Genomic DNA, 230686 nt, shown 5'->3' on the forward strand with positions numbered 1-230686 from the left:
GGCAAGCGCAAGGAGATGGCGTCGCGTATTCAGCCCATCTTTCAGGATCCCTACTCGTCGCTCAACCCGCGACGCACCGTCGCGGATATTGTGGAGGTGGCGTTGCGTCTGCACGGTATCGGCACGCCCGATGAGCGCAAAGCGCGCGTCCGGGAAATGCTGGACGTGGTCGGCATGCCCGCCCGGACGCACAGCCAGTATCCCGGCCAGCTTTCCGGCGGCCAGCGCCAGCGGGTGGCGATCGCCCGGGCGCTGATTATGCGCCCCGACATTCTGATCTGCGACGAGCCGACGTCTGCGCTGGATGTGTCCGTCCAGGCGCAGATCCTCAATCTGCTGCTGGCGCTTAAACAGGAGTTCGGCCTGACCTACCTGCTTATCAGCCACAACCTGTCGGTGGTGGAGCATCTGGTGGACCACGTGGCGGTAATGCAGAGAGGGTCGATTGTCGAACAGGGCACGCGCGAGCAGATTTTCCACGCGCCGCGGCATCCTTATACCAAATCGCTGTTGGCGTCGGTGCTGACGCCTGAGCCGGGGCTGGGCATTCCGGATATCGAGGCGCAGTAACCGCAACGAACGCATAACGCGCCGACAGGCAGCCGTTCCGCCGGGGCCCTGCCGTCGGCACTGAATATCGGATAACAGAGGACAGAGTAACGATGACGCGTGAAAAGAGTATCCAGGCAACCGTGGATTATTTTACTTCCGGCGAATTTACCCAAACCCTGGCGCGCCGGGTGGCATACCGCACGGAGAGCCAGAATGCCGACAGCGGGCCCGTTCTGCTGTCCTACCTGACGGATGAGATGATACCCGCGTTGCAGGCGTTGGGGTTCGACTATCTGATCGTGGAGAACCCGGTCGGCGGCAAAGGCCCCTTTTTGCTGGCGCGGCGCATGGAGCCTGAAGCCGCGCTGACGCTGCTGACCTACGGCCACGGCGACGTGGTGCGCGGCTATGACGACCAGTGGCGGGAGGGGCTATCGCCGTGGGAGCTGGTACAGGACGGCAACCGCTGGTATGGGCGCGGCACCGCCGACAACAAAGGGCAGCACACCATTAACCTGGCGGCGCTGGAGCAGGTGCTGAAGGCGCGCAACGGCCATCTTGGCTACAACGTGAAAATCATTCTGGAGATGGGGGAAGAGGACGGCTCGCCGGGGCTGAACGAGGTTTGCGCGCAATACCGCGACTGGCTGAGCGCCGATCTGTTTATCGCCTCGGACGGGCCGCGAATATCCGCCGCCCGTCCGACCCTGTTTCTGGGATCGCGCGGGGTGTTCAATTTTGAACTGCGGGTGGAGGCGCGCGAAGGGGCGCACCATTCCGGCAACTGGGGCGGTCTGTTGAGCAACCCCGGCATCCGTCTGGCCCATGCCCTTGCCGGCATGGTGGACGCCCGCGGCCGTATTCTGGTGCCGGGGCTGCGGCCGCCGGCGATATCCGCGACCATGCGTCATATTCTTGCGGATATCGAACTGGGCGGCGGAGCGACGGACCCGGCTATCGATCCCGGATGGGGAGAGCCGGGGCTGACGGCGGCGGAGAAACTTTATGGCTGGAATACGCTGGACGTGCTGGCGTTCGTCACCGGTAATCCGCACAAGCCCGCCCACGCCATTCCGCCGCGGGCCAATGCGCATTGCCATATGCGCTACGTGGTGGGCAGCGACGCGGCGAACTTCGGCCGCCATATCCGCCGTCATCTGGATGACAACGGATTCGCCGACGTGGAGATGGTTAACGCCGTCAGCCATTACGCCGCCACCCGGCTCGATCCCAATGATTTGTGGGTGGAATGGGGGAAGGAGTCGATAACCCGCACGTCCGGCGTCAGCGCCGCGGTGCTGCCGAACTTCGGCGGCGGGTTGCCGAACGCCTGCTTCTCGGAAACGCTGGGCCTGCCGACGCTGTGGGTGCCGCACTCCTATCCGGCCTGTTCGCAGCACGCGCCCAATGAGCATATTCTGGCGGATACGACGCTGGAAGCCCTTAAAATCATGACCGGTTTGCTGTGGGATCTGGCCGAACAGGGCGCGGATATCGTCCGCCAGCGTTCACAGCTACAGAAATCTCAATCGGCGGAAACGGTATAAGCGCAGGAGGGCCGATGCACAGCAACGAAATTCGTTACTTTATGGCGGTGGCCAATAGCGGCTCGCTGAGCGCCGCCAGCCAGCAGCTATTTGTTGCCGTTTCAGCCATCAGCAGGCAGATCCAGCGGCTGGAGGCCCGGCTGGGCGTCCCCTTGTTCGAGCGCCATGCCCGGGGCATGATACTGAATGACGCCGGGCATATTCTGGAAAATCACGTGCGGCGCAGCGTGGCGGATATGGAGCTGGCGATCGCCGAAATAGAAGGGCTGCAATCGGCGCGCCAGACCACCATCCGCGTGGTCTGCACCGACGGCATCGGCTTTAATCTGCTGCCGACCCTGATGGCGCAGTTCAGACAGCGGCATGCGGCGGTCAACTTTGTGCTGACGGTGGGCAGCGCCAGACAGGTGCCCGAGCTGGTTCGCAACGGCGAATGCGATGTGGCGCTGAAGTTCAGCCTGGCGCCGGAGCACGGCGTTCAGGTTATCGCCTCTTTTTCCGCGCCCTTTATGGCGGTGATGAAAGCGGATCACCCGCTGGCGTCAAGGGATTTTCAGCTCGACGACCTGAATACCTACCCCATCGTGCTGCCCGACCAGGCGGCCACGGTGCGCCAGCTCTTTGATCTTTCATGCCGGATGAACGGCGTTTTCATCGATCCGGTATTCACCAGCAATCATTTCTCCACCCTGTACGCCTTTTTGCTCGATACGCCGGACGCTATCGTCATATGCAGCCATTTTTCCGTGCTGTACAGCGCCCGCCGCGACGGTTTGCAGGTGAAGTCGATCAATATGGCGCAGCTGGGCCAGCGCACCCTGCAGATCCAGGCCGAGGTCGGCAAGGCGACCACCGCGGCGCTGAAAGATTTTGTCGAGTTTTTACGTGATGAGCTGACGATACAGGATGCGCAGTTTCGCCGGGAGTATGCGGTTTTAGGGTGACGCGGCCCGGCATTGCGCGCCGGGCGAATAACGCCGGGAGGTCAGCGCTGCGCGGGGCAAGGCCTGGCCAGGGTGACGATCAGCATGCCGGCGATAATGGCGGTAACGCCAATAATCAGCCCCGGGGTTAATGCCTCATTCAGCAATAGAATCGAGATCATCAGCCCGACAACCGGCACGCCCAGCATGGAGGACGCCATGCTGGTGCTGGAGATCCACTGGCTGGCGGTATTGACGGCGCAGAAACAGAAAGCGGTGGCGAGCGGGCCGACGAACAGCGATATTTCCCACAGGCGCAGCGAGTTATCCCCGGTGTACGGCCCTTCTTTATACCAGGCGATGATAATCAGCGGCACGGCGGCGATCAGCATCTGCCACGGCGCCAGATGGTAGGCGCTGGACGCGCCGCGGTGGTGGCGCAGATGCAGGATGCAGATGGCCCAGCAGAATGAGGCGATCAGCAGCAGGGCATTGGCGTGCAGCGCGTCGCTGTCCGCCCAGTCCAGCGTCAGCGGGTTAAACAGCATGGCGACCCCGGCAATTCCCAGCAGCGAGCCGACCAGCTCCTGACGGGTTACGCGTTGTCTGAAGAGCAGAATGGCGCCCGGCAGAACCCATAATGGCGTGGTGTAGGCCAGAATGGCGGAACGACCGGCGGGGATCGCCACCATGGCGATGGCGCCCAGCGCGGTGAACGTCAGCATCTGGAGCAGACCGACGCTGAATAGCAGGGGGATATCGCGGCGTTGCGGCAGCTTCAGCGTACCGGTGACGATCTGGATAAGGAACAGGCAGAGTCCGCCCAGCGTGAAACGCAGCGCGGAGAACCACAGCGGCGTAATATGGTCCAGTCCGAGCTTCATGACCGGCCAGTTGGCGCCCCAAATCAGGATCGCCAGCAAAAGCAGCATAATTCCCCCGGCCTGGCGCAGCGATAATGCGCCGGCCGATTTATCTTTCAGCCAGACTATTTTCTTATTTCTTAATGAGGGAAAAATCATTTTATATTTTCTTTTCGGACAATGACTGGATAAATACAGTTTATTATTTTTCTGACGGAAAATTTTTCCCTTATTAATGGCGATATTTTTGTTGCCAGGGCGATTTTTCCCATTGAGTGGTAATTAACAGGAAAGGTTTTCTTTTATGCGTAAACTGGATAAAACCGATATCAGCATTCTCAATAAGCTACAGGAAAATGCCAAAGTCACCCATGCTGAATTGGCGAAAGCGGTCAATCTTTCCACCACGCCCTGTTTTAACCGGGTGAAAGCGCTGGAGGAGCTCGGGCTTATCCGCCAGCAGGTCACGCTGCTTTCGCCGCAGCGGCTTGGGCTGCACGTAAACGTGTTTATCCACGTCAGCCTCGATCGCCAGGTGGAAGAGGTGCTGCAACGCTTTGAACAGGCCATCGCCGAGCGTCCGGAAGTGATGGAGTGCTATCTGATGACCGGGGACGCGGACTATCTTCTGCGGGTGTTGGTTAAAAATATCAATGAGATAGAGAGTTTTATCCTCAACCATCTGACCCGGATCCCCGGGGTGGCCAATATCCGATCCAGCTTTGCGCTCAAGCAGGTGCGCTATAAGACCACCCTGCCTCTGCCGCCGGAGGGGATGGTGCTGCCGTAGTGGTTAATTTTATTTTGTTATTTGGCGGTTTTTTTAATTTAAATGGTGTGTTTTGTTGGTTTTGTGAAATTTAAAGGATAAATTTTAATAAATTTAGCAATTTAAATTCATCCGTTTATGGGTAATATGGTGGCTATGGGATGACGGTATTTCTCAATGGAATATTGAAAACCTGCGGCTACCATTCCTTATTATTTAGCGGAGCGTTATTATGAATCTGGAGAAATTTCCACGTTATCCATTAACTTTTGGCCCTTCCCCGATCACGCCGATGAAAAGACTCAGCGAATATTTAGGGGGAGAGGTGGAAATATATGCCAAGCGCGAAGATTGTAATAGCGGTCTGGCGTTTGGCGGCAATAAAACCCGTAAACTGGAATACCTTATTCCCGAGGCCTTGGAACAGGGATGCGATACGCTGGTTTCCATCGGCGGCATTCAATCGAACCAGACGCGTCAGGTCGCCGCCGTTGCCGCTCATCTGGGAATGAAATGTATTCTGGTGCAGGAAAACTGGGTAAATTACGCCGACGCGGTGTATGACCGGGTGGGTAATATCGAGCTGTCGCGCATTATGGGCGCGGATGTCCGCCTGGATGCCGCCGGTTTTGATATCGGCATCCGGGAAAGCTGGAAAAACGCCATGGAAGAGGCGTCGCAGAATGGCGGCAAACCGTACCCGATCCCGGCCGGCTGTTCCGAACACCCTTACGGCGGTCTGGGCTTCGTCGGTTTCGCCGAGGAAGTTCGCCAGCAGGAAAAAGAGCTGGGCTTCAAGTTTGACTACATCGTGGTCTGTTCCGTCACCGGCAGCACCCAGGCCGGCATGGTGGTCGGGTTTGCCGCCGACGGCCGCTCCCGCAACGTCATCGGTATCGATGCGTCGGCAAAACCGGAAAAAACCAAGGCGCAGATCCTGCGTATTGCGCAGAACACGGCAAATCTGGTGGAGCTGGGCCGGGAGATCACCGAAGAAGACGTGGTGCTGGATACCCGCTACGGCGGGCCGGAATACGGTCTGCCGAGCGAGGGCACGCTGGAAGCCATTCGCTTGTGCGCCCGTCTGGAAGGGGTGATGACCGATCCGGTGTATGAAGGCAAATCCATGCAGGGGATGATCGGTATGATCCGCAACGGTGAATTCCCCAAAGGCTCGAAAGTGCTCTACGCCCATCTGGGCGGCGCCCCGGCGCTGAGCGCCTACAGCTATATTTTCCGTAATGGCTGACGGACAGTATTGTGCCCGCCGGTGGGTTCTGGATAGCCAGGTAGCCTTACGGTCGTCATCCTCGCGAAAGCGGGGATCTCAGCAACACCGAGCCGCCGGCGCAAGCAGATCCCCGCCTAGTTCCGCGGGGATGACGGAGGTGATTGCCGCGGGGATGACCACTGGTGGTATATAGGTCATGACGGTTTGATCCGTTAGGATTTTGTCGTCAACCTGCGTGTATTTCCACTTCAGAACGTCAGCTGGGTGGTGGAAAGCACTTCCCGCAGCCCGATAAAGGAGCGGATCTGGCGCACGCCGGGCAGAAAAAGCAGCTGTTCGGCGTGCAGCCGGTTAAAGCTCTGATTATCTTTAGTCCGGATCTTCAAAATATAATCGAACTCGCCGGTGACCACATGGCACTCCATACAGCCGCTGATCTGCTGCACCGACGCTTCGAAATCCTCAAACGAGCTTGGCGTCGAGCGATCCAGCACCACCCCGATTAATACCACCAGACCGGCGTTAAGCGCCTGCGGGTCAAGCAGCGCCACCACCTGTTTAATCAAGCCGATCTGTTTCAGCCGTTCAACGCGGCGCAGACAGGCCGGCGGGCTGAGATTGACTTTTTCCGCCAGCGCCACGTTGGATAGCGAGGCGTCCGCCTGCAAAAGGCGCAGGATGGCCGTATCGAAGCGATCCAGCTCATAGGATTTCTTCTCCTCCGCGGGAGGGGTGACGATGGGGGATTTGGCTTTCATGGCGGGTTTCCTCAGGGCGCCTGGTAACGCATTAGGATAATAATTGCGCCATTAAGGTATTTTTGGCAATTAAATAAGGGAAAGATCGCTCACGGCCGATGAAAAATTATAAAAACCTGTCTTGATAAGCAATGAAAACTAGCGGCCGGCGGCCTGCCGTTATAAACCACATGTAACATAAGGTTATATTATAGCTGTTTATGTTATTTCGCGCTTTTTCGCCCCGCTGCTAGCCTACAATCAATATGTTAACTGGTTAGGGGCAGGGAATGAAGAATCGTATCGTGGCATTGACGTTGCTGGCGGGTCTGGCTTCCGTTTCCGGAATGGCGCAGGCGGATAAGCTGGATGATATTCAAAAGGCGGGCGTGGTTAAAATTGCGGTATTCGACAGCAATCCGCCGTTCGGTTTCGTTGATCCGCAAAGCAAAAAGCTGGTGGGTTATGATGTTGATATCGCCGAAGAAATCGGTAAGGCGCTGGGGGTGAAGGTGGAACTGCGCGCCACTAACCCGGCGAACCGTATTCCGCTGTTAAGCTCCAAAAAGGTGGACCTGATCGCCGCAAACTTCACCATTACCGATGAACGCGCCAAGCAGGTAAACTTCAGTATTCCTTATTTCGCCACCGGACAAAAATTCATCGCCCGCAAAGGCGTGCTGAAAACCCCGGAAGACATTAAAGCGCTGCGTATCGGCGCGGATAAAGGCACGGTACAGGAAATCACCCTGCGCGAGCATTATCCCACCGCCAAAGTGATCTCTTACGACGATACGCCGCTGGCGTTCGCCGCGCTGCGCAACGGTAATGTGCAGGCCATCACCCAGGATGATGCCAAACTTGTCGGCCTGCTGGCCAACGTACCGGATGCCCAGAAAGCCGAGTTCGAAATTTCGCCTTTCAGCATCACCAAAGAGTACCAGGGCGTGGGTATTCCCAAAGGTGAAGAACGTTTGACGGAGAAGGTCAACGAAACCCTGCTGAACCTGGAAAAACAGGGCGCGGCGAAAACGATCTATGACCGCTGGTTCGGACCGGAGACGAAATCGTCCCAGCCGCGCGGCGACTTTACTTTCGCCCCCCTGGATCAACAGCCAAAAGCCTGATTAACGCCATAATTTGCACTTATACCCATGCAGCGGGTATAACAGGATTTTGGCAGGCTATTCTCCCGGCCCTCTGCTTTGCAGGGGGCGTTGTTGTTTATGAAAAGCGGCGTTTATGAACATTAGTGACCTATGAAACTGACCGACACGATACTGCAATACGTCGAAGCCTGGCTGCTGGCTCCCCAATACCTCGGCTGGCTGTGGCAGGGTTTTCTGGTCACGTTATGGATTTCCCTCTGTACGATCATCCTGGCGACGTCGCTGGGCTTCCTGCTGGCGGCGGCGCGTGACAGTCAACTGCGCCTGCTGCGCTGGCCCGTTATGGCTTACAGCTCGCTATTCCGTAATACGCCGTTGCTGATACAGCTTTTTTTCTGGTACTTCGGCGCCGGTCAGCTATTTCCCTCGGAGATGATGCAGTGGCTTAATATGCCGCACGTCATCACGCTGCTGGGAATGGGCGTGGTGTGGCCCTCGTTCGAGTTTCTCGCCGGACTGTTCGGCCTGACGCTCTATTCCAGCGCGTTTATCGCCGAAGAAATCCGCGCCGGTATCGGCGGCGTGGCGCGCGGACAAAAGTACGCGGCGCTGGCGCTGGGATTAACGGGATGGCAATCCATGCGCTATATCGTATTGCCGCAGGCCTTGAAAATCGCCCTGCCGCCGCTGCTGGGCCAGTATATGAACGTTATCAAGAACTCATCGTTGGCGATGGCTATCGGCGTGGCCGAACTCTCTTATGCGTCCCGTCAGGTGGAAACCGAAACCCTGCGCACTTTTCAGGCGTTCGGGGTGGCGACGTTCCTGTATATCGCGGTGATTGCGCTGATGGAAGGCTGGGGTATGTGGCGTCAGCAACGTAGCCAGGCCGGGGAGCGCTGAAAATGGATTTCACCATTATTTACGACAACTTCAGCTACCTTATGTGGGGCCAGTTTCCGGACGGCCCGCTGGGCGGCGCGGCGCTGACGCTGGTGATTAGCCTGCTGGCGGGGATTGCCTCCGCCGTGCTGGGAACCCTCCTCGGGGTGGCGCTGGCGATGTCCCGCGGCTGGTGCGCGGCGCTGCTGGCGATGGTTCTCGGCTTTTTCCGCGCCATCCCGGTCATCATGCTGATTTTCTGGACCTACTTCCTGCTGCCCATTCTGTTCGGCGTCGAGATCCCTGAAATTACCACCGTGGTCTGCGCCCTGGCGCTGATTGCGTCGGCTTATCTGGCGCATGGGGTGAAGGCGGGGATCGTGGCGATTGGCCGCGGTCAGTGGCAGGCCGGGTTATCTCTGGGCTTCAATCGCTGGCGGGTGCTGTGGCATATTGTTTTGCCGCAGGCGCTGAGGATGATGGTGCCGTCCTTTATCAACCAGTGGGTTTCGCTGATTAAGGATACTTCGCTGGCGTACATCGTCGGGGTGGGCGAACTGACATTTTTAGCCACCCAGGTGAACAATCGCAGCATGGTTTATCCCATGGAGGTTTTCCTGTTCGTCGCGCTGGTCTATTTTGTTTTTTGCCTGTCGCTGGAGCTGCTGGCGAACGGGCTTAACAAGCGTTTCAGCCGCCAGGAAAAGCCGCTAAAACGCTCATGGCTATGGCGGCGCAGCCGGCCGGCCTGATGCTTCGGACGACAATATCCGCCATCTTATGGAATGAAAAAAACGGCGAATCAGCGTTAATGCGCGCAATTTTGTTATAGGATACCCGAAAACCATTATCCCCTCTTTGGAACGCTGACAATGAATAAATCACAATCGGGCCATGCCGCCGAGCAAGGCCTGCTGGAGCGCGTGTTTAAACTGAAACAGCACGGCACCACCGCGCGGACGGAAACGATAGCGGGCTTCACCACCTTTTTGACCATGGTGTACATCGTGTTCGTCAACCCGCAGATTTTGGGCGTGGCGGGCATGGATACCAGCGCCGTTTTCGTCACCACCTGTTTGATCGCCGCGTTCGGCAGCATCCTGATGGGGTTGTTGGCGAACCTGCCCGTGGCGCTGGCGCCGGCCATGGGGCTGAACGCCTTTTTCGCTTTTGTCGTCGTCGGGGCGATGGGGCTTTCATGGCAGGTCGCCATGGGCGCGATTTTCTGGGGCGCAATCGGTTTCCTGTTGCTGACCATTTTCCAGATCCGCTACTGGATGATTGCCAATATTCCGCTGAGCCTGCGGCTGGGCATCGCCAGCGGTATCGGGCTGTTTATCGCCATGATGGGGTTGAAGAACGCCGGCATTATCGTTTCCAATCCAGAGACGCTGGTCGCGGTGGGGGATTTGACCTCACACGGCGTTTTGCTGGGCGCGCTGGGCTTCTTCATTATCGCGGCTCTCGCCTCACGGCATATCCACGCCGCGGTGCTGATTTCAATTGTGGTGACCACCTCGATCGGCTTGCTGCTCGGCGACGTCAAGTTTAGCGGCGTTTTCTCCATGCCGCCGAGCGTCACCACCGTGGTCGGTCAGGTTGATTTGGCGGGAGCCTTGAATCTGGGGCTTTCCGGGGTGATTTTTTCCTTTATGCTGGTCAACCTGTTCGACTCTTCCGGGACCCTGATTGGGGTAACGGACAAGGCCGGTCTGGTCGATTCCCGCGGCAAATTCCCCCGCATGAAGCAGGCGCTGTATGTGGATAGCGTCAGCTCCGTCGCCGGGGCTTTTCTCGGTACCTCGTCGGTTACCGCCTATATCGAAAGTTCTTCCGGCGTCTCCGTCGGCGGGCGCACCGGCCTGACCGCGGTGATTGTCGGCCTGTTATTCCTGCTGGTTATTTTCCTGTCGCCGCTGGCGGGGATGGTGCCCGCTTACGCCGCCGCAGGCGCGCTGATCTACGTTGGCGTGCTAATGACGTCAAGCCTGGCGCGGGTTAAATGGGATGATTTGACCGAAGCCGTCCCGGCCTTTATTACCGCGGTGATGATGCCGTTCAGCTTCTCGATCACCGAAGGGATCGCGCTGGGCTTTATTTCTTACTGCGTGATGAAGCTGGCGACGGGACGCTGGCGCGAAATCAGCCCCTGCGTGATTGTGGTGGCGCTGCTGTTCCTGTTGAAAATCGTTTTTATCGACGCGCACTGATCTTTGAGTGAACCGGGGGGGGGGGGCGACCGTCCCCCCTGCTACTGCGATATCGCGGATGGCGCTTTTTCCGCGCTATGGCTGGTCAGTTTCATATAACGCGGCGGCGGCCGCTGTTGCCGCCCGATTTCCCCGGTTTTCTTCATGCCCGACCCCGTAGCGTATGTCCACATCACCAGCCGGTTAAGCGCCGGGACGTGCGCGCATGCCCAGGCGAGATAATCATCGATATCGCTCATGACTTCAACGGCTGGAAAGCAGTCGGAGCGCAGGCGTCCCGATGCCGGGTGGAGCCTGAGACTTTCCGCCCGGCACCCGTTCGACCGTGGAATTTTCATCAGCGACTGGCGAATCGTGCCCAGCTGAGTGGCGGCCTCCAGGGGGTCTAGTTGCGCCTCGATCCAGGCTTTTTCCGCCGCGGTCGGCGTTGGGGTATGGGGCGATGTGTTGATATTGACTATCTCGATATCCATACCGACGTCGCCTTCTTCGCTCATCAGAATGGCGATGGTATTGCCGGCGTAGCCCAGGCTGAAATTAGGCAGGTTGGGATCGGCGAAATAGGGACGTCCGTCCGCAGAGGCAAGCAGCGTGGGCAGCTGCGGATAGCCGAGAAAATAGCACATCATCTCAGCCAGCAGCGCCCGGCTTTTCAGATAACGCTCGCGGCGTTTGGCGGAAAAACCTTGCGTTGATGCAATAAGCTCGTCCGGCAGTCTTTGTAGATCGGGAAGCGTTTCCGTGCTGGTCCACCTGACGAAATGACAGGTCATGGGTTCACTCCGTGAGGACGATGAAGAATCTAAGCCATGTTTACAGGTATTATAGATGCATATTATCAGACTAAAATATGAACTAAAGAAAAATAAATGGATAAATCGGCGATTATTATCCATTTATCACAACTTTCTTCCAGGATGCTATTTTTTATCGAAAAATGGCATATGGATGATTACAGTAAACGAATGTCCCCATTGCCCCGCGCCGAGCGCAACTGCTTTTCAAGGACTCGCCGCTGCAAGTCGTCTGACGTCACCAGCCGCAGAGCCGCGGTAGGACACACGCGCACGCAGGAAGGACCGGCGGCGACACCGGCGCACAAATCGCATTTGTGCGCTTCACTTCTCAGCGTCGTATGCGTTTCGCCCTCCTGGCCGCTTTCCCTGCTGACCACATTAATCGCGCCAAAAGGGCAGGCAATCACACAGCTTTTGCAGCCGATGCAACGTGACTGGATAACCTGAATGCCGTTGCGATCGCGCACCAGCGCGTCTTGCGGGCAGACGGCGGCGCAGGGCGCGTTCTCACACTGATGACAGAGCACGGGTACGCTGACGCTGGCGTTTTTTATCACTTTTAAGCGCGGGAAAAAGTGCGTGGATCGCATTTTGGCGCTGTCGCCGCCGGCGTGGGCCACCGCGCATGCTATTTCGCAGGTCCGGCAGCCGATGCACTTCTGCGCATCGGCGATAACGAATTGATTCATCACGGCGTTTCCTCCGGAGATGCGTCGACATCGGCCGTCGGCGATATTGCCGGGGCCGCAGACGTAGCGGATGTTAATCTCATCATTTCCAGCATCCCCATGGCGGCTTTGCGGCCGTCGGCGATCGCCGTCACCACCAGATCGGCGCCGCGTACGGCGTCGCCGCCGGCGAAAATCTGCGGATGGTTGGTCTGGCAGGGGAAGCGGCCGCCGGCCGGCGCGGTAATATGTCCCCATCTGTCCAGGCTGACGTTCGCCTCTTCAAGCCAGGGCATGCTGTGGGCCTGAAAGCCGAAGGCGATAATGACGGCATCCGCGGGTTGCACAAATTCAGAGCCGGGGATGGGACGGGGGCGACGGCGTCCGCTGGCATCGGGGGTGCCCAGCTCCGTACGCACCAGCTTGATGCCGATCACCTCCCCCTGCTCATTCAGGCAAATTTCCTGCGGCTGTACGTTGAACATAAAATCAACGCCTTCCTCGCGGGAGTTTTTTACCTCTTTTTTCGAACCCGGCATATTGGCCTCATCGCGGCGATAGGCGCAGGTAACCGATACCGCCCCCTGGCGGATCGAGGTGCGCAGACAGTCCATCGCCGTGTCTCCGCCCCCCAGCACCACGACTTTTTTGCCCGCCATTGAAATATAGGGCTCGTCTTCCAGCTCGGGTAATCCCATCACGCGTTTGGTGTTGGCAATCAGAAAAGGCAGCGCAGCGAATACCCCCGGCGCGTCTTCGTTTTCCAGACCGGCTTTCATCGGACGATAGGTTCCCACCCCGACAAAGACGCTGTCGAACTCCTGCAGGATGTGAGTCAGGGAGATATCCTTGCCCACTTCGGCATTCAGGCGAAATTCAATGCCCATCTCGCTGAAGATCTCCCGGCGGCGGGCTAAAACCTGTTTATCCAGCTTGAAAGGCGGGATGCCGAACGTCAGCAGCCCGCCAATTTCAGGGTGGCGATCGAACACCACGGCCTGAACGCCGTTGCGCGTCAGCACGTCGGCACAGGCCAGTCCGGCCGGGCCGGCGCCGATAATGGCGGCCCGTTTGCCGCTTGGCCTGACGCGGCTCATATCGGGGGTCCATCCCATTTCCAGCGCGGTGTCGGTGATGTAGCGCTCAATGTTGCCGACGGTGACCGCGCCGTACTCCTTGCCCAGCGTACAGGCGCCCTCGCATAAGCGATCCTGCGGGCATACCCGGCCGCAGATTTCCGGCAGGCTGCTGGTCCGGTGCGACAATTCAACCGCGTCCAGAATCCGTCCCTGTTTGGCCAGGCTCAGCAACTCGGGAATATTGTTATGCAGCGGGCAGGTCCACTCGCAGATGGAGTGTTTGCCGCAGGAGAGGCAGCGGTCGGCCTGATCCTGCGTCTGTTGGGGCGTAAAGCCGTGGTAAATTTCGTCAAATGTGGTTTTGCGCCGCGGCAGCGGCTTTTTCTCGGCGTCGAGACGCGGCCAGTTTTTTCGTTTACGCAGCGGATTGCTGTCGGCGGCTTTAAGCGCCGGGGCGGCGTGTTGCCAGGGAGAGGCGGAGCGGAACGCCATGCTTTGCTGTTTTTCCCGGCGGCGGCTTTCCAGCGTTTGTTCGCTGATTAAGCGCAGCGCCTGGGTCGGGCAGGCTTCAACGCAGGCTTGCCCTTGCGGCCTGCCCGCGCACAGATCGCATTTATGCGCCATCGCGGCGTCATTGGCCGCGTCCGTCACCACGGACACGGCGCCAAACGGGCAGGCCAGTACGCAGTTTTTACAACCGATGCATTTTTCTTTGATGATTTGAATACTGTCGTCGTGCTGCACCAGCGCCTGGGTGGGGCAGGCGCTGGCGCAGGGCGCATCTTCACAATGGTGGCAGGTGACCGCGGAGCGCAGGCCTGGCGTATTGAACGCTTTTATTCTGGGCTGGAACATCCCGGCGCTGGTTGGATATTGATCGTTGTTATGTGAAATAACGCAGGCGATTTCGCAAGCGCGGCAACCAATGCAATCCTGAGAATTTGCAATAACGAATCTATTCATAACTTCCTCTTCCGACTCCATTTACCTGTAAAGAACACAGAGGCGGCTCAGCCCAACGCAGCCGGACAGGCTTGTCGTTGCGACGCAGTTATCCATCGAATGTAAGCGGTTGCTTAGATCCGCATCGATAGCCTCTGATTTTTGGCGTTCGATTTTTTATCTGGTCACCCAGAAAATGGTTTGGAAGGGGTTGGTATGGATCTCGTCAGGAGAAAATACAACTATCCCCATTTTACTCTTACTCCAATTAATTTGGGGGATATCCCCCATTTATTGCTTCTCATCCTAATGATTCCGGTGGGCTGTTACTTTGATGTAGGACATGTAACCAGTCGGTTAATGCAAAATAACGCAGTGAAAAATATTGAATCGATTCAGTTGGTTGTGTTTTTACATTCAAGTAACAGCCATGCCAGGTATCATCTTGTTTTTATCCGATTTATCGGTTTGATTGAGCACGATATTGCGCCGTACGGCAGGCGCAAGGGATCAGATTACCGTCAGCGTGACGTCAATATTGTTGCGGGTGGCATTCGAGTAGGGGCAAACAACGTGGGCTTTCTTCACCAATTCTTCAGCCTTGGCTTTATCAAAGCCCGGAACGGAGATTTTCAGCTCGACTTCAATACCGAAGCCGGTGGCGATCTTGCCGATACCGACGCTGCCTTCGATTGACGTGTCGGAAGGGAGTGAGACTTTCTCACTTGAGGCCACGCTCTTCAGCGCGCCAAGAAAACAGGCGGAGTAACCCGCGGCAAACAGCTGTTCGGGGTTTGTCCCCTCACCGCCGTTGCCGCCCAGCTCTTTGGGCACATCCAGCTTGACGTCAAGATGGTTGTCTGAGGAAACCGCACGGCCGTCACGCCCACCGGTAGCTTTAGCATGCGCAACATAGAGAACTTTTTCGATAGACATAATTTTTTCCTGTGGTTTACGAGAACACCATTAAGCATAGACCATGACGGCGCGCTATGTGGCGTGGGGTAGGAAGGCAAAGCGCAGGTCCTTGATAAGACTTATCTATCGGGTAACGCCGCAGGGGGCGGCGCCCGGCGATCACTTATCCTGATGGGCCGCCTGCGCCGCCAATATCGTCGCTATATTTTCTTCTATCCAGTCGGCCAGGATCTTGACGCGCTCGCTGGCCTCTCTGCCCAGCGGGGTCAGGCTGTATTCGACGTGCGGCGGTACGACGGGATAGGCGATGCGCAGGATAAAACCATCGTTTTCCAGCCATTGCAGCGTTTGCGCCAGCATACGCTCGCTGACGCCGTCAATTCTGCGCCGCAACTGGCTGAAACGGAGCGTTCCATCCAGCAATGCGACTAAAATCAGTACCCCCCAGCGGCTGGTGATATGGTTAAGGATCTGGCGGGACGGGCATTTTTCGGCGAAAAGATTTCCCTGCAACGGCATAGCCGCTGAAGAGGCGACTGGTGATATTTTTTCCGACACTATACTTACCTTTATGTGCGTACTTACTAAAAGTTTGCTTTGCCGCTATTATGCCAGTCGGTGTCAATCAAAGAAAGGAGCTTATTATGATTGCTGTTACAGGCGCATCCGGCCAATTGGGCCGTTTGGTTATTGAACAACTGTTGGATAAGGTTGCGGCGCAGGAAATTGTGGCGCTGGTAAGGGACGTCGCCAAAGTCGCCGATTTAACCGCACGCGGCGTACAGGTGAAGGCGGCGGATTATACGCGGCCGGAGACGCTGCTTTCCGCGCTGCAAGGCGTGGATAAGGTCTTGCTGATATCATCCAGCGAGGTGGGTCAGCGGGCGGCGCAGCATCGCAACGTTATCGAGGCGGCGCAACAGGCGCAGGTTAAACTGCTGGCCTATACCAGCATTCTGCACGCGGATACCTCGCCGCTTGCCTTGGCTGCCGAACACAAGGAAACGGAAGCGGCGTTAAAAGCGTCGGGTTTACCTTATGTGGTGCTGCGCAACGGCTGGTATACCGAAAACTATGCGGCCAGCATACCGGCGGCGTTGCAGCACGGCGTGTTTATCGGCAGCGCCGGCGAGGGAAAAATCTCCTCGGCCACCCGCGCTGACTATGCCGCGGCCGCCGCGGCGGTGCTGACTCAGGACAATCAGGCCGGCAAGGTTTACGAACTGGCGGGGGATGAGTCCTATACTCTGGCCGATCTGGCGGCCGAAGTCAGCCTTCAGTCGGGTAAGAGCATTGGTTACCGGAACCTGCCGCAAGCGGAATATAGCGCGGCGTTAGCGGCGGCGGGGATACCCGCGGCGTTCGCGGATATCATTGCCGATTCGGACGTGGGCGCCTCGAAAGGCGGTTTATTTGATGACGGTCATCAGCTGAGCCGCCTGATCGGCCGTCCCACCACGCCGCTGGCGACCGTGGTGAAAGGGGCTATCCAATAGGCCGGATAGCGGTCTGGCTGGCATAAGCGCGTCGGGCTTTGCCAGCCTTCAACGTCGCCGCAGTAATGGGAATCTTGTTTCCATATAGTGAAAATATCCGGCACGATACCGTGACGTTCTTATCCCTGCCTGAAACGCACGCTATTAGCCCCTTACCGCGTTTTTGTCTTCAGCATCGGCTTCAATCCGGTTAAACAACATGTTCAGCAGCAATGCCGCCAGACATGAGGCGCTGATGCCGGAGTGCAACAAGGTGCGGACCCAGTTCGGGAACTGATCGTAAAACGTCGGCATCACGATCGGGATCATGCCGAAGGCAATGGCCGTTGCCACCACGACCAGATTCATATTGTCCTTATAGTCGACCCTGGCCAGCGTGCGGATACCGCTGGCTGCCACGGAGCCAAACAGCACCACCCCGGCGCCGCCCAGCACCGGCAACGGAATACAGGCCATCACCGTCCCCAGTATCGGCAGTACGCCCAGCAGCACCAGGATCGCGCCGCCGGCGCTGACCACAAAACGGCTTTTGACGCCGGTGAGCGCCACCAGCCCGATATTCTGGGCGAACGAGCTTTGCGGGAACGAGTTGAATACCGGCGACAATGCGCTGGAAAGCATATCGGCACGCAACCCGTTGGCGATACGACGGGTATCCACCGGTGAACCGACAATTTCGCCCACGGCGATCAGCCCGGCGGTGGTTTCCGTTAATAGCACCAGCACAATCAGCAGCATTGAGAGAATGGCGCTCAGTTCGAAGATCGGCCAGCCGAAGGCAAAGGGTTCCGGTATCGCCAGCCAGGCTCCGTCGCCCACGGCAGAAAAATTCACTTTGCCCGCCAGCGCCGCCGCCACACAGCCCACGGCCATCGCCAACAGTACCGACAGGCGCTTCAGGGCTGGCGATCCCACTTTATTCAGCAACAGGATCACCGCCAGCGTAAAGGCCGCCAGCCCGATATTACCGGGCGAGCCCCAGTCAGGCGCTTTGGCATTCCCGCCCATTATCCAGCGAACGGTCACCGGCATCAGCGACAGACCTATTACCGTCACCACCGTACCGGTTACCACCGGGGGGAAGAAGCGGATGATCTGCGAAAAGAAAGGGACGATCAGTAAACCAATCAGCGAAGCCGCAATCACCGCGCCAAACACCGCCGGTAATCCGCCACCGCCGTTCACAATGGTGACCATCGTTGCCACGCCGGCAAAGGAAACCCCTTGCACCAGCGGCAAGCGTGAGCCAAACCAGGGTGCGCCCAGCGTTTGCAATAGCGTGGCCAATCCGCTGACAAACAGGGCCGCTGTAACCAACATGCCGATTTGCGGTGCGCTCAGCCCGGCAGCCGAACCGATAATCAGCGGCGGCGTAATAATGCCGCCATACATCGTCAAAATATGCTGTAAACCGTAGGTAACTGTTTTACCCAGCGGCAACTGTTCATCTTCCGGACGGCCCGCTGCCGCGCCCCTCTTTTGCGATAGATCCATAGTTTCTCCCGCTAACTGGGTAATTAAGATTTTATTTATCGGACGTGGATGTTCGCCGGTTACTTAACTTGCCGCGTGGCGCGGCCTGAGCTTAACTGCCGCGATATGTCGAATAAGAATACGGACTGACCAGCAGCGGCAGATGGTAATGCTGCTGCGCATCGTCAATAACGAAGTCAATGATCGCCGTAACGTAAAGGGTTTGGCGCCGGCTTTGCGCAAAATACCCGCCCAGATCGGCGCACAGGCGGTAGTGCCCGTTGCTCAGACCATCGGGCGTCAGATCGCGCACGCGGCCATCGGCATCGGTGCGGCTTTCCGCCGCCACCTGCCACTGTCGGCTGTTCTGCCGCTCCAGCCAAACGCGTACCCCGGCGGCCGGCTTGCCCAGAGAGGTATCGAGAATATGGGTGCTGATATTACTCATCGTTTAATAGCTCCTTAAAACGCAGCAACACGATTTCTCGCAATTGCTCAGTGGTTTCCTGCTGTTCCTGCTCCGGGGTATTCTGCAACCGGCGCGCCAACTCACGCAGGATGGTTTGCCCGTCACGCCCGGCCGCGCGGATCAGAAACACCTGACCAAAACGCGCCTCATAACGTCTATTACCTTCCTGTAAGGCTTGCGTCAATGCGGCATCTTGCGCATTCACCGCCGCCTGCTCACGTTGGGAAAACGTCGCCTCCTGCCCCTGTCCTTCGGCTCGCTCGCCGATGCGCGGATGCTGAGCCAGCGCCGTCGCCACTTCAGCCGGGCGCCAGCGAAGCGATGCCTGCCGGCCAAAGAGCACCGCGGCATCCACGCTGACGAATGGTCGAGCGGCGACGACGGCGTCGATCCATGGTGTAATATCCACGCAGGGGCGCAGTAAACGTGCCGCCTCATGCGCCGGCAATTGATTAAACTGTTGCAACCTCATGCGTCTTCCTCCAATGCCGCCACCCGTCTTTTTTGCCACTCATATAAATATAAAAAGGCGTCGCTGATAACAAAGCTGTGAAACAAAAGATTCTTTTATTTCTTTATTGCAACCAATGTGCCAAATAGTCAGAGCGGGGTGAATCTGCATGAACTCCTTAATATTTGCACCTTGGTGGGCATTTTTCGTTGTCTGGGAAAGGTGGAGGGAAGGCCGTAAAGGACAAAGAAATGCACTAACTTGGTGCTTGAGCACTCAAAAGGCGCTTCGCCATCGTTTTTTACCAGAGGAACAGGACTGAATGATGAAAAGTAAATATTGATCGTCCGGCGGTGCTGGCTGAGGGCAACGCCGCGTCAGTTTGAAAAGGTAACGAAAGCGACGGTTGCCTAACGGCGCTTAACCCGGGTAGGGATGGTGTTCCGCCCAATGCGCAAGCTGGTATGCAAATTGCTTTATTTAGCCATTAAAAAAGGAGAAAAATATGAAAGCACTTATCATCGGCGGCGGCATCGGCGGGCTATGCGCGGCTATCGCATTACGGCGCTGCGGTATTGAAACCGAAGTCTTTGAAGCGGTTAAAGAGATCAAACCGGTCGGCGCGGCGCTATCAATCTGGCCTAACGGGGTGAAGTGCCTTAACTACCTGGGCATGAAAGAGCAGGTGCGCCAACTGGGGGGGCCAATGCACTACATGGCCTATAATGATTACCGGAAAGGCCGGACGTTGACCCGCTTTAGCCTGAATCCGCTGGTGGAAAGCGTGGGCGAACGGCCTTACCCGGTGTCTCGGGCGGCGTTGCAGACTATGCTGCTGGAAACCTATGGTCGCGATAAGGTGCAATTCGGCAAGCGTGTGAGCGGCGTTGAAGATACCGCCGACGGCGTTACCGCCTGGTTTGAAGACGGCTGCCGGGTGAACGCCGATTTTCTGGTGGCGGCCGACGGCACCCATTCGGCGATCCGCCCTTATGTGCTGAGTCAACAGGTGGAGCGCCGCTATGCAGGTTATGTCAACTGGAACGGGCTGGTCGCTATCGATGAAACCATCGCGCCGGCCAATCAGTGGACGACGTTTGTGGGCGAAGGTAAACGTGTTTCGCTGATGCCGATTGCCGGCAACCGTTTTTATTTTTTCTTCGATGTACCGCTGCCGAAAGGATTACCGGAAGATCGCAGTACAGTGCGCGACGATTTACAGCGTTACTTCGCCGGTTGGGCCGAACCGGTACAAAAACTGATTTCCGCGATTAATCCTGAAACCACCAACCGGATAGAAATCCACGATATTGAACCGTTCAAGCAGCTGGTGCGCGGACGCGTGGCGCTGCTGGGCGACGCCGGCCACAGCACCACGCCGGATATCGGCCAGGGTGGCTGTGCGGCGATGGAGGATGCGGTGGTATTGGCGATAGCCTTACAAACCAACTCGCTGGGTATTACCGATGCTCTGCAACGCTACCAGGAAAAACGCAGCGATCGGGTAAGGGATTTGGTGTTGAAAGCGCGTAAACGCTGCGACGTTACCCACGGTAAAGAGATGAGCATCACCCAGGCGTGGTATGAAGAGCTGAAAACCGAAACCGGTGAAGGCATTATCGCCGGTATGCGGGAAACCATCCTGGGCGGACCTTTGGCATAAACGCCGGGTTTACGGCAAAGAGCGCTCGCGTAAGCCTGATACTCCTCAGGCCGGCGAGGCGCCATTGCGGGACATGGTCTGGCGCCCATAGCACGCGATAATTTCCCCGGCCACCGCCACGGCTATCTCCGCCGGCAGTTTGCCCTTGACATCCGGCAGGCCCAGCGGGCAACGCATGGAAGCCAGGGCATCGTCGCTGATGCCGCGCTGTCCGAGCTTATAATCGAAGCGCTTACGTTTGGTCAACGAGCCGATCAGGCCGAAGTAGGCGGCATCGTTCCGCCGCAGAATGCGCTCCGCCAGCGCCAGATCGAGCGGATGATCATGGGTCATCACAATGTAATAACTCCCCGGCGGACAGGCGTCCACTTCATCCAGTGGATCCTCACTGACGATTTTGTCTATTCCCTCGGGAATGGCGGCCGGGAACTGCTCCGGACGGTTGTCAATCCAACGCACGCGCAGCGGCAGCGTGGCGAGGATCCGCGTCAGCGCGCGGCCGACATGGCCGGCGCCGAACAGCGCGACGAGCGGGCGCGGCGGAATTAACGGTTCGAACAGTACGCTGGTTGCGCCGCCGCAGCACTGGCCCAGTCGGGCTGCCAGCGGAAAACGCTCCAGCCGCAGGGTAGCGTCCCCTTTTTTCAGCATGTTGCGGGCGATTTCCAGCGCCTGAAATTCCAGGTTTCCGCCGCCGATGGTATCGACCGCCCGTTCGGCGGTTACCAGCATTTTGCTGCCGCGGTTACGCGGCGTAGAGCCCTGTTCGTCCACCAGCGTGACCAGGACGCAGGGCGCGCCGCGCTGCCGCAGCGCGGCCAGCTCGTCAATCCACGCATCCATCATTACCGCCCTCCAACGCCATTTCCGTCGTATCGTTATGCATTAACATCTGCTGTACTCCCCACAATACGCTTTCCGGCGTGGCTGGCGCGTTGATAGCGGGCTGGACGCGGTAATCCGCCAGACTGGCGACCGCGTCTTTAATGGCGCACCAGACGGAAATACCCAGCATGAACGGCGGCTCCCCCACCGCTTTGGAATGAAACACGGTATCCTCGGGATTTTTGCGGTTTTCCAACAGCGTCACCCGCAGGTCGGCGGGGATATCGCCGATTGCCGGGATCTTGTAACTGGCCGGGCCGTTGGTCAGTAGTTTGCCTTGCCGATCCCACACCAGTTCTTCGCAGGTCAGCCAGCCCATGCCTTGCACGAAGCCTCCTTCGATCTGACCGATATCGATCGCCGGATTAAGCGAAGCGCCCACGTCGTGCAGGATGTCGGCCCGCAGCAGTTTGTATTCGCCGGTCAGGGTATCGATCAGCACTTCGGCGCAGGCGGCGCCGTAGGCGAAGTAATAAAATGGGTGACCGGCCGCCTTGTCGCGATCGTAGAAAATCTTCGGCGTTCGGTAATAGCCGGTACTGGACAGCGATACCTGATTGAAATACGCCTGCTCCACCACCTGTTCAAAACTGAAATAGCGCTCGCCCACGCGCACCTGGCCGTTGCGGAACTCAATCCGAGAGGCGCTTACCCCATGCTGTTCCGCCAGCATGTCGATCAACCGCTGTTTGATGATCAACGCCGCATTTTGCGCCGCTTTGCCGTTGAGATCGGTGCCGGAGGAGGCGGCGGTCGGCGAGGTGTTCGGCACTTTGCCGGTGTCGGTGGCGGTAATTTGGATACGCCCAATATCCACCTGGAACACCTCGGCGACAATCTGCGCCACTTTGGTGTTCAGCCCCTGGCCCATTTCGGTACCGCCATGATTGAGCTGGATACTGCCGTCGGTGTAGATCAGCACCAGCGCTCCCGCCTGGTTTAGGAAACTGGAGGTAAACGAAATTCCGAATTTCACCGGCGTCAACGCCAGCCCTTTTTTCAGCACCGGGTTTTGCGCGTTAAACGCCCGAATGGCGGCGCGGCGCTGGCGATACCTGGCGCTGTGTTCCAACTGCGCTGTGATCTCGTGCAGCAGATTTTGCTCCACCGGCTGCTGATAATGGGTGACGTTGCGCGTTTCTTTACCGTAATAATTGGTTTTGCGCACCGCCAGCGGATCGTATGCCAGATAGCGGGCGATATGGTCCATGATCTGTTCTATCGCCATCATGCCTTGCGGGCCGCCAAAGCCCCGGTAGGCGGTATTCGAGGCGATGTGGGTTTTGCAGCGATGGCCGGTAATCAGCACGTCCTGCAAGAAATAGGCGTTATCCGCATGAAACATGGCGCGATCGACAATCGAGCCGGACAGGTCGAGCGAATAGCCGCAGTTGCCGGCCAGATCGATTTTTACCCCGTGCAACAGCCCGTTGTCGTCAAACCCCACGTCATAGCGGATATAAAACGGGTGGCGTTTGCCGGTCATGACCATATCATCATGGCGGTTCAGGCGCATTTTCGCCGGCCGTCCGGTAAGACGGGCGGCCAGCGCGCACAGGCATGCCGGCCCGGCGGCCTGCGTTTCCTTACCGCCGAAACCGCCGCCCATCCTGCGCATATCGACGACGACTCTATGCATCGGGATCGCCAACACCGAGGCCACCAGCTTCTGTATTTCCGTGGGATTCTGGGTTGAGCAGTAGACCATCATGCCGCCGTCTTCCGTCGGCGTCACCGAGGAGATCTGGGTCTCCAGATAAAAATGCTCCTGGCCGCCAACGTGCAACTCGCCTTGAATGCGGTGCGGCGCGGTGGCCAGGGCGCCATCGGCATCACCGCGTTGGTGGCGGTGGCACTCTTGCACCACATAGCCCTCGCGCAACGATTCGGCCACATCCAGCTTCACCGGCAGATTTTGATACGTTACCCGTATCGCTTGCGCCGCGCGCCAGGCCGTTTCGGGGTCTTCCGCCGCCACCACGGCAATCACCTGTCCGGCATATTCCACCCGATCTTTCGCCAGCAGCGGATCGCCGTGAGTCAACGGGGCGATATCCAGTTCGCCCGGCACATCCTGCCAGGTGAACGCCCGCACCACTCCGGGGAAGTCATGGCAGGCGGAAACGTCGACCCGGGTTAAACGCGCATGCGCGCGATCGCTCAGTTTCGCGGCCAGATGCAGTTGGTTAGGAAACTCCAGCCGATCATCAATATACTGCGCCTCGCCGCTGACGTGTTTATCCGCGCTTTCATGCTTGCGGCTGCGGCCGACGCCGCTGGTTAACGGTTGACGAAAGCGCTCGGCCAATTGCGCCTGGGTAGACGTAATATGTGTGGAATTACTCATAGACGGTCACCTCGATCGCCGACAGCGGCGCCGTCAGCGCCATAAAATAACGGCGCAACAGGTTTTGCGCCACCAACAGTCGATAGGCGCCGCTGGCGCGGAAATCGCTCAACGGCGTGTAGTCTTGCGCCAGCGCCTGCGCGGCCGACTCGATGGCGGCGCGTTGCCACGGCCTGCCGATTAATGCCTGTTCGCAAGCCGACGCCCGCTTGGGCGTGGCGGCCATGCCGCCGAACGCAATGTACGCCTGGCGCACCAGCCCCTGCTCGATAACCAGATTAAAGGCGCCGCATACGGCGGAAATATCGTCCTCCAGGCGCTTGGAGACTTTCCAGGCACGGAACGCCGGCGGCGCGCTGGCCGGCAGCACAATACGCTCGATAAACTCCCCCGGCTGTAATGCGGTCTGCCGGTAATCAAGAAAGAACTTGCTCAGCGGCAGTTCACGCCGGGCCTCTCCCCGGCGTAATACCAACGCGGCATCCAGAGCCAGCAACAACGGTGCGCTATCGCCAATCGGCGAGGCGTTGGCAATATTGCCCCCCAGCGTGCCCTGATTGCGGATCTGCCGGGAAGCGAAACGCGCCAGCAGTTCACCAAACGCCGGATGATAATCGGCCAGCACGGGGTAAACGTCGCTCAATGCCGCGCCGGCGCCGATCTCCAGCCGTTCCCCGCGGGTGATTTGTTTCAGCTCCGGCACCTGGCCGATGGCAATCATCAGCGGTAAGTCCTGATGCCGTTGCGTCACCTCCAGCGCCAGATCGGTTCCGCCGGCCAGTAGGCGCGCCTGCGGGTTTTGCCGGTACATCGCCGCCAGTTCATCAATGTTCTGCGGCACCAGGCAGCGTTTTCCCGCCGCCTGCAATGATGCGGCCGGCGGGATGCGGCGCAAGCGCCGCAACGTTTGCGCCTGTTGCCGATCGAACTCATCGACCGGACGCTGTTCGCACGCCTGCCGCGCCGCCGCCATAATGGGCCGGTAGCCGGTGCAACGGCACAGGTTACCCGCTAGCGCCTGCAATATTTCCCCGCGTGGGTAATCATCACCGCTCTTTTGCAGGCAGAATATCGACATCACCACCCCCGGCGTACAGAAGCCGCATTGCGATCCGTGGCAATCCACCATGGCCTGCTGCACGCTGTGCAACTTACCGTTTTGCCGCAAATCTTCGACGGTAATCAGCTGTTTGCCATGCAGTTCGCTGACAAACGTCAGGCATGCATTGATGCTGCGGTAGCGCAACCTGTCGCCGTCCGGCTCCGCCAGCGCCACGGTACAGGCGCCGCAATCCCCGGAGGCGCAACCTTCCTTGGTGCCGCAGCGGCCTAAATTCCGGCGCAGGTAGTTCAAGACCGTGGTGTTGGGATCGATATCCGCTTCGTTTTTTAACGTCTGGTTCAATAGAAACTGGATCATGCCGCCTCCCTGCCCGCGCCGGATTGATACACCACTTTACCGTCGACATAGGTGCGATAAATGTTGCGATCGTCCCCCAGCGTCATCAGTACGAACAATTGATCGGCCAGTTGGCGGCTGTTTGCATGGCGCAGTGTCTGCAAGGCGGAAACCGCCGGATCCAGCACCACAAAGTCCGCTTCTTTGCCAACCGTAAAGTTGCCGATATTGGCTTCCAGCCCCAGGGCGCGCGCGCCGCCAAGCGTGGCATGATAGAACGCCTCGCCGGCGGAGAGTCGATAATGCTGCAACTGTCCCACTTTGTAGGCCTCCCCCAGCGTTTGCAGCATATTGAAGGTGGTGCCGGCCCCCACATCGGTACCTATCCCCACGTTTACCTGTTTCTGCCAGGCTTTTTGCATATTGAACAAGCCGCTGCCCAGAAATAGATTGGAGGTCGGGCAGAAAGCAATCGCGGAATGGGTATCATGCAGGCAGTTCCATTCTTCCTCATCCAGGTGCAGACAGTGGGCAAATACGCTTTTGCGGCCGGTCAGCCCATACTGGTGGTAGACATCCAGATAACCGCTGTTTTCCGGGAACAGTTCTTTTACCCACGCCACTTCATCCGGGGTTTCGCTCAGATGCGTATGCAGGTAGACGTCGGGGAATTCCTTGTGCAGGCGCTGTACCTGCGCCAGCAGTTCCGGAGTGCTGGTCGGCGCAAAACGCGGGGTGATGGCATAACCCAGGCGCTGCTTGCCATGCCAGCGCAAAATCAGTTCGCGCGTTTGCCGATAGCTTTGCATCGGGGTTTCCAGCAGAGCTTCCGGCGCGTGGCGATCCATCATCACCTTGCCGGCAATCAGACGCATGTTCAGCCTTGCCGCTTGTTCAAACAGCGCCTCTACGGACTGTGGATGAACGGTGCCGAATACCAGCGCCGTCGTTGTGCCGTTACTCAGGAGTTGTTGTAGGAAAAACGCCGACATCCGCTCGGCATGCTGCTCGCAGCAATATTGGCTTTCCGTCGGAAAAGTATATTGCTGGAGCCACGACAACAGTTGCTCGCCGTAGGCGCCGATCATCTCGGTCTGCGGGTAATGGATGTGCGTGTCGATAAAGCCCGGCACGATCAACTTGTCGCGGTAATCCGTCACCTCAACGCCGGCGTGCAGCCTTGCCTCGCCCTCCCGCCAACTGCCGTACCACACAATGGTGCCGCCATTGAGCAGCATCAGCCCGTCGGGGATGTGCCGAATATGTTGTTCCAGTTGCTGTGGTTGAGCCACACAGGCGGCAATATCGAAAAAATTGCCGCGAATAGCCGTAGTAAATGACATGTTCATTACCGTATTTCCTCTATCCCAAACCGCACTCGTTTTCTCTGTGCTGACGCGACCCTGCCGGCGGCTTTTATCTATCGAGCGCAGCTGTTAATCAAAATTTAGCAATTTACATACCAGAATATTTTTTTGTTTTAAAAACAAAAAGATAAAAACAGAAAAGCAACAATCAAAAAACCAGTCGATAACATGAAAATAAGCAAACGGTTGCTTATATTGATGAGGTAATAGGATGCACCAATACTGTGCGTATGCATGAAATGAAGAAACCCACAACGGCGCCTAAAGGCTCCCCGGGAAATAATGAAGCATTGCTTTATAAGTTTATTTTGATAGCAATGTGTTGTTTTTTTTAAGGTTTTATGTTGCGTGAAAATTGATCTGAGGTGGGTGTGACCATCTGGTGGGCGATAGTCCATCGCGCCATCGCCCGCCACGATCGCCAAAAAATATAACTCGCCTTTCTGCGGCGCGATCCGTTTGCGTGACGCCGCGGCTTGGGCTAAATTTATCGCATCGACTGAGTGGCAACTAGGGTTCCGAACGGCACGCTGACGCCGTTGTCTGGTCCGAGCGTTGTAGAGACCGCGGTTTTGGCCGCGGCTGCACCCGAGGGAGAAAAGCCCAGAGGAGGAGACGTCGAGTCTTCCCCATGGCTTTTTGAACCGGAGCGCTTATGTCCTTTCTCACTTTAATGCTGGTTGTCGTAGCCGCATTTATCCACGCCACCTGGAATCTGCTCGCCAAGCGCGCCGCCTCGGCCGGCGCCGCTTTCGTTTTTGTCTACAGCTGCGCCGCCTGCCTTTTTTATATGCCCTGGGTGGTCTGGCTGTTTGCCACCGGTACGTTGCGATGGGATCTCTCCGTCATCGCCTGCGTCGTCCTGAGCGGCGCGCTGCATTTGGCGTACAGCCTGTTCTTGCAGCGCGGATACCAGGTCGCCGATCTCTCGGTTATCTATCCCGTCGCCCGCGGCAGCGCGCCGATGATGTCCACGGTCGGGGCATTCCTGCTATTTGACGAACAGCTGAGCGTATCGGGCGTCGCCGGGCTTGGCGCCATCGTGATCGGCATCCTGTTGATCTCCAGTCAGGGAAATCTTGCCCGCTTTCTCCAGCCTGCCGCGCAGAAAGGCGTACGCTGGGGCGCCGCGACGGGATCGATGATTACCGGCTACACCGTCGTTGACGCATACGGCGTCAAAATCCTGGGGATTCACCCGGTCATCCTGGACTGGTGTTCGCAGGTCGTTCGCCTGGTGATGCTGCTGCCCTGGCTAACCGCTCATCGCCACGAGGTTATCGGTCTTATGCGCGGCAAATGGGCTCTCGCCATCGCGGTCGGCATCCTTTCGCCCCTCTCCTATATCCTGGTGCTGATGGCGCTGCGGCTGGGCGCGCCGCTTAGCGTGGTCGCCCCGGCGCGTGAAATGTCGATGATGGTCGGCGCGCTGTTCGCCATGTTTATCCTGCGCGAGCCGGTGGGGATTTGGCGTCTGGCGGGCTGTCTGGTGCTGGTCGCCGGCGTGGTGCTGCTGGCCCGGCATCCCGATTTTTAACGGCGGGCCGCAATGTGCTTTTCCCCCGCGTCCGGCCTGGCTTAGTGTCTGTTCAAGCGTTTTTCCAGCCGGCGCGTAATACGGGAAATCGGGTAGCAGTAGAAGAAAAACAGCAGCAGCAGCGTAAAGTACACCAGAATGGTGAAGTCGATGCGCGACACGGTATTGCTGGCGATGGTGGCCATATCCACCACGTCATGCACTCCCACCAGCGAAGCCAGCGAGGTGCTCATGGTGATGCTGGCATACACATTCATCCAGGGCGGCAGCATACGGCGCACACACTGCGGCAGAATGATGTAGCGAAAAATCTGGCTGCGGCGGAAGGCCATCGACTGCGCGGTTTCCCACTGCGCGCTGGGAATGGACTGTACCGCGCCGCGAAAAATTTCCGCAATGATGGCGCTGGCCGGCAGGCCGAGCCCGATGACCACCTTAATCCAGTCGGGAAAAGGGATATACCAGTGCAGGAAAACGATTTCGAAGGGAAACACATAGGTGGTGAAGTAAATCAATACCAGCACCGGCGCGTTACGAAAGGCCTGCACCCAGAGATGCGTCGCCGCGCGCAGCAGACGCGAGGGAGCCAGCGACAGGCCGCCCACCACCAGCCCTAGCAGCGTGCCCAGCAGCATGGCCGACGCGCTAATCCCGATATTGACCCCCAGCCCCCGAAACAGCGCCGGCAGCCAGAGCCACAGCTGCGTTACGGCAAGCGGCGCGCTGTCGGTGGCCGCCCAGAACAGGTTCACCGCCACGATCGCCAGCAGCGTGATAACCCAGAAATCGGACAATACCGCGCCAATGACCGGTCGGTTTTTATACGGGACCCTTTTTATCACGACATCATTGCCCATAGCCCGGCATCCTCAGGTGATTCTCCAGCCATCTACCGGCCACGCTGACCAGCCAGGTCAGCACGGCGAAATAGATCAGAATAAGCAGGATCAGCTCCAGTACGTTGTCGCGCTGCGACCAGATCATGATGGACTGATAGGTCACATCACCCACGGCGATGGCCGACGCTATCGCCGTCATCTTGACCAGGTCCACCAGATTATTGATCAGCGACGGGAGAGCGAAACGCACCGCCAGCGGCAGCTGCACGTACCAGAAAATCTGCCGCCGGCTGAACGCCATCGAACGGGAGGCCTCCAGCGTAATCGACGGCACCGCCTCAACGCCGGCGCGCAGCGCTTCGGCATGGAACACCGCCTTGTGCAGGGATACCACCAGTACCACCCAGGCCAGCGGTGAAATCGGACTGCCGCCCTCCAGATGCTGGCTGATCAGCATATTGAGCACCAGGAACGCAAAATAGAGCTGCACCAGCGTCGGCGTATTGCGGATCAGTTCAACAAAGGCGCCGACCGGCGCGGCCACCCAGCGCCGCGGACTGGTCAGCAGCGCGGTAATAATCACCCCCGCCAGCAGGCTGCACGGGATCGTCAGCAAACAGAGCTCAAGGGAAACCCCCATGCCGCTGAGAAACGCCGCCCGGTCGACCGGGTCCAGCACGAATGAATAGTTCAGACCCAGAGGTTTGAAAAACTCCACCAGCCCGGTCAGGAAAGAGTCCGTCATCATCGCCCTCCCGACGGCGTTACGGCCGCCGCTATCATGATGTTATTCCCTCTTTCTCGCCGCTCAGGAAGCCGCTTCAGCGGCGCCGCCTGTGCCATCTCTGCGCGGCCGTCAGCCCTTGTCGCCGAGTTTGGCGTGCAGTTCCTGCAATATGGGATTGGGCGGAACGATGCCCAGCCGTTTTTCCGTCTCGATAAGCCAGCCGCTGTGGTGCCATGACTGTACGACTCGGTCGACGGCGGCGATAGTGTCGGTCTCGCCCTTGCGCGTCCACACCACCGAGTCCGATGACAGGATCTCTCCGGGGATGGCGACGTGGTAGTCCGCCCACTCGCCGCCCTTGCGCACCAGCGGATGTATCAGGGTGGAGTCATGCACCGCCGCCACGCACTGGTTTCCCTTCAGGGCCAGCAGTGAATCGGACGAACTCTTGAAGCCCTTGACCTGTGCGCCGTAGTCCGCGGTCAGCGGGCGGGCGAAATTGCTGCCCTGGGAAAGGCAGACGGGTTTGCCGCGCAGATCCTCCCAGCGGGAGATGCCGCTGTTGCGCAGCGTCAGAGCCGCGCCGCCCACACGGTAGTAGGGAGTCGGCGCGTAGCCCAGAACCTCGGCGCGTTCCTTGGTCAGATCCATGGAGGCGATCAGCAGATCCACCTTGCCGGAGAGCAGAAACTGAGCGCGGGTGGCGGTCTGCACCTGCACCAGTTCCGTCTCGACCCCCAGCCCCTCGGCCAGCTTGCGCGCCAACTCCGGGTTCCAGCCGATTAATTTCCGGGTTGCGGGGTCAATCGAACCGAAATCCCCGCCGTTGACCAGAACGCCAATGGTAACCTTGCCGCGGGATTTTATTTTGTCCAGCGTGGCGTCGGCCTGCGCCATGTTCGGTAATAGCGCCGCCATTACGAGAGGCATAAACCATTTGCGCCACGCGGTCCGGCGCTGATATTTATTATTATTCATCGAGTATTTCCATCATCATGATAAAACGAAGAAAAGATAGTTAACTTATCCCCGCTCGCTGTGAAATTATTATTTTTGCTATAGATTGCCAATATATTTATACCAACCAGCTTTCAGGGGGCAGGAAAAAATCGACGAAAAAATAAAAAGGTATTTGCGTCTAGGGTAATTAGCGCTTCTGCTTTAACGCCAGCGCCTGATCTTCTTCATTCAGTCTGACCCCCGTGGTCAGACGTTTATAATAAGAGTGGCTGGTGTTCAACGCGCCGATAGGATTATGCGCCAGCACCCGGTCTTTGACGATCAGGTAGGTGACCGGCGCCACGGAGTGTTTAATAAATAATGAGTCATGACCGACGCACAGCCCGCTAATGACGTTTAAATCCGTTTTTTCCTTATTGCATAATTCCGCCTGCATAAGCGGATTACACATGGCTTCATACTGACCGGGCTGAATTTTATCCTGATCGTCGATACCGACATTGCACTTATCCTGCGCGCCGACTTTGCACAGCACGCCAAACGCCTGCAGGCCGTTGGCGCGCAGGATGTCGGCGAAGATGCGGTTCTCGCGGATCAGGCCGGCGCAGGAGGCGATGCCGATTTTCCGCGCCCCAATCTTTTTGGCGAAAACGATAATCTCCTCCACCCGCGTCAACTGGCCGTAATACTGCCCTTCCACCTGGGCGGAGGCGTGCATAATCTTCGCCACCTGCTCATCGTCCGCGTACCTGGCCAGGCTAACCTGCAGCAGGTCGTCACTCTCCGGCGCCGTGGTCAGACACTTCCTGGGGAATTCGCTATCCTGACTCTGACAATTAAGGAAATTACATTCCGTACAGCTAAATTTATTGGCCACCACACAACCCCATAACCTATAGCGTAAGCTTCCCTACAAAATAAAGGGTGAACGCCGGGGTTGGAAACTGATGATTCCGTCTATCGATAGTATAAATATGACAATCAGGCGATAACGCCGGATATTCAATCGCGGGCGGGGCGCTGAAAATCAGCAAATGTTATGTCGTAATACGGAATTAAATATATAAAATAATGCTATTGAAAAATTACGCTTTAATTATCTGATATTGTCGTTTGACGGCTCTTTTTATTTGTGCGGAAAATAACAATTCCGTTTACCATTTAGCTAATAATTAATGACATTAAAATAACATTAATTTATCGCCACGCCGCCCGAAAGATTACCGCTCCGATGTTCAATTCACGTAATTAAGGAAACCCGATGTCCATATCCTCCTCTGACCGGCCTCTGCCGCAGTCGCTCACTCCCCGGCAGCTGCGCGACGCGCTCGATGCCGCCACGGAAATTGCCCTGATCGACGTCCGGGAGCATGGGTTATATACCCGCGGCCATCTGCTGCTGGCCGCAAATGCGCCGCTGTGGCGACTGGGGCTGCTGATTGGCGATCTGGTGCCGCGTCGCGCAACGCGCATCGTGCTGATTGACGAAGACGGTTCCCTGCTGGAAGAGGCCGCCCGCCGCCTTGAGCGTCTCGGCTACGGCAATCTGGCGCTGCTGAGCGGCGGAACCCGGGCCTGGCAGGCCGCCGGGCTGGAAATCTTTATTGATGAGAACGTGCCCAGCAAAGCGCTGGGCGAAGTCATTGAGGTAGAGGCTCATACGCCGAACATTTCGGTGGAGGAGCTGCGCCGACGCCAGGCGAACGGCGAAAAGCTGGTGATCGTCGATGGGCGCACGCCGGAAGAGTTCGCCAATTTCAGCCTGCCGGGCGCCCACAATATTCCCAATGGCGAACTGCCTTACCGTATCCGGGAACTGGCGCCCGATGCGCAATCGCTGGTGGTGGTGAACTGCGCCGGACGCACGCGCAGCATTGTCGGCGCGCAGACGCTGATCGACGGCGGCCTGCCCAATCCGGTCGTCGCCTTGACCAACGGCACCATGGCCTGGCTGCTGGCGGACCTGCCGCTGGAGCAGGGGCGGCGGACCGCGCTGCCGCAGCCGGGCGCCGAAAACCTGAGCGCCGCCCGCGAACAGGCGCGCCGACTGACGCAACGGGCCGGGATCGCGACTATCGACGCGTCGGCGCTGGCCGCTTTGCGCGCCGATGCCGAACGTACGCTGTATCAATTTGATACCCGCACGCACGACGAATATCAGGCCGGCCATCTGCCCGGTTTCCGCTGGGCGCCGGGCGGTCAGCTGGTTCAGGCGACCGATCGTTTCGCCGCGGCGCGCGGCGCGCGCATTGTGCTGGCGGACTGGGACGGCGTTCGCGCCCATCATACCGCCGCGTGGCTGCGGCGGCTGGGCGGGTTTGAGATCTTTCTCTATGAACCCGGTGCGGATGACGAGCGGGAACAGGGGCCGTCAACGCCGCACGTCCTGCGCGATAGCGCGTTGCCGCCGGCAACGGAAATTGCACCCCGGCAGCTCAGCCAGCTGCTGGAGCGGCAGGCGGCGCAGGTTATTGACGTGGATGATAGTCTGCGCTTTATTCGCCGGCATATCGCCGGCGCGCGCTTTATCGCCCCGCATCGCCTGACGGAATGGCTGCCGAAGCTGGCCGCGGCGGACGATGGGCGCCAGTGGGTGCTGACCTCTAATGACGGCGTGCTGGCCGGCCTGATCGCCGGCGAACTACAGCGCTACGCCATCAGCGCCGCGGCGCTGGCGGGCGGCAATCAGGCGTGGTTCGCCGCCGGTTTGCCGGTGGAAAGCGGCGATGAAAATATTCTCACCGCCGAGGAAGACCGGCAGCACAACGGCTATAGCGTCAGCGATCCGGCGCGGCGCGATCGGCTGTTCCGGGACTATCTGGACTGGGAAATCGGCCTGGTGCGGCAGTTGGAGCGACCGGGCGGCGAGCTGCGCTTTAACCTGCCGTGATCGGCGTATTACGGCGTTTCGCCGTCAGCCAGACGAAACGCCGTATCAATATCCTGCGCCAGATCCCGCCAGTCCTCCAGCCCCACATGCAGCCTCACCACCGGCAGTTCCGTCGCGCCGGCGTCGCGCCAGGCGGCGTGTTCGGCCAGGCGGGAAGGCTCGGCAATCAGCGCCAGACTTTCATAGCCGCCCCAGGAGGCGCCAATGGCGAACAGCGTCAGCGCATCCACAAAGTCGGCGGCGAATTGCGCGTCGGCGCGGCGAAAGGCGAACGACAGCAGCCCGTTGGCGCCGCTGAAATCCCGCCGCCAGAGCGGATGGCCGGGGTCTTCAGGCAGCGCCGGATAAAACACCCGGCTGACCTCCGGGTGCTGTTGCAGATGTGCGGCGATACGCAGCGCGTTGCTCTGATGCTGGCGCAAACGCACCCCCAGCGTCCGTATGCCGCGCAGCGTCAAATACGCATCATCCGCGCCCACCGTCAGCCCCAGCGCATCCCAGGCGGCGCCGATGCGCGCCGCCAGTTCCGGTCCGTCGACCGTAACCACGCCCTGCATCACGTCCGAATGGCCCGCCAGATATTTGGTGGCGGCCTGTAGCGTAATATGGGCGCCGTGGCGCAGCGGCTGGAAGAAATAGCCGCTGCTCCAGGTATTATCGGCCACCACCAGCACGCCGTGCTCACGCGCCAGCGCCGCGATAGCCGGAAAATCCGTCACCTCGAACAGCAGCGAGCCCGGCGATTCCAGATAGAGCAGGCGCGTATTGGGGCGGATCAGCGCGGACAGGTCGTCGCGCTGCGGCGAAAAATAGTCCAGCGTCACGCCGTAGCGGGCCAGCAACGTACGATCGAGCTGCCGTACCGGCGAATAGACGCTATCGGCGACCAGCACATGATCTCCCGGTTGGCACAGGGCGATAAAAACCAGGGCGATCGCCGACAGGCCGGACGGCGTCAGCCAGGAACGATAGCCGCCCTCCAGCTGCGTGACCGCCTCTTCCAGCGCCTGATGGGTATCCAGCCCGTGACGGCCATAGCCGGCGATTCGCTCCCCGTCACGGCGGCGCTGATAATATTGCGCCATCGTCCCGACGCTATCGAACCGCACGGTGCTGGTACGCACCACCGGGACATTGACCGGCCCGGCGCCGGGAGAGGCGAGAGTGGGCGCGCCGCCGTGAACCAGCTGCGTATCCGCCCGCCATTGTGTCTTTGGTTTCATCTGCTTGCTATGCCCGATTTTCAGAGGGTTTCATCTGCGTGGCGTTGTAGTTGGTCACCTTGCCGGTTTGCGGATCGATAGCCACCCGCCGCACCAGCGTTTCCAGCGGCTGGCCGTACAGGTGTAAATGGCGGATCGGCCGCTCGCCGGCGACATGAATGCTGTGGATATCGTCCGGCAGGAAAGCGAGCGGCTCGCCGGGCCGCACCACCACTTCCCGCACCAGTTGCAGATCGGCCCGATCGGGCTGGCTGCCGTCATCCAGACGCTGGTAAATCCGATTCAGCTCATCGCCCTCGACGGCGGCGATCGCCGCCCAGGTGGTGTGGTTATGGGGCAGAGTGCTCTTGCCGGGCAACAGCGAATTGAGGTAGAGCGCCAGATCGTCATCGCCATCCTCGCTGTTCAGCCGGTAACGGGTTGACGTTTCCACCGTTTCCGACGGCGGGGGGAAATCCTCGAGGCCGAATAGCTCATGCTGGGCGGCGAGCTGCGCCAGACGATGAGCCACTCGATCGACAATAACCCGCGACAGTTCCCCCTGCGCCAGAATAGCGCGGATATCGGTCAGCGCGGCGGTGACCGCCTGCTGGCGCTGTATTACTTTTGTTTCTGCAGATGCCATGGTCTTGCTCCTGTCGTTATAATTAGCTGAAAGGTAAAGCGATAAAGCCTGCCGGCCGCTAGGGTTTGGCCAGCCACACCTCCGCCAGATTGCCCTCCACGCCGTCGGCGGTGACCGAGTGGTCGTGCACCCGGCGGTTATAGATGGTGATAAATTCGGGCGACACCAGGCTGACGTCCGGCAATTCCTGCCCGACAATCTGCTGGAAGCGTTGGAATTGCTGCACGCGCCGCGCCGGATCGTTCTCCGTCTGCGCCGTTTCCAGCAACCGATCCACCTCGGGATTGTGATAGTGCGAGGCGTTTGAGAACGGCACCCCTTTGCGGAAGTTTTTCGACCAGTAAATACGCTGTACGCCGACGGTCGGATCGAACAGATTGCTGTGTCCGTTAACGGTAAAGGCGAAATCGCGGTTGGTATAAACCCGGCGCACAAAGGTGGACAGGTCCTGGGAGCGCAGCGTGACGCCGATACCGATTTTGGCCAGCGACGAACGCAGGTATTCCGCCGTTTTGCGCAGATCTTCCGCTATCGGGTTATAGTCGAGGGCCACTTTGAAACGAACCCCGTCGGCGCCGCGCCGGTAGCCCGCCTCGTCCAGCAGCGCGTTAGCCCGTTCGATATCAAAGGCATAGGGGGACGGAGAGGCGTCGTGGTACTCGGTGATGCCGGGGGCAATCGGCGAGGTGCTGACTTTGCCCAGGCCAAAGTAGGCCACCTGCAAAACGATATCGCGATTGATGGCGTGCGCCACCGCCTGCCTGACGCGCAGATCGCGGAAATGCTCATCGTCCAGATTGAACTGCAAAGACGACACGTTATAGGAATAGCTATTGCCTTTGGTTTCAAACCCCAGCTGCGGCAACGCCTTCAGCCGCGCCATATCGCTTAGCGCCACCGGAGAACGGTAGCCCAGATCGGCGGCGTTGGTTTCAAACGCCAGCGAACGCGCGGCGGCGTCCGGGATAAACTTCACCACCAGTTGATCGAGGTAAGGCCGCCCAGGCTGCCAGTAATGGGGGTTACGCTTATACAGTACATGGCTGCCGCGCACCCACTGGTCGAACACATAGGGCCCGGTGCCTATCGGCGCGCCGTTGTGCGGATTGGTCAGCGGATCTTGGCCCTCGTACAGGTGACGCGGGACAATGGGCGACTCCGCCGCCGCAAACGCCTTGATCAAATAGGGCGCGGGCTTCGACAGCACAATCACCGCCGTGTGGGGATCTGGCGTCTCGATGGCGGTGACATTGGCAAAGGTACTTGAGCCGCGTGGGTGTACTTTTTTCAGCAGATCGATGGACCAGGCGACGTCGGCCGAGGTGAAATCCCGACCGTCGTGCCATTTCACCCCCTGGCGCAGATGAAACGTATAGCGCGTGCCGTCCGGACTGATTTCCCAGGCGGTCGCCAGCTGCGGCTGCGGGTTCAGGTCGTAATCGTAGCTGAGCAGCCCTTCGGTTACCTTGGCGCTGACGCTCAGCGCCGGCGTCGCCACCGTGGTCAGCGCCACCAGCGCCGGGGGCTCATAGTTAATCACCAGCGTCAGCGTGCCGCCGCGCTGCGGTTGAACATCGGCTGCCTGCCCGGTACCGGTCAGCAGTAGTAAAAACGTCGCGGCCATCACTGGCCGCAGCCCCGCTAAACGCAACATAAAAGCTCCTGTGCTGATTAATCCTGAACGGTATGGCCGTACAGCGTACGGGCGGCGTCAGGCGTCACTAATTCATTGTCGATATCCTGGCGCAAGGCGGCCCGATCGCGGGTTGACGGTTCGCCCAGCCCGCCGCCGCCGGGCGTTTCCACCACCAGGCGTTCACCGGGCGGAATAATTTGCTGCCCTTTGCCCGACAGCGCCTGCCCCGATCCCAGGCTGACCCGCCCGCCGGCGCCGTTGCGCCCGCCTTCCGCCCCGCGCGCCGGAAAGGCGATGCGATCCCAGGCCGCCCCCAGCGCCATCGGCGCTCCGCCGCCGTGGGATAGCTCAATCACCTGTCCCAGGCCGCCGCGAAACTGTCCGGCGCCGCCGGAATCCGGGCGGTACTCTTTGCGCCAGAACACCACCGGGCTGATGGATTCAAGGATCTCCACCGAGACGTTACGCACCCCGCTGGGAAACGAGGTGGTGGAGAGGCCGTCGATGCCCGGCCGGGCGCCGGTGCCGCCGGTGGAAAAGCTGGTGATGGAAAAGCGGGGTTGCCGCAGAAAGCCGCCGGCGTCGAAACCGGGCAGGACATGGCCGCCGGACAGTTGGATATTCCACAGGCAGGAAGCGCCTTCGGCGGGAACCGCGTTGGGTTTCGCCTGGCGCAGGCAGCCAAAGATCACATCCGGCAGCATCTGGCCGACGATATGGCGCGAGGTCACCGCGGCGGGATAAGGCGCGTTGAGTATCGATCCCTCCGGCGCCTTGACGGTTATCACCTCCAGCGAACCGGCGTTGTTGGGCACCTCGGAGCCGATAAGACAGCGCACGCCGAATGAGCTGTAGGCGTCGGTATAGGCCTTGACCACGTTGATCCCTTTGGCGACAAACGGCGAGGTGCCGTCAAAATCGATCTCGATGCCCTGTTCGCCAAGGGTCAGCGCCGCGCGCAGCAGGATCGGCGCGTCATAGCCGTCAATCCACATCTCCGACTGCCAGCGCCCCGCCGGCCACCGGCGCACGGCGGCCAGCATCGCCTCGCGGGAATGGGTGAGAATATGTTCCCCCACCGCGTGCAGATCGCTCAGCGAGAATTCATCCAGCATGGCGGTGAGCCGGCGCCCGCCCACCTCGTTACAGGCCACCAGCGCCAGAATATCCCCTTCCACCTGCTCGGGTTCGCGCACGTTGGCTTTAATAATCCGCAGTACCGTGTTATCCAGCCTGCCGGCCTGGATAAAGCGCAAAATCGGCAGGAACAGGCCTTCATGGTAGATCTGGTGGCCGTCGGGCCCCGGTCCCAGCCCGCCGATGTCCACCACGTGCAGCGTGGAGGCGAACAGCGCCACGCTTTGCCCCTGATGGAAGACCGGCGTTACCATGGTGATGTCGTACAAATGGCCGGTGCCTTTCCACGGATCGTTGGTCAGGAACACGTCGCCCGGCGCCATATCGGACAGCGGAAACTGGCGCAGAAAGTGTTTTACCGACTCGGCCATGGAGTTGACGTGCCCCGGCGTACCGGTGACCGCCTGGGCGATCATCCGGCCGTCCGGCAGAAATACGCCGGCGGACAGATCGCCCGCTTCGCGGGTCGAGGTGCCGAACGCCGTGCGGATCAGCGTCTGCGCCTGCTCTTCCACCACGGCGATCAGGCGATTCCATATCACCTGATACTGGATCGTGCTCAGACTCATGGCTGCGCTCCTCCGGTTTGCTCTTCTTCCAGCAACAGATGCCCCTCGGCCGTCAGCCAGGCGACAAAGCCGCCCTCCACCACGGTGGTGGTTTCCGCTTCGGCGATCAGGGCGGGTCCGCGAACGGCCGTCCGCGGCGGCAGATCGCGGCGGGCAAAGACCGGCGCCTGAAGACGCGCGGACTGATTCGCCAGCAGTACCTCACGCCGTTCGCCGCTCTCGTCCGGGGTCAGCACGCTATGCGGCCTCGTCTCCGGGCGCCCTGCGACCGGGGCGTTCAGCGTACTGACCGTGACCGTCCAACTGATGGCCTCCACCGCCACGTGATCCAGGCTGCGGCCGTACAGCCGGCGATAGACGGCGGTAAAGCGCCGTTGCAGCTCATCGACCGTCGCCGCCGTCAGCGCGCCTTGCGGCAGCTCGACCGGAACTTCATGCCCCTGACCGGCATAGCGCAGGTAGACGATGCGCCGCAGGGATAACGGCGCGCCGTCGCCGCTGGCCTGGCGGACGATGCCGCGCGCCTGCTCTTCCAGATCGCGCAACAGGGTCTCCACCGCCTGATGGTCGAGCCGCGCCAGCCGCTGGTAGAAGCTGCGCACCGCCTGATAGGCAATCGGCGCCGACAAAAAGCCGAGCGCCGAACCCACCCCGGCGGAATGCGGGATCACCACGCGCCTGATCCCCAGCTTGCGCGCCAGCCGGGCGGCGTGCAGCGGCGCGGCGCCGCCAAAAGCCACCAGGGTGTAGTTTTCCACCTGCTTGCCCAGCTCGGTGGCGTGTACCCGCGCCGCATTGGCCATGTTTTCCGCCACGATTTCCGTTACCGCCAGCGCCGCGAGATCGGTGTTCAGCGACAGCGGCTCACCAATTTGCTGTGCGATCGCCTGAGCGGCCAGTTGGGGATTGAGGGTGATTTTGCCCTGCGCGAAGGTGGCGGGATCGATAATGCCGAGCCGCACATTGGCATCGGTAATGGTGACCTGCGTGCCGCCCAGCTGGTAGCTTACCGGGCCGGGCTGCGAGCCGGCGCTGTCGGGGCCGACCTGCACCCGGCCCAGGGTATCGATACGGGCGATCGATCCGCCGCCCGCGCCGATCTCCACCATTTCGATCACCGGGATCCTCACCGGCAGGCCGGATCCCTTCTGGTAGCGGTGCACCCGGCCGAATTCGAAACTGCGGGAAATCTGCGGCTGGTAGTCGTCGATAAAACAAATTTTGGCGGTGGTGCCGCCCATATCGAACGACAGCACCTGCGGCGTCTGTAGCTGTTCGCCGGTCAAGCGGGCCAGGATGGCGCCGCCGGCCGGGCCGGACTCCACCAGCCTCACCGGCTGGTCGATGCCGGTCGCCAGCGTGGTGATCCCGCCGCCGGAGGTCATTAAAAACAGCGGGGCGTTCAGCCCCTTGGCGGACAGAATCCGCTCCAGCCGCGTCAGATAGCCCGCCACCAGCGGCTGTACGTAGGCATTGGCGCAGGCGGTGGACAGGCGTTCATATTCGCGGATTTCCGGGCAGACATCGCTGGAAAGGGTGATCGCCAGGTCCGGCAACCACTGACGCAGGATGTCTGCCGTGCGCCGCTCATGTACGGGATTGGTGAAACTCTGCAAATAGACGATGGCGACGCTATCGATCTCTTCGTGCTTTAGCGTCTGCGCCAGCTGGTGCACCGCCGCTTCATCCAGCGGCGTCAGGATATGGCCCCGGGCGTCGATCCGCTCGGCGATGCCGAAACGCCAGCGCCTTGCCACCAGCGGACTCGGTTTATGCAAAAAGATATCGTACTGGGCAAACCGGTCTTCAAGACCGATTTCCACCAGATCGCGGAATCCCTGCGTGGTAATCAGCGCGGTGCGCGCGCCTTTGCGTTCTATCAGCGCATTGGTCGCCAGGGTGGTGCCGAGAATAACCAGCCCGACATCCGCCAGCTCGCGGCCGGCGCGCCGCAATACTTCCTGCGTGCCGTCCAGCACTCCGCTTTCAGGAGAGCTCGTCGTGGTCAGCACTTTGGTGGTAAACGATGAATCGCCATCCAGCAGCACGACATCGGTAAAGGTACCGCCGACATCCACCGCCAGCCGGGGTTTATTACTTACGTCCGGTACAGACATGCAAATTCCTTAACGTCGCCATAGCCCGGTGGATTTCAGAGATGCCGGCGCAGCACGTCGGCCAGCCGGGCAATCCCCGTGCGGATCTGCTCGTCGCTCTCCAGGGCAAAACAGAGGCGCAGCCAGTTTTTCGCCGCTTCGCCGTCCACCGCCCAGTCGGGACCGGGATTAAACGCCACGCCGACGGCGGCGGCCGGTTCCACCAGGGCGCGGGTGTCCACGCCCTCGGGTAGGGCCAGCCACAGAAAAATCCCGCCTTTCGGCAGCCACAGCCTGACGCTGTCGCCCAGTTCCTGTTGCACCGCCGACGCCAGCACTGCCAGTTTGCGCGCCAGGGTGTCGCGCAGGCGCGTAAGGTGGGCATCAAAATGGGTGGAAAAATACTCGGCGACGATGATCTGATCGAGGGCGCCGGTGCCGCCGTCCGTTTTCAGCGACACCAGCTGGCGCAGAATAGCCGGAACCGCGCTGAGATAAGCCACGCGCACCGCCGGCGCCAGCGTTTTGGAAAAGGAGCCGATGTGGATCACCTGCTGCGGACTCAGCGCATACAGCGCCGGCGGCGCTTCATTCCCCTGCCAGACGATGTCGGCGTAGCATTCGTCTTCAACGATCAGGGTACGGTAGCGCGCGGCCAGCTCCAGCAACCGGTGGCGGCGCTCCAGCCCGAGGATCGCCCCGGTAGGATTCTGCACGGTCGGGATGGTGTAGATAAACTTCGGCGTCACGCCGCTTTGCGCCAGCTCCGCGAGGATGGTCGCCAGCGCATCGATGCGTATCCCTTCGTCATCCAGCGGAATAGCGACGATATTCACCTGGCGGCCGCGCAGTTTCCGCAACGCCCCGGCGTAAGAGAAGGCTTCCACCAGCACGGTGTCTCCCGGCTCCAGCAGCAGGTTGTTCACCAGATCGAGCGCCGGCCCGGAACCGGAGGTGATCAGAATATCGTCGATATCCGCCGTAATGCCGCGCGTCGCCAGCTTGCGGCCGACAAAACGGCGCAGATTCTCATTCCCCTGCGGCCCGTGGCCCTGATTGTAAATCGCCAGACTGCGCCCCTCGCGCAGAATCGCTTGCTGCGCCGCCTCGGCCAGCGCTTCCAGCGGGATCAGTTCCGGCGCGTTGTGTCCGGCATCAAAGGTAAAGTCCGCCAGGCCCCGCCACACTGGCGTGGGAGCGGGCAGACCGGCGCGAAACAGCGGAAGGGCATCGAACGGTGTGGCACTCATTATCTCATTCCTGAATAACGGCGAATCCCTATTCTCGTAACAATCGATTTCCCCTCACAAATAAATATAAAAGCTATGGAATTGCGCGTGATGAATAAAGTAAATTCCAGCCGCCTGTAGCCCGAAAGCCGGTGGGTATATTTGATTTAAGACTAATAAAAGGCGGATTAAGTATTTAGCTTTTAACTCTATTTTGCTTTTAATGGCTCTGCTTATATACGGGAGAGTGCTTTATGGTGTCTGTGCCTATACCTGTCCGGGACGTACCGCAGGCGAACGCCGCCCGGACCCTGGTGCGAATTAATGACGTCCATTTGACGCTGGGCGACACCCCGGTGCTGCAGGGCATCGATCTACAGGTTTCCCAGGGGGAAGCCCTGACCATCATCGGCCCTTCGGGCTCGGGAAAGTCATCGATCCTGCGCTGTATCAACGGCTTGGTGACGCCGCACCGGGGAGAGATTTTCATCGGGGATACCGGCGTGCATCAGTTGAAAAATGAGAGCGAGCGCATCGCATTGCGTAAACGCATTGGCTTTGTTTTCCAGCAATACAATCTGTTCCCGCATCTTACGGTGCTGGAAAACCTGATGATTGCCCCCATTCGTATTCTGCGTCAGCCCAGAGAGCGGGTGAAAGCCCGAGCCATGGCGCTGCTGGCGCGCGTGCGGCTGGAAAACAAAGCCCATAGCTATCCCGGCGAGCTTTCCGGCGGCCAGCAGCAACGGGTGGCCATTGCGCGTACCCTGGCGATGGACCCGGAACTGGTGCTGTTCGACGAGGTGACGTCGGCGCTGGACCCGGAAACCGTAGGCGAGGTGCTGGCGGTGATCCGCGAGCTGATCGGCGAAGGCATGACCAGCATCCTGGTCACCCATGAAATGCGCTTCGCCCAGGAGGTCAGCGATCGCGTGGTATTTACCGAGCACGGCCGTATCGTTGAGCAGGGCACGCCGGAACAGGTATTCCGCCATCCGCAGAATCTGCGCACGCATACTTTTATCAATGCGTTGCGCAACTGAGGAGCGTTGTGCCAAACACACCAACCCGGTAACCGTTCATATAGACATCCAGGGAGGCCATTACCACTCTTCCTTCCATAGCCGGTCTGCACTATCGTGCTCTTTATCGCTTCTCGGCTTGATATCCAGTTCTAAATTCAACGCCGAGAGGATCTTAAAGAAGGTCTCCAGCTTGGTTGAATCCGGATGCTGTTCGAAGCTGGATACCGTGTCCTGGCGGATGCCGACCTTGCCGGCCACCTTTCCCTGAGAGAGCTTTTGCGTGACTCTGACATCTTTCATATAGGCGCTAAGCTGCCGGGTGTTTGTCACTTTCATAGTGGTTCGTACCGGTTTAAGCAGGTAAAAACATAATTACACGCTATAGCCGTTAAATCAATATTTACCCGCTTAAGGCGTTAAATATAATATTACCGGTTTTAGCCGGTAAGGTGGTTTTTATCCGCCCCGCTTATTACCCCGATCGCGCCGAGCGCTTTCCCCATCTCAGCGTAAATGCGGATAGCCCGCCCGTTCAGCGGCGGCGGCGCGCTGCGCCAGCAGCTGGTAGTCCTGCGGGTCGGGTACGTTGAAGCCTTGCAACTGTAGCGCGGCAAGCAGCGGGGCGGCTCCGCTGTCGGATGACAAGTCGACGAAGGCGCGTTGCAGGCTGGCCAGCGCGGCGGGCGGCAGCGAGGCCGATGCCACCAGTAAAGGCATCGGGGCGGGAGCGGTGTGGTCGATTACCCGAACTTTTTCCATCAGCTCAGGCGCATCGTGCGCCAGCAGATCAAAGGCATAGCTGTCCACCGGGCCGATATCGGCCAGGCCGTTGGCGATGGCTTCCACCACGCGGCGCGGGGTAATCAGCGGGCCGACCGTCTGGCGATATAACCTTTTCCCGCCCGGTTGCCGGTAGGGCAGCAGGTGAAAGCGCAGGGCATGGTAGCCGGAGTACGACTCGCGGTTGGTAAAGGCCAGCCGCCGGCCGAAGGTCTCCGGCAATTGCCGATAGGGCGCGTTACGCGCGACGATCAAACGGCTGCGATAGCTGCCGGGGCCGTCGGCCAGCGAATGCAGCGGAACCGGTACGGCGACCGCCACGACCGGAAACAGCCCGAGCGCAAACGGCAGGCCGCACATAAATACGCCCGCCAGATCCGGGCGCTGCCACAGCCCCTCCAGCGGCGCCGGCGCGGGGTAGTCAATCACCTCCCCCTCGACGGAGGCGCGGCGATAGACCTCCCGTAGCAGCCTTTTCCAGCCGGTTGCCGCTGCGGGCGTGACCGAGTACATCCGTCCGTTGGCGATCATGCGTAGCGCAACGTCTGGCCGATTCCCAGCCTGCCCGCTTTTTCCAGCATCGCATGGCCGAGGGCGATATCGCTCAGCGACAGGCCGCGATGCCAGAACAGGATGGTTTCATCGTCGTTTTCGCGTCCAGGTTTAACGCCGGCGACGATCTGCCCGAGTTCGGCATGCAGCGTCTCTGCGCTCAGTTTACCGGCTTCAACGTGGGCGCGCAGAGAACCAAACATGCCGCCCTTGCACTGGCCCCAGTCGTCGACCACCATTTTATCCATGATGTCGGTCAGCGAGAGCTCCACCGCGCTCATGGTGCCGTAAGGCACCACCAGCGCGCCGGGCTTGATCCAGGCGGTTTTCAGCATGGGCGCCGGTTTTTCCAGCCGTGAAGCTTCGACGACGATATCCGCGTCGCGCACGCAGCTTTCCCAGTCGGCGGTGACGATAATCTTTTTGCCCAAATCCTGTTCCAGCCGTTTAGCAAAGGCGTTACGGCTTTCCGGACGGCGCGAGTGGATGCGGATTTCATCGAAGTCGTACAGGCTGTCCAGCAGGCGTACGTTCCAGTAGGCGGTGCCGCGCGCGCCGATATGGCCGAGTACCTTGCTGTCGCGGCGCGCCAGATGGCGGGCGCCCAGCGCGGTGATCGCCCCGGTGCGCATATCGGTAATCGCCGAGGCATCGACGATGGCCACCGGCATACCGGTGCGCGGATTGAACAAATTAAGCATCGCCATTTCGGACGGCAGACCTGATTGGTAGTTATTCACGTAGTCGCCCACCACCTTCACCCCCGCCAGATTGAGCGGCGCGATATAGCCGCGCAGCACGTTGAAGTGGCCGTTAAACGCCGGATCGGGGATCAGGTGCACGCGGGGTTCGATAACGGTTTGATGCCGTCCCTGCGCCAGCAGGCCGGCGTCGACGGCGGCGAGAATTTCACTGTCGGTCATCGCCAGTTGCTGAATGTCCGGTCCGTTGAGATAGGTAATATTGACAGGCTGGGTCATGGAATTCCCTTAATCCGGCGCTCAGGCCGCAAGCAGTGTTTGCTGATAGGTAAAAAGCTGTTGACGATTTAGCTCCCCCAGCACCCGCTGCTGGTCGTCGCTAATCCGCACCCCTGGCGCGTCGTGGGCCAGCATCAGCGCCAGCGCCTCTTTCAGATTCGCCCGGATGCCGACCGACAGCGGATAGCGGCTCTGTTCACAGGGGGTCATCGCCTTCTCCACCGGCGTCAGCGCCAGCAGCTTTAATGCCGCGTCGCTGCCGATAAACGCGGCAACGAACGCATCGGCCGGCTTGCTGAGGATGGCGGCGGGCGTATCGTACTGGCACAGCGTGCCGTGGCGCATAATGGCGATGCGGTCGCCCATTTTTATCGCTTCGTCAAGATCGTGGGTCACGATCACCACGGTCTTTTTAACCCGTTGCAGGATCTGCTTGAATTCCTGCTGCAGGCGCCCGCGAATCAGCGGGTCGATGGCGCCGAAGGGCTCGTCCATCAGCATCACCGGCGGATCGGCCGCCAGCGCCCGGGCTACGCCGACGCGCTGGCGTTGTCCGCCCGACAGCTCCGCCGGATAGCGGCCGCGATCTGTCGACGGATTGAGGCCGACCAGATGCAACAGCTCATCAATGCGGGCGTCGGTTTTACGGCGATCCCAGCCGAGCAGCCGCGGCACCGTGGCGATATTGTCGGCGACGTTCATATGCGGGAACAGGCCGACATTCTGAATGACATAGCCGATATGGCGGCGCAGCAGTACCGGATCGACGGTGGTAATGTCCGCGCCGTTAACCCAAACGCGGCCCCGGGTGGCGTCTTCCAGACGGTTAATCAGGCGCATGGTGGTGGTTTTTCCGCAGCCCGACGGGCCGATCAGCGCGGTGGTTGAGCCTTCCGGGATATCAAGGGTCAGATTATCCAGCGCTTTCTGCGTTGTTCCGGGATAAATCTTGGTGATATTTTCAAGCTTAATCATCGGCTTACCCTTTGGGAACATGTTTGAACCAGGTCTTTTCCACCGCGGCGAACAGCAGTTCGGCGCCGATGGCCAACAGAATGATGGGGATCGCGCCGACCAGCAGCCGCGACATATCCATAATGGCGATGCCGGTGGTGACGAAATCGCCCAGCCCGCCGCCGCCGATAAAGGAGGCCAGCGCCGCGCCGCCGATCACCTGTACGGCGGCGGTGCGCACGCCGGCCAGAATGCCCGGCGCCGCCAGCGGCAGGATCACCCGGCGGGTGGTTTGCGCCGGCGTCAGCCCCATCCCCCGCGCCGCGGAAAGGGTGTCTTTATCCACCGACTGAATGCTGGTGCAGGTATTGAGCAGGATCGGCGGCAGGGCGAGGATCACCAGCGCCACCACCGACGGCAGCAGGCCGATGCCTAAAAACGGCAGCGCCGCCGCCAGGATCGCCAGGCTGGGAATGGTTCTCAGCGTACTGGCGATACTGGTCGCGATAAAGGTGGCGCGCGGCGAAGCCGCCACCGTCACCCCGATCGGAATGGCCAGCAGCAGCGAAAAAAACAGCGCCAGTCCGCACATCAGCAAATGCTGACGCAGCGCGGTGAAAAACTGATCCGGATTCGCCGCAATCCATTGCCAGGCGTCGTAGAAAATCATGCGTTCGCTTCCGTACTCGGGGCCAGACGGCGACGGCGCGCCAGGCGCCGTTGCAGCAGCAGAAACAGCGCGTCGACGCCGATGGCCAGCAGCGAGGTCAGGGCGCCGCCAATCAGAATTTTTTCCGGGTAGCGCTGGTCCAGCCCGGCGAAAATAATGGCGCCCAGCCCGCCGGCATTGATATAGGCGGCGACGGTGGCGATGCCGATAAGCGTGGTGGTGGCGATACGCAGCCCGGTGATAATAAACGGCAGCGCCAGCGGCAGTTCGATCTCCCACAGCATGCGCCGGTAGCCGTAACCCATGCCGCGCGCCGCGTCCAGCACCTCGGGGGCGATGGCGTGAAAGCCGGTGGCGATATTGCGCACCAGAATCATCAGGGCGTAAGCGGTAAGGCCGACAATCGCCGGCAGCGTGCCGATCCCCAGCCACGGAATAAGCAGCGCAAACAGCGCCAGGCTGGGAATGGAAAACAGCATGCCGGTGAGGGTCAGCACCAGCGCATAGGTTTTCGGCCGGCGGGCGCTCCAGACGCCCAAGATCATGGCGATGACGAAAGCGCAGCCGATCGAGACGCCGACCAGAAACAGATGCTGCAATAAGGCGAGGCCGATATCGTCAAGGTGTCTGGGCGCCCAGCGCATCACGCAATCTCCAGCAGCTGTTCGCCCGCGGCCAGCCAGTCGGCGGCGCTGACGGCCGCGGCGAGATTCTCGATATCGCCGGCGGTGGAGCGATCCTCATCCAGTCCGGCGACCAGACCGCGCACCCTGGCATGGATAGCCGCGCTGCCGCGACCTAGCGTTATTTCCGTCGCGCCGCGCAAATCGACCGCCTGCGCCGCCACCATCAATTCGATGGCCACCAGATAGCGCAGGCTTTCCACCAGGCGCAGCATTTTCCTGACCGTCGCCATGGACTGCGAGGCGTAATCCTCCACCCTATCGGCGACCGGTACGGTAATGGCGGACAGCGGACTGGCGTGATGAACAATGTCGCTGGTCAGCGCGGAAATGGTTTTTTGCAGCGTGGCAAAGCCGGTTTGCCCGCGGTGCGGGGTGAGGAAACGCGGCAATCCGCTGGCGTCGGCGGACATCAGCTTCATTATGCGTTCCGCCGCGCAGGCGGCCTGGCGCGCCAACGCCAGCGCCAGCCCGTCAAAGGCCAGCGTCAGATGGGTGGCGTCAAAATTGGCGTTGGCCAACACCAGATCGGCCTCGGCGATCAGCGCCGGATTATCGTCGGCGCTATTCAGCTCCAGCTCGGTGGCTTGCCTGGCGTGGTGGAAGGCCTGATAAACGCTGGCCAGCACCGAGGCGGCGCAGCGGAAGCTGAGCGGATCCTGCAACAGGCGGGCGTCGCCGGGTTGCAATAAGCTTCCTTCCGCCAGCAGCGACAGCAGATGAGCGGCGCACTGCGCGCCGCCCGGCAGCCTGCGGATACGGCTGGCCCAGGGCGACAGCGGGGAAACATTGGCGCGAAACGCTTCGAACGATAGCGCGATGGCGCCGGCCTGCGCGTTAATCAGCCGGGCGATATCGGCCAGCGCCAATGCGGCGATGCCGACGCAGGCGGCGTTCGAAGAGACCAGCGCCAGCCCGTCCTTACCCGTCAGCGAGGGCAGCGCGAACCCCGCGTCGTTCGCCAGCGCCTGAATGTCGGCCACCTCTCCCCGATACTCGGCCTGACCCTCGCCCGCCAGCGTCCGGCCGATATGCGCCAGCGGCGCCAGATCGGCCTCGCCGATCGAGCCGGTCAGCGGCACCAGCGGATGCACGCCAAGATTCAACAGGCTGAGCAGTGCCTGCGCGCTCGGCGGGGAGATGCCGGAATAGCCGGCGGCGATGCCGGCCAGGCGCGCCAGCATCATCGCCCGGACCTGATCGCGGCCGGCGGTCGCGCCGACCCCCACCGCCCGGGCCAGCGGAATGCGCCGCTGTATCTGATGCAGGCGGGCGATATCCTGCCGGCCGTCGGCGCTGTTCAGCACCGCGGTATCCACGCCCGCGCCGAGACCGGTGGTTACGCCGTAGATACGATCGCCGGCGGCGATCCGCCGGTAAAGAAAGGCGAAGCCTTCCGCAATGCGCCGTTGCGCCGCCGGGCTGAATGCCACCGGCCGATTTCCTCTGGCGACTTCGACCAGCGTCGCCAGAGTTAACGCCGTATCGTTACCGAGATTAACTGTCATTGCCGCGTTTAACCGGTTGTTTAAGATTTGATAATGCCTTTTTCCCGCAGGAACGCCTGTGCGACGTCGGCGGGTTCTTCTTTGTCTTTCTCTACCGCGGCGTTGAGTCTCTGCATGGTGGCGTTATCCAGCAGCGCGCTGACCTTATTAAGCACCGCTTCCGCCTGCGGCTGGGCTTTGAGCGCCTGCTCGCGCACCACCGGGGCGACGAAATAGGGCGGGAAGAGATGCCGGTCGTCGGTTAGCGGCACATATTGCCCTTCGGCTATTTGCCAGTCGGTGGCGAAGCCGTTGGCCACGTCAATCTGCCCCGCAGCCAGCGCGTCATAGCGCAGGCCGACTTTGGCGAACTGGCGGAATGATTTGAATTTTATGCCGTAAACCTGCTCCAGCCCTTTCAGGCCGTCCTGCCGATCGCCGAATTCGGCGCCCGCGCCAATGGTCAGCTGCGGCGCGGCCTTGGCGAGATCGGAGAGCGTTTTCAACTGGTATTTTTCAGCCGTGGCCTTGCTGACCAGCAGCGCATAGCCGTTATTCAATTTTGCCGGGGCGAGCCAGGCGAGCTGGTATTTTTCGGCGTAGGTGCTTTTTACCTGCTGATAGACCTTATCCGCGTCGGATGACAGCTCCCCTTTAACCACCGCGCTGAGCGCCGTTCCTGTGTACTCGGGGTACATATCAATATCGCCTTTCAGCAACGCGGCGTGGGCAATCAGCGTTCCTCCCAGGTTGATTTTGCGCTGCACCGGAATGCCCGCCTGCTCCAGCGCCGAGGCGTAGATCTCCGCCAGAATATATTGCTCGGTGAAGTTTTTGCTGCCGACGATAAAATCAGCGGCCTGAACCGCCGGTGCGACGGCGCTGAATCCGGCGATAAATAACAGAGCCTGTTTGATGGTTGTGCGCATTGTTTTCCCCAGCGTGGATGTCTGTTTCCGCTTACGAATAGACATGTATATACAAGAATGGCGGCAAAAATCCAATCGCTTAACTATCGATTGGTTGAGTATGACAGAGTAATAATGATGCTGCTGATGCAGCCAATTCCGGCAGTAGAGCAAAAAAACCATCCCGGTGAAATTCGTTTTCGATATAAGTTATAGCACTAATGACGAGGTATGGGGTTTACCGGTAACCCGATGACGCCGTTTCCCGTCGGGGGCAACATCCCGATTAAATACATATTTCATATAGTGGTAAAAATTTCCCATAAGAACATGCCGTGATATTCTGGACGGCCTGAATGGATTGAGAAATCCGACAATGGCGCCTAACTGACCCGCAGGTGATCGCTTGAGCTTATTTGAATGTCTTTCCGGATGCGCCCATCTACTGGCGGTTATCGCCTTGCTTCTGGCTAATCTCTTTCCGGATTCTCCCTGGCTGGCGATAGCCATGGGCGCCACGGTGCTGGCCACTTTGCTGCGTTTTACCGCCCTGTCGCGGCTTGCTCAGGGATTTTTCCTGGGCGCGATAGCGGCCTTTGGCTGGGTGGCCTGGCGTTATCCTTTGCACCAGCCCGCCATGATTCAGGCGCTGGCTCAGGGGGCGGCCTTCTCGTGTCTGCTGATCGTTCTGGGCTTGCTGCGTTACCCGGTAAGCCGTTCGGGAACCGTGCGCGAGGCCGCCGGCTACCTGCTGTCGTTTCCCGCCAGCCGCCGCTATGTGGCGGTTAACGCGGGCAGCCATTTTCTGAGCCTGCTGTTTAACGTCGGCATCATTCCGCTTATCGCCGATCAGCTGGGCAACGGCCGAAATAAACCGGACGAGGATGAACGGCGAATTATGCTGCTGGCGGGTATGCGCGGCGCGGTTCTGATGACCATCTGGTCGCCCATGGGGTTGGGGTTCGCCATTGTCACTACCGCGCTGACGGCGCTGAACTCGATGTATTTCGTCGCCGCCGCCTTTGCGTCGGCGCTGCTGATTATGGCCGTCACCTGTTTCTGGGCGATGCGCTGCGAGGGCGTCGAGGCCGACGTTCCTTCCCCCGCGCGGGCGGCAGCGGGATCCCCGCGCACCCTGCTCGGCGTGCTGCTCGCCTGCGCGCTGCTGCTGGCCGGGGTGATCGGTATCCATATCTGGCTGCAATGGTCTTTCGTGGTTGCAACGGTATTGGTGCTTCCCCTGTTCGCGCTGGGCTGGCTATGTCTGGAGCGCTCGGCGCCCGGTACGGATCTGGTGCAGGATGCCCGCCACATCTTCAGGAATATCGGCTCCATGCGCATGGAAAGCGCGATTTTCCTTTCGGCCAATGTCATTGGCGCGGCTATCTCGCTGACCATCCAGCAACAGCCCGGATGGCAGGCGTTACAGTCGGCTCACTTCCCGGCGCTGGCGGTGCTGCTGGCTTGTCTGCTGATTGTCCCGCTGGCCGGCGCGCTGTTTATTCCCCACTCGATCTTCGTGGTGCTGCTGGCGCAGATATTCGGCGCCAGCGAACTGGGGCTAACGCACCCGATGGCGCTGGCGCTGGCCCTGACGCTGGGCTGGGCGATGGCGATTTCCGTCTCTCCCATCAGCGCGATGTCTTTGCTTACCGGCTCGCTGTGCGGGGTCAGGCCGCAAAAAGTCGGCCTACAGTGGAACCGCGGCTTTGTGGGGCTGATGTTCGTCGTTTCCGCCGCCATTATTGGCGTGGCCTATTGGTATGGCTGGTAAATACGCCGTCCACTGCCGTCACTTATCTTGAGGAGCATGTTTATGCAATTTTTCGATGCCGCGGCGACGGCCAAACTCCTTCCTTACGACCGTTTGGCGGACGCGCTGGACCTGATGGCCCGACAGGCCCTGAGCGGACAGGCGCTGGCGCCGGTGCGCCAGAGCGTACCCGCTCAGAACGGCGGCGTGCTGCTGCTGATGCCGGCCTCCGACGCGCGGCATCTGTGCGTGAAACTGCTTACCGTGCATGCGGGCAACCCCGATCGCGGCCTGCCGGCGATTCAGGGGGAACTGGTGCTGATGCGCGCCGATACCGGCGAACGCCTGCTGTCGCTGGATGCGCCGACGGTCACCGCCCGGCGCACGGCGGCGCTCTCCCTGCTGGGCGCGCGCAAACTGGCTCATCCGGATGCCGATAGCCTGCTGCTGATCGGCTCCGGCGTGCAGGCGAAAGAACATATTCAGGCTTTTGCCCGGCAGTGGCCGTTGCGCCGGGTGCGTATTTTATCCAGGCGTCTGCCGCGCGCCGCGGCTCTGGCGGACTATGCGCGCGAGCATTTAGGGCTGGATGCGCAAGCGATTGAGGCGGTGGACCAACGTGAGGCGCAGGCCGGACTGATCGTCGCGGCGACCACCAGCCGTACGCCGGTGCTGTCGGTATCGGTGTCGGACGACAGCACCATTATCGCCGTCGGCGCCTATCAGCCGGAGATGGCGGAGATCGCGCCGGCGGTGGTGCATAGCTGCGACCTGTTCGTCGATACGCTGGAAGGCGCTCGGGAAGAGGCGGGCGATTTGATGCAGGCCGGGGTGGAGTGGAGCCGCGTGCAGCCGATCGGCGGCATCCTGAACCCACGTCCCCGTCAGGGCCGCCCGGTGATGTTCAAAACCGTAGGGAGCGCGCTATGGGATCTGGCCGCCGCGAAACTGGCGGCGGAAATGGCCGGCCTGGCCTGATCCCTGCCGTCAGCGCCTGGAATAGGGATTTTTCACGCCGCCCATGCCTTATTGGTGGATGGTGCTGACCCACAGCACTTCGGCGTCTTCTTCGCTCAGGCTGATCACCCGGTGCCCCATACGGCTGTCGATGTACCAATTATCCCCGGAGGCCAGATCCACCGGCTCATAGAATTCGGTGAACAGACGGACCTGGCCGCTCAGCACATAGACGAACTCCTCGCCGGTGTGACGGCTCCAGTCGTCGAATTCGTTGAATGCGCGTGCGACGATCTTCGAACGAAACGGCACCATCACTTTGTTGGAAAGGTCGTTGCACAACAGCATATGGTGGTAGTAGGGCGTATCGTGCGGCATCCCCGCCCCCGCGCGCGTAATGCAGCGCCGCCCCGCGCCCATCGGCGCCCGCCGTATGGCGAACAGTTCGCTCAGGTCGATGCCGAATCCGTCAGCCAGCTTGATTAGTGCGTCGTAAGTCGGCGACATCTGCTCGTTTTCGATTTTGGACAGGGTGGAGCGGGCCAGCCCGCAGGCCCGGCTGGCCTGCTCCAGCGTCCATCCTTTACTGGTCCGCAGACCGCGGATGCGCTGGCCCAAAGCCGTTTCGGCAGATGGTTTGTCAATTCCAGTATTCATTTCATTATCCTATAAGTGCACCAATCTATGTGGCTGAGTGCGCTAAAAGTCAACTTTTCGCCCCAAAACGGGGCAAACCGTCGTTGCCGATTAAATCAGAAATTCATTTCCTTACCCAGGCGTTTGTGCACCATCCGCTCTTATTTTTCCATTATTCCCAGATAAATCATAGCCGATGGCGTTAGTAAGGCTGATAGCTATTACTCCTAAATGGATTCATGGCATGAAGTTTGCTTTTCTTTGTGTGCCTTATAGGAAACTTTTTTCATTATGATAAATCATTGGCGTTGATATGCCAAAGCGATCTCTAAGCGAGTATTTTATGAGTCAAACAGCTATCCAGGTCCAATCCTTACTGTCACAGCTCGGCGTTGCGCCGGATCTTATTACCGACGGCGATCTGCCGGTACGCTCCCCCATCGACGGCTCCATCATTGCGCAGGTTCGTCGCGCCACGCCGGACGAACTGCGGGACGGCGTGGCGCGCGCCGTTGAGGCGTTCAAAACGTGGCGCGACGTCCCTGCGCCGCGTCGCGGCGAGCTGATCCGCCTGCTCGGCGATGAGCTGCGCGCCGGGAAGGAGGCGTTGGGCAGCCTGATCTCGCTGGAAGCGGGCAAGATCCTCACCGAGGGCCGGGGCGAAGTGCAGGAGATGATCGATATCTGCGATTTCGCCGTGGGCCTGTCCCGACAGCTGTACGGCCTGACCATCGCCTCCGAGCGTCCCGGCCACCGCATGATGGAAACCTGGCATCCGCTGGGCGTGGTGGGGGTGATCAGCGCTTTCAACTTCCCGACCGCGGTGTGGTCGTGGAATTTCGCGCTGGCCGTGGTATGCGGCGATCCGGTGGTCTGGAAACCCTCTGAAAAGACGCCTTTGACCGCGCTGGCCTGCCAGGCGATGTTCGAGCGGGCCGCCAGGCGTTTTGGCGAGGCGCCGGAAGGGTTGAGCCTGGTGCTGCCGGGGCTGCGCGACGTCGGCGAGGCGCTGACGGACCATCCCGACGTGGCGCTGATCTCCGCCACCGGCAGCACCCGCATGGGGCGCGAGGTCGGTCCGCGCGTGGCGGCCCGCTTCGGCCGCAGCCTGCTTGAGCTGGGCGGCAACAATGCGGTGATCGTTACGCCCTCCGCCGACCTCGACCTGGCGGTGCGCGGCATTCTCTTCGCCGCCGTGGGAACCGCCGGGCAGCGCTGCACCAGCACCCGCCGGCTGATCGTGCATGCCGACATCCGCGACGAACTGGTGACGCGGCTCAAAAATGCCTATGCGAAGCTGCCCATCGGTAATCCGCTGCGACAGGAGACGCTGATCGGCCCGCTCATCGACCGCGCGGCGTTCGACGGCATGCAGTCGGCCATCCAGGCGGCGCGCGCGGAAGGCGGCGAGGTCTTCGGCGGGGAGCGCGTACTGCAGGCGGAGTTCCCGGATGCCTACTACGTCCGGCCGGCGATTATCGAGATGCCGGCGCAGACGGACTCCGTACGCCGCGAAACCTTCGCCCCCATCCTGTACGTACTGAGCTACGACGACTACGCCGACGCGCTGGCGCTGCAAAACGCGGTTTCCCAGGGACTCTCCTCCGCGCTTTTCACCAACGATCTGCGCGAGGCAGAGACCTTCGTGTCCGCCGGCGGTTCGGACTGCGGTATCGCCAATGTGAATATCGGCACCTCCGGGGCGGAGATCGGCGGCGCTTTCGGCGGCGAGAAGGAGACCGGAGGCGGCCGTGAATCGGGCTCGGACGCCTGGCGCAACTATATGCGCAGGGCGACGAATACGGTCAATTACTCCCGTGAGTTACCGCTGGCCCAGGGCGTGCGCTTCGATATTTAAGCGCGAGCCGCTGCGCCGCCGGATAGTCATCTGCCAACCTATATAAGGAAGTTTGCCATGTCATTTTCCACCATTCGCCGCACCACCATCGGGCTGACCGTCGCCGCGCTTGCCTTGGCCTGCGCGCCCGGCTGGGCCCAGTCCACGCTGAAAATCGCCGTAGCCGGCCCGATGACCGGCGCCAACGCCAGCTTCGGCGAACAACTGCGCCGCGGGGCGGCGGCGGCCGTTGAAGACATCAACCAGGCCGGCGGCGTCAACGGCAAAAAACTGGAGCTGGTGGTGGCCGATGACGCCTGCGATCCCAAACAGGCGGTGTCGGTCGCCTCCAGGCTGGCCGAGCGGGATAAAGTCGTCGGCGTGGTCGGCCATTTCTGCTCGTCCAGCACCATTCCGGCCTCCGACACCTATGCCGAAGCCGACGTGCTGATGGTGACGCCCGGCTCCACCAACCCTTTGGTCACCACCCGCAAGCTGCCCAATGTCATGCGGGTATGCGGACGTGACGATCAGCAGGGGGATATCGCCGGCGATTACATCGTGCGGGAGCTCAAGGCGGCGCGCGTGGCCATCGTCCACGACAAGGATACCTACGGCAAAGGTCTGGCCGATGCGACCAAGGCGCGGCTGAACGCTTTGGGCGTCAGGGAAGTGCTTTATGAAGGACTGAGCCGCGGCGAAAAGGATTTCAACTCGCTGGTCACCAAGATCAAAGGCGCCAATGTGGACGTGGTCTATTTCGGCGGCCTGACGGCCGAAGGCGGCGCGCTGCTGCGCCAGCTGCGCGAACAGGGGGTGAAGGCGGTGTTTATGGGCGGCGACGGCCTGGCGGATAAGGCGTTGCTCACCTCCGCGGGCGGCGGCGCCAACGTGAACGGCATGCTCATCACCTTCGGCGACGATCCGCGCGAAAAGCCGGAGGGACAGGCCGTGGTGCAAAAGCTCCGGCAGGTGGGCTATGAGCCGGAAGGCTTCACCCTCTATTCCTACGCCGGGGTGCAAACCGTCGCCGCCGCGCTCAAGGGGGCCCAGAGCACCAGCGGCGCCGAGTTGGCCGACTGGTTGAAAAAGAATCAGGTGCAGACCGTGCTGGGAACCAAATCCTGGGACGCCAACGGCGACCTGAACAGCGCCGACTACGTGGTTTACCAGTGGAAGGCCGACGGGAGCTATTCGAAGATTGCCGGCAATGCCCCGTAGCGCGTAGTTCCAGGCTGCTCAGCCGTTCTGGGAGGCTCTTGGGCCTCCCGCCCACAGCGAGAGTTATTCAATGGATTTGCATATTTTTCTCCAGCAGTTAGTCAATGGCCTGGTCCTTGGCGCTATTTACGGTCTGATCGCCGTCGGCTATACGATGGTGTACGGCGTGATCGGCATGATCAATTTCGCCCATGGCGACGTGTATATGGTTTCGGCCTACGTCACCGCCATCGCCCTGAGCCTGTGCGCCTATTTCGGCATCAGTTCGGTACTGCCGATGCTGCTGATCACGCTGGCGGCGGTGGTGCTGGTCACCGGCACCTATGGCTGGGTGATCGAACGGGTGGCCTACCGGCCGCTGCAGCAGTCCACCCGGCTTGCGCCCCTGATCTCGGCCATCGGCGTGTCGCTGTTCCTTCAGTCCTATGTGCAGCTGTCCCAGGGGCCGAACCTGCAAGGCATTCCGACGATACTGAAGGGGGCGTTCGTCCTGCAGCTGGGGTCCGAGCCCGGCAATTCCGTACAGATCACCTATCCGCAGACGCTGATTATTCTGGTCTCCGCCGCCAGCATGACGCTCCTGACCTGGATTATCGCCAAAACCCCGCTGGGACGCTCCTGCCGCGCGACCCAGCAGGATCCGCGGATGGCCGTACTGCTGGGCATCAACACCCGCTACATCATTTCCCTGGTATTCGTCATCGGCGCGGTGATGGCCGCCATCGCCGGCCTGCTGGTCACCCTCAACTACGGCTCCTTCGATTTCTCGATAGGTTTCGTCATCGGTATCAAGGCCTTTACCGCCGCGGTGCTGGGCGGCATCGGTTCGCTGCCCGGCGCGCTGCTCGGCGGCTTACTGCTGGGCCTGCTGGAGTCGGTTTTCGCCGGATTCGTCAGCTCCGATTACAAGGACGTATTCGCCTTTTCGGTACTTATCATCGTGCTGGTATTCAAGCCCAGCGGTCTGTTCGGTAAACCCGCCGTGGAGAAAGTATGACTCTATCTTCTGCTTCCCATTCCGCCAGGCCCGCCGTTACGGCGCGTGCTTTCGCGCTCGACCTGGCGGCCACCTTCGTGATTTCGATGGTGGTATTCGGCCCGATAACCGGGTTGCGGCTGAGCGGCTTCGACTTTATTCCGGACTGGCACCGGCCGCTGATCCTGTCCGCGATAGTGACGGCGGGTCGCGGGTTATTTCGTGCGCTGTGGCTTTCGCCGCTGGGGCGCGCCTGGCTGCAACGCAAAAAGGACAAATCCATGCGGGTCCGCACCGTTCCCGCTTCCCGGCGTCAGCATCTGGTACTGATACTGCTGACGGTCATCGTTCTCGCCGTGGCGCCCTTCCTGATGGAGAACAGCTCTTATCTGGTCAAGGCGATTATTCTGGCGCTGATCTACGTGTTGCTGGGGCTGGGGCTGAATATCGTGGTGGGGCTGGCGGGACTGCTGGATCTGGGCTACGTCGGGTTTTACGCCCTGGGCGCTTACCTGCTGGCGCTGGGACACCAGTTTTTCGGGCTGGATTTCTGGACGGCGCTGGTGCTGTCTCCCATTGCGGCAGCCATCCTGGGCGGCCTGCTGGCCTTTCCGGTACTGCGAACGCACGGCGACTATCTGGCGATCGTGACCCTGGGATTCGGCGAAATCATCCGCCTGGTGCTCACCAACTGGGTGGACGTCACCGGCGGCCCAAACGGGATCCAGGCGCCGGCTCCCACGCTGTTCGGCATGGAGTTCTTCCGCGTGGCCAGGGACGGCGGCGTGCCGTTCCACGAAGTCATGGGGCTCCCCTATAACCCCAACACGCGCTATCTGTTTATCTACATGGTGCTGGTCGCGGTGGTCGCGCTGATGGTGTTCGTGGTGGATCGTCTGCGCCGCATGCCGATGGGGCAAGCCTGGGAGGCGCTGCGCGAAGACGAGGTCGCCTGTCGCTCGCTGGGGATTAACCACGTCACGGTCAAGCTGTCGGCTTTTATCATCGGGGCGATGACCGGCGGCATCGCCGGCGTGTTCTTCGCCAGCTACCAGGGATTCGTCAATCCCAGCTCTTTCACCTTTTTCGAGTCGGCGCTGATTCTGGCGATTATCGTGCTGGGCGGCCTGGGGTCCATTACCGGCGTGATTATCGCGGCCTTCGCCCTCACGCTGGCGCCGGAACTGCTGCGCGACTTCGCCGACTACCGCATCCTGCTCTTCGGCCTGCTGATGGTGTTGATGATGATCTGGCGGCCTCGCGGCCTGATCGCCACCCGTCGTCCGGTGATTGAACTTCCGCGAGGTTGAATATGGAACCTGCCTATCTTCTCGAAGTGTCCGGTCTGGGGATGCAGTTTGGCGGCATCAAGGCCCTGACCGATGTGAATTTCAACGTCCGCCGCAACGCGATCACCGCGCTTATCGGACCAAACGGCGCCGGCAAGACCACCGTCTTCAACTGCGTCACCGGCTTCTATCGCCCCACCGACGGCCAGATTTGGCTATCGACGCCGCGCGGCATCAGCGAAGTCGGCGCCTTGATGCGTTCCATCCTGGGCGGCACGCACAGCGTGGCCCGCGCCGGTATCGCCCGCACCTTCCAGAACATCCGTTTATTCAAGGAAATGACGGTGCTGGAAAACCTGGTGGTGGCTCAGCATCAGCAGCGCAATCACAACCTGCTGGCGGGGATACTGAGCACCCCCGGCTACCGCAACGCCGAAAAGCGGGCCATCGCCACGGCCTGCGAATGGCTGGAGCGCGTTGGTCTGCTCGACAGCGCCGGCCGGCTGGCAGGCGAACTGCCCTACGGTCATCAGCGCCGGCTGGAAATCGCGCGCGCCATGTGCACCAACCCGACGCTGATTTGTCTGGACGAACCGGCCGCGGGATTAAACCCGCGCGAGACCGCGGAGCTGGCGGCGCTGATTCGCCGACTGCGCGATGAGCACGGCGTCACCGTCCTGCTGATCGAACACGATATGGAGCTGGTGATGAACATCTGCGACCACATCGTGGTGCTCAGCTACGGACGGGTAATCGATCAGGGCAAGCCCGATCACGTCGCCAATTCGCCGGTGGTGATCGAGGCCTACCTCGGCGCGCCGGCCGAAGATCTTCAGCGGGAGGAACCATGATGAGCGCTCCGTTGCTGGACATTCGCGGCCTGGACTCCGGCTACGGGCCGGTGCAGGCGCTGCGCAATATTTCGCTGCAGGTAAACGAAGGGGAAATCGTGGCGTTGATCGGCGCCAACGGCGCGGGCAAATCCACCCTGCTGATGACGATTTTCGGCCAGCCCAGGGCGCGCGGCGGCCAGATCTTTTTCGCCGGTCGGGAGATCACCGCTCTGCCGTCGTATCAGGTGGCGCGCCTGGGGTTGGCCCAGGTGCCGGAAGGGCGGCGCATTTTCCCGGCGATGACGGTGGAAGAGAACCTGCTGATGGGAACGGTTGCCGTGGGCATGCGCCATTACGCGCAGGATCTCAAGGCGATGTTCGAACTGTTTCCCCGCTTGCAGGAACGCCGTTATCAGAGCGCCGGCACCATGTCCGGCGGCGAACAGCAGATGCTGGCGATTGCCCGCGCCCTGATGGGGCGCCCGCGCATGATTCTGCTGGACGAACCCTCTCTGGGGCTGGCGCCGCTGATCATCGCCGACGTCTTTCGCGCCCTTAAGCGCATCGCCGCGGCGGGCAGCACCATTTTTCTGGTCGAGCAAAACGCCAATCAGGCGCTCTCGCTGGCGGATAGGGGCTACGTGCTGGTCAACGGCGCCATTTGTCTGGAAGGCAGCGGACGGGCGCTGCTCAACAATCCCGATGTACGTAAGGCTTATTTAAGCGGCCATTAACCGATTTTCACCGTTGGCATTTTTGAGAGGGTTAGAACCATGTTTGATAAAGCGACGTCTATGCAAAGCGATCCCCTTTCCTTCGGCTTGTGGGAAGCCTCCGCGCCGCCGGCTCCGCAGACCGCTGCGCTTACTACGCATCTGGATGTGGATATCGCGGTGATTGGCGCGGGATATACGGGATTGTCCACCGCGCTGCACTGCGCCAAAGGCGGCGCCGTCGTTGCGGTGCTGGAAGCCAAAGGCATCGGTTACGGCGGCTCGGGGCGCAACGTCGGGCTGGTCAACGCCGGTATGTGGGTGATGCCGGAAATCCTTACCCGCACGCTGGGGGCGCATTATGGCGGCCGTCTTCTGAACCTGCTGGGCGACGCGCCCGATCTGGTTTATGAACTTATCAAAAACTATGACATTGAATGCGAGGCCGTGCACAACGGCACGATACACTGCGCCGTGGGCTCGCGGGGGCTGCGGGAGATTCGGGAACGCTGCCGCCAATGGGCCGATCGGGGCGCGCCGGTGGAAGTGCTCGACGCCGAGGAAACGGCGCGCCGAACCGGCACCCGCGCCTATGCCGGTTCGCTGTTCGACCGCCGCACCGGCACCGTCCAGCCGCTGGGCTATGTGCGCGGTCTGGCCCAGGCGGCGCTGCGCGAAGGGGCGCAGATCTATACCGCAACCCCGGTCACGCAAATACATGACGCGGGTACGCACTGGGAGCTGCGCACCTCCGGCAGCGGTACGGTCAGCGCGCGCAAGGTGGTGGTGGCCACCGAATCCTATACCCTTGAAGAGAGCCCATGGGGCCAGCTGTGCAATGAACTGGTCTACCTTCCCTACTTCAACTTCGCCACCCGGCCCCTGACGGCCGAACAGCAGCGCGAGATCCTGCCCAATCGTGAAGGCGCGTGGGACACCAGGACGGTGCTCTCCTCCTTCCGTTTCGACCAGCAGGGCCGTCTGGTATTCGGCAGCGTGGGCGCGCTGCGCGGCCACGGCCTTAGCGTGCATCACCAGTGGGGGCGCCGCGCGCTGACCAAGCTATATCCGCAGTTGCAGGATATCCCTTTCGAGTACGAATGGTACGGCGAGATCGGCATGACGAACGACAACCTGCCGCGTCTGCACAAACTGGCGCGCGACACCTACACCTTCTGCGGTTACAACGGCCGCGGCATCGCTCCCGGCACCACGCTCGGCCGGGAAATGGCCAGGCTGGTGCTGGAGCAGGCCGGCGAACAGGATATGCCGCTGCCGGTTACCACCACGGCATCGGCATCGCTGCGCGGCATCAGAAACCAGATGTACGAACAGGGCGCTTCCCTGGTGCATTTTATGGATGCCCGTTTCTAACCGATGCGGCGCCTTTGCCCGTTTGAGCTCGCCGGCGGCGTTCGACCGCCGCCGGCATGACTTCTTTTGCCAGGATTCAGCCATGATTTCTTTCGCCAGAAATTTCATCAGCCCGTCAGGTTCGCCGATCCGCGAACTGTTTCCCTACCTTAACCGGCCCGGCATGATCTCCTTCGCCGGCGGCTATCCTTCTCCCGAGCTGTTCGATGCCGAAGGCCTGGGACAGGCCGCCGCGCAGGCGTTGCAGGATAGGGTAAGCAGCCTGCAGTATGGCGCGACGGAAGGCTCTCCCGCGTTGCGCGGCGGCATTGCCGAATTGCTCGCGACGCGCGGCATACGCAGTTCTGCGGCGGAGATTCTGGTGACCACCGGATCGCAGCAGGCTTTCGATCTGCTGATCCGCGTGCTGATCGAACCTGGCGATAGCGTATTGATCGAGACGCCCGCCTATCCCGCCGCCATCCAGGCCCTGCGGCTGGCCGGCGCCAACCTGCTGTCCGTCCCCACGGACGAACAGGGTCTGGATGTGGCGGCGCTGGAAGCCCGGCTGCGGGAAAATCCGCAAGAGGCGCCGAAACTGCTCTATCTGGTTCCCTCGTTCTCCAATCCGTCGGGATCGCTGTTGTCGCTGGCGCGGCGGCGTAAACTCGTCGAACTGGCCCGCCGGCACGGCTTCCTGATCGTGGAGGACGACCCGTATGGCGAACTGCGTTTCAGCGACGACGCCTTGCCCACGCTGTATGAGATAGCCCGGCAGACTCAGGAAGAGGACGCGCCGGTGGTATATCTCTCCAGCCTGTCGAAAACGGTTTCCCCCGGACTGCGTATCGGCTGGATGGTCGCCTCGCCGGAGCTGTACCGCCGGTGCGCCATCGCCAAGCAAACCGCGGACTTGTGCACCTCGACGCTGGCGCAGTCCGTCGCGGTCGCTTATCTCCAGTCGGGCCGCTATGCGGCAGGCGTGGCGCGCGCCTCGCAGGAATATCACGCCCGCATGTCCGCGCTGGTGGACGCGCTGCGCGGCAGGCTCGGAACGCGCCTGCGCCTGACGCCGCCCCAGGGCGGCATGTTTCTGTGGGTAGAGAACGTCGCGCACGTCGACGCGGAAGCGCTGTTCCACGCCGGCGTGCGCCGGGGCGTGCTCTATGTGCCCGGCAAGGCCTTCTACCCGGATGCCCGCCCGACCGGCGCCATGCGCCTGTCCTTCGCCGCGCCCAAAATCCCGGATATCATCGAAGGCGTGAATCGCCTCGCCCAGGCTTATGAGGAGGTTGCCGGCGGATAATCAGGCGGGGTGTTGATCGGTTTATGAATCCGGCTGGCATCATCAAATTGCAATAAAGTGTCATCGTATGGGGAGTGAATGGTTTCGGTTTGGGACCTTTGTCTGTCGACGGCGTTGATACGTTTTGCGCTGGGAGCGGTATTAACCGAGGAAAATTACATCAACTCATTGCAGGTTATGCTGTAATTCACCAGCCTTACCCGGCGACCGTTAATCTCCTCCGTCACCGGCGATTCTGGTTCTTTTCGCATGCCGCAACGCCGCATGACTTTTTCTGAAGCGACATTATTGTCGTAACACCGGGCGTTAATCCGTTGTAGCCCGAGTCGGCTGAAACCATAGCGAAGTACTTCTAGCACCGCCTCGGTACAATAACCTTTTCCCCAGTATGCCGCGCCCAGCCAGTAACCCAGATAAGGCGTCTCATTTTCGGGCAATCTTAGATTGACGACGCCAATTAAGTTCATTGACGATCGCAATATTATCGCCAGGGTGATGGCTCGCTCCGTCTGCATGGCATTTATCGCGCGATTGAGTTAACGCTCTGTTCGCGGCTAAAGGGCGACGTGAAGCTGGCGGTCCATACAGCAACGCGGGGATCGCCAGCCTGTTGCTGTATCGCAGGCGCATCCTCAAGTACCAGCGGACGCAATATTAGCCTGTCAGTGGATAAGGTTGGAGCGATCATGGCAAATAATAGTGGCCGTCTGTTTGCCACGACAGGATATCGGTTATCTGGCGGAAAGACGAGGCGACCTCAAAGCGCCGTCTTAATATGTTACGGATTTTACACATGGCGATTCTCTTTGTCGGTCGGTTTGATTAAATGGACCGTCTTATGCACGATCTCCTCCTGAATTCTGCTGCGCCAACCAGTTTTTGCCCGCCGCCGTAAGTCGATACCTTTGTCGACTACTTCTGGGTTTGTCCGGAACCGTCATTTCTATAAATCCGCCCGTTAGCGCCGGGAGAAGATAGGTATTGCGGAAGTGATCTTCATGCTTCAATCCCAGCGCGCCCTGAATGTCCGACCGCTTCATTTCCCCTTGCATTACCGTCAGTAATCGCAATACTTCCCCGGTAACTTCCCCGGTAACTGTTTTTGCCAGTGGTCGCTGGATAACCACGCGGAACTGGTTAGCCGCTACATCGTCGAGAAGATCGGTGGCCGGCCAATCCTGCAATGCACGGGGAATCCCGGTGCCCAGGCCGCGGTAGGGCAGGATATGTACGGCATGCTCGGTCAGCGTGGGGTTACGCCGGTTAGTGGCCCCGCGACGAATGGCCTCGGTGCTCAGGCTGTCGGGCAGATGGCCGGGACTGATGATTTCCACCCGATCGGCGAATACCATCAGGCGAATAGAAGCGCTGGTGAAATAGTCGCGGTGAATCAGCGCATTGACCAATAACTCTTCCAGCGTCTGTTCCGGAATTTCCAGTTTCCCTAGCGTATTGAAGCCTCGTCCGGCCTGTACATGACGCAGGTTACGGCGGATAAAGGCGAAGCTGCGCTGGTATTGCTCCAGCAATGTGCCGCCGATGTCTTCGCTGTCCAGGTAGCGGGTATCGTGCAGCGCTGTGCCGGGGAAAGCGACGGCTTTGACTTCGAAAGCAGGCCGCCAACGCTGCGGTTGGTGGCCGAATAACATCAGTCCGGTCAGGTTCAATTCGCGTCCATCGCTCAGACTGAGGTTTTGCAGCAATTGTTCCAGCGGCCGGTCAGCCAACTCGACATCCTGACCGTAACGGCGATTGAAATAGTCATGGAAAGCCTTGTCATCAATATCTGCCGACGACGTACCGGCTATCGGCACCACATCTGCATGGACCAAGCCGGCGAGTTGGAACATACGCTGCATCTCTTCGCGGGCGCACATGCTGCGAGGCGGCATTGCTTAGCAACTGATTCAGACGTCGCACGGCGCCAGCATCTAACCCCACCACCGAACCATCATCCGCTACGCCGATAAACAACCGGCCGCCGCCACTGTTGGAAAAAGCTGCCAACTCAGCGGCCATACTATCGGCATTAGTGGCGTCGCGTTTGAACTGGTGGCGGCTGTCTTCGCCGAGAGCCAGTTGGTGCAGGAGTTCGGCTTCGGTCATTGGTAACATTATCCTCATTCGGTGAACAATTCGCTGGTGTTGCAAATTGCCCGGTGGATGTTGAAATCAGAAAAATGATCTTGTCCAGCAACAATAATTGATTCGATAGACAACGGAAATAATGGCGGACAGATTGTAGAAATCCACCGCCTGGAACCCTCTTCGTTTGCCTCCTGCACCTGCAAGTAGCGCAATGCTACTTCGCCATCCAGTACGAATGCCAGCTTGTACTTGACGGCGGCAAGCCGTGAACCGGTGACGACCATCTCCTTGGCGCGCCCGCATGACGTAGAGCCGGAAGTGCTCCATGATGAAGGAAACCACCTGCTCAATGTTGACCGAGTGCAATTCCTGATATCTGTACGGCGCGCGTCCTAGACGCCGGCGCGCTTCATAATGTCCACAGCCTCTGGGGAGACGTCATGTCCCCGAACTTCGTATATATCTCTTGTTTTGCAGGCAGAGCTCCTTTCTGTCTGCATCCCCCGATATTGATACCCAACTAGTTCCTGCATCACGTTAACAATTCGGTTTTAGAGATATTTGCACTCTTTTATGTCTCACATACTATAGAGGAGTATATGTTGACATGTAATATATACTCACCTATAGTATGTGGAGTCAAAAATGATGAGGTAAGAAATGCCCAGTACTCCGCAAGAGAAAAAAAAGGTTCTCACCCGGGTTCGCCGTATTCGCGGTCAGATTGATGCCCTGGAAAGAGCGCTTGAAAATGGTGCTGAATGCCGTTCCGTTCTCCAGCAGATAGCCGCCGTCCGCGGTGCGGCTAACGGACTGATGGCGGAGGTTCTCGAGAGCCACATACGTGAAACCTTTGACCAGAATGACAGCTACAGCCACGAAGTCAGTAAATCGGTTGACGATACGATTGAACTGGTTCGTGCCTATCTTAAATAGCTGAGACCATTACCACATTGAGGAAAAATTACACATGAAATCACGTGCCGCCGTTGCATTTGCACCGGGGAAGCCCCTGGAAATTGTTGAAATTGATGTTGCACCACCAAAAAAAGGCGAGGTGCTGATTAAAAACACCCACACTGGTGTCTGCCATACCGATGCATTTACCCTCTCCGGTAATGACCCAGAGGGTGTTTTCCCTGTTGTGCTTGGGCACGAAGGGGCCGGAGTCGTTGTTGAAGTGGGGGAAGGTGTTACCAGCGTTAAGCCGGGTGACCATGTTATTCCTCTTTACACCGCCGAATGCGGAGAGTGTGAGTTCTGTCAGTCCGGGAAAACCAACCTCTGCGTATCGGTTCGTGAGACTCAGGGTAAAGGTCTGATGCCTGACGGTACAACCCGTTTTTCTTACAATGGCCAGCCACTTTACCACTACATGGGATGCTCAACCTTCAGTGAATACACCGTAGTGGCCGAGGTTTCTCTGGCAAAAATTAACCCGGCGGCAAACCATGAGCATGTCTGTCTACTGGGATGTGGGGTGACTACCGGTATTGGCGCCGTCCACAACACGGCAAAAGTGCAGCCGGGTGATTCTGTTGCCATTTTTGGTCTTGGCGCGATTGGCCTGGCTGCAGTCCAGGGGGCCCGTCAGGCAAAAGCGGGACGTATCATCGCTATCGATACCAACCCGACAAAATTTAACCTGGCCCGACAGTTCGGCGCCACCGACTGCATTAATCCGAACGACCATGACAAACCGATTAAGGATGTTCTTCTGGATATCAACAAGTGGGGTATTGATCATACCTTTGAATGTATCGGTAACGTTAACGTCATGCGTGCAGCACTGGAAAGTGCCCACCGGGGCTGGGGTCAGTCAGTGGTTATCGGCGTGGCGGGTGCCGGGCAGGAGATTTCCACCCGTCCTTTCCAACTGGTAACCGGCAGGGTATGGAAAGGTTCCGCTTTTGGTGGAGTAAAAGGCCGCACGCAGCTGCCCGGCATGGTTGAGGATGCAATGAAAGGCGACATCGAGCTTGAGCCGTTTGTGACCCATACGATGGCGCTAGATGAAATTAATGAGGCCTTTGAGCTGATGCACGAAGGTAAATCCATCCGGACGGTGATTCATTACTGAGTTCCACCGGGTTTTGAAGAGACCAAAACAGAAGGAAGTTAATTATGGCAACACCTGTAATTTCTGGCGACGGCATTTTTTCTCATGTATTCATCGGCGCGTCGAATGTCGAAAAATCCGCCGCGTTTTACGATGCCGTTCTGGGTACTCTTGGCATCAAAAATCTCGGGCCTTTTGGCAATGGCTGGGTGCTCTATGGTCGCGAAAAGCCGGCATTCATTATTGCGCGACCAGGAAACGGTGAAGTGCCTTCAGGCAATGGTGTGACTATCGGCTTCGCTGCAGCAAGTCAGGAAGAAGTTGACGCTTTCCATGCCGCAGGTCTTGCTCATGGTGGTACTGACGAAGGGCAGCCAGGGCCGCGCGGCCATTTGCCCGGCGCCTATGCTGCCTACCTGCGTGATCCGGCAGGTAACAAAATCACGGCCTACACGTTCATCTGACGTCTGGATAACCAGATACCTCCCCTGACCTCGGTCAGGGGAATTAACCATGAGACAATGGCTGATGGAACTCATTGAAAAACATGCCAGCTTTGGTGGCTGGCAAAACGTGTACCGGCATTATTCACAATCCCTCAGTTGTGACATAAATGTTAGCGTTTATCTCCCCCCCAAAGCAGAAACAGAAAAATTGCCGGTGCTGTACTGGCTCTCAGGGCTGACCTGTACTGAGCAGAATGTCATCACGAAATCTGGTATGCAGCGTTATGCGGCCCGGCACAACATCATCGTCGTTGCCCCGGATACCAGTCCCCGGGGTAATAATGTCGCGGATGCCGATAGCTACGATCTTGGCCAGGGTGCCGGTTTTTATCTTAACGCCACGGAGCTGCCGTGGAAGACACATTACAGGATGTATGACTATATTCTGAGTGAGCTTCCGGATGCAGTCATGAACCATTTTCCGACAACGAAAAGGAAATCTATATCCGGTCATTCCATGGGGGGATTAGGCGCACTGGTTCTTGCTCTGCGTAATCCCGGTGAATATGTGAGTGTATCAGCATTTTCCCCGATCGTATCACCCTCTCAGGTGCCGTGGGGACAACAGGCCTTTTCCGCCTATCTGGGAGAAAACAGAAAAGCGTGGGAAGACTATGATCCTGTTAGCCTCATTTTACAGGGTAAACGAGTTTCGGAAATTCTTATAGATCAGGGACTGAACGACGCTTTTTATGAAGAGCAGTTGCGAACCAAAAGTCTTGAGAGAATATGCAATGAGATGAATATTAATGCGACGATCCGTTATCACAATGGTTATGATCACAGCTATTATTTCATTTCCACCTTTATTGGTGAACACATTGCCTATCATGCCAACAGACTAAGGCTGATCGGGTGATTTGATTTCCTTCCACAGATATGGTTCATGCTCAGGCCTGTACAGTGTACAGGCTCAATACCAGCGACCTTTCCCCTCTGATCCGGCAAACGTATGGGGATCAGTCAGGCGTGGCGCACCATCGTGTTGCTTTGCCCGGACGAAAGCATCACGAAATTATTGCCGGGTAAGATCAAAAATGATGACGGACACGGCCATGGACACAAAAATCCCTGGCTCTCGATGGAAGCGAATAAACATCAATAGAACAAAAAATCCCGCATAACAAGGAACTATGCGGGATCAGTGGAAGTAAGTGGACGCTTACAGACTCAGCGTTACGCGATGCAGAAAGTGGCGTTGTGGTTTATCCGTTTGATTTATGATGATGTTTGTTGGTGCGTTTTTGTGAGATGGGCACATTTATGGACACAAAAAATGAATCATGAATAATCTATTGAATCTCATAGTTTTTCAGATTCCGATGAGTGTTTTTCAGCGAATAAACAGTCGCGCCAGACAGTGACCATCAGCTTGATGCGACAAATATCGCTTGTCAGCTGGGCGAATTGACGTAGTCGCCATTCGGCGTGGCAATTACCGTGATTCGCGCTGATGGCAAGTTAGCCTTCTCACCAAGACAGGAAGCATCCCCTGCGCTTCACCCCTATCTGACCATTATGTGGATGGATTATGGTGACGCGCATGGTGGAGGCTTCCTTTAGAATCAAACGCCAAGCCGTTGCAACTGAGTGGTTCTTGGTGGCAGCCCGCGAGGGATAAAACCTTCCTTGCGTAACCAGGAAAGCCACGGCTTGAGATCGGATGGTGAGAAGCGAGCTTTACGCTCGTGCCAGTTTTCACGCATGTCCGTAATGATCTGCTCATCTGTAGGCTGGACGCTGTCGATCAGGAAATCGTTCCAGACGGCGAACAGCGTGGCGATGATTTCAACCTCTTCGGTTTTTTTGTCGGCCAGCGCGTAGATCAGGCGATCAAACTCAGCCTTCTGCTCAGACGACATCAGTTTTTCGGCCTTTGCTGATGGCTCTGTCAATGCCGACAGGCAGCGGTATTCCGTCTTTTTTCTGCCGCTTGCCAAAGTCTTTTCATTGACCACGAACCAACCCTTGTTTTGACCTTGTCGCTCGAAATCATAAATCCAGATATCCAGTGGACCGGCGGCTTCACGCTCAGGTTTCAGATCCAGTTCTAGACCGATATGCGCTTGCGCTAGATACATCACCTTGGCGGCAGCCGTTCGACCGAAATATTGGGCGTTGGCGAGTTTGTTGATCGCATAACATCCAATGGAGGTGCGGTAGGTCGTCAGGTCAATTACTTGGTCTTTTGAAAGCAACTCTGGTTGGTTTTTTTCCTCTGTGTTGCTTTGCAATTGGGCGTGCATCAGAGCATTCAGCAATTTATCTTGTTTGCTGACTGTGGTGTCAATCTGTTGATCCAGTTCATCACAAAGCGCCATTAGTTCATTGATTTTGGCGACGATGCGATTTTGCTCGGCAATAGGAGGAAGCGGAACAGGAAGAAGACTTATTGTCTCCCTACTCACGTTCTTCATGGAACTGCTGGTTCCAGATGCATTTCCCATATAGTAGGTGCGTGAATATGGAACACCGTTAACCATGTTAACAAACGCCTTATTTACGCTATTGCTCAGCCTAAATCTGACGATCTTGTCGCTCATCATCAGGTGAGGTGGAGTTTCTTCAACGACTACGCTTCGCGCAACGAGTTCATCCGTATTCGCTCGTGATATGAGGAAATCGCCACACTTGACTTCGCACTCCATCCTTGGGGCCAGCGACGCTGGAAGTGCCTTATTCTCGTGCGGATTGAATTTTCCCCAAGAGACGGCACTGACTTTAAGAACGCCCCACTCTTGGTCTTTGCGCATTTCCGGGAGACACTGAGGACTCCATCCCGAATCACTCGACAAGGCGAGATAGCCTAGCCGGCTCCATTCCCACCCTTGCGGTAAAACATAAGGCTTTTCTTCCTCTGTTACCGATTGTAATCGCTTAGGCTTCTTGATCTTTCCTGTCTCCACTAGTCGTTGCTTCTCGACTTCGATTTCTTTCAGCAGTTCGCTGGCAGGCTGGTCGTTTGGGTTCTGTGGAACGAGTTTGCCCATGACCCCCAGTTGCAGGATGGCCTTGCGCAGTTCGGCGACGTTTTCCTTGACGGTATAGAGCTCGCCGAAGTGTTTGGCGAGGAAGGCTCGGGCGTGTCGGTGTTGATCGGGTTCGGTGATGTTCAGTAACTGCCTGATGGCGGCGGCATGGACGGTCAGGCGCTTTTCCTGCTGTGCGACGCGCAGTTTTTCCAGTTCGTCGCAGCGGGCCATCAGTTCGTCTATTTTGGCGACAATGCGGTGTTGCTCCGATTTTGGAGGCAAAGGTAATTCCAATTTCGTAAACAGCGGCGTTGGCACACGTTTCTGGCCTGCTGAACCTGTCATTCTTGCCGCCATTTTAGAAATGAATTTTGGATTTTTTAAAAAGAAGAGGAGATATCGTGGATCAACTGCGTGAAAGGCGTTGCGAAAAATATGAAGTTCGGTTGTTCCCGCGCCAATTCCATTGGGAAGATTAGAAAATACGCAGGATTTTGCATTTTCAAAGCATGGAGTGATCTTGGCCATCCCAACATCACCGTTTGTGAAATGTGTATAGCCTTTTTTAATCTTACTCCATGGACGCTCGTAAAAGGAATGAAATTCCGAGTAACCCTCTTGGATTAGCGGCATGGGCACAAACCCAGCCAACATAGCATCATCTGCGTTGTTGCGAGGGTTGATAAGGCCGATGTTTCCCAATCTCACCCACTCCCACCCCTGCGGCAACGCATAAGGCTTTTCTCCCTCTGTCACTGGCGGCAATGGCTTGGGCTTCCTGATCTTGCCTTCCTTCACCATCCGCTGCTTTTCGGCTTCGATCTCTTTCAGCAGCTCGCTGGCAGGCTGGTCGCTTGGGTCTTGCGGCACCAGCCTGCCCTGCATGGCCAACGTCAGGATCAGTTCGCGTAGCTTTTTGATGCCGTCGGGCGCGGCGAAGGCGGTATCGAAGTGCTTTTCCAACAGTTCGGCGGTGTGCTTATTCATGCTCGCCTCCCAGTTCGCGCTCGATCTGTTCGATGCTGGGCAGGCTGCTTTGCAGGGTTTCCGGCAGTGCGCGTGTAAGTTCGAAGCTGGACACGCCGATGGGTTTTTCCATGCCGCGCAGGGCGTATTCGGCCAGCACGCGGTTGGATTTCTGGCACAGGATCAGGCCGATGGTGGGCTTGTCGGTTTCGTGGCGCAGCTTGTCGTCCACGACATTGCAGTAGAAATTCATCTTGCCGGCATACTCAGGCTTGAAGTCGCCGCGTTTGAGGTCGATGACCACGTAGCAACGCAGTTTAAGGTGATAGAACAGCAGATCGATGTAGAAATCGTCTCCGCCAAGATCAAGATGGAACTGCCGCCCGACGAAGGCGAAGCCCTGTCCCAATTCCAGCAGGAATTTTTCCAGATGGCCGATCAGGCCGGTTTCCAGCTCGCGCTCATGAAAGCCTGCTTCCAGCGTCAGGAAGTCAAATAGGTAAGGGTCCTTGAGAGTTTGCTGCACAAGGTCGGAATCCGAAGGGGGTAGGCGTAGCGCGAAGTTACTAGCGGCCTTGCCCTGCCGCTGATGCGCGTCGGTTTCGATCTGCATCAACAGGATGTTTCGGCTCCAGCCGTTCTCAATGGCGGCGCGCATGTACCACTGGCGCGTGGCCGGATCCTTGACTTTGGCGATTAGCTCGGCATGGTGGCCCCAGGGCAAGGACAGCAGAAGATCGGTTGGGAATATGGGGGTGGCATCTGCTGGTGGAACCGGATCTTCGCAGCTTTGTGCCACAGCCTGTGGCCCTTTTCCCTTGGTGGCGATCCGTGCCACGGCTTGTGGCACTTTCTCGGCGCTCTCGACGCAGGTGGCTAGATGCGGATACTCGCGGTAGAAGGCCAGCATGCGCTTGATGTTACGTTCCGAAAAGCCTTTTTCTTCCGGCAATTCGTTATGCAGGTCTTTCGCCAGCCGGGGGATGACGGCGGCGCCCCAGCCTTCTTGTTTCTGGCGTTGGTCGATCAGAGCGCCGATGTCCCAGTACAGGCGGAGCAGTTCAGCGTTGACCGCCAGCATGGCTCGTACCTGGGCATGACGGACTCGTTGCTTGATGTCGGTTAGCAATGCGGGGTAGTTGGCTGGCAAGTGTGCGTTCATGACTGTTCCCCGCTGGTGGCCTTGAGCGCGGCCAGCAGTTGGTTTTTCAGCGCCTGTTGAGCGGTCTGCAACTGGCGGGTGATGTCTTGATATTCGGCCATAAGCTCATCAGGGTCGCCGAGTTTGACGTCGACTTGGCACGGATTCTTGCTGTCCAGGTTGTAATTGCGGGCGGCAAGTTCTTTTGCTGAAATCTTCCAGGCATGCTCGGTAGTCTTGCGTCCCTTACGCTGCGGGCCGCCCCACCAGGCTTTCTCGCGCTCGAATTCCTCGATGGTCAGCGGCTTGGAACGGGAATAGCTTTTGTAGCCTTCCGGGTAGGGGTGCTCGAAGAACCATACATCTTGCGTGGGCCCACCTTTCTCAAAGAACAAGATGTTGGTGGCGATGCTGGTGTAGGGAGCGAACACCCCCTTTGGAAGGCGAACAACGGTGTGCAGGTTGAAGTCTTCCAGCAGCTCGCGCTTGAGGGTGGTTTTTACCCCCTCTCCAAACAGGAAGCCGTCCGGTAACACCACGGCGGCTCGGCTTGTGTCGTGCTTGAGCAGATGCATGATCAGCGCCATGAACAGGTCGGCGGTTTCGCGGGTCTGGTGCTTGGCGAGGAAGTTCTTCTCGATGCCGTCTTCTTCCATACCGCCGAACGGAGGATTGGTGATGATAACGTCCACCCGGTCGCGCGGGCCGTAGTCCTTGAAGGGGCGGGCCAGGGTGTTGTCGTGGCGAATGCGGGAAGGCACGTCGATACCGTGCAGCATCATGTTGGTCATCGCCAGCATGTGCGGCAGGGGTTTCTTCTCGACGCCATGGATGTTCTCTTGCAGCAGTCGGTTGTCTTCCGGTGTCTTGACCTGCTTCTGGAGATGCTCGATGGTGCAGGTCAGGAAGCCGCCCGTGCCGCAAGCCGGGTCGAGGATGCTTTCGCCAAGTTTCGGGTCGAGGATATCGACCATAAACTGTGTGACCGCTCGTGGGGTATAGTACTCACCGGCATTGCCGGCCGATTGCAGATCGGCGAGGATTTTCTCGTAGATGTCGTTGAACAGGTGTCTATCGCTGGACTTGTTGAAATCCACGTCCTCTTCGATGGTGTTGATCACCTGGCGCAGCAGCGTGCCGGATTTCATGTAGTTGTAGGCATCCTCGAACACCGAGCCGATCACCCGACCCTGCGCGGAGACGCCCGCCTTGTAGGCAAGCTGCTTCAAGGCGGGAAAGAGGTCGTTGTTAACGAAATCGATCAGTTCTTCGCCGGTCATGCCTTCCGGATCCTTGGCCCAATTGCTCCAGCGAAAACGGCTTTGCAGCGGCGAGCGGTAGCTGGACTGAGTCAGTTCCCACTCCTGTTCCTTGTCGTCGAAAATCTTTAAAAACAACAACCAGCAGATCTGGCTGATGCGCTGGGCGTCACCATCGACGCCGACATCTTTGCGCATAATGTCTTGGATAGCTTTGATTAGAGTTGCAAGTGACATGGATACTTCCTAGTTCTAGTTCTGATTCAGGCGCGATAGAGTTCTTGTTCAAGCTCGCTGATGGCCTGTTGGTATTGAATTTTGCCGCCAAAGGCACGCACCAGTTCGAGCGGCGTACCCAAGCTGTTGAATGGGGCGATGGCGAGGATCTGTGTTTCCTCAATGGTGGCCACGCCTTCATCGGCATATTTGTCGAGCAGGGCTTCGAGTACCTTCTGCGCCTGCTCGCCATACTTGGCGAAATAATGGCGCTTTTTGACTTGCTCAGCGCGTTCTTTGCGCGTGAGCGGGGGTTGATCCCAAGCCACATGGCATAGTAAATCAAAGGGATCGAAATCCTTGCCGGATTGCTTGTCCACCTCTTCGGCCAACGCTTCGAAAAAGATCCCCTGGTTGGCCAGTTCGTCGATGATGGTTTGTTTCTTCTCGGCCTTGCTCCAGTGGCGCAGGAAATCGTCGAGCGAGGCGAATTCTTTGGCTAAGGTATTGCGGGTGTAGTCCTTCAAGGACTCGGTGATCAGCTTGCCGTTGGCGTCGAAGTACTGAACCCGTTCGGCCACCACCTTCACTTCGACATTGGCGACAATATAGCGGCGCACCCCACCGCCGCCTTCGCCTGGGAGAGGTTCAGCGACACCACCGGATGGCGTCGGGTTGTCGTCCGGCATTGGGTAGGGGAAGTCTTCGTCAGTGGAACCCTCCTCATCCTCTTCTTCAGGGGGAAGCGGTGAGTCGGCGGGGCCTGGCTCATAAATCTGCACGGGATCGCCGTCAAAGGTTGGGTCGGCAAAAAGCTCGGTCGCTTTCTTGAAATCGAGGATGGTGAACCAATATTTATCGAAATCCTCGTTAATGCGAGTACCCCGGCCGATGATCTGCTTGAACTCGGTCATCGACTGGATGCGTTGATCCAGCACGATAAGTTTGCAGGTCTGGGCATCGACGCCTGTGGTCATCAACTTGGAGGTAGTGGCGATGACCGGGTATTTGCTTTCCGGGAAGATGAAGTTGTCCAGCTCCATCTTTCCTTCTTCATTATCGCCGGTGATGCGCACGACGTAGCGATGATTCTGCGCGACCAGGTCGGCGTTTTCATTGACCAAGGCCTGGCGCATGCGTTCGGCATGGTCGATGTTGTCGCAGAAAACGATGGTCTTGTCGAAGCGGTTACTGGCTTTCAGGTACTCGCTGATTTTGCGTGCCACCAGTTGTGTCCGTTGTTCCAGCACTAGCGTGCGATCGAAGTCACGCTGGTTGTAGATGCGGTCTTCGATCTCGTTACCGTGTTTGTCGAGCATGCCTTTGTCGGGACGCCAGCCGGCCAGGTCTTTGTCGAAATCGATGCGTACCACTTTGTAGGGGGCGAGGAAGCCATCATCAATGCCCTGACGTAGCGAATATGTGTAGATGGGATCGCCGAAATAGTTGATGTTGGAAACTTCCTTGGTTTCCTTCGGCGTGGCGGTCAGGCCGATCTGGGTGGCGGAATGAAAATACTCCAGGATTTCACGCCAGGCGGAGTCCGCTGAGGCACTGCCCCGGTGGCATTCGTCGATGACGATTAGATCGAAGAATTCCGGACTGAACTGCTTATAGATGTTCTTTTCTTCTTCATGACCGGTCACGGCTTGGTAAAGCGACAGGTAGATCTCATAAGACTTGTTGGCTTGCCGTTTATGGATTTTGGTCATCGCTGCACCGAACGGCTTGAAGTCGTTGGTCATGGTCTGATCGATCAGGATGTTGCGATCGGCCAGGAATAGGATGCGTTTCTTGGCTCGCGACCTCCACTGGCGCCAGATGATCTGGAAAGCGGTATAGGTTTTGCCGGTACCCGTGGCCATCACCAGCAGGATGCGTTTTTGTCCCTTGGCAATCGCCTCGATGGTTTTGTTGATGGCGAGCAATTGGTAGTAGCGAGGTGTCTTGTTGCTGCCGTCGCTATAGTAGTCTTGGGCAACCAGCGTTTGTTGCTGCGTGTCCAGCCCCTGATGTTCTGTCCACCATTGCCACAGGGTCTCGGCGCTGGGGAATTCATCCAGGCTCAGTTCGCGTTCGATGATGCCATCTTTCGCGATCTTGTTGTGGAACAGGAAGCCGTCGCCATTGCTGCTGAACACGAAAGGTACTTGCAGCATTTCAGCGTAGCCGAGGGCCTGTTGCATGCCCGCGCCGATGGCATGCTTGTTGTCCTTGGCTTCGATGATGGCGATGGGTAGGTTTGGCTTGTGGAATAACACATAGTCGGCGCGTTTGTGCTGGCCACGAGTATGTAGTTTGCCGCGCACGATGATACGCCCCTTGGTCAGCAGGAATTCTTCGCGTACTTGGGTCAGGACGTCCCATCCGGCCTTTTCCAGAGCCGGCGTGATGAATTTTGTGCAGATGTCGCGTTCGCTGAGCGCCTGCTTATTCATAGGATGTTATTTCTTCCATGCTGGTTTCCCCTTACGCCTTATATTTGGCACCTTACGGCCACAAAGTTCAGCCAGTCCTGTCAGTGACTTGGGTTGTTTGTCGTGGATCCTGCGCCGCAGACGGCGGTTGTTGTTCGAGAGCACTACGGCCAGCAATGCCAGAGAGGGCAAACAAACGATTGGCGTCTCTCGCTCCCCTGCGTGGGCGGTCTGTTCGGCCGTCGACAATGCAACGCTTCATGATCACGAGTCCAATGACATGTTGGCCAATGATTGTATCAGCGTGTGTTCATCGCCGTCGATCAGAAATGCCCGGCAAGGCGCGACAGTCTTGTAATTTCCCAGCTCACGATGTATGCTCATTTTCTATACAATCCATATCCCAACAACATCCCACGTTGCCACGACCTTCCAGGCAACGCACAGGCCAAACCTGTGTGGTCGACGCCCAACCCGCTAACGCTACCGGCAGCGCGGGTGGCCGCTCCGGCGGTGGTAGCGACCTTTTTTTCCTGCGCCATCATGGCTGCATCTCTGTTTTTCTCTTAGCGTGTTTACGGCTTTCGTCAGCCCGAAATCGTGCGTCCTGTTTTATCTCAATGCTGCGTTATCTCTGACGCACGCCCTGCTTTTACCAATCGTTCGGAACTGGCGCAGCCTGTGGGCGTGGCCTTTTATTGCCTCAGCTTAGTTTATCCATGAGGCAGCAACGTCACTTCGTCCGCAGCGCGGCTCGAAGTGACGTTGCCCCGGCCGCCGCGCCAGCGCTTGTGCTGTCTCGCTTTCTGACGCGACCTGTCATCTGACGCCCTGTTGGCTGCGTCAACATTTATCAACCATTCAACTAAGGAGGACTGAACCGATACCTGAAGGCAGGCTTTCAGCCTGGGGAACGTTCCTGCTAACGCAGGCGGTTGCACTGAGTGCATAACCGGTTCCCGTGATACCCAAACCCCAGACACTCCGGCGCACAGGTATTGTTCAGCACGGCATAGGTTCGCCCTGTGCCGCAGGCAACCTCGCGCCGAAGACTGAGGTAAACGCTATGTCACAGTTAACTCGTGAGATGCAGAAACTGGCCCGGCGGGCCGCTGGTAGTTACAAAACCGTTCACGATCGGCTGAAAATGGCCGAGCGGATCGGCCGTCATCTGCTGTCGCTGAATATTCAGGTACGCTCGGTACAGCATCTGAAAGCGAAACATATTGAGAGTTACATCGCCGACCGTCTTACGCAGGGAATATCGCTGCGTACGTTGCACAATGAGATGGCGGCGGTGCGAGTTATTCTGCGTGAGGCCGGGCGGGAAATACTGGCGGGATCCGAACGGATTAGCAATAAAGCGCTGGGATTAGGTGGTGCCAGCCGGAGCGGCACGCGCGCCGCCATTACCCCGGAGCATTATCAGGTCGTTCTGACCACCCTGCGGCAAAAAGATGCCGGCGTAGCCGTCACGCTGCAACTGGCCCGGCTAATGGGCCTGCGCTCGCAGGAGGCGGTGCAGTGCTCGCAGTCGCTATCCTATTGGGCCGCGGCGCTGGCCAGGGGCGACGAACGTCTGCCGGTTGTCTACGGCACCAAAGGCGGGCGTCCGCGCCAGACCATGGTGTTGAACCGTGAGGCCGTGACGCAGGTTGTCCGTGAAGCGTTAGCAATTGCCGCTACGCGTAACGGCCGCCTGATTGACAAACCCGACCTGAAAACCGCCATGAATCGATGGCATTACCAAACCACTTCGGCCGGTCTGAAAGGACAATATTCCCCGCACAGTCTGCGTTATGCCTGGGCTCAGGATGCCATTCGCCATTACCGGCAGCAGGGCTTCAGCCGCAGGGAAGCCTATGCGCTGACATCAATGGATTTAGGCCATGGAGACGGACGCGGGCGCTACATCCGGCAGGTGTACGGGCAGGAGGTGGCGCAATGACGGGTAAGTTTGTTACTGAGATAACCCATAGCGCTTGTTATCGCTGGCCTGCCGTTCTTTCTGCGTTAAATATCCGCGTTCCGGCCCACCATCGACACGGTCCTTGCCCGATTTGTGGCGGTAAAGACCGTTTTCGTTTCGATGACCTTGAAGGCCGGGGCACCTGGTTCTGCAATCAGTGCCGGGCCGGTGACGGTCTGGATCTGGTGGCGAAAGTGCATCAGTGCTCCCTGACGGAGGCGGCAAAGCTGGTCGCCTCGGTGGAAGACAGGCAGGCAATATCGCCAGCCAGGGGAAAAGCGCAATCTTCACCGCCAGATATCAGCGAGAAGGTTTCAGCGTTGCTGTCCCGCTGTGCCTGTGGTGAGTCGCCTTATTTGCAGGCTAAGGGGTATCAACGAAGTGAGCACGTACTGACAGAGGGCGCACCAGTGCATATTGCCGATGCCGTTTTTGGGCCGGGTTCGCTGGTGTTAACGCTTCGGGATAGCGAAGGTGATGTGACCGGCGCGCAGCTTATCAGTCCCGCAGGCGATAAACGTCTGCTGCCCGGTTCGCGGCTAAAAGGCTGTTTTATTGCTTTGCCTGCCGGTGAAGATCATTCTGACATCGCCATCGCCGAAGGTTACGCTACGGCGCTGGCGGTTCAGTCTCTGACAGGAGCTGCAACCTATGCAGCCTTGTCGGCGAATAACCTGCTGCATGTCGCCCGATCCTTACGTGAAAAAAATCCTCATGCCCGCCTTATCCTGGCTGGCGATAACGACAATGGCACAGGTGAAAATACCGGCCGGAAACAGGCCGAATATGCCGCCCGACAGGTGAACGGTTTTGCCGTATTGCCGCCCGGCGATATCGCCGCCGACTGGGACGATTATCTGCGTCATAACGGCCGTGACGTTGCCCGGCGCACTTTTTACCGCCAGCTTTCTTCCATGGAGATGCCCATTATGACTCCCGATGACCATGAGCTCGTCTTTACCTCCACGCTGCCGCTGCGCCGGGGCTCTGAGGGCTACGATGCCCGGCAGGATTACCTGATTAAGGGGCATCTCGCCGGTCATTCGCTATGCAGCATCTACGGGGCCAGCGGGTCGTATAAATCGTTTCTGGCGGTATCCTGGGCCTGCCATATCGCCACCGGTAAACCGTGGGCCAACCGGCTGGTCAATCAGGGCGCAGTGATTTATGTGGTGGGTGAAGGCGGTATCGGCGTGCCGCGGCGGATCCGCGCCTGGGAGCAGACGCTGAACGGCAGCAGCCCTGTTGATACCCTGTTTCGGGTCGATTGTCCGGTATTTCCGGCCAGTAGCGAGAGTGTAAAGCAGGTAATACAGGCGGCGAATGACGTTAAACGAGAGACCGGGATGCCGGTCCGGTTGATTATTCTCGATACGCTGGCCCGCTGCTTTGGCGGTTCAGATGAGAACACGGCTAAGGATATGGGCGCATTTATTCAGGGGTGCGATGCCATCAAGGCCGCTACGCAGGCATCGGTGTTGATCGTTCATCATTCCGGCAAAGATCTGGAGCGGGGCGCGCGCGGCTCCAGCGCGTTTCAGGCCGCGCTGGATGCGGAGTTCAACGTCCGGCGGGAAAGTAACGGCAATGCGCTGGTATTGAGCTGTACCAAAATGAAAGATGCCGAACCGCCCGCGCCGGCGGCTTACGACCTGACGCCGGTTACGGTCTATGTTGATGAGGACGGCGAGCCGGTTGATTCGCTGGTGCTGAACGACCAGCCGAGGGAACTCCGGGACGGAACCGATGCTTACCCGGAGTTGGCCGGTATCCCCCATCTGACCGTCAATCACATCGCTGTCTGGCAGGCTCTTAAGGCGCGCGAAGTCTGTACCCGATCGCAGTTGCGCGACGATCTGCGCGTAAAAGGGATGAATGTGGATAAAAAGTTTACCCGCTGGCTGCTCAAGCTGGAGAAAGACGGCCTGATTGAGCTGGAGGGAGAAACGATCCGCCTTGCCGGGTATCTGGGGGAATAAACGGGAACATGGTGGTACTGATGGGGGGATCCGGCCCAAAAAAACCGGATCCCCCCACTTCCCGCCTGTATACGACGCCCAGGTGGGGGGAATCGCTCAATGCTGCGCTATGACTAGCCTGAGCAGGGATATGTCTGTTTTCAGTGGGGGCAAAAGTGTGGCGCTGGCGGGTCAAAGGAAAATGGGGGAAATCACGCCTGACGAGGCCGTTCAGCCCGGCTTTTCACCAGCGCCAGAATTTCTGGTTTCTCCTCAGGCGACAGAGCCTGAAATACCAGTATCAGTTCGGCTAGTTCATTATCGGCGGTGTAAAAATAGGCTAACGGTACGCCCAGCACGTCCGCCAGCAGTTGAATCGTCTCGGTGTTGGCTTCATGCACGCCTCTTTCGTAACGATTGATGCGGGGGCTAGCGACAAATTCATCGATCCCGGCCTCAATGCCGAGCTGTTTTTGCGATAGCCCTTTCGCCAGACGCGCCTGCTTAAGCCGCTGACAGAAAATGTCGTGATAATTGGGTTTGCTCTTCATGGCTACGAGAATCGTAGTTTTTGCTTGAGCGTGATACTACGAATAACGTAGTATTGAGTTGTGCATGTTCCTTTTACGACGAAAGGTTAGGGGGTCACATGAAAAACGACTGGCATCAGGCAGATATTATCGCCGCCTTGCGCAAACAGGGCACAACAATGGCTGCGCTTTCCCGCTCCGCCGGATTGAGTTCATCCACGCTGGCAAATGTGCTGACACGCCCGTGGCCGAAAGGCGAATGGTTAATCGCTGACGCTTTGGGCATTCATCCTGCCGAGATCTGGCCGAGCCGTTACTACGATGGGGTGGGGAAACTCATCGACCGAAAGGTGAAAATCAGAGGGAAGCGGCCTGAGTAACGCGATCGCATTACTTTGTTCATTGGCTATCGAGCGAAGCAAGTAGCCTGGTTTGTTGCGCGGCAGGCAGTTCGGAGAATTTCAGGATCATCTTAGCCAGATTATCGTCGTCCGCGTAGAAGTACGCCAGCGGGACATGTAACGCCTGCGCCAGACGGCTGGCTGTCATTATATTGGCTTCGTGGACGCCTTTCTCGTAGCGGTTAATGCGCGCGCTGGCAACGAACTCATCAATGCCGGCGGCGATACCCAGCCCTTTCTGGGATAGCCCCCGCAACTGCCGGGCATCCTTTAAACGTTTGCTGAAAATATCGCTGCGTGATCGAGGTGTGTTCATAACTACGATAGTCGTAGTTATGAGGAGTTGCAGATACTACGAACATCGTAGTTTTTCTTTGATGATCACTATCACTGAGGTATGAATAAACTACATGTAGTGTTTTTAAATTAAAAAATGATCAACATGTTGATTTTTTCTGTTCTGTGGTGGTAATTTATACAGTGTCATGAATACTTATTAAGGAGGTGATCCATGACCGGTAAAAATCAGCATGTTATCAAACGTGAAGACGGATGGGCTGTACGGGGAGAGAATAATACCCGTGATACTTCGCATCATCGTACGCAGCAAGAAGCTTTTGAAGCCGCGCGCGGTATTGCGAAAAATCAAGCGAGTGAGGTCTTCATCCATGGTGAAAATGGAAAAATCCGTGAGCGTAATACTTATGGAAAAGATCCCTTTCCGCCAAAGGGCTAATCGCTTATCTATACCTAATCAAAGCCCTCTGTATTGAGGGCTTTTGAAAGGTCAAGGATTACTAATCTGTATCCGCTTTATACGCCTTCCCAAACCGGCCGATAATCACCTTGCGGCCTTCTTCAATCTGCGCATCGACAAAATCCGCCCATGCCTGAAGCATTTCCCGGCGCTGTCCGAGATATTCCGCGCGGTTGTAGACGCCGCGCACGCCTGAAATCTTGTGAGCCAGAGATTTTTCCACCCAATCAGAGTTGTAGCCCTGTTCGTGCAGTAATGTGCTGGCCGTGCGGCGGAAATCATGGATAACGAAATCCCGAACGTCGAGATTCAGCGTGCGCACGGCGGTATTTAAGGTGGTTTTGGAAATAGGGTGGCGATAGTCGTTGCGGCTGGGGAAAACATAGGGTGAGTCGCCAGCCAAAAATTTAAGTTCTTCAAACATTGCCAATGCCTGGCCGGAGAGCGGGACGATATGTGGATTATCCATTTTCATGCGTTCGGCAGGGATGCGCCATTCGGCGGTAACGAAATTGATTTCATCCCATGTCGCTTCAATAAGCTCGCTTTTACGCACCATGCACAAAATCAGCAGATGCAACGCTAACTTATGTCGCCGGTTCATGCCCGAGGTATAAATGCCGCGCAGCAGTATGCCGATCTCTTGTGGCGTCAGCGCCACGTCACGGCTGGTAGCCTGCGCAATATAACGAGCCTCAATGGCCGCGGCGGGATTGTTAAAGATGATGCCGCGCGAGATGGCATAGGCCAGCATACGTTTCAGCACGTTGCGGGTGAGCAGGGCGACGTGGTCCGAACCACGCAGTTTGATGCGATCGATCACCGTCTGTACGTCGGCGGTGGTAAGCGCTTCAAGCTGGATGTGCCCGATAACCGGGATAATGTCTTTATTGATAACTCGGACAAGGTTGCGCGGCTGACGGGTGGTTTTTTCGATAATGTCGGTCAGCCAGCGTTTGGCGAAGGCTTCGACGGTGGTCGGCTCTTTCTGTTTGGCTTTCTCTTCCTTGTGCCGGGCTGACGCCATGGGCAATCATCGAGCGGCATTTTTCACGCCAGAGGCGCGCTTCCGCCAGCGAGAAAGCGGGGTATTCGCCCAGGGTTGCTTTCTGCGACTTGCCATTGAAACGGTAGCGCAAGCGCCAGACCTTGCGGCCCGTGGGCAGTACCTCTATGACCAGCCCGCCGTTGTCGGCAACCTGATATGCCCGACTTTTTGCTGACAGACTTCTGATTTTTGTATCTGAAAGCGCCATATGTACCTCTTTAACGTGTCCATATGTGATGATGGTATCTTTATGTTATGTATGGTTTTTTAGAGTAAAACATGCCTGATGTGTCCATGGTTAGCGAAGTTTGATTGTTTTTTGTACTGCTTCGTGTGTCCATAATACGCAATTTTTTGCTCAAAAAACAACCATGGACACAAGGGAAAAATGACGATGGACACGGCCATGGACACAAAAATCCCTGGCTCTCGATGGAAGCGAATAAACATCAATAGAACAAAAAATCCCGCATAACAAGGAACTATGCGGGATCAGTGGAAGTAAGTGGACGCTTACAGACTCAGCGTTACTTGCCGATGCAGAAGCTGGAAAAAATCCGTCCCAGCAGGTCATCGGAGGTGAATTCGCCGGTGATTTCGCTCAATGCCTGTTGCGCCAGGCGCAGTTCCTCTGCCAATAGCTCTCCGGCGTAAGCGCTCACTAACTGTTCTTTGCCCTGAATCAGATGTTGCGCCGCCTGTTCCAGCGCTTGCAGGTGGCGACGGCGGGCCAGGAAGCCGCCCTCTGTGCTGCTGGTGAATCCCATGCTTTGCTTGAGATGCTCGCGCAATGTCTCTATGCCTTCTCCGGTGCGCGCCGAGAGGCGAATAAGTGAGTAATCACTTACATTTTCAAGCCCCATCGGTTCGCCGGTGATGTCGGCTTTATTGCGCACCACGGTAATCGGCAGGGTTTTGGGTAAGCGGGCCATAAACTCAGGCCAGATGGCCGCGGGCTCCACGGCTTGAGTGGTGGTGCCGTCGACCATAAACAGCACGCGGTCGGCCTGTTCTATTTCCTGCCAGGCGCGTTCGATGCCGATGCGTTCAACCTCGTCATTGGCGTCGCGCAGGCCCGCGGTATCAATGATATGCAGCGGCATTCCGTCGATATGGATATGTTCGCGCAGCACGTCGCGGGTGGTGCCGGCGATATCGGTGACGATCGCCGCTTCCCGCCCGGCCAACGCGTTTAGCAGGCTGGATTTTCCGGCGTTGGGCCGTCCGGCGATCACCACCTTCATGCCTTCGCGCAGCAGGCTGCCCTGATGGGCTTCGACGCGCACCGCGTCCAGGTCGGCCATCACATTGTCGAGCTGCCCTTCAATTTTCCCGTCGGAGAGAAAATCAATTTCCTCATCTGGAAAATCAATCGCCGCCTCAACGTAGATTCTCAGGTGAGTGAGCGCTTCCACCAGATGGTTGATGCGGGCGGAAAACGCCCCCTGCAGCGAATTAAGCGCCGAGCGGGCCGCCTGTTCGGAGCTGGCGTCAATCAGGTCGGCGATGGCTTCCGCCTGCGCCAGGTCGAGTTTGTCGTTCAGGAAGGCGCGTTCGGAAAACTCGCCGGGGCGCGCGATACGCACCTCCGGCAGGGCCAGAATACGTTGCAGCAGCAAATCGAGAATCACCGGGCCGCCGTGCCCCTGCAGCTCCAGCACGTCTTCGCCGGTGAAGGAGTTGGGGCCGGGAAACCACAGGGCGATGCCCTGATCGAGAGGCGTGCCGTCGCTATCGCGAAAGGGCAGATAGTCCGCGTGGCGCGGCCGGGGCAGTTTGCCCAGCACGGCTTGCGCCACGGCAGACGCCGCCCGGCCGGATACGCGTAAAATACCTACCCCGCCGCGTCCCGGTGGCGTGGCTTGGGCTACGATGGTGTCGGTATTGCTCATGGTCGTCTCTGTCTCTCAGGTTATAAAAAAAGGCGGTCATTGACCGCCTTATTCTCAATGATTGTCCATCACCGGGGTTATTTTTTCTCGCGGCTGTGCAAGCCGCGTTTTTCCAGACCACGGTAAATCAACTGCTGCTGAATGATGGTCACCAGGTTGCTGACGATATAGTACAGCACCAGACCCGACGGGAACCACAGGAAGAACACGGTGAAAATCACCGGCATATAAGTCATGATCTTCTGCTGCATCGGGTCGGTGACGGTGGTCGGCGACATCTTCTGGATAAAGAACATCGTCACGCCCATCAGGATCGGCAAAATGTAGTACGGGTCTTGCGCCGACAGGTCGTGGATCCACAGGGCGAACGGCGCATGACGCAGTTCGACGGAGCCCATCAGCATGTAGTACAGCGCCAGGAAGATCGGCATCTGAATCAGCAGCGGGAAGCAGCCGCCCAGCGGGTTTACCTTCTCCGACTTGTACAGCGCCATCATTTCCTGACTCATGCGCTGTTTGTCGTCGCCGATACGCTCGCGCATCGCCGTCAGCTTCGGCTGCAGCATGCGCATTTTCGCCATCGAGGTGTACTGCGCCTTGGTCAGCGGGTACATGATACCGCGCACGATAAAGGTGATGGCGATAATGGAGAAGCCCCAGTTGCCGATAAAGCCGTGCAGGAATTTCAACAGCTTGAACAGCGGCTGAGAAATAAACCACAGCCAGCCGTAATCAACGGTCAGGTCCAGATGCGGCGCGACGGCGGCCATCTTGTCCTGAATTTCCGGGCCGACCCACAGGGTGGCGTTCAGGTTCTGCTGGCTGCCCGGTGTAACAACAACCGGCGCGCCTTTAAAGCCAATCGCCGCCTGCCCGTTGCCGAGATTGCTGGTATAGAAGGTGTTGGCCCCCGCGGTAGTGGGGATCCAGGCGGTGGCGAAGTACTGTTGCAGCATGGCTACCCAGCCGCCGTTGGTGGTGATGTTCAGGTTTTCATCCGTGATATCGCCGAAGCTGTATTTCTTGTACTTGTCTTCGCTGGAGGAGAACGCCGCGCCGCGATAGGTGTGCAGCGCAAAGTTGCTGCTGCCGGTATCGCGGTGCTTGGGCAACTCGACGGACTGTTTCAACTGGCCGAACAGGGTCAGCTCCAGCGGCTGCGCGCTGGCGTTATTGATGTTGTATTCAACGTTCAGCGCGTAGTCGCCGCGTTTCAGGACAAACGTTTTGGTGTAGGTGACGCCGTCAGCCGCGGTATAGGTCAGCGGAATGCGTAATTCGTATTGACCCTCGGCCAGCTCGAAGTGATCCTGAGTGACGGTATACAATGGACGCGGACCGTTAACCGGGTTGTCCGGGCCGTTTTTGCCGGTCAGACCGCTTTGCGCCTGATAGACAAACTCGGGCGAGGTTTCCAGCAGCAGGAAGGGGTTATCGGAACCCAGCGTATCCGGGTAAGCCAGCAGGTGCGCTTGCTCGATGTCGCCGCCGCGGGTATTGATGGTCAGAGACAGCACGTCGGTTTTAACCGTGATCGGTTGACCCTGACCGCTGGCGGGTACGCCCTGGTTGGTAGCATCACCGGAGGCTGCATTCGTCGCCTGCTGTATGGCCTGCGTGGTCACTGGCGGATTTTTGTCCGTTTCCCAGGCCTGCCAGATCATAAAGGTTACGAATAGCAGAGCGATGAGAAGAAGATTGCGTTGCGAATCCATCGTTAATGTTCTCTGTTATTGTCGGTTTTTGGCGGTACGGGATCATCACCACCAGGGTTCAAAGGGTGGCATTTTAATACGCGTTTAAGCGTCAACCAACTGCCTTTTATCATGCCGAACCTGCGTATTGCCTCAATACCGTATTGTGAACACGTCGGCCGGAACCGGCAATGTGGTCCAAGTAACGGACTGATAACGAGTTGATAACCGCGTATCAACCCGATCAGCAGGCGGGAGCCAAACGACAGTGCCGACGCCATAATTTTTCCAACGCTTCCGTCAACGTTCGGTTATCCAGTTCAGACACCCCTTTTTTGGCAATCACCACAAAATCCATTGCGGGCAATGAATGTTGATGCAGGCGAAAGCTTTCGCGCGTCAGGCGTTTAATCCGATTGCGTTCATGAGCACGTTTAACATGCTTTTTGGCGACGGTAAGACCGATGCGGGGATGCCCCAGCGTGTTCAGGCGGCCGAGAATAGTAATTTGCGGCGTGCCAGCCCGTTGCGGCTGCTGGAAGACGAAAGTGAAATGGCTGGGAGTTAACAAGCGTAACTCCCTGGGAAAAGCGAGCTTAACCACTCGGTGGGTTAGCTTTTATTACTTGGAAACGGACAGACGAGTACGGCCTTTCGCACGACGGCGGGCCAGAACCAGACGACCATTTTTGGTGGCCATACGAGCACGGAAACCATGGCTACGGTTACGCTTCAATACGGACGGTTGGAAAGTGCGTTTCATGGCGATTTCTACCTAAACTTGGATAATTAACGGTTTATCCCAGCTTGCGCGGGGAACAAACACAACTTCACAGTAAACGCGTTTGGCTACTCGGCGTGAAAATGACCGACGCCTCAATCGCATATAACAATCATATATAACTGAAAGAGGCGGGATTGTAATAATTGTACAGTCCTGAGTCAATTAACATCACGCGCTACGTGCCAGCCATGCCGATTATTTTTGGATTTCTGTCTGGCCGAGCACAGAAAACAGGCGTGGACGCGCGGGCAGGGAATTATACGGACTCTGTGATAAAGCGCAAGGATCCTGCGACGATCCTGCGGGCGCCGCCGGCAAATAACAAAAGATAAGCGGCAACAGATAATACATTAGCAAAACCAATATATTTTATGGCCGACTCCGCCCGGCGATAAAAATTAAAAACCTTATATTTCAATCGATAAATACCTATACCGTCCCTTTCCCGCCGCCATTCCCCGGCTGATCAAAAAACCCTCATATCGATAGCATTTTTTTTGCTTTGTGCCGGCGATCGTTTGTCTCTATACCTGCGATTATCTTTCGTTCACGTAAAAAAGCAGAGTCGACCATGACAAACAGGGCACTGAGTTTTGTTGGTATCCCCGGCCGTAGCGAGAAACCGCGCCGCGTTGGGTTAACGCTGGCGCGCGATCTGGGGCTGGGTTACGCCGAAGCGGAAAGCTGGATGGAGGCGGTGGGAGAATTTATCGATTATATAAAGATCCGTCATCTATTCGTGCTGCTGATGCGCGACGATCCGCGCGATCTGGTGGTGCGCAAGATCCAGCTTTATCGCCACCATGCCATTGACGTTAATCCCGGCGGGATCGTGTTCGAAATGGCGTGGCTGGATAACGCCGCGCAACCGCTATTCCACCGGCTGGCGCAACTGGGGTTTACGGCGGTGGAGTGCTCGGAAAACATTATTACGCTCACCCTGCAACAGAAGCTGGATGCTATCAGCCAGGCGCGCGCCGCCGGGCTGAAAGTCTTGTTTGAGGTGGGGGAGAAATACCCGACGGATGCCTTTGATGTGCAACAGGCCGCCACGGAAATACTGGCCATGCGCGATGCGGGCTGCGAGCTCTGCATTCTTGAACGTTCGCAGATCGAACAGTGCCTGGGGCCTGACGCCGCCAATCCGCAAGCGGAACGTTTGATCCGGCTCGTCGAGCTGGTCGGACTGGAAAACATCGTGTTTGAAGCCGAATCGACCCTTCACCAGCAGTGGCTGTTCCAGACGTTCGGCGCCGAAGTCAACCTTGGCCCCAACCTTGATAAAGACGTGATCCCCAAACTGGAACCGACCCGGCGCACGCTCAGCCGGGAAGGGGGTTATGGCTATCTGTTCGATAAAATCGCCCAGCGCGAACGGCAGCGGTAATCGCGGATTAAAACGGATCACGAGGAAAAATGATGGCAATAACGCTTGTCTCTCTGCCCGCCGGGGAACTGCGCCGCTGGTTGGATAACGGCGATGAACTGGCGGTACTGGACGTCCGCGAGGAGGGCGAATTTGGCGGCGGTCATCTTCTGCGTTCAACGAATCTGCCGCTGAGCCGGCTGGAAAACCAGCTGGCGCGGCTAGTGCCGCGCAAGGGCGTGCCGCTGGTGCTGGTGGATGACAATAATGGCCTGGCGGAGCAGGCGGCGGAAAAGCTGATGGCCTACGGCTATCGGACGCTTTACCGCCTGACGGACGGGGTCGCGGGCTGGCGACAGGCCGGATGGCAATTGGTTCGCGGCAACTATGTGTTCAGTAAGGCGTTCGGCGAATACGTCGAGCACGTTCTGGCGACCCCCAGCATCAGCGCGCAGCGGCTACGGGAAAAAATATCGGCGGGCGAGGATCTGGTGATTATCGACAGCCGCACCTTTGCCGAGTATCAGTGGATTGGCATACCGGGCGCGGTTTCCTGCCCGGGCGCGGAGCTTATTCTGCGAGTAAAACAACGGGTTACCTCACCAGATACGCTGGTGGTGGTCAATTGCGGCGGACGCACGCGCAGTATCATCGGGGCGCAAACCTTGATTAACGCCGGGTTGGCCAACCCGGTGGTGTCGTTGCAAAACGGGACGCAGGGATGGCACCTGGCGGGCTACCGCACCGTCGCCGGTCAGCAGGATAGGCTGGATGCGCCCGACCGGGCCGCGTTGCGCTGGGCGCGTCAGGCGGCGCGGACGATGGCGCAGCGCAGCGGCGTGGTCACGCTGGATCGGGCCGGCTTGCATCGTCTGGAGGCGGAGAGCCGCGCCAGCACCCTCTATCGCTTTGACGTTCGCAGCCGCGAAGAATACCGGCAGGGGCATCGACGCGGGTTTCTTTCCGTCGAGGGCGGTCAATTGATTCAGGCCACCAATACTTTTATCGCCGTTCACCAGGCGCGGATCGTCTTGGCCGATGACGACGGCGTGCGGGCCTATACCACCGCCTCCTGGCTGCGCCAGATGGGATTCGACCAGGTCTTTGTGCTGGATGCTCCCCTGGCGCCGGCGGATTATTCGTACGGCGATAGCCCGGAAATCGTCGCCGGTCCGCAGCCGCAGGCTGCGCTGCTCAGTCCGTTTGAGCTGTTGTCCCGTCAGGAGGACGAGGGGGTGGTGGTTATCGATCTGGCGTCCAGCCGGGAATATCGGCAGGGCCACATTCCCGGCGCCTGGTTTGCCATCCGCTCGCGCCTTGCACAGGCGCTGACCGCCCTTCCGCCGGCCCGCGAGTATGTCCTTACCAGCCCGGACGGGCTGACGGCAAGGCTGGCGCTGGCGGAACTGGCGGCGCTGGTTGCGGCGCCGGTCGGCCTGCTGGCCGGGGGAACGCGCGCCTGGCAGGCCGCGCGACTGCCGCTGGCCCATGGCGATGAGCATCTGGCCAACCCGCCGGTGGACGTGGTGCTGAAAGCGTTCGAGCAACCCGAGCGCCGTGAGGAGGCGATGCGCGCCTACCTGCGCTGGGAGCAGGATCTGGTGGCGCAAATTGAACGCGAGGGCAGCACGCGTTTCCGCTTGCTATCCCCGCCCGCCGCCGCCGGGGACCGGCAGGGATGAATACCCTGGCGGGCGGACTGTTTTTTTCATTGTTATGCCTGCTGACGGCCGGGTTAAGCGGCGCGTTGCTCAGCCATGTCGGCATGCCGCTGGGATGGTTTTTCGGGGCGCTGTTAAGCGCCGCGCTGTTGCAGCGTTACCGCCCGGCGTGGCGCATTCACGATGCGGTGCGCGATCTGGCGCGTATCACGCTGGGGGTGCTGATCGGCGCGTCGTTCGCGCCGGATATTTTCTCCCGCCTGGCGCAGTTCTGGCTGTTGACTCCGCTGGTTTTACTCTACACCGGGGGGATGCTGCTGGTCGGCAGCGGTTTTTTTCGTCGTTACGCGCATTTCGATCGCCGGACCGCATTTTTCTCGGCCATCCCCGGCGGGCTGACGGAAATGCTGACGTTCAGCACCCAGGTCGGGGCCGACACCCGGGCGATAGTGGTCACGCACCTGACGCGCTTTGTGGTGATCATGGCGGGGATCAGCCTGATTTCATCGATTGCCGAGCGGCCGGCGGCGTTCGCCGCCGTCCCGGCGACCCCTTTGACGCTGACCGGGGCGGGATGGCTGCTGGCGTGCGGGCTTGCCGGCGGCCTAATGGCGCGCGCGTTGCGTATTCGCCTTGGGCTATTGCTGTTTCCGCTGCTATTGAGCGCCGGGGTGCACGCCGCGGGTCTTACCACCGCGGCGTCCTCTCCCGCGCTGCTGGCGCTATGCCAGATGGTGATCGGCCTGGTGTCGGGAAGCAAGCTGGGCGGGTTACGGCAAGGCTCGACGCGGGATCTGCTGGTGGCCGCCGGATTCTGGGCGCTCTTGCTGTTTGTCTTGACGCTGGCCGCGGCGGCCGGGGCCACCACCCTGATGGACCAGTCGCTGCTGACGCTGCTGCTGGCGGTCATTCCCGGCGGCATCACCGAAATATCGGTGCTGGCGTTGGCGCTCGGGGCGGATATGACGCTGGTGATGACCGCGCAGCTGAGCCGACAGGTGGGTATTTTATTGTTTATTCAGCTTTTCTTACATCGCATGGCCGCTTCGCCGACGGCCGGCGGCCAGCCTCCGGGAGGGAAACAACCTTGAGTCAGCTACGCCTGGAACAGATCAATAAAGTTTATGGCAAACAGCATGTGGTTGCCGATGTGACCCTGCAGGTGGCGTCCGGGGAGATTGTCGTGCTGCTCGGCCCCAGCGGCTGCGGTAAGACGACGCTGCTGCGCGCTATCGCCGGGTTTGTCACGCCGGATAGCGGACGAATACTGATTAACGATCGCGAAGTGGTATCGGACGGCACGCTGGTGCCGCCGGAAAAACGCGCGCTATCGATGGTCTTTCAGCATTACGCGGTGTGGCCGCATAAAACGGTATTTGAAAATCTTGCCTGGGGCCTGCGGTTGCAGAAGCGCCCGGCCGCACAGATTACCCAGCGGGTGATGGAGACGCTGGAACGGGTGCGGATGACCGATTACCACCGGCGTTATCCCGGCGAACTGTCCGGCGGCCAGCAGCAGCGGGTCGCGCTGGCGCGGGCGCTGGTGCTGGAGCCGCAAATTCTGCTGTTCGATGAACCGCTGAGCAATCTGGATGCGTTCCTACGCGAGCAGATGCGTTTCGAGATCCGCAACATACTGAAAACCCTGGGCATCACCAGCATTTATGTCACGCACGATCAAACGGAGGCGATGGCGCTGGCCGATCGCATCGCGGTGCTTAATCAGGGGCGCATCGAACAGATCGGTACGCCGTACGAGATATATCACCACTCGCGTACCCGGTTTGTCGCCTCTTTTATCGGTTCCGCCAATCTGCTCAGCGGCCGCCTGATCGCTCGCCGGCCCGGCGCGGTGCAGGTGGCGCTGCCCGGGGTGGGAATGCTGTGGGTCTCTTGCCCCGATAACCCTCCCCCTGAAGGGAGCGAGGTTTCCTTCTTTATTCGCCCGGAAAATATCCTGTTAAGCGATAAGCCGACGCCGCAGGAAAACCAGTTTTCCGCCGTACCGCTGCGTCACACCTTTCTCGGCGCCAGTACCGACTACGAAATCCGCAGCGGCGAAGTGACGCTACGCGTCGCCGTTACCGGTCACCAGACTTTATTCGGGCGGGAGCAGACCCTCTACTGGTCCGCCGCCGCCGCGCATTGCCATCTACTGGATCCGCAAGACGGGACGACGGCTTGCGGGCCCGTCCCGTTCACCGGCAGTAAAAACCACATCCTTGAGACGACATCATTTACCGGAGAATCCGTATGACTATCAACTGGAAAAAAGGCGCGGCCGCGTTGCTGGCGGCGGGAACGTTATTGGCCGGCACGCCGGCGCTGGGAGCGGAAACGCTGGAGTCGCTGTATGCCCAGGCGAAGGAAAAGAAGGTGATCAGCTTTGGCGGCACGCTGCGTGAAGCGGATATCAAGGTGATCCTGGAATCGTTCGAAGCGGAGTACCCCGGTCTTAAGGTCAACTACCTGCGCCGCGCCACCGGGCCGCTGATTCAGTTGATGGAGGCGGAGCGGCGGGCCAATAAAACCAGTTTTGACCTGGTGAATCTCAGCGAGCCGGACGCTTTTCTGCGCTGGCGCGAGCAGGGATATGTCGCCAAGGTCGAGGTCCCGGAAACCGCCGATTTACTGCCGGAAACGTTCGACCCCCAGGGGTATTCGTTCGCGATCGGCGTCACGCCGATGCCGGGGATCTATAACACCCGGAAACTGTCGCCGGAGCAGGCCCCCACCTCGCTGAAACAGCTTACCGATCCGCGCTGGAAAGGCACCATCGCCATTTCCCGCCCCACGCGCGGCGGCACCAACGCCGCGTCGCTGATGAACGTTGTGCTGGCGAACGGGCCGGATTTTATCGCGCGCTATGCGCCGGGGCTGGAAATTTTGCTGACCAACGGCAATGAGGCGGCGATTAACGCCATTATCTCCGGCGAGCGGCTAATCAGCTGGGGTTCGACCGGCTATCGCGCCATCGGGGCGATCAACGACGGCGCGCCTATCAAGCTGATCTGGTGGGAGGAGGGCGTGGCGCTGGCGCATTATCCTACCGGCGTGCTGAGCCAGGCGAAGAATCCGGCGGGGGCGAAGTTATTGCTGCGCTGGCTGCTGTCGGAGAAGGCGCAGAAGCTGATTGTCGCGCACCTGAACGTCCACTCGTCGCGCAAAACCATTACGGAAACGCCGCCGGGATTGCCGGCCCTGTCTTCTATACCGGTGAAATATTTTGGCGCCGAGCGGATCAGCGTGGAAGGGGGAAAATATGTCGGTGAATTTGAACGAGCCCTTGGCCTGCAATAAATCCCGCCCGGTTGGCGCGCGGATCCGCGGCTGGCGACGGGGCGTCGTCGCCGTCGCTCAGGAGTGGCCGAAATGGAGTATCGGTTTGCTGGCGACGCTGATCGTCGGCTGGCTGGTGCTTTACCCGATCGGCGTGATTTTTGATATCGGCCTGCATGATCCGCAGGGGAACTGGACGCTGGCCTACTATCTGCGGGTGGTCACGGAGCCGGGTCTGCTGTCGGCGCTGGTGAATTCGCTGATCGTCAGCGGGGCCGTGACCGCGATCTGCGCGGTTCTGGCGCTGCCGATGGCCTGGGCCGTGACCCGCACCAACATGCCGGGAGGGCAGGTGTTCCGGGCGCTGACCATGGTGGCGTTTGTGGTGCCCAACTTTATCGCGGCGGTGGCCTGGATCCTGATGCTCGGGCCGAATGCCGGCATGCTGAACGTCCTGCTGCGGGATACCATCGGCCTGCCGTTCAGCTTTAACATTTATAGCGTGCAGGGGTTGATTGTTATTTTGAGCGCCAGCCTGTATCCGCTGGTGTTTTTTGCGGTCGGCGCGGCGTTGGAAAATATGGATCCGTCCTACGAGGAGGCCGCGCAGATGTCGGGAATATCGGCCTGGCGCGGGTCGATACAGATTGGTCTGCCGCTGGTGATGCCGGCGCTGCTCTCCTCGCTGGTGCTGGTGTTTCTGGATGCGATGGGAGCGTTTGGCGCGGCGGCGGCGGTGGCGAACGGGGGACGTTTTCATACCCTGACCACCAAGATCTATCAGCTGTTTTCCTATCCGCCGCAGTTTGAACTGGCGGCGGCGGCGGTGACGCCGATTATTCTGTTTACCGCGCTGGGGTTGCTGATCCAGCGCAGCCTGCTGGGCAACAAACGTTATACGTTAATCGGCGGCAAAAGCTCACGTCAGTATCGGATTGCGCTCGGCAAGGCGCGCTGGCTGCTGTTCGGCTGGTGCAGCCTGGTGGTCGGGCTGTCGGTGATTGTGCCGGCCTTTGTGCTGCTGCGGACTTCTTTTCTGCTGCAGTGGAGCGGCGCGTTTACCTGGTCCAACCTGACGCTGGACAACTATTTGATTTTATTTGACTCTTCCAGCTATGTGCCGCAGGCGATCGCCAACAGTTTTCTGGTGGCCGGGGTGACGGCCAGCGTGGCGGTGCTGCTGGCGATTGTGGTGGTCTGGCTGGTGGAACGCAGCCAACTGCCGGGGCGGGGGCTGCTGGTCTTTATCAGCACCCTGACCTTCGCCTTTCCCGGTCTGGCGCTGGCGGTGGGGTTCGTTATCGGTTACAGCGATTTCTCCTTGCCCCTCTACGGCACGCTGTGGCTGTTTTTCCTGGCGTTTATCGCCCAGCGGTTTCCGTTCGCCTTTGTGTTTTTGCGCTCGGCGGTAAAACAGCTGGCGCAGGAGTTGGAGGAGGCGGCGCGGATGTCGGGCGCGGGCTGGCTGCGAACGTTGACGGCGATTGGCGTTCCGCTGATAAAAAGCGGCGTGCTGGCCGCCTGGCTGATGACTTTCGCGGTGGCGCTGCGCGAGCTTAGTATTGCTATTCTGTTGTATGTGCCGGGAACGGAAACGTTGCCGGTGGCGATTTTTATGTCCATGGATGACGGCCGTTTTCCGGTGGCCGCGGCGCTATCCGTGGTGCTGGTGCTGATGAGCCTGCTGGCGCTCACCGTGCTTAAACGCCTTGCTGCCCGCCAGACCGCGCGGCAGTAAAGGAGAACCCGGATGCAGGTCAATCTTGATTTGGAACTGCTGCGCACGCTGGTCGCCGTGGTGGAACGCGGCACCTATACGGCGGCGGGGCTGCAGGTGGGTAAAACCCAGTCGGCGGTAACGCAGCAGATGAAACGGCTGGAAGAGGATACCGGCCAGACGCTGTTCGAACGGCAGGGGCGGCAAAAGCAACTGACCGAACACGGGCATACCCTGCTGTTATACGCGCGTAAGCTGCTTTCGCTGAACGATGAGGTGATGGGGGCGCTGCAACAGCACTCGCTGGCCGTCGGCACGCTGCGCATCGGCGCGCCGCACGGCATCGCCGATAATATTTTGCCGCGGCTGTTGCGGCATATTTCCGCTTTTCTTCCCGGTATCCAGATGGAGATCCACGTCGGGCGCAGTCCGTTTTTGATGGAAGATCTGACGCGCGGCAATATCGATCTGGCGATCTCGACCAGAGGATCCGATACGCTGGAGGGCATGTTGCTGCACAGTTCGCCCACGGTGTGGTTATGCTCGGCGGATTACATTTTCAACCCGCATCAGCCGCTGCCGCTGATCCTGGCGGATGAGATCAGCCTTTTCCGCCGCATCGCGATCCAGGCGCTGGAACAACAGCATATTCCGTGGCGGCTGTCGTTTTTGGCGCCGACGGTGATCGGCATCAAGGCCGCTGTGCGCGCCGGGCTGGGGATCACCGCGCGCAACGTGGAGCTGCTGGGGCCGGATTTGCGTATTCTCGGCGAGAAGGAAAATTTGCCGCGTTTGCCGGACGTGGCTTACTACCTGTGGTCGCGCCCGGCGACGCTAAATCCGTTAGTTAAACAGGTAATTGATATTCTTAATAATAATCGGATCCTGTTATCCGGCGCGGCCAAAAACCGCCCCTGACTGGCGCCGGAATAACGATCGCCGGCACGATCTTTCGCTTCTCTCCTCCGCCATGGGCAATAAGATTGTCCTGTGGATAAAAAGATCAAAACTGTGCGGAAGGGGAAGATCTCTGGTCGTCTTTAGGTTATGATCCGCAGTCCTGAAAACGATCCTCCGTCAGGATCGTAACGGTCGCCGCTACCGTTACGCGGCGCGCTGGCTTAACGTCGGCGCCAAAATCATGAGTCATATAAATAACGTTTCTTATTCTTTTTTTCTTTTTGATCGTTCTTGTTCGAGTGGAGTCCGCCGTGTCACTTTCGCTTTGGCAGCAGTGTCTTGCCCGTTTGCAGGATGAGTTACCTGCCACAGAATTCAGTATGTGGATACGCCCGTTGCAGGCGGAGCTGAGTGATAACACTCTGGCGCTCTACGCCCCTAATCGCTTCGTTCTGGATTGGGTTCGTGATAAATATTTAAATAATATCAATGGCTTGTTAAATGATTTCTGTGGGATGGACGCCCCGCTGCTGCGCTTTGAAGTGGGCAGCAAACCCCTGGTCCAGACCATCAGCCAGCCGGTTAACCTGCAGAGTAATAACGTCAGCGCCGCCGCGGCGACGCAGGTGCGTTCGGCGCCGGTGCGCCCAAGCTGGGATAAATCCCCGGTGCAGGCGGAGCACACCTATCGCTCCAATGTGAATCCCAAGCATACCTTTGACAACTTCGTCGAGGGCAAGTCGAACCAGCTGGCGCGCGCCGCCGCCCGCCAGGTGGCCGACAACCCCGGCGGCGCCTATAACCCCTTGTTTCTGTACGGCGGCACCGGCCTGGGTAAAACGCACCTGCTGCACGCGGTGGGCAACGGCATCATCGCCCGCAAAGCCAATGCGAAAGTGGTTTACATGCACTCCGAGCGCTTTGTGCAGGATATGGTAAAAGCGTTGCAGAATAATGCGATCGAAGAGTTCAAACGCTATTACCGCTCGGTGGATGCGCTGCTGATCGATGATATTCAGTTTTTTGCCAACAAGGAGCGTTCGCAGGAAGAGTTTTTCCACACCTTCAACGCTTTGCTGGAAGGGAATCAGCAGATCATTCTGACCTCGGATCGCTACCCGAAAGAGATCAACGGCGTGGAAGATCGCCTCAAGTCGCGTTTCGGCTGGGGGCTGACGGTGGCCATCGAGCCGCCGGAGCTGGAGACGCGCGTGGCGATCCTGATGAAAAAGGCCGACGAGAACGATATCCGTCTGCCGGGAGAAGTGGCTTTCTTTATCGCCAAGCGCCTGCGCTCCAACGTGCGCGAGCTGGAAGGGGCATTAAACCGGGTGATCGCCAACGCCAATTTTACCGGCCGCTCCATCACCATTGATTTTGTGCGCGAGGCGCTGCGCGATCTGCTGGCGTTACAGGAAAAACTGGTTACTATCGACAATATCCAGAAGACGGTGGCGGAATACTATAAAATCAAGGTCGCTGATTTATTGTCCAAACGCCGCTCCCGCTCGGTGGCTCGCCCGCGCCAGATGGCGATGGCGCTGGCCAAAGAGCTGACCAACCACAGCCTGCCGGAAATCGGCGACGCGTTTGGTGGCCGCGACCATACCACGGTGTTGCACGCCTGTCGTAAAATCGAACAGCTGCGTGAGGAAAGTCACGACATCAAAGAAGATTTTTCCAATTTAATCAGAACATTATCTTCATAACATGATGAAATTTATTGTTGAACGCGAACATCTGCTAAAACCGCTGCAACAGGTCAGCAGCCCGCTGGGCGGCCGGCCGACCCTACCTATTCTGGGCAACCTGCTGTTGCAGGTTACCGAAGGGGAGCTGTCGCTCACCGGCACCGATCTGGAAATGGAGATGGTGGCCCGGGTGGCGTTAACCCAGCCCCATGAGCCGGGGGCGACCACCGTGCCGGCCCGTAAGCTGTTCGATATCTGCCGCGGGCTGCCGGACGGGGCGGAGATCACCATCATGCTGGATGGCGATCGCATGCTGGTGCGCTCCGGCCGCAGCCGCTTTTCGCTGTCGACCCTGCCCGCCGCCGATTTTCCCAATCTGGACGACTGGCAGAGCGACGTTGAGTTTTCGCTGCCGCAGGCGACGCTGAAACGCCTGATTGAGGCCACGCAGTTCTCGATGGCGCATCAGGACGTACGCTACTACCTCAACGGGATGCTGTTTGAAACCGAGGGCGAGGAGCTGCGCACCGTCGCCACCGACGGCCATCGTCTGGCGGTATGCGCCATGCCGGTGGGGCAGGCTTTGCCGTCGCATTCGGTGATCGTGCCGCGTAAAGGGGTGATGGAGCTGGTGCGCTTGCTGGACGGCGGCGATACGCCGCTGCAGCTGCAAATCGGCAGCAACAATATCCGCGCCCACGTCGGCGACTTTATCTTTACCTCCAAGCTGGTTGACGGCCGTTTCCCGGATTACCGCCGGGTTTTGCCGAAGAACCCGGATAAAACGCTGGAAGCCAGCTGCGACTTGCTCAAGCAGGCGTTCTCCCGGGCGGCGATCCTGTCGAATGAAAAATTCCGCGGCGTGCGCCTGCATCTGATTCAGAATCAGCTGAAAATCACCGCCAACAACCCCGAGCAGGAAGAAGCGGAAGAAATTCTGGACGTGCAGTACGACGGCACCGAGATGGAAATCGGTTTCAACGTCAGTTACGTGCTGGATGTGCTGAATGCGCTGAAGTGCGAGGATGTCCGCCTGCTGCTGACCGACTCCGTTTCCAGCGTGCAGATCGAAGACGGCGCCAGCCGGGCGGCGGCCTATGTCGTTATGCCGATGCGCCTCTAGCCTATGGCGGGTTATGTTGCTTATCAGCCGGGGATTGGACGGCGCTCGCCGTCTTGGCGGGCGTTGAGTTCGCCGCGCGGGAGTCGCCGCGCGCTCCGCCCTTCATACGTCCGCGACCCTAACTTCCTTTACCGCAAGAAATAGTCGCATGGCGCTTACTCGTCTTCTTATTAAAGACTTCCGCAATATTGAAGCGGCTGATTTGGCGCTGGCGCCCGGCTTTAATTTTCTGGTCGGGGCGAACGGCAGCGGCAAAACCAGCGTGCTGGAAGCGATTTACACGCTGGGACACGGACGGGCGTTTCGCAGCGTGCAGGCGGCGCGCGTTATTCGTCACGAGCAGCCGGAATTTGTGCTGCACGGGCGTATCGGCGGCATTGAGTCCGAGCGTTCGGTCGGGCTGAGTAAAAACCGTCAGGGCGACGGCAAGGTGCGCATCGACGGCAGCGACGGCCATAAGGTGGCCGAACTGGCGCAGCTGCTGCCGATCCAGCTGATCACCCCCGAAGGGTTTACGCTGCTGAACGGCGGGCCGAAGTATCGCCGCGCCTTTCTCGACTGGGGCTGTTTTCATAACGAGCCCGGTTTTTTCTCCGCCTGGAGCAATATGAAACGCCTGCTGCGCCAGCGTAATGCGGCGCTGCGGCAGGTGGAGCGCTACGGGCAGCTGCGGGCCTGGGATCAGGAGCTGGTGCCGTTGGCCGAGCGTATCAGCGAATGGCGGGCGCAATACAGCGCGGCGATTGCCGGGGATATTGCCGCCACCTGCAGCCAGTTTCTGCCTGAATTCGCCCTCGGCTTCGCTTTCCAGCGCGGCTGGGATAAAGAGAGTGACTATGCCGAACTTCTGGAACGGCAGTTTGAACGCGACCGTATGCTGGGTTATACGGCGCTGGGGCCGCATAAAGCCGATTTCCGCATCCGCGCCAGCGGGGTGGCGGTCGAGGATATGCTGTCCCGTGGCCAGCTAAAGCTGCTGATGTGCGCTTTACGGCTGGCCCAGGGTGAGTTTCTCACCCGTCAGAACGGACTGCGCTGTCTGTATCTGATTGATGATTTTGCTTCCGAACTGGATAGTACCCGCCGCCGTTTGCTGGCTGAACGGTTAAAAGCCACCCATGCACAGGTTTTTGTCAGCGCGGTCAGCGCCGAGCAGATTGCCGATATGGTTGGTGAAAATGGCAAGATGTTCCGCGTAGAACAGGGTAAAATAACGGTTCAATCACAGGACTAAAATGAGCGGGAAACGTTGATGTCGAATTCTTATGACTCCTCAAGTATCAAGGTATTGAAAGGGCTGGATGCGGTACGTAAACGCCCAGGTATGTACATCGGCGATACGGATGACGGAACCGGTCTGCATCATATGGTATTCGAGGTTGTGGACAACGCTATCGACGAGGCGCTCGCTGGCTATTGTAAAGACATTGTCATCACTATCCACGCTGATAACTCGGTCTCGGTGCAGGATGACGGCCGCGGTATTCCTACCGGTATGCATGAAGAAGAAGGGGTCTCCGCGGCGGAAGTGATCATGACGGTGCTGCATGCCGGCGGCAAATTTGATGACAACTCGTATAAAGTTTCCGGCGGTTTGCACGGCGTGGGCGTTTCGGTGGTTAACGCCCTGTCGGAAAAGCTGGAGCTGGTGATCCGCCGCGAAGGCAAGGTGCACGAACAGACCTACCGTCACGGCGTGGCGCAGGCGCCGCTGAAAGTGGTGGGCGATAGCGAGAAAACCGGCACCACCGTGCGCTTCTGGCCGAGTTATGAAACCTTTACCAACCAAATCGAATTCCAGTATGAGATCCTCGCCAAGCGCCTGCGCGAGCTGTCGTTCCTGAACTCCGGCGTCTCCATCCGTCTGTACGACGAGCGCGAAAAAGATAAGTCCGACCACTTCCACTATGAGGGCGGCATCAAGGCGTTCGTCGACTATCTCAACCGCAACAAAACGCCGATCCACCCGACGGTGTTCTATTTCTCCACGGTGAAAGACGATATCGGCGTGGAAGTCGCCCTGCAGTGGAACGACGGCTTTCAGGAAAATATCTACTGCTTTACCAACAACATCCCGCAGCGCGACGGCGGTACGCACCTGGCCGGCTTCCGCGCCGCCATGACCCGTACCCTGAACACCTATATGGATAAGGAAGGCTACAGCAAGAAAGCCAAGATCAGCGCCACCGGCGACGATGCGCGCGAAGGGCTGATTGCCGTGGTTTCGGTTAAAGTGCCCGATCCGAAATTCTCCTCGCAGACCAAAGACAAGCTGGTGTCGTCGGAGGTGAAGACCGCCGTCGAATCGCTGATGAACGAGAAGCTGGTGGATTACCTGATGGAAAATCCGTCGGACGCCAAAATCGTGGTGGGCAAAATCATCGACGCCGCCCGCGCTCGTGAAGCCGCCCGTAAGGCGCGCGATATGACCCGCCGTAAAGGCGCGCTCGATCTGGCCGGCCTGCCGGGCAAGCTGGCGGACTGTCAGGAACGCGACCCGGCGTTGTCCGAACTCTACCTGGTGGAAGGGGACTCGGCGGGCGGTTCCGCCAAACAGGGGCGCAACCGTAAGAATCAGGCGATTCTGCCGCTGAAAGGCAAGATCCTCAACGTCGAGAAAGCGCGTTTCGACAAAATGCTCTCTTCCCAGGAAGTGGCGACGCTGATCACCGCGCTGGGCTGCGGCATCGGCCGCGACGAATACAACCCGGATAAACTGCGTTATCACAGCATCATCATCATGACCGATGCCGACGTCGACGGTTCGCATATCCGTACGCTGCTGCTGACGTTCTTCTACCGTCAGATGCCGGAAATCGTTGAGCGCGGCCACGTCTATATCGCCCAGCCGCCGCTGTACAAAGTGAAAAAAGGCAAGCAGGAGCAGTACATCAAAGATGATGACGCCATGGATCAGTACCAGATTACCCTGGCGCTGGACGGGGCGACGCTGCATACCAACGCCGCGGCGCCCGCCATGGCGGGCGAACCGCTGGAAAAACTGGTTGCCGAACACTACGCGGTGCAGAAAACCATCGGCCGTATGGAGCGTCGTTTTCCGCGCCCGTTGCTGAATGCATTAATCTACCAGCCCACCCTGGCTGAAGCGGATTTACAGGATCGCACGCACGTTCAGCAGTGGATGGAAACGCTGGTTACGCTGCTCAACGAGCGGGAGCAGCACGGCAGCGCCTACAGCTTTGTGATCCACGAGGATCAGGAGCGGCAGATCTTTGAACCGGCTCTGCGGGTGCGCACCCACGGCGTGGATACCGATTACCCGCTGGATTTCGGCTTCGTTACCGGCGGCGAGTATCGCAAAATCAATCAGCTGGGCGAGAAGCTGCGCGGCCTGATTGAAGAGGATGCCTATATCGAACGCGGCGAGCGCCGTCAACCGATCGCCAGCTTCGAGCAGGCGCTGGAGTGGCTGGTGAAAGAGTCGCGCCGCGGTCTGGCGGTTCAGCGCTATAAAGGTCTGGGGGAAATGAACCCGGAACAGCTGTGGGAAACCACCATGGATCCCACCAGCCGCCGTATGCTGCGCGTCACGGTGAAAGACGCCATCGCCGCCGACGAGCTGTTTACCACTCTGATGGGCGATGCGGTGGAACCGCGCCGCGCCTTTATCGAAGAGAACGCGTTGAAAGCGATGAATATCGATATCTGATCGGACTGCTTGTTAACGGCCAACTCAGCCAGCCCTTTTCGGGCTGGCTTTTTTACGGCTATAAAACCACCGCGCGCCGTTTCACGCTCCGCAGTTCCTGGCGCAGGGTGATAAGCGCGGTGATCAGCATAAAAATCACCGCCGACCAGAAAATGGCCCGCGGATAACCGTGATCCAGCAGCCAGCCGAACAGCACCGGACCGGCCGCGCCGCCGATATTAAAACCGGTGGAGACGATGCCGAAAACGCGCCCCTCGGCGCCCGCCGGCGAGGCCGCCCGTACCAGCATGTCACGCGAGGGGGCGATAATCCCGGACAGAAATCCCGCCGCGGCCAGCAGCGGAATCAATACCGGCAGCGGCAGCGGATAGATGGCGACCACGCTGATTAAACCGGCGGTGACGGCCAGCGCCGCCGTCGCCACCAGCCCGTGGCGACGGGTTTTATCGGCCAGCGCGCCGCCGGCCAGCACCCCGAAAGCGCTGGCGAACAGAAAAGAGGTCAGCACGATATTCGCCTGGGATAACGGCAGGCCGTAGCCGGTGACAAACGCCGTCACCGAAAAATTCTGAATCGAACCGGTGCTTAGATTCAGCAGCAGGAATAACACCAGCAGGGCCATGATGGGCAGGGTGAAAAGCGCAATGCGCGGTTTTTTATCCGGCCGGGTATTTTCCGGCGTCGCGGCCTGAAGCCGCACCGGCTGGTCGCGGCCGGTTAATAGCAGGGGAACGGTCAACAGCCCTATCGCCCCCGCCACGATAAATGCGCTGTTAACGCCGGCGAAGGCGGCGACGGTCAGTAAAATGCCGGGCGCAATGGCGGTGCCGAAAAAGCCGGAGAAGGTATGAATGGAAAACGCCCGCCCCATGCGCTTTTCATCGATTCCCCGCGACAGCAGGGCGTAATCGGCGGGGTGATAGACCGCATTCGCCACCCCCGCCAGCGCCATCGCCGCCACCAGCCAGAAGTAGCTGCTGGAAAAGCTCAGCGAGAGAAAACACAGGCTTCCGAGCGTCAGGCCGGCGGTCAGGGTGCGCCTGGCCCCGATACGGTCGACGACAAAGCCGATCGGCGTCTGCACGCAGGCGGAGACGATATTGAAAACGCTCAGCGCGAAACCCAGTTCGACGAAGCTGATATCGCGCTGCGCCGACAGCAGCGGGATAAGCGCGGGCAGCACCATCATATGAAAATGGCTCACCAAGTGAGCGGATGAAATCTGGGCCAGCAGGGGAAGCTTTATTATTTTCATTTTTTGTTGTCAGGGCGATGATGGGTTTACGGAGTCGTGTTCTCGTCAGAAACGACGCGCAGGCAGGCGTCGCTTCCGCAGGCAGATAAGGAACAGACTAACATATTGCGCATATCATTAGCGTTCAATCTTTTGTCGCCGCGGTACGTGGCGTTATGTGGTTTACTCCTTTTTGCACGATGCCGGTAAAAAATGGTGTGCTATACTTTTGATAGCTTTTATGACGATGAGCAGGAAAAAACAATGCCAACCACAGCAAAAATAACGTCGCAGACCGGTCACCGAAAACAGAAAAAAGAAGTGCTTCTGCGATTTCGTGAGCAGGATAGCGAGAACGGCATCAGCTTTGAAACGTTTGAAAAGCTGATGCAAATAACGGAGATGAATAAGACGGAACTACTTCATAAAGCCTTGCGTATCATGGTTAAGCAATATATCGCACCCTATGAGCAGGATGATGGCCCGTTAAGCGAAGAACAGTATGAGGCTCTGAAAAAGATGAGTCCCGTATCAAACGTCTCTGAAGAGGAAATGGAAACGCTCTTTACTAAGGATTAGCAATGCTGACAGGAAAGCACGCACCCTTGCCTGCGTTGGGTGATATCCTCTGGTGCCATTTCCCAGAGTCGGAAAGGTTGGGAACGAGGCCGGTGCTGGTTGTTGGTCGCCATGCAGAGAGTTATTCGCTGTTAATTGTCTATGGGACATCGCAGAAAACGCAAAACGTTTATCCTACCGAGTTTGTTGTCTTGGCCGATGATGAAGTAACCGGGCTTTTCTACGATACGAAGTTTGATATGGCAAGACGTATCCTCGTTCCATTTACTCAGCAATGGTTTTCCCGTGCTCCGGTTCAACCGCCGCTTCGCCCTGTACCGAAAATGGGCGTACTACCAGCCAGGTATTACCAGGCGATGCAGGATGCTTATTTACGGTCCAAAAGACAGTAAACAAGCCGCATGATTTATGCATCTACCGCCGAATCCATTGGTTGACCTGATAGGAAAAACAGGCCGGCAGCGCCAGCCTGTGCACGATCAGGAGAGCCTAAACACCAGTACGGTCCGGGCCAGCTGTTTGGCCTGATCTTCCAGTGACGCGGCCGCCGCTGACGCTTCCTGTACCAAGGCGGCATTCTGCTGCGTGACGCCATCCATCTCGTGAACGGCCTGCGTGACCTGACTGATGCCCCGTGACTGTTCATCGGATGCCGATACGATTTCATCCATAATGTCTTTTACCGATGTGACCGCGGCCAGCATGTCCTGCATGGTGGTTCCGGCATTTTGCACCAGCGTGACGCCGCTCTCGACGCGGCCGGCCGATTCGGCAATCAGCGCGGTAATCTCCTTTACCGCATCGGCGCTACGCTGGGCCAGAGTGCGCACTTCGTTGGCCACCACCGCGAATCCTCTGCCTTGTTCACCGGCCCTGGCAGATTCCACGGCGGCGTTCAGCGCCAGAATATTGGTCTGAAAAGCGATACCGCTAATAATTCCGGTAATTTCGGCTATCTTCTGCGAACTATCGGCTATTTCCGCCATAATATTGATTACCTGACCGACGATCGCATCGCCTTTTTGCGCGATTTGCGCGGCGTTCTGGGTCAGGCGCGTGGCGTTGTGCGCATTGTCCGCATTCTGTTTCACGGTGGCGGTGATTTGTTCCATACTGGCTGCGGTTTCTTCCAGCGCCGCGGCCTGCTGTTCGGTACGGGACGCCAGATCGGTATTACCCGCGGTGATTTCGGTGGCGCCGTGGCTGACAGACTCGCTGGTGACGATCAGTTGCTCCGCGATGTCCCGCAACTGCGCCTGCATGGTATGCATGGCGTAAAAAATACTGCTTTCATCCCGGGCTTGCAGCGGAATGGCATTGGTTAAATCGCCTTGTGCGACCGACAACGCAATCTGGGCGGCCTGCGCCGGTTCTCCGCCGATGGGGCGCGCGACTTTGCGGGTAAAGATAATCCCCAGAATGCCTGAAACAATCACAATGCTGAGCACCATCAATAGCAGAGCCAGATTACGCTGACGCCCGGTTTCGGCCATGATCGCGCTGACGGGAGCGGAAAGGCCGAGCATCCACGGTGTGCCGGTGTCACCGATAGTAATCGGTAGGTAAATGTTGAAAGCAGACGTATTTAGCACCCGATCGTCACTTTCGGTCTGATAGGGCTGACCGCTGGTAACGTGTTCAAGCAACGCCGGGTCGTTAGCTATTTTTTGGGTAATCCGTGATTTTTCCGGGTGGGAAATGTAGGCGCCGCTGTGGGACAGCAGTTGGGCATATCCGCTTCCTTCATACGGCTGGATGGTATTGACGGTCTGTTGCAACGTATCTAAAGCAAAATCGGCCGTGACCGAACCGTAGAACTTATTGTTTACCATAATGGGAACGGCGATGGAGGTCAGCAACACATCGACGCCGTTATAAGGGTAGCTGTACGGCTCCAGAATCACTTCTTTTTGCAGTTTTTTGGGCAATAGGTAGTAGTCGCCGCTGCCGGGGGTTTCGTAATCAACCAGATTATGCAGGGCAATATTTCCGGCGTTATCACGGTCGACATAACGCACAAAGCGCCCGTTCGGATCCTGATCGGGTTGTCCGGCATAGATCCGATCTTGACCGTCAAAGGCATCCGGCTCCCACGCCAGCGACATGGAAAGAAAGTCCGGGTGGCTTTGCAGGGCATTTTTCAGCAGCGTCTCTGCGGTTGTTCGGTCGGCTGTGCCTGCCTGTTGCAGACTGATGACGCTCTGTACCAGATTACGGGCGGCCAGCAGCGCCGTATCCAGTTTTTGCTGGATCAGATAGCTATTGGTGTAAGCGGTCTGTTTCAGGTATTGCTGGGCAATGGCCTGCTGCTGCTGGCCGGACTGCCAGATCAGAATACCGATGGTAAGCGTGAAGCCGAGGGCAATGGCGGTAACGCCGGTAAGGAACATCAGCATGCGTGTGCTGAGCTTTCTTTTTTCTGGATGGATGATTGATTGATGACTTGGCTGTGCGGGTAACGATTTATTATTAGGCATATAGGTATATCCCCTGTGATATACGTGCAAACGGCACAATTTAATTGATTTTAATCAATTAGTTACTGAATCCTTCAGTATTGTCGGGATTTCCGTAATGCGGCGGGTATCATGCAGTTGTGATACTGGTCACACAGGGATCATCGGCCTGAAATGCCAGGGCTTTAAACTATTTACACCCTGCGCGGCGGGCGTGGAATTGGCTGAAAACCGTAATGGCTTCAGCCGGCGCAGAGTGGCGTTATGCGGCGGGACCTTTACCGACCGACTCACGGACGATCAGTCGGCCTTTAAATACCGGCGCCGGGCGGGCGGTTTCCCCTTCCAGCCGGCTGAGCAGCTTTTCAAGGGTGCTGTTTATCATTTCGGCGACGGGAACATGGACGGTGGTCAACGCGGGGTTAAACCAGGAGGCCATGGGCAAGTCGTCGAAGCCCAGCAGAGAAACGTCCTGCGGTATGGCTATGCCGCGCTCGCGAAAGGCCTTTGCCGCGCCGATGGCCATATCGTCATTGCTGGCGACCAGCGCGCTGAAGGCGGCGCCGCGCCGGTGCAGCAGCGTCGCGGCGGCGTAGCCGCTTTCCGGCCCCCAGTCTCCCGGCGCCACCAGCGCGGGATTAAACGCAATCCCCCGGGCCGCCAGCGCCTGCCGATAACCCGCCAGGCGGCTCTCTCCGGTCGGCGATCCCGGCGAACCGCTAATAAAGGCGATATCCCGGTGGCCCTGGTCAATCAGGTAGCTCACCGCATCAAAGCAGTGCTGCTGGTGGTCGGCGCAGATACCGTTTTCCTCATGCTGCTTCAGTTTACGGTTGATCACCATAATGGGCTGCTGGTGCTGGCCGATAATGGTTTCCAGTTCGGCGATGGACAGAAAGCGCGGGTAGATAATGACGGCGTCGCAGCGTAAATCGAGCAGAAACTGAATGGCCTGCCGCTCCTCCTCCGCGCTGTGTTTACCGTCGGCGAGAATGAGCTGTCGCCCGTGCTTTTCCGTCATGGTGGCGGTCTGAAACAGCAGTTCGCTGAAGTAGGGGCCGTTATACAGCGTGTTGGTGACCACCAGGCCGATGCTTTGCGATTTGCGGGTGGCGAGGTTGCGCGCCAGCAGGTTCGGCCGGTAGCCCATTTCCTCTATCGCCCTGAACACCCGGTCTCGGGTAGTTTTGCTGACGTAGTTATTGCCCGTCAGTACGCGTGATACCGTCGCCTTTGATACGCCTGCCTTTTTCGCCACATCGAGCATGGTTGTCATTCTGTTTTCTCAATTCGCCAAGTCAGACTGAAACAGCTTCCTGCTTCCCCTGCTTATTATAAGGACAAACAGATCGGTTTTTTATAGTCGTTAAACAATGTACAGGGAAGTTTTTTATGGCGGGCGTCCTGCCCGCCACCTTTCAGGCCGTCGCAGGCGACGTTGAAAAACGCTCCCGGCGTTTTTTTATGGCGGGCGTCCTGCCCGCCACCTTCCAGGCCGTCGCAGGCGACGTTGAAAAACGCTCCCGGCGTTTTTTTATGGCGGGCGTCCTGCCCGCCACCTTCCAGGCCGTCGCAGGCGACGTTGAAAAACGCTCCCGGCGTTTTTTTATTACCCATCGAATCTGTTTATGATCCCCTTCAAAAAACGGGAAAATTAAAATGAAACCGGTTGCATATTAATGGTCGTGTTGCTTGAATAATAAAAAAAACAAACGGCGAGGTGCGGGATGAATAAGATTCTACTCTGTTGCGCGGCGGGCATGTCCACCAGTATGTTGGTCCAGCGCATGGAAAAGGCCGCGCGGGAAAAAGAGATCGTCGTTGAGATAAAAGCCGTTGGTTTTGATGAGTTTAGTGAAATTATTTCCGAGTATGACTGCTGCCTGCTCGGGCCGCAGATCAAGTACAAGCTGGCGGAGTTCAAAGCCATTGCCGATGAGCAAAACAAGCCCGTCGCCGTTATCAATACCATCGATTACGGCATGATGAACGGCGAGAAGGTGCTCAGCGCCGCGCTGGCGATGATCGGTTAAATTACGGGAAATAATAATGAGCACATTTAGCGAATCATTATTCAGCGTAATTGAAAACCGTATCAGCCCGATTGCCGTCAAACTTTCCGCTCAACGCCACATAACGGCAATTAAAGATGGCTTTATCACGGCCATGCCATTTTTGATTGTCGGCTCTTTTATGTTGCTATTCGCCCATCCGCCGTTTAGCGCCGACAGCCAGTGGGCGTTCGCGCAGTGGTGGCTGGCAATGGTGGAACGCCATAGCGAACAGATTATGATGCCCTACAATATGACCATGGGGATTATGGCGCTCTATATTGCCGGCGCCATTGCCTATAATCTGGCGCAAAGCTATAAAATGAATGGCTTTATGGCGGCCAGTTTAGCGCTGATGTCGTTTCTGGTGGCGGCGGCGCCGCAGACGGGCGGCGGTTTACCTGTGGGGTCGCTGGGGGGCGAAGGGATCTTTACCGCCATTCTGGTTGCGCTCTATGCCACGGAGTTAATGCGCTTTTTGCAGCAGCGCAACATCGGTATCCGCCTGCCGGAGCAGGTGCCGCCGAATATCCGTCAGTCTTTTGATCTGTTGATTCCCATCCTGGCGGTTTTCCTGACGCTGTTCCCGCTCAGCCTGCTGATTCAGAGCCAGTTCGCCATGCTGTTGCCACAGGCGATTATGGCGATCTTTGCGCCGATTCTCTCCGCCACGGATTCGCTTCCCGCCATTTTGATCGCCGTGCTGTTGTGCCATCTGCTGTGGTTTGCCGGCATCCACGGCGCGGTGATTGTCAGCGGCATTCTACAGGCGTTCTGGCTGACCAATCTGGGGCTTAACCAGCAGGCGCTGAATGCGGGCGAACCGATTATCCATATCTTTATCGAGCCGTTCTGGCAGTTTTTTATCGTGGTTGGGGGTTCCGGCTCGACCATGGGGCTGGTCTTGCTCTATCTGCGCAGCCGTTCCGCGCATCTGCGGGCGATCGGCAAACTGTCCGTGGTGCCCGGCATGTTCAATATTAATGAACCGGTCATTTTCGGCTCCCCGGTGGTGATGAACCCGCTATTGTTTGTGCCGTTTATTACCGCGCCGCTGGTCAATGCGGTCATCGCCTATGTGGCGACCAGAACCGATTTGGTCAACCGCGTGGTATCCCTGGCGCCCTGGACGACGCCGGGGCCGATAGGCGCCGCCTGGTCCACCGGCTGGGATTGGCGCGCCGTGGTGCTGGTGGGGTTGCTGATTATGGTATCGGCGGTGATTTATTACCCTTTCTTCAAAATGTATGAACGCCAACTGTTGGCGCAGGAAAAAGAGACGGTGAAAACCGAGGGGGTTGCTGATGGCGCTTGATGAAAACACGGTAATGGAACTGATTATTTATGCCGGAGAAGCCCGTTCCAACGCCATGGAGGCCCTGGGCGCCGCCAGAAAGCGGGCCTGGGACGAGGCGGACGCGCTGCTGGCCGCCGCCTCCGCCGCCGCGCGTAAAGCCCATCAGATTCAGACCGCGCTTATCGGGGCGGATGAGGGCAGCGGAAAAATTCCCATCACCCTGATTCTGGTCCATGCGCAGGATCACCTGATGAACGCCATACTGTGCCGCGAACTGGTGGAAGAGCTGATTTATTTACATAAAGAGATCGCGGCGCTTGACGCATGCCGATCGGATTAACGGCGGCGACCGCCGGTTTGTTTTATCAAAAGCTGAAAAGGAAATGAGATGTCCGTTGTGCAATTACCGAAAGACTTTTTGTGGGGCGGCGCGGTAGCGGCGCATCAGGTTGAAGGGGGGTGGGATCAGGGCGGCAAGGGCGTCAGCATTTGCGACGTGCTTTCCGGCGGGGCGCACGGCGTGGACCGGGTGATAACCGACGGGGTGCAGCCCGGTTTCAGCTACCCCAATCATCAGGCGGTGGAGTTTTATTCCCATTATAAGCAGGATATCGCGCTGTTCGCGGAGATGGGGTTTAAATGCTTCCGCACCTCCATCGCCTGGACGCGTATTTTCCCCAATGGCGATGAACAGGAGCCGAATGAAGCGGGGCTGCAATTTTATGACGACCTGTTTGACGAACTGCTGAAATACAATATTGAACCGGTGATTACGCTCTCCCACTTCGAGATGCCCTACCATCTGGTCAAAAAGTATGGCGGCTGGCTGAATCGCAAGGTGGTGGATTTTTTTGTGCGTTACAGCGACGTGGTGATGCAACGCTATAAATCCAAAGTGAAATATTGGATGACGTTCAATGAGATCAATAATCAGCGTAACTGGCAGTACCCGCTGTTCGGCTATTGCTGTTCCGGGGTGATTTTCACCAAACAGCCTAACCCCGAACAGGCGATGTACCAGACATTGCACCATCAGTTCGTGGCCAGCGCCGCGGTGGTGAAGCGCGGTCATGAAATCAATCCCGAATTTAAAATCGGCTGCATGCTGGCGCTGGTGCCGCTCTATCCATGGTCCTGCAACCCGGATGATGTGATGTTCGCCCAGGAGGCGATGCGTGAACGCCATCTGTGCGGGGACGTGCAGCTGCGCGGTTATTACCCGGCGTATATCCTGAAGGAGTGGGCCGCCAAGGGTTACCGGATCGATATGCAGCCGGGAGACGAGCGGATCCTGAGGGAAGGCTGCGCGGACTATCTTGGCTTCAGCTATTACATGAGCAACGCCGTACAGGCTGCCGCCCGAGATCAGACCAGCGGCGATGCCATCGCCGGCTTTAACGGCAGCGTGAAAAATCCGTACCTCGACGCGTCGGAGTGGGGCTGGCAGATTGACCCGGTGGGCCTGCGCTATACGCTGAACAGTTTCTACGAGCGTTATCAAAAACCGATGTTCATCGTGGAGAACGGCTTCGGCGCGGTTGATCACGTGGCGGAAGACGGGCAGATCCATGACGATTATCGTATCGATTATCTGCGGGCGCACATTGAGCAGATGAAAAAAGCCGTGCTGGAAGACGGGGTGGATTTGATCGGCTATACGCCATGGGGATGTATCGACTGCGTCTCTTTTACCACAGGACAGTACAGCAAGCGCTATGGCTTTATCTATGTCGACAAGCATGATGACGGCAGCGGCACGCTGCGGCGTTCGAAGAAGAAGAGTTTTAGCTGGTACCAGCGGGTGATCGCCAGCCACGGCGCCGACCTGTAACAACAGGTTGACGAAAATTAAAATATGATGCGATACGCGCCGGCGTATCGCATTTCACTGGCTCTTTTGCGCTGAATCGCGTTAGCATGAAAATAATTGTGTGCCGCTGGAAAAATTATGTCTATTAAACTGATTGCTATCGATATGGACGGGACGCTGTTGACGCCCCAAAACCAAATTTCACCGGCGGTGAAAGCCGCTATCGCCGCCGCCAGAGAAAAAGGCGTTCAGGTGGTGCTGGCCACCGGCCGCCCGTTTATTGGCGTGGAGCGTTACCTGCAAGAGCTGGATTTACAGCAGGAGGGCTGCTACTGCGTAACCAATAACGGGGCGCTGGTGCAGCGTACCGTGAACGGCGACGTCGTAGAGCAAGCCACGCTCAGCTTTGACGACTACCTCTACCTTGAGGCGCTGTCGCGTAAGCTCCAGGTTCATTTCCACGCGCTGGACTTCAATTTTCTCTACACCGCGAATAAAGACATCAGCGCTTATACCGTGCATGAAGCGCATTTAACCGGTATGCCGTTGAAATACCGGACGGTGGAGGAGATGGATCGCAGCCTGACCTTCCCGAAGGTAATGATGATCGACGAGCCGTCGCTGCTGGACCGGGCGATAAGCCAGATCCCGCCGGAAGCGTATGAACGTTATACCATCCTGAAGAGCGCCGAATACTATCTGGAAATTCTGAATAAGCGGGGCAACAAGGGCCAGGGCGTGAAAATGCTGGCCGAGCATCTCAATATTCCCCGCGAGAGCGTGATGACGCTGGGCGACCAGGAAAACGACCTGGCGATGATCGATTACGCCGGGCTTGGCGTGGCGATGGGCAACGCCATCGACACGGTGAAAGCGGCCAGCCAGTTCGTCACCAAAACCAATATGGAAGATGGCGTGGCGTACGCGATTGAAAAGTTTGTTCTTAATGACTGATAGCGGTTGTTGCCCTGCCAATTCGCAGGGCAATGTTAACGCCATCGTTAAGGGATATAATTTTTAATTATTTGTCTGCTTATTATTTTCAATACGGGTATGGATAAAATAAATAGCGCGCTAACCAGCTGGCGTGCGGATTTATTTCAACGCCAGACAATCCGTTATTTTGTCTTTCATCACCTCGGTAAGGTGATTAACCAACCGGCTGCGGGGAATTTGCGGCGGGTAAACCGCGCAATAGGCCATTTTTATATCGGGATTAAACGGTTTAACAATAACCGGCGATCGGCTATTTAACGCGGTAATGAAATCCACCACGCCGATGCCGATATTTTTGGCCGCCAGCGAACAGCAGTTCGCCATCGAGGTTTCAATCGGATTGTGTAAATACCCCAGCTCTTTTCTGATCGACAGGTCGATTTGCGCCCGCAGCGGCGTGGTTCTGCCCGGAAGAATGGCGCGGTAGCGGTTTAAGTCGGCAATGGTGATCCGCTCCGCTCCGGCAAGCGGATGCGTCATCGACAATACGGCAACGGCGCTGGCGTCGGCCAGCGGTTCGGCTTCTAGGCCTTTGCTGCTCATCTGACCGAAAATAAAGCCGACGTCGTACTGGTTGGCGATAATGGCATCGGTAATGCGGCTGGTGCTTTCTATATCTAAAAACAAAGAGATATCAGGAAATTCCTCGATCAGGGCCGGCAGCATTTCCTCCGCGCAGAGCGGCGACAGCGCCTGCACGGCGGCAATGCGCAGCACGCTGCCTTTGGCGTGGCGGATTTCATCGGCAATCAGGGCGATATGGTCCAGCCCGATATAAAGCCGGTCGACTTCCCGGTAAAGCTTCATCGCTTCGGCGCGGGGAATAAGGCCGCGCCCGTCCCGATCGAACAGCTTCAGGTTCAGCGCGTCTTCGAAATCGCGGATCAGGCGGCTCACCGCCGGCTGGGTGATATGCATCATATTGGCGGCCGCCGTAATCCCTCCGGTGAGGATCACTTTGTGAAAGGCTTCAACCTGCCGTGGATTAATACGCATGTGCCGCTCCAAACCATAACATTTGGTTATCAATTTAACACAAAATGCAATTTTTAATTATCTACTCTAGCGCATAGACTCAATGGCATTACGGTAATGTGTTTCATTAATCAGTCATGGAATAGAGGGTTTAGTGAATGAAAAAATCAGCGCTGGCTTTATTTGTTACCGCCTTATTTTGCTCGTCGTCTTTGGCTTACGGCGCCGATCTGAATATCGGCCTGGCTACATCGACAACGTCGATGGACCCGCAGTTTTACGTGGGCGGCGCGAATAGTTCCATGGCGCGTAATATTTTTGACGGCCTGGTTGTACAAGATGAAAAACAGCAAATTGCCCCGGCTTTAGCCGTGTCATGGAAAATTATCGACGATAAAACCTGGGAGTTTTCATTACGCCCCGGCGTGAAATTCCATGACGGCAGTGATTTTAGCGCCAAAGATGTGATTGCCAGTATCAAACGGATTGCGCTGGCATCCAAAAACAGCCCGAGCTCTTACGCGCCTTACGTGAATGATATTGCTGAAGTTAAGGAAATCAATCCGTTAACGATTCAGATTATCACCAAAGCGCCGGCGCCGCTGCTGTTGAATAATTTAAGCCGGGTGTCCATTTTACCCGCCCGTCTGGAAAATGTGCCGACGGAAACGCTGAACGCCGGGAAAGAGGTGATCGGAACCGGACCTTTCAAGTTTGTCTCCTGGGTGCCCGATGACCGGGTGGTTCTGGAGCGTAATGACGACTACTGGGGAGGAAAGGCGGAATGGGACAAAGTCACCGTTCGCGTATTTAAAAACAGCAGCGCGCGGGTAGCGGCCATTTTATCCGGTGATGTGGACATGATTGAAAACGTTCCCACAGCCGACAGCAGTAATATTAAAAAGAACCAACAGTTACAAACGATTTCAACACCAGGGAATCGTATTATTTACCTGCATATGGACCAACAAAGAGACGTTTCACCGTTCGCCAAAGGTCCTGACGGTAAAAACCCATTATTAAAAAAAGAAGTTCGACAGGCGATGTCTTTAGCTCTTAATCGCCAGGCAATCGTCGATCGCGTTATGGACGGGCAGGCCGTTGCGGCCTCCCAGCTTGTGCCGCAGGGGTATTTCGGGTATTCCGCCTCCATTCCCGCGCCGGTTTACAATCCGGAGAAAGCCAAGCAGGAACTGGCGGCGGCGGGTTACCCCAACGGCTTTACGCTGACGTTCCACGCCTCGAACGATCGCTATCCCAATGATTCAAAAATCGCCCAGGCCGTCGGCCAGATGTTCACCCGCGTCGGCATCAAAACCGACGTGGTGACCATGCCGGGCAGCGTCTATTTCTCGCGCGCCTCCCGCCTTGAATTCAGTCTGATTATGGGCGGCGCCGCCATTGAAACCGGGGAAGCCTCCGGCGTTCTCGGTCCGCTGCTGGAAACCTTCGGCCCTCACGCCGGGCAGGGCAACCGCGGCCGCTATTCCAACGCCGACTTTGATAAGGCGCTGAGCGAGGCGCGCGCCACGCTGGACGAGGCGAAACGGGAACAACTGCTGGTACAGGCGATGGACATCGGTATGAACGAGCTGGGGGTGATTCCGGTGATGTTCCTGTCCAACACCTGGGCGATGAAAAAGCAGTACACCTACGTGGGCCGCTCCGACGCCTACACGCTGCCCTATTTTGTTCGTTCCGCTAACTGACGGCTAAAAAAGAGGACCGGCATGAGTGCATTCAGCGGCGTTTTTCCCTATCTGGTGTCACCGGTCAAGCCCGACGGTCAGGTTGACCGGGCGGTATTGGCCCGGCTGACGGAGCATCTTATCGGCTGCGGCGTTCACGGCCTGGTGCCGCTGGGCAGCACCGGCGAGTTCGCCTATCTCTCCGCCGCGCAGCGGGAAGAGGTGGTCAGAACGGTGATCGACACCGCCCGCGGCCGCGTGCCGGTGATCGCCGGCGTGGCCTCGACGACGATTCGGGATGCGCAGGAACAGACGCAGCGCTACTGCGAACTGGGCGCCGACGGCATTCTCGCGGTACTGGAAGCCTATTTTCCGCTCCAGGACAGCGGCGTGGAAACCTACTTCCGCGCCATCGCCGCCGCGGCGCAGAACAAACCGGTGGTGCTCTACACCAACCCGCAGTTTCAGCGCTCCGATCTCAGCCTGCCGGTGATTGAACGGCTGAGCCACGTCGATAACATCCGCTATATCAAAGACGCCTCCACCAATACCGGGCGTTTACTGTCCATCATCGAACGCACCCGCGGCCGGATGGAGGTCTTCTCCGCGTCGGCCCATATTCCCGCCTGCGTGATGCTGATCGGCGGCGTCGGCTGGATGGCCGGCCCGGCCTGCATCGTCCCCAGACAAAGCATCGCCCTGTACGAGGCCGCCCGCGCGGGCGACTGGGAAACGGCGATGACTCTCCAGCGTCCGCTGTGGCGCATCAATGAAATCTTCGCCCGTTATTCCATTGCCGGCTGCATTAAAACGGCGCTGCAATTGCAGGGCTTCGAGGTGGGGGAACCTCTGCCTCCGCAGCAGCCGCTGGATGAGCAGGCGCGTCAAGAGATCGCCGCGGTACTGGCGTCCGTCGACGCGTTAAACGAGTAAAATATAAAACACCAGAAAAAGAAAGGAACCGCCGTCGGATGAGCGCCGTACCGATTATTATTGATTGCGATCCGGGTATTGACGACGCCATCGCGCTGTTGAGCGCCTTTGTCGCGCCGGAACTGGATATTCTCGGTATTTGCGCGGTGTGCGGCAATCAGCCGCTGGAGCGCACGGTGCGCAACGCCTTGCAGATTACCGAACTGGGCCGGCGGACGGATATTCCGGTCTATGCGGGCTGTCATCGCCCGCTGTTCCGCCAGCCGCTGCACGGTCAGTTTCACGGCGAAAGCGGCCTGGGGAACACGGTTTTGCCCAGCCCGCAAAAGCGGGCCGAAGCGCAGCACGCGGTGAGCTTTATCATTGAGCAGTGTGAAAAAGCCGCCGCCGCCGGCAGGCCGCTCACCCTGTGTACGCTGGGGCCGTTAACCAATCTGGCGACGGCGCTGTTGATGAAACCGTCGATTGCCGCCGGCATCGAGCGCATCGTGATGATGGGCGGGGCCTACCGGGAAGCGGGCAACCGCAGCCTGACGTCGGAGTTCAATATGCTGGCCGATCCGCATGCCGCCCACGTGGTGTTCTCTGCGTCGATCGCCATCGTCGCCCTGCCGCTGGACGCCACGCATCAGGTGATTCTGACGCCGGATCGCGTCGCGCGCTTTATCGCGCTTGCCGGGCGGATTTCAGCTCCGCTGGGGGAGATGATGGCGTTCTGGGATAGGAACGATATTCGCCGCTACGGTTCCCGCGGCGGCCCGCTGCACGACCCGCTGGTGATTGCCTGGGTGCTGGCGCCGGACTATTTCAGCAGCGAAAAGGCGAGCGTCTATATTGAGCATGAAAGCGAGCTCTGCATGGGGCAGACCGTCGCCGACTGGTACGGCAAGACCGCCAGGACGCCCAACGTGGACGTGGTGACCGGCGTGGACGCCGCCGGCGTTTTCGAGCTGTTTTCCAACCTGCTGAACCGCTATAAAGAGAACGCCTGACATGGACAGACAGCGCATTATTATTGATACCGACCCCGGCGTGGATGACGCCATCGCCATCTGGCTGGCGCTGGCGGCGCCGGAGCTGGACGTTCTGGGCATCACCGCGGTGGCCGGCAACGTGCCGCTTGAAGATACCCTGGTCAATGCCTGCAAGGTGGTGGGATTGACCGGCAGAAGCGACGTGCCGGTTTACGCCGGCGCGCCAGGGCCGCTGGTGCGCGAGCAGGTCTACGGCAAATATGCCCATATCGGCGCCTTTTCTGATGATTTGGTGCCGCAGACGACCTTGCTGCCGCAGCGGGAGCACGCCGTTGATTTTCTGGTGCGCACGGCGCGCCAGGCCGCGGCGGAAAACAGCCCCATCACCGTTTGCGCGCTGGGGCCGATGACCAATCTGGCGCTGGCGTTGCGCCATCACCCGGACGTGGCGCGCGGCGTCAAACAGATTGTGAGCATGAGCGGCGCCTTTAGCGCCTTGGGTAACCGCGTTCCCTGGGCGGATTTTAACGTTTATGCCGATCCCCACGCCGCGGAGATTGTTTTTTCGTCCGGCGTACCCGTGGTGATTATGCCGCTGGATATGACCTTTCAGGCGCTGATTCAGCGGCATCAGGTCGATGACCTCGCCCGCCGCGGCGGTGCGCCCGGCGTCGCGCTGGCGGCGCTGTTGGGGCGCTTCGATCGCAATGAGGTGGCGCGTTTCGGCCGGGAGGGCGGCCCCATTCATGACGCCACCGTGGTGGCGTGGCTGCTCAAGCCGCAGCTGTTCAGCGGCGTCAGCACCACCGTCGGGGTGGAAGTGTCCGGCCGTACGGCGGGTTATGTGTTCGCCGATTTTTATCATAAGCTCGGTCAGCCCGCCAACGCGCTGGTGATGCGGGATATTGACGAACAGGGTTTCCTGTCGCTGCTTGCCGACTACCTGAGCCGCTACGGTTCTGAGGACAGTTGATGATTGCCTACCTGCTAAGCCGTATCGGACAGACGCTATTGACGCTGATGGTCATGTCGGTGCTGGTGTTCGTCGGGGTTTATCTGGTGGGCAATCCGGTGGATATGCTGCTGGGGGCGACGGCGACGCCCGCCGAAAGGCTGGCGGTGATCCAGTCGTTCGGTTTGGACAAGCCGGTGTGGGAACAGTACGGACTGTTTGTCTGGAACGCGTTGCAGGGCGATATGGGGAAATCCTTTATCTTTAACCAGCCCGCCCTGACGCTGATTTTTCAGCGTATGCCCGCCACGCTGGAACTGGCGATGACGGCGTTCGCTATCGCGCTGGTGTTTGGTATTCCGCTGGGGATTTATGCCGGATTGCGGCCGGACAGCGCGGTATCGAAGTCGATTATGACCTTTTCCATCTTTGGCTTCAGTTTGCCCACCTTCTGGATCGGCCTGGTGATGATTATGCTGTTCAGCGTCAAGCTGGGCTGGCTCCCCGCCTCCGGCCGCGGCCATACCGGCGACCTGTTCGGCATCCCCTTCAGCTTCCTGACCCGTGACGGCCTTGCGCACCTGATCCTGCCCGCCTTCAATCTGGCGCTGTTTAAAATCTCGTTGATTATTCGCCTGATGCGCGCCGGCGTTATTGAGTGCCTGCAACAGGATTACGTGCAGTTCGCCCGCTCGAAAGGGCTGTCGGAAACCCGCATCGTGCTGGTACACGTGCTGCGCAACACCCTGATCCCGCTGATTACCGTTATCGGTCTGGAGTTGGGCTCGCTTATCGCGTTTGCCGTGGTGACGGAAACCATCTACGCCTGGCCGGGCATGGGCAAGCTGATTATCGATTCTATCGCCGTGCTGGACCGCCCGGTCATTCTGGCCTACCTGATGATTACCGTGGTGATGTTCAGCGTGATTAACCTGCTGGTCGACCTGCTGTATGTGCTGGTTGACCCGCGCGTGCGGCTGGGAGGGAATAACTGATGTCAGGCAATACCGTGCATCAACGGTCGGCCGATCGGGAGAAAAGCCGCGCCGCCTTCACGCAGGTGATGATAGCGTTGGTCAAAGACCGGCTGGCGCTGTGCGGGCTGATTCTGCTGGCCGTCTTTATTCTGCTGGCGCTGTTTGCCCCGCTGCTCTCGCCGCAAAACCCCTACGATCTGATGCAGCTCGATATCATGGACGGGAGGCTGGCGCCGGGGTCCGCCAGCCTCGGCGGCATGCACTATTGGCTGGGAACCGACGATCAGGGGCGTGATCTGTTCAGCGCCATTCTCTACGGCACCCGCATCAGCCTGATGGTCGGTTTTTCCAGCGCGCTGTTCGCCCTGCTGATTGGCGCCTCGCTGGGGCTGATCAGCGCCTATGTCGGCGGAAAAACCGACGCGGTGATTATGCGCATCGTCGATATTCAGCTCAGCTTCCCGCCGATCCTGATCGCCCTGATCCTGCTGGCGGTGCTGGGGCAGGGCGTCGATAAAATCATTCTGGCGCTGGTGGTGACCCAGTGGGCCTACTACGCGCGCACCATCCGCGGTTCGGCGCTGGTCGAGCGGCGGCGCAGCTACGTGGACGCCGCCGCCAGCATGGCCTTGTCCAGCCGGCGGATTTTATTTCGCCATATTTTACCGAATTGCCTGGCGCCCTTGATCGTGGTGGCGACGATGCGCATCGCCTACGCCATCATGCTGGAGGCGACGCTCTCGTTTCTGGGCATCGGCCTGCCGGTGACCGAGCCGTCGCTGGGATTGCTGATCGCCAACGGCTTTGAATACCTGATGTCGGGCGATTACTGGATCAGTTTCTTCCCGGGGCTGACGCTGCTGCTGCTGATTGTGGCGATCAATCTGGTGGGGGATGCGCTGCGCGATATCCTCAACCCGAGGAACTAAGGGGTACAACATGACGTCGCCAATTATGTCGGTATCGCATCTGACCACCGCCTTTCAGGAGAAGGGCGAGTGGATGAACGTGGTGCGCGATCTCTCTTTCACCATCGGCGCGCGCGAGACCGTCGCCGTGGTGGGAGAGTCCGGCTCGGGGAAAAGCGTGATGGCGAAATCCATCATGCGCCTGCTGCCCGCCGGGCAAAGCCGGGTGAGCGGGGCGATCCATTTCGGCGACGCGGAGCTGCTCTCCCTCTCCCCTCGGGAGATGCAGGCGATTCGCGGCAACCGCATCGGGATGATTTTCCAGGAGCCGATGACCAGCCTTAATCCGGTGCTGCCGATTGGCTACCAGATTACCGAGGTGCTGCGCCGCCACCGGGGAATGAACAACGCGCAGGCGCGGGCCGAGGCGATTCGCCTGCTGGAAAAAGTGCGCATTCCCGGCGCCCGCTCGCGGCTGAATGAGTATCCGCAGAGTTTTTCCGGCGGCATGCGCCAGCGGGTGGTGATCGCCATCGCGCTGGCCTGTAATCCGCAGTTGCTGATCGCCGATGAGCCGACTACGGCGCTGGACGTCACCATTCAGGCGCAGATACTGACGCTGATTAAAACCCTTCAGGAGGAAGAGGGGATGTCGGTGCTGTTTATCACCCATGATATGGGCGTGGTGGCCGAAGTGTCCGATCGCACGCTGGTGATGTATCAGGGCGAAATGGTGGAAAACGCCGCCACCAGAGAAATTTTTCATCATCCGCAACACCCTTACACCCGCATGTTGCTGTCCGCCGTTCCCCGGCTGGGGGCCATGTCGGGCAGCGACCTGCCGCAGCGTTTCCCGCTGGTGGATCGCCAGACCGGCGAGCCGCAGCCGATACCGCAGACGGTCGACACCGTTGGCGGCGACCAGCCGGTACTGGCGGTGAAAAACCTGGTGACCCGCTTTGATATCCGCGCCGGTTTTTTCCGCCGGCTGTCCGGGCGGGTGCACGCGGTGGAAAACGTCTCTTTCGATCTGCGCCCCGGCGAAACGCTGTCGCTGGTGGGGGAGTCGGGCTGCGGAAAATCCACCACCGGGCGGTCGATTATCCGGCTGGCCGAGGCCAGCAGCGGGGAGATTCTGGTTGCAGGGCAGGATATCCTGCACGCGGATAAACGTCACCTGTCCGACCGCCGCCGGCAGATACAGATGGTGTTTCAGGACCCTTACGAAAGCCTCAATCCGCGGATGCGCGTCGGCGACGCCATTGCCGAACCGATGCTGGTTCACGGGCTGGCCGAGGCGAAAACCGTGCGCGCCCGAGTCGCGGCCCTGCTGGAACAGGTGGGGCTGCCCGGCTGGATGGCCGAGCGTTTCCCGCATCAGTTTTCCGGCGGGCAGCGGCAGCGGGTATGTATCGCCAGAGCGCTGGCGCTGGAGCCGAAGGTGATTATCGCCGACGAGTCGGTGTCGGCGCTTGACGTATCCGTCAAGGCCCAGGTGATCAATCTGATGCTGGATTTACAGCAGCAGCTGGGGCTCGCCTTCCTGTTTATTTCCCATGATATGGCGGTAGTGGAGCGCATAAGCCACCGCGTGGCGGTGATGTATCTCGGGGAGATCGTCGAGATCGGCCCGCGCGCCGCCATCTTCGACAACCCGCAGCATGAGTACACCCGCCGCCTGATTGCGGCGGTGCCGATCCCCGATCCCGACACCCGGCCGGTGCGCGCCGCGATGAGCGATGAACTGAAAAGCCCGGTAAGACCGCCGGATTTCGTCCCCCCGCCGCGGCGTTACCGCGAAGTCTCCCCCGGCCATTTTGTGCAGTTGTAAATAACGGAGATCATCTCCGTTTTTTCAACGTATGGCCGTGCGCCGAACGGCTCAGTGCAAAGCGCTTTGGAAACCGCGGCCGTCACCCCGTTCTCCCACTGCTCCCCGCCTTGTAACCATCTTCCTTATAAATTTATTGCCAGTTTGTTAAATTGTCCGTTTTGTGATCCAGATTGTAGTACTAGATATATAAATGGTACTACAATCCATCTCAAGCAGAAGTAAATTTGGCGGTTATTGTGCAACACTTCGACGACGCTCAACGGCGCGGCAGGTAAAGTAAGGGCATTACTGGCTACCTGTTTTCATTCCGTTGAGGTGACGATGAATAAGCACGAACTAAGCAAAACCGACCGCATCATTCTGGTCGTTGGTCAGCAGATTGTCGGGGGAAAATATGCACCGGGAACCCCATTGCCGGCTGAAACGGAACTGTGCGAAGAGTTTCAGACGTCGCGCAATATCATTCGGGAAGTGCTCAGGGCGCTGATGGCGAAGCGGCTGGTGGAAGTGAAGCGCTATCGCGGCGCGTTTGTGGCGCCGCGCAACCAGTGGAACTATCTGGATACGGAAGTTCTGCAATGGGTGTTAGCCACCGATTACGACCCGCGGCTGATCGGCGCCATGAGCGAGGTGCGTAATCTGGTTGAACCGACGATCGCCCGCTGGGCCGCCGAGCGGGCGACGTCGAGCGAGCTGGCGGTGATTGAGTCCGCGCTGAACGACATGATCGCCCATCACCAGGATCGCGATGCGTTCAACGAGGCGGACATCCGCTTTCATGAAGCGGTGCTGGCGGCGGTGCATAACCCGGTTTTACAGCAGCTCAGCGTGGCAATCAGTTCGCTGCAACGCGCGGTTTTTGAACGTACCTACATGCCGGACGTCGACAATATGCCGCGCACATTGCGCGAACACCAGGATCTCTACGATGCCATCCGGCATCAGGATGTTGAAGCAGCGGAGCGGGCGGCATTATCGATGATCGCCAGCTCGACGAAACGGTTAAAGGATATTACATGAGCGACAGCTATATCGCGATTGACTGGGGGTCCACCAATCTGCGCGCCTGGCTTTACCTGGACGGCGCCTGCGTCGACAAAACGCAGTCCGAGGCCGGCGTAACGCGTTTAAACGGCCGGACGCCGCAACAGGTTTTTCAGCAAATAGTCGCCCCCTGGCGGCGGCATGACGTGCCGGTGGTGATGGCCGGGATGATCGGCAGCAACGCCGGCTGGCTGTCGGTGCCTTACCTGTCATGCCCGACCCGGCTGACGGAGGTGGCGCGCCGCTTGACGCGCGTTGACGCGGCGCAACCGCTGGCGGCGTGGATTGTTCCCGGTCTGAGCATTGAGCGGGAAGATAACTGCAACGTGATGCGCGGAGAGGAAACGCAGCTGATCGGCGCCTATCGCGAATGTCCGTCGGCGCTCTATCTGATGCCGGGTACGCACTCGAAGTGGGTGCTGACCGATGGCGGCACCGTGACCGATTTTCGCACCGTCATGACCGGCGAGCTTCATCACCTGCTGATAAAACAGTCGTTGATCGGCGTCGGCATCGGCGAGCAGCGGCCTTCCCCCCAGGCTTTTCAGCAGGGGCTGGAGCAGGGATTCGCCGAGGAAAATATTATTCGTTGCCTGTTTGAAACCCGAGCGGCGCACGTGCTGGGGCGGCTGGAAAAAAGCGCCGTCAGCGACTGGCTTTCCGGGGTGCTGATCGGCAATGAGGTGGCGCAGATGCAGCGTCAATATCAGGTCGCCGCGGGTACTTGCGTGACCATTATCGGTAGCCCGGCGCTCGCCGAGCGTTACCAGCCGGCCTTACGCCAAGCCGGGCTGCGCTTTCAGTCGCTGGACGGCGATCGGGCTTTTCAGGCAGGTATAAGGAGTATTGTCAATGAGCTGGAATACTAGTCTTCCCTTGATTGCCATTTTGCGCGGCATTACGCCCGATGAGGTGCTGGATCACGTCGCCGCGCTGCTGGACGCCGGATTCGATACGGTGGAAATTCCGCTGAACTCGCCGCAGCCGTATCAGAGCATTCAACTGGCGGTTGAACATTTTGGCGGCCGGGCGCTGATCGGCGCGGGAACGGTGCTGCGGCCGGAGCAGGTGAATGAACTGCATAAGATCGGCGCCAAACTGGTGGTGACGCCCAACATCAATCCGGCCGTGATCCGTCGTGCCGTCGACTATGGCATGACGGTTTGTCCGGGCTGTGCGACGGCGACGGAGGCGTTTAATGCGCTGGATGCCGGTGCGCAGGCGCTGAAAATATTTCCTTCCGTCGCTTTCGGGCCGGGCTACATCAAGGCGCTGAAAGCGGTGTTGCCGCCGGCGATCCCGGTGTTTGCCGTCGGGGGCGTTACGCCGGAGAATCTGGCGGATTATCTTGGCGCCGGGTGTATCGGCGCGGGACTGGGCAGCGATCTCTACCGCGCCGGCCAGTCCGTCGACGTGACTGCACAACAAGCTCACGCTTTTGTTAAAGCCTATAAGGATGCTGTTCAATGAAAATTACCAAAATCACAACCTACCGGCTGCCGCCGCGCTGGATGTTTTTGAAGATAGAAACGGACGAAGGCGTTGTCGGCTGGGGCGAACCGGTGATTGAAGGCCGGGCGCGCACGGTCGAAGCCGCCGTGCATGAGCTTTCCGATTATCTGATTGGTCAGGATCCGGCGCGCATAAACGATATCTGGCAAGTGCTTTACCGCGCCGGCTTCTACCGCGGCGGCCCGATTCTGATGAGCGCCATCGCCGGCATCGATCAGGCGTTGTGGGATATCAAGGGCAAGGTGCTGGGCGTTCCGGTTTATCAACTGCTGGGCGGTCTGGTGCGCGACAGGATTAAAGCCTATAGCTGGGTCGGCGGCGATCGCCCTTCCGAAGTCATTGCCGGTATTAAAAAGCTGACTGAAATCGGTTTCGATACCTTCAAGTTAAACGGCTGTGAAGAGATGGGCATCATCGATAACTCACGTAAAGTGGACGCCGCCGTGGCGGTGGTGGCCGAAATTCGCGAAGCGTTCGGCAATAGTATCGAGTTCGGCCTCGATTTCCACGGCCGCGTCGATGCGCCGATGGCGAAAATCCTGATCAAAGAGCTGGAGCCCTATCGCCCGCTGTTTATTGAGGAGCCGGTGCTGGCCGAGCAGGCGGAGTATTATCCGCGCCTGGCGGCGCAGACGCATCTGCCGATTGCCGCAGGCGAACGGATGTTCTCCCGTTTTGACTTCAAACGCGTACTGGCGGACGGCGGGCTGGCGATTATTCAGCCTGATTTATCCCACGCCGGCGGGATTACCGAGTGCTTCAAGATTGCGGCGATGGCGGAAGCTTACGATGTCGCGCTGGCCCCGCATTGTCCGTTGGGTCCTATTGCGCTGGCGGCCTGTTTACATCTTGACTTTGTCGCCCGCAACGCCGTGTTCCAGGAACAGAGTATGGGGATTCACTATAATAAAGGCGCGGAGCTGCTGGATTATGTGATTAATAAAGATGACTTCGCCATGACGGACGGTCATTTTTATCCGTTAAATAAACCGGGACTGGGTGTGGAAATTAATGAAGAACTGGTGATAGAGCGCAGCAAAAATGCGCCTGACTGGCGTAACCCGGTATGGCGTTATTCTGATGGCGCAGTGGCGGAGTGGTAATTATTTAGGTCGACTCCCCCGAGGTTAGTGCCGGTTAAAATTTAAATCTTGCTCAATATATCATTATATATTGCGAGGATTCTTATATCTGAAGAATTTTAATTGGCCTGAATCGGGGGGGGGATTTTTAAGTGTTGTTTATTAATAGAGGATGCGGATGAATTCGTTTGTCACGTTCTCATCTCGTTGGTTTTATTAAATTATAAGAAGATAAATTTTCAGGAATCACAAGGGACTGTTGTCACTGGTCGTCCATTACACATTTCGGGGAAAACGAAGGGTAATGTAAAAAGCATAACCACCTGCTGGTGTTGTTTATATCTTTAAAATGGCTGACAGATAATCACTATCGTCAGCGTTACAAAATAAATAGCGATAACAGGAATATAAGATGGATATGACATTAACTGCCCGACCTACAAAACGGCGTTATCTCACATTGCTGATGATTTTTATTACGGTAGTGATTTGTTACGTTGACCGGGCGAACCTGGCTGTGGCTTCGGCGCATATTCAGGAAGAGTTCGGTATTAGCAAGACTCAAATGGGTTATATTTTTTCTGCGTTTGCCTGGACATATACCCTATGTCAAATACCGGGAGGCTGGTTTCTTGATCGGGTAGGCTCAAAGCTGACATATTTTATTGCCATTATGGGGTGGTCGATTGCGACTTTATTACAGGGGTTTGCCACGGGGCTGGCTTCATTAATCGGTTTGCGGGCGGTCACCGGATTATTTGAAGCGCCGGCATTTCCCACCAATAACCGTATGGTAACCAGCTGGTTTCCCGAGCAGGAACGGGCGTCTGCCGTCGGGTTTTATACTTCCGGACAGTTTGTCGGTTTGGCATTTTTAACGCCGTTGTTAATTTGGGTTCAGGAGCTTCTGAGCTGGCATTGGGTATTTATTATCACCGGCGGGATCGGTATTGTCTGGGCGGTAATCTGGCATTTTGTTTATCAGCCCCCTAAAAAAAGCCGCGGCATCAACCGCGCGGAGTTGGACTATATTTCCGCGGGTGGCGGCATCGTCGATGGCGACGCGCCCTCCGAGAAAAAATCCCGCACGCCGTTGTCTGCGGCCGACTGGAAACTGGTATTTAACCGCAAGCTGGTTGGCGTCTATATCGGGCAGTTTGCCGTGACCTCTACGCTGTGGTTCTTCCTGACCTGGTTCCCTAACTATTTGACGCAGGAAAAGCATATCAGCGCCCTGACGGCGGGTTTTATGACGGTTGTTCCCTTCCTGGCCGCGTTCGTCGGCGTTTTGCTGGCAGGATTTGTGGCTGACTGGCTGGTGCGTCGCGGTAAGTCGATCGGTTTTGCCCGTAAAACGCCGATTATCTGTGGCTTATTGATTTCAACCTGCATCATGGGGGCCAACTACACCAACGACCCCATCTGGATTACGCTGCTGATGGCCGTCGCCTTCTTTGGTAATGGATTCGCTTCCATCACCTGGTCGCTGGTTTCGTCACTGGCGCCGATTCGGCTGATCGGTCTGACCGGCGGCGTATTCAACTTTGTGGGCGGCCTGGGCGGAATTACCGTACCGCTGATTATCGGCTACCTGGCGCAGGATTATGGTTTTGCTCCTGCATTAACCTATATTGCCGCGGTCGCCCTGATAGGTGCGCTGTCTTACATCTTCCTGGTGGGCGACGTTGAGCGCGTAGGCTAACGCCCGAGCGCGAAAAAAAACGGACTTTCCTCTGGATGGAGGAAGGTCCGTTTAATTTTTTGATTATCTGGCGAGGCCATTAATTATAGATGACCGCGGTGCCGCGCAGTTGGTTATCGCCGTTGGCGGAGGTGATGGTAAACGCTTTGGCGCCCGCCTTTTGCGCTTTCTCGGCCAGCTGTGCTTTCAGCGAGTCCAGGTCGGCGGCGGTAGCGGAAACGACCCCCGCTTTTTCCAGATTCCGTGCCTGTTGGGCAGATACATAATCAGCGGAGGAAGCGCCGAACGACAGAGTGGCGACAACGGCGGCGGCGAATAATGTTACGTTTTTCATGATAGATATCCTGTTTGGCGTTATACGGAGTGAAAGGTCGTTGCCTTTCGATAGAGAGGATATTACGCCGCTGCTTCAGAAAGAGAAAACGGAGCTTATTGAGGATATTTTTCAGTTATTTTGAATGTGTTAGGTGGGCCGAAAATGTTCAATGAACAGCACTTTGGGAACAGCGGCCGCCAGCGGACAAGTCACGAAAATATGGTTCCCGGCGCGTCAGTTGTTTTCTTCTTCCTGTAATGCCCGGCTGACTTTCTCCCTGACCAGCAGGAGAAAATCCCGAGCTGTTGTTCCCCAAAGCTCCGGAACGAAATGAAAGCCGTAATAGTCATGGAATGTTTCATCAAAACTGTCTTCCAAGCCAAGAAAATCATCAATGTTTTCTAGCAACTGGTTTTTCGAGAGCCTGTCAGAACAACGGATATAAATGCCAATTTTTTTCCTAATGTCTTCACTGTCATCTATGAGGTCATAATCTTGGCCAAAATAGGCTGTTATTAATGTTAGTAATTCGTTACTGCAATCTTTTGAAAACATAATTCACACCATAGGAAAAGAGGTAAGAACAAAGAAAGGCTTTCCGTGGTACCAGGTAAGCTCAATTGTGACAGAGACGCGATAACAGTCCTGTACATTTCTGCTCCCTTTGTTGACGGCAATACCCGTCTTATGGCCAAAGCGCTCAACGAATGTCTTTCTTGAATTAAGGTTTTGGGGGGCATATTTGACCAGATATTCGATTTGATTCTTGTTTGCTCGTAAGACCTTTGTTGTCAATGCTTCAGCATCCGCTGTATTTCTAAAACTACTAGTTGCAGGCAGTCCCGGTCGACGTTCCAGCCTGGCCAGTAATTCGTCTGGAGTTTTGCCGATATGCCTTTCGAGTGTATGCCCGCCAGGATGTCTACCCGCCACGGATTCATGTTCCGCCAGTTTTATTCTTCCGCCGCGAACGGCAGCTACCCGCACAGCGCCTACGGCAATAGCGAAGCCCATTGGGATGGCCAGGTCCACCGTCATCCCGACATTCATCGCCGTTTTAGCGTCGGCGCCCAGCGTTACCGCCAGCGCGACGGCGGAATTGTAAGTATCGGTATTCGTCTGGTTTCCGCTCCAGATTTGCTGGATGGAGGCCTGAACCGTATCCAGGCTGTGCGTTCCGACGATGACACACCCTGCTTTGGTCAGCATGGTGGGCTCCGGAACAACGCACATAACGCCGGCGCCAAACATTTCGGCAACACCGCCAGCCAGTCCTAGCCCACCCCAAAGACGGTTACTCAGCGTTTCACCTTCACTGACGCTTTGATCGGACAGAACTGTTGCAAGCTGCACCGGTGAAAGTGCAATTCTAATCCCGTGACTATCTTCCATAATTCGGAGACTCCTTAATGTGTTTAGAAAGTAACCTCAAATCTTGAAATCATGCACTGATGCCGGAAGTCATTTAACGGGTAAAGAGGTGAGTGATTTTCTGCGCAGTGGCAAAAAAGGAAATTTTCCTGAATGCCACAGATAAATTTATAGTGAAGCCTCGGCAAATCCTTCAAGATGTTTTCCGCATAACACGAACAACCTTCGCCATGATGAAAACAAGCACCAACGCCACAACACCATTAACAGCCAGTGCGGTTATCAGCAAAGCCAGATCGTAATCACTGCCGGTGCATTGAATGGATGATGCCCGGCATGTCCGATCAATGGACATAAGAATGCTATCGGCCACGTTTAGCAAGATTCGGCTTCTTACCAGACAGGCGGTGATAACGATAAAGAGCAGAGGATAGAGGATTTTTTTACCTGACCTTATGATATCCCTCGAATTTAAAAATAGGATACCAGTCTTTCCGGCCTACTTGTTTTGGAAAACGGTTGAGAATCATCTGAATAAAAGATCGTTACAGACGATATGGCGCCACAATCTGTATTAGATAAATAATATCAATCACCTACATACTTGTTTAAAGGTGAAAAACATGTCGGAATGCCCATTTCGCAGAGTAGAAGTACAAAATGATCCGATAAATATCCGCAGAAAGCGGCTTCACCAGCTATAGGGGCTTTTCACCGCGCAGGTGTCGGCTGCGCGCGTTTTACCCTCGCCCCGCCCCTCAGCTCTGCGACACTTTCCGCGGCGGAATATACCGATTGGCGACGGTTTCTCCGGACGCTTCCACCGAGCGCAGCGGCGTGGGATGCGCCAGATCGAGATGGGGGAACAGCAGTTCGCCGACCCGGTAGGCCTCTTCCAGATGCGGATAGCCGGAAAGGATAAAGGTATCGATGCCGAGATCGGCATACTCCTGAATGCGTGCCGCCACCGTCGGACCGTCGCCCACCAGCGCGGTGCCGGCGCCGCCGCGCACCAGTCCCACCCCGGCCCACAGATTCGGGCTGATTTCCAGATTGTCCTTTTTACCGCCGTGCAGCGCCGCCATCCGCTGTTGTCCGACCGAGTCGAAGCGGGCAAAGGCGGCCTGCGCGGCGGCGATGGTCTCATCGTCCAGATGTGAGATCAGCCGATCGGCGGCCTGCCAGGCTTCCTCGGTGGTTTCCCGCACGATCACGTGCAGGCGGATGCCGAATCGCACCTGGCGCCCTTTGGCCTGCGCCTTGGCGCGCACCTCGTCCAGCTTTTCCTTCACCTGCGCGGGCGGTTCGCCCCAGGTCAGGTAGAGATCGACCTGGTCGGCCGCCAGATCCTGCGCCGCTGCGGACGAACCGCCGAAATAGAGAGGCGGGCGCGGTTGCTGCACCGCGGGATAAATCAGTTTGGCGCCTTTCACCTGAAGGTGCTTGCCGTCAAAGTCGACGGTTTCCCCTTCCAGCAGCCGGCGCCAGATGTGGGTAAATTCGGCGGACGCCTCATAACGCTCGTCATGATCGAGAAACAGCCCTTCGGCGGCCAGCTCTTCCGGGTCGCCGCCGGTGACCAGATTGAACAGCGCCCGGCCGTTCGACAGCCGGTCCAGCGTGGCGGCCTGGCGCGCGGCAGTGGTCGGCGAGATGACGCCGGGGCGCAGCGCAACCAGAAATTTCAGCCGCTGCGTCACCGGGATCAGCGAGGCGGCAACCAGCCAGGAATCTTCGCAGGAGCGGCCGGTGGGCAGCAATACGCCGCCGAATCCCTGCTGCTCGGCGGCCTGCGCCACCTGTTGCAGATAGTTGTAATCCACATGGCGGGCGCCCTCCGAACTGCCAAGGTAGCGGCCGTCGCCGTGGGTGGGTAGAAACCAGAATACGTTAAGGCTCATGGCGTTATCTCCTGAGCGGCGATCGCGTGCGATCGCCGGAATTAGTGCGTATGGGGATGCCAGACGCGTTGCGCGACATCCACTTTCACCGGCACCAGTTTGTTTTCATAGAACAGGTCGGCGGTATATTGCTGGGCTTTGATCGTGGCGGCATCCAGCGGTTTGATGGTGGAGGGCGGACGGTGGCTGAGCGCGGTCTCAATCACCTTTTCCGGCAGGCCGACCGCGTTCGCCAGCAGCGTGACGCTCTGCGCGCGATCGCTCTGCGTCAGCGCATCGGCCTGGGTCAGCACCTCCAGCACCTGACCGATAAAGGCGCCGTTTTGTTCGGTATAGGGGCGGGCGGCCAGGTAAAAAGAGCCGGTCTTGTTCAGGCCGGTGCCGTCGGCCAGCACCCGGACGCCGCCTTCGACCAGCGCGGCGGAGTAATAGGGGTCCCAGATGGTCCAGGCGTCGACGTTGCCTTGTTGAAATGCGGCGCGGGCGTCGGCCGGGGTGAGGTAGATCGGCTTAATATCGCTGAACGCCAAACCCGACTTTTGCAATAGCTGCAGCAGCGTATTGTGCGCGCTGGAGCCTTTCTGAAAGGCGATTTTGCGCCCTTTCAGATCGGCGACGCTCTTTATCGGGCTATCTTCGCGCACCAGGATCACTTCGACCAGGGGTTTGGGCGGCTCCACGCCGACGTACAGCAGATCCGCCCTGGCGGCCTGGGCGAAAATAGGCGGGATATCGCCGGTACTGCCCAGATCGATACTGCCGACGTTAAGCGCCTCCAGCATTTGCGGACCGGCCGGAAATTCAATCCAGCTGATCCTGGTCTGCGGAAAACGTTTCTCCAGCAGCTGATGGGATTTGGCCAGCACCAGAGGGATGGACCCTTTTTGAAAGCCGATGCGCAGCTGCTCCGGTGCCCTGTCCTGCGCCTGGGCGCCGCCGGTAAACAGGGCGGCAAGGGTAATGATTGCCGCGAACGCGCGGTGCAGAAATGTGCTGCGTTGTCCTGGGGTTCCCGAACCCGGTGACGTCGTTGAGTCCTTCATCATGAACAGCGTACCTTTATGACTAAAATAACCAAAAATTAAAATAAAGTGATAATGCGCAACATCGAATGGATAACCATAACAGGCGCGGCGAGATTTTTTTAAATCTCAATTTTTGGTTTTTATAGTTAAAAACAGAAAGTGCCATTCGCGCGGCAACGATGGCAATCTCTAACGCGTTATTGCAATTTGAAACTCAGGGGGAAGCTGGCCCAGCTATCCTGCGGCGCGCCGTCGCGCTGCGCCGGGACGAACGTCCACTGGCGAACGGCGTCGATGGCCGCCCGATCGAGCATGTCGTAGCGGCTGCTGTTTACAATTTGAATCTCGCCGGGTTTACCGTTTGCCAGTACGCGCACGCGCAGCGTGACGGTTCCCTGCCATTTGCGTTTAAGCGCCATAGCCGGATAGCGCGGGGCCGGGTTGTTCAGGTGGGCGGCGCTGGCGGAGGCGGGCGTAAGCGTTCCCGTCGGCGCGGCCGCCGTCGCCGGCTTTGAGGATGTTTCGGCGGCGCTCGCGCCAGCCGAGGGGGCGTCCGCCGGGGGCGACGGCGTTCGTTGCGACGCCGGCTGGGGGCGGGCCTTTGCGGTCCGTCTGGGTTCCGGGCGTTTTTCCGGCGGTTTCGGCGGCGCGACGGGTTCAGGCTGCGCCGTTGCCGGGCTATCCGCCGCCGGGGGGCTGTCTTGGCTCGGCGGCTCCTCGACGGGCGCGGGAGCCGTCTTCGTCGCTGGGGTTTCCGCTGCGTTGGGCGTTGACTCGGCGGCAGCGGCCAGCGCCAGTTCAAGCGTAACCCTGGGAGCGGCCTGGGGAATGGCCGGCGTTGATAACGGCGAGGAAATCAGTAAATAGATCGCCAGAGCGTGCAGCGCCGCCGCCAGCAGGACTGTCAGGATCTTTTCGCCTTTGCCGCCGATGATTGACGTGGAGGAAAAATGCTTCATGGTTGCGCCCTGACGACGGAGAGGGGTTCTGATGGCGTATCGCGCTGCGGGGAGGTTTTTTCCTGGTGATCCGTGGGCTCGTCCGCTGCATCGCCGGGGTGGTCGCAGGGCGCGATCGCCAGGGTATGGCTGTGCCAGTGCGCCAGATTTTCGTGATGGGTAATGCTGATCACCGTGGTTTCGGGCAGCGTTTCACGCAGCAATTGGTACAGGTGGCTTTCGGTATCCTGATCCAACGCGGAAGTGGCTTCGTCGAGGAAAACGCAGTCGGGGCGTTGCAGCAGCACGCGGGCAAAGGCCAGGCGCTGCTGTTCGCCGGGCGAAAAGCGTTTTTCCCAGGCGTCGGTCTTATCCAGCAGCGGCAGGTAGTGCGCCAACCGCACGCGTACCATGGCGTCGCGGCAGCGCTCGCCGTCAAGAACGGGGCCCGGATAGCTCAGAATGTCCCGCAGCGTCCCGGACGGCAGGTAACTCTTTTGCGGCAGGAATAGCGCGTGGCCGGCGGGAAAGGCGATTTCGCCGTGCCCGTGGGGCCACAGTCCCGCCAGCGCGCGCAGCAGCGTACTCTTGCCGCTGCCGGAATGGCCGCGGATCACCCAGCTTTCGCCGGCGGAGATGGCGATATCGGGTATGGCGCACAGCGGTGCGCCGTTGGGCAGATGCAGGCACAGACCGCGAGTGCGCAAGGTGCGCTCCGCCGCCGGCGTTACCCTGATGTTGCTGGACGCCTGCTGAGATAACAGCTGGTCAAACTCGCGCAGCCGTCGCAGCACGGCGCGCAGCAGCGCCAGATCCTGGTAGTTGAACAGAAACCAGGAAAGCGCGGTGCGCAGCCGGGCGAAACCGGTGCTCATCTGCATCACGCCGCCGATGGTTAGCTGACCGGCGAAATAACGCGGCACGGTGAACAGGTAAGAGACGAAACTGCCCGCCTCGATGTAGAGCGTCTCGGTAAACGCGACCCGCTTTGAGTACCGCATCAGTCCGCGCCAGTTGTGGGCAATGGCGCCAAAGGCGGCGCGAAAGCGCCGGTTCTCTTCCCCTTCCCCACGGTAGAAGGCGATCTGCTCCGCATTTTCCCGTATGCGCATCAGCTGATAGCGGAAATCCGCCTCATAGCGCTGCTGCTGATAACCCAGCCCGACCAGCGGGCGGCCGATCTTTTCCATCACCAACGAACCGAACAGCGCATAGGCGATGCCCACCCACAGCATGTAGCCGGGGATCTCAATGTCAAAACCCAGCAGCGACAGCGGCAAGGTTCCCGACAGCCCCCACAGGATCACCGAAAACGAGATGGCGTTGGCGACGTTGGTGATCAGTTCCAGCAGCAGCTCCAGGCTCTTTTCCGCCAGCAGGCGCAGGTCTTCCGCGATGCGCTGGTCCGGGTTATCGGCCTGCGCGCTTTTCTCCAGCCGGTAGTAGGCGCGCTGGTGCAGCCAGCGCCGTAAAAACACATCGACCAGCCAGCTGCGCCAGCGCAGCGTGAGCAGTTGGCTGAACCAGACGCTGAACGCCTTGGCCAGCACCGCGATACTGACCAGCAACAGCAGCGTCAGCATCAGCGTCCCGATCGCCTCGCGGCGGTGGTCCACCAGCGCATCGAAAAAATTTCGCTGCCAGTTGCTGATCCCCACCGCCGCATAGACGGTACCCATCTTCAACAGGATAACCAGCGCCAGCAGGCCAATGGCCGACCATTTCTCCTCCGAGCGCCAGTAAGCGCCCAGCAGCATGGATGTCGATATGGGTTTGTTCATTATTTCCTCATATCAACGGGGTCAGAATTTCGCACGCAATGAGAGTGTGAAATTACGGGGCGTGCCATAGGTGTTGTAGGTGCCCAGACCGCCGACGCTGGAATAGTATTTGCGATCGGTCAGGTTTTCGCCGTTGAGCGATAGGGTGAGGTTCTTGTTGATGGGGTAGCTGATCGCCGCGTTCAGCAGGGCGTAGCCTCCCTGATAGCGATCGCCGGAATTGCCCCGCGTCCCGCTGTAGGAACTCACCGCGATAAGTCCGCCGCCGACGCCGAGCCCGTCCAGCGCGCCGCCGGCGAAACGGTAGTGGTTCCACAGCTTGAAGCTGTGCTTGGGTTCGCCCAGGCTGAAAGAGCCGCTCTCGGTATCATCTTTCAGATAACGGGTATGCAGGAAGGCGTATCCGGCGGTGATATCCCAGCCCGGCAGCGGGCTGCCGCTGACTTCCGCTTCCCAGCCCTCGCTCCTGACCTTGCCGGCGGCGAGGTAGTAGTCCGGGTTGTCCGGATCTTCATACGCCCGGTTGGTGTCGGTGATGCGGAACAGCGCCAGCGAGGCGTTCAGCGCGCCGTCGTAGAAACTGCCCTTGATCCCGGTCTCGTACTGTTTGCCCTGACGAGGATCCAGGGTCGAACCGTCCACGCGCTCGTCGTCCTGCGGAATAAAGATCTCGGAGTAGCTGCCATAAACGGAGATCTGCGGCGTCAGTTCATAGATCAGGCCGGTGTAGGGCGTTACCTCGCCGTTGGCCGACGAGCCCTTGCGCCATGCGGTAGGCGTGGAAGGATAGAGATTGCGGCTTCTGATGCTGAAGTCGCTGACGCGCCCGCCGACCACCCAGGTCAGCGGATCGAGCAGCTTCAGCCGGGTCTGGCCGTAGAAACCGCTCTGGATGGTGCGGGTGCGCGAGCCGTTGGTCGGCGTTACGTCGTATTCCCGCACGGAGGAGGAATCGAACAGGCTGACATCCTCCGCCCGGCTGCCGCCCAGCCGGTTGCCGGCGTATTCGTTGATAAAATCGTCGTAGTTATAGCCGATCAGCGCCTGATGCTCGCGGCCGAACAGGGTGAAGGGGCCGCCGGCGTACACGTCCAGCGCGTAGCGGTGGTACTCGTAATCGTACTGACGGTTGTAGAAGTAGTTGATGGTATAGGTGTCCGGATTTACGCCGGAGGAGACGAAGGTATCCTTATACGCCTTGTCCTTGTTCAGATAGCGGAACTTGCCGGTCAGCGTCCAGCCGTTGTGGAAGCGCTGCTCCAGTCCCGCCACGTACTCCTGGGTATGGGTGTTGCTCCAGCTCCAGTCGGGGCTCGGGTTGAGCGAGCGGGAGACGTCCAGCAGTTCGCCGGTGGCATAGGCGGGCAGGCCGGAATAGGGGGCGTCGATATTATTGATCTGGTCCGCGAAGGTCAGCGACAGGGTGGTGTCCGGCGTCACATCGTATTCCACCACGCCGTAGAACACCTTCTTCTCCTGGTGGGTCTTGTCGTAGAAGAAGTCGCGATCCTGCCAGATGCCCACCGCGCGGGCGCGCAGGGTGCCGCTGTCGTTCAGCGGCCCGGTGACGTCGATCTCGCTGCGGTAGTTGTCCCAGCTGCCCGCGCTCAGGGCGCCGCTGACGGCGAAACTGTCGCGCGGTTTTTTGGTGACGACGTTGACCACGCCGCCGGGGTCGCCGCTGCCGCTCAGCAGCGCCGTCGGGCCGCGCAGCACCTCCACCCGGTCGTAGATGCCCAGATCGAACTGCTCCGACCCGCCCAGCCCGTTATACACCGGAACGCCGTCGATGGTGGTGTTGAGGCTGTAGCCGCGGGAGCGGTACTGGCTGGTTTCGGTGTCGTTGGGCGTGACGGTAACGCCGGTGACCTGCTGCAGCGCATCGTCCAGCGTGGTGAGGTTCTGATCTTCGATACGCTGGCGGGTGACGACGGAGACCGACTGCGGAATGTCTTTCAGCGCCGTCGGCAGCTTGCCGGCCACGGTGACGTCCTGCGCGGTATAGGAGGCGGTGTCTTCGGTCGGCGCCTGCCCCCAGACCGTTATGCCCTTTAACGTAACGGCGTTAGTGCCTTCCTCGGAGGGGGTATCCGTTGACGAGTCTGTAGCGGAAAAGGCGGTTTCGGCGCCGAACAGCAGGCCGGATACCAGTACCGCCGTCGCGCTCAGTTGGAACCTTTTCGATCGCCTGTTATGGCGTATAGCGGAGAATGTCATTATTTCCATCCCTTGTCTGAGTGGGTAATATTTTATAATTAGTTGGTTATATTAATTTTTGTTCAGAACGCATGAACAGATTTGCCATTTTTGTTATCTGATAAACCCCATGGGGGTATATGAAAATCGATCTGATGCTAGAAAGGATGGCGCAGTATTAAAAATGATTTTTTTGGATATATTTTTATCAATTTTGTAATGATAGGATTTATATTATTGAAAATAAAGCATATCTAAATTTGTTATATAGTATTTTGATAATAATACCCTTGTGGGGTATAAAATTTTTAGCTCTAGGGGTATTTTATCGGCAGCCGACGAGACCGATAAAGGACGGTCTTTTTACCGGGAGCCGAAGGATAACAACACCATGACCAACAAGAGCGAGACCCTCTCTTTTCATCTGCCGATAGGCGGTATGTCTTGCGCGGCCTGCGCCGCACGCATTGAACGCGTCCTCAACCGCCTGCAGGGCGTGGAAGCCAACGTTAATTTCGCCAGCGAGCGCGCCAGAGTCCGTTTGCAACCGGAAACCAGCACCTCCCATGAGGTGGTGGCGGCGATACGGAAACTGGGGTTCGAGGTGGTGGAGCAAAACCTGACGCTGGAGTTAACCGGCCTGAGCGGCGAAAGTTGCGCGCAGCGTATTGAGGCTGAACTTAATGCGCTGGAGGGGGTAAACGCCACGGTGCGGTTTGCCAGCGGACGCGCCGCGGTGCGCTACGTTCCCGGCCTGATCAATCCGGAGCGGATAGTGCGGCAGATTGAACGCGGCGGCTATCTGGCGCAGGTAATTGATGAAGGGCGACGCGGCGCCGAGCGCGAACGGCGTGAAAAGACGTGGCGCCGCGAACGGCGGGAATTCCTGATCGCCGCCGTATTGACGCTGCCTTTGATGATTGAAATGGCGGCCATGTTCTGGGGGCAGGGGCATATGTTGCCCGGCTGGCTGCAATGGCTGCTGGCCACGCCGGTTCAGTTCTGGAGCGGCCGTCATTTCTATCGCCGCGCCTGGAGCGCGTTGCGCAACGGCTCGTCGAACATGGATGTGCTGGTCACCCTGGGAACCAGCGTCGCCTACCTTTTCAGCGTGTTTACGCTGCTGACCGACGCGCACGGCCACCTCTATTTTGAGGCCAGCGCGGCGATTATCACCCTGGTTTTACTGGGCAAGCTGCTGGAGGGGCGGGCGAAAGCGAAAACCGGCGCGGCGATTGAAGGACTATTGAATCTGCAGCCGCCCATCGCCCACGTAGAGATCAACGGCGCGCTGGAGGATCGCGATGTGGCCGCTCTGCGCGTCGATGACGTTTTTGTGGTGCGCCCGGGGGAGAGCATCCCGGTGGACGGGGTGATCCTTGACGGGCTGTCCGAGGTGAACGAATCCATGCTGACCGGAGAGAGCGTCCCGGTGGTCAAAGGCGCGGGCGCCGACGTGTATGCGGCGACTCTCAATCAGAACGGCGTACTGCGCGTCAGGGCGACCGGCGTGGGGAGCAATACGGCGCTTGCCCGCATTATTCGCATGGTGGAGGACGCGCAGGGTTCAAAAGCGGCGGTACAACGCCTGGCGGATAAGATTTCCGCGGTGTTTGTGCCGACGGTGGTCGGCATTGCGCTGCTGACGTGGCTGACGCACTGGCTTATCAGCGGGGAGTTCGCCGCCAGCCTGGTGAGCGCCGTCGCCGTGCTGGTCATCGCCTGCCCTTGCGCCCTGGGGCTGGCGACGCCTACGGCGATTATGGTGGGGACCGGGCAGGGCGCGCGTTCGGGGATTCTTTTCCGCAACGCCAATGCGCTGGAACAGGTACAGCGCCTGCAGGTTCTGGTTGTCGATAAAACCGGGACGGTAACCGAAGGAAAACCGTCGGTAAGCGATGTACGGCCGCAAGAGGGGGTAACCGAGTCGGCGTTGCTCCAGGTGGCGCTTTCTCTGGAGCAGCATTCGGAACATCCTTTAGGACGGGCGCTGGCGCATTACGCCCGCGCGGCGGGCGTGGAGGCGGCGGAGGTGAGCGCCTTTCAAGCCGTTATCGGCCGGGGCGTCAGAGCCGAAGTGGCAGAGGATGAGTGGCTGCTGGGCTCGCCGGCATTTCTGGCCGAACGGGGCGTCGCCGTCGATAATCAGCGCATCGCCGCGCTGGAAGCGCAGGGCAAAACGGTGATCGCCGTGGCGATCGGCCTGCGGCTGCTGGGGTATATCGGCCTGGAGGATCGCCTGCGGGAGGACGCGCGCGACGCGGTGCGCGCCTTGCAGGCGCAGGGGATCGAGGTGGTGATGCTGACGGGGGACAACCCGCGCGTCGCCGCGGCTATTGCTGCGCAGCTGGGCATCCAGCGGTTTGTCGCCCAGGTATTGCCGGAACATAAGGCGGCGGAAATCGAGCGCCTGCGGGCCGCCGGGCGTTGCGTCGGCATGGTCGGGGACGGAATCAACGATTCGCCCGCGCTGGCGGCGGCGGACATTGGCTTTGCCATCGGCGCCGGTTCGGATATCGCCCTGGATACGGCGGACGTGGTGTTGATGAGCAACCGGCTAAGCAGCCTGATTGACGCCGTCAGCCTGTCGCGCGCCACGCTGCGCAAGGTCAAACAGAACCTGTTTTTTGCTTTTATCTACAACGTGCTGGGTATTCCTCTGGCGGCGTTGTCGTTACTCAATCCGGTTATTGCCGGTACTGCTATGGCGCTCAGCTCGATTTCCGTGTTGAGCAATTCACTGTTGCTACGTTACTGGAAGCCGACGCGGCGTGACTGAGCCCGGCCCCGAACAATGCGAAATGGAGAGTATTTTATGTCCTATGCTACAATCAACGTCCAAGGGATGGCCTGCGGCGGTTGCGCCAGTAAGGTCAAGAATGCGTTAGGCGCGCTTAATGGTGTTCAGGGTGTGGAAGTCACGCTGGAAACCGGTCTGGTCAACGTGGAGTACGATGAGACAGAAAAAGCCAATCCAGACGTCTTCCGCGACACCGTCGAAGGTCTCGGCTTTGACGTCGTCGCGTAAGTGCGAGTTTTGCGCCGCCTCCGACGAGGCGGCGAATAATGTCGACGCGCACGATGAGCGCCGGGTCGTCCAGCCGCGTAAAAAGGCGCTGCTGAACCGGCTGAGCCGCATTAACGGCCAGGTTAACGGCATCGGGCAGATGATTGAGCAGGATCGTTATTGCGTCGACATCCTCAACCAGATTTCCGCCGCGCGCTCCGCGCTGAACGCGGTGGCGAACCAACTGCTTGCCGACCATACCAACGGCTGCGTGCGCAAGGCCGTGCTGGAAGACGGCGGCGAGGAAGCGATTGCCGAATTATTGCAGGTGATCCAGCGTATGCGCTGAGGGCGTGAAGCCCCGGCGCTCTATCCCTGCATATACCCCCCTCGGGTTTATGCGTCGCCTGTATATTTAACCTTCTGATATTAAATACAAATCCACTGTTTAAGCCGTTCACCCCATAAAAAAACGCCGGGAGCGATTTTCAACGCCGCTTGCGGCGGCCCGGAGGGTGGTGGGCATGGATAGCCCACCATAAAAAAACCGGCTTGTCCTGATGAGGAGACAAGCCGGAAGAGGGTAATAATGATGCAGGTCATTATTATTAGTTATAGATTACCGCCGTACCGCGCAGCAGGTCATTACCGGTCGCGGAGGTGATGGTATAAGCTTGCGCCCCGGCTTTTTCCGCCTTTTCCGCCAGCTGTGATTGCAGAGAGCTAAGGTCTTTGGCGCCCGCTACCGAGATAACGCCCAGTTTCTGATGCTGTAGGGCCTGCTGGGTGGAGATATGTTCAGCTGCGGAAGCGCCGAAAGAAACGGTAGCCAGTACGATGACAGCGGCGATGGTTTTTACGTTTTTCATAATGTCTTATCCTGTTCTGAGTGATGAAGAGAAAGGTCGTCGCCTTTCGATAGAGAAGATGTTACGCCAATGATAATTAATTGGAAAACGGATGTTATTGATATACTTGTTCTGTTTTTTTGAATGAAATTTTATGATGTGCTTTTATTTTTTTAATTTAAAAACAATGAGTTATACATAATTCTGAATTTTATTTACAATGTGCTGACATTTTTTATATAAATATGGTGATTGCTTTGGATAATGAATTGCAACTAACGTTTAATGCTGAAGGTCACCAGCTTACCAATATTAATGTCTGGTCATGTGATGGAAATTGGTTGATCTATGATGTTCGTCCTTATGGATCTTCATTTACTGGCTTGACTATTGAGCGAATCAACGTCCATACCCGTGAAAGCGAGGTTATTTATCGGGCCAGGGAGGGGGCGAAGGTGGGCGTCGCCACCTGTAGCCCGGTGGAGCCGCTACGCTATGCGTTTATCCACGGGCCGGAAAACCCGGACGACCGCTGGCAATATGATTTCCATCACCGGCGCGCAGCGATCGTCAGCGACAGCCAGCGCGAGCGGGCGACGACGCTGGACGCTTTCTCCATTACGCCGCCCTACCAGGCGGGGGCGCTGCGCGGCGGCTCGCACGTGCACGTGTTCAGCCCGGACGCCAGCCGACTAAGTTTTACCTATAACGATCATGTGCTGCATGAGTACGATCCTTCGCTGGATTTACGCAATGTGGGGGTGGCGGTGCCGCTGCGGTCGGTGTCCGTCGCCAAGCGGCATGCGCGCGAGTATGACGGCAGCCACTATTGCGTGCTGGTCAGCCGCACCACGCCGCATCCCCGGCCCGGCAGCGACGATATTAACCGCGCTTATGAAGAGGGGTGGGTGGGCGCGGCCGGCTATCGTCGGGCTGATGGAACGCGGCAACGCTGGGCGCTGGCTTTTATTGGCGATACGCTGTCGTCCGCCGGCGAGAAAGTGCCGGAAGCGTTTATTGTCGATCTGCCGGAACGGCTGGCCGATTATGCGCGGGAGGGCGACGCGCCGCTGGCGGGCACGCCGACGACCCTGCCGGCGCCGCCCTTTGGCGTACGGCAGCGGCGGCTGACGTTCACCCATCGGCGTCGTTATCCCGGCGTGGCGAATCAGCCGCGTCATTGGCTGCGCGCCTCGCCGGACGGCAGCGAAATCGCCTTTCTGATGCGGGACGACGCGGGCGTGGTGCAACTGTGGACCGTCTCCCCCAACGGCGGCGAGCCCCGGCAGGTTACCCGCGCTGAATACGGCGTGCAGTCCGCGTTTAACTGGCACCCGCAGGGCGGTTCGCTGGCGTTTGTCGCCGATAACAGCATTATGCTGTGCGATGCCGCCAGCGGGGAGTTGGTGCGCCTGACCGCCCGCACCGAGCGGGCGCCCAGCGCCGATGCGGTGGTATTTTCACCGGACGGCCGGCGTATCGCCTATATGCGTGAAATCGACGGGTTCAATCAGATCTTTATCGTGGCGGCGGACGCGCTCACTCCTCGCCGCCCTGCGCCAGCTCGGCAAGTGTGATGGGTTTTAGGGGAAAGCGGGCGCGCTGATAGCCCACCTCCGCCATCGCGCTTCCCTGGGCGTCGGCCAGCAGCCGCGCCGCGTTCTGCCCGCACATCCGCCCCTGACAGGGGCCCATGCCGCAACGGGTAAACGCCTTGAGCTGGTTGGCGCCGCCGCAGCCTATTTTGGCCGCCGCGCGGATCTCGCCGGCGCTGACCTGTTCGCAGCGGCAAATCGTCACGCTGTCCTCCGGCTGGTAAGCGGCCGGCGGCACCGGGTAGAGCGCGGCGAGAAACGGCCGGATCGCCAACTGGTTGCGCAGCGTCGTCTGCATAGGGCCTGCCGTTTTATCCCGCTCCTGAAGAGTGATGACGCCTGCTGCGTACAATATGTCCAGCGCGGCGATATGTCCGCTCAGTCCGGAGGCCTGCGCGCCGACGATGCCGCCGGCGTCGCCGGCGATGTACACCCCCGGCAGGCTGGCGCGCTGCCACTCATCCAGTTCCGGAAACCAGTACTGCTGCCGATTATCCCACTGCAGGCGACAACCCAGCGCATTGGCCAGTTGGACGGCGGGCGTGACGCCAATATGCGTCAGCACCGCGGGGGTCGCCAGCCGGCGCGTTTTCCCCCGCCGGGTGAAGCGTACGGCGCTGACCTGCTTATCGCCTTCAATCGCCAGGTTATCGACGCCGGAAAAATAGGGAATGCCGGCGCGTTTTATTTCCCGCAGTAAGCGCCAGCCTTTATACAGATAGCCGGGCGTATGGCGCAGCGCGGCGGGCAGCAGCGGCAGCGCGTTGAGATAGCGGCGGGGCGCGGTGGTGTCCAGAATGGCCTGAATCCGCCCTCCGGCGCGTATCACCTGGGCGGCGAACAGCAACAGCAGCGGACCGTTGCCCACCAGCACGCTGGGCGACGGCGGCAGCAGTCCGGCGGATTTCATCAGCAGCTGCGCCGCGCCCACGGTCATGGCGCCCGGCAGCGTCCAGCCCGGCATCGGAAAGGTGCGCTCCTGCGCGCCGACGGCCAGCAAAATAAAGCGCGCCTGAATCTGATGGTGGCGGGTGACGGCGCCTTTTTCCAGCAGGAACGCCTGTTTTTCCGGCGTGATTTGCCAGACCAGCGTATTGGGCAGATAGCGAATATTCGGGGAAGAGGCCGCGGCGGCCAGTCGGCGGCCGGCGGCGTACTCCGCGCCGAAAATCGCCTCCGCGTTGCCGACGGGCGAGCGGGTGACGTTACGGTAAATTTGTCCGCCGGGCAGGGGATTTTCATCCGCCAGCCAGACGGAAAGTCCGGCCTGGCTGGCTTCCTGCGCCGCTTTCAGCCCCGCCGGGCCGGCGCCGACGATCAGCAGGTCAACGATGTTGCCTGGCGCGTCATGATGGGCGTTGTCGCGGCCGTTCATTGCACCGCCCCTGCGCCGTGCGTAAACGCGATGCGCATACCGGCGCGTACCTGCGTCATGCAGGCCTGAACGTGCGGCACGTCGTCCACCGTGACCCGGCATTCGAAACAGCTGCCCATCATACAGAAAGGGCCGCGCGGCTGGTCGTCAATGGCGGTGGTGCGGCAGGCGGTAAAACCGTTGGCCAGCAGCGCCGCGGCGATGGTCCAGTCCGGGCTGGCCAGCAGGGCGTTGCCGTTAACCCAGATGGTGACCGAGCGGGGGTTAGCCGACGGCAAGGGGTGAAAGTGCAAATCGCTGGACATTGAATGCCTCAAAAAGATGATCAAGTTTCCCGCCGAGGATCCACCCCGGCAGGATGGTGCTGTGCAACGCGGCCAGCGTGACGCCGCTGTGGCAGGTAACGGCGAACGCGCCGGGGTGGCTGGCGGAGGTATCGTAAACCGGCAGGCCGTCGGGCGTCATAATGCGCAGCGCCCCCCAGGTGCGGACGATGCGCGCGCCGGCCAGCGCCGGAAAGGCCGTCAGCGCCCGCCGCGCCATACCGCTCAGGATCTCCGGTCGGGTGTCGTTGTTCAGCCCCACGTGTTCATGGGAGTCGCCGATCATCACCGTGCCTTCCTGGGTCTGGCGCAGCATATTGCTGGGATAGTCAATCAGCGGCGCCAGGCGTTCGGTGACCATCACCTGTCCGCGCACCGGTTCTATCGGGATAGTTAATCCCACCTGCGCCCCCAGCCGGGTATTCTCCAGCCCGGCGGCCAGCACCACCCGCGCGGCGCGCAAGTCGCCGCGCGAGGTGTGAAGGATAAAGCCGGCGGCATCGCGCTGGATCTCGCTGACCGGCGCGGCGGGGAAATAGCGTCCGCCCGCCTGTACAAACGCCTGCGACAAGGCGCGCAGCGTCAGCAGCGGGTTGGCGTGGCCGTCATGGGGCGAATAGATGGCGCCGGCCACCTGCGGCGCAATGGCCGGGACGCGCCGGCGCAGGGTCGCCGCGTTCCAGACCTGATAGCTGAAGCGCGGGCTGCCCTGCTGTAACTGCCGCATGGCCCGTTCGGCTTGCGCCAGCGCATCAGGGGTAAGACAAATGTTTAAACCGCCGGGACGGCGAAAGCCGCAGTCGATGCCGGTTTTCGTTTGCAGGCCGTGGGCGAAATCCTGCCATTGCGCGGAGGCAAGGCGGGACAATTCATTATACGGCGGGCAGGTCAACCCTTTACCCTGAACCCAGACCAGTCCGAAATTGCCGCGCGACGCCCGGAAGTCGCCGTCGCCGCCGTCGCAAACGGCCACGCTAATCTTTTTCTGGCTCAGGCCGTAGGCGATGGCGTGACCCACAATGCCGCCGCCGATAACCACAACGTCATAGCGCTGATTCATAGCTGACCGTTATTCCTGTGGCGAGCGGCGGATCGTCCGCTCGCCCGGTATGATTACAGGCACCATTTTTCACCGCCGTCGTAGCGGCGAGGCCGTAGCGCCGCCTGAAACCAGTTCACCAATGTTACGGTATCGAATACCGGCAGGCCAAGATGCGCATGCAGCGAGGCGCTAAACGGCGCCAGATTGGTGCATTCCAGCACCAGCGCGCCGCTATCGGGAAAGCGCGCCAGCGCCTGCTCGGCGGCTCGCAACACCTCGCGCTCCAAAACCGCATAGGGGACGCCGTCATCCCCCGAACGGATGGAGCGGACGAACTCCGAGTCCGGCGGCATACCGGCGACGGCGGCCTGCGGATCGATACCGACCCTGGCCAGATAATCGCCCCGCAGCGTGCCGTCGTCAAACGTCAGAATCAACGGCTGCTTGCCCGCGGGCAATAATCGTTGTACCAGCGGGTATTGCAGCAGGCTGCTGGTGACGATCGGCACCGGCGACCAGGCGGCCAGCTCCTGTTGGTAATAGGAGAGATAGCCGCAGCTGGTGGTCAAGCCGTCAACGCCCTCGTCAATCAGCGATTGGGCGGCGCGTTTAAACGGCTCCAGCAGATCGTGCTGCTGGAGGTGTCCCATCCGCTGGGGAATGGCTTCTTCCACCACGCGGTAGCGTACCGGAAAGGACCAGGTATCCGCATTGCCGATATCGCCGAGGTAGCGGCGGAAATGCGTTTTTACCATCAGGATCCCCAGGGTGGCCGGGGCGGCGCTGGTATGACGGGTATGATGACTCATTGTAATCTCTCTGGTGCGGGTATCAGTGCGGCGATGCGTCGATCAACGATTCCAGTATCTGCTGCAAAATCTGCTGCGAGGTGGCGAAGTTGAGCCTGACGAACGCTTCTCCGCCCGGGATAAAGTTTTCTCCGCCGCTGAGCGCCAGCCTGGCGTGTTGCAGATAGTGCCCGCCCGCCGGCGCGGGCAGCGCTAGCGCGCCGAGGTCGAGCCAGGCGAAATAGGTGGCCTGCGGCGCGTGGACCCGTACCGCGGGAAGCGCCTGCCGCAGCGTGGTAATCACCTGTTCGCGGCGTTCAAACAGATAGTGGCGCAGCCCGGTCAGCCACGGTTGTCCGCGATCCCAGGCCGCCATGGTGGCGTCGATGCCGACGCCGGAAGGGTAGCCCAGCGTCTTGGCGGGGATCTGCCGGGTGAAGCGCTGTTTAAGCGCGCCGTCGCCAAAGTACATCAGGCCGCAGCGTAGTCCGGCGATATTAAAGCTTTTGCTGGCGGAGTTAAGGGTCACGGTGCGGGCCGACAGCGCCGGGCGCAGCGAACCGAACGGAATATGCCGCCGGCCCGGCAACACCAGGTCGGCGTGGATTTCATCGGCGATCACCAGCAGATTATAGGCTTCCGCCAGGGCCGCCAGCTTTTCCAGCTCATCGCGGCGCAGGGCGCGCCCCGTGGGGTTATGCGGGTTGCATAGCAGCAGAATGCGCGTGTCGGCGTCGATCTGCCGTTCCAGATGGGCGAAATCGATTTCGTAACCCTGCCCGTTATCCACCAGCGGGCTGGCTTGCAGGCGGCGGCCGGTTTCCTCAACGGCCTGATAAAAGGGCGGGTAGGTCGGCGTCTGCAACAGTATGCCGTCGCCGGGCCGGCTGAACGCCTGTATCAGCAGATAAACCGCCTGCACCAGTTCATTCACCGCCAGGACGTTTTCCGCATCGGTTTCCCAGGCGAAATCCCGCAGCGTATAACGGCTGAAGGAACGGGCCAGCGCATGTTCGGCGCGGCCGCGCTGCCGGTAAGGGTATCCCGTATCCTGATCCTGATACCAGTGGCGCAGCACATCGGTAATAGCCGGGGCCGGAGCGAAATCCATTTCCGCGACCCAGGCGGGCAGAACGTCGAGCGCGTAGTGTTGCCATTTCATGCTCTGCCGACGGCGCAGGGCGTCGAGCGACAGGATATTCTGCTCGGCGAATTGCTGAGCGAGGCGCGAGTCGAACGGCGCGCTCATTTCAGCGGGCGTCCAGATAGGCTTCGGTATTGGGCTTAACGCCAAGCGCGCTATTCAGGCGGTTGCTGTAATTGAAATAGCTGGCGATGGCGGCGGCGTCGAGAATATCGCGTTCGCTCAGCCCCGCCTGGCGTAATGCATCCAGATGGGCGGGTTCGATATCCTGCGCAGCCTGGGTGATTTGCCGGGCATAGTCGGCCAACGCCCGTTCGCGGAGGGTGAGCGGCGCATGGCGATAGTTGACCTCGACCTGCCCGACCCACACCGGGTCGCCGCTGATTTGGCGTAACGTCGCGGTATGGGCGAATACGCAGGGCGCGCAGCGATTCTCCACGCTGACCACCACCGCGATCAATTCCCTTTCCCGCGGCGTCAGCCCGCTCTCTTGCGGTTGATTCACCGCTCTGCTGAGCGCATCCTGCGCAATCAGCAGGGGGGGATTATGTGCCAGAATCAGCTGGGTGTTGCGGCGATGACCGACGTTGGCCGCCGTGCGCTCGATAATTTCCAGGACTTCGCCCGTTAACGGTGCTTCCGCCAGTTTAAGCCATGAAAGAGAAACCGGTTTTTTGTTGCCGGACTTGCTCATGGGAAATTCCTTCTGTTTTTTGACGTTGACAAGCCAGCAGGCGTTGGCTAAGTTGCTGTCAAATTAACAAATATATATTTTATATTGTATAAACTTTATCAGCTATCCATTCCCATTTATTGCATATGCGGCGTGGCTATTCCGGCGGCAATCAACGGCGTCGGGAAACGGGAATGCTGGTCGCATTGAGGGCGCTATGGCACAGATAAATGACTCACAGCGGGATGGCGCAGTCACGCTTCCTGCGGCAACCGTGGACCGTCGTCCGCTTACCGATCAGGTGGCGGATTATGTGCGGGATCTGATTATTCAGGACATCCTGAAACCGGGGGATCCCATCAATGTGCAGTCGATTTGCGAAACCCTGCAAATCTCCCAAACGCCGCTGCGCGAGGCCTTGAAAATGCTGGCCGCCCAGCGTTTGGTGGATCTGAAGCCCAACAAACGGGTGGTGGTGGCGTCGCTCGATGCGCGGGAAGTGGAAAACATGCTGGTGGTGTACACCGAAATGGAAAAGCTGGCGGGACGGCTGGCGGCGCAGCACGCCACGACGGCCGATATCAAGGTGCTGCAACAGCATGAACAGACGCTGATGGCGGCGTTCGAAGCCGGCGAATCGCTGCGCTATTTCCACGCCAATCAGGCCTTTCATCTGGCGCTGGTGTGCGCTTCGCACAATGAGGCGCTGGTGGAAGTGCACGCCAATCTCAATGCCCGTCTTTACCGCACCCGCTTTAAAGGCAACCAGCTAAACCATCGCCGCGGCGACTGGCAGGTGGTGGCCGAAGAGCACGGCGAGATCCTGCGGGCGATTATCGAGCAGGACGGCGAACGCTGCGCGGCGCTGTTATCGCAGCATCTCAACGGCGCCCGTTTCTCGCTGCGCGAGCTGGGCGAATAAGCCTGTTTCTTGTCCGGATCGGCCTTGTTCCCTAAGCCGAACCGGGCGGCGTTTCTCAGCGTTTCGGCTCCACCCACACGCCGGACAGATTCCCTTCGATACCGTCGGCCGTCGGCGAGTGATCGTGCACGCGCGGGTTGTAAATGGTGATAAACAGCGGCGACAGCAGGTTGATATCCGGCGCGTCGCGCATGACGATCTGCTGAAATTGCTTAAATTGGGCGATGCGCGTCGCCGGGTCGTTTTCGGTCTGCGCCGCTTCCAGCAGTCTGTCCACCTCCGGGTTATGGTAGTGAGAGGCATTGGAGAAAGGCAGCCCGATGCGGAAGTTTTTCGACCAGTAAAGCCGCTGCACGCCTACCGTCGGGTCGTACAGGTTGGCGAACATGTTGATCGACAACGAGAAATCACGATCGGTATATACCCGTTTGGTATGGGTTGAAATATCCGCCGAGCGCAATGTTACCCTCACGCCGATTTTCGCCAATGACGAGCGGGTAAAGTCGGCGATGCGGCGAAAGGCATCGTCATAGGTGTTGTAGTCGAGGGTAATGCGAAAACGCACGCCGTCCGCCCCGCGCGGGTAGCCCGCTTCATCCAGCAGGCGATTGGCCGCGTCGATATCGAACGGATAAGGCGACGGCGCCGGATCGTGGAAGGTTTTCAGCCCCGGCGCGATAGGGGACGCGGTGACCACGCCATGGCCGAAATAGGCCACCCGCAGCAGGGCGTCGCGATCTATCGCGTGTGAAAACGCCTGCCGTACCTTGAGCTCCTTAAAGTGTGGGTCGTCCAGGTTGAATTGCAGCGCCGCCACGCTGTAAGAGTAATTGTTCCCTTTGGTTTCAAAGCCCAGCTTGCCCGCTTCTTTCAGCCGTTTGATATCGCTCAGCGCCACCGGAGTACGGTAGGCGATATCGGCCTCGCCCGTTTCCAGCGCCACCGAACGCACCACCGCATCCGGCGAGAATTTCACAATCAGCTGGTCGATATAGGGTTTCGGGTTATCCCAGTAGTTTGGATTCCGTTTGTAGACGATATGGCTGCCGCGCACCCATTCGCTGAACACATACGGACCGGTGCCGACGGGGGCGTTGTTATTGGCGCTTTTCAGCGGATCGGCGCCCGCCTGGTCGTAAAGGTGTTTGGGAATGATGGGGGTTTCCCCGGCGGCAAACGCCCTGAGCAAATAGGGCGCCGGATGGGAAAGTTCGAATACCGCGGTTAGCGGATCGGGGGTTTTGATGTCCGCGACGTTGGCGAAGGTGCTGCTGGCGCGCGGATGCACTTTTTTCAGTAGCTGGATGGAGTAAGCGACGTCCGCCGAGGTGAAATCCCGGCCGTCATGCCACTTCACCCCTTCGCGCAAATGAAAGGTGTACTTTTTCCCGTCGGGACTGATCTCCCAGGAGGTGGCCAGCTGCGGCAGCGGGTTGAGATCGTAGTCATAGGTCAGCAACCCTTCGCTGACTTTGCCGCTGACGGCGATCGCCGGCTGCGCCACCGTGGCCAACGACACCAGCGTGGACGGCTCGCTGGATAGTATCAGCGTAAGCGTGCCGCCCCGTTGCGGCGTTGTTGCCGCTGCCGCCTGAACCTGCGCCGTCGCCAGGCTTAAAGCCAGCAACGTGTATCGTCCCCAGAGAGACATACGATTGAACCATGACATAAAACCCCCTGATAAATACCGTTCCGTCCCTTGGCATCATGGCGTTGCAGCCTGACAGGCGGGCAATGCCGGTTGCGTTGGGTATCGTTGTAGTTGGTGTGTTTACGAGCAGGATTCAACCTAACAAATATATATTTTATATTGTATAAACTTAATGGGATAACGATTCTCATAAACCGCAAATGGATGGCGGCCTCGCGCCGACGGCCGGCAAGAGGCTGCCAGCCGCCGTTGGGGCGACTATTCTGGCGGAGGATCAAGTCCACCTAAGGGGGAGGAGAAGAGGCTTAAAGCTGATTGTGGGGCGCGGTGGCGCTCTGCGAAGTGGCGGTTTGGTTCTGCTGTTCGCTGTGTAATATGCGATCGTGCGTTGAGACGGCGTTTTTATCCCGGCCGGCCCGGTAGTAGTCATAGGGCAATAACAAGGTATCCGCCACGGCGGAAAAGGGCAGATCGATGACCACCAGCGGCATCATCGCCCAACTGGTGTCGTCGTCACGCAACATATCCATACTGGCGCGCGTGCCGGGATAGTAGCCCTGATCGGCTCCGGTGTGCGTCATCACGCTGGAACAACCACTGATGGCCATCACCCCGATGCCGGTGATGATGAAAGAAAATAAAGCACTTTTCAGTATGGTCATATTTCCGTCCATTAGGGAGAGCGCACCTTGACCCATTTTATATCTCATGGCGCCGGATAAGCGCAATTCCGTTGTTTACGCTGCGGTATGCTTTATATCGCACAATTTAAGTGTATGTGATAACACGCGTTTCATCGGTGAATTTTGCATGAAAAGCGCTAATTTTTCTTTCCGGCCTATTGAAAGTCTGCGCGGCGCTACCATATTGATGATAAGCCTGGGGAAAAAGATATGCCGTAAGGGTATCGATCCGGGCCGTGGACCTGTCCTGCGGGAAGGTTGATGTGAATACCTCGCTGAATCCTTAGGAGGCTGTTTTATGCGTAACCCTGACTTTTCACCCCTTTATCGCTCCGCTATCGGTTTTGATCGCCTGTTCAATCTGCTGGAAACCGGCCAGAGCCAAAGCAACGGCGGCTACCCCCCGTATAACGTCGAGCTGGTGGACGAGAACCAATACCGTATCGCCATCGCCGTCGCCGGTTTCTCCGAACAGGAACTGGATATTACCGCCCACGACAACCTGTTGATCGTAAAAGGGGCGCATGTCGGCGAGCCGGCCGCCCGCAACTATTTATATCAGGGTATCGCCGAGCGTAATTTTGAGCGCAAGTTCCAGTTGGCCGAACATATTCAGATTAAAGGCGCCCATCTGGAAAACGGTTTGTTGTATATCGATCTGCAGCGCATCGTGCCGGAAACCATGAAGCCGCGCCGCATCGAAATTAAATAACCGCTATCAGCGTCCGCGGCGACTCATTACCCGAGTAGTGCAAGAGCAGGATTAACCTATTACACCTCGTCCGCCGCATGGGGACGAACCCGGAGGCGTCGCCGCCGCCGGGAGAGATTGTCTCGCTTCACAGAAGGAGTAAACAGTATGCGTAACTATGATTTATCACCACTATTGCGTCAGTGGATCGGTTTCGACAAATTAGCCAGTTCGATGCAGGGGAGCCAGGAGTCTATCGAGTTTCCTCCCTATAACATCGAGAAAAAAGACGATAACCACTATCGCATCACGCTGGCGCTGGCGGGTTTCCAGCAAAGCGAACTGGATATTGAAGTGGAGGGCCCGCGCCTGACGGTGAAAGGCGCCCCGACGCTGTCGGACAGAAAAGTGGAATATCTGCATCAGGGGCTGGTGTTCAAGCCGTTTTCCCTGAGCTTCACGCTGGCGGAACATCTGCACGTCTCTGCGGCGCAGTTTGAACACGGGTTGCTGCATATCGATCTGGTGCGCGAAGTGCCGGAAGCGCTGCAGCCGCAGCGGATTGCCATTGGCAATAGTAGCCGCCCGGCGTTGGACCAGCCATCCGCTGAAACCCAGCCGTCCGCTGACGATAAGTCGTAATTTCCGTTCGGTCGACCCCCTCCCGGCCTCCCCCTTCGTAGGGGGAGGAGTTAAACACCCACCCCTTGGGGGAGACCACAAAGGTTTGCCCGCAACCTCAAACACTCCCGGAAGTTTTTTTGTGCTGCCCGCCACGTTTCCTGCCTTGCCGTTCTGCCAGAATCAATAACAGTAAGCGCTTATGCGCAATCGAATTGCCTGTTTTTACTTTTTTCTCAAAAAGATAGGTCCGCACAAGGATACCGGGTATGAGTGATATCGCGCTAACCGTTAGTATGCTGGCGCTGGTGGCGGTTCTGGGATTATGGATCGGCAACTGGCGGATTTACGGCGTAGGGTTAGGGATTGGCGGGGTCTTGTTTGGCGGGATCATCGTCGGGCATTTCGCCCAGCGCTATCAGTTCGAACTGAATAGCGACATGCTGCATTTTATTCAGGAATTTGGGTTAATTCTGTTTGTCTATACCATCGGCATTCAGGTCGGGCCGGGTTTTTTCTCTTCGCTGCGGGTTTCCGGTCTGCGCCTCAACGGCTTCGCGATCCTGACGGTACTCCTCGGCTGCGTGGTGACCGTTATCATCCATAAGGCTTTCGACGTTCCTTTGCCGATTATTCTGGGGATTTTTTCCGGCGCCGTCACCAACACGCCCTCGCTGGGCGCCGCCCAGCAAATCCTGACCGATCTCGGTTCCGGCGCCACGCTGGTCAATCAGATGGGAATGGGCTACGCCATGGCGTATCCGCTGGGCATCTGCGGCATTTTGCTGGTGATGTGGCTGATGCGCGTGTTGTTCCGCGTGGCGATCGACGCGGAGGCGAAACAGTTTGAGAGCAGCAACGGCACGCATCATGAACAGCTGCATACCATGAATGTGTCGGTCGCCAACGCCAACCTGCAAGGGCTGGCGATTCAGGATGTGCCGATTCTGAACCGCGATACCGTGGTATGTTCCCGCCTGAAGCGCGGCGATGAACTGATGGTGCCTTCCCCGGCGACCATTATTCAACTGGGAGACTATTTGCATCTGGTCGGCACGAAAAGCGATCTGCAACAGGCGCGGCTGGTGATCGGTAATGAAGTGGATACCTCGCTGTCGACCCGTGGCACCGAGTTACACGTAGAGCGGGTGGTGGTGACCAATGAGAAGGTACTGGGGCGCAAGATCCGCGAATTGAATCTGAAGCAAAATTACGATGTGGTGATTTCCCGCCTTAACCGCGCCGGCGTCGAACTGATCGCCGGCAACAATGCCAGCCTGCAATTCGGCGATATTCTCAATCTGGTCGGGCGGAAAACGGCGATTGACGCGGTCGCCGATATTGTGGGGAATGCGCAACAGAAGCTCCAGCAGGTACAAATGCTGCCGGTGTTTATCGGCATCGGCCTTGGGGTAGTGCTGGGATCCATCCCGTTGTTTATCCCCGGTTTCCCGGTGGCCCTGCGGCTGGGGCTGGCCGGCGGACCGCTGGTGATCGCCCTGATTCTGGGACGTATCGGCGGTATCGGTAAACTCTATTGGTTTATGCCCCCCAGCGCCAACCTCGCCTTGCGAGAGCTGGGTATCGTGCTGTTTCTGTCGGTTGTCGGGCTGAAGTCGGGCGGCGATTTTATCGCCACGCTGTTGCATGGCGACGGCATATGGTGGATTGGTTACGGCGCATTAATCACCATTGTTCCGCTGTTGATTGTCGGGGTGCTGGCGCGAATCCTCGGTAAAATGAATTATCTGACGCTGTGCGGCATGCTGTCCGGGTCAATGACCGATCCTCCAGCGCTGGCGTTCGCCAATGGGCTGCATCCCACCAGCGGCGCGGCGGCGCTGTCTTATGCCACGGTGTATCCGTTGGCGATGTTTCTGCGCATTATATCGCCGCAGCTGCTGGCGGTGCTGTTTTGGACGATGTGAAACCTTTTCCTGATTATTTTTATGGCGATGAATAGCAAGGGAAATCGACATAAAAATATATTCATTATTGTCGGCTTGGGTAATTTTTTTATCCCTGTAAATACTAAGGTTTTATATTTTGTTTACCGAAAATTGGCCAGGTTAATTTTATGTTCTTTAATTGTTGTGTGATATTGGTTTTAATATTGAATAATTTCTTAATGAAATTAATAGCTTGATAATTAACTTAATAAACCACTTTGGTAACTAAAGTAATCCTGATTTCACAGTGCGTTATAATACTATATTTCCATTAGTTACTTGATTTTATAGGGCGAGAAAGCTCCCTGACCCCTTTTTCTCGCCTTTTTTTCTGCTGATGTTTCCTGTTGCGCTAGTTAATGCCGTATTAACCTGCAGGGTGATGAAGGAAGAATAACGAAACGCCAACTCCTCCGCTCGGGACATCCGTTGTAACTTAACGAATTCCGTTTTAATAAAGAGTGGTGTAGTTATGTCTGCGAATAATAGCAGGTTGTTAAAGCTTCTGATTATAATTTGTATTGCCGGCGGGTTGTGGATGCTCCCGGTTCCTTCCGGCGTTAAACCTGATGCCTGGCACCTGATGGCGATTTTTATTGCCACGGTGGTCGGCCTGATCCTTTCCCCTTACCCCTTGGGCGCGATGGCGATGTTCAGCCTGACGTCGGTCGCCATTCTGGGGTTGTTATCGATTAAAGAAGTACTTACCGGTTTCAGCGATCCCACTATCTGGATGATCGCCTGCGCCTTCTTTATTTCCCGCGGCTTTATTAAAACCGGTTTTGGCCGGCGTATCGGTTTGCTGTTTATCAGCAAGCTGGGCAACAGCTCGCTGGGGCTGGCTTACGGGCTGGTGTTCACCGACCTGCTGTTCGCTCCGGCCATGCCTTCAACGTCGGCGCGCTGCGGCGGGATTATTACTCCGCTGTTCCGCTCTATTTCCGAAGCCTATGACTCTACGCCGGAAAAAGGCACGCAGCGGCGCATCGGCGCTTTTCTGGTACAGTCCATTTTCCAGTGCAACGCCGTGACTTCCGCCATGTTTATGACCTCCATGGCCGGTAACCCGATGGTGGCTAAACTGGCTTCCCAGTTCGGTATTCATATCAGTTGGACCGACTGGGCGCTGGCGACGCTGCTGCCCGGTTTCCTATCTCTGGCTTTGATCCCCTATCTGATTTACCGCTTCTATCCGCCGGAACTGAAGAAAACGTCGGAAATGCGCGCCATTGCGGTGGAGCGTCTGCGTGAAATGGGGGCGATGAGCCGCAATGAATGGATCGTCCTGGGGGTATTCCTGGGGCTGGTGACGTTCTGGGTGCTGGGGTCGACGCTGAATATCGACGCGACGCTGACGGCGCTGGCCGGTCTGAGCGTGCTGCTGCTGAGCCGGGCGCTGACCTGGGACGACGTGGTCAGTGAAAAAGAAGCCTGGCATACCGTGGTCTGGTTCGCCGTGCTGATGACGCTGGCGGGTCAGTTGAACAAGATGGGCCTGATCGCCTGGCTTGGCGGCCTGGCGGGCGACGCCGTGAGCGGTATGCACTGGTTGCCGATGCTCGGTCTGCTGCTGCTGGTTTACTACTATAGCCACTATCTGATGGCGAGCGCGATTGCTCATATCAGCGCGATGTATGCGATTTTCGTGTCGATTGCCCTGGCGGCGGGCGCGCCTCCGATGCTGACGGTGCTGGTGTTCGGTTTCTTCAGTAACCTGTTTATGTCCACCACCCATTACTCCAGCGGCCCGGCGCCGATTCTTTTCGGCTGCGGTTATATGCCGTTGAGCACCTGGTGGAAGATCGGTTTCCTGGTCGGTCTGGTGGTAATACCGATCTGGCTGGGCGTAGGCGGCATGTGGTGGAAATTGCTCGGTTTCTGGTAAGGCCGGAACGCCCTTATCTTTAACATCGTCGACGTCTTCTTGATGGCGCTCTCCGTCACCCCGTGGCGGAGAGCGCTTTGTGTTCGCCCGGCACGCGAAAAGCGATGAAACAGTATAAGATAACGGTGTCATGATGGTTATTCCGGAGAGCGACATGAGTAAGAAAAAAACACCGTTGAAGTTGGGAACGTCGGTGTTTCTGATGGTTTCGGCGGTGATTGGCGCTGTACTGCTGGTGGTGTACGCCTTACTGTTTTTTCGCATTAATCAGTTATCGGAGGATAACCTGCGGGAAAAGGCATTCGCCATCGCCCGTACTTTCGCCGCCTCGCCCATGGTCATCGACGAGCTGAAAGGGATTGGAAAACCGGACGTCGTGCAGAAGACGGCGGAAATTATCCGTTTGCGTAATCAGCTGCTTTTCGTGACCGTCACCGATATGGATACCATTCGCCATACTCATCCGGAACCGGAACGCATTGGCGAATATTTTTCGGGCCGCGATATTTATCCCGCCTTGCTGGGGATGGAAAACACCGCCATTAACCGCGGTACGCTCGATCCGGCGCTGCGGGTTTTTGTGCCGGTTTTTGACGGCAACCGGCAGGTCGGCGTGGTGGCGTTGGGTATCGCGCTGACCAGCGTGCAAAACGTCATTAACGAGAACCGCTGGATGATCCCCTGGGCTATTCTGGCGGGGGCGCTGGTTGGCTGGCTGGGCACCTTGATTTTAGTGAAAATACTCAAACGAATCATGCTGGGTTTCGAGCCGTTTGAGATCTCCAATCTGTTTGAGCAGCGCAACGCGATGTTGAAACAGATTAAGGAAGGCGTCATCGCCGTTGACCAGCATGCGCGCATCACGGTAATCAATGATGAGGCCAAACGACTATTTCGCCAGGGGCTGCCGGGCGGCGGTAAAGCGGCCGAAAGCGTCAGCGAACAGTGGCTGGAACATCTGCACCTGAAACAGGTGCTGAAAAACGGCGCTCCCTGGCGCGATGAAGAGATCAACGTTAACGGACATCTGTTGCTGACCAACACCATTCCGGTATTTGTTAAGGGCGATATGATCGGCGCCATCGCCACATTTCGCGATAAAACCGAAATCAGCCAGTTACTGCAGCGTTTGACCGGGATGTCATATTATGCGGACGCCCTGCGGGCGCAGTCGCATGAATTTATGAACAAGCTGCATGTAATACTGGGAATGCTGCACTTAAAGTATTATTCCCAGTTGGAAGATTATATTTTAAAAACCGCCAATAACTATCAGGCGGAAATCGGTTCGATTATCCGTAAAGTGAAATCGCCGGTGATCGCCGGTTTTTTGTTGGGTAAAATCAACCGTGCGCGCGATCTCGGCATTACGCTGTCAATCAGCGAAGAGAGCCTGTTGCCGGACACGGACGACGTTGATGCCACCAATGAATTGATCACCGTGTTAGGCAACCTGATTGAAAATGCGATGGATGCCATAGACGGGCAGGAAAATTGCGAAATCAGCGTGAGCTTTCACCATCAGGACGGGCGTTTGCACTGTACGGTGGGCGATGACGGCCCGGGCATCGCGCTGGCGGACCAGGAACGTATTTATGAGCAGGGTTTTTCCACCAAAGGCAGCGGCCGCGGCATTGGCCTGTATCTGACCAAACAGAGTTTGGAGAAGATCGGCGGAAACATCGATTTTGAGTCGGAACCTGAGGTATATACCCAGTTTTTCGTTAACATTCCTTATCAAGCAAGGTTGTTGGACCATGATTAATGTACTGATTGTTGATGACGATGCCATGGTTGCAGAACTAAACAAATCTTATCTGAGTCAGGTATCCGGATTCAGATGTTATGCAACGGTGCCCACCTTACAGCAGGCAAGAAACCTGCTGATGCAGCCGGATTCGGAAATCGATCTGGTGTTGCTGGATATCTATATGCAGCAGGACAACGGGCTGGATTTGCTGCCCACCATCCGTGAGTTTAGTGAAAAGACGGATGTGATCATTATCTCCTCCGCCAGCGACGTATATACCATCAAGAAAGCGCTGCACTACGGCGTGGTGGATTACCTGATTAAGCCTTTCCAGTTCTCGCGTTTTGAGCAGGCGTTGACGGCGTATCGCGAAGAAGCCAACTTGCTGAAACACCGTGATTTTGTCGCGCAGTCCGATATTGATAACCTGATCCGCCGCACCAGCAGCAGCCCCGCCGGCGAGCGCAAAAAACTGCCCAAGGGGTTGACCAGCTTAACGCTGCGCACCGTGTGCGAATGGATTGAGGGAAACCAGGGCGCGGAGTTCTCCACGGAAATGCTGGCCAACGCCATTGGCATCTCCCGGGTGTCATGCCGTAAGTACCTGATCTACCTCGCGGATACCGGCATTCTGGCCACTAATATTCTCTATGGTTCTACCGGTCGTCCGGTATATCTCTACCGGCTGCTGCCGGAAAAACAGGATGCGCTGCGGCAGTACTGCGAATAACGCATCGGGTGAGGGTCGTTTCCCGACCCTGCCGCCATGTTTACAACCTGTAGCCGCTCGCCTGCCGCAGCCAGGCTCCGGCTCCCAGCAGGCCGGGGTGCGGATGGGTGATCAGGAAAACCGGAATATCGGCCAGATAGTCTTTAAAGCGGCCTTTATCCTCAAAGGCGGCGCGAAAGCCGGATTCGAGGAAGAAATCCAGGAAGCGCGGAACAATCCCTCCGGCGATATATACGCCGCCAAACGTCCCCAGCGTTAACGCCAGATTACCGCCAAAACGCCCGAGCAGCGCGCAGAACAGCGACAACGCGCGGCGACAGTCCGCGCAGCGGTTTTGCAGCGCTTTTTCAGACACGTCCTTTGGCGTCAGCGCTTGCGGCGTTCCGCCGTCGGCAAGGACGATAGCCCGGTACAGATTGACGAGGCCGGAGCCGGACAGAACGCGTTCCGCCGACACATGACCGAATTCGGCGCGCAGTATCGGCAGAATTAATGACTCTTCTTCGCTGTTGGGGGCAAAGTCCACGTGTCCGCCTTCGCCGGGCACGCTAATCCATTGTCCGTCCACCGGCAGGAGATGGGCGACCCCCAGCCCGGTGCCCGCGCCGTAAACCGCAATCGGTTTATCCGCCAGGGCCAGCTTCCCGCCGAACTGGATCACATCGTTCGCCTTGAGCGTCGGGATGGCCATACTGACGGCGGTAAAGTCATTGATAATGTCCAGACGGTCAAAATTCAGGCTGCGGGTCTGTTCTATGATGGAAAAGGCCCAGTGATGGTTGGTCATCGCCACCCAGTCGCCGGCGACGGGGCAGGCAATGGCGATACAGCCTTGTTTGACGTTCAGCGCGGGGTGTTCGGCCAGAAAAAGCCGGATAACCGCTTCCAGACTGTCGTGATCCGCCACGGCATAATGTCTGTTGCCCGATATTTCACCGCTTTCCAGGGCACAGAGCGCCAGGCGCGCGTTTGTTCCGCCAACATCGCCCACCAGGGCATATTGATACATAGCGTCTATCTCCGATCGGATTGCCATAGGCTTTACCGGGGAAAAGGCCCGCTGTCTTCATCAGCTTACCTTTTCCGCCGCTTTGGCTATATATAACCAGAAACAGGGGGGGATGGTCACGGTTTCGGCAGAAAATAAACGGGCCGGTCAGCATAGCTGGCCGGCCTGACTACGGGAGATTGGCGGTTAAATCAGATGATCCAGTTCAGCAGCAGCGTAGCGCCGATCACGGTTGACGCGCCGCCGATACGGGTGGCGATCTGGGCGAAAGGCATCAGCGACATACGGTTGGAGGCGGAAAGGATGGCGACGTCGCCGGTTCCGCCCAGCCCGCTATGGCAAGTGGTGACGATGGATGCCTCTATCGGATACATATTCAGGTAAGGTGCGATGAAAAAGCTCACCAGGGCCATGGAAAGCACCACGGAACCACAGACGATGACATAGCCGACGGAAAAGACGGCTACAACGCTTTCCAGCGGGATATACAGCATGCCCAGGCCAATCATCAGCGGCCATACCAGCGAACTGGAGACGAACTTGTAAACGCTGTGCGCGCCCGTTTCCATCGTGGCGGGAATAACGCGGCTGTATTTGCAGAACACGGCGATCAGAATCATCAGCACCGGCCCTGGGATATGCACCAGTTTTTCAAACAGACCGCCGACGATGAAAAATGCGCAGATCATCAGCAAGCCGCCGCCCATCAGGTGGAAATCAACCGGTTTAGGCGCTTCGGTCACGGCGAATATCGCATTGTCTTCATCGCTGCGCACCAGACGGCCTTCGCCGTTCAGGTCTTTGCGACGCAGGCCGAGACGGGACAGGATGCCGGCGCAGAAAATGGCGAAGATGTTGCCGACGACGGCGGCCGGCGCCAGCTGCGCGACGTAGACGTCCGGCGTTTCCCCTAAAATGGCGGAGTAGGCCAGCGATAACGGCAGGATGCCTTCGCCGATGCCGCCGCCGATAATCGGAACAATGATGAAAAAGAAGGTGTGGTAGAAGCTGTAGCCGCAGAGTTTGCCGACCAGCAGGCCGGTTCCCAAGGCCGTCGCCGTACCCACCACCAGCGGAACGAACATCCGGATCATGCCCTGAATCAGGATTTTCCGGTTCATGCCCAGAATGCTGCCGACCACCAGACAGGCGATGACGAAATAGAGGAAATTGGCCTCTTTCATCAGCAGGTGAACGGTTTTCATGGTGTTGTCATTGAATAGATGAAAATACACCAGAATGGAAGGCACCATCAGACAGAGAATGGCCGGACCGCCGATATCTTTAAAAACCGGGATTTTATGCCCGATATGCGCCAGCAGGAACCCCATACTCATAATGACGGCGAAACCGCCGATCATGTTTCTCGGTAAGTACCCCGCATAGGCGGCAATAAAAACAATCGCCGCGATGGCAATAAAAAGAGGGATAGGAACGGATCCGATTTTCTTTTTGAAAATAGCATCTATAAACGACAGAGACGTCGATGTTTCTATAGCAAGATCTTTCTCGCTTAGAATATCAGCTTCAGTTTTTTTCATTGTATTCACCCTGCTAGGACAGTACGGTACAGGAAAGACCTGTGTTTATTTTCAGAAAGTAAAAAAATCCATTTTTTTGTTTTCTATTAATGCGTAACAAAAAACTAAAAATGGTAGAGGTTATTTAACGCGTATTTTTATTGTTGGTAATCTAGCATGAGGGAATGTTAAAAATAATATGTTATTTCATGATTTGTGAACTTATCAGCAACTCCTTTTTAAATAACTTATATCATTTTTTTGTAATTAAATAATGCTAGGAGCGGTGTTGGAGGAGGGTTTCGAGGGAGGAAATCAGGTCTGGCGATAAGCGTAAAATAAAAATAGCACATTATAAAAATAAGTAAATATGCGATATAGACATTAATGAAAGTATTTTTATCGATAAAAATCTAAATTATTCTCGAATCAGCGCGCAAATAATGAATATGAACACTTCATCATTGAAATTATTCATATTACCAACCAAATCTGACTCCGCCTGGCCCGCCCGCCGGGAAACGGCGGGAATGCGCCGGTCGGCATAGGTTGAACCCTGTGGCGCTGGCGGGCAATAAAGTTTTTTTATGAAGCGTAGATAGTCTATTGAAAACGGGTGAATTTTACACTGCCGTCCATTTATTGGCAGAGTTTTCACCTGCTGTTAAGGTTTTTAGCCAAAAATAGTGCTTATATCTTGGCCGGGTCATAGAGATTTATTATAGTTTTTTTAATGGTGATAATTTCTTTTCTAAGGTATTTTTGTGGTTTATATTGCTGATTTTTATATGTTGTATGAAACATAATTCTTTGTTTTTTCATAAATGCTATATTTTAATTTATCCAATCGTTCGCTCTGTGTTTGTAAATCCCTACAGCTTGTATTGACGTCACTGTGATCTGTTGACAGATTTAGGATGCCATAAAGGAAGAAAACAGCAGATGCCAGAATCATTCCACGCCTTTACCGGATGCCGTGGGTTCTCCTGCACCCTGTTCCGGGGTCTTCCTCCGTCATTTTAATTGGTGCCTTCGGGCAAGGGGTATGGGCCATAACATTTAAAAATACCGGTCCGGCCGCATGTACACACAACATCATCATCCATAATGGAGCACAAATAATGAGAAATTCCTTGGTTAAATCAAGGGTTTTGAAGCTTGGACTTGGCTTGCTGGCCATGTCTGTCGCCGCCGGATTACAGGCTAAAACCCTCGTCTATTGTTCAGAAGGCTCGCCGGAAGGGTTTAACCCGCAGCTGTTTACCGCTGGCACCACGTTCGACGCCAGTTCCATTCCTATCTACAATCGCCTGATCGAATTCAAAAGCGGCACCACGGATATTGAACCGGGTCTGGCCGAGAAGTGGGACATCAGCGAAGATGGTAAAACCTACACCTTTCACCTGCGCAAAGGGGTGAAGTGGCAGGATAATAAAGACTTTAAACCGTCCCGCGATTTCAATGCCGACGACGTGCTGTTTTCCTTCCTGCGCCAGCAGGATGCGAACCACCCTTATCATAAAGTGTCCGGCGGCGGCTATGAGTACTATCAGGGCATGGGAATGCCGGATCTGATCGGCAAGATTGAAAAAGTGGATGATTACACCGTCCGCTTCACGCTGACCCGCCCGGAGGCGCCCTTCCTGGCCGACCTGGCGATGGACTTCGCCTCCATTCAGTCGGCGGAGTACGGCGATAAGCTGTTAAAAGCCGGCACGCCGGAAAAAATCGACCTTAATCCCATCGGCACCGGGCCGTTTAAACTGCAGCAATACCAGAAAGATTCGCGCATTCTGTATACCGCCTTCCCTGGATTCTGGGGTAAAAAACCGGGCGTGGACCGCCTGGTGTTCTCCATCACGCCGGACGCTTCCGTGCGCTACGCCAAACTGCAAAAAAATGAATGCCAGATTATGGCCTACCCAAATCCGGCCGATCTGGCGCGCATGAAGCAGGATAAAAACATCACTCTGCTGGAAAAACCGGGGCTTAACGTCGGCTATCTGGCGTTCAACGTGCAGAAAAAACCGCTGGATGAGGTGAAGGTCCGTCAGGCGCTGACCTATGCGGTAAACAAGTCCGCCATTATCGAAGCGGTTTACCAGGGCGCGGGGCAGGCGGCGAAAAACCTGATCCCGCCGACTATGTGGGGCTATAACGACGATATTCAGGACTACAGCTACGATCCGGAAAAAGCCAAGGCGCTGCTGAAAGAAGCGGGCGTGGCGGACGGTTTCACCGTCGATCTGTGGGCGATGCCGGTACAGCGGCCGTATAACCCGAACGCCCGTCGTATGGCGGAAATGATCCAGTCCGACTGGGCGAAAATCGGCGTGCAGGCCAAGATCGTCACCTATGAGTGGGGCGAGTACCTGAAGCGCGCCAAAGACGGCGAGCACCAGACGGTGCTGATGGGCTGGACCGGCGACAACGGCGATCCGGATAACTTCTTCGCCACCTTGTTCAGCTGCGACGCGGCGGAAAGAGGCTCCAACTACTCCAAATGGTGTTACAAGCCGTTTGAAGATCTGATCCAGCCGGCGCGCTCGGTATCCGATCATGCAAAACGCATCGAACTGTACAAGCAGTCGCAGGTGGTGATGCACGATCAGGCTCCGGCGCTGATCGTGGCGCACTCCACCGTGTATGAGCCGATCCGTAACAATGTGAAGGGCTACGTGATCGAGCCGCGCGGCGTACACAGCTTCAACAACGTGTCGCTGGATTAATTCTCAACCCGTCATTTTATGGGCAATCTCCGGGCCTTGCCTGCGCCGCGTCGCCGACGATGTGCGCAGGCAAGGCCTTGTGCCCGTCAAATTGCAGATGTGAGCATAAATAAGCCCGGCAGCCGATGAGCCGTCGGGCACTTATAGAGAGTTCGGGATATGTTGCAGTTCATACTCCGGCGTTTGGGGCTGGTTATCCCAACGTTTATCGGTATCACCCTACTGACTTTTGCTTTTGTGCATATGATCCCGGGCGACCCGGTGATGATTATGGCCGGGGAGCGCGGAATTTCCGCCGAGCGCCACGCACAATTAATGTCCGAAATGGGGCTGGATAAGCCGCTGTGGCAACAATACGTGAATTATATTACCGGCGTATTGCACGGCGATCTGGGCATGTCCCTCAAGAGCCGCATTCCGGTGTGGGAGGAGTTCGTCCCGCGCTTTAAGGCGACGCTGGAATTGGGCGTCTGCGCGATGATTTTTGCCGTCAGCGTGGGGATCCCCGTCGGCGTGCTGGCGGCGGTAAAACGCGGTTCAATCTTCGATCACGCCTCCGTCGGGCTGGCATTGACCGGTTATTCCATGCCCATTTTCTGGTGGGGCATGATGCTGATTATGCTGGTGTCGGTCCACCTCAATCTCACTCCGGTGTCGGGACGTATCGGCGATATGGTTTTTCTGGATGAAAGCATGCCCCTTACCGGGTTTATGCTGATCGATACCCTTTTCTGGGGCGAACCGGGCGACTTCGCCGATGCGGTGCAGCATATGATCCTGCCCGCCGTGGTGCTGGGCACCATTCCGCTGGCGGTGATCGTGCGTATGACGCGTTCCGCCATGCTGGAAGTGCTGGGCGAGGATTATATCCGCACCGCCCGCGCCAAAGGGCTGAGCCGCCTGCGGGTGATCGTGGTGCACGCGTTGCGTAACGCCATGCTGCCGGTGGTGACGGTTATCGGGCTGCAGGTCGGCACCATGCTGGCCGGCGCCATCCTGACGGAAACCATCTTCTCCTGGCCGGGGCTGGGGCGCTGGCTGATCGATGCCTTGCAGCGCCGTGATTATCCGGTGGTGCAGGGGGGCGTGCTGCTGGTGGCCACCATGATTATTCTGGTCAACCTGCTGGTGGATGTACTTTACGGCGTGGTGAATCCGCGCATCCGTCATAGGAAATAGGGGGAGGCTGAGATGACACAGGTTACTGAACCGGTCGTGGTCAATGGCGCGCCCAGGCCGATGACCCCAATCCAGGAGTTCTGGCACTATTTTAAACGCAACAAAGGGGCGGTGATCGGCATGGCCTATGTGGTGCTGATGCTGATTATCGCCGTTGGCGCGAATGTACTGGCGCCGCATGCGCCGTCCGAGCAGTTTCGCGATGCATTGCTTAATCCGCCGGTGTGGCAGGAGGGCGGAAGCTGGAAGTTTATTCTGGGCACCGACGACGTCGGCCGCGACGTGTTGTCCCGCCTGATGTACGGCGCCCGCCTGTCGCTGCTGGTGGGCTGTCTGGTGGTGCTGCTGTCGCTGATTCTGGGGGTGATTTTCGGCCTGCTGGCGGGGTATTTCGGCGGCGTGGTCGACGCTATCATCATGCGCGTCGTCGATATCATGCTGGCGCTGCCCAGCCTGCTGTTGGCGCTGGTGCTGGTGGCGGTCTTCGGGCCGTCGATCGTCAACGCCTCGCTGGCGCTGACCTTTGTCGCCCTGCCGCACTATGTGCGCCTGACCCGCGCCGCGGTGCTGGTCGAGGTGAACCGTGATTATGTGACGGCTTCAAGCGTGGCGGGCGCCGGCGCGGCGCGTCAGATGTTCGTCAATATTTTGCCAAACTGCCTGGCGCCGCTGATCGTGCAGGCATCGCTTGGCTTTTCCAACGCCATTCTCGATATGGCTGCTTTGGGTTTCCTCGGTATGGGCGCGCAGCCGCCGACGCCCGAGTGGGGCACCATGCTTTCCGACGTGTTGCAGTTCGCGCAGAGCGCCTGGTGGGTGGTGACCTTCCCCGGCCTGGCGATTTTGCTGACGGTGCTGGCGTTTAACCTGATGGGGGACGGCCTGCGTGACGCTCTCGACCCCAAACTCAAGCAGTAGCAGAGGTAGAGAGATGGCTTTACTCAATATAGAGAAACTGTCGGTTCACTTTGGCGATGAGGACGTTCCGTTTCGCGCGGTCGACCGCATCAGCTATCAGGTGGAACAAGGGCAGGTGGTGGGCATTGTCGGCGAGTCCGGCTCCGGCAAGTCGGTCAGCTCGCTGGCGATTATGGGCTTGATCGATTATCCCGGCAAAGTGATGGCCGACAAGCTGGAGTTCGACCGGCGTGATTTGACGCGCATTGCCGAGAAAGAGCGGCGTCAGCTGGTCGGGGCGGAAGTGGCGATGATTTTTCAGGACCCGATGACCAGCCTGAACCCCTGTTACACCGTGGGATTCCAGATTATGGAAGCCATCAAGGTGCATCAGGGCGGCAACCGCAAAACCCGCCGCCAGCGCGCGGTGGATCTGCTGACGCTGGTGGGCATTCCCGACCCGCAGTCCCGGCTGGACGTTTACCCGCATCAGCTTTCCGGCGGGATGAGCCAGCGGGTGATGATCGCCATGGCCATCGCCTGCCGGCCCAAGCTGCTGATTGCGGACGAACCGACCACGGCGCTGGACGTCACCATTCAGGCGCAGATTATCGAACTGCTGCTGGAGCTGCAGCAGCGCGAGAATATGGCGCTGATCCTGATCACCCACGACCTGGCGCTGGTGGCGGAAGCGGCGCAGCAGATCATCGTGATGTACGCCGGGCAGGTGGTGGAAACGGGCAAGGCGGAGGATATTTTTCGCGCGCCGCGCCATCCCTATACCCAGGCGCTGCTGCGCGCCCTGCCGGAGTTTGCGAGCGATAAAGCGCGCCTGGCGTCGCTGCCGGGCGTGGTGCCGGGGAAATATGACCGCCCCGACGGCTGTCTGCTGAACCCGCGCTGCCCCTACGCCAACGACCGCTGCCGCCGGGAAGAGCCCGAGCTGCGCGCGATACCCGGACGTCAGGTGAAATGTCACACGCCGCTGGATGATGCGGGGAGGCCAAGCGTATGAACCCGAATAACCTTACATCGCCGCCGCATTTGCTGGATGCGATCGATTTGAAAAAACATTATCCGGTGAAGAAAGGCTTCTTCGCGCCGGAGAGAATGGTCAAGGCGCTGGACGGCGTCTCCTTCACCCTGGAACGGGGGAAAACGCTGGCGGTGGTCGGGGAGTCCGGCTGCGGCAAGTCGACGCTGGGCCGCCTGCTGACGATGATCGAAATCCCTTCCGGCGGCGAACTTTACTATCAGGGTCAGGATCTGCTCAAGCCGGATCAAACGGCGGAAAAGCTGCGCCGCCAGAAGATCCAGATCGTCTTTCAGAATCCTTACGGATCGCTCAACCCGCGTAAAAAGGTCGGGCAGATCCTGGAAGAGCCGCTGCTGATCAATACCGGGCTGTCAAAAGCCGAGCGCCGTGAAAAAGCGCTGGCGATGATGGCGAAAGTGGGGTTGAAAACCGAGCATTACGACCGCTATCCGCATATGTTCTCCGGCGGGCAGCGTCAGCGCATCGCCATCGCCCGCGGCCTGATGCTGGATCCGGACGTGGTGATCGCCGACGAACCGGTTTCGGCGCTGGATGTCTCCGTGCGGGCGCAGGTGCTGAACCTGATGATGGATTTGCAGCAGGATATGGGGCTGTCTTACGTGTTTATCTCCCACGATCTGTCGGTGGTCGAGCATATCGCCGACGAAGTGATGGTGATGTACCTGGGGCGCTGCGTGGAAAAAGGCAGCAAAGAGGCCATTTTCACTAATCCGCGCCACCCCTATACCCAGGCGCTGCTGTCGGCGACGCCCCGGCTGAACCCGGATTTACGCCGCGAGCGCATCAAGCTGGTCGGCGAGCTGCCCAGTCCGCTGAACCCGCCGCCGGGCTGCGCGTTCAACGCCCGCTGCCGGCGCTGCTTCAGCACCTGCACCCAGCTTCAGCCGCAGTTGAAAACCTACGGCGAGCAGCAGGTGGCCTGCTTTGCGGTCGATCAGGACGAGCAGGGCGTTCAGCCCGAGTAATGGGTTGTCGCTGACCCGCGCCTCTGCCATCGCCGGCGAAGCCTTGGCTGCGAAAGTGAGGGAACTGGAACAGGCCCGCTGGCTTGAAGAGAACCAGGAAGCCATCAAGGCGATGAATCGCTTTGTCGCAGAAAATGGAATACCGCGTAGTAGTAAGGGATTACGTATAACCCGACCAACTGCGGGGGTTTAATATCCGCGGCGGATGTGCTGGTAGACGCCGTTGATTTTGTGACAACCGGCAGTTGACGCTAGCGGCGATGGGCCGAGCGGATAAGGTGGAACGCCTCGGCCAGCCGGGCGATGCCGGGTTCAATCCGTTCGGTTTGGATGGCGTGGAATCCCAGACGGAAATAGTTTTCCGGCGGATCGCTGTCGAGAAAATGGGCCCGGCCCGGTTCGATCAGTACCCCGGCGTGGGCGGCCCGCCACGCCAGCTGCTGCGTATCGATCGCCTCCGGGGTGCGTATCCAGAAGGCGTTGGCGGGGGCGCTGCCGGGAATGCGCGAGCATTCGGGCAGGTGGGCGTTCAGCGCATCGTTGAGAATATTCCAGCGTCTGGCGGAGTCTGCGCGGTAGCGGTGCAGATAGGTTTCGTAATAGCCCTGCGCCAGAAAATGGGCCATCTGATGCTGGATGCTGGTGGGGGGATGGCGGTAGACCAGCCGGCGCAGCGCGCGCAGCTCGTCAATCAGTTCGGCGGGCGCCACCACATAGCCCAGGCGCAGCCCCGGCGACAGCGACTTCGACAGGCTGCTGACGTAAATTACCCGGTTGTGGATGTCGCCGGCTTTCAGGGCGGCGCCGGGGTGGGGATCGAAACTGCTTTCCGAGTCGTAATCATCTTCAATAATGATCTGGTCGTGTTCACGGGCGTGTTCCAGCAGCCGCGTTTTACGGGCGTTGCTCATGCTGATCCCGGTCGGCGCCTGATGGCTGGGGGTAACGTAAAAATAGTCGCAGCCGCGGGACGCCTCGGTTAGCCGTATCCCTTCGCTGTCCAGCGCGTGCGGAATAATCTGCGCGTCCTGGAGCGAAAAGGTATTAATGGCTTCGCGGAACACCGGGTTTTCCACCCCGATGCGGGTGTTTTTATTCAGCAGCAGCCGGGCGAGCAGATAGAGCGCGTTCTGCGAGCCCATGGTGATAAGGATTTCGTCGCCGCGGGCGATGATGCCCCGTTTCGGCAGGATACGCTTACGCACCTGTTCAACCAGCGCCGTGACGTCCTGGTCGATATTATCGTACAGCCAGCCTTGGTCGTGACGGGTTCCCATCACTTTACGCGTCGTCTCCCGCCATTGCTCCAGCGGGAACAGCTGCGTATTCGGCTGGCCGTAGATAAAGGGGTAGGGATAATCCATCCACTGGCCCGGTTTCAGGATCGCCAGATAGTTGCTGGGGCAGTGATTGAACCTTTTGCTCCATTCCGGTGCTTGCGGCGCGGCGTCCGAACGGGCGCCATCATCGGCGGCATTCGGCAGGGCGTCGGTCTGGTGATAGTCCGGATGCAGGTAATAGCCGCTGCGCGGGCGGCTGATCAGGTAGCCGTCGTTAAGCAGGCTTTCGTAGACCAGCGCCACCGTATTGCGGGAAATATTCAACTGACACGAGAGCTTACGGCAGGAAGGCAGGGGTTCGTCGATGGGAAACACCCCGGCGAGAATCGAGGCGACCAGCGTTTCCCGCAGCTGTTCCTGCAGGCTTCTGGTCGGTACGAAATCGATATACAGACAGTGATCAATCATTTTCCGCTCCCCCGTTCAATAACCCATACCGGAAAGACAAGCAAATTGCATACCTGAATGGCGCAGCGGGATAAAGATAGCGGAAGGGAAACACTGCCATGGGCGCTATGGCAGTGCGGGATCGGGGAGAGTTTCGGCGCCGCGCGGTCAGTCGCGGTCGATGGCGAAGGGGGACCACGCCTGGCGCACCGGCATGATTTCGATGCGGTTGATGTTCATATGGTCGGGCAGGGTGGCGACCGCGTAGATCTGTTCGGCGATATCCTGCGCGCTAAGCGGGGTGGTGCCCCGGTACAGCTGGTCTGACGCCGCCTGGTCGCCCTTGGTTCGCACCAGCGTAAATTCGGTTTCCGCGATGCCGGGAGCCAGATCGGTGACCCTTACGCCGGTGCCTTGCAGGTCGCAGCGCAGGTTATAGCTGAACTGTTTGACGAACGCCTTCGAGGCTCCGTAGACGTGGCTGCCGGGATACGGCCACTGCCCGGCGATGGAGCCGATATTGATGATGCTGGCCCCTTTGCCGGTGGCGATCAGCGTCGGCAATAGCGCATGGGTGACATTCACCAGCCCGGTGACGTTGGTGTCGATCATGGTGTGCCAGTCCTCCAGCGGCACCTTTTGCGCCGGGTAAGGCGCCAGCGCCAGGCCGGCGTTGTTAACCAGCGTTTTTACCGCCTTAAAGTCGGCCGGCAGCGCATCGACCAGCCGTTTGACCGCCTGCGCATCCCGCACGTCCAGCGCGGAATAGTACACCGGAACCTGGCCCGACAGCTCGTCCGACAGTGCTTTCAATCGCGCTTCCCGCCGTCCGGTAAGGATTAGCGACCACCCCTTGGCGGCAAAATGGTGCGCCGCCGCGTGACCGAATCCGGATGTCGCCCCGGTGATAAACACAATATTCTGCATTGAAAACGTCCCTCTAAAGTTGGATAAAACGGTTTTGCCTACGGCGCGGGCCGATGTGATGCCCGTCCATTTTCACTTTACGGAGTGGAAAACCGCTCTCACAGGGCCAGTTGCACGGAATCTGTGGGACAAACTGGCTCAGGGTTATTCGCTATCTGGCTCTATCCCCGTCGCCGTTTTTGTCCCTAGTCTGGTTTCGACGAGATGAAGTAATTGCAGCGCGCGGCTGCGCCGCAACACGGCCGGCGTCAGCCGATGCCCGCGTAACCATGAGGATGAGAAGATGACCCTGAAAAATGAAGTCGCGTTGTCTAATGATGAAGTCCGCCGGCTGGACAGAGAGTATGTGTTTCACTCCTGGTCGGCGCAGGGCGCGCTGAACCCGCTGGTGATTGCAGGCGGAGAAGGATGCCGCCTGTGGGATTATGACGGGAATTCCTATCTGGATTTCAGCAGCCAACTGGTGAACACCAATATCGGCCATCAGCATCCGAAGGTGATTGCGGCGATCAAGGCCCAGGCCGATTCGTTGACGACCATCGCTCCGTCCACGGCCAATCTGGCCCGCGGCGAGGCGGCCAGACGTATCGTCGCCCGCGCGCCGGATAAATTCAGCAAGGTATTTTTTACCAACGCCGGGGCGGATGCCAATGAAAACGCCATCCGCATGGCGCGCCTGTTTACCGGAAAAGAGAAAATTCTCTCCGGCTACCGTTCGTATCACGGCAATACCGGCAGCGCGATTGGCGCCACCGGCGACTGGCGGCGTCTGCCCAATGAGTATTCCCGCGGCCATATCCATTTCTTCACGCCCTATCTCTATCGCAGCGAGTTTCTGGCGCAAACGGCGCAGCAGGAGTGCGCCGCGGCGCTGCATCATCTGCGGCGCATCATTGAGAGCGAGGGCCCCGACACCATTGCCGCCATTCTGCTGGAAACCATTCCGGGCACGGCGGGAATACTGGTTCCGCCCGCCGGTTATTTACCCGGCGTACGGGCGCTGGCCGACGAGTTCGGCATTATGCTGATCCTGGATGAGGTGATGGCCGGTTTCGGCCGTACGGGCGCCTGGTTTACCTTTGAGCATTACGGCGTCGAGCCGGATCTGATCACCTTCGCCAAGGGGGTGAACTCCGGTTATGTGCCGGCGGGGGGCGTGCTTATCTCCGAGCCCATCGCCCATTTCTTTGATACGCGCCTGTTCCCCGGCGGGCTGACCTATTCCGGCCATCCCCTGGCGATGGCCGCCATTGTGGCGACGCTGGACGCGATGGAGGAAGAAAACATCGTCGAAAACGCCGCGCGGATCGGCGACGGGATGCTGGCCGCCGGCCTGCGGGCGCTGGGGGAGAAATACGCCATCGTCGGCGAGGTGCGCGGTATCGGCCTGTTCCATGCGCTGGAGCTGGTGTCGGACCCCATTGCTAAAACGCCGCTGCCGGCGGCGGCGATGGGCGAATTTAAAACCCGCCTGCTGGAGAAGGGGTTGCTGGGGTTCGTCGCCGAAAACCGCCTGCACGCGGTGCCGCCCTGTATCGTGACCGAAGATGAGGTGACGCTGGCGCTGGGCATAATTGATGAGGCGCTCGCCGAGCTAAACGCGAAGTTTTCCTGATGTCGTTTTCATGCGCCATGCTCGCTTTCAGGCGCATGGCGTACTTGTTCGTCGTCCTCGCGCCAGCGGGGACCTCCTTCCGCCGGCGACGCGCTTGCGCGGCTTATCCTAAAGGCTCCTTCCGACTCAGCCCCTTTTACCCCCATTAAAACAAAATATACGTTTTTCCTATGGATATTGCGCCAAATGGAGGCAAACAGGCGGCGATTTGCACCAAATGTGTTTTACGCCGTCCCGGCTGAAAAACCGATTCCCCTGTTATTGGTAAGGTCGGCGCAAAAACAAACCTTGGCATGGAAATGGCATCTGCTTGATCAGAAACCTAACCAACTAGTCAGAAACCGCCGCTATGGGGAGCCGGAATGAGCCAACCACTGTATGCAGATGAGCCATCACTCATAACGACGACATCGGCTCCGGCCGCGGCCAGACCGGCTATCGTCGTGCGCGACGCCAATGTGATTTATCCGGCGGCCGACCGGCCGGTACAGGCGCTGAAAGAGATTAATCTGACCATTCGCCAGGGGGAGTTCGTCTCCTTTATCGGCCCTTCCGGCTGCGGTAAGACCACGCTGCTGCGGGTGATCGCCGATCTGGAGCCCATCACCTCCGGCGAAGTGCTGGTCAACGATATGACGCCCGCGGAGGCCCGGCTGGCGCGGGCCTATGGCTACGTTTTTCAGGCCCCGGTCCTGCTGCCGTGGCGCACCGTGCTGGCTAACGTGATGCTGCCGCTGCAGGTGCAAGGCGTATTGCCCGCGCGCTGCGAGGAGATCGCCCGCGAGCAGCTGGCGCGCGTCGGCCTGAGCGGATTTGAGAAAAAGTATCCATGGCAGCTTTCCGGCGGGATGCAGCAGCGCGCGTCCATCGCCCGCGCGCTGGGGTTCGAGCCGAAGATTCTGATGATGGACGAACCGTTCGGGGCGCTGGACGAACTGACCCGCGATAACCTCAACCAGCAGTTGCAGCAGCTCTGGTACAGCGAACGGCGCACCATGGCGTTCGTCACCCACTCCATTTCCGAAGCGGTTTACCTCTCCACCCGTATCGTCATTATGTCGCCGCGCCCCGGCCGCATCGTCAAAATCATTGACTCGCCCTTGCCCCATGAGCGGGATCTGTCCCTGCGCGATGCGCCGGAATTTATTCGTCTGGCTCAGGAGGTGCGTGAAGCGCTAATCGAGGGACACCATGAACATTGACGTCTTGCGTTATCGGGCGCTGCCGGTATTGACGGTGCTCGTCGCGGCGCTGCTGTTGTGGTATCTGCTGGCTATCGCGCTGAACGCGCAGGGGGCCATCGACCGCACCCTTGCCGCGGCGGGCGACTGGGGATGGCGCGATCTGCTGCGCAGCACGCTGAACATGTCGCGCCCGGTGCTGCCGACGCCGCATCAGATTGCGGCGGATATCTGGACCAGCCTGACCAAATGGCCGCCGACGTCGCCGCGCAACCTGCTGCTGCATACCTGGGTGACCGCCAGCGCCGCCCTGAGCGGATTTGTGATGGGCGTCGCGTTCGGTCTGCTGCTGGCGATTTGCATCGTGCATTCCCGCACGCTGGATAAAGCCCTGCTGCCGTGGATCGTGGCCTCGCAAACGGTGCCGGTGCTGGCCATTGCGCCGATCGTGCTGATTATTCTCGGCAGCCTGGGGATTACCGGCCTGCTGCCCAAAGCCGCCATCGCCATGTATCTCTGCTTCTTTCCGGTGACCATAGCCACCGTTCAGGGGCTGCGTTCGCCGCAGAAGCTGGAAATGGAGCTGGTGCATACCTACGCCGCCAGCCGCATCGATACCTTCTGGATGGTCCGGCTGCCCTCGGCCCTGCCTTATCTTTTCCCGGCGTTTCGGGTGGCCATCGCCAGCGGCCTGGTGGGCACCATGGTGGCGGAGCTGCCCACCGGGGCGCAGGCCGGCCTGGGCGCCCGCCTGTTGACCGGCTCTTATTACGGCAATACCGTGCAGATCTGGTCTGCGCTGGTGATGGCGTCGTTACTGGGCCTGATGCTGACCGCGCTGGTCAGCCTGACGGAATACGGCGTGATGAAACGCCGCAAAGGGGGACGGTGATGGGTAGATATGTTTCCGGCGGCGGCGGCATTGTGGCGGCGCTGATCGCCACGCTGCTGGGGCTGGGGCAACTGATCCCCGGCGGCGCGGGCGCGACGAGGGCGCTGATGGTGGAACTGCTGCTGCTGGGCGCGACCGTGCTGGCGCTTTACCCGTCGCGTTCGCCGTGGTTTCTGTCGCTGCTGATGGCGCCGGTCGTTGCGGCGGCCGCGCTGCTGATGCAGCCGGATACGCTGGAGCGGATCGACGCCGTGTACTGGCTGGCGGTGACGGCGCTGGCGATGCTGGCCTGGCATAGCGTGCAGCGGCTGGCCGCGCTCAACGGCCGCCGCCTGCCGGACGGCGCGGTTGCCGCGCTGTTCGGCGCCTGGGTGATTTACTTCTGGCAATTGCTGGTCACGGTATTCGCGGTGCCCCAGGTTTTGTTGCCCGCCCCGCTGGATATCGTGCGGGCATTGTATGAAAACGCCGGGCTGCTGGCGGGCGATTTTGTGCAGACGGTGGTGAAAGCCGTGCTGGTGGGCTATCTGCTGGGCAGCGGCATGGGCATTGCGGTGGGCATTCTGATTGACCGGCTGCCGTTTCTGCAACGCGGCCTGTTGCCTCTGGCCAACCTGACCAGCACCATCCCGCTGGTGGGCGTGGCGCCGATTGCGGTGATGTGGTTTGGGTTCGACTGGCCCTCCAAGGCGGCGGTGATCGTGCTGGTGACCTTTTTCCCGGCGCTGGTCAGCACGCTGGCGGGACTACAGGCCAGCGGCAAGCTGGAGCGCGAGCTGATGTATTGCTACGCCGCCACGCCGCGCAAGACGCTGTGGGTACTGCGTTTTCCGGCCGCATTACCCTTTATTTTCAACGCATTGAAAGTCAATGCCGCCCTGGCGCTGATTAGCGCGATCGTCGCCGAGTTTTTTGGCTCCCCCACGTCCGGGCTGGGTTTCCGTATTTCAACCGAGGCGGCGCGCATGCATATGTCCACGGTGTGGGCGGCGATCGTGGTGGCTTCCGTGGTGGGGTCGCTGTTTTACGCTCTGCTGGTGCGGTTGGAGAAGAAGGTCAATTTCTGGCACCCCTCGGTACGCGGGGAGTCGTAGTCCGTTCGTCGTTGTGTGTTCCACTTTACTCCGAGGATACTCAGATGAGAGATCGTTCCGCTTTTGGCTCCTGTCTTATCGTGGCCGCCGCCACGCTGGCGCTTTCCCTGACCACCGGCGTCCGGGCGGCCGAGAAGGTCACCCTGCAGCTTAAATGGCTGCCGCAGTCCCAGTTCGCCGGCTACTACGTGGCGCAGGCGAAAGGCTATTACCAGGAGGCCGGGCTGGACGTCACCATCAAACCCGGCGGCACCGATATCTCCCCGGTGCAGGTTATCGCCGGCAAATCGGCGGACGTGATCGTCAACTGGATGCCGGATGCGCTGGCGGCGCGCGAGTCCGGGGTGCCGCTGGTGAATATCGCCCAGATCTTCGACCGTTCCGGCATGATGCTGACCTGCCGTAAATCGACGGGGATCAAAACCCCGACGGACTTGAAAGGCAAAACGCTGGGCGTGTGGTTCGGCGGCAACGAGTATCCCTTCTTCAACTGGATGCACAAGCTGGGCTACCAGCCGGATAAGGATATCAAGGTGCTGAAGCAGGGCTTTAACGTCGATCCGCTGCTACAGAATCAGGCGGCCTGCATTTCCACCATGAACTACAACGAATATTGGCAGCTGATTGACGCGGGAATGAAGCCGGACGAACTGATCTCCTTCCCCTATGAGGATCAGGGCGTCTCCACCCTGGAGGACGGCCTCTATGTGCTGGAATCGAGCCTGAAGGATCCGGCGTTCGTCGCCAAAATGGCGAAATTCCTGAAAGCCACCTACCGGGGCTGGAACGATGCGGTGAAGAACCCGGCCGAAGCGGCGGAGATCGTGGTGAATGAGGATATGTCCGGCTCGGCGACGTTAGAGGTACAGCAACGGCAGATGGAGAACGTCGCCAAGCTGATTACCAATGCCGGCACGCCGAAAATCGGCTATCTGGAACCGGCGGCCTATCGGCGTACGGTGGAGGTGCTGCTGAGCGGCGGCGGCGCATCGGTGATCAAAAAAGACCCCGGCGACGGCGCCATGACCCACGCGGTCTGGGACGCCGCGGCGCACTAACCGCTTGCTGATCGCGGCCCGTAAATCCAGGGTTTACGGGCCGCCTGCCTTATCTTTATCCCTGCCGCGCGCCGCCGTTCAGATAGGCGCGCCAGCCCTTCAGGTGGGTGATGTCCTCCGCGTCCTTTAAGCCGTATTGTTCACAGATAAAACCGGTTTCCCAACTGCCGTCGGACAGCTGAACTTTCCCCAGTCCCAGCGGCGCGGGGATCCCGGTGAGAAAGGAGCCGAGCTCCGCGCTGGGCAGTTCCCACACCTCGACCTCAATGGCGGCGCCGCCGTCATCCACGCGCACCATGCCGGGCCGCAGCGGCGGGCCGCCCGCCAGCGCATACAGCCGATAGTGCGGCGCGCTCTGCGTCGCCTGCAGCAGTCGGCCTCCGCGGCGCAGAAGCTGCCCGTTTAACGGCTGGCCCGCAAGATGCGCGCCGCACACCACCAGCCGGGTCCGGTCGTCGCGGGCAACGCGTTGCGGCGCCGTTTCATTCGGCGTTTGCCCGCCGGCCAGCGGCAGCGACTGGCTGCGCTGCCACGCCGCGGCCAGGCTGAGCAGGTATTGGTCGGTGAAGACGCGGCCGAACAGGGTCACTCCCCAGGGCAGGCCGTTGGCCTGGAACCCGGCGGGCAGCGCCACCGCCGCGTAGTCAAGCATGTTCATAAAGTTGGTGTAGTAGCCGAGATCGGCGTTGCGTTTGACCGGTTCGGCGTGCAGTTCATCCAGCGTCACCGCGCGCGGATAGGCGGGGGTCAGGACGCACTCCACGTCGGCCATGGTGCGATCGCAAAGGGTTTTCAACGCCTGTAGCCGGTACTGGGCGCGAAAGGCATCCACGGCGCTGCGGCGGGGGGCTTCGGCGAGTACATCGCGGATCACCGGCAGCACGGCGTCCGGCCGGCGTTCGATAAGCTCGCCCGCCACGCTGTAACGCTCTGCGGTCCACGGCCCTTCATAAAGCAACTTGGCGGCTTCCAGGAACGGGGAAAAATCAATGCCGACCGGGATGCCGCCCAGCGCTTTCAGGCGTTCAACCGCGGCGGCGAATAATGCCGGGCTTTCAGGACAGCCGAGAAATTCCAGCTTATCCGGCACGCCAAAGCGGAAGCCGGGACGCGGCAGGCCGAAGGCGCCGGCGTCGTTCCACTGCGGATTGGCGCGGCTGTAGGCGTCGTCGGGATCTCGCCGGGCGGTTAGCTCCAGCAGTTGGCTGGCCTCCGCGGCGCTGGCGGTGAAGAAGGTTACGCAGTCCAGCGTGCGGCAGGCGGGAACGACGCCGGCGGTGGAAATCAGTCCCTTGCTGGCTTTCAATCCGACCAGGTTATTCAAGGCGGCGGGCACCCGCCCGCTGCCCGCGGTGTCCGTTCCCAGCGCGAAACTGGCTAAACCGAGCGCCACCGCCAGCGCCGAGCCGGCGCTGGAGCCGCCCGCCGGATAGTCGGGGCGGACGCTGTTGCGGCATTCCCCATAGGGCGAGCGGGTGCCGTTGAGGCCGGTCGCAAACTGATCCAGATTGGTTTTCCCGACGGGGATGGCGCCGAGGGCGATCAGTTGCTCAACGATAGTGGCGCTCTTTGGCGGCACATAGGCATAGGCCGGACAGGCGGCGGTGGTGGGGATGCCCGCCAGATCGATATTGTCCTTGATGGCGAAGGGAATGCCGTACAGCGGCAGGGACGCCGGGGATTGCCGTTCCAGCGCCGCCAGATAGGGTTCCTGTTCGTCGGCGCTCAGCGGATGGATGAACAGGTGGAATTCAGGGTTGAGCGCGCTTGCCGCGGCGCGCAGCCGCTGCAGCAGCGCGCGCGGCGTCAATTGGCCTTGCCGGTAGGCGTCCCGCAGCGTATCCAGGCGCAGATCGAAAGTCGGTTGCATGGTATTTTCCTCACTCTTCTTCAATAACAATGACGCACTGCCCGGCGCCGACGGGCGATCCCGGCTGTACCCGCACTTCGCGAACTACTCCCGCGCAGGGGGCGGCGAGCGGGATTTCCATCTTCATGGATTCCAGCACCACCAGCGTGTCGCCTGGCGCGACCTGAGCGCCCACCGCCACCGCCACCTGCCATAGGTTGCCGGCGATCGGGCTTTCGACGCCGTATTGGCCGGGCCGCAGGGGGGCGCTTTCCGGCGGTTGCTCGTGCTCGGCTGCGCCGTCGAGAGGCGCCAGATCGGCGTCGGCCCAGCGCAGCCGCTCGGCGTTGAACGCCGCCCGCTGCCGCCGGCGGAACGCGGCGATGCCGTCCGCTTCCCGCTCAAGAAAAGCCTGATAGTCGGCCTGCGCCAGCTCGCCGTGTTCAATGCGTAGCGGATAGCGTCCCAGCGGGAAGTCGCGGCGAATTTGCAGCAGCTCATCGGCGGAGACCGGATAGAAACGGATCTGATCGAAGAAGCGCAGCAGCCAGGGCTTGCCGTCGAACGCCGCCACGTCCCGGTAGCGGTTCCACATTTGCAGGGTGCGGCCGACAAACTGATAGCCGCCGGGCCCTTCCATGCCGTACACGCACATGTAGGCCCCGCCGATGCCCACCGAGTTTTCCGCCGTCCAGGTGCGCGCCGGATTGTATTTGGTGGTGACCAGACGATGGCGCGGATCGAGCGGCGTGGCGACGGGCGCGCCCAGATAGACGTCGCCCAGCCCCATGACCAGATAGCTGGCCGCGAACACCAGGCGGTGGACCTCGTCCAGATCGTTCAGGTCGTTGATGCGGCGGATAAACTCCAGATTGCTCGGGCACCAGGGCGCATCCTTGCGCACCGTGGTCATGTATTTCTCGATCGCCAGTCGGCAGGCGGGGTCATCCCAGGAGAGCGGCAGGTACAGGATACGCGAAGGGACGCGCAAATCCTGTTTTTCAGCGACCTTCTGCCACAGGTCGGCCACCCTGCGCAGCAGCTGCGGCAGCGGCAGCGTTTCCGGGCGATAGTGGATTTGCAGCGAACGGATCCCCGGGGTGATATCGATAATGCCGTCAATGTCGTCCGCCTGCAGCATTTGCATCAGCACGTGGCCGCGCAGGCGCAACGCCAGATCCAACTCCGCTTCGCCCAGCTCCAGCAACAGATAGGTATCGCCGCTGAGGCGGGCCGCCAGCCGCCTGTCGCCCTGTCCGCAGTCGAGCACCACCGGGGATTGCAGCGGGTGCGGCCGCCAATCGAACGCCTGCGCCCGCAATTCGGCGTATTCCGTTTGGCGCGCCGCGGCCAGCGCCCGCGCCGTTTCAATACTGACCGGGGTAAAGCGCACCTTGTCGCCGGCCTTAAGCTGGCCGAGTTGCCACAGGTCGGCTTCGATGACGGTGACCGGACAGACGAAGCCGCCCAGGCTCGGACCGTCCGGGCCGAGGATCACCGGCATATCCCCGGTGAAATCCACGGCGCCGACGGCGTAAGGATTGTCATGGATATTGGAGGGATGCAATCCCGCTTCGCCGCCGCTCTCCCGCGCCCATTCCGGTTTCGGGCCGATGAGGCGCACGCCGGTACGGCTGGAGTTGAAGTGGACCCGCCACTCGGTGGCGAAAAACCGGTCGATATAGCCGGGCGTGAAATACTCGGGGGCGCCGTGCGGGCCATAAATAACCCGCATTTCGCGCACTGCGGGCAGCGTGGCGATCAGGTCGGCGGGCAGCCGCGCGCCGCTGGCGTCGTCGCGCAGCGCGGGCAGATGCAGCACGTCTCCCGCGCGCAGCGCGCGGCCGGCGTGGCCGCCGAACTGTCCCAGCGTAAAGGTGCTTTTGCTGCCTAAATAATCGGGCGCCTGTATGCCGCCCCGCAGGCACAGATAGCTGCGTGCGCCCGCCCCGCTAATCGTGCCCAGCCGCAGGGTGCCGCCCGCCGGGATGGTGAAGGCGGCGTTCATCGGCTGCGGCCGGCCGTCCAGCTGTAGCGGCAGTTCGGCTCCGGTCACCGCGGCGACGGCGTCGGTATTGAAGCGCAGGGTGGGGCCGCTCATGGTCACCTCCAGCGCCGCCATGCCCGCGTCGTTGCCCAGCAGGCGGTTTCCCAGACAGAGCGAGCGGCTATCCATCGGCCCGGAGGGCGGAACCCCCACGGCCCAGTAACCGATGCGTCCGGGATAATCCTGCACCGTGGTTTGCGTGCCGGCGGCCACTACCTCGAAGGTGCTGGCCCGATAAACCAGCGTTTCCAGACAGCGGGTCCAGGGCCGTCCGCTGGCGAATGGCGTATCCTTCAGGATCTGGCGCAGATAATAGCGATTGGTTTCCACCCCGTAGAGAACCGTATCGGCCAGCGCCCGATCGAGGGCGTTCAAGGCCTCTTGCCGGTCGGGAGCCCAGGCGATCAGTTTGGCTATCATCGGATCGAAATAGGGCGGGATCTCACATCCCGCTTCGACCCAGGTATCGATGCGCAGCGATTTACCCTCGGCGTGGGGGAAGCCGACCGCCGTCAGCAGCCCCGGGCTGGGCTGAAAGTTGCGCCCCGGATCTTCGGCGTACAGCCGGGCCTGAATCGCATGGCCCCGCGGCGCCAGGTTCCGCGCCAGCTCGGCCAGCGGCGGCAGTTCCCCCGCGGCCAGTTGCAGCATCCAGCGCACCAGATCCACGCCCCATACCTGTTCGGTGACGCCGTGTTCAACCTGCAGGCGGGTGTTGACCTCAAGAAAATAAAAACGTTCGTCCCGGCCGTCGTAGATGAACTCGACCGTACCCGCGCTGCGGTAGTCGACCGCCCGGGCCAGCTTGACCGCCGCGTCGCACAGCGCCTTATCCATCCCGGCCGGCAGGTTCGGCGCGGGCGTTTCTTCCAGCACCTTCTGGTTACGCCGCTGTACCGAACAGTCGCGTACGCCCAGCGCCAGCACCTCTCCGCCGCCGTCGCCGAAAATCTGTACCTCCAGGTGACGGGCGCGTTCGATATACTTTTCGACGAATACCCCGGCATCGCTGAAATTGTTCTGCCCCAGGCGGCGAACGCCGTCGAACGCCTCCGATAGCTCGTCGGCGCGCCAGCATACGCGCATGCCGATGCCGCCGCCGCCCGCGGTGCTTTTCAGCATCACCGGGTAGCCGATGGCGCTCGCCGCCGCCAGCGCGGCGTCCGCATCCTCCAGCAATGCCGACCCCTCCAGCAGGGGAATGTTGTGAGCCTTCGCCAGCGCGCGGGCGGTATGTTTAAGACCGAATACCCGCAGCTGTTGCGGCGTGGGGCCGATAAAGGCGATCCCGGCGGCTTCACAGGCTTCGGCGAAGGCGGCGTTTTCCGACAGGAAGCCGTAGCCGGGGTGAATGGCGTCGGCCCCGGTTTTCCTGGCCGCGTCGAGGATCTTATCCACCATCAGATAGGTTTGCGCCGCGGGGCCGTCTCCCAGGCTGACCGCGGCGTCCGCCTGCCGGACGTGCAGACTGGCGGCGTCGGCTTCTGAATAGACCGCCACGCCCGGCACGTTCAGGTCGCGCAGGGTGCGTAAAATACGGCAGGCAATGGCGCCGCGATTGGCAATCAATACGTTTTCAAACATGTGAAACGCTCTCGGAAATGGGCAGGTCGTCCTGCTTCTGCTGTTCTGCGCCAGGGTCGTCCGCGGCGCGGGTGCCGGGGCATCAGGCTTCGTGGCGCGCCGCGGCGGTTATCGCGTTGCCTGGTCCGCGTCGCCGGGCGGTTGATTTTCGCCTCGTCACGACCATATCAGCACCTCCGCCGGGGTGGGGTTCCAGCCGTTGCAGGGGTTGTTGAGCTGCGGGCAATTGGAGATCAGTACGATGACGTCGGTCTCCGCCCGCAGTTCGACGTACTTGCCCGGCGCCGAAATGCCGTCTTCAAAGGTCAGCCCTCCCTCGGGCGTGACCGGAACGTTCATAAAAAAGTTGATGTTGGCGCCGATGTCTCTCTTATCCATACGGCCGTCGTGCAGGCAGGCGCACAGGAAGTTGTCGCGGCAGCTGTGCATATAGCGTTTATCCAGCGCATAACGCACCGTGTTGCTCTCCTGCGCGCAGGCGCCGCCGAGCGTATCGTGCCGGCCGCAGGTGTCGGCGACGATGGTCAGCAGCGGGTTGCCGAGATTGGAATAGAGTACGCTGCCGGTGGTCAGATAGACGTTGTTCTGACGGCGCAGCGTGCGCTGGGGATCGTAGCGCTCCCGCGGGTCGGCGGCGCGGTAAAACAGCGTATCGACGGCCTGGTTGCCTTCCAGATCGAGCAGGCGCAGCGTTTGGCCGGTTTTAACTTCGAACAGATAGGGTTCGCCCGCCGGGATCACATGACGCGACAGCGCCTGTTCCGGCTGAAGGTGGCTGGTGGTTAAGCTCATCGTATTATCCCTCACAGGTATTGGCGTTCAGTGTTATGCAGGGCGCGGGCGTTTTCCGCGCGCGAATGCCGGCAAAGTTCGGTGATGCCGTCGCCGTTTGGCCGCAGCCAGTTCAGTCGCACGGGCTTGGGGGAATAGCGCGGATTGGGGTCCATCGGGTGCTGGAGCGCGGTGAGTATCACCAGCGTATCCATCGGCGCGTAGAGTTCGACGTAATCCCCTGCCTTGGCATTACCCGGCTGGAAGTGGAAGCCGCCGTTTTCATCCACCGTCACCTTGCTGAACAGGTTGACGACCATCAGCAGGTCCTGCAGATTCAGGTTCCACTTCCCCATCTCCACCAGCAGGTTATCCACGCCGTTGCGATGAAAGGCGTTGCGCTGTTCCTGATAGCGTCCCGGACCGTATTTCTCCTCGACTTCCCGTGCGTTGAGCACCCCGCCGAAGCTGTCGTGCCAGCCGCAGGTGTCGGCGGTGACGGCGGCCAGCACCCGGCCCATATCCGAATAGAGACAGTGGCCGACGGTGAGTTTTGCCGTGTGCTGGCCTTTCAGGGTATCGGGCAGATTAAGCCGCTCGCTGGGCTGGGCCGCATTCAGCAGCATCAGGCTGACGTTGGCGTCGCCCTCGATATCCGTGATGCGCAGCAGTTGGCCGCGGCGCAGGACAAACGAGGCGTGTCCGCCGCCGGGGACGATTTCTTCATATAAAGCAGACTGTAAAATCAATGGGTTGGTCATGGCTAAAATCCTTATAAGTGATCGGTCGCCGGCGCCGGGGCGATGTGCGGCGGCAGCGTGGCAAGCGCGCGGCGCGCGGCCAGGCGATCGGCGTTCAGGGGAATGTCGTAGGTCACGCGCGCGCCGTAGGCGTTCGGCGCCTGGGGGTCGATCCGAACCTTGTCGAACACCAGCAGCCGGGTGCCGAGATTGAAACCTTCCGACAGATCGTGGGTGACCATAAAGGCGGTGAGGCGGGTTTCCTGCCACAGCGCCAGCAGCAACTGGTGCATATCTTTGCGAATGCCGGGGTCGAGCGCGCCGAAGGGTTCATCCAGCAGCAGAATGCGCGGACGCATGATGAACGCCTGCGCAATGGCCAGGCGCTGTTGCATACCGCCGGACAGCTGGCCGGGGTATTTATCCAGCGCCTGTCCCAGCCCTACCCGCTGCAGCAGATGCGTCGCCTCTTCCCTGGCCTGGCGCTTGCGGCGTCCGAAGAAGCGGCCGCTGACGCGGGCATGCAGCAGCTCCGGGCCGATGACCACGTTGTCCAGCACGTTCAGATGCGGGAAGACCGAGTAACGCTGAAACACCACGCCCCGGCTGGCGTCGGGTTCATCCGCCAGCGGCTTGCCTTCCAGCAGCAGGCTGCCCCGGCTCGGTTTTTCCTGCCCCAGCAGCAAGCGCAGAAACGTCGACTTGCCGCACCCGGATGCGCCCACCATGGTGCAGAATTCCCCTTCCTCGATGGAGAGGTTCAGGCGTTCCAGCACCACGTGGTCGCCGTACTCCTGCCAGATATTGTTTATTTGAATAAAACTCATCCTTTTTCCCCCGCGGACCAGGGGAAAAAGTAGCGGTTGAGACGTCTTAAGGCGTAGTCCATCAGCCAGGCCAGCAGCGTGATCCACACCACGTAAGGCAGGATCACGTCCATGGCCATATAGCGGCGCACCAGGAATATCCGATAGCCCAGGCCCGCGGTGGCCGAAATGGCCTCGGCGGAGATCAGGAACAGCCAGGCGGAGCCCAGCATCAGGCGCAGTGAAACCAGCAGCCGCGACAGCAGCTGGGGCAGCACCACCCTGAGCACCAGCGTCCAGCTATTGGCGCCCAGCGTTTGCGCCTTGATCAGCAGTTCGGGAGGGATTTCGCGGGCGCGCTGTTCGAGATCGCGCGCCAGTACCGGCGTGATGCCGATAACGATCAGCATCACTTTCGACAGCTCATCAAGGCCGAAAACGATAAACAGAATCGGCAGTATCGCCAGCGGCGGGATCATCGACAGCACGGTCATCAGCGGGGAGAGCGGCGCCCTGAACAGCGGGAATACCCCGGCGGCGATGCCGAGGCACAGCCCCGCCAGCGAGGCGATGCCCAGTCCGATCGCCAGCCGGCTCAGGCTGGCCGCGGTGTCCGCCCACAGCAGATATTCGCCGCTGCGCCTGTCGGCGGTAAACGCGACGCGTTCTATCGCCTCGACCATCTGCGCGGCGCTGGGCAGCAGCTTGTCGCTGGGGTTGTCCGCCAGCCGGACGGCCGAACTGGTGAAATAGAGGGCGATCAGCAGCACAAACGGCAGCAGCATAAGCAGCAGCCGTCCGCCGAGACCCGGGTGACGATTGATTAAACGCATGGCCATTCCCCGCGGTGGTTAGAGTTGCCCTGCGGCGGCCATCTGGGCAAAGGTGGCGTCAAAGCGCAGCTTCACGTTGTTTTCGTCGCCGATAATCACCTCGCCGGGGAAGGCCATTCCCACCGCGTCGGCGCTGCGCGCGCCCTCGCCGAGCAGCCCTTTTTCATAGGAAAAATTCGCTACCCGCCGCATGGTTTTCGGCAGGTCGGCGCTGGTGACGAAGCGTACTGCGTCAGCGGGCGCATGGAATAAATGGGTGGTTTTGAGCTGGGCCCGGTAGCCAGGAAGATCGGTTCCTGAAGCGCGCGCCATGGCCTCAAGCGCGGCGTTATCCCCCGCTTGCATCAGCGCCATGATTTCAAACCAGGCGCCGGTCAGGGCCTTGCCCAGCGCCGGGTTGTCGTTAAGCGTTTGGGTATTGACCACCAGCAGATCGATGATCTCACCGGGGATCCGGCTGGAGCTGAACACTTCGGTGACATTGGGAACGGCTTTGATGGCGGAGAGCTGCGGGTTCCAGGCGCCGACGGCCTGCACGCCGCCGGTATTGAACGCGGCGACGATATCGGCGTCGGAGGTATTCACCACTTTGAGATCTTTTTCCGCCAGCCCGGCCTTCTCCAGCCCGCGCACCAGCAAATAGTGGGAAACGGAGAGTTCGGGCAGGTTGATATTCAGCCCTTTCAGATCGGACAGCGTCTTGTTTTCGCCCTTTATGACGATGCCGTCATTGCCGTCGGAAAAGCTGCCGGCGATCAGGGCGGTGGTATCGACTCCGCCCGCCGCGGGCATGGTCAGCACGTCCATATTGGTCATGGTGCAGCCATCGAACTGGCCGGCGGTGTACTGGTTGATCGACTCCACGTAGTCATTAAGCTGGGTGACTTTGATATCAATACCGTATTTTTTGGCCCACTTATCGATAATACCTTCGGTGCTGATATAGCCCCACGGCATCCAGCCCGCATAAATCGTCCAGCAGACGTTAAAGCTCTTTTTCGTTTCGGCGGCGGCGGAAAAGCTCAGCAGGGTCAGGAGGCAGGCGGTAAGGAAAGACTTTCTCATCAGGGTATCTCCAGTCAGGTTTACGGGGGCAGGAGCAGCAAAATACCTAGAGGTTTTAGGTTTGCTGTCTCCCGGGCTTTTGTCCCGCCGTGTAACCTCGCTGGAGGTCGCCAGCTCTCGGACCAGTCATTCACCCGCGGTGAACCGGAACCCTAGCCAGCCATTATTTAGTGCGCTCAGACGTGTTAGTACTGTGCTGCCCTGTTCACTGGTTTAAGCAAGATGTATACCAGTTTATAAATAAAATAAAAACAAAGAGTTAAGAGTTGGGTGCTGCTAAAAAGACCCTAAAAGAGTGCGCTTAAATCGCCGCCTGCCCGAAAAGAGGGCAATTTCTTCCTCTATGACCGTCTCTTGCGCCGACTCGGGAAGAAGAGCGGAGTAACGGTTGCCGCAGGCGCGCTGCGGCCGCGTTTCTTTTTAGCGATCCTGGCGCGTGTCTTGCACCTGATAAATCGGGTAAGGTTGTGGGTGAACCCTGGGAGGGAAACTGCCGATGTTAAAACAAGCGCTGACCGATGAAGCGGAAGCGGCAAAAGGCCGTATCCGGCTGGATAATGAAGCGGCGATCCTGCTGGCGGCGGAGCATGTGTTCGCCCGGTTTGGCTTTAAGGGCGCCACCATGGCCTTGATCGCCGAGCAGGCGGATTTGCCCAAAGCCAATCTTCACTACTATTTCGGCCACAAGCGGAACCTCTATTTACGCGTGCTGGATGACATTTTGCATGACTGGCTGGCGCCGCTGGAGCATTTTCTGCCGCAGGCCGATCCGCGCGCGGTGATTGAGCAGTATGTGCGGCAAAAGATGGTACTGGCTTTTGAGCGCCCCTATGCCTCGAAGCTGTTCGCCAATGAGATCCTGCAGGGCGCGCCGATGGTGCATGAGCTATTGCAAACGCAGCTGCATGATTTGGTCGCCAGCAAGGCCGCGGTGGTGGATGGCTGGGTCGCGCAGGGGCTGCTGCTGCCGCTGGACAGCAAACACTTCTTTTTCTCTATCTGGGCGATCACCCAGACCTATGCGGATTTTGATATCCAGATCGCCGCGGTGCTCGGCGAGGAGTCCCGCGCGCCGGATGCGCGGCGGCGGGCCGTCGCCCATGTGCTGACCAGCGTATTTAGAATGTGCGGCCTTACGGATAGATAGCGGCGTTAAGCCGTCGTCACGCCGCCGCCGGCGACGTTGAAAAACGTTTCCCGGCGTTTATTGTCCCTCTTCCCGCTTTCTTCTCCCTCTCTTCGCCCTCAAGCCCGGTATTGGCGCAATCATCGTTCATCTTGGAGATACTTGCACCGAAAAGAGGCGCAAAATCCGCCATCGTGAAAGCTTATGGCCGATTAACGCCTTGTTTTTAGCGCAATTGATGGTTGGCAAAAAAATGGCACATAAATCGCATGGTTAGAAGGGAAAACTTAACCATTTGGTCAAGATCTTTGGAACCAGCCAGAGGAGCATGCCGCATGAAAACGTCACTACCGCTCGGCGTCGATGCCGCGGGTATTCAGGCCGGGCGCTTAAGCGAGGCGCAGTACGCGGACAACTTTAGCGACAGCGTGGCGCCGCTGGGGAAAATTCAGGCGGTGATTGAGGCGGAGCGTTGCTACTACTGCTACGACGCGCCCTGTACCCGTTCCTGCCCGGCGGATATCGACGTGCCGAGCTTTATTCATCGCATCGCGCAGGACAACGTGCGCGGCGCGGCGCAGGCAATTCTGAGCGAAAACGTGCTGGGCGGCATGTGCGCTCGGGTGTGTCCCACCGAAACCCTGTGCGAACAGGCCTGCGTGCGTAATCAGCAGGACGGCAGTCCGGTGCGCATCGGTCTGCTGCAGCGTTACGCCACCGACGCCTATCTCTCCAATCCGGGAACGCCGCTGTTTAGCCGGGCGACGTCCAGCGGCAAAAAAGTGGCGGTGGTGGGCGCGGGTCCGGCGGGATTAACGGCGGCGCACCGGCTGGCGCGTCACGGCCATCACGTCGTGGTGTTCGACGCCCGGGAAAAGCCGGGCGGGCTGAATGAGTATGGTCTGGCCGCCTACAAGACCACGGATGATTTCGCCCAGCGCGAAATTGCCTGGCTGCTGTCCATCGGCGGCATCGAACTGCGTCTTAACCACCGTCTGGGACAAGACATCACGCTGGATGCGCTGCGCGCCGATTATGACGCGGTTTTTCTCGCCATGGGGCTGGGCGGCGTCAACGCGTTGGGTATTGAGGAAGCGCCGCTGGAAGGCGTGCGCGAGGCGGTCGATTTTATCGCCGAGCTGCGCCAGGCGCCCGATCCCGCCGCGGTGGCGATAGGCCGCAGCGTGGTGGTGATTGGCGGCGGCATGACCGCCGTCGACGCCGCGGTGCAGGCCAAAAAGCTGGGCGCCCGTGAAGTCACCATGGTGTATCGCCGCGGCGCCGCGGAGATGAAAGCCTCGGCCCATGAGCAGGAGTGGGCGAAAGCCAATGGCGTCGTTATCCGCCACTGGGCGGCCCCTCAGGCGCTCCACGCCGAGGACGGCCGCGTCGCGGCGGTTTCTTTTACCGTTATGCAGGCGCGGTCGGGGGCGCTGGCCGCCAGCGGGGAAACGTTCCGGCTGCCGGCCGATATGGTGCTCAAAGCCATCGGCCAGACCTATGACGCCGGCCTGACCGGCGCGGCGATTGCGCTGCAAGACGGACGCATCGCCACCGACGAACAGGGGCGCACGTCGTTGCCCGGCGTCTGGGCCGGGGGCGACTGCTGCGCCGGCGGGCTTGACCTGACGGTGGACGCGGTACGGCAGGGCAAAGCGGCGGCGGCGTCGATAGACGCGCTGCTGCGCCCCGTTGCCCGTCACTCTTCACTGACCGAGCGGGAGGTTTTGCATGGCTGATATCAGCAGTAACTTTTTAGGGATTAAAAGTCCCAATCCTTTCTGGCTGGCCTCCGCCCCGCCGACGGACAAAGAGTACAACGTGGTGCGGGCGTTTGAAGCCGGCTGGGGCGGGGTGGTGTGGAAAACCCTGGGGCAGGATCCGCACGTGGTGAACGTCAACGGCCCGCGTTACAGCACCCTGCGCACCGCCGATCGCCGCATCATCGGCCTGAATAATATCGAGCTGATTACCGACCGGTCGCTGGATACCAATTTGGAAGAGATCGCCCGCGTCAAACGCAACTGGCCGGACCGGGCGATGATCGTCTCCATTATGGTGCCCTGCGAGGAGGAGGCCTGGAAAAGCATTCTGCCGCTGGTGGAACAGACCGGCGCGGACGGCATCGAGCTGAACTTCGGCTGTCCGCACGGCATGAGCGAGCGGGGTATGGGGGCGGCGGTGGGCCAGGTGCCGGAATATATCGCCATGGTCACCCGCTGGTGCAAGCAGTATTGCCGCCTGCCGACGATCGTCAAACTGACGCCGAATATCGCCGATATTCGCCATCCGGCGCGGGCGGCCTTGCAGGGCGGCGCCGACGCGGTGTCGCTGATCAATACCATCAACTCGGTGATGGGGGTGGATCTGGAACAGATGACTATCCACCCCAATACCGGCGGCAAAGGGTCGCACGGCGGCTACTGCGGCCCGGCGGTGAAGCCTATCGCGCTGAATATGGTGGCGGAAATCGCCCGCGACGAACCGACGCGCGCGTTGCCGATGTCCGGCATCGGCGGCATTGCCACCTGGCGCGATGCCGCCGAGTTTATTGCGCTGGGCTGCGGCACGGTGCAGGTGTGCACCGCGGTGATGGTGCACGGTTTTCAGATTGTGCGCGACATGGTGAGTGGCCTGTCCAACTTTATGGATGAGCAGGGCTACCGCACGCTGGAGGATTTCCGCGGGCGCGCCGTCGGCAGCGTCAGCGACTGGCGTTATCTCAACCTCAATCATATCGACAAGGCGGTGATTGACCAGTCTGCGTGCATTAAATGCGGGCGCTGTCATCTGGCCTGTGAGGATACCTCGCACCAGGCGATCACCAGCCTTAAAGAGGGGGAGCGCCATTACGAGGTCAAGGAAGAGGAGTGCGTCGGCTGCAACCTGTGCGTCTCCATTTGCCCGGTTGAAAACTGCATTTCCATGCGCAGCCTGCAACCGGGAGAAGTGGATTTGCGCACCGGCAAGGTGGTGAGCGGGGAGTACGCCAACTGGACGACGCACCCGAATAATCCGCTGGCGGTAACGGCCGGCACCGTCTGAGTCGGCCTACCCCACCCCGGCCCTCCCCTTCGCAGGGGAGGGAGTTTGGCTCCTCCCCCTGGCAGGGGGGAGGCCGGGAGGGGAGCATTAGCGGCACCGCGCCTAACTTTATTAGCCAGCAATAACGAGGGGAACATGATGAGCCATAACCTGTTAATCAAAGGCGGTACGGTCGTCAATGCCGATCGGGAATTTCGTGCCGACGTGCTCTGCGCCGACGGCGTTATCGTGGCGGTGGGCGAAGATGCCGCCCGCGACGCGCCCGCCGGAACCGAGGTGATCGACGCCGGCGGACAGTACGTGATGCCGGGCGGCATCGACCCGCATACCCATATGAATTTCCCCTTTATGGGAACGGTCACGGTGGATGATTTTTACAGCGGAACGGCGGCGGGGCTGGCGGGCGGCACCACCACTATTATCGATTTCGTTATCCCCAATCCGCAGCAGCCGCTGATGGAGGCTTATCGCAACTGGCGCGGCTGGGCGGAAAAGGCGGCGTCCGACTACAGTTTCCACGTCGCCATCACCTGGTGGGATGAGAGCGTCCGCCGGGATATGGGCACGCTGGTGCGGGAAGAGGGCGTCAACAGCTTCAAGCACTTTATGGCCTATAAAAACGCCATCATGTGCGACGACGAGACGCTGATGAACAGCTTCCGCCGCTCGCTGGAACTGGGGGCGATGCCCACGGTGCATGCGGAAAACGGCGAAATGGTTTACCTGCTGCAGCAGGAAATGGTCAGGCGCGGCATCACCGGGCCGGAAGGGCACCCGCTGTCGCGCCCGCCGGAGGTTGAAGGCGAAGCCGCCAGCCGGGCGATTTCCATCGCCAACGTGCTGGGCGTGCCCATTTATGTGGTTCACGTTTCCTGTAGCGAGTCGGCGCAGGCCATCGCCCGCGCCCGGGCGCGCGGCCAGCGGGTTTACGGCGAAGTGCTGGCCGGTCACCTGGTGGTGGACGACAGCGTGTACCGCGATCCCGATTTCAATAACGCGGCCGCCCACGTGATGAGTCCGCCGTTTCGTCCCAAAGGCCATCAGGAGGCGCTGTGGCGCGGATTACAGTCCGGCCAGCTGCACACCACCGCCACCGACCACTGTACTTTCTGCACCAGCCAGAAAGCCGCGGGCAGCGATAACTTCACCAAAATACCCAACGGCTGCGGCGGCGTGGAGGAGCGTCTGGCGGTTATCTGGGACGCCGGCGTCAATAGCGGACGCCTGACGCCCAGCGAGTTCGTCGCCATTACCTCGGCCAATACCGCCCGCCTGTTCAATATCTATCCCCGCAAAGGCCGGGTTTCGGTAGGGGCCGACGCCGATCTGGTGGTGTGGGATCCCCAGGGCAGCAAAACCCTGTCCGCCAAAACGCATCACTCGAAAAATGATTTCAACGTCTTTGAAGGCCGCACGGTGCGCGGCATTCCACGATATACGGTCAGCCAGGGGAAACTGGTGTGGGCCGACGGCGATCTGCGCGCGCAGCAAGGGGCGGGCCGCTATATCAAACGCCCGGCATTCAGCGCGGATTTCAGCGCCGGCGCCCTGCGGGAAAGCCTGCAGGCGCCGAAAGCCGTGGCGCGTTAAAGAACCTACCCGACAGTAAGACGGTGACGTCCACCCATGAGGAAATCTGTTATGAATAGCGAAGTGTTATCCGCAACAAAAAATAAAATCGATATCGCCGATCTGCGCGTTGACGGCGATCGCCTGTGGCAGTCGCTGATGGATCTGGCGGTGATCGGCGCCACGCCCAAAGGCGGCGTATGCCGCCTGACCCTGACGGACCTGGATCGTCAGGGGCGCGATCTGGTGGTGGGCTGGGGGAAAGCCGCCGGGCTGTCGGTTGAAATCGACAAGATCGGCAACGTGTTTATGCGTCGTCCTGGGCGCAATAACGCCCTGCCGCCAATAGTGGCGGGCAGCCATATCGATACCCAGCCGACCGGCGGGAAATTCGACGGCAACTTTGGCGTGCTGGCGGCATTGGAAGTGATCCGCACGCTGAACGACCGGCAGATAGAAACCGACGCGCCGGTGGAAGTGGTGTTCTGGACCAATGAGGAAGGGTCGCGCTTTGTGCCGGTAATGATGGGCTCCGGCGTCTTTGCCGGCGTATTCCCGCTGGAGTATGCCTATGCCGCGCAGGACGTGGACGGTAAAAACGTGGGGGATGAACTGCGGAAAATCGGCTATGCCGGGGCGCAAACGCCGGGCGACCACCCCATCGGCGCCTACTTTGAAGCGCATATCGAGCAGGGGCCGATTCTGGAAGATCGGGACGTTGACATCGGCGTGGTGCAGGCGGTGCTGGGGATTCGCTGGTATGACTGCGTGGTCACCGGGATGGAGTCGCACGCCGGGCCGACGCCGATGGCGCTGCGCAAGGACGCGTTGCAGGTTTCCACCCGCATCATGCAGGAGGTTATCGCCATTGCCGACCGCTTTGCGCCGCACGGCCGCGGTACGGTGGGCATGGTTCAGGTCCACCCCAACAGCCGCAACGTGGTGCCGGGCAGCGTGAAGTTTTCCATCGATTTCCGCAACCTTACCGATGCGCTGGTGGATGAGATGGATGCGGCGCTGAAAGCCTATATCGCCGGGCTGAGCGCGGAAACCGGGCTGGATATTCAACTGACCCAGGTATCGCAGTATCGCGCCGCGCCGTTCCATCCGCACTGCAAAGACGCCGTGCGCCGGGCCGCCAATCTGCTGGGCTATTCCAATATCGACATCGTTTCCGGCGCGGGGCACGACGCGGTGTATGTCGCAGAGCTGGCGCCGACGGGGATGATTTTTATTCCCTGTAAAGACGGCATCAGCCATAACGAGATTGAGTATTCATCGCCCGAGCAGGTGACGGCCGGTGCGAACGTGTTGCTGCACGCGGTGCTGGAGACCGCCGGCGTGGCGGGGCGGGGAGCGGGCTGATTGCCGTCGTCCCCGCGGCGGTAGGCGGGGACCTGCGAGCATTACCTTCTGCCGTCGTCCCCGCGGCAGTAGGCGGGGACCTGAGGGCATTACCCTCCTCTGTCGTCCCCGCGGCGGTAGGCGGGGACCTGAGGGCATTACCTTCCTCCGTCGTCCCCGCGGCAGTAGGCGGGGACCTGAGGGCATTACCTTCCTCCGTCGTCCCCGCGACAGTAGGCGGGGACCTGAGGGCATTACCTTCCTCCGTCGTCCCCGCGGCAGTAGGCGGGGACCTGCCTGCGCGGGCATAACGGTGTTAGTTAGCGCCTGCCTTCCCGCATCGCCTTCTCAACCTCTTCCGCCAGAATGGCGATGCCGCGCTCAATGCTCTCCGGGTCCGGTACGTAGTTCATCCGCAGGCACTGATGCGCATGCGGCCAGGTCTGATCCAGCCCGGGGAAGAAATAGCGGCCGGGCACCATTAGCACGCCGCGTTTCTTCAGCCGCTGGTACAGCACTTCGGTGGTGACGGGTAAATCCTTAAACCATAACCACAGGAAAATGGCGCCTTCCGGCTTGTGGATCAGACACTGCTCCGGCGACAGATAGCGCCGGATGGTGGCTATCGTTTCCGTTACGCGCCGCTGATAGAAGGGGCGCACAACCTCATCGGACAGGCGCAGCAAATCGCCGCGTCGAATCATCTCGCAGGCCATCGCCGGCCCGATCGCGCCCGGCGACAGGCTGATGATGCCGTTCATATTGCCGATGGCGGAAATCACCTTCTCGTCGGCGATAACAATACCGCAGCGCGAACCGGGCAGCCCCAGCTTGGACAGGCTCATGCACAGAATAATGTTCGGGTTCCACAGCGGCGTCGCCTCGCTGAAAATAATGCCGGGGAAGGGAACGCCGTAGGCATTATCAATCAGCAGCGGGACGTTATGCTGCTGCGCCAGAATATCCAGACGCATCAGCTCTTCGTCGGTCAGCACATTGCCGGTGGGGTTGGTGGGGCGGGAAACGCAGATCAGGCCGATATCGTCGGTAATCGACAGGTGATCAAAGTCGACGTGATATTTAAATTGCCCGTCCGCCAATAGCTCAATCTGCGGACGAACGGAAACAAACATGTTTTCATCCAGCCCGGCATCCGCGTAACCGATGTATTCCGGCGCCAGCGGGAACAGCACCTTGCGCAGGCTGCTATCGGCATGGCGTCCGGCAAAGAGATTGAATAAGTAGAAAAATGCGCTCTGGCTGCCGTTTGTCAGCGCAATATTCTGTGGTCCAATCTGCCAGCCAAATTCCTCGCGCAGCAGCTCGGCCAGGGCGCCGAGCAGGGCGTCTTTACCCTGCGGGCCGTCGTAATTGCATAAGGCGTCGGTTAATTTTCCCTGTTCCAGCATTTCCTGGCAGAGCTGCCGGAAATAGGCGTCCATCTCCGGAATGTGCGCCGGATTGCCGCCCCCCAGCATGATTGCCCCTGGCGTGCGGAGCCCCTCGTTCAGGTCATCCATTAGCTGGGTAATGCCCGCATGACGGGTAAATTTGTTGCCGAAAAGAGAAAAATTCATAGTTTGTCAATTGATGGTATTACATGAATGAACGGCAACCATAGCGTTTGCGCCGCTATGGCGCAATGCGGCGCAAAGTTAATCGAATATCTATTGTTCTGATCCGTTGTTATTTGGCGGAATAAAATGCTGATGGCGGATCGGGGATTAACTCACTCGATTAAAGCTGAATCGATATCAACTTTAACCGATCCATACGTTATTATTTTGTAATAAACATTACTTTTTCTAGCGTTATTGTGATCTGCATTGAAAAAATTCATTGGCGAAATGCTATTTCCTCAACTGTTGATGGGTATCACATTCTGAGGCCGTACTGATTTGTAGTCTTGGTCGTGTAGTAGCTAAATCAATTCAGCAAAAAGGAACGACGAGATGAAAAAAGTACTGGCACTGAGCATTTCATTAGCGCTGACTTCATGGCAATTATCGGCTCAGACATTTGTGCTGACGGATGCTGAAGGCGGCGTGGAGCAAGGTAACTGGCAGATTGGCAGCGATGCGCTGAAGATTAAGGATCAGCACTTCAGCATCGAGCAAAGCGTACTGCGCGGCGGGCGTCAGGAAGGCAGTAAAATCATCACCATCACCAGTCAGAACGGGTTGAAAATCGTACTTAGCCCGACGCGCGGCATGAATTTGCTGCACGTCACCGGGAAAGACGTTCGCCTGGGGTGGGATTCTCCGGTCGACGAGGTGGTGAACCCCAATACCATCAATCTGGAAAGCCGCGGCGGCGTGGGCTGGCTGGAAGGTTTCAATGAAATGATGGTGCGCTGCGGTTTTGAATGGACCGGCCATCCGGTGGTCGATAACGGCATGATTTATACCCTGCACGGCCGCGCCGGCAATACGCCCGCCTCGAAAGTGGTGGTGGACGTCAGCGAAAAAGCGCCTTACCAGATCACCGTGCGCGGTCTGCTGAAGGAGAACAGCTTTAAGAAATCGAACCTGGAAACCTGGACCGAGCTGCGTTACATCCCCGGCAGCGAGTCGTTTACCGTGCATGACGTGCTGACCAATCAAGCCGACTATGCGCGCGATTACCAGATTATTTATCACAGCAATTTCAGCACGCCGATTCTGGAACAGGGCGCGCGCTTTGTCGCGCCGGTGAAAGAAATCTCTCCGTTTAACGACTACGCCAAAGCGGGCCTGAAAGAGTGGCAAACCTATCAGGGACCGACCAAAGACTTTGACGAAATGGTCTTTAACCTGACGCCGTATGCGGACAAGCAGGGGAAAACCCTGGCGGCGCTGGTTAACCGCGCCGGCGATAAAGGGGTCTCGATTGAGTTTGATACCCGTCAGCTGCCGGTGCTGACGCTGTGGAAAAACACCGATACGCTAAAACAGGGCTACGTTACCGGCATTGAACCGGGCACCAGCTACGCCTATCCGGTCACCATTGAGCGCGAACAGGGACGGGTAAAACAGCTGCAGCCGGGACAGAGCACGGAATTTGAGCTGACCTACAGCCTGCTGAGCAGCACGGATGCGGTGCAGAAAACGGAACAAAAAGTGAAAGCGATTCAGGGCGACAACAAAACCACGCTGACGGAGAAGCCGATAGCCGTTGAGTAACGCCGGCGATACCCCACCCCCGACCCTCCCCTTCGCAGGGGAGGGAGAACTGCGCCGAACCCTATTTCAGCACCTGCGGGTTAACGCAGTTTTCTTTTACCTCTCCGCTTAAGGCGGCGATCAGGTTGTCGACGGCGCAGGCGGCCATATTGTAGCGGGTTTCATGGGTTGCCGAGCCAATGTGCGGCAGGGCCACCACGTTGGGCAGTTTTAGCAGCGGGGAGTCGACCGGCAGCGGTTCTTTGGTGAAAACGTCCAGGCCCGCGGCGTGGAGGGTCCCGTTGGCGAGGGCCTCGATCAGCGCCGTTTCGTCCACAACGGCTCCGCGGCCGATATTGATCAGAATCGCGCCGGGTTTCATTTTCGCCAGCTGTTCGCGACCGATAAGGTGGTGCGTTTCGGCCGTCAGCGGCAGGGTGATGCACAGGAAATCCGCTTCGGCCAGCAGGGTATCCAGATCGCAATAGCGGGCGTTAAAGCGCGTTTCCGCTTGCGGATGATGACGGCGGGCGTTGTACAGCACCGGCATACTGAAACCGAAATGGGCGCGCTGCGCCACGGCCAGACCGATGCGGCCCATGCCGAGAATGCCGATGGTTTTATGATGGACGTCGCTGCCAAACCAGTCGCTGCCGATACTCTCTCGCCACTCGCCCGCTTTGACTCTTTCCGCCACTTCCACCACCCGGCGCGCGCTGGCCAGCATCAAAGCCAGCACGGTATCGGCCACGGTTTCGGTCAGTACCGTGGGGGTGTGCATCAGAATAACGCCTTGCTCGTTCAGGGCGTCGACGTCGAAATTATCGTAGCCCACCGAGATGGTGGAGGCGGCGCGCAGACGCGGAGCCTGTTGCAGAAAGGCTTTATCCACTTTGCCGCCCGAACCGATAATGCCTTCAGCCTGAGCCAGCGCCGGGTGATGCTCCGGCGGAAAGTCGTCCAGTTCGGTGACGGCGAAGTGCTGATCTAAACGGGTGCGTAAATCGTCAGGGATCTTTCTATACAGAATAACGCTAGGTTTCATCGCAAACTCCGGCAGGTTAGGGAGGTTAAGGCGGAAATAACGGATGGAATCATCGCGTAGCCGACGGGATACTGCAAGCCATACATCGTGACCTCGCGCCAGGCGCCGCGATTAGCCGCCCGGATAGTGCGCCGATGGCGGAGGATAGGGTTCACGCAGCGCACGCAGCGCACGCAGCCGCAGAAGTTGCTGGCCGTAGCCGGCGATATCGATCCCGTTGGCGCTATCCAACTGCTGTTTAAAGTGTGGGGCAATGCTGGTGGCGCCGTTTATCGCCCCGCAGATTGCCGTGGCCATCGCGCCGATGGTGTCGGTATCGCCCCCCAGATTGGCGCACAGAATGGCGCAGCGGTTAGGATCGGTTTGCGCCAGTTCCACCATGGCGATGGCCGCGGGAACCGATTCAATCATCTCCGCGCCGGTGCCGATCAGGTCATAAATACGCGCCATCGCATGCTCGGTTCCGTTCACGCGTTTGACGGTCTCCAGTGCCAGTTCGATACGGCACGCCAGGGAGGCGCTGTAGGTGGTAATGCGCCTGTTCTGCGCCGCCTGCGCGACCGCGGGCAGCTCCTCGCCGATCCCGCTCCAGGTGGAGGCGCCTTCAATCGCTCTGGAGATGGCCCAGGCGATGACGACCGCGCCGGCGACGGCGATATCGGATTTATGCGTCACGCTGGAAGCCAGCTCGACGTCGGCGATGAAATCATGCAGTGAATGGGGCGGCAGCAGACAACCCAGCGGGGAGACGCGCATCGCGGCGCCGTTGGTAACCCCGTTGTTTTCCAGTTCGCGGATATCGGTTCCCCGCTGTATCGCGGTCAGCGCGGCTTTTGACGAGGGGCCGAGGATATTTTTTTCAAAGGCGCCGAACTCCAGCGCCCAGTGCAGAATGTGCTTCCCTATTACCTTGGGATCGATGCGGCCTTCACAGGCGATAAGGGCATCCGCCAGCGCGATGGCCATCGCCGTGTCGTCGGTGTATTGCGCGGCCTGAAAATAGCAGGCGGCGATATTATCCGCCGGGCCGGGCAGAAAACGGTCAATCCAGCCAAAATGCTTTTTAATCCGTGTTCGCGGCCATAACTCCGACGGCATGCCCATCGCATCGCCCAGCATCTGCCCATATAACGCGCCATTAATCCGGTTCTGCTTATTTGATGGCATGGTACATCCTTAATAAACGTGGATAATCCCCTCTCCTTGATGGTTATTAAGAGATGCCATCCGACTGGCTTTATCGTAATTGATGGTTGATTTTTCTAGTGAAGTTTCTCTGAGCAATATTTAAGCCGTGCTTGAATCGGCACGCTGGAAAACGTTAGTTCATAGCGTAACACCAGATAGAATTAAGATAGTACCTTTACAATCATTAGTTGAGCGTAATGTGAAAGTTTATTTACGTTTGCGGCGCCAGGGGGGGATAAGAAGGTTAACGCCGGCGGATAAACGGCTTAGCGGCTGGCGAACGGCCCGGTCCACTGCATAATCAGCGTGGTCGCCCGGGTTTCCCGATTGAAGTTTTCCGCCACGACGACAAAGCCGTGTTTACGGTAAAACGCGCAGGCCCGCCCATTCCGTTGATACACTTCCAGACTGAGCAGTGAAAATTGCCGCTGGGCGTATTGGATTAATGCCGCGCCGATATTTTGGCCGTAGTAATGCCGCCGCACGAATAAGGCGCCGATAAAACGGCCTTCCAGCACGCTGATAAAACCCGCCATCCGCTCCCGGTCTTGATATATCCAGGTTTGTGACCGGGGGATATAAATATCGCGAACCAGCGGAGCGCTTTCCCGCCAGTAATCCGCGCTGATAAACGGGTGCGCCAGCGTAGTGCTTTCCAGCCACAGCGACATCAGCGGGTCCAGATCCTGCGGCCGGTATGCGCGGATCATGTCGCGGCGTCCCGATGGCAAAAGCAGTCCGCGGTGTGGTCGTCGACCAGGCCGCCGGCCTGCATAAATGCATAGCAAATGGTCGAGCCGATAAACTTGAAGCCGCGTTTTTTCAGCGCCTTTGACATGGCGTCGGAAACGGCGGTTTTGGCCGGCACGCCGGCGAGCGACGCCGGGCGGTTAAGCTGAGGCCGATGGTCGACAAACGACCAGATGAAATGAGAGAAACTTTCGCCCTGGCTTTCCATCTCCAGCCAGGCGCGGGCGTTGGCGATAATGGCTTCGATTTTGCCGCGGTGGCGGATGATGCCGCTGTCCTGCATCAGCGCGTCCACGTCATCCTGAGTCATGCGCGCAATGCGATGCGGATCGAACTGATAAAAACAGCGGCGATAATTTTCGCGTTTTTTCAGCACGGTAATCCAGGAAAGCCCGGCCTGCTGGCCTTCGAGGCACAGCAGCTCAAACAGCTTTTGGCCGTCGGTGCAGGGTTTCCCCCATTCGTTATCGTGATAATCCTGATATAGGACGTCCTGGGTAACCCAGCCGCAACGTTTCATCGGCTTTTCCTATCGTTAATGGTCTGAGAGCCGGTTGTTATTCGGCACCGTTGTTGATATTGATAGTGGCGTCGCTCATTACGCCGCACGATCATTGCACTGAAGCCGCTGTATAAGCAACCAGCTTTTGCTGCCGACGTTCACGGAAACCGGCGCCGGGATGCGCGGGGCGACGATAACCATAACAACGAACAGATTGGGGAACGGGAATGGCGGTTGAGTGGATTTTGGCCTATCTGGCTTTAGGGACGGTGGTTGGCTTTATGGCCGGGCTGTTGGGGATTGGCGGCGGCGGCATTATGGTGCCGGTTCTGACGGCGATGTTTGCCGCTCAGGGGGTGCAAAACGAACATCTGGTGCATATGGCGCTGGGAACGTCGATGGCGGCGATCGTGATTACCGCCATTTCCAGCCTGCGCACCCACCATCAGCATCAGGCGGTGCTGTGGCCGGTGGTCTGGCGCATAACCCCCGCTATACTGATCGGGACGTTCGCCGCCACCTGGCTGGCGACGCTGCTGCCGACGCGTACGCTGGCGATCTTCTTTTCCTGCTTTATGGCCTATATCGCGCTGCAAATGGTGCTGAATATCAAGCCCAAACCGCAGCGTCATCTGCCCGGCACCGCGGGCCTTTCGCTGGCCGGTCTGGTTATCGGCGGCATTTCCGCGCTGGTTGCCATCGGCGGCGGATCCTTGACCGTGCCTTTTCTCACCTGGTGCAACGTGCGTATTCAGCAGGCGATCGGCACCTCGGCCGCGGTGGGGCTGCCTATCGCGCTATCGGGGGCGCTGGGGTATATGATCAACGGCTGGTCGGCGGTCGGCGTGCCCGAATACAGCATCGGCTATGTTTCCCTGCCGGCGGTGGTATTGATTTCGGCGGTAAGCTATTTTACCGCGCCGGTCGGCGCCCGCCTGGCGCACCGTCTGCCGGTGGCGACCCTGAAGAAAGCCTTTGCGGGATTACTGCTGCTGCTCAGCCTGAAGATGCTGCAAACGGTGTTCAGCGGCTGAGGCGTCCGTTCCGAGGGGCGTATAGCAATAAAGCCGGGCATCCCGGCTTTTCCTGCGCCGGCCTGAAAAATCACCGCCGATATAAACTTGTTGCCGCATTCTGGCTGTATATCTCGCTTTCAGAGGGTATACTGGCGCATTCACTATAAATCCACTTGTATCGCGTGCGAATCCAAATGCAAAAGTTTGATACCAAGACCTTCCAGGGCCTGATCCTGACGCTACAGGATTATTGGGCGCGCCAGGGCTGTACCATTGTTCAACCGTTGGACATGGAAGTCGGCGCCGGCACCTCTCATCCGATGACCTGTCTGCGGGCGCTCGGCCCGGAACCCATGGCCACCGCCTATGTGCAACCGTCCCGCCGTCCTACCGACGGCCGCTACGGCGAAAACCCCAACCGTCTGCAGCACTACTACCAGTTTCAGGTCGTTATTAAACCTTCTCCCGACAATATTCAGGAACTGTACCTCGGCTCGCTGCAGGAATTGGGACTGGACCCGACGATCCACGATATCCGCTTTGTGGAAGACAACTGGGAAAACCCGACGCTGGGCGCCTGGGGGCTGGGTTGGGAAGTGTGGCTTAACGGCATGGAAGTGACGCAGTTCACCTACTTCCAGCAGGTCGGCGGTCTGGAGTGCAAGCCCGTCACCGGCGAGATCACCTACGGTCTGGAACGTCTGGCGATGTATATTCAGGGCGTGGACAGCGTTTACGATCTGGTGTGGAGCGACGGTCCGCTGGGCAAAACCACCTACGGCGATGTGTTCCATCAAAACGAAGTGGAGCAATCCACCTACAACTTTGAACACGCCGACGTCGATTTCCTGTTCTACTGCTTCGAGCAGTACGAAAAAGAGGCGCAGCGCCTGCTGGCGCTGGAAAAACCGCTGCCGCTGCCGGCCTACGAACGCATTCTGAAAGCGGCGCACAGCTTTAACCTGCTGGATGCGCGTAAAGCGATTTCCGTTACCGAGCGTCAGCGCTACATCCTGCGTATTCGTACCCTGACCAAAGCGGTAGCCGAAGCCTATTACGCCTCCCGCGAGGCGCTGGGCTTCCCCCTGTGTAACAAGAACGTGTGCAATAAGCAACAGAGCTAAGAGGCAGCCATGACTGACAAGACTTTTCTGGTGGAGATCGGCACGGAAGAGCTGCCGCCGAAGGCTCTGCGTAATCTGGCGGAATCTTTCGCCGCCAATTTCACCGCGGAACTGGATGCCGCCGGCCTGACTCACGGCGACGTGAAGTGGTTTGCCGCGCCGCGCCGTCTGGCGCTGAAAGTGCCCGGCCTGAGCGCCGCGCAGCCGGACCGTACCGTTGAAAAACGCGGCCCGGCGATCGCCCAGGCGTTTGACGCCGCCGGCCAGCCGACCAAAGCGGCCGAGGGCTGGGCGCGCGGCTGCGGCATCACCGTCGATCAGGCCGAACGGCTGACGACGGATAAAGGCGAATGGCTGTTATACCGCGCGCATGTCAAAGGCGAACGGGCCCAGGCGCTGCTGGCGGGCATGGTCAACGCCTCGCTGGCTAAGCTGCCGATCCCGAAACTGATGCACTGGGGCGACAAAGAAACCCAGTTTGTGCGTCCGGTGCATACCGTGACCCTGCTGCTGGGGGACGAACTGATCCCGGGGCGGGTGCTGGGTATTGATTCCGCCCGCACCCTGCGCGGCCACCGCTTTATGGGCGAGGCGGAATTCACCATCGACAATGCCGATCAATATCCGGACATTCTGCTGAAGCGCGGCAAGGTGGTGGCGGATTACGACCGGCGTAAAACCCAAATCAAAGCCGATGCCGAAGAGGCCGCGCGCAACATCGGCGGCAACGCCGATCTGAGCGACAGCCTGCTGGAGGAAGTGACCTCGCTGGTGGAATGGCCGGTGGTGCTGACCGCCAAATTTGAAGAGAAATTCCTCGCCGTGCCGGCGGAAGCGCTGGTGTATACCATGAAGGGCGACCAGAAATACTTCCCGGTCTATGACGACGGCGGCAGGCTGCTGCCGAACTTTATTTTCGTCGCCAATATTGAATCCGGCGATCCGCAGCAGATTATCGCCGGTAATGAAAAAGTGGTGCGGCCGCGTCTGGCGGACGCCGAGTTCTTCTTCAATACCGACCGCAAAAAACGGCTGGAAGATCATCTGCCGCGTCTGGAAACGGTGCTGTTCCAGCAGCAGCTCGGTTCATTACGAGACAAAACCGACCGTATTCAGGCCTTGGCGGGCTGGGTTGCCGAACAGATCGGCGCCGATGTGAATCACGCCACCCGCGCCGGGCTGTTGTCCAAGTGCGACCTGATGACCAATATGGTGTTTGAATTCACCGACACCCAGGGCGTGATGGGCATGCACTATGCGCGTCACGACGGTGAGGCGGAAGACGTCGCCGTGGCGCTGAATGAGCAGTATCAGCCGCGCTTCGCCGGCGACGACCTGCCTTCCTCCGCGGTGGCCTGCGCGCTGGCGATCGCCGACAAGATGGATACGCTGGCGGGGATTTTCGGCATCGGCCAGCATCCGAAAGGGGATAAAGACCCGTTTGCGTTGCGTCGCGCGGCGTTAGGCGTATTGCGCATCATCGTCGAGAAGCGCCTGCCGCTGGATCTGCAAACCCTGACGGAAGAAGCGGTGCGCCTGTATGGCGACAAGCTGACCAATGTCAGGACGGTGGACGAGGTGATTGAGTTTATGCTCGGCCGCTTCCGCGCCTGGTATCAGGAAGAGGGCCACAGTGTGGACACCATTCAGGCGGTGCTGGCGCGCCGGCCGACCCGTCCGGCGGATTTCGACGCCAGGGTGAAGGCGGTGAGCCATTTCCGTACCCTGGAAGCCGCCGCCGCGCTGGCTGCCGCCAACAAACGCGTGTCCAATATTCTGGCGAAATCCAGCGATACGCTGAAAGCGAGCGTTGATGCGTCGGTATTGAAAGACGCGGCGGAAATCAGGCTGGCGACGCATGTGGTGGTGCTGCGCGACAAGCTGGAGCCGCTGTTCGCCGCGGGACGTTATCAGGAAGCGCTGGCGGAGCTGGCGGCGCTGCGTGAACCGGTTGACGCGTTCTTTGAGCAGGTGATGGTGATGGCCGAGGATCAACGGGTGCGCATTAATCGCCTGACCTTGCTTAATGAGCTGCGAAACCTGTTCCTGAAAGTGGCGGATATCTCTGTGCTGCAATAATTAGCAGCCGTCATAATTAAAACCTGTCCTGAGCATTGGCGTTAGTTAAATGTTCAGGATAGGTTTATTAACATTAAATTTTCCCTTTAACAGCATAAAATTAACCTCTTCCCATCGTCGAATAATACTTTCCCTGGGCATTATTTCTTTTTTTTTTGCGGATTTTAATTAATCTCATTTAAGTTACTTATTTAAATAACATTATAAATCAGTGTATTGTGTATAAATTCCACCTTTTCATTTTTATTAAAACACAATCAAGGTCACAATTCATTTTTTCTGTCTATGCTTATAATACCCATATGGCAGCGCGCATAAAATACAATCCGATGCGTTTATCTTCGGCGATAAAATTGGATGCCACACTATTCTAAAGGGTAAAGTTACTGTCGGCTTATATTCATAACGCATAGTTTTTCGACTTTATATGGCGCATAAAAATATAAAATAACCCGCCATCCTTGTCTGTGGTGAAAACGTTAACGCTTGTAGGTCGACTGTAACGCTATTTTATTTTTCTGAATCTAATAGTTTTTCAATTACAGGAGATTGTTATGAGCTTCATTAATTTCTCTATTCCGCGTGATATCACCTACGGTGAAAATGCGCTGGAGCGGCTGGCGACTCTGCGGGGAAGCAGAGCGGCGATTGTGACCGGCGGCAGCTCGATGAAACGGCACGGTTTCCTGGCAAGAACCGAGCAACTGCTCAAGCAGGCGGGAATGGAGAGCCTGCTGATTGATAACGTGGAGCCCAATCCCTCGGTGGCCACGGTGCAGCGCGGCGCCAAAGCCATGCTGGAATTCAACCCTGACTGGATCGTGGCGATCGGCGGAGGGTCGGCGATTGACGCGGCGAAAGTCATGTGGTGTTTCTATGAGCATCCGCATCTGACGCTGGAGGATATTCTGCCGGTAGGCTCGATGCCGCCGCTGCGCAACAAGGCCAAATTCATCGCCATTCCCTCCACCAGCGGTTCGGCTTCGGAAATTACCGCCTTTTCCGTGATTACCGATACGGAAAGCCATATTAAATACCCCATCGTCGCCGCAGATATGGTGCCGGATATCGCCATTCTCGACCCGGCCATTCCGGCAACCTGTCCGCCGCACATTACCGCCCATTCGGGCATGGATGTGTTGACCCACGCGCTGGAAGCCTATGTGTCCACCGCCGCCACCTCGTTTACCGACCCTTACGCGCTGGAGGCCATTCGGCTGGTGTTTGAGAATCTGGAAACCGCTTACCTGTCGCCGGACAATATGCAGGCCCGTTTTCATATGCATAACGCCTCGGCGCTGGCGGGCATCGCCTTTACCAACGCCTCTCTGGGGATTATCCATTCGCTGGCGCACAAGCTCGGCGGCGAATTCGGCGTTACCCACGGTCTGGCCAACGCGATAATGCTGCCGTACGTGATTCAGTACAACAGCCACTGGACCAATAAATATCAGCTGATTGAAAAACGTTTCGGCATTATCAATCTGGCCGCCGCCATCCGCGATCTGAATCACCGGCTAAATATTCCCGACACGCTGCGCGAGTGCGATGAAGTGGATTTCAGCGAAGAGAAATTCAATAAGGTGCTCGACCGCATGAGCAGCAATGCGCTGGCCGATCCCTGTACGTTGACCAATCCCGGCAATCCGCAAGTGGAGGATATGAAGGAACTGTATACCGTCTCCTATTACGGCAATTAACCCCGTACGGTTAACGTCCGCGAGCCGCTTTCCGCTCGCGGACGTTTTTTTGTTTATCTATCCTGCTGTTCAAAAGCGGTTTGCAGCGCCGATACCAGCAGATCGCAACCGGCTTTATCAATCACCAGCGGCGGCGCCAAAACCAGTTTCGGGCCAACCGGACGAACCACCGCCCCCGCATCGCGGGTTGCCTCGGCGATACGAAAAGCCAGATTATTATCGGCCGCCAGGGAGGCTTTGGTCGTTTTATCTTCAACCAGATCAAGCGCGATCATCAACCCTTTGCCGCGCACGTCGCCGACGGAGGGGAAGCGCTGCTCGAAGGATTGCAGCCGACCCAGTAAATATTCCCCCATATGCGCCGCGTTAGCCGGCAGGTTTTCGTTCTCCACAATGTCCAGCACCGCCAGCCCGGCCGCGCAGGCCAGCGGATGACCGCCATAGGTGTAACCCGTCATCAGCAGGCCGCGGGCATCACGGTTTTCCAGATAGGCTGCTTCAATACGCTGGTTGAACACGGTGGCCGAGAGCGGTACATAGCCCGCCGTCAGGGCTTTGGCGAACACCATGATATCGGGTTTGACGCCCCAGCCGCGGGAGCCGAACATCGAACCGCTGCGGCCGAAGCCGGTCACCACTTCGTCGGCTATCAACAGTACGCCGTACCTGTCGCATACTTCCCGCACCAAAGGCCAGAAGTTGGCCGGCGGAACAATGATGCCCCCCGCGCCCTGTATCGGCTCGGCGATAAAGGCCGCAATGGTTTGCGGGCCGTAGTAAAGAATATCACGCTCCAACTGTGCGGCGACCAGCTTGCCCAGCTCAATGGGATCGTCGCAGTTCCAGGGATTGCGATAGAGCCAGGGTGATTCAATCTGGGTGCAGCCCTCCAGCATGGGGCCGTAGTTCAGGCGATAAACCGGCAGCCCGGAGACCGAGGTTCCCCCCATATGGACGCCGTGATAGGCGTTTTTTAGCGAAATAAAACGGGTGCGCTGAGGTTCGCCTTGCAATATCCAATATTGACGCGCGACCTTTAGCGCCGTCTCCACGCCGTCCGACCCGCCCAGGCCGTAAAGTACGCGGCTCATGTCTTCCTGCCGGGTCAGTTGGACGAGCCTGTTCGCCAGCTTTTCCGCCGCGGGGTGGCTCACGCCGTCAAACAACTGGTAGTACGCCAGCTCATCCATCTGTTTAGCGATGGCGGCTTTTACTTCCGGGCGGTTATGGCCGACGTTGACGCACCACAATCCCGCAAAGCCATCCAGCATTTTCCGGCCTTTGTCGTCCCAGATAAACACGCCGTCGCCTTTGACGATGCGCAGCGGATCGCGGCCCGACCAGTCGTTGGGGTGGGCCATTGGGTGCCAGAAGCGGTAGCCGCTATTCCCGGCGGAGGTGTTCGGCATAGTCATAGCAATACTCCGTGAAAAGTTATTAAAGGCTTTCGACGATTTGACCTACTCGCGAGTAGCGTTGCGGATTCAGACGGCGCAAAAAATGCGCGCCCAGAAAGCCGCCCAATGCGACGATCAGCACCAGATAAGGCAAGGATGAAACCACGGGGGAGGCGGAGCCGCTCAATACGTCAAGGTTGCCGACCACCATGATCAGCGCCGCCGACATGCCGAACGCTGAGATAACCGGGGCGATCAGCCGGCTCCACAGGGAAACCCGCAGCGATGCGTGGCGCAGGAAATACACCACCACCGCGACGGAAACGCAAAGCTGCAACAGCAGAATCGACATGCTGCCCAGTGCCGACGCCCAGGAAAAGACGTGCGCCATCGGGTCGAGCCGGGCGAGGGCAAACAGCGCCGTTGCGCAAAACATAAAGACGCCCTGAGCAATGCTTGCCACATAGGGCGTTTGGTGCCTCGGGTGCGTTTTCGCCATTTTCGACCACGCCAGGCCGTCGCGGCTGATGGCGAATAAATAACGTGAAAGGGTATTGTGAAACGCCTGCGCCGCCGCAAAAAGGCTGGTCAGCAGCAGGATGGACATCACATGGATCGCCCAGGGACCCAGTACGCTCTCCGTCACGCTAAAGACGAACATGCCCGGATCCTGTGCCGCCATTGTCGCGATATTTGCCGAACCGGCATACTGCACGAACGCCCAGCCGGTCAGTGCGAAAAAGGCGGTAATCAACGTCACCGCCAGCAGCGTGGCGCGAGGGATGACTTTTCCCGGTTCACGGCACTCTTCCGAGTAAATCGCCGTGGCTTCGAATCCGACAAAAGAGCAGATGGCGAAGATCATGGCGATCCCGATATCGCCATGAAATACGGTTGCCAGGCTGAACGAACTTAACTCGAAGGCGATCGGCCGCGTGAAGATAGCGACATCCGCCAGCAGCACGATACCGACTTCCAGCAGCATCAATACCCCGAGCACCTTGCCGCCCAGCTCGACCTTGGCGATGCCGAGCGCCACCACCAGAATCTGCATGGCCAGTGAAAACAGCCACCAGGGAATAGCCATCCCGGTTTGAACGTGGAGGAACTGCGAGAAAAAGAAGCCAAACATGGCCGTGACGGCAAGCTGTATCGCCGTATAGGCCAGCAGGGCGATGCCTAATCCGGCGATGCCGCAGCGGGTGCCCAGTCCCTGGGCGATATAAGCGTAAAACGCGCCGGCATTGACCACGTAGCGGCTCATGGCAATAAATCCGAAGCTGAAAACGATCAGCAATATCCCCGCCAGAACGTATACGCCCGGTACGCCGGCGCCGTTTCCCGCCATAAAGGCGACGGGCAGTCCCCCGATAACCCCGGTTAACGGCGAGGCGGCCGCAATGACGAAAAAGATGATCGACCACAGTCCCAGACTGCCTTTCTGAAGCTGATTTTTTTGCGGATACCGATTTTGTTGCGGAAAATTGTGCTTTGCCATGTTCCCGTCCCCTTGCTGATGGATCATGGCCAGTCTATGAAGCAGTGGGACGTTGCCGTTATCGAAATCTGGCAAACATTTTAGCCGGGGCAGCGAATGGCTTTAAGGGTCTGGGACGGCAGTTCGCCGAACAGACGTTTATAATCGACGGTAAACTGAGACAGGTGCCAAAATCCCCATTTTGAAGCGATCTCGCTGATATTCGAGGCTTCATTACCCATCACCAGCATCCTTTTCACGCCGTTCAGCCGCATGTTTTTGAGAAAAACCGCCGGACTTTGCCCGGTCACCGTCTCAAAACAGTTCTGTAACGTGCGGCGGGAAGTGTGCGTCATCAGGCATAGCTCATCCATGGTCAGCGGCCGGTCCCGGTTGGCTATCAGCGCTTCCTGCGCTTTGGCCACAACGCGCTGCGCTTTCTGGCGCGAATGTTTTACCGCCGGGGGATGTTTGCCGATCACGTCAAAAAAGGAGAACGCCAATCCTCTGATGTCGCTCTTGAACTGAAGTCTGGCCTGTTTTTCCGCCATCTGTAGCGGATGCTCTATCATGCTGTGGAGCATTGCCGTTATCTGTTGCCTGATGCGTGACGCCAACGCGTCGTTCCTGACGGCGTAAACCGCATGCGGTAATTCATCGATTATGTCCGGGATCAGGGAAAGCGGGATACTTAATACCTGCAATGAAGAGTACTCAGGCGTTTGCAGCATCAATTCGCCGCGCTTGTAAGACCAGGTGACATCCTGCAACGTCAGATTTTTACCCATCCAGCGCGTGTCGCCCGACAGGGCGTTGAATACCCCTAAACAGAGCGTATCCGCGCGGCCTTCACCGCTTTGAAACACCGATTGCGACAGCCGCTCTTCGTAAAATTGCACGCCGTCCAGCCAGGCTTCTTTAATCTCGCCTTCGAATCGGCCCTGCGAAATCTGGTCGTAGCGTAATGACCAGTCGGTAAGGAGTTGACTATGCTGGGCCAGCTCTTGAATATGCGAGGCGCAACGGAAACCATTCTGCTGACTGGAATAAGAAGTGAGTTCCATAATCTGTCCTTACCTGAAAAGAGGGTAACAAAGATCAGCAAAAATCAAGCCAGGAAAATATCGAAATCTGGCAGAATTTTTATCTTTCAAATAAGAAATAGCGGGATTTTGATTTTTAAATCAGGCCTGGTTAAGGTTTAAATATATTTTTCTCGCTATGCCGGCATAAAACCCTCTTTTCCGCTGCACCAATATAGATGAATTGCTCATTTTTGAAGCAATGCTCCCGTCCGCCATCATCTTGACAGGCCGTTGCGGCAAGCGTGTCGGGGGGGCGCCGCTTTTCGCGCTGCGGCATGAACTGACTGATTCGACTATGCTTACGGTTATCCGAAACACGCTTGCGGCGTGTTCTCTATGCGCTAACCACGACCATCGACAAGCATGCAAAACAGGGGTATGGAATGAAAGGATTGATGGAATATCGTTCACGCTGGCTGCTGCCGGCACTGATGTTTTTTATGGCGTTGCAGCTGGCCGGCTGCGGTGACTCCGAGGCCGATCAACGCCGGGCGTTTACCGATTTTCTGCAAAGCGTCCAACTGCAACAGGATGGCAAATTACCGGCGCTCACCGAAGAACAAAAGAAGAGCTTCGGCCCTTTTATCAATGACTACGCGGTATTGACCACCTTTTCCCAGCAGGTGAATCAAGCGGTGGCGGGGAGCCTGACGCCGCTGCTGGAGCAGATCTCCCGTATTCGCGTCCCGCGGGATTATCTGTCGCAGCGCGACAACCTGCGACAGTCCATCGGGGCGCTGAATCTGCTGGGGCAGCAGGTACAGGCCGCAAAAGCCCAGGCGGATAATGCCCGCCGCGCGCTCAAACAGCCGGAAGAATTACAGGTCGCCTATGAACGGCTGTATACGCGGACCGTCACGCAGCCGACCAATGCATTGCTGCCGCTCGTCCCCAGCGCCATCGCCTTTGCGCAAAGTCTGATTCAGGTGGGGGATTACCTTGAGGCCCAGGGCGATCGGGTGGTGTTCGGTGAAGCAACGGTGCAGTTTCATACGCCCCAGCAGGTGGCGCAATACAACAGCATGGTCGCCAACCTGCCGATTCAGCAACGGAATTTAATGACCGCGCTGAAAGGAGTAAACGGCGTTCTCCGTCCATAATTACCCCGCCATACGTCTAATCCGGCGACGCAATGAAAATAAATTGTGATTTGCGTCGCATAAAACAAACAAGCACCCATCTCTAAAATGTGACGTTCATCACATATATGGCGTGAACGCCATCCCCAAACTTGCCATTTTTTTAATTTTTTATCTTTTTTTGTGAACTGAGTCACCTGTTTGTATCGTTGGTGTGGGGTGTTTGTGTGATTTATGTCACAAAAATGCCGCCATGTTGCGCTATTGAAACGGAGTGCTAGAGTCCGCGTTACATACAGTAACACCGGCGGATAGGCGTTATACCGTCTCACAATAATTATCACGCGCTCTTATTGTCAGCGCGTTTCAATAGGGGTGTGTTTTTATGCTTTCACCAGATATCAAGATCAAAGTTCAGAACTTTGGTCGCTTTCTGAGCAACATGGTGATGCCCAATATCGGCGCATTTATCGCCTGGGGTATTATTACCGCACTGTTTATACCTACGGGCTGGATCCCCAACGAGACGCTGGCGAAACTCGTCGGGCCGATGGTTAGCTATCTGCTGCCGCTGCTGATCGGCTATACCGGCGGCCGCCTGGTGTTCGGCGAACGCGGCGGCGTGGTCGGGGCGATCACCACCATGGGGGTGATTGCCGGTACGGATATTCCAATGTTCCTCGGCGCCATGATCGTCGGCCCGTTGGGCGGCTGGGCGATTAAACGTTTCGACGGCCTGGTTGACGGCAAAATCAAAAGCGGTTTTGAAATGCTGGTCAACAACTTCTCCGCCGGCATTATCGGTATGCTGCTGGCGATCCTGTCGTTTCTGGCCATCGGTCCGCTGGTCGAAGTCTTTTCCCAGGTTCTGGCCGCCGGCGTCAAGATCATGGTGCAGAACAGCCTGCTGCCGCTGACCTCTATTTTCGTTGAGCCGGCAAAAATTCTGTTCCTCAACAACGCCATCAACCACGGCATTTTCTCGCCGCTGGGTATTCAGCAGGCGACGGAGACCGGGAAATCCATCTTCTTCCTGATCGAGGCTAACCCAGGCCCCGGTATGGGCGTGCTGATGGCCTATATGTTCTTTGGCCGCGGCAATGCGAAAGAGTCCGCGCCGGGCGCGGCGATCATCCACTTCTTCGGCGGCATCCACGAAATTTATTTCCCTTATGTGCTGATGAACCCGCGGCTGATTATTGCGGTGATCCTGGGCGGGATGACCGGCGTATTTACGCTGAGCCTGCTGAACGGCGGCCTGATCTCTCCGGCGTCGCCGGGTTCTATTCTGGCGGTATTGGCCATGACGCCGAAAGGCGCCTATTTCGCCAACGTAGTGGCGATTGCGGCGGCCTTCGCGGTTTCCTTCGTCGTTGCCGCCGTTCTGCTGAAAAGCGGTAAAAACAAGGGCGAGGAAGATATTGGCGAGGCCACCCGCCGGGTGCAGGATATGAAAGCGACCTCCAAGGGCCAAAGCCGCGCCAATGGCGGCGTTAGCGGCGACCTGAGCACGGTACGTAAAATCATCGTCGCCTGTGATGCCGGCATGGGGTCCAGCGCCATGGGGGCCGGGGTGCTGCGCAAAAAAGTGCAGGATGCCGGGCTAAGCAATATTTCGGTGACCAACAACGCCATCAACAACCTGCCGGACGATGTCGATCTGGTGATCACCCACCGCGATCTCACCGAACGCGCCCTGCGCCATGCGCCGCAGGCGCAGCATATCTCGCTGACCAATTTCCTCGACAGCCAACTGTACAGCGATCTGGTGGCGCGTCTTGCCGCGGCGCAGGGCGAAGCTTCTGACCAGCCCGCGGCGGTTGCCCCGCCGGCCGACGCCGCTGCAGCGCCAAATCTGTTCCAGCTCGGCGCCGAGAATATTTTCCTTAATCAGCACGCGGCGGATAAAGAACAGGCCATTCGTTTTGCCGGCGAGCAGCTGGTGCAGGGCGGCTTTGTCAAGCCGGAATACGTGGATGCCATGCTGGAGCGTGAAAAGCTGACTTCCACCTATCTGGGCGAATCCATTGCGGTGCCGCACGGCACCATCGAAGCGAAAGACCAGGTACTGAAAACCGGCGTGGTGTTCTGCCAGTACCCCGACGGCGTGCGTTTCGGCGAGAGCGAGGATGACGTCGCGCGTTTGGTTATCGGTATCGCCGCCCGTAATAACGAGCACATTCAGGTAATTACCAGCCTGACCAATGCGCTGGATGATGAAGCGGTGATTGAACGCCTGACGCATACCCAGGACGCGCAGGAAGTGCTTGACCTGCTGTCCGGTAAAAAGAACGCCTGACTATAGGGTAGCGCCGCCCGCGGGCGGCCTCTTTTTTCTTCGTTCTAAAAGGGTAAGTATAATGAAAGCATTACATTTCGGTGCCGGTAATATCGGCCGTGGATTTATCGGCAAGCTGTTGGCCGACGCCAATATCGAACTGACGTTCGCCGACGTCAGCCAGCCGCTGCTGGAGGCGTTGAATAGTCGCAAAAGCTATCAGGTGCGTATTGTGGGAGAGCAAACGCAGACCGAAACCGTCAGTAACGTGAGCGCGGTTCACAGCGGCGGCCAGGAAGCGGCGGCGCTGATTGCCGACGTCGATCTGGTTACCACGGCCGTCGGGCCGCAGATTCTGGAAAAGATTGCCGGGACCATCGCCCAGGGGCTGGTGAAACGTCAGGATAACGGCAATGCGCGGCCGCTGAATATTATCGCCTGTGAAAATATGGTGCGCGGCACCAGCCAGCTTAAGCAGCACGTGCTGAAACTGCTGCCGCAAGATAAGCTGGAGTGGGTGGCGGAGCACGTGGGATTCGTCGACTCCGCGGTCGACCGTATCGTGCCGCCTTCCGAGGCCGGCAGCAGCGATGTGCTGGCGGTGACGGTGGAAACCTTCAGCGAATGGATCGTCGACCGGACCCAGTTCAGCGGAGAGCCGCCGGCCATCCCCGGTATGGAGCTGACCGATAACCTGATGGCGTTCGTCGAGCGCAAGCTGTTTACGCTGAACACCGGTCATGCCATTACCGCCTATCTGGGCCGGCAGGCCGCACATCAGACCATCCGCGACGCCATTCTCGATCCGCAGGTGCGCGCCGTGGTCAAAGGGGCGATGGAAGAGAGCGGCGCGGTGCTGATTAAACGCTACGGTTTTGACGCCGATAAACACGCCGCCTATATCGATAAGATTCTTGGCCGTTTTGAAAATCCCTACCTGCACGATGACGTGGAGCGCGTGGGGCGCCAGCCGCTGCGTAAGCTGAGCGCCGGCGACCGGCTGATTAAGCCGCTGCTGGGGACGCTGGAATATCAACTGCCGCACGACAACCTGATTATCGGTATCGCGGCGGCGATGCATTACCGCAGCGAGCAGGATCCGCAGGCGCAGGAACTGGCCGCACTGCTGCAAAAACTGGGGCCGCAGGCCGCGCTGGCGCAGATTTCCGGTCTGGACGCCGACAGTAAGGTTGTCGCGCAGGCGGTGAATGTGTATAACGCCATGCGGTGATCGGCGCGTCTCGGCACAAGGCAGGTTTTGCCTTGGCCTGATTCCCGCGGGCGTTCGCAACCTTGATGTTGGGAGCAGGCGATGTCGGATATAACCGATGTCGCCGCACTCGCCGGCGAGCCATATTACCGGAGGTGGGACCGATCTGTGCGCGGGCTAAAGGTACGAGAAGGGACGATGGAAGAAACACAGGCGTTTGAAAACCGGGTGCTGGAAGCGCTGAATGCGGCGACGACGGTGCGCAGCTTTATGCTGCGGGCCGTTGAGCTGTTGGCCGAGGCGGCCGGCATCCTGATGTTGCAGGTGTTTCGCAAGGATGACTATGCGGTAAAATATGCGGTTGAGCCGCTGATGACGGGAAGCGGTCCGCTGGGCGCGCTTTCCGTGCGCCTCAAGCTGATTTACGGATTGGGGATGATCAGCCGTAATGAGTATGAGGATGCCGAATTGCTGATGGCGCTGGGTGAAGAGCTGGCGCACGACGAGCGTGATTACCGCTTTACCGATGATGAAATTCTCGGCCCGATTGGCGAATTGCACTGCGTCAGCGCGCTGCCCGCCGAGCCGCCCCTGCCCGCCGGCGGCGACCCGGGGGATCGGTTGCTGATTAGTATGCGCCAACAGCGTTATCAGCAGATGGTTCGCTCCACGCTGGTGCTGTCGCTCACGGAGCTGATTTCCCAAATCAGCTTGAAAAAAGCCTTTTGACCGCTGTTTCTCCTCCCTCGTCCACTGCACCGGCAACCGGTTTAGTGTATGCTTGTGCCCCCGCATGATTCTCCCCGTACATAGGTTTATTAGGTTATGAAAGAGCAGGAAAAAGCAGAAATAAAACGCCTCAGCGATCAGTTGGATAAGTTGAACCGTAAGCAGGTCACGCTGCTGGAACAAGGGGATGCGGAAGCGATAACCCTTAATCAGGAAGCATGCGGGAAGCTGGCGGCGGAAATTGAGCGCCTGCGTAATGTCAGAGAGCAGAAGCTCAGCCTGGAAGCGCAAAAGCTGACCCGTCTGCCGTTTAGCCGCGCCATCAGCAAAAAAGAGCAGGCCAATTTGGGCGCGTTGAAGAAAAGCGTACGCGGATTGGTGGTGGTGCACCCCATGACGGCGCTGGGGCGTGAAATGGGCCTGAAAGAGATGACGGGCTACGCGCCAAAACCCTTTTAGGCCGCGCCTCCCGTCCTTCTCCTCCGTCATGTCCGCAGATTCCCGCCTGCTGCCGCGGGAATGACGGGCAGTGGCGGGGATGACCGTCGCGGGATGACTATGCCTGAGCGGCTTTGTCAGCAACCTCTCTTGCTTACCGCCATTACTTTTTATAGCCCAACTGGGGCGATGAACGGGAAAACGCGATGCCGGCCGGCGTTGTCTCGTCCTGTGAGGTCGCCAGACGAAAGACGGAAACGGCCTGTTTGAGCAGCGTCGCCTGCTCTTCGAGCGAGTCCGCCGCCGCCGAGGATTGTTGTACCAGCGCGGCGTTCTGCTGGGTGGTGCTGTCCATTTCCACAATCGCCTGACTGATCTGGGTAATTCCGCGGCTCTGTTCATCGGAAGCCGTGGCTATCTCGCCCATAATGTCATGCACCTGCGTCACGGACGTGACGACATCATGAATGGTTTTACCCGCATTGCCGACCAGCGTGGCGCCGTGCCCGATCTGGCTGACCGTCTCGGCAATCAATCCCTCAATCTCTTTGGCCGCCTGCGAACTGCGCTGCGCCAGATTGCGCACTTCGCCGGCCACCACGGCGAAACCCCGGCCTTGCTCGCCGGCGCGGGCGGCTTCAACCGCGGCGTTCAGCGCCAGAATATTGGTCTGGAAGGCGATGCCGTTAATCACCGAGGTGATCTCGGCGATACGCTTGGAGCTGTGTTCAATATCGTTCATGGTTTTCACCACGTTGTTCACCTGCTCGCCGCCTTGTTTCGCGGTCTGGGATGCGCCGATCACCAGGGTGTTGGCGTGGTGGGCGTTGTCGGCGTTCTGTTTGACCGTTGCGGTGAGCTGCTCCATGCTGGCGGCGGTCTGCTCAACGGCGGCCGCCTGTTGCTCGGTACGGGAGGAGAGGTCGGTGTTGCCGGCGACGATCTCCCCCGCGGCGGTGAAGATCTGACTGACGCCGATGCGGATCTCGTCGATCATGTTATGCAGATTGGCATTCATTTTCGCCATCGCCCGGATCAGCTGCCCCAGTTCATCGCGGCGGGTGGTTTCGACGGTCATGGTCAGATCGCCGGTGGCGATGCGTTCGGCCATATCCAGCGTGGTATTCAGCGGGGTGGTGATCTGGCGTGAGATAAACCAGGAGATCAGTAACCCGAGGATAAGGGTAATCAGCGCGGTAACGCCCATCTGGATCTCGGAAGCGCGAATATCCTGCTGGGTGAGCTGTAGCTGATCCTGAAGCAGGGATTGGATGATGGCATTGAGTTCGTCGGCGCTGGCCGCCATTTGCCGCGCCTGGGTCAGCTCTTCCTGATAGGCCGGCATATAAGCCTTGGCCCGCTCTTCATAGCTATTCATGGTGTTCAGGACCGGCGCGAGTATCGCCTGTTGTTCGGCGGGCAGGCTCTGGTGCAGCGTGGTCAACGAGGTTTGCGCCTCGTCAATGGCGGCGGCGAGTTCATCCGCGGATTCCTTATCCCGGGATAACAGCATGCCGCGGACATGATAACGAACCGCCGTCAGTTTCAGGTTCAGATCGGCAAGCAGCAACTGAAGCGTCAGATTATAACCGTCGGCATTTAATTGATCGCCCAGTTCTTTTAATGGTTTTCCCGTTTCGGAAATATTCCAGCTTTTCCTGACGTCGTCCTTTTTGTGAATGGCATCAACGTAGTTTTTCTGCCGTTGCTGATATTCGGCGATAACGGTTTCGATATGGGTGAATTGTTCTCTGGCTTTTTCCGGCCAGTTCCAGCCTTTGGCATCAGATACATACTTATTGATATTATCAATATGAGTAATATTTTGCTTTATATCTTCCGGGGAGTATGTGGCGCTATAGCGTACCCGATAATATTTCGCCTGGTTAATTTCATTATTGATATTGTTGCTTAAATTGACTTTATCAATACTTCCTTTTAATTCTTCAATATGCATGACGCCTGCGCCGGCAATAATTACCGTCATTATTAAGATCAGGAAGAAGCCTAAGCCTAATTTCTTACCGACGTTGATATTTTCAAATTTTATAGCCATTTTGTTTCTTCCACTATCTTATGAACTGAATACTGACTCTGGTTTCGTCCCCGTATTGCGAATGACGGGGGACGGCGCCACGAGATTGTCGTGTGAGATACAACATATCGGTATAAAAATCATACGATAGGATCACAGTTAATTTATCGGCAATTTATGGAGAATCTTTACTATACCCGTCATACTTCAAGCTGCAGATGCGTTGGCTGCGCTCAGTCACCCGAATCACTTACTTTAGTAAGCTCATCGGGATTCCTTCCCTTGCCGCCTTCCTGCAACTCGAATTATTTAGGGTATATCTCTATTGCTTATCAATATGCAAATAAAGTCTGGGAGAGGGGGAATATTCGATAATTTATAATAAAAAACCGGAATAACGACGGTTATTCCGGTTTGCTTTGCGACCGCCCGGGCAGGGCGGCGGCGGGAAACGGCTTATTTTTTCGCTTCCGCGAAACGTTTGGCCGCTTCGTCCCAGTTTACGACGTTCCAGAACGCTTTGATGTAATCCGGGCGACGGTTCTGATATTTCAGATAATAGGCATGTTCCCACACGTCCAGACCCAGGATAGGGTAGCCGGATGCGCCGGAAATAGCTTCGCCCGACAGCGGGCTATCCTGATTGGCCGTGGATACCACCGCCAGTTTGCCGTCATCTTTCAGCACCAGCCAGGCCCAGCCGGAACCAAAGCGGGTTGCTGCGGCCTGTTCAAATTTTTCTTTGAAAGTATCGATGCTGCCGAAATCACGCTCAATGGCGGCTTTCAAATCGCCAGCCAGCGTGGTGCCCAGCTTCAGGCCTTTCCAGAACAGGCTGTGGTTGGCGTGCCCGCCGACGTTGTTACGTAAAACGGTTTTTTTCTCTGCCGGCACTTTGTCCAACTGGGTAAGCAGCTCGTCTGGGGACAGCTTGGCGAATTCAGGCAGGGATTCCAGCGCCGCGTTAGCATTATTGACGTAGGTCTGGTGGTGTTTGGTGTGATGGATTTCCATCGTTTGCTTGTCGAAATGGGGTTCCAGTGCGTCATAAGCATAAGGCAGGGATGGCAGTGAATAACTCATGTTTAGCATCTCCGTGGTTATAGTGCTGAGTAATTGTAGTGGTGAACTGCGCCGTACCGAAACGCGACCTTGCTCACAATTTCCTAGGTCCGGTACAAGGACAGTATGCGGCGCTGATTTTGTTAGCACCGCGTAAGCACTACGTTCATTATAGTTAATTAAATGATATTGAAAATGATTATTCTCGTCCAAACGCGGTCATCTGCCGGCGTTTAACCCAATATAACAAGCGCTTATGTGGTTAGGGTATGAGGTAAAAACAAATCGGTCTAAGCTCGGCGGGCGCCCGGGGTATGATTTTCCGCCGCCGCGCTACTCGCTCAGACGCTGCGGATGAGTATAGATGGTGGCCCGCCCCGGACGACAGAACCCCGCCAGCGTCAGGTTGCAGCGCTCGGCCACCTCGACGGCCAGCGAGGTGGCGGCGGAAACCGCGAACAGGATCTCCACGCCGCACATGGCGGATTTTTGCACCATCTCGTAGCTGGCGCGGCTGGAAACCAGCACCGCGCCCTGCCGCCACGGCTGTTTTGCCCGCATGCCGAGCAGCTTATCCAGCGCCACGTGGCGGCCGACGTCTTCACAGCCGCCGCGCAGTGCGCCGTCCGGCGTAATCCAGGCCGCGGCATGGGTGCAGCCGGTTAACTGGCCCGCCAGCTGTACCTGCTGCAGCTGCGCCAGCGCCGATTCAAGGCGGCTGAGCGAAAAGGTCTGGGTAAATGGCAGGGGCGCAACCGGTTTGCCGATCTCCGCCAACTGCTCCACCCCGCAGACGCCGCACCCGGTGCGGCCGTCCATCGCCCGTCTGCGGTTTTTTAAACCGGCGAAGCGGCGGCTGGAAAGTTCGATTTGCACCTCAATGCCGTTGCATACCGGCTGAACATCGATGCCGTAGATATCCTGCGGTGCGGCGATGATGCCTTCCGACAGCGAAAACCCCAGCGCAAACAGCTCCAGGTCTTTCGGCGACGCCATCATCACCACGTGTGAAATACCGTTGTAGACCAGCGCCACGGGCACTTCTTCCGCCAGCCAGTCGGCCTGCGGCTGCGTCAGCGCGCCCTGATGGCTGACGGTACGCTGACAGGCTCCCGCGGGGGGAGTAACCGTTTGTGGGATAACGCCTTTCACCTGAAATACCTGCAAGTTAATCGCTTTTAATCAATGGCGCTATTATTTCACCGCCTCCCCGCGGATGCGAACTTTTCTCTGCAAACAGCGATCGTGCCCGCGTCATGGTTGTGAATTTGTTGATTGATGGTTGCTAAATTGTGACTTGCTTCGAAAAGTTGCCATTCTCTCTGACCGGCGGCTGTCATAACGCGCTATCCCCGCATACGATTTAACCATGCTCACCGCGCAGCGACCGTTTTCCTATAGCCTCTATTTCCACTGCGGTTCCGCCGCGTACCCCAACCGCGAAAAGGAGACTGAAATGGCACATATCACACCTGAAGGCCGGCTTATTTCCGATGAGTATGGCGCGCCTAATCTGAAAAAACGCTATGACAACTTTATCGGCGGAGCCTGGGTTCCGCCCGACGGAGGTGAGTATTTTGTTAATCTGACGCCGATTACCGGCCGACCTCTATGCGAGGTGGCCAGCTCTACCGCGCGGGATGTTGATTATGCGCTGGATGCCGCCCACCAGGCGAAGGCCGAATGGGGCGCCATGCCGGTACAGGAGCGCGCGCTGCTTCTGAATCGTGTCGCCGACAGGATGGAGCAAAACCTCGACCTGCTGGCCAGCGTGGAAACCTGGGATAACGGTAAACCGATCCGTGAAACCAGCGGCGCGGATGTCCCGCTGGCCATTGACCACTTCCGCTATTTTGCCGCCTGCATCCGTTCTCAGGAGGGGGCGATCAGTGAGATCGACGGCGACACCGTGGCGTATCACTTCCATGAGCCGCTGGGCGTGGTGGGGCAGATTATCCCCTGGAACTTCCCGCTATTGATGGCCTGCTGGAAGATGGCGCCGGCGCTGGCGGCGGGAAACTGTATTGTGCTGAAACCGGCCAAGCTGACGCCGCTGTCGGTGCTTGTTCTGATGGAGCTGATTCAGGACATTCTGCCGCCGGGCGTGATTAACGTGGTGAACGGGTCGGGCAGCGAAATTGGCGAATATCTGGCGACGTCGAAGCGTATCGCCAAAGTGGCGTTTACCGGCTCCACCGAGGTCGGCCAGCAAATCATGGGCTATGCCGCCCAGAACGTGACGCCGGTGACGCTGGAACTGGGGGGTAAATCGCCCAATATTTTCTTTGCGGATGTGATGGACAAAGAGGACAGCTTCTTTGACAAGGTGCTGGAAGGGTTCACGCTGTTTGCCTTTAATCAGGGTGAAGTCTGTACCTGTCCGAGCCGGGCGCTGGTGCAGGAGTCGATCTACGATCGTTTTATGGAGAGAGCGATTAAACGCGTGGAGTCCATCCGCATCGGCAACCCGCTGGACGGCAACACCATGATGGGCGCGCAGGTGTCCGCCGGGCAGTTGGACACCATCCTCAACTATATCGATATCGGCAAGAAAGAGGGCGCGCGCGTGCTGACCGGCGGCCAGCGCAAAGAGATGGCGGGCGAACTGTCCCAGGGCTATTATCTGGAGCCCACCATTCTGTTCGGCAACAACAGCATGCGCGTTTTCCAGGAAGAGATTTTCGGGCCGGTGCTGGCGGTAACCACCTTTAAAACCATGGACGACGCGCTGGAAATCGCCAACGACACCGAGTATGGGCTCGGCGCGGGCGTATGGAGCCGCAACGGCAATGTCGCCTACCGCATGGGGCGCGGCATTCAGGCCGGACGCGTCTGGACCAACTGCTACCACGCCTACCCGGCGCACGCCGCGTTTGGCGGTTACAAGCAGTCGGGGATCGGGCGTGAAAACCACAAGATGATGCTGGAGCATTACCAGCAAACCAAATGCCTGCTGGTGAGTTATTCGGATAAGCCGATGGGGCTGTTCTGATTCCTTTCTCAATTATGGGCCGTTAGGAGACTAACGGCCTTTTCCAACAGCGCCCCGCCGCGATTTTTCCCCCGATTCCGCCCTCCGCCGATTGTGCCGACGCGGAACAGGCACTACGCTACTTTTACCTATTGAATAAACACCCTATTTTAAGAGGCGGTGCATGACCGATAAGATCGGCTGGATTGATAATTTACGCGCCGTGGCCTGCATGATGGTCGTTCTGATCCACAGCACCACCTATTACATTACCGCCGGCGGCGCGCCGGGCGATGTCCACTGGGATGTGGCGAATATCCTTAATTCGGCCTCGCGGGTTTGCGTGCCGCTGTTCTTTATGATCTCGGGCTATCTGTTTTTCGGCGAGCGCAGCGCCCGGCGGAAACATTTTACGCGCGTTGGTTTATGCATCCTGTTCTATAGCGCTATCGCCTTGATTTATATCGCCGCGTTAACGCCAATCAACCCGCTGAACGCCGTCAGGCAGGTTCTGCAAAAGCCGATTTTTTATCACCTGTGGTTTTTCTACGCCATTGCGGTGATCTACCTGTTCTCGCCGCTTATCCGCGTCAAGCCGGCGCCGGGAAAGTATCTGGCTATTTTTATCGTGGTGCTGGCGGCGATCGCCAACCCCAATACGGGCAGCGTTGAATTTGCCGGCGTCAAACTGTTGCCGGTTAATCTCTATATCTACGGCGATACCTTTTACTATTTGCTGTACGCGGTGGTCGGGCGGGCGTTAGGGATGCTGGATATCCCCCGCCGCGTGGCGCTGGCCGCTATTCCGCTGTTTATTTTATGCGTGTTGCTGGTGGCGATAGGCACCAAGCACCACACGCTGCTGAACGATAATTTTACCCAGCTGTTTTATATCTACTGCGGGCCGCTGGTGTTTCTGGCGGCGGTCAGTCTGCTGGCGATATTCAAACGCTGGATGAACCACCGGGTTTGGCCCGGATTAGCCTTGATATCGCGCCATTCGCTGGCGATTTACGGTTTCCATGCGCTGATTATCCATTACCTGCGTACCCATGATATGGCGATCTCGACCCGCCCGCTGCTGGATATTTTCTATATCTTTATCGTTGCGCTACTGAGTAGCCTGCTGCTGTCGATGGCGCTGCAGAAAATCGATACCCGGCGCCTGGTCAGCTAAGATGAAGTGACAAAGAAGGCCGAATCGGGACATGATAGGGGTAAATCGGGACCATTTACCGGAATGACGTAAACCTTTATCTCATAGGCAGCAGAAAGCGGAGCAGAGATGTTAAAGACAGTGGGTAAGTTATTCGTTATCGGCTGGTTAATCGGCGGATTAAGCGCCTGTGATAATCCGTCGGATAACAACAAGCCGGATCCGCAGCCAACGCCGCCGCCGTTGCAGGCGCCGGAAAATAAACCCGTCGCGCCGGTTGAGCCGCCCGCCGCGCCTGAAGCGCCGGCGCACAAGATTTCGCTGCAAAAAGGCAAAATCAGCTTTATGCTGCCGGATGCCTTTTCCGATCAAACCCCGCCGGATGACGTCAACAACGGCGACGCGGGCAAAACGCATCTGTTTATCAATAGCGCTTCGCGTCAGCAGGTGGTGTTCTCCGTGGTGCCGCCGCCGGCGGGGCAGATTTTGCGCGCGACCGAGGCGGGGCTGGAGAGCCTGGGAAACGACATTTTCACCAATATGCAGGGGCAGTATCAGCATATAAAACGGATACGGCAGCAGCCCGTCACCATCGGCAAGCTACCCCTGCAGCGCATGGATAATGAACTACAGGTCGGCGGCCAGCCGGTGAACTCGATGCTGCTCTACGCCGTGTGGCAGAAGAAAATAGTGACGTTGCAAATCAACACCCCGGCCAACCGCGGAGATATCCATCAGGCGCTGATTGAACAGGTGCTGGCGTCGCTGAACTTTACATAACCCGCCGCGCTAATGGTCCGACATCAGCGGACGAAGCTGCCGGTATAGCGCGGTAAAGGTTTCTCGCTGCTGCGCATAGTAGGCGTGGCGTTGCGCATCAGGCTGATGGACCTGTTCCAAAGGCAACTGGGGCAATAACGCGTCCAGCGGCGTCTCGGGGTTTATCGCGATCTGCGCCAGGCGTGCGGCCCCCAAGGCCGGCCCCACGTCGCCGCCGGTGCGGTATTCCAGCTCGTGCCCGCTGATATCCGCCAGCATTTGCCGCCAGTAGGCGCTACGCGCGCCGCCGCCAATCAGCGTGATGCGGCTGGGCTGCAACCCCGTCATATGCAGGGCGTCCATGCCGTCGGCGAGGGCGAAGCCGACGCCTTCCAGTACCGAGCGAACCAGTTCAGTGCGGCCGTGCTGATGCGTCAGCCCCCAGAAAGCGCCTTTGGCGTGGGGATTGTTATGCGGCGTACGTTCGCCGGAGAGATAGGGCAGGAACCACAGCGGCGTGGCAGTGTCATCCGCGGGCGTCTCGGCAACCTCCTGTAGCAGCGCGGGAACGCTGGGCGCATGCGTCAGGCGGGCCACCCAGTCAATACAGGAGGCGGCGCTCAGCATCACCGACATCAGGTGCCAGGTATCAGGCAGTGCGTGGCAAAAGCTATGGACGGCGCGCTGCGGATTGCTGAGAAAACCGTCGCTGACGGCAAAGTAAACGCCGGATGTGCCGAGCGACAACATCGCCTGTCCGGCCTGATAGAGTCCGACCCCAATCGCCCCGGCGGCGTTATCGCCTCCGCCGGCAATGACCGGGATGCTGTTCATTCCCCAGCGCTGCGCCGTCTCCGGCCGCAGATATCCGGTGATCTGATTTCCTTCATATAGGGCCGGCATGTGCTCCCGCGTCAGGGAGCAGGCGTCCAGCAATACCTCGCTCCAGTCGCGTTGCGCCACGTCCAGCCACAGCGTTCCCGCCGCGTCGGACATATCGCTGGCGAATTCGCCGGTCAGACGCCAGCGCAGATAATCCTTGGGCAGTAACACCTTGTCGATCTGACGAAAGATCTCCGCTTCGTGTTCCTGTACCCATTTCAGCTTGGGCGCGGTGAAGCCCGGCATCATCAGGTTGCCGGTAATCTGCCGCGAGGTCGGCACCTGTTGTTCCAATTCCCGGCACTGCGGCGCGCTGCGTCCGTCATTCCACAAAATGGCCGGCCGCAGCACTCGCTGCCGCGCATCCAGCAGCGTGGCGCCGTGCATCTGCCCGGTCAGCCCCAGCGCTTTAACCGCCCGCAGGTCGTGCTGCGCCGCCAGCGCCTGCAATGCGCTATCGGTCGCCTGCCACCATGCATCGGGCGATTGTTCCGACCACAACGGATGAGGGCGGGATACGGTTAATGCGGCGCTGTGACTGGCGATAACCTCTCCCGCTTCATTCAGTAAAATGGCTTTAACGCCAGAGGTGCCGAGATCGATACCGATGTACATGAAGGACTCCTGGAACGGTTAAGGGATGCGGGCTACGCCTTATACCGCCGTCATGCCCGCGCAGGCTAGCGGGACGCCGGATAAGGGATGAGCCGATAAGCCCGTATTATCCAAATAAATAACGGTTAACGATATTCTCCAGCAATTCCTGATGGCCGCTCTGGTGCTGCGGCGCCAGTTGGCGGCTTTCCGCATAGCCGGCCAGTGATTCCAGCGACGCCTTGCCTTGCAGGATCTGCTGCCCCAGCTCTCCGTTCCAGCCCGCGTAGCGTTTGGCAACCAGCTGATTCAGTTGGTCGTCTTCGATCATCCGGGCGGCGGCTTTGAGCGACAGCGCCAGGGTGTCCATGGCGCCGATGTGGGCATGGAAGAGATCGTAGCGGTCGGTGCTTTGGCGGCGGACTTTGGCGTCAAAATTCAGGCCGCCGGTGGTGAAGCCGCCTGCTTTGAGGATTTCATACATCACCAGCGTATTCTCTTCCACGCTGTTGGGGAACTGGTCGGTATCCCAGCCCAGTTGCGGATCGCCCCGATTGGCGTCCACCGATCCAAAAACGCCCAGCGCGATGGCGGTGGCGATTTCATGGTGGAACGAATGGCCCGCCAGCGTGGCATGGTTGGCTTCCACGTTGACCTTGATCTCTTTTTCCAATCCGAACTGTTTAAGAAAACCATAAACCGTGGCTACGTCGTAGTCGTATTGGTGTTTGGTCGGCTCCTGCGGCTTGGGTTCGATCAGCAAGGCTCCCTGGAAGCCGATTTTGTGTTTATGCTCGACCACCATTTGCATAAAGCGGCCAATCTGTTCGCGCTCCCGGCGCAGATCGGTGTTAAGCAGGGTTTCGTAACCTTCGCGCCCGCCCCACAGTACATAGTTTTCGCCGCCCAGCTTCTGGGTGGCGTTCATGGCGCTGAACACCTGCGTGGCCGCCCAGGCGAAAACTTCGGGGTCCGGATTGGTCGCCGCGCCGGCGCCGTAGCGGGGGTTGGTGAAACAGTTTGCCGTGCCCCACAGCAGCTTGACCCCGCTGCTCTGCTGTTTTTCCGCCAATACGTCGGTGATGGCGGCGAAGTTATTCAGGTATTCCTTGAGCGAAGCGCCCTCGGGCGCCACATCCACATCGTGGAAACAGTAATAGGGCACATCCAGTTTTTGAAAGAATTCAAATGCGATGTCGGCTTTGCGTTTGGCCAGCGCCAGCGCGTCTCCCGCTTGCTGCCACGGGCGTTCAAAGGCGCCGACGCCAAACATGTCTGAGCCGTTCCAGCAGAAAGTGTGCCAGTAAGCGACCGCGAAGCGTAAATGGTCCGCCATGCGTTTCCCCAGAATTTCCTGCTCGGGGTTGTAGTGGCGGAAAGCGAAGGGATTGTCGCTCTGGCCGCCTTCATAGCGGACTTTTTCGATCTGGGGAAAATAGGGTTGCATCGTTTGACTCCTTAGCGGCCTTCCCGAGGGAAGAGAGGTATAGGTTTTATATTTAGTCCGGATAGCGATTTACTCAATTACGTTATTTAACACTGAAATTAAGAGAATTATTAAATGTGCGCTGGGTCGCAAAAATATTAACGGATTAATCTGAATATGCTTCGCAGTTTATAAAAATAGAAAAATAACGCTGAACAATAAAATATGACGGGTATCAAAAAATAGAAATTAAACCAAAAAACATAATCGGATGATAAAAATCTGTAATTGCTGATGTATGGTTTAACGACAATACTCTGCTGGTTATCGGAGTTCTCCGCCCCGCATTTCAAAAATCAAAAAAGGTACTCTACGATGAAAGTTAAACACTTTTTACTGTCAGCCTGTGCCGCACTCGCTTTAGTAAGCCAACCCGCGTTAAGCAAAGAAGTAAAAATAGGGATGGCGATTGATGACCTACGCCTTGAGCGTTGGCAAAAAGATCGGGATATCTTTGTGGAAAAGGCCAAGGAGCATGGCGCGAGCGTTTTTGTACAATCGGCAAACGGCAATGAAGAAACGCAGATTTCGCAAATAGAAAATATGATTAACCGCGGTGTGGACGTCCTGGTTATTATTCCCTACAACGGTCAGGTGTTAAGTAACGTTATTGCTGAAGCAAAACGTGAAGGAATAAAGGTCCTGGCCTACGACCGTATGATAAACAATGCGGACGTGGATTTTTATATTTCGTTTGATAATGAAAAGGTTGGAGAGTTACAGGCGCAATACCTGGTGGATAAGGTCCCCGAAGGAAATTATTTTTTGATGGGCGGTTCGCCGGTGGATAATAATGCGAAACTGTTCCGCCAGGGACAGGTGAAAGTATTAAAGCCGTTGATTGATAATGGTAAAATCAAAGTGGTGGGCGATCAGTGGGTTGATGCCTGGCTGCCGGAGAACGCGCTGAAAATCATGGAGAATGCGCTGACGGCAAATAATAACAATATCAACGCGGTGGTAGCCTCGAACGATGCGACGGCGGGCGGCGCCATTCAGGCGCTCGCCGCGCAGGGATTATCCGGCAAGGTGGCCATTTCCGGGCAGGATGCGGATCTGGCGGCGATAAAACGCATCGTTGCCGGTACGCAAACCATGACGGTTTATAAACCCATCAGCAAACTGGCCAGAGACGCCGCCGATATCGCGGTTGCCCTGGGCGCGGGCAAGACCCCTGAGTCCAACGCCTCGTTACATAACGGTCTGAAAAACGTTCCGGCATTTTTGTTAACCCCGATCCCCGTTGATAAAGACAATATTGATTCCACGGTGATTGCCGACGGCTTTCATAAAAAAGCGGATGTCTATTAACCCCCGTTTTCTTTGCCCCGAGCCACGCTATGCCGTGGCTCGTGAGTATTCGCTGTCTCTTACGGCGAGTAAGAGTGAATCACGGAGGTTATGATGCCGCGCCTGTTGGAAATGAAAAATATCACTAAAGCGTTTGGCGCCGTGAAAGCGGTGGACAATGTCAGCCTGACGCTGGAGGCCGGGCAGGTGTTGTCCCTGTGCGGCGAGAACGGTTCGGGCAAATCCACCCTGATGAAAGTGCTGTGCGCCATTTATCCCTACGGCAGTTACAGCGGAGAGATTATTTTTTCCGGCGACGAACTGCGGGCCGGCCATATCCGTGATACGGAGCAAAAAGGCATCGCCATTATTCATCAGGAGCTGGCGCTGGTTAAGGAAATGACGGTGCTGGAGAATATTTTCCTGGGCAATGAGTGGGCGCGCTTCGGGATAATGGACTACGACGGCATGTACTTACGCTGTCAGCGCATGCTGGAGCAGGTCAAGCTGACGATCGACCCCAATACCAAAGTGGGGGAACTGGGGCTGGGGCAGCAGCAGCTGATTGAAATCGCCAAGGCGCTGAATAAGCAGGTGCGTCTGCTGGTGCTGGACGAACCGACGGCGTCGCTGACCGAGCGGGAAACGGCCATTTTGCTCGATATCATCCATGACCTGCGCGATCACGGCATCGCCTGCATTTATATCTCCCATAAGCTCAACGAAGTGAAAGCGATTTCCGACGTGATTTGCGTTATCCGCGACGGCAAGCACATCGGCACGCGTCCGGCAGCGGAACTTAGCGAAGATCAAATCATCGCGATGATGGTGGGGCGGGAGCTTACGGAGCTGTACCCCAGCGAAGCGCATACCATCGGCGAAGAGGTCCTGCGCGTCGAGCACCTGACGGCCTGGCATCCGGTGAACCGGCATATCCGCCGGGTGGACGACGTCTCCTTTTCCCTGCATCAGGGCGAAATTCTGGGTATTGCCGGATTGGTCGGTTCGGGGCGCACGGAGACCGTACAGTGTTTGTTCGGCGCCTACCACGGGCGCTGGCAAGGCGAGCTGTTTCTTGATGGCGAACGCGTGGAGATTAACAACTGCCAGCAGGCGATGGCGCTGGGTATCGCCATGGTGCCGGAGGATCGCAAAAAGGACGGCATTGTGCCGGTGATGAGCGTGGCGCACAACATTACGCTGGCCGCGCTCGATCGGTTTTCCGGCCTGTTTTCAACGCTGGACGACGCGCGCGAACTGGATGTTATCCGCCAATCGCTGGCGAATTTGCAAGTCAAAACCCCGAGCCCGGAATTGGCGATTGCCCGGCTGAGCGGCGGCAATCAGCAAAAAGCGGTGCTGGCGAAATGCCTGCTGCTGAATCCGCGGATACTGATTCTGGATGAGCCGACGCGCGGCATCGACATCGGGGCGAAATACGAAATCTACAAACTTATCAATGCGTTGGTAAAACAACAAATTGCCGTCATCGTAATTTCTTCCGAACTGCCTGAAGTCCTGGGGTTAAGCGATCGGGTGCTGGTGATGCATCAGGGACGCGTCAAAGCGGATTTGATTAATCGTGATTTAACGCAGGAACAGGTTATGGAAGCTGCATTGAGGAGTGAACATCGTGTTGAAAATATCGCCGTCTGATCGACAAAATGCCGTTGCCGCCCCGGCGCCCTTACTGCAACGGCTCAAAAACATTAATCTCCAGGTCTACGTGATGATTGCCGCCATTATCGCGATCATGCTCTTTTTCACCTATATGACGGATGGCGCTTATCTCAGCGCGCGCAATATTTCCAACCTGTTACGTCAGACGGCCATTACCGGCATCCTGGCGGTCGGTATGGTGTTTGTGATTATTTCGGCGGAAATCGATCTGTCGGTCGGGTCGATGATGGGGCTGCTCGGCGGCGCGGCGGCGATCTTCGATGTGTGGTTCGGCTGGCCGCTGCCGTTGACCATCGTGGTGACGCTGGTTCTGGGGCTGCTGCTGGGGGCCTGGAACGGCTGGTGGGTGGCGTATCAGAAAGTGCCTTCCTTTATCGTTACGCTGGCGGGCATGCTGGCGTTTCGCGGCATTCTTATCGGCATTACCAACGGCACCACGGTTTCGCCGACCTCTGCGGCCATGTCGCAGATTGG

The 230686-nt window shown here is 58.5% G+C and carries 199 protein-coding genes, 2 pseudogenes and 1 riboswitch (2 of these 202 only partly in view); of the genes and pseudogenes, 106 read left to right on the forward strand and 95 right to left on the reverse strand.

What is annotated here, in order from left to right:
* The 3 genes from MFP24_RS17205 to MFP24_RS17215 all read left to right on the forward strand — a co-directional run.
* Positions 1–570, forward strand: partial view of an ATP-binding cassette domain-containing protein gene (locus tag MFP24_RS17205; RefSeq protein ID WP_249231515.1) — the 3' portion only. 303 nt of this gene lie to the left of the window's left edge; 570 of the gene's 873 nt are visible here — the last part of the coding sequence; its start codon lies beyond the left edge, outside the window; it ends in the stop codon at positions 568–570.
* Positions 571–662: 92 nt separating this feature from the next.
* The gene (locus tag MFP24_RS17210) at positions 663–2099 is read left to right on the forward strand and encodes a M20 family metallopeptidase (RefSeq protein WP_249231516.1); all 1437 of its coding nucleotides are present in this window, start codon (positions 663–665) and stop codon (positions 2097–2099) included.
* Positions 2100–2113: 14 nt separating this feature from the next.
* On the forward strand, positions 2114–3043 hold the full coding sequence (locus MFP24_RS17215; protein ID WP_249231517.1) for a LysR family transcriptional regulator: 930 nt from the start codon (positions 2114–2116) through the stop codon (positions 3041–3043).
* A 41-nt stretch (positions 3044–3084) separates the two neighbouring features.
* Here MFP24_RS17215 and MFP24_RS17220 read toward each other — a convergent pair whose 3' ends face one another.
* Positions 3085–4044, reverse strand: coding sequence for a DMT family transporter (locus tag MFP24_RS17220; RefSeq protein ID WP_249231518.1), 960 nt, complete (start codon positions 4042–4044; stop codon positions 3085–3087).
* A gap of 145 nt (positions 4045–4189) precedes the next feature.
* On the opposite strand from MFP24_RS17220, the gene MFP24_RS17225 reads away from it, so the two are divergent.
* Together MFP24_RS17225 and MFP24_RS17230 are read left to right on the forward strand one after the other, a co-directional pair.
* Complete coding sequence (locus MFP24_RS17225; protein WP_009115092.1) at positions 4190–4675, forward strand: Lrp/AsnC family transcriptional regulator; 486 nt, start codon at positions 4190–4192, stop codon at positions 4673–4675.
* Between the two features lie 211 nt (positions 4676–4886).
* A complete protein-coding gene (locus MFP24_RS17230) occupies positions 4887–5903 on the forward strand; it encodes a 1-aminocyclopropane-1-carboxylate deaminase (protein WP_249231519.1) in 1017 nt (338 codons plus the stop codon).
* Between the two features lie 230 nt (positions 5904–6133).
* Here the strand turns inward: MFP24_RS17230 and MFP24_RS17235 are convergent, their stop codons facing one another.
* A complete protein-coding gene (locus MFP24_RS17235; RefSeq protein WP_249231520.1) occupies positions 6134–6643 on the reverse strand; it encodes an Lrp/AsnC family transcriptional regulator in 510 nt (169 codons plus the stop codon).
* 269 nt (positions 6644–6912) lie between these two features.
* On the opposite strand from MFP24_RS17235, the gene MFP24_RS17240 reads away from it, so the two are divergent.
* From MFP24_RS17240 to MFP24_RS17255, 4 genes are all read left to right on the forward strand, one after another.
* The gene (locus MFP24_RS17240; RefSeq protein ID WP_249231521.1) at positions 6913–7749 is read left to right on the forward strand and encodes an ABC transporter substrate-binding protein; all 837 of its coding nucleotides are present in this window, start codon (positions 6913–6915) and stop codon (positions 7747–7749) included.
* A 132-nt stretch (positions 7750–7881) separates the two neighbouring features.
* Positions 7882–8634, forward strand: coding sequence for an amino acid ABC transporter permease (locus tag MFP24_RS17245; protein WP_249231522.1), 753 nt, complete (start codon positions 7882–7884; stop codon positions 8632–8634).
* A 2-nt stretch (positions 8635–8636) separates the two neighbouring features.
* Positions 8637–9365: an amino acid ABC transporter permease gene (locus tag MFP24_RS17250; protein ID WP_249231523.1), complete on the forward strand. Its 729-nt coding sequence runs from the start codon at positions 8637–8639 to the stop codon at positions 9363–9365.
* Between the two features lie 120 nt (positions 9366–9485).
* Positions 9486–10823, forward strand: coding sequence for an NCS2 family permease (locus MFP24_RS17255; RefSeq protein ID WP_249231524.1), 1338 nt, complete (start codon positions 9486–9488; stop codon positions 10821–10823).
* Positions 10824–10864: 41 nt separating this feature from the next.
* Here MFP24_RS17255 and MFP24_RS17260 read toward each other — a convergent pair whose 3' ends face one another.
* The 5 genes from MFP24_RS17260 to MFP24_RS17280 all read right to left on the reverse strand — a co-directional run bounded on the left by MFP24_RS17260 (position 10865) and on the right by MFP24_RS17280 (position 15746).
* On the reverse strand, positions 10865–11596 hold the full coding sequence (locus MFP24_RS17260) for a 4'-phosphopantetheinyl transferase family protein (protein WP_249231525.1): 732 nt from the start codon (positions 11594–11596) through the stop codon (positions 10865–10867).
* A 179-nt stretch (positions 11597–11775) separates the two neighbouring features.
* The gene (locus MFP24_RS17265; RefSeq protein ID WP_249231526.1) at positions 11776–12309 is read right to left on the reverse strand and encodes a 4Fe-4S dicluster domain-containing protein; all 534 of its coding nucleotides are present in this window, start codon (positions 12307–12309) and stop codon (positions 11776–11778) included.
* A complete protein-coding gene (gene aegA / locus MFP24_RS17270; RefSeq protein WP_249231527.1) occupies positions 12309–14330 on the reverse strand; it encodes a formate-dependent uric acid utilization protein AegA in 2022 nt (673 codons plus the stop codon). Before aegA ends, MFP24_RS17265 begins: the two co-directional genes overlap by 1 nt.
* Positions 14331–14819: 489 nt before the next feature.
* Positions 14820–15245 carry an organic hydroperoxide resistance protein gene (locus MFP24_RS17275; RefSeq protein WP_249231528.1) on the reverse strand — a complete coding sequence of 142 codons (426 nt, stop codon included), beginning with the start codon at positions 15243–15245 and terminating at the stop codon, positions 14820–14822.
* Positions 15246–15386: 141 nt separating this feature from the next.
* Positions 15387–15746 (reverse strand): winged helix-turn-helix transcriptional regulator, encoded by a 360-nt coding sequence (locus tag MFP24_RS17280; RefSeq protein ID WP_249231789.1) that lies wholly within the window; start codon positions 15744–15746, stop codon positions 15387–15389.
* A gap of 125 nt (positions 15747–15871) precedes the next feature.
* Here MFP24_RS17280 and MFP24_RS17285 point away from each other — a divergent pair, with 125 nt between their 5' ends.
* On the forward strand, positions 15872–16723 hold the full coding sequence (locus MFP24_RS17285) for an SDR family oxidoreductase (protein ID WP_249231529.1): 852 nt from the start codon (positions 15872–15874) through the stop codon (positions 16721–16723).
* 144 nt (positions 16724–16867) lie between these two features.
* Here the strand turns inward: MFP24_RS17285 and MFP24_RS17290 are convergent, their stop codons facing one another.
* The 3 genes from MFP24_RS17290 to uraD all read right to left on the reverse strand — a co-directional run bounded on the left by MFP24_RS17290 (position 16868) and on the right by uraD (position 19137).
* Positions 16868–18217 (reverse strand): nucleobase:cation symporter-2 family protein, encoded by a 1350-nt coding sequence (locus MFP24_RS17290; protein ID WP_249231530.1) that lies wholly within the window; start codon positions 18215–18217, stop codon positions 16868–16870.
* A gap of 91 nt (positions 18218–18308) precedes the next feature.
* Positions 18309–18644: a hydroxyisourate hydrolase gene (uraH, locus tag MFP24_RS17295; RefSeq protein ID WP_249231531.1), complete on the reverse strand. Its 336-nt coding sequence runs from the start codon at positions 18642–18644 to the stop codon at positions 18309–18311.
* Positions 18637–19137, reverse strand: coding sequence for a 2-oxo-4-hydroxy-4-carboxy-5-ureidoimidazoline decarboxylase (gene uraD / locus MFP24_RS17300; RefSeq protein ID WP_249231532.1), 501 nt, complete (start codon positions 19135–19137; stop codon positions 18637–18639). Before uraD ends, uraH begins: the two co-directional genes overlap by 8 nt.
* Before the next feature lie 484 nt (positions 19138–19621).
* Between uraD and hpxO the strand changes: the two genes are divergently transcribed.
* On the forward strand, positions 19622–20779 hold the full coding sequence (gene hpxO / locus MFP24_RS17305) for an FAD-dependent urate hydroxylase HpxO (protein WP_249231533.1): 1158 nt from the start codon (positions 19622–19624) through the stop codon (positions 20777–20779).
* Positions 20780–20824: 45 nt separating this feature from the next.
* Here hpxO and xdhC read toward each other — a convergent pair whose 3' ends face one another.
* From xdhC to guaD, 4 genes are read right to left on the reverse strand one after another with little or no spacing between them, the layout of a single operon-like run.
* The gene (gene xdhC, locus MFP24_RS17310; RefSeq protein WP_249231790.1) at positions 20825–21622 is read right to left on the reverse strand and encodes a xanthine dehydrogenase accessory protein XdhC; all 798 of its coding nucleotides are present in this window, start codon (positions 21620–21622) and stop codon (positions 20825–20827) included.
* Positions 21606–24011 (reverse strand): xanthine dehydrogenase molybdopterin binding subunit, encoded by a 2406-nt coding sequence (gene xdhB, locus MFP24_RS17315; protein WP_249231534.1) that lies wholly within the window; start codon positions 24009–24011, stop codon positions 21606–21608. Before xdhB ends, xdhC begins: the two co-directional genes overlap by 17 nt.
* Complete coding sequence (xdhA, locus tag MFP24_RS17320) at positions 24004–25431, reverse strand: xanthine dehydrogenase small subunit (protein WP_249231535.1); 1428 nt, start codon at positions 25429–25431, stop codon at positions 24004–24006. The genes xdhB and xdhA overlap by 8 nt, the downstream gene beginning before the upstream one ends.
* The gene (gene guaD, locus MFP24_RS17325; RefSeq protein WP_249231536.1) at positions 25428–26759 is read right to left on the reverse strand and encodes a guanine deaminase; all 1332 of its coding nucleotides are present in this window, start codon (positions 26757–26759) and stop codon (positions 25428–25430) included. The genes xdhA and guaD overlap by 4 nt, the downstream gene beginning before the upstream one ends.
* Positions 26760–27432: 673 nt before the next feature.
* On the opposite strand from guaD, the gene MFP24_RS17330 reads away from it, so the two are divergent.
* The gene (locus tag MFP24_RS17330; protein ID WP_249231537.1) at positions 27433–28314 is read left to right on the forward strand and encodes a DMT family transporter; all 882 of its coding nucleotides are present in this window, start codon (positions 27433–27435) and stop codon (positions 28312–28314) included.
* Positions 28315–28355: 41 nt separating this feature from the next.
* Here the strand turns inward: MFP24_RS17330 and MFP24_RS17335 are convergent, their stop codons facing one another.
* From MFP24_RS17335 to MFP24_RS17350, 4 genes are all read right to left on the reverse strand, one after another.
* Positions 28356–29171, reverse strand: a complete 816-nt coding sequence (locus MFP24_RS17335; protein ID WP_249231538.1) for an amino acid ABC transporter permease — start codon at positions 29169–29171, stop codon at positions 28356–28358.
* Entirely contained in the window at positions 29161–29898 is a 738-nt protein-coding gene (locus MFP24_RS17340; RefSeq protein ID WP_249231539.1) for an amino acid ABC transporter permease, read from the reverse strand. Before MFP24_RS17340 ends, MFP24_RS17335 begins: the two co-directional genes overlap by 11 nt.
* Positions 29899–30009: 111 nt before the next feature.
* Complete coding sequence (locus tag MFP24_RS17345) at positions 30010–30858, reverse strand: transporter substrate-binding domain-containing protein (RefSeq protein ID WP_249231540.1); 849 nt, start codon at positions 30856–30858, stop codon at positions 30010–30012.
* A 169-nt stretch (positions 30859–31027) separates the two neighbouring features.
* A complete protein-coding gene (locus MFP24_RS17350; protein ID WP_249231541.1) occupies positions 31028–31717 on the reverse strand; it encodes a DUF1847 domain-containing protein in 690 nt (229 codons plus the stop codon).
* Between the two features lie 384 nt (positions 31718–32101).
* Here MFP24_RS17350 and MFP24_RS17355 point away from each other — a divergent pair, with 384 nt between their 5' ends.
* Positions 32102–33730, forward strand: a complete 1629-nt coding sequence (locus tag MFP24_RS17355) for a rhodanese-like domain-containing protein (protein ID WP_249231542.1) — start codon at positions 32102–32104, stop codon at positions 33728–33730.
* Positions 33731–33738: 8 nt separating this feature from the next.
* On the opposite strand, the gene metC is transcribed toward MFP24_RS17355, so the two are convergent.
* Genes metC through MFP24_RS17385 form a run of 6 tightly spaced genes read right to left on the reverse strand, consistent with a single transcriptional unit; the run spans position 33739 to position 42266 of the window.
* On the reverse strand, positions 33739–34953 hold the full coding sequence (gene metC / locus MFP24_RS17360; RefSeq protein ID WP_249231543.1) for a cystathionine beta-lyase: 1215 nt from the start codon (positions 34951–34953) through the stop codon (positions 33739–33741).
* Between the two features lie 7 nt (positions 34954–34960).
* Positions 34961–35578 (reverse strand): cysteine dioxygenase family protein, encoded by a 618-nt coding sequence (locus MFP24_RS17365; RefSeq protein ID WP_249231544.1) that lies wholly within the window; start codon positions 35576–35578, stop codon positions 34961–34963.
* A 58-nt stretch (positions 35579–35636) separates the two neighbouring features.
* Entirely contained in the window at positions 35637–37232 is a 1596-nt protein-coding gene (locus MFP24_RS17370) for an ABC transporter substrate-binding protein (RefSeq protein WP_249231545.1), read from the reverse strand.
* Between the two features lie 17 nt (positions 37233–37249).
* The gene (locus MFP24_RS17375; protein ID WP_249231546.1) at positions 37250–38920 is read right to left on the reverse strand and encodes a hydantoinase B/oxoprolinase family protein; all 1671 of its coding nucleotides are present in this window, start codon (positions 38918–38920) and stop codon (positions 37250–37252) included.
* Positions 38917–41037 (reverse strand): hydantoinase/oxoprolinase family protein, encoded by a 2121-nt coding sequence (locus MFP24_RS17380; protein WP_249231547.1) that lies wholly within the window; start codon positions 41035–41037, stop codon positions 38917–38919. Before MFP24_RS17380 ends, MFP24_RS17375 begins: the two co-directional genes overlap by 4 nt.
* 35 nt (positions 41038–41072) lie before the next feature.
* Entirely contained in the window at positions 41073–42266 is a 1194-nt protein-coding gene (locus MFP24_RS17385) for an aminotransferase-like domain-containing protein (protein ID WP_249231548.1), read from the reverse strand.
* A 233-nt stretch (positions 42267–42499) separates the two neighbouring features.
* On the opposite strand from MFP24_RS17385, the gene MFP24_RS17390 reads away from it, so the two are divergent.
* On the forward strand, positions 42500–43288 hold the full coding sequence (locus MFP24_RS17390; RefSeq protein ID WP_249231549.1) for an amino acid ABC transporter ATP-binding protein: 789 nt from the start codon (positions 42500–42502) through the stop codon (positions 43286–43288).
* Positions 43289–43348: 60 nt separating this feature from the next.
* On the opposite strand, the gene MFP24_RS17395 is transcribed toward MFP24_RS17390, so the two are convergent.
* The 8 genes from MFP24_RS17395 to MFP24_RS17430 form a co-directional block, all read right to left on the reverse strand.
* Positions 43349–43606, reverse strand: a complete 258-nt coding sequence (locus MFP24_RS17395) for a helix-turn-helix domain-containing protein (protein WP_249231550.1) — start codon at positions 43604–43606, stop codon at positions 43349–43351.
* Positions 43607–43774: 168 nt separating this feature from the next.
* Positions 43775–44581, reverse strand: coding sequence for a phosphate/phosphite/phosphonate ABC transporter substrate-binding protein (locus MFP24_RS17400; protein ID WP_249231551.1), 807 nt, complete (start codon positions 44579–44581; stop codon positions 43775–43777).
* Positions 44578–45582: an ornithine cyclodeaminase family protein gene (locus MFP24_RS17405; protein WP_249231552.1), complete on the reverse strand. Its 1005-nt coding sequence runs from the start codon at positions 45580–45582 to the stop codon at positions 44578–44580. Before MFP24_RS17405 ends, MFP24_RS17400 begins: the two co-directional genes overlap by 4 nt.
* A gap of 21 nt (positions 45583–45603) precedes the next feature.
* Positions 45604–46557 (reverse strand): ABC transporter ATP-binding protein, encoded by a 954-nt coding sequence (locus MFP24_RS17410; RefSeq protein WP_249231553.1) that lies wholly within the window; start codon positions 46555–46557, stop codon positions 45604–45606.
* A 4-nt stretch (positions 46558–46561) separates the two neighbouring features.
* A complete protein-coding gene (locus MFP24_RS17415; RefSeq protein ID WP_249231554.1) occupies positions 46562–47206 on the reverse strand; it encodes an ABC transporter permease in 645 nt (214 codons plus the stop codon).
* Complete coding sequence (locus MFP24_RS17420; RefSeq protein ID WP_249231791.1) at positions 47203–47850, reverse strand: ABC transporter permease; 648 nt, start codon at positions 47848–47850, stop codon at positions 47203–47205. Before MFP24_RS17420 ends, MFP24_RS17415 begins: the two co-directional genes overlap by 4 nt.
* A complete protein-coding gene (locus MFP24_RS17425) occupies positions 47850–49397 on the reverse strand; it encodes an HAL/PAL/TAL family ammonia-lyase (protein WP_249231555.1) in 1548 nt (515 codons plus the stop codon). Before MFP24_RS17425 ends, MFP24_RS17420 begins: the two co-directional genes overlap by 1 nt.
* A 20-nt stretch (positions 49398–49417) precedes the next feature.
* Positions 49418–50305, reverse strand: coding sequence for a glycine betaine ABC transporter substrate-binding protein (locus MFP24_RS17430; RefSeq protein ID WP_249231556.1), 888 nt, complete (start codon positions 50303–50305; stop codon positions 49418–49420).
* Between the two features lie 385 nt (positions 50306–50690).
* Between MFP24_RS17430 and MFP24_RS17435 the strand changes: the two genes are divergently transcribed.
* The gene (locus MFP24_RS17435; protein ID WP_249231557.1) at positions 50691–52058 is read left to right on the forward strand and encodes a hypothetical protein; all 1368 of its coding nucleotides are present in this window, start codon (positions 50691–50693) and stop codon (positions 52056–52058) included.
* A gap of 42 nt (positions 52059–52100) precedes the next feature.
* On the forward strand, positions 52101–53015 hold the full coding sequence (locus tag MFP24_RS17440; protein WP_249231558.1) for a delta(1)-pyrroline-2-carboxylate reductase family protein: 915 nt from the start codon (positions 52101–52103) through the stop codon (positions 53013–53015).
* Positions 53016–53063: 48 nt separating this feature from the next.
* Here the strand turns inward: MFP24_RS17440 and MFP24_RS17445 are convergent, their stop codons facing one another.
* Entirely contained in the window at positions 53064–53651 is a 588-nt protein-coding gene (locus tag MFP24_RS17445) for a helix-turn-helix domain-containing protein (protein WP_249231559.1), read from the reverse strand.
* A 322-nt stretch (positions 53652–53973) separates the two neighbouring features.
* Between MFP24_RS17445 and amaB the strand changes: the two genes are divergently transcribed.
* The 8 genes from amaB (at position 53974) to MFP24_RS17485 (ending at position 63158) form a co-directional block, all read left to right on the forward strand.
* Positions 53974–55488 (forward strand): L-piperidine-6-carboxylate dehydrogenase, encoded by a 1515-nt coding sequence (amaB, locus tag MFP24_RS17450; protein ID WP_249231560.1) that lies wholly within the window; start codon positions 53974–53976, stop codon positions 55486–55488.
* Positions 55489–55545: 57 nt separating this feature from the next.
* The gene (locus MFP24_RS17455; protein ID WP_249231561.1) at positions 55546–56688 is read left to right on the forward strand and encodes a branched-chain amino acid ABC transporter substrate-binding protein; all 1143 of its coding nucleotides are present in this window, start codon (positions 55546–55548) and stop codon (positions 56686–56688) included.
* 70 nt (positions 56689–56758) lie between these two features.
* A complete protein-coding gene (locus MFP24_RS17460; RefSeq protein WP_249231562.1) occupies positions 56759–57685 on the forward strand; it encodes an ABC transporter permease subunit in 927 nt (308 codons plus the stop codon).
* Positions 57682–58974 (forward strand): high-affinity branched-chain amino acid ABC transporter permease LivM, encoded by a 1293-nt coding sequence (gene livM / locus MFP24_RS17465; protein ID WP_249231563.1) that lies wholly within the window; start codon positions 57682–57684, stop codon positions 58972–58974. Before MFP24_RS17460 ends, livM begins: the two co-directional genes overlap by 4 nt.
* A 2-nt stretch (positions 58975–58976) precedes the next feature.
* A complete protein-coding gene (locus MFP24_RS17470; protein ID WP_249231564.1) occupies positions 58977–59804 on the forward strand; it encodes an ABC transporter ATP-binding protein in 828 nt (275 codons plus the stop codon).
* A complete protein-coding gene (locus tag MFP24_RS17475) occupies positions 59804–60520 on the forward strand; it encodes an ABC transporter ATP-binding protein (RefSeq protein ID WP_249231565.1) in 717 nt (238 codons plus the stop codon). Before MFP24_RS17470 ends, MFP24_RS17475 begins: the two co-directional genes overlap by 1 nt.
* 39 nt (positions 60521–60559) lie before the next feature.
* Positions 60560–61873 (forward strand): NAD(P)/FAD-dependent oxidoreductase, encoded by a 1314-nt coding sequence (locus MFP24_RS17480; RefSeq protein WP_249231566.1) that lies wholly within the window; start codon positions 60560–60562, stop codon positions 61871–61873.
* On the forward strand, positions 61860–63158 hold the full coding sequence (locus MFP24_RS17485) for an aminotransferase-like domain-containing protein (RefSeq protein WP_249231567.1): 1299 nt from the start codon (positions 61860–61862) through the stop codon (positions 63156–63158). The genes MFP24_RS17480 and MFP24_RS17485 overlap by 14 nt, the downstream gene beginning before the upstream one ends.
* Before the next feature lie 155 nt (positions 63159–63313).
* Here the strand turns inward: MFP24_RS17485 and MFP24_RS17490 are convergent, their stop codons facing one another.
* From MFP24_RS17490 to MFP24_RS17505, 4 genes are all read right to left on the reverse strand, one after another.
* Positions 63314–63673 (reverse strand): GNAT family N-acetyltransferase, encoded by a 360-nt coding sequence (locus tag MFP24_RS17490; RefSeq protein ID WP_263458531.1) that lies wholly within the window; start codon positions 63671–63673, stop codon positions 63314–63316.
* Positions 63674–63994: 321 nt separating this feature from the next.
* Positions 63995–65008, reverse strand: a complete 1014-nt coding sequence (locus tag MFP24_RS17495; protein WP_249231569.1) for a Fic family protein — start codon at positions 65006–65008, stop codon at positions 63995–63997.
* The gene (locus tag MFP24_RS17500; protein WP_249231570.1) at positions 64938–65264 is read right to left on the reverse strand and encodes an AlbA family DNA-binding domain-containing protein; all 327 of its coding nucleotides are present in this window, start codon (positions 65262–65264) and stop codon (positions 64938–64940) included. Before MFP24_RS17500 ends, MFP24_RS17495 begins: the two co-directional genes overlap by 71 nt.
* Before the next feature lie 14 nt (positions 65265–65278).
* The gene (locus tag MFP24_RS17505; RefSeq protein ID WP_249231571.1) at positions 65279–65530 is read right to left on the reverse strand and encodes a hypothetical protein; all 252 of its coding nucleotides are present in this window, start codon (positions 65528–65530) and stop codon (positions 65279–65281) included.
* 376 nt (positions 65531–65906) lie between these two features.
* Here MFP24_RS17505 and frmR point away from each other — a divergent pair, with 376 nt between their 5' ends.
* The 4 genes from frmR to fghA all read left to right on the forward strand — a co-directional run bounded on the left by frmR (position 65907) and on the right by fghA (position 68670).
* Positions 65907–66182, forward strand: coding sequence for a formaldehyde-responsive transcriptional repressor FrmR (frmR, locus tag MFP24_RS17510; RefSeq protein WP_136164579.1), 276 nt, complete (start codon positions 65907–65909; stop codon positions 66180–66182).
* A 34-nt stretch (positions 66183–66216) separates the two neighbouring features.
* Positions 66217–67326, forward strand: coding sequence for an S-(hydroxymethyl)glutathione dehydrogenase (gene frmA, locus MFP24_RS17515; RefSeq protein WP_249231572.1), 1110 nt, complete (start codon positions 66217–66219; stop codon positions 67324–67326).
* A 44-nt stretch (positions 67327–67370) separates the two neighbouring features.
* Positions 67371–67769, forward strand: coding sequence for a VOC family protein (locus MFP24_RS17520; RefSeq protein ID WP_249231573.1), 399 nt, complete (start codon positions 67371–67373; stop codon positions 67767–67769).
* Between the two features lie 64 nt (positions 67770–67833).
* Positions 67834–68670, forward strand: coding sequence for an S-formylglutathione hydrolase (gene fghA / locus MFP24_RS17525; protein ID WP_249231792.1), 837 nt, complete (start codon positions 67834–67836; stop codon positions 68668–68670).
* Between the two features lie 706 nt (positions 68671–69376).
* Here the strand turns inward: fghA and MFP24_RS17530 are convergent.
* From MFP24_RS17530 to hsdR, 4 genes are read right to left on the reverse strand one after another with little or no spacing between them, the layout of a single operon-like run.
* Entirely contained in the window at positions 69377–71770 is a 2394-nt protein-coding gene (locus tag MFP24_RS17530; RefSeq protein WP_249231574.1) for a restriction endonuclease subunit S, read from the reverse strand.
* A complete protein-coding gene (locus tag MFP24_RS17535) occupies positions 71763–72911 on the reverse strand; it encodes a PDDEXK nuclease domain-containing protein (protein WP_249231575.1) in 1149 nt (382 codons plus the stop codon). The genes MFP24_RS17530 and MFP24_RS17535 overlap by 8 nt, the downstream gene beginning before the upstream one ends.
* Entirely contained in the window at positions 72908–74386 is a 1479-nt protein-coding gene (locus MFP24_RS17540; protein WP_249231576.1) for a type I restriction-modification system subunit M, read from the reverse strand. The genes MFP24_RS17535 and MFP24_RS17540 overlap by 4 nt, the downstream gene beginning before the upstream one ends.
* Before the next feature lie 26 nt (positions 74387–74412).
* Positions 74413–76803 (reverse strand): EcoAI/FtnUII family type I restriction enzme subunit R, encoded by a 2391-nt coding sequence (hsdR, locus tag MFP24_RS17545; RefSeq protein ID WP_249231577.1) that lies wholly within the window; start codon positions 76801–76803, stop codon positions 74413–74415.
* A 1045-nt stretch (positions 76804–77848) separates the two neighbouring features.
* On the opposite strand from hsdR, the gene MFP24_RS17550 reads away from it, so the two are divergent.
* The 3 genes and pseudogenes from MFP24_RS17550 (at position 77849) to MFP24_RS24105 (ending at position 80730) form a co-directional block, all read left to right on the forward strand.
* Positions 77849–78730 carry an integrase domain-containing protein gene (locus MFP24_RS17550; RefSeq protein WP_249231578.1) on the forward strand — a complete coding sequence of 294 codons (882 nt, stop codon included), beginning with the start codon at positions 77849–77851 and terminating at the stop codon, positions 78728–78730.
* Positions 78727–79617 (forward strand): annotated as a pseudogene (locus MFP24_RS24100) (primase-helicase zinc-binding domain-containing protein); the annotation flags it as partial. The gene MFP24_RS17550 and the pseudogene MFP24_RS24100, both read left to right, overlap by 4 nt.
* A gap of 48 nt (positions 79618–79665) precedes the next feature.
* Entirely contained in the window at positions 79666–80730 is a 1065-nt protein-coding gene (locus MFP24_RS24105) for a helicase RepA family protein (RefSeq protein WP_318011347.1), read from the forward strand.
* Between the two features lie 191 nt (positions 80731–80921).
* Here MFP24_RS24105 and MFP24_RS17560 read toward each other — a convergent pair whose 3' ends face one another.
* A complete protein-coding gene (locus tag MFP24_RS17560) occupies positions 80922–81260 on the reverse strand; it encodes a helix-turn-helix domain-containing protein (RefSeq protein ID WP_249231579.1) in 339 nt (112 codons plus the stop codon).
* Between the two features lie 98 nt (positions 81261–81358).
* Here MFP24_RS17560 and MFP24_RS17565 point away from each other — a divergent pair, with 98 nt between their 5' ends.
* The gene (locus tag MFP24_RS17565) at positions 81359–81619 is read left to right on the forward strand and encodes a helix-turn-helix domain-containing protein (RefSeq protein ID WP_112104264.1); all 261 of its coding nucleotides are present in this window, start codon (positions 81359–81361) and stop codon (positions 81617–81619) included.
* Between the two features lie 19 nt (positions 81620–81638).
* Here MFP24_RS17565 and MFP24_RS17570 read toward each other — a convergent pair whose 3' ends face one another.
* Positions 81639–81956: a helix-turn-helix domain-containing protein gene (locus MFP24_RS17570; RefSeq protein ID WP_038924379.1), complete on the reverse strand. Its 318-nt coding sequence runs from the start codon at positions 81954–81956 to the stop codon at positions 81639–81641.
* A 195-nt stretch (positions 81957–82151) separates the two neighbouring features.
* Between MFP24_RS17570 and MFP24_RS17575 the strand changes: the two genes are divergently transcribed.
* Entirely contained in the window at positions 82152–82376 is a 225-nt protein-coding gene (locus tag MFP24_RS17575) for a DUF2188 domain-containing protein (protein WP_249231580.1), read from the forward strand.
* 61 nt (positions 82377–82437) lie between these two features.
* Here the strand turns inward: MFP24_RS17575 and MFP24_RS17580 are convergent.
* The 6 genes and pseudogenes from MFP24_RS17580 to rpmH all read right to left on the reverse strand — a co-directional run bounded on the left by MFP24_RS17580 (position 82438) and on the right by rpmH (position 87794).
* Positions 82438–83653 (reverse strand): annotated as a pseudogene (locus MFP24_RS17580) (tyrosine-type recombinase/integrase).
* Between the two features lie 319 nt (positions 83654–83972).
* Positions 83973–85337, reverse strand: coding sequence for a tRNA uridine-5-carboxymethylaminomethyl(34) synthesis GTPase MnmE (gene mnmE / locus MFP24_RS17585; protein WP_249231581.1), 1365 nt, complete (start codon positions 85335–85337; stop codon positions 83973–83975).
* Positions 85338–85414: 77 nt separating this feature from the next.
* Positions 85415–87052: a membrane protein insertase YidC gene (gene yidC, locus MFP24_RS17590; RefSeq protein WP_249231582.1), complete on the reverse strand. Its 1638-nt coding sequence runs from the start codon at positions 87050–87052 to the stop codon at positions 85415–85417.
* Positions 87053–87054: 2 nt separating this feature from the next.
* Entirely contained in the window at positions 87055–87312 is a 258-nt protein-coding gene (yidD, locus tag MFP24_RS17595) for a membrane protein insertion efficiency factor YidD (RefSeq protein WP_009115145.1), read from the reverse strand.
* Positions 87276–87635, reverse strand: coding sequence for a ribonuclease P protein component (rnpA, locus tag MFP24_RS17600; protein WP_009115146.1), 360 nt, complete (start codon positions 87633–87635; stop codon positions 87276–87278). Before rnpA ends, yidD begins: the two co-directional genes overlap by 37 nt.
* An 18-nt stretch (positions 87636–87653) precedes the next feature.
* A complete protein-coding gene (gene rpmH / locus MFP24_RS17605; RefSeq protein WP_009115147.1) occupies positions 87654–87794 on the reverse strand; it encodes a 50S ribosomal protein L34 in 141 nt (46 codons plus the stop codon).
* 592 nt (positions 87795–88386) lie between these two features.
* Between rpmH and MFP24_RS17610 the strand changes: the two genes are divergently transcribed.
* From MFP24_RS17610 to gyrB, 11 genes are all read left to right on the forward strand, one after another.
* On the forward strand, positions 88387–89202 hold the full coding sequence (locus tag MFP24_RS17610; RefSeq protein ID WP_249231583.1) for a phosphosulfolactate synthase: 816 nt from the start codon (positions 88387–88389) through the stop codon (positions 89200–89202).
* Between the two features lie 32 nt (positions 89203–89234).
* Positions 89235–90863, forward strand: coding sequence for a rhodanese-like domain-containing protein (locus MFP24_RS17615; RefSeq protein ID WP_249231584.1), 1629 nt, complete (start codon positions 89235–89237; stop codon positions 90861–90863).
* Complete coding sequence (locus MFP24_RS17620; protein WP_249231585.1) at positions 90860–91933, forward strand: AbrB family transcriptional regulator; 1074 nt, start codon at positions 90860–90862, stop codon at positions 91931–91933. The genes MFP24_RS17615 and MFP24_RS17620 overlap by 4 nt, the downstream gene beginning before the upstream one ends.
* Entirely contained in the window at positions 91930–93099 is a 1170-nt protein-coding gene (locus MFP24_RS17625) for an ABC transporter ATP-binding protein (protein WP_249231586.1), read from the forward strand. Before MFP24_RS17620 ends, MFP24_RS17625 begins: the two co-directional genes overlap by 4 nt.
* The gene (locus MFP24_RS17630; RefSeq protein ID WP_249231587.1) at positions 93096–94142 is read left to right on the forward strand and encodes an ABC transporter substrate-binding protein; all 1047 of its coding nucleotides are present in this window, start codon (positions 93096–93098) and stop codon (positions 94140–94142) included. Before MFP24_RS17625 ends, MFP24_RS17630 begins: the two co-directional genes overlap by 4 nt.
* Positions 94105–95859: an ABC transporter permease gene (locus MFP24_RS17635; protein ID WP_249231588.1), complete on the forward strand. Its 1755-nt coding sequence runs from the start codon at positions 94105–94107 to the stop codon at positions 95857–95859. Before MFP24_RS17630 ends, MFP24_RS17635 begins: the two co-directional genes overlap by 38 nt.
* 12 nt (positions 95860–95871) lie before the next feature.
* Positions 95872–96756, forward strand: a complete 885-nt coding sequence (locus MFP24_RS17640; RefSeq protein ID WP_249231589.1) for a LysR substrate-binding domain-containing protein — start codon at positions 95872–95874, stop codon at positions 96754–96756.
* Between the two features lie 293 nt (positions 96757–97049).
* Positions 97050–98447, forward strand: coding sequence for a chromosomal replication initiator protein DnaA (gene dnaA / locus MFP24_RS17645; RefSeq protein ID WP_249231590.1), 1398 nt, complete (start codon positions 97050–97052; stop codon positions 98445–98447).
* A 4-nt stretch (positions 98448–98451) separates the two neighbouring features.
* Positions 98452–99552, forward strand: coding sequence for a DNA polymerase III subunit beta (dnaN, locus tag MFP24_RS17650; RefSeq protein WP_136164819.1), 1101 nt, complete (start codon positions 98452–98454; stop codon positions 99550–99552).
* Positions 99553–99700: 148 nt separating this feature from the next.
* Positions 99701–100786, forward strand: a complete 1086-nt coding sequence (gene recF / locus MFP24_RS17655; RefSeq protein ID WP_249231591.1) for a DNA replication/repair protein RecF — start codon at positions 99701–99703, stop codon at positions 100784–100786.
* An 18-nt stretch (positions 100787–100804) separates the two neighbouring features.
* A complete protein-coding gene (gene gyrB, locus MFP24_RS17660) occupies positions 100805–103222 on the forward strand; it encodes a DNA topoisomerase (ATP-hydrolyzing) subunit B (RefSeq protein ID WP_249231592.1) in 2418 nt (805 codons plus the stop codon).
* Positions 103223–103280: 58 nt separating this feature from the next.
* Here the strand turns inward: gyrB and MFP24_RS17665 are convergent, their stop codons facing one another.
* Positions 103281–104477: an MFS transporter gene (locus MFP24_RS17665; protein WP_249231593.1), complete on the reverse strand. Its 1197-nt coding sequence runs from the start codon at positions 104475–104477 to the stop codon at positions 103281–103283.
* 243 nt (positions 104478–104720) lie between these two features.
* Between MFP24_RS17665 and MFP24_RS17670 the strand changes: the two genes are divergently transcribed.
* Together MFP24_RS17670 and MFP24_RS17675 are read left to right on the forward strand one after the other, a co-directional pair.
* Complete coding sequence (locus tag MFP24_RS17670; protein ID WP_249231594.1) at positions 104721–105035, forward strand: hypothetical protein; 315 nt, start codon at positions 104721–104723, stop codon at positions 105033–105035.
* Between the two features lie 2 nt (positions 105036–105037).
* A complete protein-coding gene (locus tag MFP24_RS17675) occupies positions 105038–105427 on the forward strand; it encodes a type II toxin-antitoxin system PemK/MazF family toxin (RefSeq protein WP_249231595.1) in 390 nt (129 codons plus the stop codon).
* Positions 105428–105514: 87 nt separating this feature from the next.
* On the opposite strand, the gene MFP24_RS17680 is transcribed toward MFP24_RS17675, so the two are convergent.
* From MFP24_RS17680 to MFP24_RS17690, 3 genes are all read right to left on the reverse strand, one after another.
* A complete protein-coding gene (locus MFP24_RS17680; RefSeq protein WP_249231596.1) occupies positions 105515–107431 on the reverse strand; it encodes a methyl-accepting chemotaxis protein in 1917 nt (638 codons plus the stop codon).
* Positions 107432–107753: 322 nt separating this feature from the next.
* Positions 107754–108767 carry a LacI family DNA-binding transcriptional regulator gene (locus MFP24_RS17685; RefSeq protein WP_249231597.1) on the reverse strand — a complete coding sequence of 338 codons (1014 nt, stop codon included), beginning with the start codon at positions 108765–108767 and terminating at the stop codon, positions 107754–107756.
* A 56-nt stretch (positions 108768–108823) separates the two neighbouring features.
* On the reverse strand, positions 108824–109108 hold the full coding sequence (locus tag MFP24_RS17690) for a hypothetical protein (protein WP_249246720.1): 285 nt from the start codon (positions 109106–109108) through the stop codon (positions 108824–108826).
* 110 nt (positions 109109–109218) lie between these two features.
* On the opposite strand from MFP24_RS17690, the gene MFP24_RS17695 reads away from it, so the two are divergent.
* From MFP24_RS17695 to yidA, 5 genes are all read left to right on the forward strand, one after another.
* The gene (locus MFP24_RS17695; RefSeq protein WP_249231599.1) at positions 109219–109524 is read left to right on the forward strand and encodes a PTS sugar transporter subunit IIB; all 306 of its coding nucleotides are present in this window, start codon (positions 109219–109221) and stop codon (positions 109522–109524) included.
* Positions 109525–109540: 16 nt separating this feature from the next.
* Complete coding sequence (locus tag MFP24_RS17700; protein WP_249231600.1) at positions 109541–110857, forward strand: PTS sugar transporter subunit IIC; 1317 nt, start codon at positions 109541–109543, stop codon at positions 110855–110857.
* Positions 110847–111179 (forward strand): PTS lactose/cellobiose transporter subunit IIA, encoded by a 333-nt coding sequence (locus MFP24_RS17705; RefSeq protein WP_249231601.1) that lies wholly within the window; start codon positions 110847–110849, stop codon positions 111177–111179. The genes MFP24_RS17700 and MFP24_RS17705 overlap by 11 nt, the downstream gene beginning before the upstream one ends.
* A 48-nt stretch (positions 111180–111227) precedes the next feature.
* The gene (locus MFP24_RS17710) at positions 111228–112670 is read left to right on the forward strand and encodes a 6-phospho-beta-glucosidase (RefSeq protein ID WP_249231602.1); all 1443 of its coding nucleotides are present in this window, start codon (positions 111228–111230) and stop codon (positions 112668–112670) included.
* A gap of 117 nt (positions 112671–112787) precedes the next feature.
* Positions 112788–113603 carry a sugar-phosphatase gene (yidA, locus tag MFP24_RS17715; protein WP_249231603.1) on the forward strand — a complete coding sequence of 272 codons (816 nt, stop codon included), beginning with the start codon at positions 112788–112790 and terminating at the stop codon, positions 113601–113603.
* A 141-nt stretch (positions 113604–113744) separates the two neighbouring features.
* Here yidA and MFP24_RS17720 read toward each other — a convergent pair whose 3' ends face one another.
* Positions 113745–114641 carry a LysR family transcriptional regulator gene (locus MFP24_RS17720; RefSeq protein ID WP_249231604.1) on the reverse strand — a complete coding sequence of 299 codons (897 nt, stop codon included), beginning with the start codon at positions 114639–114641 and terminating at the stop codon, positions 113745–113747.
* 137 nt (positions 114642–114778) lie between these two features.
* Between MFP24_RS17720 and MFP24_RS17725 the strand changes: the two genes are divergently transcribed.
* The 12 genes from MFP24_RS17725 (at position 114779) to MFP24_RS17780 (ending at position 128226) form a co-directional block, all read left to right on the forward strand.
* Positions 114779–116329: an ABC transporter substrate-binding protein gene (locus MFP24_RS17725; RefSeq protein WP_249231605.1), complete on the forward strand. Its 1551-nt coding sequence runs from the start codon at positions 114779–114781 to the stop codon at positions 116327–116329.
* Between the two features lie 21 nt (positions 116330–116350).
* On the forward strand, positions 116351–117241 hold the full coding sequence (locus MFP24_RS17730) for a dihydrodipicolinate synthase family protein (protein ID WP_249231606.1): 891 nt from the start codon (positions 116351–116353) through the stop codon (positions 117239–117241).
* Between the two features lie 38 nt (positions 117242–117279).
* Entirely contained in the window at positions 117280–118233 is a 954-nt protein-coding gene (locus tag MFP24_RS17735) for a nucleoside hydrolase (protein ID WP_249231607.1), read from the forward strand.
* Position 118234: 1 nt separating this feature from the next.
* On the forward strand, positions 118235–119188 hold the full coding sequence (locus MFP24_RS17740) for a nucleoside hydrolase (protein WP_249231608.1): 954 nt from the start codon (positions 118235–118237) through the stop codon (positions 119186–119188).
* Positions 119188–120162 (forward strand): ABC transporter permease, encoded by a 975-nt coding sequence (locus tag MFP24_RS17745; RefSeq protein WP_249231609.1) that lies wholly within the window; start codon positions 119188–119190, stop codon positions 120160–120162. Before MFP24_RS17740 ends, MFP24_RS17745 begins: the two co-directional genes overlap by 1 nt.
* Positions 120162–121073 carry an ABC transporter permease gene (locus MFP24_RS17750; protein ID WP_249231610.1) on the forward strand — a complete coding sequence of 304 codons (912 nt, stop codon included), beginning with the start codon at positions 120162–120164 and terminating at the stop codon, positions 121071–121073. The genes MFP24_RS17745 and MFP24_RS17750 overlap by 1 nt, the downstream gene beginning before the upstream one ends.
* Before the next feature lie 10 nt (positions 121074–121083).
* Positions 121084–122883: an ABC transporter ATP-binding protein gene (locus MFP24_RS17755; protein WP_249231611.1), complete on the forward strand. Its 1800-nt coding sequence runs from the start codon at positions 121084–121086 to the stop codon at positions 122881–122883.
* 324 nt (positions 122884–123207) lie between these two features.
* The gene (dgoR, locus tag MFP24_RS17760) at positions 123208–123906 is read left to right on the forward strand and encodes a D-galactonate utilization transcriptional regulator DgoR (protein ID WP_249231612.1); all 699 of its coding nucleotides are present in this window, start codon (positions 123208–123210) and stop codon (positions 123904–123906) included.
* Positions 123903–124799 (forward strand): 2-dehydro-3-deoxygalactonokinase, encoded by an 897-nt coding sequence (locus MFP24_RS17765; RefSeq protein ID WP_249231613.1) that lies wholly within the window; start codon positions 123903–123905, stop codon positions 124797–124799. The genes dgoR and MFP24_RS17765 overlap by 4 nt, the downstream gene beginning before the upstream one ends.
* Positions 124783–125400, forward strand: a complete 618-nt coding sequence (locus tag MFP24_RS17770) for a 2-dehydro-3-deoxy-6-phosphogalactonate aldolase (protein WP_249231614.1) — start codon at positions 124783–124785, stop codon at positions 125398–125400. The genes MFP24_RS17765 and MFP24_RS17770 overlap by 17 nt, the downstream gene beginning before the upstream one ends.
* Complete coding sequence (gene dgoD / locus MFP24_RS17775) at positions 125397–126545, forward strand: galactonate dehydratase (RefSeq protein WP_249231615.1); 1149 nt, start codon at positions 125397–125399, stop codon at positions 126543–126545. The genes MFP24_RS17770 and dgoD overlap by 4 nt, the downstream gene beginning before the upstream one ends.
* A 391-nt stretch (positions 126546–126936) precedes the next feature.
* Entirely contained in the window at positions 126937–128226 is a 1290-nt protein-coding gene (locus MFP24_RS17780) for an MFS transporter (protein ID WP_249231616.1), read from the forward strand.
* A gap of 79 nt (positions 128227–128305) precedes the next feature.
* On the opposite strand, the gene bhsA (MFP24_RS17785) is transcribed toward MFP24_RS17780, so the two are convergent.
* From bhsA (MFP24_RS17785) to MFP24_RS17820, 8 genes are all read right to left on the reverse strand, one after another.
* The gene (bhsA, locus tag MFP24_RS17785) at positions 128306–128560 is read right to left on the reverse strand and encodes a multiple stress resistance protein BhsA (RefSeq protein ID WP_249231617.1); all 255 of its coding nucleotides are present in this window, start codon (positions 128558–128560) and stop codon (positions 128306–128308) included.
* Positions 128561–128776: 216 nt separating this feature from the next.
* Complete coding sequence (locus tag MFP24_RS17790; RefSeq protein WP_249231618.1) at positions 128777–129097, reverse strand: contact-dependent growth inhibition system immunity protein; 321 nt, start codon at positions 129095–129097, stop codon at positions 128777–128779.
* A gap of 3 nt (positions 129098–129100) precedes the next feature.
* A complete protein-coding gene (locus MFP24_RS17795) occupies positions 129101–129934 on the reverse strand; it encodes an RNase A-like domain-containing protein (protein ID WP_249231619.1) in 834 nt (277 codons plus the stop codon).
* Positions 129935–130671: 737 nt separating this feature from the next.
* Entirely contained in the window at positions 130672–131814 is a 1143-nt protein-coding gene (gene ssuD, locus MFP24_RS17800) for an FMNH2-dependent alkanesulfonate monooxygenase (protein WP_249231620.1), read from the reverse strand.
* A 41-nt stretch (positions 131815–131855) separates the two neighbouring features.
* Positions 131856–132860 carry a sulfonate ABC transporter substrate-binding protein gene (locus MFP24_RS17805; RefSeq protein ID WP_249231621.1) on the reverse strand — a complete coding sequence of 335 codons (1005 nt, stop codon included), beginning with the start codon at positions 132858–132860 and terminating at the stop codon, positions 131856–131858.
* 176 nt (positions 132861–133036) lie between these two features.
* Positions 133037–133798 carry an energy transducer TonB gene (locus tag MFP24_RS17810; protein ID WP_249231622.1) on the reverse strand — a complete coding sequence of 254 codons (762 nt, stop codon included), beginning with the start codon at positions 133796–133798 and terminating at the stop codon, positions 133037–133039.
* The gene (locus MFP24_RS17815; protein ID WP_249231623.1) at positions 133795–135558 is read right to left on the reverse strand and encodes an ABC transporter ATP-binding protein/permease; all 1764 of its coding nucleotides are present in this window, start codon (positions 135556–135558) and stop codon (positions 133795–133797) included. The genes MFP24_RS17810 and MFP24_RS17815 overlap by 4 nt, the downstream gene beginning before the upstream one ends.
* 21 nt (positions 135559–135579) lie before the next feature.
* A complete protein-coding gene (locus MFP24_RS17820; protein ID WP_249231624.1) occupies positions 135580–137775 on the reverse strand; it encodes a TonB-dependent siderophore receptor in 2196 nt (731 codons plus the stop codon).
* Positions 137776–138145: 370 nt separating this feature from the next.
* Here MFP24_RS17820 and MFP24_RS17825 point away from each other — a divergent pair, with 370 nt between their 5' ends.
* Genes MFP24_RS17825 through MFP24_RS17835 form a run of 3 tightly spaced genes read left to right on the forward strand, consistent with a single transcriptional unit; the run spans position 138146 to position 141110 of the window.
* A complete protein-coding gene (locus MFP24_RS17825) occupies positions 138146–140533 on the forward strand; it encodes a heavy metal translocating P-type ATPase (RefSeq protein ID WP_249231625.1) in 2388 nt (795 codons plus the stop codon).
* A gap of 36 nt (positions 140534–140569) precedes the next feature.
* Complete coding sequence (locus MFP24_RS17830; protein WP_009110817.1) at positions 140570–140782, forward strand: cation transporter; 213 nt, start codon at positions 140570–140572, stop codon at positions 140780–140782.
* Positions 140766–141110, forward strand: coding sequence for a metal-sensitive transcriptional regulator (locus tag MFP24_RS17835; RefSeq protein WP_249231626.1), 345 nt, complete (start codon positions 140766–140768; stop codon positions 141108–141110). Before MFP24_RS17830 ends, MFP24_RS17835 begins: the two co-directional genes overlap by 17 nt.
* A 259-nt stretch (positions 141111–141369) precedes the next feature.
* Here MFP24_RS17835 and bhsA (MFP24_RS17840) read toward each other — a convergent pair whose 3' ends face one another.
* On the reverse strand, positions 141370–141630 hold the full coding sequence (gene bhsA / locus MFP24_RS17840; RefSeq protein ID WP_249231627.1) for a multiple stress resistance protein BhsA: 261 nt from the start codon (positions 141628–141630) through the stop codon (positions 141370–141372).
* A gap of 224 nt (positions 141631–141854) precedes the next feature.
* On the opposite strand from bhsA (MFP24_RS17840), the gene MFP24_RS17845 reads away from it, so the two are divergent.
* Positions 141855–143186 (forward strand): YidR family protein, encoded by a 1332-nt coding sequence (locus tag MFP24_RS17845; RefSeq protein ID WP_407062024.1) that lies wholly within the window; start codon positions 141855–141857, stop codon positions 143184–143186.
* Here the strand turns inward: MFP24_RS17845 and MFP24_RS17850 are convergent.
* The 6 genes from MFP24_RS17850 to MFP24_RS17875 are packed head-to-tail and all read right to left on the reverse strand — an operon-like array spanning position 143149 to position 148570.
* Positions 143149–144579 carry an FAD/NAD(P)-dependent oxidoreductase gene (locus MFP24_RS17850; RefSeq protein WP_249231629.1) on the reverse strand — a complete coding sequence of 477 codons (1431 nt, stop codon included), beginning with the start codon at positions 144577–144579 and terminating at the stop codon, positions 143149–143151. The genes MFP24_RS17845 and MFP24_RS17850 overlap by 38 nt on opposite strands.
* Entirely contained in the window at positions 144576–144884 is a 309-nt protein-coding gene (locus tag MFP24_RS17855; RefSeq protein ID WP_249231630.1) for a (2Fe-2S)-binding protein, read from the reverse strand. The genes MFP24_RS17850 and MFP24_RS17855 overlap by 4 nt, the downstream gene beginning before the upstream one ends.
* Positions 144844–145962 (reverse strand): NAD(P)/FAD-dependent oxidoreductase, encoded by a 1119-nt coding sequence (locus MFP24_RS17860; RefSeq protein ID WP_249231631.1) that lies wholly within the window; start codon positions 145960–145962, stop codon positions 144844–144846. The genes MFP24_RS17855 and MFP24_RS17860 overlap by 41 nt, the downstream gene beginning before the upstream one ends.
* 53 nt (positions 145963–146015) lie before the next feature.
* The gene (locus MFP24_RS17865) at positions 146016–146753 is read right to left on the reverse strand and encodes an aspartate/glutamate racemase family protein (RefSeq protein WP_249231632.1); all 738 of its coding nucleotides are present in this window, start codon (positions 146751–146753) and stop codon (positions 146016–146018) included.
* A gap of 22 nt (positions 146754–146775) precedes the next feature.
* Positions 146776–147981 carry a MalY/PatB family protein gene (locus MFP24_RS17870; RefSeq protein WP_249231633.1) on the reverse strand — a complete coding sequence of 402 codons (1206 nt, stop codon included), beginning with the start codon at positions 147979–147981 and terminating at the stop codon, positions 146776–146778.
* 1 nt (position 147982) lies between these two features.
* Entirely contained in the window at positions 147983–148570 is a 588-nt protein-coding gene (locus MFP24_RS17875) for a peroxidase-related enzyme (RefSeq protein ID WP_249231634.1), read from the reverse strand.
* 196 nt (positions 148571–148766) lie between these two features.
* Between MFP24_RS17875 and MFP24_RS17880 the strand changes: the two genes are divergently transcribed.
* The gene (locus MFP24_RS17880) at positions 148767–149471 is read left to right on the forward strand and encodes a GntR family transcriptional regulator (protein ID WP_249231635.1); all 705 of its coding nucleotides are present in this window, start codon (positions 148767–148769) and stop codon (positions 149469–149471) included.
* A gap of 55 nt (positions 149472–149526) precedes the next feature.
* Here MFP24_RS17880 and MFP24_RS17885 read toward each other — a convergent pair whose 3' ends face one another.
* The gene (locus MFP24_RS17885) at positions 149527–151140 is read right to left on the reverse strand and encodes an ABC transporter substrate-binding protein (RefSeq protein WP_249231636.1); all 1614 of its coding nucleotides are present in this window, start codon (positions 151138–151140) and stop codon (positions 149527–149529) included.
* A 287-nt stretch (positions 151141–151427) separates the two neighbouring features.
* Positions 151428–151784, reverse strand: a complete 357-nt coding sequence (locus MFP24_RS17890; protein WP_249231637.1) for a YceK/YidQ family lipoprotein — start codon at positions 151782–151784, stop codon at positions 151428–151430.
* A gap of 319 nt (positions 151785–152103) precedes the next feature.
* On the opposite strand from MFP24_RS17890, the gene ibpA reads away from it, so the two are divergent.
* The 6 genes from ibpA (at position 152104) to dcuR (ending at position 159431) form a co-directional block, all read left to right on the forward strand.
* A complete protein-coding gene (ibpA, locus tag MFP24_RS17895; protein ID WP_249231638.1) occupies positions 152104–152517 on the forward strand; it encodes a small heat shock chaperone IbpA in 414 nt (137 codons plus the stop codon).
* A 147-nt stretch (positions 152518–152664) separates the two neighbouring features.
* Positions 152665–153138 (forward strand): small heat shock chaperone IbpB, encoded by a 474-nt coding sequence (gene ibpB / locus MFP24_RS17900; RefSeq protein ID WP_249231639.1) that lies wholly within the window; start codon positions 152665–152667, stop codon positions 153136–153138.
* A 248-nt stretch (positions 153139–153386) separates the two neighbouring features.
* Entirely contained in the window at positions 153387–155045 is a 1659-nt protein-coding gene (locus MFP24_RS17905) for a putative transporter (RefSeq protein WP_249231640.1), read from the forward strand.
* 493 nt (positions 155046–155538) lie between these two features.
* Positions 155539–156951, forward strand: coding sequence for an anion permease (locus MFP24_RS17910; protein WP_249231641.1), 1413 nt, complete (start codon positions 155539–155541; stop codon positions 156949–156951).
* A gap of 154 nt (positions 156952–157105) precedes the next feature.
* Positions 157106–158716 (forward strand): sensor histidine kinase, encoded by a 1611-nt coding sequence (locus MFP24_RS17915; protein WP_249231642.1) that lies wholly within the window; start codon positions 157106–157108, stop codon positions 158714–158716.
* A complete protein-coding gene (gene dcuR / locus MFP24_RS17920; protein ID WP_249231643.1) occupies positions 158709–159431 on the forward strand; it encodes a two-component system response regulator DcuR in 723 nt (240 codons plus the stop codon). Before MFP24_RS17915 ends, dcuR begins: the two co-directional genes overlap by 8 nt.
* A 40-nt stretch (positions 159432–159471) precedes the next feature.
* On the opposite strand, the gene glk is transcribed toward dcuR, so the two are convergent.
* Positions 159472–160440 (reverse strand): glucokinase, encoded by a 969-nt coding sequence (gene glk, locus MFP24_RS17925; RefSeq protein ID WP_249231644.1) that lies wholly within the window; start codon positions 160438–160440, stop codon positions 159472–159474.
* A 191-nt stretch (positions 160441–160631) separates the two neighbouring features.
* Complete coding sequence (locus MFP24_RS17930) at positions 160632–161981, reverse strand: 2-hydroxycarboxylate transporter family protein (RefSeq protein ID WP_249231645.1); 1350 nt, start codon at positions 161979–161981, stop codon at positions 160632–160634.
* 1100 nt (positions 161982–163081) lie between these two features.
* On the opposite strand from MFP24_RS17930, the gene dppA reads away from it, so the two are divergent.
* From dppA to MFP24_RS17960, 6 genes are all read left to right on the forward strand, one after another.
* The gene (dppA, locus tag MFP24_RS17935) at positions 163082–164689 is read left to right on the forward strand and encodes a dipeptide ABC transporter periplasmic-binding protein DppA (RefSeq protein WP_249231646.1); all 1608 of its coding nucleotides are present in this window, start codon (positions 163082–163084) and stop codon (positions 164687–164689) included.
* A gap of 159 nt (positions 164690–164848) precedes the next feature.
* Complete coding sequence (gene dppB / locus MFP24_RS17940; protein ID WP_249231647.1) at positions 164849–165868, forward strand: dipeptide ABC transporter permease DppB; 1020 nt, start codon at positions 164849–164851, stop codon at positions 165866–165868.
* 12 nt (positions 165869–165880) lie between these two features.
* Positions 165881–166786 (forward strand): dipeptide ABC transporter permease DppC, encoded by a 906-nt coding sequence (gene dppC, locus MFP24_RS17945; RefSeq protein ID WP_249231648.1) that lies wholly within the window; start codon positions 165881–165883, stop codon positions 166784–166786.
* 13 nt (positions 166787–166799) lie between these two features.
* Positions 166800–167780, forward strand: coding sequence for a dipeptide ABC transporter ATP-binding protein (gene dppD / locus MFP24_RS17950; RefSeq protein WP_249231649.1), 981 nt, complete (start codon positions 166800–166802; stop codon positions 167778–167780).
* Positions 167777–168787, forward strand: a complete 1011-nt coding sequence (dppF, locus tag MFP24_RS17955; protein WP_249231650.1) for a dipeptide ABC transporter ATP-binding subunit DppF — start codon at positions 167777–167779, stop codon at positions 168785–168787. Before dppD ends, dppF begins: the two co-directional genes overlap by 4 nt.
* A gap of 4 nt (positions 168788–168791) precedes the next feature.
* Positions 168792–168980 carry a type II toxin-antitoxin system CcdA family antitoxin gene (locus tag MFP24_RS17960; RefSeq protein ID WP_249231651.1) on the forward strand — a complete coding sequence of 63 codons (189 nt, stop codon included), beginning with the start codon at positions 168792–168794 and terminating at the stop codon, positions 168978–168980.
* A 58-nt stretch (positions 168981–169038) separates the two neighbouring features.
* Here MFP24_RS17960 and pdxR read toward each other — a convergent pair whose 3' ends face one another.
* Together pdxR and MFP24_RS17970 are read right to left on the reverse strand one after the other, a co-directional pair.
* The gene (pdxR, locus tag MFP24_RS17965) at positions 169039–170535 is read right to left on the reverse strand and encodes a MocR-like pyridoxine biosynthesis transcription factor PdxR (RefSeq protein ID WP_249231652.1); all 1497 of its coding nucleotides are present in this window, start codon (positions 170533–170535) and stop codon (positions 169039–169041) included.
* A gap of 147 nt (positions 170536–170682) precedes the next feature.
* Positions 170683–171441 (reverse strand): SDR family NAD(P)-dependent oxidoreductase, encoded by a 759-nt coding sequence (locus tag MFP24_RS17970; protein ID WP_249231653.1) that lies wholly within the window; start codon positions 171439–171441, stop codon positions 170683–170685.
* 283 nt (positions 171442–171724) lie between these two features.
* Between MFP24_RS17970 and MFP24_RS17975 the strand changes: the two genes are divergently transcribed.
* The 5 genes from MFP24_RS17975 to MFP24_RS17995 all read left to right on the forward strand — a co-directional run bounded on the left by MFP24_RS17975 (position 171725) and on the right by MFP24_RS17995 (position 177281).
* Positions 171725–173056: an aspartate aminotransferase family protein gene (locus MFP24_RS17975; protein WP_249231654.1), complete on the forward strand. Its 1332-nt coding sequence runs from the start codon at positions 171725–171727 to the stop codon at positions 173054–173056.
* A 362-nt stretch (positions 173057–173418) separates the two neighbouring features.
* A complete protein-coding gene (locus MFP24_RS17980) occupies positions 173419–174258 on the forward strand; it encodes an ABC transporter ATP-binding protein (protein WP_249231655.1) in 840 nt (279 codons plus the stop codon).
* The gene (locus tag MFP24_RS17985) at positions 174248–175129 is read left to right on the forward strand and encodes an ABC transporter permease (RefSeq protein ID WP_249231656.1); all 882 of its coding nucleotides are present in this window, start codon (positions 174248–174250) and stop codon (positions 175127–175129) included. The genes MFP24_RS17980 and MFP24_RS17985 overlap by 11 nt, the downstream gene beginning before the upstream one ends.
* Entirely contained in the window at positions 175129–176223 is a 1095-nt protein-coding gene (locus MFP24_RS17990) for an ABC transporter permease (protein ID WP_249231657.1), read from the forward strand. The genes MFP24_RS17985 and MFP24_RS17990 overlap by 1 nt, the downstream gene beginning before the upstream one ends.
* A 44-nt stretch (positions 176224–176267) precedes the next feature.
* Positions 176268–177281, forward strand: coding sequence for an ABC transporter substrate-binding protein (locus MFP24_RS17995; protein WP_249231658.1), 1014 nt, complete (start codon positions 176268–176270; stop codon positions 177279–177281).
* A gap of 55 nt (positions 177282–177336) precedes the next feature.
* Here the strand turns inward: MFP24_RS17995 and atzF are convergent, their stop codons facing one another.
* From atzF to MFP24_RS18030, 7 genes are all read right to left on the reverse strand, one after another.
* Positions 177337–179151: an allophanate hydrolase gene (atzF, locus tag MFP24_RS18000; protein WP_249231659.1), complete on the reverse strand. Its 1815-nt coding sequence runs from the start codon at positions 179149–179151 to the stop codon at positions 177337–177339.
* Between the two features lie 10 nt (positions 179152–179161).
* Positions 179162–182761, reverse strand: a complete 3600-nt coding sequence (gene uca / locus MFP24_RS18005) for an urea carboxylase (protein ID WP_249231660.1) — start codon at positions 182759–182761, stop codon at positions 179162–179164.
* Between the two features lie 156 nt (positions 182762–182917).
* On the reverse strand, positions 182918–183553 hold the full coding sequence (locus tag MFP24_RS18010; protein ID WP_249231661.1) for an urea amidolyase associated protein UAAP2: 636 nt from the start codon (positions 183551–183553) through the stop codon (positions 182918–182920).
* An 11-nt stretch (positions 183554–183564) separates the two neighbouring features.
* Positions 183565–184293, reverse strand: a complete 729-nt coding sequence (locus tag MFP24_RS18015) for an urea amidolyase associated protein UAAP1 (protein ID WP_249231662.1) — start codon at positions 184291–184293, stop codon at positions 183565–183567.
* Between the two features lie 11 nt (positions 184294–184304).
* The gene (locus tag MFP24_RS18020; RefSeq protein ID WP_249231663.1) at positions 184305–185099 is read right to left on the reverse strand and encodes an ABC transporter ATP-binding protein; all 795 of its coding nucleotides are present in this window, start codon (positions 185097–185099) and stop codon (positions 184305–184307) included.
* The gene (locus tag MFP24_RS18025) at positions 185096–185911 is read right to left on the reverse strand and encodes an ABC transporter permease (protein ID WP_249231664.1); all 816 of its coding nucleotides are present in this window, start codon (positions 185909–185911) and stop codon (positions 185096–185098) included. The genes MFP24_RS18020 and MFP24_RS18025 overlap by 4 nt, the downstream gene beginning before the upstream one ends.
* Positions 185912–185929: 18 nt before the next feature.
* Entirely contained in the window at positions 185930–186976 is a 1047-nt protein-coding gene (locus MFP24_RS18030) for a putative urea ABC transporter substrate-binding protein (RefSeq protein ID WP_249231665.1), read from the reverse strand.
* Positions 186977–187042: 66 nt separating this feature from the next.
* A riboswitch (guanidine-I (ykkC/yxkD leader) is annotated at positions 187043–187143 on the reverse strand.
* A gap of 329 nt (positions 187144–187472) precedes the next feature.
* Here MFP24_RS18030 and MFP24_RS18035 point away from each other — a divergent pair.
* The 5 genes from MFP24_RS18035 (at position 187473) to MFP24_RS18055 (ending at position 194081) form a co-directional block, all read left to right on the forward strand.
* Positions 187473–188123: a TetR/AcrR family transcriptional regulator gene (locus MFP24_RS18035; RefSeq protein WP_249231666.1), complete on the forward strand. Its 651-nt coding sequence runs from the start codon at positions 187473–187475 to the stop codon at positions 188121–188123.
* A gap of 314 nt (positions 188124–188437) precedes the next feature.
* Positions 188438–189841 (forward strand): NAD(P)-dependent oxidoreductase, encoded by a 1404-nt coding sequence (locus MFP24_RS18040; RefSeq protein ID WP_249231667.1) that lies wholly within the window; start codon positions 188438–188440, stop codon positions 189839–189841.
* Positions 189834–191147, forward strand: a complete 1314-nt coding sequence (gene preA / locus MFP24_RS18045; RefSeq protein ID WP_249231668.1) for an NAD-dependent dihydropyrimidine dehydrogenase subunit PreA — start codon at positions 189834–189836, stop codon at positions 191145–191147. The genes MFP24_RS18040 and preA overlap by 8 nt, the downstream gene beginning before the upstream one ends.
* 135 nt (positions 191148–191282) lie before the next feature.
* Positions 191283–192737, forward strand: a complete 1455-nt coding sequence (gene hydA / locus MFP24_RS18050; protein WP_249231669.1) for a dihydropyrimidinase — start codon at positions 191283–191285, stop codon at positions 192735–192737.
* Positions 192738–192788: 51 nt separating this feature from the next.
* Positions 192789–194081: a Zn-dependent hydrolase gene (locus tag MFP24_RS18055; RefSeq protein WP_249231670.1), complete on the forward strand. Its 1293-nt coding sequence runs from the start codon at positions 192789–192791 to the stop codon at positions 194079–194081.
* Positions 194082–194380: 299 nt separating this feature from the next.
* On the opposite strand, the gene MFP24_RS18060 is transcribed toward MFP24_RS18055, so the two are convergent.
* Entirely contained in the window at positions 194381–195637 is a 1257-nt protein-coding gene (locus MFP24_RS18060) for a valine--pyruvate transaminase (protein WP_249231671.1), read from the reverse strand.
* Positions 195638–196012: 375 nt separating this feature from the next.
* Here MFP24_RS18060 and MFP24_RS18065 point away from each other — a divergent pair, with 375 nt between their 5' ends.
* Complete coding sequence (locus MFP24_RS18065) at positions 196013–197221, forward strand: aldose 1-epimerase family protein (protein ID WP_249231672.1); 1209 nt, start codon at positions 196013–196015, stop codon at positions 197219–197221.
* Between the two features lie 61 nt (positions 197222–197282).
* Here the strand turns inward: MFP24_RS18065 and ghrB are convergent, their stop codons facing one another.
* From ghrB to MFP24_RS18085, 4 genes are all read right to left on the reverse strand, one after another.
* The gene (gene ghrB / locus MFP24_RS18070) at positions 197283–198245 is read right to left on the reverse strand and encodes a glyoxylate/hydroxypyruvate reductase GhrB (RefSeq protein WP_249231673.1); all 963 of its coding nucleotides are present in this window, start codon (positions 198243–198245) and stop codon (positions 197283–197285) included.
* Between the two features lie 111 nt (positions 198246–198356).
* Complete coding sequence (locus tag MFP24_RS18075; protein ID WP_249231674.1) at positions 198357–199412, reverse strand: ADP-ribosylglycohydrolase family protein; 1056 nt, start codon at positions 199410–199412, stop codon at positions 198357–198359.
* 287 nt (positions 199413–199699) lie between these two features.
* Positions 199700–200143 carry an N-acetyltransferase gene (locus tag MFP24_RS18080; RefSeq protein WP_249231675.1) on the reverse strand — a complete coding sequence of 148 codons (444 nt, stop codon included), beginning with the start codon at positions 200141–200143 and terminating at the stop codon, positions 199700–199702.
* Entirely contained in the window at positions 200140–200703 is a 564-nt protein-coding gene (locus MFP24_RS18085) for a DNA-3-methyladenine glycosylase I (protein WP_249231676.1), read from the reverse strand. Before MFP24_RS18085 ends, MFP24_RS18080 begins: the two co-directional genes overlap by 4 nt.
* A 209-nt stretch (positions 200704–200912) precedes the next feature.
* Here MFP24_RS18085 and MFP24_RS18090 point away from each other — a divergent pair, with 209 nt between their 5' ends.
* From MFP24_RS18090 to MFP24_RS18105, 4 genes are all read left to right on the forward strand, one after another.
* On the forward strand, positions 200913–201719 hold the full coding sequence (locus MFP24_RS18090; RefSeq protein ID WP_249231677.1) for a sulfite exporter TauE/SafE family protein: 807 nt from the start codon (positions 200913–200915) through the stop codon (positions 201717–201719).
* 176 nt (positions 201720–201895) lie between these two features.
* Positions 201896–202825, forward strand: a complete 930-nt coding sequence (glyQ, locus tag MFP24_RS18095) for a glycine--tRNA ligase subunit alpha (RefSeq protein ID WP_009110875.1) — start codon at positions 201896–201898, stop codon at positions 202823–202825.
* Between the two features lie 9 nt (positions 202826–202834).
* Entirely contained in the window at positions 202835–204904 is a 2070-nt protein-coding gene (glyS, locus tag MFP24_RS18100) for a glycine--tRNA ligase subunit beta (RefSeq protein ID WP_249231678.1), read from the forward strand.
* Between the two features lie 554 nt (positions 204905–205458).
* Positions 205459–206604, forward strand: a complete 1146-nt coding sequence (locus MFP24_RS18105; RefSeq protein ID WP_249231679.1) for an iron-containing alcohol dehydrogenase — start codon at positions 205459–205461, stop codon at positions 206602–206604.
* Between the two features lie 53 nt (positions 206605–206657).
* Here MFP24_RS18105 and MFP24_RS18110 read toward each other — a convergent pair whose 3' ends face one another.
* The 3 genes from MFP24_RS18110 to MFP24_RS18120 form a co-directional block, all read right to left on the reverse strand.
* The gene (locus MFP24_RS18110) at positions 206658–208019 is read right to left on the reverse strand and encodes an aminotransferase class III-fold pyridoxal phosphate-dependent enzyme (protein ID WP_249231680.1); all 1362 of its coding nucleotides are present in this window, start codon (positions 208017–208019) and stop codon (positions 206658–206660) included.
* Positions 208020–208041: 22 nt separating this feature from the next.
* Positions 208042–209499 carry an APC family permease gene (locus tag MFP24_RS18115; RefSeq protein WP_249231681.1) on the reverse strand — a complete coding sequence of 486 codons (1458 nt, stop codon included), beginning with the start codon at positions 209497–209499 and terminating at the stop codon, positions 208042–208044.
* A gap of 80 nt (positions 209500–209579) precedes the next feature.
* Complete coding sequence (locus MFP24_RS18120) at positions 209580–210542, reverse strand: helix-turn-helix domain-containing protein (RefSeq protein ID WP_249231682.1); 963 nt, start codon at positions 210540–210542, stop codon at positions 209580–209582.
* Positions 210543–210946: 404 nt separating this feature from the next.
* Between MFP24_RS18120 and MFP24_RS18125 the strand changes: the two genes are divergently transcribed.
* From MFP24_RS18125 to MFP24_RS18145, 5 genes are all read left to right on the forward strand, one after another.
* The gene (locus MFP24_RS18125; protein WP_249231683.1) at positions 210947–211663 is read left to right on the forward strand and encodes a DUF3053 domain-containing protein; all 717 of its coding nucleotides are present in this window, start codon (positions 210947–210949) and stop codon (positions 211661–211663) included.
* 364 nt (positions 211664–212027) lie between these two features.
* Entirely contained in the window at positions 212028–213941 is a 1914-nt protein-coding gene (locus MFP24_RS18130; protein WP_249231684.1) for a PTS mannitol transporter subunit IICBA, read from the forward strand.
* Between the two features lie 61 nt (positions 213942–214002).
* A complete protein-coding gene (locus MFP24_RS18135; protein WP_249231685.1) occupies positions 214003–215151 on the forward strand; it encodes a mannitol-1-phosphate 5-dehydrogenase in 1149 nt (382 codons plus the stop codon).
* 177 nt (positions 215152–215328) lie between these two features.
* Positions 215329–215859, forward strand: coding sequence for an MltR family transcriptional regulator (locus MFP24_RS18140; protein WP_249231686.1), 531 nt, complete (start codon positions 215329–215331; stop codon positions 215857–215859).
* Between the two features lie 96 nt (positions 215860–215955).
* Positions 215956–216318: a YibL family ribosome-associated protein gene (locus tag MFP24_RS18145; protein WP_136164700.1), complete on the forward strand. Its 363-nt coding sequence runs from the start codon at positions 215956–215958 to the stop codon at positions 216316–216318.
* 142 nt (positions 216319–216460) lie between these two features.
* Here MFP24_RS18145 and MFP24_RS18150 read toward each other — a convergent pair whose 3' ends face one another.
* The 3 genes from MFP24_RS18150 to fdhD all read right to left on the reverse strand — a co-directional run bounded on the left by MFP24_RS18150 (position 216461) and on the right by fdhD (position 220561).
* Positions 216461–218353, reverse strand: a complete 1893-nt coding sequence (locus MFP24_RS18150) for a methyl-accepting chemotaxis protein (protein ID WP_249231687.1) — start codon at positions 218351–218353, stop codon at positions 216461–216463.
* A gap of 435 nt (positions 218354–218788) precedes the next feature.
* Positions 218789–219415, reverse strand: coding sequence for a superoxide dismutase [Mn] (gene sodA / locus MFP24_RS18155; RefSeq protein WP_249231688.1), 627 nt, complete (start codon positions 219413–219415; stop codon positions 218789–218791).
* 312 nt (positions 219416–219727) lie between these two features.
* Positions 219728–220561 (reverse strand): formate dehydrogenase accessory sulfurtransferase FdhD, encoded by an 834-nt coding sequence (fdhD, locus tag MFP24_RS18160; protein WP_249231689.1) that lies wholly within the window; start codon positions 220559–220561, stop codon positions 219728–219730.
* Between the two features lie 289 nt (positions 220562–220850).
* Between fdhD and exaC the strand changes: the two genes are divergently transcribed.
* From exaC to MFP24_RS18175, 3 genes are all read left to right on the forward strand, one after another.
* On the forward strand, positions 220851–222386 hold the full coding sequence (gene exaC / locus MFP24_RS18165; protein ID WP_249231690.1) for an acetaldehyde dehydrogenase ExaC: 1536 nt from the start codon (positions 220851–220853) through the stop codon (positions 222384–222386).
* 163 nt (positions 222387–222549) lie between these two features.
* Positions 222550–223542: an acyltransferase gene (locus tag MFP24_RS18170; RefSeq protein ID WP_249231691.1), complete on the forward strand. Its 993-nt coding sequence runs from the start codon at positions 222550–222552 to the stop codon at positions 223540–223542.
* A gap of 108 nt (positions 223543–223650) precedes the next feature.
* Complete coding sequence (locus MFP24_RS18175; protein WP_249231692.1) at positions 223651–224301, forward strand: DcrB-related protein; 651 nt, start codon at positions 223651–223653, stop codon at positions 224299–224301.
* Positions 224302–224310: 9 nt separating this feature from the next.
* Here the strand turns inward: MFP24_RS18175 and xylB are convergent, their stop codons facing one another.
* Positions 224311–225777, reverse strand: coding sequence for a xylulokinase (gene xylB / locus MFP24_RS18180; RefSeq protein WP_249231693.1), 1467 nt, complete (start codon positions 225775–225777; stop codon positions 224311–224313).
* Between the two features lie 106 nt (positions 225778–225883).
* Complete coding sequence (gene xylA / locus MFP24_RS18185; protein WP_249231694.1) at positions 225884–227203, reverse strand: xylose isomerase; 1320 nt, start codon at positions 227201–227203, stop codon at positions 225884–225886.
* 354 nt (positions 227204–227557) lie between these two features.
* Between xylA and xylF the strand changes: the two genes are divergently transcribed.
* From xylF to xylH, 3 genes are all read left to right on the forward strand, one after another.
* A complete protein-coding gene (xylF, locus tag MFP24_RS18190) occupies positions 227558–228553 on the forward strand; it encodes a D-xylose ABC transporter substrate-binding protein (RefSeq protein WP_136164711.1) in 996 nt (331 codons plus the stop codon).
* 93 nt (positions 228554–228646) lie between these two features.
* A complete protein-coding gene (locus MFP24_RS18195; protein ID WP_249231695.1) occupies positions 228647–230188 on the forward strand; it encodes a xylose ABC transporter ATP-binding protein in 1542 nt (513 codons plus the stop codon).
* Positions 230175–230686 carry the 5' end (the start) of a xylose ABC transporter permease XylH gene (gene xylH, locus MFP24_RS18200; protein ID WP_249231793.1) on the forward strand. It continues 664 nt past the right edge of the window, so 512 of the gene's 1176 nt are visible here — the first part of the coding sequence; the start codon lies at positions 230175–230177; its stop codon lies beyond the right edge, outside the window. The genes MFP24_RS18195 and xylH overlap by 14 nt, the downstream gene beginning before the upstream one ends.

The sequence above is a fragment of the Brenneria tiliae genome (assembly GCF_023347575.1).
In the GTDB taxonomy this organism is placed as follows: domain Bacteria; phylum Pseudomonadota; class Gammaproteobacteria; order Enterobacterales; family Enterobacteriaceae; genus Brenneria; species Brenneria corticis.

Coding starts and splice junctions, on each gene's coding strand:
- dgoD (WP_249231615.1), top strand. CDS start 125,397: ATGAAAATTACCAAAATCACAACCTACCGGCTGCCGCCGCGCTGGATG.
- MFP24_RS17500 (WP_249231570.1), bottom strand. CDS start 65,264: ATGACCGAAGCCGAACTCCTGCACCAACTGGCTCTCGGCGAAGACAGC.
- MFP24_RS17975 (WP_249231654.1), top strand. CDS start 171,725: ATGACCCTGAAAAATGAAGTCGCGTTGTCTAATGATGAAGTCCGCCGG.
- MFP24_RS17285 (WP_249231529.1), top strand. CDS start 15,872: ATGATTGCTGTTACAGGCGCATCCGGCCAATTGGGCCGTTTGGTTATT.
- uraH (WP_249231531.1), bottom strand. CDS start 18,644: ATGAGTAATATCAGCACCCATATTCTCGATACCTCTCTGGGCAAGCCG.
- dgoR (WP_249231612.1), top strand. CDS start 123,208: ATGAATAAGCACGAACTAAGCAAAACCGACCGCATCATTCTGGTCGTT.
- MFP24_RS17685 (WP_249231597.1), bottom strand. CDS start 108,767: ATGACAACCATGCTCGATGTGGCGAAAAAGGCAGGCGTATCAAAGGCG.
- MFP24_RS17215 (WP_249231517.1), top strand. CDS start 2,114: ATGCACAGCAACGAAATTCGTTACTTTATGGCGGTGGCCAATAGCGGC.
- ghrB (WP_249231673.1), bottom strand. CDS start 198,245: ATGAAACCTAGCGTTATTCTGTATAGAAAGATCCCTGACGATTTACGC.
- MFP24_RS18085 (WP_249231676.1), bottom strand. CDS start 200,703: ATGAAACGTTGCGGCTGGGTTACCCAGGACGTCCTATATCAGGATTAT.
- livM (WP_249231563.1), top strand. CDS start 57,682: ATGACTCTATCTTCTGCTTCCCATTCCGCCAGGCCCGCCGTTACGGCG.
- MFP24_RS17830 (WP_009110817.1), top strand. CDS start 140,570: ATGTCCTATGCTACAATCAACGTCCAAGGGATGGCCTGCGGCGGTTGC.
- MFP24_RS17570 (WP_038924379.1), bottom strand. CDS start 81,956: ATGAACACACCTCGATCACGCAGCGATATTTTCAGCAAACGTTTAAAG.
- MFP24_RS17340 (WP_249231539.1), bottom strand. CDS start 29,898: ATGACGGACTCTTTCCTGACCGGGCTGGTGGAGTTTTTCAAACCTCTG.
- MFP24_RS17750 (WP_249231610.1), top strand. CDS start 120,162: ATGTCAGGCAATACCGTGCATCAACGGTCGGCCGATCGGGAGAAAAGC.
- MFP24_RS17265 (WP_249231526.1), bottom strand. CDS start 12,309: ATGAATCAATTCGTTATCGCCGATGCGCAGAAGTGCATCGGCTGCCGG.
- MFP24_RS17690 (WP_249246720.1), bottom strand. CDS start 109,108: ATGGGTAATAAAAAAACGCCGGGAGCGTTTTTCAACGTCGCCTGCGAC.
- MFP24_RS18030 (WP_249231665.1), bottom strand. CDS start 186,976: ATGAGAAAGTCTTTCCTTACCGCCTGCCTCCTGACCCTGCTGAGCTTT.
- MFP24_RS17560 (WP_249231579.1), bottom strand. CDS start 81,260: ATGAAGAGCAAACCCAATTATCACGACATTTTCTGTCAGCGGCTTAAG.
- MFP24_RS17460 (WP_249231562.1), top strand. CDS start 56,759: ATGGATTTGCATATTTTTCTCCAGCAGTTAGTCAATGGCCTGGTCCTT.
- MFP24_RS17980 (WP_249231655.1), top strand. CDS start 173,419: ATGAGCCAACCACTGTATGCAGATGAGCCATCACTCATAACGACGACA.
- MFP24_RS17235 (WP_249231520.1), bottom strand. CDS start 6,643: ATGAAAGCCAAATCCCCCATCGTCACCCCTCCCGCGGAGGAGAAGAAA.
- MFP24_RS17670 (WP_249231594.1), top strand. CDS start 104,721: ATGCCAACCACAGCAAAAATAACGTCGCAGACCGGTCACCGAAAACAG.
- MFP24_RS18060 (WP_249231671.1), bottom strand. CDS start 195,637: ATGAATTTTTCTCTTTTCGGCAACAAATTTACCCGTCATGCGGGCATT.
- dcuR (WP_249231643.1), top strand. CDS start 158,709: ATGATTAATGTACTGATTGTTGATGACGATGCCATGGTTGCAGAACTA.
- MFP24_RS18075 (WP_249231674.1), bottom strand. CDS start 199,412: ATGCCATCAAATAAGCAGAACCGGATTAATGGCGCGTTATATGGGCAG.
- MFP24_RS17665 (WP_249231593.1), bottom strand. CDS start 104,477: ATGAAAATAATAAAGCTTCCCCTGCTGGCCCAGATTTCATCCGCTCAC.
- MFP24_RS17635 (WP_249231588.1), top strand. CDS start 94,105: ATGTCGGTGAATTTGAACGAGCCCTTGGCCTGCAATAAATCCCGCCCG.
- MFP24_RS17850 (WP_249231629.1), bottom strand. CDS start 144,579: ATGAACGGCCGCGACAACGCCCATCATGACGCGCCAGGCAACATCGTT.
- dppD (WP_249231649.1), top strand. CDS start 166,800: ATGGCTTTACTCAATATAGAGAAACTGTCGGTTCACTTTGGCGATGAG.
- MFP24_RS17810 (WP_249231622.1), bottom strand. CDS start 133,798: ATGAAGCATTTTTCCTCCACGTCAATCATCGGCGGCAAAGGCGAAAAG.
- MFP24_RS17410 (WP_249231553.1), bottom strand. CDS start 46,557: ATGATTAAGCTTGAAAATATCACCAAGATTTATCCCGGAACAACGCAG.
- MFP24_RS17680 (WP_249231596.1), bottom strand. CDS start 107,431: ATGCTGATGTTCCTTACCGGCGTTACCGCCATTGCCCTCGGCTTCACG.
- frmA (WP_249231572.1), top strand. CDS start 66,217: ATGAAATCACGTGCCGCCGTTGCATTTGCACCGGGGAAGCCCCTGGAA.
- MFP24_RS17860 (WP_249231631.1), bottom strand. CDS start 145,962: ATGAATCAGCGCTATGACGTTGTGGTTATCGGCGGCGGCATTGTGGGT.
- MFP24_RS17615 (WP_249231584.1), top strand. CDS start 89,235: ATGGCAATAACGCTTGTCTCTCTGCCCGCCGGGGAACTGCGCCGCTGG.
- frmR (WP_136164579.1), top strand. CDS start 65,907: ATGCCCAGTACTCCGCAAGAGAAAAAAAAGGTTCTCACCCGGGTTCGC.
- MFP24_RS17990 (WP_249231657.1), top strand. CDS start 175,129: ATGGGTAGATATGTTTCCGGCGGCGGCGGCATTGTGGCGGCGCTGATC.
- hsdR (WP_249231577.1), bottom strand. CDS start 76,803: ATGAATAAGCAGGCGCTCAGCGAACGCGACATCTGCACAAAATTCATC.
- gyrB (WP_249231592.1), top strand. CDS start 100,805: ATGTCGAATTCTTATGACTCCTCAAGTATCAAGGTATTGAAAGGGCTG.
- MFP24_RS17240 (WP_249231521.1), top strand. CDS start 6,913: ATGAAGAATCGTATCGTGGCATTGACGTTGCTGGCGGGTCTGGCTTCC.
- MFP24_RS18090 (WP_249231677.1), top strand. CDS start 200,913: ATGGCGGTTGAGTGGATTTTGGCCTATCTGGCTTTAGGGACGGTGGTT.
- xylA (WP_249231694.1), bottom strand. CDS start 227,203: ATGCAACCCTATTTTCCCCAGATCGAAAAAGTCCGCTATGAAGGCGGC.
- MFP24_RS17855 (WP_249231630.1), bottom strand. CDS start 144,884: ATGTCCAGCGATTTGCACTTTCACCCCTTGCCGTCGGCTAACCCCCGC.
- hpxO (WP_249231533.1), top strand. CDS start 19,622: ATGAAAGCACTTATCATCGGCGGCGGCATCGGCGGGCTATGCGCGGCT.
- MFP24_RS17865 (WP_249231632.1), bottom strand. CDS start 146,753: ATGAGTCATCATACCCGTCATACCAGCGCCGCCCCGGCCACCCTGGGG.
- MFP24_RS17675 (WP_249231595.1), top strand. CDS start 105,038: ATGCTGACAGGAAAGCACGCACCCTTGCCTGCGTTGGGTGATATCCTC.
- MFP24_RS17290 (WP_249231530.1), bottom strand. CDS start 18,217: ATGGATCTATCGCAAAAGAGGGGCGCGGCAGCGGGCCGTCCGGAAGAT.
- MFP24_RS17700 (WP_249231600.1), top strand. CDS start 109,541: ATGAGCACATTTAGCGAATCATTATTCAGCGTAATTGAAAACCGTATC.
- MFP24_RS17805 (WP_249231621.1), bottom strand. CDS start 132,860: ATGATGAAGGACTCAACGACGTCACCGGGTTCGGGAACCCCAGGACAA.
- MFP24_RS17970 (WP_249231653.1), bottom strand. CDS start 171,441: ATGCAGAATATTGTGTTTATCACCGGGGCGACATCCGGATTCGGTCAC.
- exaC (WP_249231690.1), top strand. CDS start 220,851: ATGGCACATATCACACCTGAAGGCCGGCTTATTTCCGATGAGTATGGC.
- MFP24_RS17765 (WP_249231613.1), top strand. CDS start 123,903: ATGAGCGACAGCTATATCGCGATTGACTGGGGGTCCACCAATCTGCGC.
- sodA (WP_249231688.1), bottom strand. CDS start 219,415: ATGAGTTATTCACTGCCATCCCTGCCTTATGCTTATGACGCACTGGAA.
- MFP24_RS17745 (WP_249231609.1), top strand. CDS start 119,188: ATGATTGCCTACCTGCTAAGCCGTATCGGACAGACGCTATTGACGCTG.
- ssuD (WP_249231620.1), bottom strand. CDS start 131,814: ATGAGCCTTAACGTATTCTGGTTTCTACCCACCCACGGCGACGGCCGC.
- MFP24_RS17780 (WP_249231616.1), top strand. CDS start 126,937: ATGGATATGACATTAACTGCCCGACCTACAAAACGGCGTTATCTCACA.
- MFP24_RS17385 (WP_249231548.1), bottom strand. CDS start 42,266: ATGAGTGCCACACCGTTCGATGCCCTTCCGCTGTTTCGCGCCGGTCTG.
- guaD (WP_249231536.1), bottom strand. CDS start 26,759: ATGAACATGTCATTTACTACGGCTATTCGCGGCAATTTTTTCGATATT.
- MFP24_RS17885 (WP_249231636.1), bottom strand. CDS start 151,140: ATGTCATGGTTCAATCGTATGTCTCTCTGGGGACGATACACGTTGCTG.
- MFP24_RS17905 (WP_249231640.1), top strand. CDS start 153,387: ATGAGTGATATCGCGCTAACCGTTAGTATGCTGGCGCTGGTGGCGGTT.
- MFP24_RS17530 (WP_249231574.1), bottom strand. CDS start 71,770: ATGAATAAGCACACCGCCGAACTGTTGGAAAAGCACTTCGATACCGCC.
- MFP24_RS17790 (WP_249231618.1), bottom strand. CDS start 129,097: ATGTTTTCAAAAGATTGCAGTAACGAATTACTAACATTAATAACAGCC.
- MFP24_RS18110 (WP_249231680.1), bottom strand. CDS start 208,019: ATGACTATGCCGAACACCTCCGCCGGGAATAGCGGCTACCGCTTCTGG.
- MFP24_RS17480 (WP_249231566.1), top strand. CDS start 60,560: ATGTTTGATAAAGCGACGTCTATGCAAAGCGATCCCCTTTCCTTCGGC.
- MFP24_RS18115 (WP_249231681.1), bottom strand. CDS start 209,499: ATGGCAAAGCACAATTTTCCGCAACAAAATCGGTATCCGCAAAAAAAT.
- MFP24_RS17455 (WP_249231561.1), top strand. CDS start 55,546: ATGTCATTTTCCACCATTCGCCGCACCACCATCGGGCTGACCGTCGCC.
- dppF (WP_249231650.1), top strand. CDS start 167,777: ATGAACCCGAATAACCTTACATCGCCGCCGCATTTGCTGGATGCGATC.
- MFP24_RS17740 (WP_249231608.1), top strand. CDS start 118,235: ATGGACAGACAGCGCATTATTATTGATACCGACCCCGGCGTGGATGAC.
- MFP24_RS17225 (WP_009115092.1), top strand. CDS start 4,190: ATGCGTAAACTGGATAAAACCGATATCAGCATTCTCAATAAGCTACAG.
- MFP24_RS18080 (WP_249231675.1), bottom strand. CDS start 200,143: ATGATCCGCGCATACCGGCCGCAGGATCTGGACCCGCTGATGTCGCTG.
- MFP24_RS17520 (WP_249231573.1), top strand. CDS start 67,371: ATGGCAACACCTGTAATTTCTGGCGACGGCATTTTTTCTCATGTATTC.
- ibpB (WP_249231639.1), top strand. CDS start 152,665: ATGCGTAACTATGATTTATCACCACTATTGCGTCAGTGGATCGGTTTC.
- MFP24_RS18195 (WP_249231695.1), top strand. CDS start 228,647: ATGCCGCGCCTGTTGGAAATGAAAAATATCACTAAAGCGTTTGGCGCC.
- MFP24_RS17260 (WP_249231525.1), bottom strand. CDS start 11,596: ATGACCTGTCATTTCGTCAGGTGGACCAGCACGGAAACGCTTCCCGAT.
- MFP24_RS17380 (WP_249231547.1), bottom strand. CDS start 41,037: ATGTCTGTACCGGACGTAAGTAATAAACCCCGGCTGGCGGTGGATGTC.
- dnaN (WP_136164819.1), top strand. CDS start 98,452: ATGAAATTTATTGTTGAACGCGAACATCTGCTAAAACCGCTGCAACAG.
- dppC (WP_249231648.1), top strand. CDS start 165,881: ATGACACAGGTTACTGAACCGGTCGTGGTCAATGGCGCGCCCAGGCCG.
- MFP24_RS17495 (WP_249231569.1), bottom strand. CDS start 65,008: ATGTTCCAACTCGCCGGCTTGGTCCATGCAGATGTGGTGCCGATAGCC.
- MFP24_RS17330 (WP_249231537.1), top strand. CDS start 27,433: ATGTCCTTTCTCACTTTAATGCTGGTTGTCGTAGCCGCATTTATCCAC.
- MFP24_RS17220 (WP_249231518.1), bottom strand. CDS start 4,044: ATGATTTTTCCCTCATTAAGAAATAAGAAAATAGTCTGGCTGAAAGAT.
- MFP24_RS18010 (WP_249231661.1), bottom strand. CDS start 183,553: ATGAGCTTAACCACCAGCCACCTTCAGCCGGAACAGGCGCTGTCGCGT.
- MFP24_RS17845 (WP_407062024.1), top strand. CDS start 141,855: ATGGTGATTGCTTTGGATAATGAATTGCAACTAACGTTTAATGCTGAA.
- MFP24_RS17695 (WP_249231599.1), top strand. CDS start 109,219: ATGAATAAGATTCTACTCTGTTGCGCGGCGGGCATGTCCACCAGTATG.
- MFP24_RS17405 (WP_249231552.1), bottom strand. CDS start 45,582: ATGACCCAGCCTGTCAATATTACCTATCTCAACGGACCGGACATTCAG.
- mnmE (WP_249231581.1), bottom strand. CDS start 85,337: ATGAGCAATACCGACACCATCGTAGCCCAAGCCACGCCACCGGGACGC.
- MFP24_RS18040 (WP_249231667.1), top strand. CDS start 188,438: ATGAAAACGTCACTACCGCTCGGCGTCGATGCCGCGGGTATTCAGGCC.
- MFP24_RS17730 (WP_249231606.1), top strand. CDS start 116,351: ATGAGTGCATTCAGCGGCGTTTTTCCCTATCTGGTGTCACCGGTCAAG.
- MFP24_RS18135 (WP_249231685.1), top strand. CDS start 214,003: ATGAAAGCATTACATTTCGGTGCCGGTAATATCGGCCGTGGATTTATC.
- xdhC (WP_249231790.1), bottom strand. CDS start 21,622: ATGGATGCGTGGATTGACGAGCTGGCCGCGCTGCGGCAGCGCGGCGCG.
- MFP24_RS17770 (WP_249231614.1), top strand. CDS start 124,783: ATGAGCTGGAATACTAGTCTTCCCTTGATTGCCATTTTGCGCGGCATT.
- MFP24_RS17395 (WP_249231550.1), bottom strand. CDS start 43,606: ATGAAAGTGACAAACACCCGGCAGCTTAGCGCCTATATGAAAGATGTC.
- MFP24_RS17255 (WP_249231524.1), top strand. CDS start 9,486: ATGAATAAATCACAATCGGGCCATGCCGCCGAGCAAGGCCTGCTGGAG.
- MFP24_RS17275 (WP_249231528.1), bottom strand. CDS start 15,245: ATGTCTATCGAAAAAGTTCTCTATGTTGCGCATGCTAAAGCTACCGGT.
- atzF (WP_249231659.1), bottom strand. CDS start 179,151: ATGCAACCGACTTTCGATCTGCGCCTGGATACGCTGCGGGACGCCTAC.
- ibpA (WP_249231638.1), top strand. CDS start 152,104: ATGCGTAACCCTGACTTTTCACCCCTTTATCGCTCCGCTATCGGTTTT.
- MFP24_RS17375 (WP_249231546.1), bottom strand. CDS start 38,920: ATGAGTCTGAGCACGATCCAGTATCAGGTGATATGGAATCGCCTGATC.
- aegA (WP_249231527.1), bottom strand. CDS start 14,330: ATGAATAGATTCGTTATTGCAAATTCTCAGGATTGCATTGGTTGCCGC.
- bhsA (WP_249231627.1), bottom strand. CDS start 141,630: ATGAAAAACGTAAAAACCATCGCCGCTGTCATCGTACTGGCTACCGTT.
- MFP24_RS18175 (WP_249231692.1), top strand. CDS start 223,651: ATGTTAAAGACAGTGGGTAAGTTATTCGTTATCGGCTGGTTAATCGGC.
- MFP24_RS17995 (WP_249231658.1), top strand. CDS start 176,268: ATGAGAGATCGTTCCGCTTTTGGCTCCTGTCTTATCGTGGCCGCCGCC.
- MFP24_RS18035 (WP_249231666.1), top strand. CDS start 187,473: ATGTTAAAACAAGCGCTGACCGATGAAGCGGAAGCGGCAAAAGGCCGT.
- yidD (WP_009115145.1), bottom strand. CDS start 87,312: ATGGCGTCGGCACTGTCGTTTGGCTCCCGCCTGCTGATCGGGTTGATA.
- MFP24_RS17825 (WP_249231625.1), top strand. CDS start 138,146: ATGACCAACAAGAGCGAGACCCTCTCTTTTCATCTGCCGATAGGCGGT.
- MFP24_RS17820 (WP_249231624.1), bottom strand. CDS start 137,775: ATGACATTCTCCGCTATACGCCATAACAGGCGATCGAAAAGGTTCCAA.
- xdhA (WP_249231535.1), bottom strand. CDS start 25,431: ATGATCCAGTTTCTATTGAACCAGACGTTAAAAAACGAAGCGGATATC.
- MFP24_RS17485 (WP_249231567.1), top strand. CDS start 61,860: ATGCCCGTTTCTAACCGATGCGGCGCCTTTGCCCGTTTGAGCTCGCCG.
- MFP24_RS17620 (WP_249231585.1), top strand. CDS start 90,860: ATGAATACCCTGGCGGGCGGACTGTTTTTTTCATTGTTATGCCTGCTG.
- MFP24_RS17425 (WP_249231555.1), bottom strand. CDS start 49,397: ATGACAGTTAATCTCGGTAACGATACGGCGTTAACTCTGGCGACGCTG.
- MFP24_RS17445 (WP_249231559.1), bottom strand. CDS start 53,651: ATGAATACTGGAATTGACAAACCATCTGCCGAAACGGCTTTGGGCCAG.
- dppA (WP_249231646.1), top strand. CDS start 163,082: ATGAGAAATTCCTTGGTTAAATCAAGGGTTTTGAAGCTTGGACTTGGC.
- MFP24_RS17370 (WP_249231545.1), bottom strand. CDS start 37,232: ATGTTGCGTTTAGCGGGGCTGCGGCCAGTGATGGCCGCGACGTTTTTA.
- uraD (WP_249231532.1), bottom strand. CDS start 19,137: ATGAGGTTGCAACAGTTTAATCAATTGCCGGCGCATGAGGCGGCACGT.
- MFP24_RS18025 (WP_249231664.1), bottom strand. CDS start 185,911: ATGCGTTTAATCAATCGTCACCCGGGTCTCGGCGGACGGCTGCTGCTT.
- MFP24_RS17365 (WP_249231544.1), bottom strand. CDS start 35,578: ATGGCATCTGCAGAAACAAAAGTAATACAGCGCCAGCAGGCGGTCACC.
- yidC (WP_249231582.1), bottom strand. CDS start 87,052: ATGGATTCGCAACGCAATCTTCTTCTCATCGCTCTGCTATTCGTAACC.
- MFP24_RS17735 (WP_249231607.1), top strand. CDS start 117,280: ATGAGCGCCGTACCGATTATTATTGATTGCGATCCGGGTATTGACGAC.
- MFP24_RS17575 (WP_249231580.1), top strand. CDS start 82,152: ATGACCGGTAAAAATCAGCATGTTATCAAACGTGAAGACGGATGGGCT.
- preA (WP_249231668.1), top strand. CDS start 189,834: ATGGCTGATATCAGCAGTAACTTTTTAGGGATTAAAAGTCCCAATCCT.
- glk (WP_249231644.1), bottom strand. CDS start 160,440: ATGTATCAATATGCCCTGGTGGGCGATGTTGGCGGAACAAACGCGCGC.
- MFP24_RS17880 (WP_249231635.1), top strand. CDS start 148,767: ATGGCACAGATAAATGACTCACAGCGGGATGGCGCAGTCACGCTTCCT.
- pdxR (WP_249231652.1), bottom strand. CDS start 170,535: ATGATTGATCACTGTCTGTATATCGATTTCGTACCGACCAGAAGCCTG.
- uca (WP_249231660.1), bottom strand. CDS start 182,761: ATGTTTGAAAACGTATTGATTGCCAATCGCGGCGCCATTGCCTGCCGT.
- MFP24_RS17245 (WP_249231522.1), top strand. CDS start 7,882: ATGAAACTGACCGACACGATACTGCAATACGTCGAAGCCTGGCTGCTG.
- hydA (WP_249231669.1), top strand. CDS start 191,283: ATGATGAGCCATAACCTGTTAATCAAAGGCGGTACGGTCGTCAATGCC.
- MFP24_RS17415 (WP_249231554.1), bottom strand. CDS start 47,206: ATGATTTTCTACGACGCCTGGCAATGGATTGCGGCGAATCCGGATCAG.
- MFP24_RS17230 (WP_249231519.1), top strand. CDS start 4,887: ATGAATCTGGAGAAATTTCCACGTTATCCATTAACTTTTGGCCCTTCC.
- MFP24_RS17355 (WP_249231542.1), top strand. CDS start 32,102: ATGTCCATATCCTCCTCTGACCGGCCTCTGCCGCAGTCGCTCACTCCC.
- MFP24_RS17720 (WP_249231604.1), bottom strand. CDS start 114,641: ATGCGTATTAATCCACGGCAGGTTGAAGCCTTTCACAAAGTGATCCTC.
- MFP24_RS18150 (WP_249231687.1), bottom strand. CDS start 218,353: ATGGCTATAAAATTTGAAAATATCAACGTCGGTAAGAAATTAGGCTTA.
- MFP24_RS18145 (WP_136164700.1), top strand. CDS start 215,956: ATGAAAGAGCAGGAAAAAGCAGAAATAAAACGCCTCAGCGATCAGTTG.
- MFP24_RS17345 (WP_249231540.1), bottom strand. CDS start 30,858: ATGAATAATAATAAATATCAGCGCCGGACCGCGTGGCGCAAATGGTTT.
- MFP24_RS17915 (WP_249231642.1), top strand. CDS start 157,106: ATGAGTAAGAAAAAAACACCGTTGAAGTTGGGAACGTCGGTGTTTCTG.
- MFP24_RS18055 (WP_249231670.1), top strand. CDS start 192,789: ATGAATAGCGAAGTGTTATCCGCAACAAAAAATAAAATCGATATCGCC.
- MFP24_RS18015 (WP_249231662.1), bottom strand. CDS start 184,293: ATGACCAACCCATTGATTTTACAGTCTGCTTTATATGAAGAAATCGTC.
- recF (WP_249231591.1), top strand. CDS start 99,701: ATGGCGCTTACTCGTCTTCTTATTAAAGACTTCCGCAATATTGAAGCG.
- MFP24_RS17210 (WP_249231516.1), top strand. CDS start 663: ATGACGCGTGAAAAGAGTATCCAGGCAACCGTGGATTATTTTACTTCC.
- MFP24_RS17725 (WP_249231605.1), top strand. CDS start 114,779: ATGAAAAAATCAGCGCTGGCTTTATTTGTTACCGCCTTATTTTGCTCG.
- MFP24_RS18130 (WP_249231684.1), top strand. CDS start 212,028: ATGCTTTCACCAGATATCAAGATCAAAGTTCAGAACTTTGGTCGCTTT.
- MFP24_RS17470 (WP_249231564.1), top strand. CDS start 58,977: ATGGAACCTGCCTATCTTCTCGAAGTGTCCGGTCTGGGGATGCAGTTT.
- MFP24_RS17890 (WP_249231637.1), bottom strand. CDS start 151,784: ATGACCATACTGAAAAGTGCTTTATTTTCTTTCATCATCACCGGCATC.
- MFP24_RS17710 (WP_249231602.1), top strand. CDS start 111,228: ATGTCCGTTGTGCAATTACCGAAAGACTTTTTGTGGGGCGGCGCGGTA.
- MFP24_RS18125 (WP_249231683.1), top strand. CDS start 210,947: ATGAAAGGATTGATGGAATATCGTTCACGCTGGCTGCTGCCGGCACTG.
- MFP24_RS17540 (WP_249231576.1), bottom strand. CDS start 74,386: ATGTCACTTGCAACTCTAATCAAAGCTATCCAAGACATTATGCGCAAA.
- dppB (WP_249231647.1), top strand. CDS start 164,849: ATGTTGCAGTTCATACTCCGGCGTTTGGGGCTGGTTATCCCAACGTTT.
- fghA (WP_249231792.1), top strand. CDS start 67,834: ATGGAACTCATTGAAAAACATGCCAGCTTTGGTGGCTGGCAAAACGTG.
- MFP24_RS24105 (WP_318011347.1), top strand. CDS start 79,666: ATGGAGATGCCCATTATGACTCCCGATGACCATGAGCTCGTCTTTACC.
- MFP24_RS17250 (WP_249231523.1), top strand. CDS start 8,637: ATGGATTTCACCATTATTTACGACAACTTCAGCTACCTTATGTGGGGC.
- MFP24_RS17795 (WP_249231619.1), bottom strand. CDS start 129,934: ATGGAAGATAGTCACGGGATTAGAATTGCACTTTCACCGGTGCAGCTT.
- MFP24_RS17550 (WP_249231578.1), top strand. CDS start 77,849: ATGTCACAGTTAACTCGTGAGATGCAGAAACTGGCCCGGCGGGCCGCT.
- MFP24_RS17490 (WP_263458531.1), bottom strand. CDS start 63,673: ATGCAGACGGAGCGAGCCATCACCCTGGCGATAATATTGCGATCGTCA.
- MFP24_RS18105 (WP_249231679.1), top strand. CDS start 205,459: ATGAGCTTCATTAATTTCTCTATTCCGCGTGATATCACCTACGGTGAA.
- MFP24_RS17420 (WP_249231791.1), bottom strand. CDS start 47,850: ATGCGCTGGGCGCCCAGACACCTTGACGATATCGGCCTCGCCTTATTG.
- MFP24_RS17390 (WP_249231549.1), top strand. CDS start 42,500: ATGGTGTCTGTGCCTATACCTGTCCGGGACGTACCGCAGGCGAACGCC.
- MFP24_RS17440 (WP_249231558.1), top strand. CDS start 52,101: ATGCAATTTTTCGATGCCGCGGCGACGGCCAAACTCCTTCCTTACGAC.
- MFP24_RS17535 (WP_249231575.1), bottom strand. CDS start 72,911: ATGAACGCACACTTGCCAGCCAACTACCCCGCATTGCTAACCGACATC.
- MFP24_RS18065 (WP_249231672.1), top strand. CDS start 196,013: ATGAAAAAAGTACTGGCACTGAGCATTTCATTAGCGCTGACTTCATGG.
- xylB (WP_249231693.1), bottom strand. CDS start 225,777: ATGTACATCGGTATCGATCTCGGCACCTCTGGCGTTAAAGCCATTTTA.
- MFP24_RS17870 (WP_249231633.1), bottom strand. CDS start 147,981: ATGAGCGCGCCGTTCGACTCGCGCCTCGCTCAGCAATTCGCCGAGCAG.
- MFP24_RS17280 (WP_249231789.1), bottom strand. CDS start 15,746: ATGCCGTTGCAGGGAAATCTTTTCGCCGAAAAATGCCCGTCCCGCCAG.
- MFP24_RS18120 (WP_249231682.1), bottom strand. CDS start 210,542: ATGGAACTCACTTCTTATTCCAGTCAGCAGAATGGTTTCCGTTGCGCC.
- xdhB (WP_249231534.1), bottom strand. CDS start 24,011: ATGAGTAATTCCACACATATTACGTCTACCCAGGCGCAATTGGCCGAG.
- metC (WP_249231543.1), bottom strand. CDS start 34,953: ATGAAACCAAAGACACAATGGCGGGCGGATACGCAGCTGGTTCACGGC.
- MFP24_RS18020 (WP_249231663.1), bottom strand. CDS start 185,099: ATGAGTTTTATTCAAATAAACAATATCTGGCAGGAGTACGGCGACCAC.
- MFP24_RS17475 (WP_249231565.1), top strand. CDS start 59,804: ATGAGCGCTCCGTTGCTGGACATTCGCGGCCTGGACTCCGGCTACGGG.
- MFP24_RS17505 (WP_249231571.1), bottom strand. CDS start 65,530: ATGGTCGTCACCGGTTCACGGCTTGCCGCCGTCAAGTACAAGCTGGCA.
- MFP24_RS17565 (WP_112104264.1), top strand. CDS start 81,359: ATGAAAAACGACTGGCATCAGGCAGATATTATCGCCGCCTTGCGCAAA.
- MFP24_RS17705 (WP_249231601.1), top strand. CDS start 110,847: ATGGCGCTTGATGAAAACACGGTAATGGAACTGATTATTTATGCCGGA.
- MFP24_RS17875 (WP_249231634.1), bottom strand. CDS start 148,570: ATGAGCAAGTCCGGCAACAAAAAACCGGTTTCTCTTTCATGGCTTAAA.
- MFP24_RS17930 (WP_249231645.1), bottom strand. CDS start 161,981: ATGAAAAAAACTGAAGCTGATATTCTAAGCGAGAAAGATCTTGCTATA.
- bhsA (WP_249231617.1), bottom strand. CDS start 128,560: ATGAAAAACGTAACATTATTCGCCGCCGCCGTTGTCGCCACTCTGTCG.
- MFP24_RS18140 (WP_249231686.1), top strand. CDS start 215,329: ATGGAAGAAACACAGGCGTTTGAAAACCGGGTGCTGGAAGCGCTGAAT.
- MFP24_RS17400 (WP_249231551.1), bottom strand. CDS start 44,581: ATGATCGCCAACGGACGGATGTACTCGGTCACGCCCGCAGCGGCAACC.
- MFP24_RS17610 (WP_249231583.1), top strand. CDS start 88,387: ATGACAAACAGGGCACTGAGTTTTGTTGGTATCCCCGGCCGTAGCGAG.
- MFP24_RS17985 (WP_249231656.1), top strand. CDS start 174,248: ATGAACATTGACGTCTTGCGTTATCGGGCGCTGCCGGTATTGACGGTG.
- rpmH (WP_009115147.1), bottom strand. CDS start 87,794: ATGAAACGCACTTTCCAACCGTCCGTATTGAAGCGTAACCGTAGCCAT.
- MFP24_RS18170 (WP_249231691.1), top strand. CDS start 222,550: ATGACCGATAAGATCGGCTGGATTGATAATTTACGCGCCGTGGCCTGC.
- MFP24_RS17755 (WP_249231611.1), top strand. CDS start 121,084: ATGACGTCGCCAATTATGTCGGTATCGCATCTGACCACCGCCTTTCAG.
- amaB (WP_249231560.1), top strand. CDS start 53,974: ATGAGTCAAACAGCTATCCAGGTCCAATCCTTACTGTCACAGCTCGGC.
- xylF (WP_136164711.1), top strand. CDS start 227,558: ATGAAAGTTAAACACTTTTTACTGTCAGCCTGTGCCGCACTCGCTTTA.
- MFP24_RS17815 (WP_249231623.1), bottom strand. CDS start 135,558: ATGAACAAACCCATATCGACATCCATGCTGCTGGGCGCTTACTGGCGC.
- MFP24_RS17910 (WP_249231641.1), top strand. CDS start 155,539: ATGTCTGCGAATAATAGCAGGTTGTTAAAGCTTCTGATTATAATTTGT.
- MFP24_RS17430 (WP_249231556.1), bottom strand. CDS start 50,305: ATGCGCACAACCATCAAACAGGCTCTGTTATTTATCGCCGGATTCAGC.
- MFP24_RS17630 (WP_249231587.1), top strand. CDS start 93,096: ATGACTATCAACTGGAAAAAAGGCGCGGCCGCGTTGCTGGCGGCGGGA.
- glyQ (WP_009110875.1), top strand. CDS start 201,896: ATGCAAAAGTTTGATACCAAGACCTTCCAGGGCCTGATCCTGACGCTA.
- MFP24_RS17335 (WP_249231538.1), bottom strand. CDS start 29,171: ATGGGCAATGATGTCGTGATAAAAAGGGTCCCGTATAAAAACCGACCG.
- MFP24_RS17640 (WP_249231589.1), top strand. CDS start 95,872: ATGCAGGTCAATCTTGATTTGGAACTGCTGCGCACGCTGGTCGCCGTG.
- yidA (WP_249231603.1), top strand. CDS start 112,788: ATGTCTATTAAACTGATTGCTATCGATATGGACGGGACGCTGTTGACG.
- glyS (WP_249231678.1), top strand. CDS start 202,835: ATGACTGACAAGACTTTTCTGGTGGAGATCGGCACGGAAGAGCTGCCG.